This window comes from Veillonella sp. (genome assembly GCF_018381775.1).
Lineage (GTDB): Bacteria > Bacillota > Negativicutes > Veillonellales > Veillonellaceae > Veillonella.
Genome location: NZ_JAGZRH010000001.1, coordinates 1 through 230,686, shown reverse-complemented (window position 1 = coordinate 230,686; position 230,686 = coordinate 1). Strand labels below are relative to the sequence as shown.

215 protein-coding genes, 1 tRNA gene and 2 riboswitches (1 of these 218 cut by a window edge) are annotated in these 230,686 nt (G+C 39.4%); of the genes, 44 read left to right on the top strand and 172 right to left on the bottom strand.

Features of this window, described 5'->3' with window-relative positions; translation table 11 throughout:
- From KH109_RS01080 to KH109_RS01050, 7 genes are all read right to left on the bottom strand, one after another.
- On the bottom strand, positions 1-328 hold the 5' portion of the coding sequence (locus tag KH109_RS01080; protein ID WP_295214838.1) for a substrate-binding domain-containing protein. The gene continues 536 nt to the left of window position 1, outside the view; the window shows 328 of its 864 coding nt (coding positions 1-328); its start codon is at positions 326-328; the stop codon falls past the left edge of the window.
- Positions 329-745: 417 nt separating this feature from the next.
- Positions 746-976, bottom strand: coding sequence for a 30S ribosomal protein S18 (gene rpsR / locus KH109_RS01075; RefSeq protein WP_004693795.1), 231 nt, complete (start codon positions 974-976; stop codon positions 746-748).
- Between the two features lie 39 nt (positions 977-1,015).
- On the bottom strand, positions 1,016-1,414 hold the full coding sequence (ssb, locus tag KH109_RS01070) for a single-stranded DNA-binding protein (protein ID WP_004693797.1): 399 nt from the start codon (positions 1,412-1,414) through the stop codon (positions 1,016-1,018).
- Positions 1,415-1,433: 19 nt separating this feature from the next.
- Entirely contained in the window at positions 1,434-1,718 is a 285-nt protein-coding gene (gene rpsF, locus KH109_RS01065; RefSeq protein ID WP_004693799.1) for a 30S ribosomal protein S6, read from the bottom strand.
- 142 nt (positions 1,719-1,860) lie between these two features.
- Positions 1,861-3,045 (bottom strand): multidrug effflux MFS transporter, encoded by a 1,185-nt coding sequence (locus KH109_RS01060; protein ID WP_295214835.1) that lies wholly within the window; start codon positions 3,043-3,045, stop codon positions 1,861-1,863.
- Positions 3,046-3,534: 489 nt separating this feature from the next.
- Positions 3,535-4,710 carry an MBL fold metallo-hydrolase gene (locus tag KH109_RS01055; RefSeq protein WP_295214832.1) on the bottom strand — a complete coding sequence of 392 codons (1,176 nt, stop codon included), beginning with the start codon at positions 4,708-4,710 and terminating at the stop codon, positions 3,535-3,537.
- Positions 4,711-4,712: 2 nt separating this feature from the next.
- The gene (locus tag KH109_RS01050; RefSeq protein ID WP_295214830.1) at positions 4,713-5,810 is read right to left on the bottom strand and encodes a hypothetical protein; all 1,098 of its coding nucleotides are present in this window, start codon (positions 5,808-5,810) and stop codon (positions 4,713-4,715) included.
- Between the two features lie 348 nt (positions 5,811-6,158).
- Between KH109_RS01050 and KH109_RS01045 the strand changes: the two genes are divergently transcribed.
- From KH109_RS01045 to ychF, 3 genes are all read left to right on the top strand, one after another.
- Positions 6,159-7,388 carry an LL-diaminopimelate aminotransferase gene (locus KH109_RS01045; RefSeq protein WP_295214827.1) on the top strand — a complete coding sequence of 410 codons (1,230 nt, stop codon included), beginning with the start codon at positions 6,159-6,161 and terminating at the stop codon, positions 7,386-7,388.
- 205 nt (positions 7,389-7,593) lie between these two features.
- Complete coding sequence (locus KH109_RS01040; RefSeq protein WP_295214824.1) at positions 7,594-8,568, top strand: diaminopimelate dehydrogenase; 975 nt, start codon at positions 7,594-7,596, stop codon at positions 8,566-8,568.
- Positions 8,569-8,965: 397 nt separating this feature from the next.
- Complete coding sequence (gene ychF, locus KH109_RS01035; RefSeq protein ID WP_295214821.1) at positions 8,966-10,072, top strand: redox-regulated ATPase YchF; 1,107 nt, start codon at positions 8,966-8,968, stop codon at positions 10,070-10,072.
- A 70-nt stretch (positions 10,073-10,142) separates the two neighbouring features.
- Here ychF and KH109_RS01030 read toward each other — a convergent pair whose 3' ends face one another.
- From KH109_RS01030 to KH109_RS01000, 7 genes are all read right to left on the bottom strand, one after another.
- Positions 10,143-10,379 carry a CsbD family protein gene (locus KH109_RS01030; RefSeq protein ID WP_295214818.1) on the bottom strand — a complete coding sequence of 79 codons (237 nt, stop codon included), beginning with the start codon at positions 10,377-10,379 and terminating at the stop codon, positions 10,143-10,145.
- A 67-nt stretch (positions 10,380-10,446) separates the two neighbouring features.
- Complete coding sequence (locus tag KH109_RS01025; protein WP_295214815.1) at positions 10,447-10,686, bottom strand: GlsB/YeaQ/YmgE family stress response membrane protein; 240 nt, start codon at positions 10,684-10,686, stop codon at positions 10,447-10,449.
- Between the two features lie 150 nt (positions 10,687-10,836).
- A complete protein-coding gene (locus KH109_RS01020) occupies positions 10,837-11,547 on the bottom strand; it encodes an NAD(P)H-dependent oxidoreductase (RefSeq protein ID WP_295214812.1) in 711 nt (236 codons plus the stop codon).
- Between the two features lie 115 nt (positions 11,548-11,662).
- A complete protein-coding gene (locus KH109_RS01015) occupies positions 11,663-11,920 on the bottom strand; it encodes a DUF3343 domain-containing protein (RefSeq protein WP_119207252.1) in 258 nt (85 codons plus the stop codon).
- A 109-nt stretch (positions 11,921-12,029) separates the two neighbouring features.
- Positions 12,030-12,629 carry a sulfurtransferase-like selenium metabolism protein YedF gene (gene yedF / locus KH109_RS01010; protein WP_295214809.1) on the bottom strand — a complete coding sequence of 200 codons (600 nt, stop codon included), beginning with the start codon at positions 12,627-12,629 and terminating at the stop codon, positions 12,030-12,032.
- 179 nt (positions 12,630-12,808) lie between these two features.
- Positions 12,809-13,840, bottom strand: a complete 1,032-nt coding sequence (selD, locus tag KH109_RS01005; RefSeq protein WP_295214806.1) for a selenide, water dikinase SelD — start codon at positions 13,838-13,840, stop codon at positions 12,809-12,811.
- A 9-nt stretch (positions 13,841-13,849) separates the two neighbouring features.
- Positions 13,850-14,053 carry a DUF951 domain-containing protein gene (locus tag KH109_RS01000; RefSeq protein ID WP_004693828.1) on the bottom strand — a complete coding sequence of 68 codons (204 nt, stop codon included), beginning with the start codon at positions 14,051-14,053 and terminating at the stop codon, positions 13,850-13,852.
- Between the two features lie 603 nt (positions 14,054-14,656).
- On the opposite strand from KH109_RS01000, the gene rbr reads away from it, so the two are divergent.
- On the top strand, positions 14,657-15,202 hold the full coding sequence (gene rbr, locus KH109_RS00995) for a rubrerythrin (protein WP_105085230.1): 546 nt from the start codon (positions 14,657-14,659) through the stop codon (positions 15,200-15,202).
- A 245-nt stretch (positions 15,203-15,447) separates the two neighbouring features.
- Here rbr and thiM read toward each other — a convergent pair whose 3' ends face one another.
- From thiM to thiW, 3 genes are read right to left on the bottom strand one after another with little or no spacing between them, the layout of a single operon-like run.
- Entirely contained in the window at positions 15,448-16,965 is a 1,518-nt protein-coding gene (gene thiM, locus KH109_RS00990) for a hydroxyethylthiazole kinase (RefSeq protein WP_295214803.1), read from the bottom strand.
- A gap of 4 nt (positions 16,966-16,969) precedes the next feature.
- Complete coding sequence (gene thiD / locus KH109_RS00985; protein ID WP_295214801.1) at positions 16,970-17,812, bottom strand: bifunctional hydroxymethylpyrimidine kinase/phosphomethylpyrimidine kinase; 843 nt, start codon at positions 17,810-17,812, stop codon at positions 16,970-16,972.
- The gene (thiW, locus tag KH109_RS00980; RefSeq protein WP_295214798.1) at positions 17,812-18,291 is read right to left on the bottom strand and encodes an energy coupling factor transporter S component ThiW; all 480 of its coding nucleotides are present in this window, start codon (positions 18,289-18,291) and stop codon (positions 17,812-17,814) included. The genes thiD and thiW overlap by 1 nt, the downstream gene beginning before the upstream one ends.
- A 63-nt stretch (positions 18,292-18,354) precedes the next feature.
- Positions 18,355-18,449: riboswitch (TPP riboswitch) on the bottom strand.
- Between the two features lie 82 nt (positions 18,450-18,531).
- Positions 18,532-18,637, top strand: a riboswitch (TPP riboswitch).
- Between the two features lie 56 nt (positions 18,638-18,693).
- Here thiW and cytX point away from each other — a divergent pair.
- Complete coding sequence (gene cytX / locus KH109_RS00975) at positions 18,694-19,890, top strand: putative hydroxymethylpyrimidine transporter CytX (protein WP_295214795.1); 1,197 nt, start codon at positions 18,694-18,696, stop codon at positions 19,888-19,890.
- 195 nt (positions 19,891-20,085) lie between these two features.
- Here the strand turns inward: cytX and KH109_RS00970 are convergent, their stop codons facing one another.
- From KH109_RS00970 to modA, 3 genes are all read right to left on the bottom strand, one after another.
- The gene (locus KH109_RS00970) at positions 20,086-20,715 is read right to left on the bottom strand and encodes an ATP-binding cassette domain-containing protein (protein WP_295214793.1); all 630 of its coding nucleotides are present in this window, start codon (positions 20,713-20,715) and stop codon (positions 20,086-20,088) included.
- Between the two features lie 8 nt (positions 20,716-20,723).
- Positions 20,724-21,392 (bottom strand): molybdate ABC transporter permease subunit, encoded by a 669-nt coding sequence (gene modB / locus KH109_RS00965; protein ID WP_295214790.1) that lies wholly within the window; start codon positions 21,390-21,392, stop codon positions 20,724-20,726.
- A gap of 186 nt (positions 21,393-21,578) precedes the next feature.
- A complete protein-coding gene (gene modA, locus KH109_RS00960; RefSeq protein ID WP_295214787.1) occupies positions 21,579-22,367 on the bottom strand; it encodes a molybdate ABC transporter substrate-binding protein in 789 nt (262 codons plus the stop codon).
- A gap of 376 nt (positions 22,368-22,743) precedes the next feature.
- On the opposite strand from modA, the gene KH109_RS00955 reads away from it, so the two are divergent.
- Complete coding sequence (locus tag KH109_RS00955) at positions 22,744-23,733, top strand: AEC family transporter (RefSeq protein ID WP_295214784.1); 990 nt, start codon at positions 22,744-22,746, stop codon at positions 23,731-23,733.
- A gap of 78 nt (positions 23,734-23,811) precedes the next feature.
- Here KH109_RS00955 and KH109_RS00950 read toward each other — a convergent pair whose 3' ends face one another.
- From KH109_RS00950 to glmS, 9 genes are all read right to left on the bottom strand, one after another.
- Positions 23,812-24,102, bottom strand: coding sequence for a metalloregulator ArsR/SmtB family transcription factor (locus KH109_RS00950; protein ID WP_024063797.1), 291 nt, complete (start codon positions 24,100-24,102; stop codon positions 23,812-23,814).
- Positions 24,103-24,295: 193 nt separating this feature from the next.
- On the bottom strand, positions 24,296-24,742 hold the full coding sequence (locus tag KH109_RS00945; RefSeq protein ID WP_060923852.1) for a universal stress protein: 447 nt from the start codon (positions 24,740-24,742) through the stop codon (positions 24,296-24,298).
- 169 nt (positions 24,743-24,911) lie between these two features.
- Positions 24,912-26,183, bottom strand: a complete 1,272-nt coding sequence (locus tag KH109_RS00940; RefSeq protein WP_295214781.1) for a hypothetical protein — start codon at positions 26,181-26,183, stop codon at positions 24,912-24,914.
- 8 nt (positions 26,184-26,191) lie between these two features.
- Complete coding sequence (locus tag KH109_RS00935) at positions 26,192-26,950, bottom strand: amino acid ABC transporter ATP-binding protein (protein ID WP_060923854.1); 759 nt, start codon at positions 26,948-26,950, stop codon at positions 26,192-26,194.
- 113 nt (positions 26,951-27,063) lie between these two features.
- Complete coding sequence (locus tag KH109_RS00930) at positions 27,064-27,720, bottom strand: amino acid ABC transporter permease (protein WP_005387763.1); 657 nt, start codon at positions 27,718-27,720, stop codon at positions 27,064-27,066.
- A 123-nt stretch (positions 27,721-27,843) separates the two neighbouring features.
- Entirely contained in the window at positions 27,844-28,656 is an 813-nt protein-coding gene (locus KH109_RS00925) for an amino acid ABC transporter substrate-binding protein (protein ID WP_060923855.1), read from the bottom strand.
- Between the two features lie 199 nt (positions 28,657-28,855).
- Positions 28,856-29,332 carry a hypothetical protein gene (locus KH109_RS00920; RefSeq protein ID WP_060923856.1) on the bottom strand — a complete coding sequence of 159 codons (477 nt, stop codon included), beginning with the start codon at positions 29,330-29,332 and terminating at the stop codon, positions 28,856-28,858.
- A 36-nt stretch (positions 29,333-29,368) separates the two neighbouring features.
- Entirely contained in the window at positions 29,369-30,355 is a 987-nt protein-coding gene (gene trpS, locus KH109_RS00915; protein WP_295214776.1) for a tryptophan--tRNA ligase, read from the bottom strand.
- Positions 30,356-30,413: 58 nt separating this feature from the next.
- Positions 30,414-32,246 carry a glutamine--fructose-6-phosphate transaminase (isomerizing) gene (glmS, locus tag KH109_RS00910; RefSeq protein WP_295214773.1) on the bottom strand — a complete coding sequence of 611 codons (1,833 nt, stop codon included), beginning with the start codon at positions 32,244-32,246 and terminating at the stop codon, positions 30,414-30,416.
- A gap of 536 nt (positions 32,247-32,782) precedes the next feature.
- On the opposite strand from glmS, the gene KH109_RS00905 reads away from it, so the two are divergent.
- The gene (locus KH109_RS00905; protein ID WP_295214770.1) at positions 32,783-34,288 is read left to right on the top strand and encodes a hypothetical protein; all 1,506 of its coding nucleotides are present in this window, start codon (positions 32,783-32,785) and stop codon (positions 34,286-34,288) included.
- A gap of 127 nt (positions 34,289-34,415) precedes the next feature.
- On the opposite strand, the gene KH109_RS00900 is transcribed toward KH109_RS00905, so the two are convergent.
- From KH109_RS00900 to KH109_RS00840, 13 genes are all read right to left on the bottom strand, one after another.
- On the bottom strand, positions 34,416-35,111 hold the full coding sequence (locus KH109_RS00900; RefSeq protein WP_129823656.1) for an aspartate/glutamate racemase family protein: 696 nt from the start codon (positions 35,109-35,111) through the stop codon (positions 34,416-34,418).
- An 85-nt stretch (positions 35,112-35,196) separates the two neighbouring features.
- Entirely contained in the window at positions 35,197-36,549 is a 1,353-nt protein-coding gene (gene glmM, locus KH109_RS00895) for a phosphoglucosamine mutase (protein ID WP_295214767.1), read from the bottom strand.
- A 169-nt stretch (positions 36,550-36,718) separates the two neighbouring features.
- The gene (locus tag KH109_RS00890) at positions 36,719-38,317 is read right to left on the bottom strand and encodes an FAD-dependent protein (RefSeq protein WP_295214764.1); all 1,599 of its coding nucleotides are present in this window, start codon (positions 38,315-38,317) and stop codon (positions 36,719-36,721) included.
- A 273-nt stretch (positions 38,318-38,590) separates the two neighbouring features.
- Positions 38,591-39,511 (bottom strand): CdaR family protein, encoded by a 921-nt coding sequence (locus KH109_RS00885; RefSeq protein ID WP_060923863.1) that lies wholly within the window; start codon positions 39,509-39,511, stop codon positions 38,591-38,593.
- Complete coding sequence (gene cdaA, locus KH109_RS00880) at positions 39,508-40,320, bottom strand: diadenylate cyclase CdaA (RefSeq protein ID WP_156719765.1); 813 nt, start codon at positions 40,318-40,320, stop codon at positions 39,508-39,510. The genes KH109_RS00885 and cdaA overlap by 4 nt, the downstream gene beginning before the upstream one ends.
- 131 nt (positions 40,321-40,451) lie before the next feature.
- Entirely contained in the window at positions 40,452-40,766 is a 315-nt protein-coding gene (locus KH109_RS00875; RefSeq protein WP_024066914.1) for an XdhC family protein, read from the bottom strand.
- The gene (locus KH109_RS00870) at positions 40,756-41,484 is read right to left on the bottom strand and encodes an XdhC family protein (RefSeq protein WP_295214759.1); all 729 of its coding nucleotides are present in this window, start codon (positions 41,482-41,484) and stop codon (positions 40,756-40,758) included. The genes KH109_RS00875 and KH109_RS00870 overlap by 11 nt, the downstream gene beginning before the upstream one ends.
- The gene (gene yqeB, locus KH109_RS00865) at positions 41,468-42,280 is read right to left on the bottom strand and encodes a selenium-dependent molybdenum cofactor biosynthesis protein YqeB (protein WP_295214756.1); all 813 of its coding nucleotides are present in this window, start codon (positions 42,278-42,280) and stop codon (positions 41,468-41,470) included. Before yqeB ends, KH109_RS00870 begins: the two co-directional genes overlap by 17 nt.
- Positions 42,277-42,999, bottom strand: a complete 723-nt coding sequence (locus tag KH109_RS00860) for a nucleotidyltransferase family protein (RefSeq protein ID WP_295214753.1) — start codon at positions 42,997-42,999, stop codon at positions 42,277-42,279. The genes yqeB and KH109_RS00860 overlap by 4 nt, the downstream gene beginning before the upstream one ends.
- 6 nt (positions 43,000-43,005) lie before the next feature.
- Entirely contained in the window at positions 43,006-43,764 is a 759-nt protein-coding gene (yqeC, locus tag KH109_RS00855; protein WP_060923868.1) for a selenium cofactor biosynthesis protein YqeC, read from the bottom strand.
- A 41-nt stretch (positions 43,765-43,805) separates the two neighbouring features.
- Positions 43,806-46,100 carry a molybdopterin cofactor-binding domain-containing protein gene (locus KH109_RS00850; RefSeq protein WP_295214751.1) on the bottom strand — a complete coding sequence of 765 codons (2,295 nt, stop codon included), beginning with the start codon at positions 46,098-46,100 and terminating at the stop codon, positions 43,806-43,808.
- Complete coding sequence (locus tag KH109_RS00845; RefSeq protein WP_024065760.1) at positions 46,100-46,555, bottom strand: 2Fe-2S iron-sulfur cluster-binding protein; 456 nt, start codon at positions 46,553-46,555, stop codon at positions 46,100-46,102. Before KH109_RS00845 ends, KH109_RS00850 begins: the two co-directional genes overlap by 1 nt.
- Positions 46,555-47,337 carry an FAD binding domain-containing protein gene (locus KH109_RS00840; protein WP_227283275.1) on the bottom strand — a complete coding sequence of 261 codons (783 nt, stop codon included), beginning with the start codon at positions 47,335-47,337 and terminating at the stop codon, positions 46,555-46,557. Before KH109_RS00840 ends, KH109_RS00845 begins: the two co-directional genes overlap by 1 nt.
- Before the next feature lie 154 nt (positions 47,338-47,491).
- Between KH109_RS00840 and KH109_RS00835 the strand changes: the two genes are divergently transcribed.
- Positions 47,492-48,367 carry a QueG-associated DUF1730 domain-containing protein gene (locus KH109_RS00835; protein ID WP_295214912.1) on the top strand — a complete coding sequence of 292 codons (876 nt, stop codon included), beginning with the start codon at positions 47,492-47,494 and terminating at the stop codon, positions 48,365-48,367.
- A 467-nt stretch (positions 48,368-48,834) separates the two neighbouring features.
- Here the strand turns inward: KH109_RS00835 and yfbR are convergent, their stop codons facing one another.
- The 3 genes from yfbR to KH109_RS00820 are packed head-to-tail and all read right to left on the bottom strand — an operon-like array spanning position 48,835 to position 51,262.
- Complete coding sequence (yfbR, locus tag KH109_RS00830; RefSeq protein ID WP_024065764.1) at positions 48,835-49,425, bottom strand: 5'-deoxynucleotidase; 591 nt, start codon at positions 49,423-49,425, stop codon at positions 48,835-48,837.
- Between the two features lie 26 nt (positions 49,426-49,451).
- A complete protein-coding gene (locus tag KH109_RS00825) occupies positions 49,452-50,309 on the bottom strand; it encodes a D-alanyl-D-alanine carboxypeptidase family protein (RefSeq protein ID WP_295214745.1) in 858 nt (285 codons plus the stop codon).
- Between the two features lie 23 nt (positions 50,310-50,332).
- Positions 50,333-51,262, bottom strand: a complete 930-nt coding sequence (locus KH109_RS00820; protein WP_295214742.1) for a mechanosensitive ion channel family protein — start codon at positions 51,260-51,262, stop codon at positions 50,333-50,335.
- A gap of 165 nt (positions 51,263-51,427) precedes the next feature.
- Here KH109_RS00820 and KH109_RS00815 point away from each other — a divergent pair, with 165 nt between their 5' ends.
- Positions 51,428-52,204, top strand: a complete 777-nt coding sequence (locus KH109_RS00815; RefSeq protein ID WP_295214739.1) for an adenosylcobinamide amidohydrolase — start codon at positions 51,428-51,430, stop codon at positions 52,202-52,204.
- A 179-nt stretch (positions 52,205-52,383) separates the two neighbouring features.
- Here the strand turns inward: KH109_RS00815 and KH109_RS00810 are convergent, their stop codons facing one another.
- The 3 genes from KH109_RS00810 to KH109_RS00800 all read right to left on the bottom strand — a co-directional run bounded on the left by KH109_RS00810 (position 52,384) and on the right by KH109_RS00800 (position 55,678).
- Entirely contained in the window at positions 52,384-53,361 is a 978-nt protein-coding gene (locus tag KH109_RS00810; protein WP_295214736.1) for an asparaginase, read from the bottom strand.
- An 89-nt stretch (positions 53,362-53,450) separates the two neighbouring features.
- Entirely contained in the window at positions 53,451-54,218 is a 768-nt protein-coding gene (gene nadE, locus KH109_RS00805) for an NAD(+) synthase (protein WP_295214733.1), read from the bottom strand.
- Positions 54,219-54,226: 8 nt separating this feature from the next.
- Positions 54,227-55,678, bottom strand: a complete 1,452-nt coding sequence (locus KH109_RS00800) for a nicotinate phosphoribosyltransferase (RefSeq protein WP_295214730.1) — start codon at positions 55,676-55,678, stop codon at positions 54,227-54,229.
- A 316-nt stretch (positions 55,679-55,994) separates the two neighbouring features.
- Between KH109_RS00800 and KH109_RS00795 the strand changes: the two genes are divergently transcribed.
- From KH109_RS00795 to KH109_RS00780, 4 genes are all read left to right on the top strand, one after another.
- Positions 55,995-57,443 carry an aminoacyl-histidine dipeptidase gene (locus KH109_RS00795; RefSeq protein WP_295214727.1) on the top strand — a complete coding sequence of 483 codons (1,449 nt, stop codon included), beginning with the start codon at positions 55,995-55,997 and terminating at the stop codon, positions 57,441-57,443.
- A gap of 435 nt (positions 57,444-57,878) precedes the next feature.
- Positions 57,879-58,748: a GTP-binding protein gene (locus tag KH109_RS00790; RefSeq protein WP_295214724.1), complete on the top strand. Its 870-nt coding sequence runs from the start codon at positions 57,879-57,881 to the stop codon at positions 58,746-58,748.
- A complete protein-coding gene (locus tag KH109_RS00785; protein ID WP_295214721.1) occupies positions 58,745-60,280 on the top strand; it encodes a permease in 1,536 nt (511 codons plus the stop codon). Before KH109_RS00790 ends, KH109_RS00785 begins: the two co-directional genes overlap by 4 nt.
- Positions 60,281-60,332: 52 nt before the next feature.
- The gene (locus KH109_RS00780; protein WP_295214718.1) at positions 60,333-61,097 is read left to right on the top strand and encodes a TIGR03943 family protein; all 765 of its coding nucleotides are present in this window, start codon (positions 60,333-60,335) and stop codon (positions 61,095-61,097) included.
- 165 nt (positions 61,098-61,262) lie between these two features.
- On the opposite strand, the gene KH109_RS00775 is transcribed toward KH109_RS00780, so the two are convergent.
- Entirely contained in the window at positions 61,263-61,829 is a 567-nt protein-coding gene (locus tag KH109_RS00775) for a biotin transporter BioY (protein WP_257847092.1), read from the bottom strand.
- Positions 61,830-62,172: 343 nt separating this feature from the next.
- Between KH109_RS00775 and KH109_RS00770 the strand changes: the two genes are divergently transcribed.
- Complete coding sequence (locus KH109_RS00770) at positions 62,173-62,760, top strand: PepSY domain-containing protein (RefSeq protein ID WP_227721174.1); 588 nt, start codon at positions 62,173-62,175, stop codon at positions 62,758-62,760.
- A gap of 516 nt (positions 62,761-63,276) precedes the next feature.
- Here the strand turns inward: KH109_RS00770 and KH109_RS00765 are convergent.
- From KH109_RS00765 to KH109_RS00715, 11 genes are all read right to left on the bottom strand, one after another.
- Positions 63,277-64,548 (bottom strand): O-acetylhomoserine aminocarboxypropyltransferase/cysteine synthase family protein, encoded by a 1,272-nt coding sequence (locus tag KH109_RS00765; protein ID WP_257847094.1) that lies wholly within the window; start codon positions 64,546-64,548, stop codon positions 63,277-63,279.
- A gap of 297 nt (positions 64,549-64,845) precedes the next feature.
- Complete coding sequence (metA, locus tag KH109_RS00760) at positions 64,846-65,805, bottom strand: homoserine O-succinyltransferase (protein ID WP_295214713.1); 960 nt, start codon at positions 65,803-65,805, stop codon at positions 64,846-64,848.
- Positions 65,806-65,866: 61 nt separating this feature from the next.
- Complete coding sequence (locus tag KH109_RS00755) at positions 65,867-67,051, bottom strand: MalY/PatB family protein (protein WP_295214710.1); 1,185 nt, start codon at positions 67,049-67,051, stop codon at positions 65,867-65,869.
- 10 nt (positions 67,052-67,061) lie between these two features.
- A complete protein-coding gene (locus tag KH109_RS00750; protein ID WP_105094645.1) occupies positions 67,062-68,195 on the bottom strand; it encodes a PLP-dependent aspartate aminotransferase family protein in 1,134 nt (377 codons plus the stop codon).
- Between the two features lie 152 nt (positions 68,196-68,347).
- Positions 68,348-68,851: a hypothetical protein gene (locus KH109_RS00745; RefSeq protein ID WP_024066506.1), complete on the bottom strand. Its 504-nt coding sequence runs from the start codon at positions 68,849-68,851 to the stop codon at positions 68,348-68,350.
- Between the two features lie 57 nt (positions 68,852-68,908).
- Positions 68,909-69,313, bottom strand: a complete 405-nt coding sequence (locus KH109_RS00740) for a PACE efflux transporter (protein WP_295214705.1) — start codon at positions 69,311-69,313, stop codon at positions 68,909-68,911.
- A gap of 317 nt (positions 69,314-69,630) precedes the next feature.
- Positions 69,631-71,097, bottom strand: a complete 1,467-nt coding sequence (locus KH109_RS00735) for a DASS family sodium-coupled anion symporter (RefSeq protein ID WP_295214703.1) — start codon at positions 71,095-71,097, stop codon at positions 69,631-69,633.
- A gap of 405 nt (positions 71,098-71,502) precedes the next feature.
- Complete coding sequence (locus tag KH109_RS00730; protein WP_295214699.1) at positions 71,503-72,327, bottom strand: MetQ/NlpA family ABC transporter substrate-binding protein; 825 nt, start codon at positions 72,325-72,327, stop codon at positions 71,503-71,505.
- A gap of 54 nt (positions 72,328-72,381) precedes the next feature.
- A complete protein-coding gene (locus KH109_RS00725) occupies positions 72,382-73,053 on the bottom strand; it encodes a methionine ABC transporter permease (RefSeq protein ID WP_005381510.1) in 672 nt (223 codons plus the stop codon).
- Positions 73,053-74,075 carry an ATP-binding cassette domain-containing protein gene (locus tag KH109_RS00720; RefSeq protein WP_295214696.1) on the bottom strand — a complete coding sequence of 341 codons (1,023 nt, stop codon included), beginning with the start codon at positions 74,073-74,075 and terminating at the stop codon, positions 73,053-73,055. Before KH109_RS00720 ends, KH109_RS00725 begins: the two co-directional genes overlap by 1 nt.
- Positions 74,076-74,231: 156 nt before the next feature.
- Positions 74,232-75,098 carry an EamA family transporter gene (locus tag KH109_RS00715; protein ID WP_295214693.1) on the bottom strand — a complete coding sequence of 289 codons (867 nt, stop codon included), beginning with the start codon at positions 75,096-75,098 and terminating at the stop codon, positions 74,232-74,234.
- A gap of 376 nt (positions 75,099-75,474) precedes the next feature.
- On the opposite strand from KH109_RS00715, the gene pflB reads away from it, so the two are divergent.
- The 3 genes from pflB to pflA all read left to right on the top strand — a co-directional run bounded on the left by pflB (position 75,475) and on the right by pflA (position 78,696).
- A complete protein-coding gene (pflB, locus tag KH109_RS00710) occupies positions 75,475-77,592 on the top strand; it encodes a formate C-acetyltransferase (protein WP_295214689.1) in 2,118 nt (705 codons plus the stop codon).
- A gap of 75 nt (positions 77,593-77,667) precedes the next feature.
- The gene (gene grcA3, locus KH109_RS00705; RefSeq protein ID WP_024066082.1) at positions 77,668-77,907 is read left to right on the top strand and encodes an autonomous glycyl radical cofactor GrcA3; all 240 of its coding nucleotides are present in this window, start codon (positions 77,668-77,670) and stop codon (positions 77,905-77,907) included.
- A gap of 12 nt (positions 77,908-77,919) precedes the next feature.
- Positions 77,920-78,696, top strand: coding sequence for a pyruvate formate-lyase-activating protein (gene pflA, locus KH109_RS00700; RefSeq protein ID WP_295214686.1), 777 nt, complete (start codon positions 77,920-77,922; stop codon positions 78,694-78,696).
- Positions 78,697-78,909: 213 nt separating this feature from the next.
- Here the strand turns inward: pflA and KH109_RS00695 are convergent, their stop codons facing one another.
- Positions 78,910-79,863, bottom strand: a complete 954-nt coding sequence (locus tag KH109_RS00695) for an NAD(P)-dependent oxidoreductase (RefSeq protein ID WP_295214683.1) — start codon at positions 79,861-79,863, stop codon at positions 78,910-78,912.
- 296 nt (positions 79,864-80,159) lie between these two features.
- On the opposite strand from KH109_RS00695, the gene alr reads away from it, so the two are divergent.
- On the top strand, positions 80,160-81,272 hold the full coding sequence (gene alr, locus KH109_RS00690) for an alanine racemase (RefSeq protein ID WP_119206986.1): 1,113 nt from the start codon (positions 80,160-80,162) through the stop codon (positions 81,270-81,272).
- A gap of 494 nt (positions 81,273-81,766) precedes the next feature.
- Here alr and KH109_RS00685 read toward each other — a convergent pair whose 3' ends face one another.
- The 3 genes from KH109_RS00685 to KH109_RS00675 all read right to left on the bottom strand — a co-directional run bounded on the left by KH109_RS00685 (position 81,767) and on the right by KH109_RS00675 (position 83,926).
- A complete protein-coding gene (locus tag KH109_RS00685; protein ID WP_295214681.1) occupies positions 81,767-82,045 on the bottom strand; it encodes a hypothetical protein in 279 nt (92 codons plus the stop codon).
- 158 nt (positions 82,046-82,203) lie between these two features.
- Positions 82,204-82,848, bottom strand: coding sequence for a ribonuclease E (locus tag KH109_RS00680; protein WP_295214678.1), 645 nt, complete (start codon positions 82,846-82,848; stop codon positions 82,204-82,206).
- A 514-nt stretch (positions 82,849-83,362) separates the two neighbouring features.
- Positions 83,363-83,926 (bottom strand): PepSY domain-containing protein, encoded by a 564-nt coding sequence (locus tag KH109_RS00675; protein ID WP_295214675.1) that lies wholly within the window; start codon positions 83,924-83,926, stop codon positions 83,363-83,365.
- A gap of 158 nt (positions 83,927-84,084) precedes the next feature.
- Here KH109_RS00675 and fliB point away from each other — a divergent pair, with 158 nt between their 5' ends.
- Positions 84,085-84,999 (top strand): flagellin lysine-N-methylase, encoded by a 915-nt coding sequence (gene fliB / locus KH109_RS00670; protein WP_295214674.1) that lies wholly within the window; start codon positions 84,085-84,087, stop codon positions 84,997-84,999.
- Positions 85,000-85,019: 20 nt separating this feature from the next.
- On the opposite strand, the gene KH109_RS00665 is transcribed toward fliB, so the two are convergent.
- The 7 genes from KH109_RS00665 to KH109_RS00635 form a co-directional block, all read right to left on the bottom strand.
- On the bottom strand, positions 85,020-85,628 hold the full coding sequence (locus tag KH109_RS00665) for a hypothetical protein (RefSeq protein WP_295214672.1): 609 nt from the start codon (positions 85,626-85,628) through the stop codon (positions 85,020-85,022).
- Between the two features lie 148 nt (positions 85,629-85,776).
- Complete coding sequence (locus KH109_RS00660; RefSeq protein WP_295214669.1) at positions 85,777-86,406, bottom strand: hypothetical protein; 630 nt, start codon at positions 86,404-86,406, stop codon at positions 85,777-85,779.
- 15 nt (positions 86,407-86,421) lie between these two features.
- Complete coding sequence (locus KH109_RS00655) at positions 86,422-87,105, bottom strand: hypothetical protein (protein WP_156719702.1); 684 nt, start codon at positions 87,103-87,105, stop codon at positions 86,422-86,424.
- Between the two features lie 180 nt (positions 87,106-87,285).
- On the bottom strand, positions 87,286-87,957 hold the full coding sequence (locus KH109_RS00650; RefSeq protein ID WP_295214666.1) for a hypothetical protein: 672 nt from the start codon (positions 87,955-87,957) through the stop codon (positions 87,286-87,288).
- A 162-nt stretch (positions 87,958-88,119) separates the two neighbouring features.
- Complete coding sequence (locus KH109_RS00645) at positions 88,120-88,689, bottom strand: hypothetical protein (protein ID WP_213467606.1); 570 nt, start codon at positions 88,687-88,689, stop codon at positions 88,120-88,122.
- A gap of 11 nt (positions 88,690-88,700) precedes the next feature.
- Positions 88,701-89,306, bottom strand: a complete 606-nt coding sequence (fic, locus tag KH109_RS00640; RefSeq protein ID WP_295214662.1) for a protein adenylyltransferase Fic — start codon at positions 89,304-89,306, stop codon at positions 88,701-88,703.
- A 136-nt stretch (positions 89,307-89,442) separates the two neighbouring features.
- Positions 89,443-90,348, bottom strand: a complete 906-nt coding sequence (locus KH109_RS00635) for a metal ABC transporter substrate-binding protein (RefSeq protein ID WP_295214659.1) — start codon at positions 90,346-90,348, stop codon at positions 89,443-89,445.
- A gap of 147 nt (positions 90,349-90,495) precedes the next feature.
- Between KH109_RS00635 and KH109_RS00630 the strand changes: the two genes are divergently transcribed.
- The 3 genes from KH109_RS00630 to KH109_RS00620 all read left to right on the top strand — a co-directional run bounded on the left by KH109_RS00630 (position 90,496) and on the right by KH109_RS00620 (position 92,635).
- Entirely contained in the window at positions 90,496-91,287 is a 792-nt protein-coding gene (locus KH109_RS00630; protein WP_295214656.1) for a metal ABC transporter ATP-binding protein, read from the top strand.
- Positions 91,280-92,098: a metal ABC transporter permease gene (locus KH109_RS00625; RefSeq protein WP_295214651.1), complete on the top strand. Its 819-nt coding sequence runs from the start codon at positions 91,280-91,282 to the stop codon at positions 92,096-92,098. Before KH109_RS00630 ends, KH109_RS00625 begins: the two co-directional genes overlap by 8 nt.
- Positions 92,099-92,227: 129 nt before the next feature.
- Positions 92,228-92,635: a Fur family transcriptional regulator gene (locus KH109_RS00620; RefSeq protein ID WP_295214648.1), complete on the top strand. Its 408-nt coding sequence runs from the start codon at positions 92,228-92,230 to the stop codon at positions 92,633-92,635.
- Between the two features lie 104 nt (positions 92,636-92,739).
- Here KH109_RS00620 and KH109_RS00615 read toward each other — a convergent pair whose 3' ends face one another.
- From KH109_RS00615 to KH109_RS00600, 4 genes are all read right to left on the bottom strand, one after another.
- Positions 92,740-94,080: an anaerobic C4-dicarboxylate transporter gene (locus tag KH109_RS00615; protein WP_295214646.1), complete on the bottom strand. Its 1,341-nt coding sequence runs from the start codon at positions 94,078-94,080 to the stop codon at positions 92,740-92,742.
- 219 nt (positions 94,081-94,299) lie between these two features.
- Entirely contained in the window at positions 94,300-95,688 is a 1,389-nt protein-coding gene (gene bioA, locus KH109_RS00610) for an adenosylmethionine--8-amino-7-oxononanoate transaminase (RefSeq protein WP_295214644.1), read from the bottom strand.
- A 135-nt stretch (positions 95,689-95,823) separates the two neighbouring features.
- Positions 95,824-96,576, bottom strand: coding sequence for a dethiobiotin synthase (gene bioD / locus KH109_RS00605; RefSeq protein WP_295214640.1), 753 nt, complete (start codon positions 96,574-96,576; stop codon positions 95,824-95,826).
- Between the two features lie 643 nt (positions 96,577-97,219).
- Positions 97,220-97,765, bottom strand: coding sequence for a carbonic anhydrase (locus KH109_RS00600; protein ID WP_156719711.1), 546 nt, complete (start codon positions 97,763-97,765; stop codon positions 97,220-97,222).
- 341 nt (positions 97,766-98,106) lie between these two features.
- On the opposite strand from KH109_RS00600, the gene KH109_RS00595 reads away from it, so the two are divergent.
- Together KH109_RS00595 and KH109_RS00590 are read left to right on the top strand one after the other, a co-directional pair.
- Positions 98,107-99,147 carry a YeiH family protein gene (locus tag KH109_RS00595; protein ID WP_295214636.1) on the top strand — a complete coding sequence of 347 codons (1,041 nt, stop codon included), beginning with the start codon at positions 98,107-98,109 and terminating at the stop codon, positions 99,145-99,147.
- Positions 99,148-99,282: 135 nt separating this feature from the next.
- Entirely contained in the window at positions 99,283-99,900 is a 618-nt protein-coding gene (locus KH109_RS00590; protein WP_156719712.1) for a LysE family transporter, read from the top strand.
- Between the two features lie 125 nt (positions 99,901-100,025).
- On the opposite strand, the gene KH109_RS00585 is transcribed toward KH109_RS00590, so the two are convergent.
- The 10 genes from KH109_RS00585 to KH109_RS00540 form a co-directional block, all read right to left on the bottom strand.
- On the bottom strand, positions 100,026-100,910 hold the full coding sequence (locus KH109_RS00585) for a LysR family transcriptional regulator (RefSeq protein WP_295214632.1): 885 nt from the start codon (positions 100,908-100,910) through the stop codon (positions 100,026-100,028).
- A gap of 196 nt (positions 100,911-101,106) precedes the next feature.
- Positions 101,107-102,312, bottom strand: a complete 1,206-nt coding sequence (locus KH109_RS00580; protein WP_295214629.1) for an MFS transporter — start codon at positions 102,310-102,312, stop codon at positions 101,107-101,109.
- Positions 102,313-102,490: 178 nt separating this feature from the next.
- Positions 102,491-103,096, bottom strand: a complete 606-nt coding sequence (locus tag KH109_RS00575) for a hypothetical protein (RefSeq protein WP_295214627.1) — start codon at positions 103,094-103,096, stop codon at positions 102,491-102,493.
- Between the two features lie 145 nt (positions 103,097-103,241).
- Positions 103,242-104,513: a putative porin gene (locus tag KH109_RS00570; protein ID WP_295214623.1), complete on the bottom strand. Its 1,272-nt coding sequence runs from the start codon at positions 104,511-104,513 to the stop codon at positions 103,242-103,244.
- Between the two features lie 253 nt (positions 104,514-104,766).
- Positions 104,767-105,369, bottom strand: a complete 603-nt coding sequence (locus KH109_RS00565; protein WP_295214910.1) for a hypothetical protein — start codon at positions 105,367-105,369, stop codon at positions 104,767-104,769.
- A gap of 342 nt (positions 105,370-105,711) precedes the next feature.
- The gene (gene narI / locus KH109_RS00560) at positions 105,712-106,383 is read right to left on the bottom strand and encodes a respiratory nitrate reductase subunit gamma (RefSeq protein WP_295214620.1); all 672 of its coding nucleotides are present in this window, start codon (positions 106,381-106,383) and stop codon (positions 105,712-105,714) included.
- Positions 106,380-106,904 carry a nitrate reductase molybdenum cofactor assembly chaperone gene (gene narJ / locus KH109_RS00555; RefSeq protein WP_295214618.1) on the bottom strand — a complete coding sequence of 175 codons (525 nt, stop codon included), beginning with the start codon at positions 106,902-106,904 and terminating at the stop codon, positions 106,380-106,382. Before narJ ends, narI begins: the two co-directional genes overlap by 4 nt.
- On the bottom strand, positions 106,904-108,331 hold the full coding sequence (gene narH, locus KH109_RS00550; RefSeq protein ID WP_295214615.1) for a nitrate reductase subunit beta: 1,428 nt from the start codon (positions 108,329-108,331) through the stop codon (positions 106,904-106,906). Before narH ends, narJ begins: the two co-directional genes overlap by 1 nt.
- Positions 108,321-111,998: a nitrate reductase subunit alpha gene (locus tag KH109_RS00545; protein WP_295214612.1), complete on the bottom strand. Its 3,678-nt coding sequence runs from the start codon at positions 111,996-111,998 to the stop codon at positions 108,321-108,323. Before KH109_RS00545 ends, narH begins: the two co-directional genes overlap by 11 nt.
- Positions 111,999-112,069: 71 nt before the next feature.
- Positions 112,070-112,756 (bottom strand): Crp/Fnr family transcriptional regulator, encoded by a 687-nt coding sequence (locus KH109_RS00540; RefSeq protein WP_295214608.1) that lies wholly within the window; start codon positions 112,754-112,756, stop codon positions 112,070-112,072.
- Positions 112,757-113,111: 355 nt separating this feature from the next.
- Here KH109_RS00540 and KH109_RS00535 point away from each other — a divergent pair, with 355 nt between their 5' ends.
- A complete protein-coding gene (locus tag KH109_RS00535; RefSeq protein WP_295214604.1) occupies positions 113,112-114,449 on the top strand; it encodes an MFS transporter in 1,338 nt (445 codons plus the stop codon).
- Positions 114,450-114,690: 241 nt separating this feature from the next.
- On the opposite strand, the gene hemQ is transcribed toward KH109_RS00535, so the two are convergent.
- The 6 genes from hemQ to KH109_RS00505 form a co-directional block, all read right to left on the bottom strand.
- Positions 114,691-115,422 carry a hydrogen peroxide-dependent heme synthase gene (gene hemQ / locus KH109_RS00530; protein WP_060923924.1) on the bottom strand — a complete coding sequence of 244 codons (732 nt, stop codon included), beginning with the start codon at positions 115,420-115,422 and terminating at the stop codon, positions 114,691-114,693.
- Positions 115,423-115,551: 129 nt separating this feature from the next.
- Complete coding sequence (hemG, locus tag KH109_RS00525; RefSeq protein WP_295214600.1) at positions 115,552-117,201, bottom strand: protoporphyrinogen oxidase; 1,650 nt, start codon at positions 117,199-117,201, stop codon at positions 115,552-115,554.
- Positions 117,198-118,097, bottom strand: a complete 900-nt coding sequence (gene hemH / locus KH109_RS00520; protein WP_295214597.1) for a ferrochelatase — start codon at positions 118,095-118,097, stop codon at positions 117,198-117,200. Before hemH ends, hemG begins: the two co-directional genes overlap by 4 nt.
- A gap of 4 nt (positions 118,098-118,101) precedes the next feature.
- Complete coding sequence (hemE, locus tag KH109_RS00515) at positions 118,102-119,145, bottom strand: uroporphyrinogen decarboxylase (protein WP_295214594.1); 1,044 nt, start codon at positions 119,143-119,145, stop codon at positions 118,102-118,104.
- A 163-nt stretch (positions 119,146-119,308) separates the two neighbouring features.
- Positions 119,309-122,191, bottom strand: a complete 2,883-nt coding sequence (locus KH109_RS00510; protein ID WP_295214591.1) for an AAA family ATPase — start codon at positions 122,189-122,191, stop codon at positions 119,309-119,311.
- Positions 122,181-123,452 (bottom strand): DNA repair exonuclease, encoded by a 1,272-nt coding sequence (locus KH109_RS00505; RefSeq protein WP_295214589.1) that lies wholly within the window; start codon positions 123,450-123,452, stop codon positions 122,181-122,183. Before KH109_RS00505 ends, KH109_RS00510 begins: the two co-directional genes overlap by 11 nt.
- A 312-nt stretch (positions 123,453-123,764) precedes the next feature.
- On the opposite strand from KH109_RS00505, the gene bioB reads away from it, so the two are divergent.
- Positions 123,765-124,793: a biotin synthase BioB gene (gene bioB, locus KH109_RS00500; protein WP_295214586.1), complete on the top strand. Its 1,029-nt coding sequence runs from the start codon at positions 123,765-123,767 to the stop codon at positions 124,791-124,793.
- Between the two features lie 118 nt (positions 124,794-124,911).
- On the opposite strand, the gene KH109_RS00495 is transcribed toward bioB, so the two are convergent.
- Together KH109_RS00495 and KH109_RS00490 are read right to left on the bottom strand one after the other, a co-directional pair.
- On the bottom strand, positions 124,912-125,274 hold the full coding sequence (locus KH109_RS00495; RefSeq protein ID WP_005387626.1) for a hypothetical protein: 363 nt from the start codon (positions 125,272-125,274) through the stop codon (positions 124,912-124,914).
- 444 nt (positions 125,275-125,718) lie between these two features.
- Complete coding sequence (locus KH109_RS00490; protein WP_295214583.1) at positions 125,719-126,318, bottom strand: TetR/AcrR family transcriptional regulator; 600 nt, start codon at positions 126,316-126,318, stop codon at positions 125,719-125,721.
- Between the two features lie 161 nt (positions 126,319-126,479).
- On the opposite strand from KH109_RS00490, the gene KH109_RS00485 reads away from it, so the two are divergent.
- Entirely contained in the window at positions 126,480-127,265 is a 786-nt protein-coding gene (locus KH109_RS00485) for an MBL fold metallo-hydrolase (RefSeq protein ID WP_274204560.1), read from the top strand.
- 169 nt (positions 127,266-127,434) lie between these two features.
- Here KH109_RS00485 and cooS read toward each other — a convergent pair whose 3' ends face one another.
- The 6 genes from cooS to KH109_RS00455 all read right to left on the bottom strand — a co-directional run bounded on the left by cooS (position 127,435) and on the right by KH109_RS00455 (position 135,607).
- Complete coding sequence (gene cooS, locus KH109_RS00480) at positions 127,435-129,582, bottom strand: anaerobic carbon-monoxide dehydrogenase catalytic subunit (protein ID WP_295214578.1); 2,148 nt, start codon at positions 129,580-129,582, stop codon at positions 127,435-127,437.
- A gap of 391 nt (positions 129,583-129,973) precedes the next feature.
- Complete coding sequence (locus KH109_RS00475) at positions 129,974-130,879, bottom strand: LysR family transcriptional regulator (RefSeq protein ID WP_295214575.1); 906 nt, start codon at positions 130,877-130,879, stop codon at positions 129,974-129,976.
- 135 nt (positions 130,880-131,014) lie between these two features.
- Positions 131,015-132,643: a phosphoenolpyruvate carboxykinase (ATP) gene (locus tag KH109_RS00470; RefSeq protein ID WP_295214572.1), complete on the bottom strand. Its 1,629-nt coding sequence runs from the start codon at positions 132,641-132,643 to the stop codon at positions 131,015-131,017.
- A 412-nt stretch (positions 132,644-133,055) separates the two neighbouring features.
- Positions 133,056-134,696, bottom strand: a complete 1,641-nt coding sequence (locus KH109_RS00465) for a PAS domain-containing protein (protein ID WP_295214568.1) — start codon at positions 134,694-134,696, stop codon at positions 133,056-133,058.
- A gap of 175 nt (positions 134,697-134,871) precedes the next feature.
- A complete protein-coding gene (locus KH109_RS00460) occupies positions 134,872-135,219 on the bottom strand; it encodes an energy transducer TonB (protein WP_295214565.1) in 348 nt (115 codons plus the stop codon).
- 10 nt (positions 135,220-135,229) lie between these two features.
- On the bottom strand, positions 135,230-135,607 hold the full coding sequence (locus tag KH109_RS00455; protein ID WP_295214562.1) for an energy transducer TonB: 378 nt from the start codon (positions 135,605-135,607) through the stop codon (positions 135,230-135,232).
- Positions 135,608-136,074: 467 nt separating this feature from the next.
- On the opposite strand from KH109_RS00455, the gene KH109_RS00450 reads away from it, so the two are divergent.
- The 4 genes from KH109_RS00450 (at position 136,075) to KH109_RS00435 (ending at position 139,913) form a co-directional block, all read left to right on the top strand.
- The gene (locus tag KH109_RS00450; RefSeq protein WP_295214559.1) at positions 136,075-137,016 is read left to right on the top strand and encodes a zinc ABC transporter substrate-binding protein; all 942 of its coding nucleotides are present in this window, start codon (positions 136,075-136,077) and stop codon (positions 137,014-137,016) included.
- A gap of 106 nt (positions 137,017-137,122) precedes the next feature.
- Entirely contained in the window at positions 137,123-137,854 is a 732-nt protein-coding gene (locus KH109_RS00445) for a metal ABC transporter ATP-binding protein (RefSeq protein WP_295214555.1), read from the top strand.
- Complete coding sequence (locus KH109_RS00440) at positions 137,851-138,816, top strand: metal ABC transporter permease (RefSeq protein ID WP_295214552.1); 966 nt, start codon at positions 137,851-137,853, stop codon at positions 138,814-138,816. The genes KH109_RS00445 and KH109_RS00440 overlap by 4 nt, the downstream gene beginning before the upstream one ends.
- Positions 138,813-139,913, top strand: a complete 1,101-nt coding sequence (locus tag KH109_RS00435) for a metal ABC transporter permease (protein ID WP_295214549.1) — start codon at positions 138,813-138,815, stop codon at positions 139,911-139,913. Before KH109_RS00440 ends, KH109_RS00435 begins: the two co-directional genes overlap by 4 nt.
- Before the next feature lie 109 nt (positions 139,914-140,022).
- Here KH109_RS00435 and KH109_RS00430 read toward each other — a convergent pair whose 3' ends face one another.
- The 14 genes from KH109_RS00430 to KH109_RS00365 all read right to left on the bottom strand — a co-directional run bounded on the left by KH109_RS00430 (position 140,023) and on the right by KH109_RS00365 (position 153,185).
- A complete protein-coding gene (locus KH109_RS00430) occupies positions 140,023-140,511 on the bottom strand; it encodes a GNAT family N-acetyltransferase (RefSeq protein WP_295214546.1) in 489 nt (162 codons plus the stop codon).
- A 135-nt stretch (positions 140,512-140,646) separates the two neighbouring features.
- On the bottom strand, positions 140,647-141,066 hold the full coding sequence (locus KH109_RS00425) for a GNAT family N-acetyltransferase (RefSeq protein WP_295214543.1): 420 nt from the start codon (positions 141,064-141,066) through the stop codon (positions 140,647-140,649).
- A 34-nt stretch (positions 141,067-141,100) separates the two neighbouring features.
- Positions 141,101-141,565, bottom strand: a complete 465-nt coding sequence (locus KH109_RS00420) for a GNAT family N-acetyltransferase (RefSeq protein WP_295214540.1) — start codon at positions 141,563-141,565, stop codon at positions 141,101-141,103.
- Positions 141,566-141,595: 30 nt separating this feature from the next.
- Entirely contained in the window at positions 141,596-141,919 is a 324-nt protein-coding gene (locus KH109_RS00415; RefSeq protein ID WP_295214537.1) for a hypothetical protein, read from the bottom strand.
- 103 nt (positions 141,920-142,022) lie between these two features.
- Positions 142,023-142,670, bottom strand: coding sequence for an MAE_28990/MAE_18760 family HEPN-like nuclease (locus tag KH109_RS00410; protein ID WP_295214534.1), 648 nt, complete (start codon positions 142,668-142,670; stop codon positions 142,023-142,025).
- The gene (locus tag KH109_RS00405; protein ID WP_295214532.1) at positions 142,660-143,772 is read right to left on the bottom strand and encodes a DUF262 domain-containing protein; all 1,113 of its coding nucleotides are present in this window, start codon (positions 143,770-143,772) and stop codon (positions 142,660-142,662) included. The genes KH109_RS00410 and KH109_RS00405 overlap by 11 nt, the downstream gene beginning before the upstream one ends.
- A 14-nt stretch (positions 143,773-143,786) precedes the next feature.
- Positions 143,787-144,710: a BsuBI/PstI family type II restriction endonuclease gene (locus KH109_RS00400; RefSeq protein WP_295214529.1), complete on the bottom strand. Its 924-nt coding sequence runs from the start codon at positions 144,708-144,710 to the stop codon at positions 143,787-143,789.
- On the bottom strand, positions 144,703-146,196 hold the full coding sequence (locus tag KH109_RS00395) for an Eco57I restriction-modification methylase domain-containing protein (protein ID WP_295214526.1): 1,494 nt from the start codon (positions 146,194-146,196) through the stop codon (positions 144,703-144,705). Before KH109_RS00395 ends, KH109_RS00400 begins: the two co-directional genes overlap by 8 nt.
- 381 nt (positions 146,197-146,577) lie before the next feature.
- Positions 146,578-147,087, bottom strand: a complete 510-nt coding sequence (locus KH109_RS00390; RefSeq protein ID WP_295214524.1) for a hypothetical protein — start codon at positions 147,085-147,087, stop codon at positions 146,578-146,580.
- Positions 147,088-147,173: 86 nt separating this feature from the next.
- Positions 147,174-147,584: a hypothetical protein gene (locus tag KH109_RS00385; protein ID WP_295214521.1), complete on the bottom strand. Its 411-nt coding sequence runs from the start codon at positions 147,582-147,584 to the stop codon at positions 147,174-147,176.
- A gap of 147 nt (positions 147,585-147,731) precedes the next feature.
- A complete protein-coding gene (gene guaA / locus KH109_RS00380) occupies positions 147,732-149,267 on the bottom strand; it encodes a glutamine-hydrolyzing GMP synthase (protein ID WP_295214518.1) in 1,536 nt (511 codons plus the stop codon).
- 257 nt (positions 149,268-149,524) lie between these two features.
- Positions 149,525-149,722 (bottom strand): 4Fe-4S dicluster domain-containing protein, encoded by a 198-nt coding sequence (locus KH109_RS00375; RefSeq protein WP_295214516.1) that lies wholly within the window; start codon positions 149,720-149,722, stop codon positions 149,525-149,527.
- A 462-nt stretch (positions 149,723-150,184) separates the two neighbouring features.
- Positions 150,185-151,339 carry an HAD family hydrolase gene (locus KH109_RS00370; protein ID WP_295214513.1) on the bottom strand — a complete coding sequence of 385 codons (1,155 nt, stop codon included), beginning with the start codon at positions 151,337-151,339 and terminating at the stop codon, positions 150,185-150,187.
- Positions 151,340-152,003: 664 nt separating this feature from the next.
- Complete coding sequence (locus KH109_RS00365) at positions 152,004-153,185, bottom strand: amidohydrolase (protein WP_295214511.1); 1,182 nt, start codon at positions 153,183-153,185, stop codon at positions 152,004-152,006.
- 169 nt (positions 153,186-153,354) lie between these two features.
- Here KH109_RS00365 and KH109_RS00360 point away from each other — a divergent pair, with 169 nt between their 5' ends.
- Both KH109_RS00360 and KH109_RS00355 read left to right on the top strand, forming a co-directional pair.
- Positions 153,355-154,137 carry a basic amino acid ABC transporter substrate-binding protein gene (locus KH109_RS00360; protein WP_295214508.1) on the top strand — a complete coding sequence of 261 codons (783 nt, stop codon included), beginning with the start codon at positions 153,355-153,357 and terminating at the stop codon, positions 154,135-154,137.
- Between the two features lie 140 nt (positions 154,138-154,277).
- Positions 154,278-156,647, top strand: coding sequence for a sel1 repeat family protein (locus tag KH109_RS00355; RefSeq protein WP_295214505.1), 2,370 nt, complete (start codon positions 154,278-154,280; stop codon positions 156,645-156,647).
- A gap of 76 nt (positions 156,648-156,723) precedes the next feature.
- On the opposite strand, the gene KH109_RS00350 is transcribed toward KH109_RS00355, so the two are convergent.
- From KH109_RS00350 to KH109_RS00315, 8 genes are all read right to left on the bottom strand, one after another.
- Positions 156,724-157,836, bottom strand: coding sequence for an inverse autotransporter beta domain-containing protein (locus KH109_RS00350; RefSeq protein ID WP_295214502.1), 1,113 nt, complete (start codon positions 157,834-157,836; stop codon positions 156,724-156,726).
- Between the two features lie 80 nt (positions 157,837-157,916).
- Positions 157,917-159,173: an inverse autotransporter beta domain-containing protein gene (locus KH109_RS00345; RefSeq protein WP_295214499.1), complete on the bottom strand. Its 1,257-nt coding sequence runs from the start codon at positions 159,171-159,173 to the stop codon at positions 157,917-157,919.
- A 62-nt stretch (positions 159,174-159,235) separates the two neighbouring features.
- Positions 159,236-160,501: an inverse autotransporter beta domain-containing protein gene (locus KH109_RS00340; RefSeq protein WP_155086871.1), complete on the bottom strand. Its 1,266-nt coding sequence runs from the start codon at positions 160,499-160,501 to the stop codon at positions 159,236-159,238.
- A 24-nt stretch (positions 160,502-160,525) separates the two neighbouring features.
- Positions 160,526-161,656, bottom strand: coding sequence for an inverse autotransporter beta-barrel domain-containing protein (locus KH109_RS00335; RefSeq protein WP_024065912.1), 1,131 nt, complete (start codon positions 161,654-161,656; stop codon positions 160,526-160,528).
- Positions 161,657-162,270: 614 nt separating this feature from the next.
- A complete protein-coding gene (ileS, locus tag KH109_RS00330; protein WP_295214495.1) occupies positions 162,271-165,105 on the bottom strand; it encodes an isoleucine--tRNA ligase in 2,835 nt (944 codons plus the stop codon).
- A gap of 428 nt (positions 165,106-165,533) precedes the next feature.
- Positions 165,534-166,169 carry a DUF805 domain-containing protein gene (locus KH109_RS00325; RefSeq protein WP_295214492.1) on the bottom strand — a complete coding sequence of 212 codons (636 nt, stop codon included), beginning with the start codon at positions 166,167-166,169 and terminating at the stop codon, positions 165,534-165,536.
- A gap of 216 nt (positions 166,170-166,385) precedes the next feature.
- Complete coding sequence (locus KH109_RS00320) at positions 166,386-166,955, bottom strand: DUF805 domain-containing protein (protein ID WP_295214490.1); 570 nt, start codon at positions 166,953-166,955, stop codon at positions 166,386-166,388.
- A gap of 1 nt (position 166,956) precedes the next feature.
- Positions 166,957-167,880 carry a DUF805 domain-containing protein gene (locus KH109_RS00315; protein ID WP_295214488.1) on the bottom strand — a complete coding sequence of 308 codons (924 nt, stop codon included), beginning with the start codon at positions 167,878-167,880 and terminating at the stop codon, positions 166,957-166,959.
- 166 nt (positions 167,881-168,046) lie between these two features.
- Here KH109_RS00315 and KH109_RS00310 point away from each other — a divergent pair, with 166 nt between their 5' ends.
- Positions 168,047-168,337, top strand: a complete 291-nt coding sequence (locus KH109_RS00310; RefSeq protein ID WP_295214485.1) for a hypothetical protein — start codon at positions 168,047-168,049, stop codon at positions 168,335-168,337.
- A 138-nt stretch (positions 168,338-168,475) separates the two neighbouring features.
- On the opposite strand, the gene trpA is transcribed toward KH109_RS00310, so the two are convergent.
- The 6 genes from trpA to KH109_RS00280 all read right to left on the bottom strand — a co-directional run bounded on the left by trpA (position 168,476) and on the right by KH109_RS00280 (position 175,741).
- The gene (gene trpA, locus KH109_RS00305; RefSeq protein WP_295214483.1) at positions 168,476-169,267 is read right to left on the bottom strand and encodes a tryptophan synthase subunit alpha; all 792 of its coding nucleotides are present in this window, start codon (positions 169,265-169,267) and stop codon (positions 168,476-168,478) included.
- The gene (gene trpB, locus KH109_RS00300; protein WP_105094572.1) at positions 169,260-170,453 is read right to left on the bottom strand and encodes a tryptophan synthase subunit beta; all 1,194 of its coding nucleotides are present in this window, start codon (positions 170,451-170,453) and stop codon (positions 169,260-169,262) included. The genes trpA and trpB overlap by 8 nt, the downstream gene beginning before the upstream one ends.
- Before the next feature lie 138 nt (positions 170,454-170,591).
- Positions 170,592-172,118: an indole-3-glycerol phosphate synthase TrpC gene (gene trpC / locus KH109_RS00295; RefSeq protein ID WP_295214479.1), complete on the bottom strand. Its 1,527-nt coding sequence runs from the start codon at positions 172,116-172,118 to the stop codon at positions 170,592-170,594.
- Positions 172,119-172,121: 3 nt separating this feature from the next.
- A complete protein-coding gene (gene trpD, locus KH109_RS00290) occupies positions 172,122-173,132 on the bottom strand; it encodes an anthranilate phosphoribosyltransferase (protein WP_060925044.1) in 1,011 nt (336 codons plus the stop codon).
- A 573-nt stretch (positions 173,133-173,705) separates the two neighbouring features.
- Positions 173,706-174,272 carry an aminodeoxychorismate/anthranilate synthase component II gene (locus tag KH109_RS00285; protein WP_295214475.1) on the bottom strand — a complete coding sequence of 189 codons (567 nt, stop codon included), beginning with the start codon at positions 174,270-174,272 and terminating at the stop codon, positions 173,706-173,708.
- Complete coding sequence (locus KH109_RS00280; RefSeq protein WP_295214472.1) at positions 174,272-175,741, bottom strand: chorismate-binding protein; 1,470 nt, start codon at positions 175,739-175,741, stop codon at positions 174,272-174,274. Before KH109_RS00280 ends, KH109_RS00285 begins: the two co-directional genes overlap by 1 nt.
- 589 nt (positions 175,742-176,330) lie before the next feature.
- Between KH109_RS00280 and KH109_RS00275 the strand changes: the two genes are divergently transcribed.
- Entirely contained in the window at positions 176,331-178,544 is a 2,214-nt protein-coding gene (locus tag KH109_RS00275) for a sel1 repeat family protein (protein WP_295214469.1), read from the top strand.
- 49 nt (positions 178,545-178,593) lie between these two features.
- Positions 178,594-179,772 carry an MFS transporter gene (locus KH109_RS00270; protein ID WP_295214466.1) on the top strand — a complete coding sequence of 393 codons (1,179 nt, stop codon included), beginning with the start codon at positions 178,594-178,596 and terminating at the stop codon, positions 179,770-179,772.
- A gap of 184 nt (positions 179,773-179,956) precedes the next feature.
- Here KH109_RS00270 and dcuC read toward each other — a convergent pair whose 3' ends face one another.
- The 18 genes from dcuC to queF all read right to left on the bottom strand — a co-directional run bounded on the left by dcuC (position 179,957) and on the right by queF (position 198,322).
- Positions 179,957-181,210: a C4-dicarboxylate transporter DcuC gene (gene dcuC / locus KH109_RS00265; protein WP_295214463.1), complete on the bottom strand. Its 1,254-nt coding sequence runs from the start codon at positions 181,208-181,210 to the stop codon at positions 179,957-179,959.
- 156 nt (positions 181,211-181,366) lie between these two features.
- Entirely contained in the window at positions 181,367-182,611 is a 1,245-nt protein-coding gene (locus tag KH109_RS00260; RefSeq protein ID WP_295214461.1) for a M20 family metallo-hydrolase, read from the bottom strand.
- A gap of 177 nt (positions 182,612-182,788) precedes the next feature.
- Complete coding sequence (locus KH109_RS00255; protein WP_295214459.1) at positions 182,789-184,084, bottom strand: amidohydrolase; 1,296 nt, start codon at positions 184,082-184,084, stop codon at positions 182,789-182,791.
- A gap of 192 nt (positions 184,085-184,276) precedes the next feature.
- The gene (locus KH109_RS00250) at positions 184,277-185,218 is read right to left on the bottom strand and encodes a DMT family transporter (protein ID WP_295214456.1); all 942 of its coding nucleotides are present in this window, start codon (positions 185,216-185,218) and stop codon (positions 184,277-184,279) included.
- 90 nt (positions 185,219-185,308) lie between these two features.
- Positions 185,309-186,202: a DMT family transporter gene (locus tag KH109_RS00245; protein WP_295214454.1), complete on the bottom strand. Its 894-nt coding sequence runs from the start codon at positions 186,200-186,202 to the stop codon at positions 185,309-185,311.
- 4 nt (positions 186,203-186,206) lie between these two features.
- Positions 186,207-186,683, bottom strand: a complete 477-nt coding sequence (locus KH109_RS00240; RefSeq protein WP_060925033.1) for a YhcH/YjgK/YiaL family protein — start codon at positions 186,681-186,683, stop codon at positions 186,207-186,209.
- A 355-nt stretch (positions 186,684-187,038) separates the two neighbouring features.
- Positions 187,039-189,105, bottom strand: a complete 2,067-nt coding sequence (fusA, locus tag KH109_RS00235; protein ID WP_295214451.1) for an elongation factor G — start codon at positions 189,103-189,105, stop codon at positions 187,039-187,041.
- Positions 189,106-189,239: 134 nt separating this feature from the next.
- Entirely contained in the window at positions 189,240-189,905 is a 666-nt protein-coding gene (locus tag KH109_RS00230) for a hypothetical protein (RefSeq protein WP_295214448.1), read from the bottom strand.
- Positions 189,906-189,997: 92 nt separating this feature from the next.
- Positions 189,998-191,134, bottom strand: a complete 1,137-nt coding sequence (gene hydE / locus KH109_RS00225; RefSeq protein WP_287513085.1) for a [FeFe] hydrogenase H-cluster radical SAM maturase HydE — start codon at positions 191,132-191,134, stop codon at positions 189,998-190,000.
- Positions 191,121-191,864 (bottom strand): YaaA family protein, encoded by a 744-nt coding sequence (locus tag KH109_RS00220; RefSeq protein WP_295214445.1) that lies wholly within the window; start codon positions 191,862-191,864, stop codon positions 191,121-191,123. The genes hydE and KH109_RS00220 overlap by 14 nt, the downstream gene beginning before the upstream one ends.
- Positions 191,842-192,444: a hypothetical protein gene (locus KH109_RS00215; RefSeq protein ID WP_295214442.1), complete on the bottom strand. Its 603-nt coding sequence runs from the start codon at positions 192,442-192,444 to the stop codon at positions 191,842-191,844. Before KH109_RS00215 ends, KH109_RS00220 begins: the two co-directional genes overlap by 23 nt.
- A gap of 259 nt (positions 192,445-192,703) precedes the next feature.
- Positions 192,704-193,963, bottom strand: coding sequence for an Nramp family divalent metal transporter (locus KH109_RS00210; RefSeq protein ID WP_119206581.1), 1,260 nt, complete (start codon positions 193,961-193,963; stop codon positions 192,704-192,706).
- A 19-nt stretch (positions 193,964-193,982) separates the two neighbouring features.
- A complete protein-coding gene (locus KH109_RS00205; protein WP_295214439.1) occupies positions 193,983-194,735 on the bottom strand; it encodes a hypothetical protein in 753 nt (250 codons plus the stop codon).
- Between the two features lie 203 nt (positions 194,736-194,938).
- A tRNA-Ser gene (locus KH109_RS00200) sits at positions 194,939-195,029 on the bottom strand.
- Positions 195,030-195,125: 96 nt separating this feature from the next.
- Complete coding sequence (gene epsC / locus KH109_RS00195; RefSeq protein ID WP_105094553.1) at positions 195,126-195,734, bottom strand: serine O-acetyltransferase EpsC; 609 nt, start codon at positions 195,732-195,734, stop codon at positions 195,126-195,128.
- A gap of 100 nt (positions 195,735-195,834) precedes the next feature.
- Positions 195,835-196,749, bottom strand: coding sequence for a cysteine synthase A (gene cysK / locus KH109_RS00190; protein WP_155086845.1), 915 nt, complete (start codon positions 196,747-196,749; stop codon positions 195,835-195,837).
- Between the two features lie 213 nt (positions 196,750-196,962).
- Positions 196,963-197,589: a hypothetical protein gene (locus tag KH109_RS00185; RefSeq protein ID WP_295214433.1), complete on the bottom strand. Its 627-nt coding sequence runs from the start codon at positions 197,587-197,589 to the stop codon at positions 196,963-196,965.
- Positions 197,590-197,824: 235 nt separating this feature from the next.
- A complete protein-coding gene (gene queF / locus KH109_RS00180) occupies positions 197,825-198,322 on the bottom strand; it encodes a preQ(1) synthase (protein ID WP_005387511.1) in 498 nt (165 codons plus the stop codon).
- A gap of 300 nt (positions 198,323-198,622) precedes the next feature.
- Between queF and KH109_RS00175 the strand changes: the two genes are divergently transcribed.
- Positions 198,623-199,369 carry a copper amine oxidase N-terminal domain-containing protein gene (locus KH109_RS00175; protein ID WP_295214430.1) on the top strand — a complete coding sequence of 249 codons (747 nt, stop codon included), beginning with the start codon at positions 198,623-198,625 and terminating at the stop codon, positions 199,367-199,369.
- 137 nt (positions 199,370-199,506) lie between these two features.
- On the opposite strand, the gene KH109_RS00170 is transcribed toward KH109_RS00175, so the two are convergent.
- The 24 genes from KH109_RS00170 to KH109_RS00055 all read right to left on the bottom strand — a co-directional run bounded on the left by KH109_RS00170 (position 199,507) and on the right by KH109_RS00055 (position 222,420).
- On the bottom strand, positions 199,507-199,902 hold the full coding sequence (locus KH109_RS00170; protein WP_005387504.1) for a hypothetical protein: 396 nt from the start codon (positions 199,900-199,902) through the stop codon (positions 199,507-199,509).
- Between the two features lie 119 nt (positions 199,903-200,021).
- A complete protein-coding gene (locus KH109_RS00165; protein ID WP_295214427.1) occupies positions 200,022-201,635 on the bottom strand; it encodes a membrane biogenesis protein AsmA in 1,614 nt (537 codons plus the stop codon).
- Positions 201,636-201,922: 287 nt separating this feature from the next.
- Positions 201,923-202,276, bottom strand: coding sequence for a P-II family nitrogen regulator (locus tag KH109_RS00160; protein WP_363158339.1), 354 nt, complete (start codon positions 202,274-202,276; stop codon positions 201,923-201,925).
- A 94-nt stretch (positions 202,277-202,370) separates the two neighbouring features.
- The gene (locus KH109_RS00155; protein ID WP_295214422.1) at positions 202,371-203,648 is read right to left on the bottom strand and encodes an ammonium transporter; all 1,278 of its coding nucleotides are present in this window, start codon (positions 203,646-203,648) and stop codon (positions 202,371-202,373) included.
- 247 nt (positions 203,649-203,895) lie between these two features.
- Entirely contained in the window at positions 203,896-205,728 is a 1,833-nt protein-coding gene (locus KH109_RS00150) for a carbon starvation protein A (protein ID WP_295214420.1), read from the bottom strand.
- Between the two features lie 246 nt (positions 205,729-205,974).
- Positions 205,975-206,367 (bottom strand): HisA/HisF-related TIM barrel protein, encoded by a 393-nt coding sequence (locus KH109_RS00145; protein ID WP_295214417.1) that lies wholly within the window; start codon positions 206,365-206,367, stop codon positions 205,975-205,977.
- Between the two features lie 12 nt (positions 206,368-206,379).
- Positions 206,380-207,006: an imidazole glycerol phosphate synthase subunit HisH gene (gene hisH / locus KH109_RS00140; RefSeq protein ID WP_295214415.1), complete on the bottom strand. Its 627-nt coding sequence runs from the start codon at positions 207,004-207,006 to the stop codon at positions 206,380-206,382.
- 53 nt (positions 207,007-207,059) lie between these two features.
- Entirely contained in the window at positions 207,060-208,136 is a 1,077-nt protein-coding gene (gene hisC, locus KH109_RS00135; RefSeq protein WP_295214412.1) for a histidinol-phosphate transaminase, read from the bottom strand.
- A 40-nt stretch (positions 208,137-208,176) separates the two neighbouring features.
- Positions 208,177-208,503 (bottom strand): phosphoribosyl-ATP diphosphatase, encoded by a 327-nt coding sequence (gene hisE, locus KH109_RS00130; RefSeq protein WP_295214409.1) that lies wholly within the window; start codon positions 208,501-208,503, stop codon positions 208,177-208,179.
- Between the two features lie 95 nt (positions 208,504-208,598).
- A complete protein-coding gene (gene hisI, locus KH109_RS00125) occupies positions 208,599-208,913 on the bottom strand; it encodes a phosphoribosyl-AMP cyclohydrolase (RefSeq protein WP_295203942.1) in 315 nt (104 codons plus the stop codon).
- A gap of 153 nt (positions 208,914-209,066) precedes the next feature.
- A complete protein-coding gene (gene hisF, locus KH109_RS00120) occupies positions 209,067-209,825 on the bottom strand; it encodes an imidazole glycerol phosphate synthase subunit HisF (protein ID WP_295214407.1) in 759 nt (252 codons plus the stop codon).
- A gap of 137 nt (positions 209,826-209,962) precedes the next feature.
- A complete protein-coding gene (gene hisA / locus KH109_RS00115) occupies positions 209,963-210,685 on the bottom strand; it encodes a 1-(5-phosphoribosyl)-5-[(5-phosphoribosylamino)methylideneamino]imidazole-4-carboxamide isomerase (protein WP_295214404.1) in 723 nt (240 codons plus the stop codon).
- Between the two features lie 13 nt (positions 210,686-210,698).
- Positions 210,699-211,289 carry an imidazoleglycerol-phosphate dehydratase HisB gene (hisB, locus tag KH109_RS00110; protein WP_295214400.1) on the bottom strand — a complete coding sequence of 197 codons (591 nt, stop codon included), beginning with the start codon at positions 211,287-211,289 and terminating at the stop codon, positions 210,699-210,701.
- A gap of 120 nt (positions 211,290-211,409) precedes the next feature.
- Complete coding sequence (gene hisD, locus KH109_RS00105) at positions 211,410-212,687, bottom strand: histidinol dehydrogenase (protein ID WP_295214396.1); 1,278 nt, start codon at positions 212,685-212,687, stop codon at positions 211,410-211,412.
- Between the two features lie 47 nt (positions 212,688-212,734).
- The gene (gene hisG / locus KH109_RS00100; RefSeq protein WP_295214393.1) at positions 212,735-214,336 is read right to left on the bottom strand and encodes an ATP phosphoribosyltransferase; all 1,602 of its coding nucleotides are present in this window, start codon (positions 214,334-214,336) and stop codon (positions 212,735-212,737) included.
- Positions 214,337-214,780: 444 nt separating this feature from the next.
- Positions 214,781-215,173: a hypothetical protein gene (locus KH109_RS00095; RefSeq protein WP_024066491.1), complete on the bottom strand. Its 393-nt coding sequence runs from the start codon at positions 215,171-215,173 to the stop codon at positions 214,781-214,783.
- Between the two features lie 85 nt (positions 215,174-215,258).
- A complete protein-coding gene (locus tag KH109_RS00090) occupies positions 215,259-215,723 on the bottom strand; it encodes a hypothetical protein (protein WP_295214390.1) in 465 nt (154 codons plus the stop codon).
- 4 nt (positions 215,724-215,727) lie between these two features.
- The gene (gene hisJ / locus KH109_RS00085; RefSeq protein WP_295214387.1) at positions 215,728-216,591 is read right to left on the bottom strand and encodes a histidinol-phosphatase HisJ; all 864 of its coding nucleotides are present in this window, start codon (positions 216,589-216,591) and stop codon (positions 215,728-215,730) included.
- 99 nt (positions 216,592-216,690) lie between these two features.
- A complete protein-coding gene (locus KH109_RS00080) occupies positions 216,691-217,191 on the bottom strand; it encodes a GNAT family N-acetyltransferase (protein ID WP_295214384.1) in 501 nt (166 codons plus the stop codon).
- Between the two features lie 20 nt (positions 217,192-217,211).
- Positions 217,212-218,432, bottom strand: coding sequence for a Fic family protein (locus KH109_RS00075; RefSeq protein WP_295214381.1), 1,221 nt, complete (start codon positions 218,430-218,432; stop codon positions 217,212-217,214).
- Positions 218,433-218,903: 471 nt separating this feature from the next.
- Positions 218,904-219,572 (bottom strand): energy-coupling factor transporter transmembrane component T, encoded by a 669-nt coding sequence (locus KH109_RS00070; protein WP_295214378.1) that lies wholly within the window; start codon positions 219,570-219,572, stop codon positions 218,904-218,906.
- Positions 219,573-219,581: 9 nt separating this feature from the next.
- Positions 219,582-220,394: an ABC transporter ATP-binding protein gene (locus tag KH109_RS00065; protein ID WP_295214376.1), complete on the bottom strand. Its 813-nt coding sequence runs from the start codon at positions 220,392-220,394 to the stop codon at positions 219,582-219,584.
- Positions 220,387-222,012, bottom strand: a complete 1,626-nt coding sequence (locus KH109_RS00060) for a tryptophan transporter (protein WP_295214373.1) — start codon at positions 222,010-222,012, stop codon at positions 220,387-220,389. The genes KH109_RS00065 and KH109_RS00060 overlap by 8 nt, the downstream gene beginning before the upstream one ends.
- A gap of 162 nt (positions 222,013-222,174) precedes the next feature.
- Entirely contained in the window at positions 222,175-222,420 is a 246-nt protein-coding gene (locus KH109_RS00055) for a type II toxin-antitoxin system prevent-host-death family antitoxin (RefSeq protein ID WP_009351852.1), read from the bottom strand.
- A 217-nt stretch (positions 222,421-222,637) separates the two neighbouring features.
- Between KH109_RS00055 and KH109_RS00050 the strand changes: the two genes are divergently transcribed.
- The 7 genes from KH109_RS00050 to rbsB all read left to right on the top strand — a co-directional run bounded on the left by KH109_RS00050 (position 222,638) and on the right by rbsB (position 228,975).
- Positions 222,638-223,159 (top strand): cysteine hydrolase family protein, encoded by a 522-nt coding sequence (locus tag KH109_RS00050; protein WP_295214369.1) that lies wholly within the window; start codon positions 222,638-222,640, stop codon positions 223,157-223,159.
- Positions 223,160-223,238: 79 nt separating this feature from the next.
- Entirely contained in the window at positions 223,239-223,895 is a 657-nt protein-coding gene (locus KH109_RS00045; protein WP_295214366.1) for an NAD(P)H-binding protein, read from the top strand.
- Between the two features lie 321 nt (positions 223,896-224,216).
- Positions 224,217-225,104 (top strand): ribokinase, encoded by an 888-nt coding sequence (gene rbsK / locus KH109_RS00040; RefSeq protein WP_295214363.1) that lies wholly within the window; start codon positions 224,217-224,219, stop codon positions 225,102-225,104.
- 55 nt (positions 225,105-225,159) lie between these two features.
- A complete protein-coding gene (gene rbsD / locus KH109_RS00035) occupies positions 225,160-225,573 on the top strand; it encodes a D-ribose pyranase (RefSeq protein WP_295214360.1) in 414 nt (137 codons plus the stop codon).
- 73 nt (positions 225,574-225,646) lie between these two features.
- Positions 225,647-227,128 carry a sugar ABC transporter ATP-binding protein gene (locus KH109_RS00030; protein WP_295214357.1) on the top strand — a complete coding sequence of 494 codons (1,482 nt, stop codon included), beginning with the start codon at positions 225,647-225,649 and terminating at the stop codon, positions 227,126-227,128.
- Positions 227,128-228,063, top strand: a complete 936-nt coding sequence (gene rbsC / locus KH109_RS00025) for a ribose ABC transporter permease (protein ID WP_004694241.1) — start codon at positions 227,128-227,130, stop codon at positions 228,061-228,063. The genes KH109_RS00030 and rbsC overlap by 1 nt, the downstream gene beginning before the upstream one ends.
- Before the next feature lie 9 nt (positions 228,064-228,072).
- Entirely contained in the window at positions 228,073-228,975 is a 903-nt protein-coding gene (gene rbsB / locus KH109_RS00020) for a ribose ABC transporter substrate-binding protein RbsB (protein WP_295214353.1), read from the top strand.
- A 77-nt stretch (positions 228,976-229,052) separates the two neighbouring features.
- On the opposite strand, the gene KH109_RS00015 is transcribed toward rbsB, so the two are convergent.
- From KH109_RS00015 to KH109_RS00005, 3 genes are all read right to left on the bottom strand, one after another.
- Complete coding sequence (locus KH109_RS00015) at positions 229,053-229,451, bottom strand: hypothetical protein (RefSeq protein ID WP_295214351.1); 399 nt, start codon at positions 229,449-229,451, stop codon at positions 229,053-229,055.
- A 208-nt stretch (positions 229,452-229,659) separates the two neighbouring features.
- Entirely contained in the window at positions 229,660-230,142 is a 483-nt protein-coding gene (locus tag KH109_RS00010; protein ID WP_227283407.1) for a GNAT family N-acetyltransferase, read from the bottom strand.
- A gap of 12 nt (positions 230,143-230,154) precedes the next feature.
- The coding region (locus KH109_RS00005; RefSeq protein WP_295214349.1) for an ATP-binding cassette domain-containing protein at positions 230,155-230,686 on the bottom strand (532 nt) is incomplete at its 5' end.

The following is a 230,686-nucleotide window of genomic DNA, read 5'->3' as shown; positions in this document are numbered from 1 at the left end:
TTACGCCTTTTTTGCGCATATTCTTCGCTAGATCTAAACCGCGAGCCCCAAAGACTTCTGTGCGACTCTTCTCAGCCAACAAGGATTTACCAATAGCCCCTGCAAAGGCACCAGTATACTGAATATTGTGCCCCGTGTGCATCGTATACACTTGGTTTAAATCAAGGAACGCTTCCGACAAACCGCCACAAGTCCACACTTGTAATGAGTCAGACTGTGTTGGCTTGTAAGCGCCTCGTATAAACGACGGCACCGCTGATGCGGCTGCTAAAGCTAAAGCACCACCAATAAACTGGCGACGGGATATATCCTTTTTCAAAAATCCCATGTACTTACCACCTTTCACTGAACTTTACAGTACTAAGCATATACTCACATTATAGTATAAAAATCATAAGTTTCACTGATGATATGCATAAGTTTGCTTAATTTGTTTATATCGATTAGTCATGTAAGTACTATTTTAAAAGGTATTATTATAAAATTTTAAGATATATTCCTATATCTATTTTGTTGAATATTTATTCTATGCGATTAATATGCTATTTTGTTAGGTTTAGTAAATCTAAAACTCCCTCTATGAATTCAGTGCATAGTAAATAAGAATAATCAGCTCTATAGACTATATTTAGACGCTTTACAGCACTCATCACTCTTTAAGGTTTAAATTTGCTATAAGACAATATGGCCAAAAGAACGCAAAAAGGCGGTACAACCAAATGGTTGTACCGCCTTGATTCATCAATTATTCAGCAGTGAATGGCAATAAAGCGATTGCACGTGCACGTTTGATAGATGTAGTCAATTTGCGTTGATGTTTTGCGCAAGTACCGGAAATACGACGAGGTAAGATTTTGCCGCGTTCAGTCGTGAAACGACGAAGTTTAGCAACATCTTTATAGTCGATTTGATCGATATGGTCTGCACAGAAAACGCATACTTTTCTTCTTGGCTTTCTGCCTCTATCTCTTCTCATTGCGAATCCTCCTTTTCGAATTAGTAGGAGTCCCTGACACTAGAACGGGATGTTTTCGTCATCGCCGCCTGTACTGAAACTATCAAAATTGGACCCACCTTCGAAAGAATTAGTATTCATATCAAGGGATTGGCCCACAAAGTTCGCTACTACTTCAGTAACGTACCGTTTTTGACCGTCCTGAGTCTCGTAAGAACGAGTTTGCAAACGACCTTCTACAAAGCAACGACTGCCTTTACGAAGATTGCCTGCCGCTTCACCAAGTTTACCCCATGCAACGCAGTTGATGAAAGCAGTTTGTTCTTTCGTCTCATTTGTTGTGGAATCAATATAGGTGTTAGTTGCAGCCACTGTGAAAGTTGCTACAGCACGACCTGTCTTAGTGTAACGTACTTCAGGATCACGAGCTAAATTACCTAGAATTTGTACAGAGTTCATGTTTTCCTCCAGGCTTTAATTATGCTTCGTGTTTAACAATTAGATGTCTTAGGACTTCATCGTTGATTTTCAATACACGATCGATTTCTTTGATTTCAGCAGGTGCTGCTTCAAAGTTGATCAATACATAGAAACCGTCAGTGAATTTCTTCACAGCGTAAGCAAGACGACGCTTGCCCCAACGATCTACCTTTTCTACTGTGCCGCCTACACGAGCAATTAAAGCTTCTACTTTTTCAATAACAGCGTTAGTTGCTTCCTCTTCAGCTGGTTTCACAATAAACATGACTTCGTATTTGTTCATACAAAATCACCTCCTCTTTCGGACTAATGCCCCTATCGACACATAGGGGTAGGAAGTGCTTACCATCAATAAGCCTTACTATTATAACCTAAAAAAAGAATGAAAGCAAGAGCTCAAATTTAAGCCCTTGCTTTCACCAATATTATATACGATTATATTTTTCATCTTCAGGAAAAGCGATAATAGCACAAATAATTACAAATATTGCAATTACACCCATCATAGGATCTGCCGTATCATTTGGCAAGAAGGTAAGCATCAACGACGATACAATGCCACTACCATATTGCATGGCACCTAGTAGTGCCGCCCCAGAGCCAGCCATTCTACCAGCTCTATCTAATGCTAAGGCATTTGTTACAGCCGCAATAATACCATTCATGGAAAAGAATAAAAAACAACCAATAACAATTAACCACAGTGAATGGTATCCCACAATCATTAAGCCCATTACAACAGATACACAAATGGCAGCAAATAATGTGGCATATCGCAACAACCTATCGAGTCGTATAGCGCTTACAATACGACGATTAATAGCACTTAGTAACATTACGCCAATAATATTGATAGAAAAGAGATAGCCAAAGTATTCCTTTGGAACTCCATAAACATCAATATATACATAAGGAGAACCCGTTAGGAACGCATAGATAGCAATATAAAAAGAGCTAACACATAGCGTATATTTCATAAAGCCTTTATTACGTAATAAAATCCAATAATTATTATAAGTATGACCTATCGACTTTTTACTACGCTTCTCTAATGGATGTGTTTCTGGAATGACTAATACGGCAATGAGCATCAGAATACCGATGGCAACCAATAACCAGAATATGGCATGCCATGTATACCATACAAGTAAATGCCCTGCCAACATCGGCCCTGCTATAGGTGCTATGGCCATAACAATAGCTAAGGTAGATAGCATTTTAGCAGCTTCAGTCCGACCATATAAGTCGCGAATCATAGCCCGTGATAACATAGGCCCTACGCAAGCACCAAACGCTTGAAACACACGCCATGCCAATAATTCCATCATAGATGAACTCAATGCACAGCCCACAGAACCAATGATAAATAAAAGTACTCCCATAATCAGCGGCTTCTTACGTCCAATTTTATCGCTAACGGCACCCCAGAAAAGTTGGGCTAGCGCAAAACCTATTAGGAAACCAGTCAACGTTAGCTCCGCATCACCATTAAGATCTCGCCCCATCTCAGGCATGGCAGGTAAATAAATATCCGTCGACAATGACGTAAACGCCATCAATGCACTTAATATAGAAGTAAAAAGCCATCCTTTATTGCTAATCGTCAGCATACAGTCACCACTTCCATATTTAACTATATGAGCTTTCATATAAACCGAACTATACTAAATATATATTCATTATATCAAAAATATACATAAGGATATATAAACTTCTAATATAATTTCAACAAAAAAGCGTAGTAAAATACTACGCAAAAATTGGTCTATAGCCAAATGTCAATTCTATTTTTCCTTAAATTACATTGCTATACTAATACTAAGAGTCATCACGTGAGTTAGGCCCATCACCGAAAGGTGGTGATACTATGAGCAAATTCGAAAAGTACTACTTGATTCTTTTTGTAATTTCCATAGCAATATCACTCTTTGCACTATTCAAATAATGTAAAGACAAAAGCCTAACGCAACAGAGTATTCAAAATACTCGCACGCTAGGCAATTCGTAAAAAGTATTTATAAGATGAGCCTAACGCTACCACACGTTGATGGCTCGCCTTTTTATTTATTATACAACACAAACAGAATTTCTTAAAGAAATTATATGATAAATGGTTCATTGTCATTAACAACATACACATTTCTATGAGGTACTAATTCCTCTAATCTCTCAGGATTATCAGTATGAACCGGAATAATAGCATCCGGGTTAACTAGTTCTATAAACTTAATCAAATCATCCTTAGTCACATGACCACTGGCATGACATATATAGGTTGGGTAGGTTTCTAACAAAGCTTTCAATGCTAGGTTTTCTTCAATATATCCGGTCCACATGGAATATATGATACGCACATCATCTTTAGGAAACTCTTTAATTTGAGAAACAAAATTTTCTGTTCCCCTTACTAAGAAAACAAACCCATGATCCATATAGTATTTAGGATACCGCCCTTTATTAAGAACTAGTGGGCTATCATGTCTACGATACAAAGAGCTTTCATAATATACATTATTAATCACAGTATCTAATATTCTTTTCTGATAAGCATCACAAATTAAAACTTTATCAGTTGGCATATTCTGCCAAATCCCCATAATACGGTCAATATTCGTAGATGAACACATAACAAAAACATATTTTCCATCTTGAATATATGAAGAAATATCCTCTAATGCTGCTACTTCAGATATACAATCATCAACATCTCTAGATAATAAAGTACCCTCTGTAATTAATACATCAATCTCACCTATATATGTATTAACTAATTTATGTAATACGTGATGGCGCAACCCATGCATCCGGAAATCACCTGTATATAAGAGGCGTTTACCTTCTGCTTCAATGACAAACATATAACTATCCGCAGCACTATGGTCGATAACAAGAGGTCTAACGCGTATATCACCAATAGAAAAGGATTCCCCTCCGCGAAATGTATTTGCACCTAACAAACGTAAGTATAAATCTTTATCTTGATGTTCAGTAGCTATCATAGCCACTTCTTTGCTTAACGCCCCCATATATAACGGTATCTCTGGTAGTGCAGCGCTCAGCTGTCCTAAGTGATCCATATGATAATGTGAAATCACAATACCGTCACAATTAGGTACACCTGCCGTAACACCTTCTATATCAAGATTTTTAGGTATATACTTTTCATCTAGACTTAATTCGTTACCAAAATCCAACATAATACGAGTGGATTTTGTACTGATTTCTATGGCACTACCACCAATTTGATGAGTACCACGATGGATAATTATATTCATACTTACCTTTTACTAGGAATAGTTAGTAATGTCTCTGCTCGATATAATCGATCTAATTTTCTAGACCAACCTTTTATATTAGTTGGATAAGACGATTTACTATCTGTATCAGAACGTAATGCAACAAATCGAATTTGTTTTAAATTAGGCTCTTGTGCCAAGATTTCTTCACATAAAGTTCGCAACTCCTTACGTTTACTAGAATCAATCAGTGCTTTACACTCTTTATGCTGCTGAGACTCAACAGTATTAGATGGATAATTAGCTTCATTTACTTTTTTGGGAACAATACGAAGCATCAAATTAGTCTCTGCTCCACCATCTTCTGGTATACAAGATTTTTCATCAAATAAAATTACTAATTCTGCTTTATCAGTATGCTTATATTTAGGTAATTCCTTTAGTTTCTTTATCCCACCGTGACCAACATCAGACTTAATCTGTTTTAAATCCAGTAATTTATAATATGTATAAGCTTCCAAAATACAGCGTAGCAAGGTTTCCTCACTACCAGATGGACGATATTTTAATTCAATTACAGAATAACATTTATCATCTTGGTTAAATCCTAATAAGTCTATTTTTCCATAAGAATCATTCTTTGTCGCTTTTAATGGTGTTTGATAATCAAAGATGTAACCTAGACCATCAACCTTACACTGGTAAAATAATAATTTCGCTAAGATTTCCTCTTTACGATTTGTACCTTGTAACTGTTTCATATCTACGGATTCAGAATGGGTATGCTTTGTATCAAAATGATTAGGCCGTACAGGCGTTAATTCTTTCCAAGTTTTCAAAAGATTTTTTGATAAAAGAGTACTTGAAATAACTTCACTATAACGATTCTTATCCTCTTGAATCGCTCCTTTTACATAGCCTTTGTAATTTACAATAGGCGCCTTATAAAAGTTTGCTGCAAATCTTTTTACTTCGTCATTACTATTTTCTTGCTTTACTTGTTTTTGGTTTATAGTCGCTTTCTTGGTATCATTTTTATTTTGATTAAAAATAGTTTCAAACTCATTGAATTTATCTTTCCGATCAATCCGATCAATAGCTTCACAAACTAATTCATATGCTTCTTTAGCGTCAAACATTGTGAATCCTCCCTAATAACAATTGACTCCACTACACATAATTACTAAAAATAACCTTTATTATACACAAAACACTATCCGACTTCATTATAAACTCATTATATCAACGGTTGTTTTATGAGTAAATAATGAAGGATTTTATTTGCAGTAGATAAATAATAACGATTTTATACTTTTACTATAATTCATGGAATGTGCAAAAAATTCCACATTGCATTTTGGTTAATAAAAAGTCTATTATAAATAACATAACTCAAAGTAATTCCAACATTCTATAGAAAATCCTTGCGTCATTATTCTATATAATTTACTATATATAGAGAAATCTGATTATAAAAAGGAGTCATCATGGCTAATATTAATGAAAACTATTTAAACCTACAAGGTTCTTATTTATTTGCTAACATTGCTAAAAAAGTAGCGGATTATCAAGCGGCACATCCAGATGCAGATATTATTCGTCTTGGTATTGGCGATGTTACATTACCTCTTGTTCCTGCTATCGTTGATGCTATGGGTAAAGCAGTCCAAGAAATGGGCAAAGCAGAAACATTCCGCGGTTACGGCCCTGAGCAAGGTTATGATTTTCTTCGTCAAGCAATCATTGATGGTGACTACAAACCATTAGGTCTAGATATTGCAATTGACGAAGTATTCGTTTCCGATGGTGCCAAATCCGACGTTGGTAACATCCAAGAATTATTCAGCGAAGACAACATCATCGCTATTACTGATCCAGTGTACCCAGTATACCTAGATTCCAACGTTATGGGCGGTCGTACTGGTGAAGCAGTAGACGGTATCTTCCAAAAGGTTGTATACCTTCCTACATATGCAGAAAACAATTTCTCTCCAGAATTTCCTTCTGAAAGAGTAGACATCGTATACCTTTGCTCCCCTAACAATCCTACAGGTACTGTTTTGAGCCGTGCTCGTTTAGCAGAATGGATCAAATGGTGTAAAGATAATGATGCGATTTTGATGTTCGACTCCGCTTACGAAGCTTTCATCAGCACAGAAGACACTGTAAAATCCATCTATGAAATCGAAGGTGCTCGCGAAGTGGCAATCGAGTTCCGTTCCTTCTCCAAAACTGCAGGTTTTACTGGTACACGTTGTGCTTACGCAGTTGTACCAAAAGAAGTAACAGGTAAAACTAAATCTGGCGAACGTCATCCTTTGAATCCTATGTGGAATCGTCGTCAATGCACTAAATTCAACGGTGTACCTTATATCGTACAACGCGGTGCAGAAGCAGTTTATTCTAAAGAAGGCCGCGAACAAACCCGTGCCAATATTGCGTACTACAAAGAAAATGCTCGTATCATCAAAGAAGGTCTTGAATCCATCGGCCTAACTGTATATGGCGGTGTAGACGCTCCATACATTTGGCTTAAAACTCCTGGCAACATGACTAGTTGGGAATTGTTCGACCTCTTACTTGAAAAAGTTCAAATCGTATCTACACCAGGTTCTGGCTTTGGTCCTCACGGCGAAGGTTACCTTCGTTTAACTGCATTCGGCAGCCGTGAAAATACAATTCGCGCTGTTGACAGAATTAAAACGTTAAAATTCTAATAGAAGATATCCAATATCAAGTTTATCTACTATAGAAATTAACATCTATAAAAATAAAAGACCGATTGTACTACTATAATAAGAGTGCAATCGGTCTTTTATAACTCTCATCAATTGATTCTATAGAAAAATATTAAATCCCCTAATTTTGTGCTATAATAAAAATGTTAATAATTAAATTTCTCGATTTATATAGGAGGCTAATATGAGCAAAATTCGTATTGGTATCGTTGGCTACGGCAACTTAGGTCGTGGCGTTGAAGCATCCGTAAAATTACAACCTGATATGGAGCTTGTTGGTGTATTCTCTCGCCGTAAAGGTTTAGAAACAGTTTCTGGTGTTCCTACATATACTATGGAAGATTTACCAAACTTCAAAGGTAAAATCGATGTTATGGTTCTTTGTGGCGGTTCTGCAACAGACCTTATCGAACAAACACCAATGGTAACTAAATACTTCAACTGTATCGACTCCTTCGATACACATGCACGTATTCCTGAACATTTCGCAAATGTAGACAAAGTGGCTAAAGAAGCTAAAACAGCTACATTGATCTCTTGCGGTTGGGACCCAGGCATGTTCTCTTTACAACGTGTATATGCTGAAAGCATCTTGCCTCAAGGCAAATCTTATACATTCTGGGGCCGTGGCGTTTCCCAAGGTCACTCCGATGCTATTCGTCGTATCGATGGTGTTCTTGATGCTCGTCAATACACTGTTCCTAAAGAACAATACCTTGAAGCTATCCGCAATGGTGAAACTCCAGACGTTGACGGCTACAAAGGTCATCTTCGTGAGTGCTATGTAGTAGCTGCTCCTGATGCTGACAAAGCTAAAATTGAAAACGAAATCAAAACTATGGAAAACTACTTCGTAGGTTATGAAACTGTAGTAAACTTCATTTCTCAAGAAGAACTTGATCGCGACCACAAAGGCATTCCACATGGTGGCTTCGTTCTTCGCTCTGGTGAAAGCACAGACGGCACTCGTCACGTTGTCGAGTACTCCTTGAAACTTGACTCCAACCCTGAATTCACTGGCTCTGCACTCGTTGCTTACACACGTGGTATCTACCGTCTTGCTAAACACGGCGGCACAGGTTGCTACACAGTATTCGATATCCCACCAGCTTGGATTTCTACACATTCTGCTGAAGAATTACGAGCTCACTCTCTATAAGATACAAAATAAAATCCCACACCTCAGTGTGGGATTTTATCTACTTCTATGGTATACTACTTAGAAGAAGTGAGGCATAGATGTTTTCCGGCGTCAGTTCTCACATCTCTTACTAGTTTGAAAATGTGGCCTGACGACAAAAGGGTCCTTTTCAAAGCCCTGCTACATAAAAGCTAATTGGCAAGACCTGACACATCTAGAGGCCTCGACATCAATATATAATTTGTCGATTTCTATGTAAAGGGATTTAGTGACACTACTAGTCACCTATGTGACTAATGGTGTCACTTTTTTAGTACAAATTTATAGCATCTATATGATATAATATTTATTTGATAGAGTTTCTAAGGAAACTTTCACAAAGAACGAAATCAATGAATTAATAAAAGGTGGTACCATGAGCACAAATTTAGAAGTAGGCATCGTAGGCCTTCCAAATGTTGGTAAAAGTACATTATTCAACGCTATTACAAAAGCGGGCGCTGAAGCTGCCAACTATCCTTTCTGTACAATCGAGCCAAACGTAGGTGTCGTTGACGTTCCAGATAATCGTTTAGCTGTATTGGCTGAAATGTTCGGTTCCAAACGCATCCTCCCTGCTGCTATGCGCTTCGTAGATATTGCGGGCCTCGTAGAAGGTGCATCTAAAGGTGAAGGTTTAGGTAATAAATTCCTTAGCCATATCCGCCAAGTAGATGCCATTGCCCAAGTTATTCGTTGTTTCGATGACCCTAACATCACTCACGTTGCAGGTTCTATCGATCCAATCCGCGACATCGAAATTATCAATACTGAACTTTGCCTTGCTGACCTTGAGTCCGTAGAAAAACGCAAACAACGTATCGAAAAAATCGCTAAATCTGGCGATAAAGATGCTCGTGCTGAGTTGCCATTGCTAGAACGCATTATCGAAGGTTTAGGAGAAGCTAAACCGGTGCGTGCGCAAGGTCTTGATGAAGAAGAATTAGAAATGATCAAAGAGTTGACATTGCTCACAGCAAAACCTTCTCTTTATGTAGCTAACATTTCTGAAGATGAAGTATCTGATTATTCTGCTAACGAACACGTAAAACGCGTAGAAGAATACGCAAAAGCTGAAGGTGCTGGTATCGTAGTAGTTTCCGCTCGCATCGAGTCTGAAATTGCAGAATTATCCGACGAAGAATCCGCTGCATTCCTTGAAGATTTAGGCCTTGAAGAATCTGGCTTAACAAAACTTATCAAAGCAAGCTATGCATTGTTAGGTCTTATCAACTACTTCACAGCTGGTGAAATGGAAGCTCGTGCTTGGACAATCGTAAACGGCACTAAAGCTCCACAAGCAGCTGGTAAAATCCACTCCGATATTGAAAAAGGCTTTATCCGTGCTGAAATCGTATCCTTTGATGACTTACAAGCTTGCGGCAGCCAAAACGCGGCTAAAGAAAAAGGCCTTGTACGCCTAGAAGGTAAAGAATACGTTATGAAAGACGGCGACGTAACACACTTCCGTTTCAACGTATAATACAAATTAATATCAATAAAAAACCAGTAAATCCAAGGATTTACTGGTTTTTTTATGCTCCGTAATAGCTTTATTTGTCATCATTACCCAATGCATTTTTAAGGCCACTAATCGCACCTTCTACAGCATCTTTAGCATCATCTGCAGTTTTTTTGATATCTTCAGTTATTGTATTAGCAGCATCTTTTACTTTTGCTACTGTATTTTCAACAATACCTTCTGCTTCCATTTGTTTGTCATCAGTTAATTTGCCAACATTTTCTTTTACTGCACCTTTAACTTGATTTAATTTATCTTCTAATGCCATAATTGTGACTCCTTTCATTTTTAAAATCACATTTAGCTATATTATAGCTACTTTTATAAGTAGATTACTAGCCCCTTTTTCCGAAGAAAAATGAGACTACAGCAACAACAATTACTGCACCTAATACAGATGGAATTAAGGACATCCCTGCTAAGCTAGGACCCCATGTACCAAACAAAGCATGACCTACAGAGGAGCCTACCAACCCAGCAACAACATTGGCAATGATGCCCATTGCACCGCCTTTTTTAGTGATGGCACCTGCTAGAAACCCGATAAAACCACCAACAATAATTGACCATAACATACTATCACTCCTTCCTATTCAACCAAAATATTCATAAATCCTATCAAATACCGCAGTATTTATAAATATTTTAGAATCCTTGTATATTTATAATATACCATTCAGTTTTGAAAGTTTAATGAATTTTTTTTCGATTAAAGTTGCAAAGAGCTATTCAACTACTGTTACAATTTCATCTAAGGTACGACGTGTTTTATTACGATGTGGTTCTTCATCACGGTAGCCAAAAGCAGCCATTACGGAAATACCAAAGTGTTTAGTATCAAAGAGTCCTAATTCATCACCTAAGAGTGCTGTCATGTCATCTTGATTGAAACCTTCTAATGGACAAGAATCTAAGCCTTCATAAGCAGCCATAGTCATCATGTTAGCCATTACAATGTACGCTTGTTTAGATGCCCAGTCAAAGGCAGCACGATCAGATTCAAAAGTTTTATAATCACTTGTAGTAAATTGAGCATATTTTTCGCGATATGCTGCATCTATTTCTGCAGGTAATTGCTTAACTTCTTCTTGAATATAACGTACATAAGAGGAGTCAAACTCCAAGTCCACTTTTTTACGTGATAAGAATACCACAAAATGACTTGCTTCAAGGCCCGCATGAATGCCCCAGCCATGAGCTTTCATTTTTTCCCGAATTTCTGGATTTTGGATAACTAGCAATTCAAAAGGCTCAAAACCAAGGGATGTTGGTGCCAAACGAGCTGCTGTTAAAATAGAATTCCAATCTTCTTCAGAAATCTTTTTAGTGCTATCAAACTTTTTACATGCATAACGATATGTCATAGCATATTCTAAATCTTTACGATCCAATTTAGGAGCTGTTAATTTTACATTTTCTATTTCATACTTGCTCATATATACCTCCATAATGATAAAAAGTATCATATACCTATAGTACCATAGTCAGCCTTTAAATTATATAAGAATCAAAACTTTTATAAAAGGAAATAAGGAAAAACCTAGACGCTGTCTAGGCTTTATAAGGCACTGCTAGCTCACCTTTTTCATACCAAAAGAGGCCAGATGTACTAATCTTATGTTCTTTTAAAATAGTCTGAACCTGCTCTACAATACTTGGATCTATTTGCACAGATAGACCACACATATCGTAAAGCTCTGGAGGTGTAGCCATCAATTGATGAGGCACCTCTAATTCTGTTAATACCTTGTCTGCTTTATCACCAAAATAATAGGACGTAAAGACGACTAGCAATTTTTTATTTTCCAATGCCCTACCTCCTACCATAACATCTGATATGACATCACTGTAACGTTGACGATTCCTTTAAACTAAAACATCTAGTCTAAAACAGTACATCAAAACTAGGTGCTAACAATTATAACTTAACTAAGTTTTCCCCAAGGATAGAATCTGTAATAGCGTACATATTTGTAATACTACCTACGCCAAGTTCTTCTTTTACCCCATAGAAATCAAGACAAATACCACATGCTGCAATTTCAACACCTGCATCAGCTAATTTTTTAATATTTTCTAAATGAACCGAATCATTCGTTACCATCTTCACACTGCTATTGATGAAATAGATCTTAGATGGCTTCACATCTGCTTCAACCATGCACACCCAGAACGTTTTCATTAGGTTACGACCTAACTCTTCACTGCCTTCACCAAGATAGTCCTTCGTCATCAAGATGACACGGTTACCATAGCTCATTGGTTCACAACTACCGTCTACTACTGGATTTGCATTAGGAGTCATAGTAAGGTAGAAATCCTTACCATCTTGTCGGATGTCCACCCCATAACCGCGAGACTTGCCGAATTTTTCTACATTATCGCGACTAACCTCATTATCTACGATTGTAATAATAACCGCACTCGGATTCGCATCACTTACCTTCTTAGTTTCAATAACAGGTTTTGGACACAAACTACCACGTACATCTACAGTTAATTCATTTGTATTGCTCATCATACACCTCTATGTTATATATATTATATGTTTTATGAAAGTATCACTATCAGCTATCAGCTATCAGCTATCAGCTATCAGCTATCAGCTATCAGCTATCAGCTATCAGCTAATGATATTTAATTTAACACCGTAAGCGCCATATTATATTGTTACTAATGTCATTTCGTTACGCCATATTATTCTGTTACGCGTACAGCCAATCCAGAGAAGCTTTCAACAGTACCAATAATAGCCGCACAGTCTATACCAGCCTTATGTAACGCCTCGACGAGTTCTGCACCTTCACTAGCAGGAACAGAGAACAGCAGCCCACCCGAGGTTTGTGGATCAAAGAGAATATCGGTCCATACAGGGTCTAAAGATGCATCTACTTGTACGTCCGTTATAGCTTTGCGATTCCCATAGGATGCGGCTGGTACTAATCCCATTTGAGCCGCTTCGATGACATCATCAAAGAGAGGAATGTCGTAAGCCTTAATATGGATTGTCACATCAGAGGCACTAGCCATTTCTACAGAGTGCCCCATAAGGCTAAAACCAGTCACATCAGTACAAGCATGCACAGTAAAGTTATGAGCTACCTCTGCACCTACTCTATTTAAAGTACTCATGCTAGTGACAGCTTGCCCGGTACCGACAGGGAATAAATCTGCTTTCAGCGCATTATTCATGATGCCTGTTCCAATACGTTTTGTGAGCACCAATACATCCCCTACTTGGGCCCCTTTGTTTTTCCAAATACGATTGGGATTCACTTGCCCGGTCACAGACATACCAAAGATAGGTTCTTTATTTTCTATGCTATGGCCTCCTACGATAGCCGCACCAGATTCGGCTACCATTGAGCCTGCGCCGTTTAACACGTCTGTTAAGATTCCTTGCTCAACAAGAGGTACTGGGAAGCCTACAATGTTCATGGCAGTCAAGGGAGTTCCACCCATAGCATATACATCGCTTAATGCATTGGCCGCTGCAATCTTACCAAACAAAACAGGATCATTAACCATAGGCGTAAAAAAGTCTAATGTTTGAACCAACGCTAATGTATCAGAAATTTTATATACACCTGCATCATCAGAACCAGTCATATCGGCTAAGACTTGGTCATTTGTAACAGGTGTCACTGCTTTCAAAACACGATTTAATATATGAGGACCAATCTTACACGCACAGCCCCCATTTGTCACATAGTCAGTAAGTCGTACCATAGGACCTCCTTACTCATTCTCTGGCAATCGAGAAACAATTTTCTTCACAGCCTTTTCAAATTTAGGGCGCGGCATCAGCAGTTGATGACCACAGCCGTTACATACGATGAGAAAATCCGTGCCAATACGTTTCACTTCCCACTCGTCACTACCGCAAGGATGTGATTTTTTCATCTTCACCACATCGCCTACGTAATATCTAACAAATGCCATAGCGCCTCCTTTTACGTCAGTATGTATATACTTATTATACAAAAAATACAAAATTCTATAAATATATCTTAATTCTATAGTTGAAAGTATGTCATTTTATAGGGAATTATTAGTACATCTAAAGAAAATAATATCAACAACTAATCAATAATGATTTTTCATTTAGTTATCATTCTCAATATCAAAATCACCTTATTTTATAAATCCTGTACTATTCAGTCTTAAAGAAACCGCATTTTTACTACATTGATAATATTTATCATTTAGAAAATTTTCGAAATAAATTTTACAAAAACACTTGCATTTCTCATTTAGTATGTTACAATATAGTCAACAATGATTATTCGTTAAGTATACGGATACACCATTGTATATAAAACTGTTAAGACGGCAAGTGCCGAAAAAACAAAAATCAGTAAGTACTATTTTAAGAGTTAGGCAAGTGTCTATTTAATCTAAGAATAAGTTTTCTTACTAAGGCGAAGTCGCCCACGAAAATTGTAGAATAAGTATTCTATTATTTGAATTCACAACCAAGTGGTTATGAATATATAAGTTAAGTAACAAATTTGAAAATTATCGTAAGTACAAAGGAGTATTAAAATGGCAGAATTAAAAGGTTCTAACACTGAAAAAAATCTTCAAGCAGCATTCGCTGGCGAATCCCAAGCATTCCAAAAATATACTTTCTACGCAGCAGCAGCTCGTAAAGCTGGCATGAACGAAATCGCTGATTATTTCGAAGAAACAGCTCACAACGAATCCGCACATGCTAAATTGTGGTTCAAAGCTCTTCATGGTGGCGACGTATCTTCCGATATCGAAGCTAACCTTCGTGATGCAGCAGCTGGCGAAAACTACGAACACACTACAATGTACAAAGATTTCGCTGACGAAGCTGAAAAAGAAGGCTTTGCAAAAATCGCTTACCAAATGCGCGAAGTTGGTAAAATCGAAGCTCGTCATGAAGCTCGTTACCTTGCATTAGCAGCTCAAGTATCCGGTAACAAAGTATTCCACAACGACGAACCAGTTGCTTGGATCTGTGCTAACTGCGGTTACGTACACGTTGGTGAAGAAGCTCCTAAAGTTTGCCCAGTATGTGCTCACCCACAAGCTTTCTTCCACCGTTTCGTGGAATCCATCTAATCTGTAAGTACGACACTAACTAAACTAACAACCTGTAAGTGCAGATTTAAATTAAACACACCTGTAAGTACAATATGATCTTACAGTAAGTACTAACAACTTCCTTAACAAAAAGACGATGACTTAGGTCATCGTCTTTTTTTGTGTTCTATTTATTATTAAGGTCGTGTTCTATTTAATAAGATTTTGTACGCTCATGGCTAATAGTTAGCCATATATCATAACTCATCACATGGTCATATCGGCTATACAGTTCTATCAACTAATGTCTTAAATTGTTGTGCTGCTTCATAAGGACTCTCTGCATGAGCGATAGCAGAAATTACAGCTACACCACAGGCCCCCGCTTGTAGTATAGGTTTCGCATTATCTAAAGTGATGCCACCAATTCCTACACATGGTAATGTTAAGCCTTCTGCTTGAAGTTCAGTAATTCGATTTGGTCCGCATGGTACTTGGGCGTCAGGCTTACTACTTGTGGCGTACATAGGTCCTACACCTACACAATCAGCGTAGATTACATCAGTGTTATGTAGTTCCTCCACAGAGTGAATAGAGATACCAACCACCTTATGGTCCACAACATTACGCACCTCTTCTAGTCGCATATCCTCTTGTCCTACATGTACACCATCAGCATTAACAGCCATCGCTAAGTCTACATCATCGTTGATAATATAGAGCACATTATACTTGGCACAGATATGTTGTAACTGTTGTGCTAGTTCTAACTTCTGTTGACCGTCTAATGTACCTTCGCCCTTTTCTCTAAATTGGAAACAAGTCACACCGCCTCGACAAGCGTCCTCTACGATAGAGAGTAAACGATTTTCATTCAGCTCTACATCTTGCGTACCACTGATGAAATAAACTTGTAATTGATCTGGCACAACTACAGGGCGTATATGATTTTCAGACATAAGCACCGCATCATCGAGTGTATATAAGCTATCCATAAAGGCTGTACTAAAGCTACCAGGTTTTACGCCACTTACCTGTACGGCACTTTCACCGGCTAAACCATAGTAAGCCAATGCATAAGCGAGAAACTCACCCATAGATAGTCTGTTTTTACATGGATAATACGCACTGAAGAAGGCCGCCAACACAGCCCCTAATAGACAGCCTGTACCCGTTACAGCCGTCATAATAGGGTGCCCGTGTGGCACTGCAAATACCCGAGTTCCATCAGAAACATAATCCTCTTCGCTAGTAGCTACAACAGGGCAGTTAATAAGGCGCGCTAGACGATATGCTATAACAGCACTATCCTCGACCTGTCCTCCGTCTACACCTTTACCGGTAGTGGATATATCTGCCTGATTATTAGGACTCAAAGCATCGTAGATAGCTTTAATTTCACTTTGATTACCTCGCAATAATGAGATGTTACCAGTCTTAATCAAATCTAACACCACAGATAAGCGATAAGCCCCCGCATGACAACCTACCGGATCTAAAACGATAGGAACTTCATGTTTCTTCGCCAGCGCTATGGCATCTTTGTAGTAACTAACCTTGTCTGGCGTAAGAGTGCCAATATTGATGAGTAGCGCCGATGCATGAACGATGAGGTTTTTCAAATCTTCACTACACTCACTCATCACTGGTGATGCGCCAATAGCTAGTAAACCATTTGCCGTAAAGGTCCTCACCACATCATTGGTGATACAAATAACGAGAGGGTTTCTCTGGCGCAAGATTTCTAATATATTTAGGTCTGGCAAAATTTGACCATTCATATATGGGTTTTCATAGGTCATATTACTATCTCCTCTCGTCATTTTTCAAGAGCTCATCCATCGCTTCAGGTCCATTAGATAACAGTCCATAAGCCATATGATTAACGGGGCCACAGCCTTTGCCGAGCGCAGGATTATGTTTGATGGCCAGTGCAATATAGTCCTTGGCAATCCCAATGGCATCCATTACATCACGGCCCTTTGCAAGCTCCGCTGTAATCACTGCGGAGAAGGTACAACCCGTACCATGAGTATGCACCGTGTCATATTTTGGGCTTGTCCAAGTGCGGACGCTACCATCTTTAGTGAAAGCATAATCCGTTGCATCTTCACCGATGTGACCACCTTTAATGATGACCACTTGCGGTCCTAAGTCCTGTAAAATTCGATTAGCCGCCGTTGTTATGTCGCTTTCACATGTAATAGACATGTCCGCTAAAACCTCCGCTTCGCTGCGATTAGGGGTAATCACAGTTGCAGTAGGAATGAGTTTAGATTTTAAGAAGTTTACTGCCTCATCTGATACGAGTCGATCACCGCTAGTGGCAATCATAACAGGATCCATTACATACGGAATTCGTTGACTCACATAAGGATAGATAAGGTCCATCATCTCTGGCAATGCAATCATGCCCGTCTTAACGGCTTGAGGTTCAATGTCAGAATACACATCGTGTAATTGTCGCTCAATACTCTCTAGCGACAGATGTTCTACATGATGTACGCCCGTTGTATTTTGGGCTACCACAGAGGTAACAACAGCCATGCCATATACGTGACGACTTTGGAATGATTTCAAATCGGCCATAATACCAGCACCACCGCTAGGATCAGTACCAGCAATTGTCAATGCAGTATATAGTTTCATTATGCCTCCTTATGTAATAGATGACGACGAGATAAGATTTGTAATACTAGAAAACCAATGCAAGCACCTGCTACAGAGCTCATGGCGAAGGATACAATCAAAGTCAACAATGCCAAAGGTTTACCTAACAAGAAATTGGCTATAGGATAACTCACAAGAGCACCGATAAGGCCGGTACCAATGATTTCGCCTAGAGCCGCCGCCCATAGAGCGTTATATGTCTTATATAAATAAGCCGATAACCAAGCACCAATCATGCTGCCAGGAAAGGCTAAAGGAGAACCTAGTGCCAATACATTGCGTAAACAAGATGTACTAAAGGCAGCACCTATGGAAAATCTTGCCCCCACCACAACGGCTAAGATAACATTAATCATATGTTGAAACGGAAAAATACGAGCTGGCCCAACAGGAATTGATGTAGTAGATAATACTACACCTAAGGCCACACATATGCTGGCAATAATCAGTTTTTTCATAATACCTCCAAACATATAAAAACAAGACCACTCAAAATGGAATGGTCTCGTAATAGTTTAGTATTATGTTGCACTCCACTTCCCTACGCCGGTATTATCTGGATCAGGTCTAGGGTTTTGAATGGTCAATCTCAGCAAAAGCACCCCTAGTGGCAATATATTTTTATACTCTAGTTATAACATCATTATACAATCTATGCAACAAAAAGAATTGACGGTTTCCTATTATCCGCATATAATGAAGCCATAACGGGGTGCTCACAAGAGTGGGCTGAGAGTAAGCTATCGCTTTAACCCATAACCTGATTTGGATAATGCCAACGTAGGGAACATAGAGGATTAATAGCCGAGTTCCTTTTTTGGGACTCGGCTTTTTCTATGACTTCCTGGCAAGGAGGACGTATGAAAGATACATACATTACACAACCACAGTTCGCCATGATATGGTTTGGCGCCGCTCTATCTATAGCGGAAATTATGACAGGAACCTATTTGGCCCCATTAGGGCTCACCCAAGGTCTATATGCCATCATACTAGGGCATATCATTGGCGGTATATTACTCTTTGGAGCTGGCCTCATCGGTGGACGTTTACAACAAGGCAGTATGAATACTACCGCCTTCAGCTTTGGCCCACTAGGGGCTAAAGGCTTTGCCTTTTTAAACATGCTTCAACTCATCGGCTGGACTAGCATCATGATCTACGATGCTATGTTAGCCTTACAAGAACTAGCGCCTCTATCCCCCATATTTTGGACGATAGCTATCGGTGTGCTTGTCATCCTATGGCTTTTTATCGGCCTCCACAATACTGGCTATATTCAAGCCATCGTATCTGTTCTATTGCTCGGTCTCACCCTCTACATGGGGGCTCACATGATATCCCAGTGGCCTAGTGAAGGTACGCTTCTAACTAGTGGAAACATGAGTTTCATCGCTGCCCTTGAATTATCTATTGCCATGCCACTATCTTGGCTACCTCTCATCAGTGATTATACTCGTGAAAGCAAAAATCCTTTCTCCGCATCACTTACAAGTGCTACAGTCTACACTATAACAAGTATCGTTATGTACACCTTAGGTCTTAGTGCCGCTATCTTTGGCGGTGGCGACTCCATCATTACTATCATGATGAATGCAGGACTTGGCCTTGCGGGACTCATCGTTATCATCTTCTCTACCGTTACGACAACCTTTATGGATGCTTACTCTGCAGGCGTATCTAGTACGACTATCTATAACGGTGCATCCAGTAAAGGTATAGCCGTCATCGTTACTATCGTGGGCACTATTGCAGCTATTCTATATCCAATGGATAATATTACAGACTTCCTATACCTCATCGGCTCTGTATTTGCACCGATGATTGCCATCTTATTGGCAGACTACTTTATTAATCGCCAACAAGTACAAGCCTTATCGGCTTATCTCGTACGAGGTCTTATTTGGGCCGTATCTGTTGGTTTATACCACTATATGTTGTATAGTGAAAGCACAATAGGTGCCACATTGCCAGCCTTTACAATGGCATTTGTCGTTACCGCTATCGTTGGATTTGTAAGTAAAACAGCACACACATCTGCAGAAATTAAACAGTAACGACAAGCAAAATGTAATGTACATATACTAAATCAATCATAAAGATTATAGTAATAGAAAATACCTTCATAAAGATTATAGTAATAGAAAAACACCTTCACAAACAGTCATCATAATGAGTCCCTATTCACGTTGAATAGCATAATCATATGATACCGTTTATGAAGGTGTTTTATATTTTTATTAGTCATGCCCTTATTTAGGAATTGTAATGATTCCGTTTTCACAGGTCCAGTGTCTATCTCCGACGCTTTCTGCTTCACTTTCATCATGGGTAACCCATACGCAGGGTACATCCCATTCACGAATGATAGATACAAGGTCCTCACGAACTTGTTTTCTCAAATTCCAGTCTAGTGCAGATAAAGGCTCATCGAGAAGCAAAATAGTCGGTTTAGAGTAGAGAGCACGCCCCAGTGCAACCCGTTGTTGCTCACCACCAGATAGGCTGCCCGCCTTAGTTTTTCTGTATTTCTCTAAGCCTAACCGCTGCAATAGCGTATCGCACATCTCAGGTGTACCACGCTTACTGTAAGTAATATTATTTTCTACGGACAAGTGAGGAAATACAATATTGCCTTGTGGCATATAGCCTACTTGGCGCTCTTGAGCGGGTACCCAAAGCTTTTTATCTCGATCAACCCACGCTGTTTCATCACATTGAATACTGCCAGTTGTGGGTTTTACGAGGCCTGCGATACATTTGATAAACGTACTTTTACCACTGCCGGACTGTCCAGTCAGTACAGTAATGCCAGATGGCAGTGCACCATCGGCTTTCACAGTCACAGAAGGTCTAGCTACAGTAAAGGAAAATGTAATCATAGAACCTCCTAATTATTATCTGTATGGCGGAACAAGGAACCTTTTGTAATAAGGTGAATCCCGCTCAGTAACGCCAATGTAAGAACACAAATATAAATAACTAGCTCAAAGGCATCCATGTACTGCCCGGCCTCTACATAGGAGTAGATAGCTAACGGCATGGTACGGGTTACCTTTGGAATATTACCTGCAATCAAGATGGTAGCGCCGAACTCACCCATAGCACGGCAGAATGCTAAAATACTACCTGTTAAAATACCTTTCCATGCGAGTGGTACAGATATGGTAAAGAAAATGCGTAACTCTGAAGCACCTAATGTTCTTGCCACATCCTCCATATTATGATCTACGGACTGCAATGCGGAACGTACGGTTTGATAAAACAGTGGAAAGGCAATAACAGAAGAGGCTACAACGGCACCGGAAGCGGCAAAGACGACGCTCATACCATGAGCTTCAAGCCAAGCCCCAAAGGCATAGCCCGGCGTAAATACCATAAGCAGCCCGAAACCAACAACTACAGGAGGTAGTACTAGAGGCAATGTAATAAGAGCATCAAGAATAGCAATGCCGCCCCATTTACAGCGATTCATCCAGTAGCAAACGGCTAAGCCACTTAGGATAACAATAACAAGGGCAATGCTCGCCACCCACAGCGATAGCCAGAATGGACTCATGCCACTCCCCCTTTCTATACGATAATTTGATATGATGTTAACTAAATTAAAATATACTGCCGTTGCTACACACTATATATAGGTGTTATCATGTATAATTTGTTCACTCTATTTTCCACAAATATAGACAGTACTATTATATTGTATCATAATAAAACGCTAGCCATGAGAGCTAGCGTTTTATCCTTATTTAGAAGGGGAGAAACCGTATTTCTCTAATACTTTTTGGCCTTCTGGGCTCATTACATATTGGTAGAAATCTTTTGCCAATGCATTGTCATATTTTTTAATGATACCAATTGGGTAGATAACTGGATCATGAGAGTCCGCCGGTGTTACTGCAGAAATTTGAACGGCATCGCCCGCTGCAATAGCGTCAGTTTTATAAATAAAACCAGCGTCGCCAGCACCTTGACTAATAGAAGCTGTTACAGCTTTTACGTCTTTAGCATATACTACGTTTGGCTCTACTTGTTCCCATACGCCTAATTTTGTTAATACTTGTTTACCATAGTTACCAGCTGGCACTGTTTCAGGGTTACCCAATACAATGCGTTTTACCGTAGCAATTTGATTCAACTCAACTTTAGGTTGGCCTTTTGGAACTACGAGAACGAGTTCATTTGTAACGAATGGTTTTACATCGCTTACAAGGTCTTTTTCTTGTAACATTTTCATATTTTTTTCGTCAGCAGAGATGAATAAACTAGCTGGTGCACCTTGTTCAATTTGTTGACGCAATGTGCCAGAGCCAGCAAAGTTAATAGCAATTTGATCATCTGCTAAATGATGGCTTTTTTTGTAAGCATCAGCCAGTTCTGTAAGAGCCCCTTTAAGACTAGCAGCAGCTTGTACAGTAATCTTTTCAGATGTACTTGGTTTACCTGTTTCTGCCGGTTTGCTTGCATCGTTACCACAGCCTACTAGAAAGGCAAGCATGAAAACGCTCATTACTACTAATAGAATTCGTTTCATAATTCCTCCTGTGCATCCCTCTGGACGCCATACTGTGAAAGCTATGATCAAACCTAGAGATACCTCGACTAACAAAAACTAAATATACAATATATTCACATTATACTATAATTCTAATAATTAAATTGTATGTAAAAGCTCACATTTTCATATATATTTCTGATGAATATGATAAGTAATCATAATAGATAAATTTTTAAACCTCAAACAATACATACTATGGTATGATAATACTATAGAGGATAAGAAAGTTCTGAGCAGATTTTGAAACTTATCCACTAATCATTCATATAATACTAACTGTATATTTACTCTATACGGTTATATAATAAGTTAAAACTATGTCCTATTTTAATAAGAAACTCTAGGTGAGATAATGAATTTATTAGTATTAATAGGCCATATCTTTATGAATTCCATGATACCTATTTTAATACTTATAGGGGTTGGATTTATATTAGATAGAAAATTTAAACTTGATCTGTATACGCTGAGTAAGCTGAACTTCTACATATTATTACCTACGTTTATATTTAGAGCTATGTATGAAGCAAAACTTAACTCAGGTACATTAGAAATTGTATTTGTTGCATTCTGTGTACTCATACTAAACTCCATACTATCGGATGTAGTAGGTCGAATGCAGGGTTATGACGTAGCCAAGATTGCGACCTTAAAAAACTGTGTTATGTTTAACAATGTAGGGAATATGGGCGTCGCCCTTGCTATATTTGTATTTACAAACATCCCCTATGTTATTGATGGAACTACCCCCTATGCAAACTTAGGTCTTGTAAGCGTCGTATCCATTATGATTATTCAAACCATCAGCAGTAATACGTATGGGTTCTACCAAGCTGGTGCGGGCAGACTTAGCCCACGAGATGCGCTAAAAGTTGTGTTCCACATGCCAATGGTATATGCTATCCCAATGGCTCTGATCTGCCAGTTTCTCCCTTTTGATTTACATGGGCTCTTCTTCTTTGCTCCACTTAATATCTTTGCTAATGCCTTTGTTGGGGTTGCTATGATTGCTTTAGGAGTACAGATTAATAGAACACCGTTAAACTTCTTTAATCTTGATGTTATGCTTGCTTCAACCTTGCGTCTTGTTGTAAGTCCACTCATAGCCGCTGCTATAACTATATTATTCATCAAGTTCTATGGTCCTATGCACCCAATAGCAGCGCAAACTATTATCATAACCTATAGCGTACCGACAGCTATCAATATGTCTCTCATTGCCATTGAAATGAAGAATAACCCTGAATATGCTACGCAAATTGTTATGGGTACTACAATTCTATCGGCAGTAACTATGCCGCTATTTATTACAATCGCCTATTATCTATTCCCATTATATTGATACTAGTATACCTAAACAAAAAGGAGCCCTTTAAAAAGGCTCCTTTTATTTTGCTTTAAAATGCATAAGTTAATATTCTTATTGATGAGATACGTGTTCCATACCCATTCTTACAAGACCTTCCACATGATCATCATTTAGAGAGTAATATGCGGTTTTCCCCTCTTTGCGATATGTAACAAGGCGTGCTTGACGTAATACACGAAGTTGATGGGAAATAGCAGATTGTCCCATTCCCATTGTTTCTGCGATGTGATTTACACACATTTCATTTTCTAGTAATAGTTCTACTATTTTAAGGCGTGTAGGGTCTCCCAAGATTTTAAACAGCTCTGCTAGCTTTAGCAATGATTCTTGTTTGTCGCTCATATAGTCCCCCTTAGTTCCATTCATGTCCATGCTTATAATCTGTATTTCTTATGTATAACTAATCGATATTGCTCAAATTAGATTGCTCTTATGTAGAGCATATATATAAATATTATATCATTTTTATCATATTAAAAAAGAGACTTTGTTTAAACAAAGTCTCTTTTTATATCATATCTATACAGGATATGAATTATTTAATGATTAATACAGGGCAAGTGGAGTGGCTAGTTACATAGCTACTTACGCTACCCATGAACAAGCCTTTCAATGGACCAAGGCCACGGCTACCCATTACGATAAGATCAGCATTGTATTTTTTAGCTACTGCTAACAATGCAGGACCAGGGGAGCCAACTTCGAATACGCTTTTAACTTTTACACCTGTAGGAATTTCTTTCACTACATCATTAAGAATTTCTTTACCAGTTTCTTCCATATCTTCCGCAATTTGTTCAGATACGTAGCCACCGGAAATTGGTGTTTGATCGAAATTGGAAATAGCAGACACAATATTTGCAACGTGAACAATAATCAATTCAGCATGGTTGCGGTCCGCTACAGCGAGAGCATGTTCCAACGCACGTTTAGCATTTTCAGAACCATCAGTAGGTACAACAATAGTTTTGTAGGTAACCATAATAACCCCTCCTATTTCTAATCCCTCAAAGGGGATATGATCAAAGATCGTTTAGCCTATATTATTATATTCTAGACCATCAAGGAAAACTCCTCTTTTTCTAGAGGATTTCTTTTATTATAGCACAAATTATACAGAATTATACAAATAAAAGAATATTATGTGTATATTATAATACTTGCGAAGATTGGTTCGTATTCAACGTAGTAGTCAACTTGAATCCATCAAGCACATCGATAAGCTCTGGTGTGCTAAGGCTTGTGCCTGCTGGGCCAATCATACGAGACACAGCCACATTGCCTTCATTACCTAAGATAATAGTAGCTGCGAAGGATACTGGTGCCGCTGCGGATGTATCAGCCGTATTAGGGTTCTTCATATGACCTGCCAAGTAGAACATAACATTACCATCGATGATATGCGTTTCGTATCGAGTGATGGTTGCCTTATTCACCTCAACCAATTGTTTAAGATAGTAATCACCTAGCATTTGTTTGCCCATCATCGTAGGCATACCTGTGCTAACTGCTTGTACTGGAATTGTAAAAGATTCAATATCAAGGCGTACATTATGCTTAGTGAAAGCAATTTTCCCCTTTTCATTAAGACGGGTAAATCCTTTTGGATAATTAAATTTGATGCCTTCAGTTACACTAATATCGCTAGTGCCAGAGATAAATTGTTTAACACCTTTAATCGTACTAGAACCACTTTTATTTAATAATTCAAAGGATGGAATCGTATGTTCCATTAAGCCTTGTTCCATAAACTCCCCTTGAATAGGAGCATAAGTACTAGCTAAATTATAGCGATGTGTTGGGTCCTTATCCATGATGAATTCCGCTTCAAATACGGATTGAACAGGCTCTGTAGATGTCATTTCAGCATACGATTTTGGTGTCGTCTTATCCCAACGCGCTGATATAGCCCCTTTCTTGTTAAAGAAGCCACCAACAATATCATTATTTTCAAAGGCATTACTATGTTGACGCCAAATGCTCAAATATTCTTCATCAGACATACCCTTGATTGGTACACCATACCAAGTCGTATTCCATTCCTTTTGGGACACCCCATCTTGCGGTGTATTATTGCGCTTTGTAAAAGACACTGTATAGGAATCATCTTGAGTTGGACCTGCTAAGTTGAAAGAATAGCCTTGAATATGCTCACTTTCACTACGCACATCCATATCAAGCTTAACACCATCAGCTACACGCCATGGAATCGTAAAGGTATAGCCATTTTTATAGTCTTTAACTACCGTATTCATCGTAGTAGCATAGGATTTATACTGTTCTGGCAAAATAGATGCAGAATCTTTTTGGGAATCTACGATAGCTAGCGGAGTTTCAGGTTTACCTTGTAAGCCTTCTGCCATAATAGAGGTCGTGCCCATAGCCATTACAGCTAATGTAGCGGCAATAAAACGTAACTTCATAAGACCTCCTATAACATATTCTCCAAGAACGCTTTCGTTCTATCGTTCTGTGGATTATTGAAAATTTGCTCTGGTGTACCTTCCTCTTGGATGACACCATCGGCCATGAAAATGACACGGTCCGATACTTCACGAGCAAAGTTCATTTCATGAGTAACGATAATCATCGTCATGTGATCATCGGCCAATTGTTTAATAGTCTTTAAAACCTCACCTGTTAACTCTGGGTCAAGAGCGGATGTTGGTTCATCAAAGAGCATAATTTCTGGATTCATCGCCAATGCACGAGCGATGGCCACACGTTGTTGTTGGCCCCCAGATAAACGGGATGGATACATATCGCGCTTTTCCCATAGGCCAACTTTATTAAGTAATCGCTCTGCAATCGGTAAAATCTCATCATCTTTCATGCCTTTTACCATACGCGGTGCGATCATAATATTATCGAGCACTGTCATATGAGGGAATAAATTGAAAGATTGGAACACCATGCCCATGCGTAATAGCAAGTCATGTTGTGTTTCTTGGCTTGCATAGTTTACAGTGCCATTAGCATCAGTACTAGCAAGAACAGTGCCATCTACAGTAATAGAGCCCCCGTCGATAGTCTCCAATTGACCTAAACAGCGCAAGAATGTAGATTTACCAGATCCAGAAGGACCGATAATAGAAACGATTTCCCCTCTATTCATTTTGAGCGATACATCGCGCAATACAGTTTGATTGTTAAAGCGTTTTTCAATACGCTCCATATTTACAAATGTCATAAGTACCTCTTAAATCGTCGCATCCTTTTATCTAAACATACTAATCATTAAGTATCAGTCTGCTATATCAACAATGATTAGATGTAAAATACGACAAGCAACTACAGAATAGATTAATCTTCGTATACAGCAAATCTTCTTTCTAAGTAGTTGAAGATATTTGTCAAAATAAAGGTAAAGATCAAGTAGAACAAAGCTGCCACCAAGAAGGCAGAGATGTCAAAGTCACGTTGTACGATAGATTTTGTAATACGCAAGATATCGTTCATAGCCAATACGTATACGAGAGAAGTATCTTTCAACAAGTTAATTGTCTCATTCGCAAGTGGAGGCAATACGCGTTTAAACATTTGTGGCAAGATGATCTTACGCATCGTTTGGGCATAAGTAAAACCAAGAACCTTTGCCCCTTCGTACTGACCACGAGAGATGGATTGAATACCACCGCGGAAAATTTCACATAAATACGCTGCGTAGTTTAATACGAATGTAAGCACCGCTGCTGTAGCATCATCCATTTGGACAGCACCATCTGTAATGATAGGTAATGCATAATACACGAATAAAATTTGAAGCATTAGTGGTGTGCCGCGCATCAAATATACGAAGGCTTCAACGATTTTGTCGAGCACTGTAAATTTAGATAAACGTACCAAAGCAAGTAGAATACCGCCAGGAATGGATAGGATCCATACAATACAGAATAGCGATACGGTTACCTTCAACCCATCAGCGATAGTTGGGATAATCTGCAATAAATAATCTAACATGGAATACTCCTTCAAAACACGACTAGAGAAGAGGCATCTGGCCTCTTCTCTAGTGTACATTTCGTTCTTTAATTATCTGTTGTACAAACTGACCATAGTACTATTAGTATATCACGAATTGTACTATTTAGCATCGCTCTTATCTAAGTCTGCGCTAGAGCCCAACCATTTTTCAACAATTTTATCAGCAGTACCATCTTTTTTCATTTCAGCTAAGATACCATTGATTTTATCACGTAATGCAGTGTCATCTTTACGGAAGCCAACAGCGAAGTTATCAACACCGTAATCAGTACCTTCTACGATTTTGTATTTACCAGGTTCTTTTGTCATGAGGTAACGAGCGATAACACCATCAGCGATAACTGCATCAACACGACCAATGCCAAGATCCATGAAAGCACTTACGAAATCAGCATAAGATTTAATTTCTTTCACAGTTTTACCGCTTGGATCGTTTTGCAATGCAGATTCACCAGTACTTGCCTGTTGAACACCTACTACTTTGCCTGCAAGATCTGCTTTAGATTTAATGGATTCATCTTCATTACGAACGACGATGTATTGTTTATCCTTCATATATGTGTTGGAGAACAAGATATTTTTCTCACGTTCAGGAGAAACTGTTAAGCCATTCCATAAAGCGTCGATTTTTTTAGATTTCAACTCAGCTTCTTTACTGGACCAGTCGATAGCTTTGAATTCCACATCCATGCCAGCGCGTTTAGCTGCTTCTTTAGCCATATCGATATCAAGACCTACGATTTCGCCTTTATCATCTTTAAATCCCATTGGAGGGAAGCTATCATCTAAGCCGATAACGATTTTTTTAGGTAATTCTTTATTAGCCGTTTTAGTATCACTACCACAACCCGTTACAAATACCATCATAGATACTGCTGCAAGGCCAACGGCCATCATCTTTTTCCAATTCATAACTATCCTCCACGGTGTATTACACCTTTAACTACTTGCTAATATATGCTGTACAGAACTCATGTCTGTACCCGATGATTGTATTATACTTTAGTTTATTAAAGTTGTAAATAGCTAATTTGATGAATTTTAGAATTTTTTAGTTCTCTCATGGTTCATACAGGATTATAGTACTTAATCCTTTGTATATACGCATACATTATGTATCTGAATGCTTATGAATCGCTTCAATCATGGCCATTTTGTCTTTATACCCTACCTGTGCGAGATCTAATGGTATTACATAAATCCCACCATGACCATTCATGGCCTGCAACTCACGCCAACCTTCAGTAAATCCAATGATATGCTCATAATCGACAAAGACAAAATATTCATCGCCATGAAAGAGGCTGTGAAAGTATTCTTTCACAGAAAAAGGCCTTCGCTTTAACACGAGGCCCTTTTCACAGATAAATGCTTGACTTTCACCTAATCTATGAAGGGTCCACAATATTACGAGTAACAACAGGTAATACCATATACGCTCAGCCCAATCGGCGGGCATATATTTTACAATTAAGGCGCAAACCAATAGACCGATGATACGACCGGCCCACTGAATTCCACGATGTATTTCTAAGCTCTGTTGTACGGTACCTGATGAAAAGCGTTCCATCGCCTCTTGTTTCGTCATGGCTTACCTCACAAATTGAAAGTCTACTATATGATTTTATTTACGGCACAAGCCCATAGCTTGCTCTACTTTACGATACATTTGACTTGCTTTAGCATGAGCCTTAGAAGCACCTTCATCGAGAATAACATCGAGTTCAGGGCTTGTAATCAACTCATTGTAACGTTGTTGAATTGGCTCAAGAGTTGCCACCAATAGGTCTGCGATATCGGATTTGAAGACGCCATAACCTTTACCGGCATACATTTCTTCGATAGCTTCATAGCTGTCTTTTGTGATAGCACGGTAAATGCCCATCAAGTTAGAAATGCCAGGTTTGTTTTCTTTATCATAACGCACCGCGTTATCAGAGTCAGTTTGAGCGCGTTTCAATTTTTTCACGATCAAGTCTGGTGCATCCAAAAGACGAATTGTAGCATTTTGGTTATCATCAGATTTACTCATTTTCTTAGTTGGCTCTTGTAAGCTCATAACGCGAGCACCACCTTCGCCTACCTTGATATCAGGTACTACGAAAGTTTCACCAAATCTACGGTTAAAACGCTCTGCCAAATTACGAGTCAACTCAAGATGTTGTTTTTGGTCCTCACCTACTGGAACATAGTTAGTACCATATAACAAAATATCTGCCGCCATCAATGGGGGATACGTAAGCAACGCTGTAGGGATAGAGTCACCTTGCTTTTGAGACTTATCTTTGTACTGTGTCATACGCTCTAATTCGCCAACATAGCTGATAGATTGCATAACCCAACCGAGTTTAACGTGCTCAGGCACTTCGGATTGCACAAATAATGTTACCTTTTTAGGATCGAGGCCAACAGCGAGGTATAACGCAGCCAAATTACGAGTATTTTGGAATAACTCTTTTGGATCTTGCGGTACAGTGATCGCATGTTGGTTAACGATGCAATAATAACATTCATCAGTATCTTGATACTCTAAGAAATTACGTAAAGCCCCCAAATAGTTGCCAAGTGTTAATTCCCCACTTGGTTGGATGCCGGAAAATATAACTGCCATAATAGTCTCCCTATATTGAAATAAACCAACAGTGCCGAGGCACTGTTGGTTATATATATTATTCTACGGTTACAGATTTAGCCAAGTTACGTGGTTTATCTACATCTGCGCCGCGTGTAATCGCTGCGTAGTACGCCAATAATTGCAATGGTACAACCGCAAGGATTGGAGCGATGAATTTATTTGCACGAGGCACATAGATTGTATGGTCTACGTGTTTAGATAATTCTTCGTCACCTTTCATGCCAATACCGATTACAACAGCTTCACGAGCTTTTACTTCACGGATGTTGCTGATCATCTTATCATATACATCTTCTTGTGTAGCCAATGCGATAACAGGTACGCCTTCTTCAATAAGAGCCAATGTACCATGTTTCAACTCGCCACCAGCATATGCTTCAGCATGGATGTAAGAAATTTCTTTCAATTTCAAAGCACCTTCCATCGCTACTGCGTAGTCGATAGCACGGCCCAAGAAGAACGCATCAGATTTGAAGCCATAATGTTTAGCAAAGGCTTTCATATCTTCGTCTACTTCAAAGATTTCATGAATCAATGTAGGCAAGTTTTTAACACCGCTAAGGATTTCTCCACCTAAAGCCGGATCCATTTTACCATTTAATTGGCCAAGGTATACAGCGAACAACAAGCCTGCTACTAATTGAGTAGTATACGCTTTTGTAGACGCTACAGAGATTTCAGGACCTGCCCATGTGTACACAGTATTATCTGCTTCACGGGAAATACTGGAACCTACTACGTTTGTAATTGCCAAGGATTTAGCGCCATGACGTTTAGCCTCTTTCAAAGCAGCCAATGTATCAGATGTTTCACCGGATTGACTGATAACGATACATAATGTTTTATCATCAGTTAACGGATTGCTATAACGGTACTCAGATGCAATTTCCACACTTACAGGAATGCGCGCCAAGTTTTCAATATATTGTTTTGTTACAAGACCTGCATGGTATGCTGTACCACATGCAACGATGAGGATTTTGTTGAAAGCTGCTACATCATCAGCTGTCCAGTTCAATTCCTCAAAGTGTACAGTTTTACCATCTTCGGAGATGTGTGTACCAAATGTATCGCGTACAGCTTTAGGTTGGTCATGAATTTCTTTCAACATGAAGTGTTCATAACCACCTTTTTCAGCAGCCTCTGCATTCCAGCTTACGTGGAATACTTCTTTATCGATAGCATTACCTTCACGGTCAAATACGGATACATTATCACGAGTTACGATAGCTAATTCACCATCGCTCAAGATGTATGTATCACGTGTGTAGTTAATGATTGCTGGAATATCGGATGCTACAAAGTTTTCACCTTTACCAAGACCGATAACCAATGGATTTTCTTTTTTAGTACAAATGATTTTGTCTGGCTCATCAGCACAGATGATTTCAAGAGCATACGCACCGTCAACACGAGCGAGCATGCGGCGTACAGTACTTACGAAATCGCCATCGTACATATCCTCTAATAAATGAGCTACTACTTCTGTATCAGTTTCAGATTTGAAATGGTACCCTTTTTCGATGAGCTCTTCTTTTAAAGGCATGTAGTTTTCGATGATACCGTTGTGAACAACAGCAAATTTACCATCTTCAGATGCATGAGGATGGGCGTTCATATCGGATGGACGACCATGAGTAGCCCAACGTGTATGACCAATACCTACAGTCCCTTCATTAGGATCTGCTTTTACAATCGCCTCAAGATTAGCTAGACGGCCAACCTTTTTTTGAATTTTGATTACATTTTCAGCACCAATAATAGCGATGCCTGCAGAGTCATAACCACGGTATTCTAATTTCGCCATACCGTCCAATAAGAAATCAGATGCTTGATTAAAGCCAATGTATCCTACGATACCGCACATAAGTATATCCTCCTATACTGGGGGCATTCTAGCCCCAGCCAAAAACTAAGGCTAACAAATTACTATTCTAACTTAACAATCTAAGTTAATGTTCAAATTATGTATCAAATAGTATTTGAATACAATTCATTCAGATACACTTTGTCCCCATCGTTACCGATGGGCTTTTTAGTATCTGTTACGACATGAATATGCCGGAAGAGCATCCGCTGATTATTCGATCACTCTTCACCTCGTCTACCCTAACGACTGCCTTCGCGGGTACTTGCGCTATTCGCCTTTACGAATTCGGTCTTCCTTTCTATGATATACGGCAGAATTAGTACAAATATGAATTATGTACTGAGCTATATTATACTAAAAAAATCGATAAAATGTAAACCTCCGAACCTAATTCAAAGGCAAGATAAAAGATTTTTTCTATACTTCACGGTATTTTCATTGTAAGAAATTATACTGCTATCAATCTATATTTTATGCAATTAGATTTTACTATTCAACTACAATCAATTTATACAATTTAGGAGAGAAATAGTATGAATAAAACAATTATAAAAAAGAAAAATAAAATACATAAAAATAACATACAATACAGAAAATTACGCCGTTGGGTGCTCCCTGCAGTATTAGGTGCCGCCTTATCTACATTGGCTTTCATTCCAACCTTTGCAGCAGAAACACAAGCGAATACTAACGTAGCTGTTGTAACCACTACAGAACAAGCTCCAACTGTACCATCTGCTCAAGGTAGCACACCACCAAATGGTGCGCCACATGGTAAACCACCTGCAGGTCAACCGCCAGTAGGTGCTCCTAATGAAGCACCTCCAAGTGGAAGTCAAAACGGGGCACCTCCAACAGATATGCAAAACGGAGCCCCTACTGGCATGGCACCACAAGCCGAAGTAAATCCTAGTACTTTCACAGGTACGTCTGTAGTAACAGAAAACAAATCTATCGCTCATGAATTAATTACTAATACAACATCTGACCAGAATGCTTTCATAGGCAAAAATAAAGCAGTCGTAAATATCGAAAACAGCGTTTTCGATAAAACTGGTAATACTACAAGCGATGACAACAGTAATTTCCGAGGTCAAAATGTGGTAATTCTTGGTATTGATGGCAGCCAAATCAACATTAAGGGTAGCAATATTACATCTAACTCCAATGGTTCCAATGCAGTCTTTGCTACTGGTGAAGGCTCTGTTATCAACGTAGAGAACACTAATATTCACACTAAAAGCGATTCCTCTCGTGGTCTAGATGCTACGTATAAAGGCACAGTAAATGGTAAAAATCTAACGATCACTACTGAAGGTGCTCACTCTGCTACCCTTGCTACTGACCGTGGCGAAGGTACGATTACTGCGGAAGCCGCTAAACTTACAACCTCTGGTACAGGTAGTCCTATTATCTACTCTACTGGCAATATTACAGCTAACAATGTGAACGGCGTAGCTAATAACAGTGAAATTGGCGTTGTAGAAGGCAAAAACTCCATTACCCTTACAAACTCAAATGTAACTGGCTACAAAGACAATGGATTCATGCTCTACCAAAGCTTCTCCGGTGATGCTGAAAGCGGTATTGCACGCCTCAAAGCTGAAAATAATACGCTCACAACCCACTCCACAGGTGCGTTCATCTATGTAAACAACACCACCGCTGAAGCAGACCTTACAGGCAACACAATCTTAATGCCAAACACTACGACACTGGTGAAAGCTGCGGCAGACTCCCGCTGGGGCAAAGACGGTGAAAACGGTGGACACCTCACACTCCGCGCATCTAATCAAGAACTTAGCGGTAACATCGTAGCTGACTCCATCAGCACTGTCGCACTAGATATGACTAATGGATCTAGCCTCGTAGGCGCTGTAAACACAGATAACACCGCTAAAGAAATTACAATAAAACTCAGCAAAGACTCTACCTGGACACTCACTGGTGATAGCTATGTAAAATCTTTAACTAACGAAGACACAACAAATAATAACATTCACTTGAATGGATATAAACTCGTTGTAGCTGATAAATAATGGCAAAAGCACTACTCTGAATTTTGCAATTCAAAGTAGTGCTTTCTTCTTTTTTATTCAAATCTCATAGCAGTTCAAATACAGATATCCTTTTTGATTTATCACACAAAAATAAGAGTATCAAAAGTTATGCTCCATCAATAGAAATCAACGCCGCATTTTTTGCATGTATCAATGTAGTATCAAATAACGGTATATCCGTATCATCCTGTTTAACAAGTAGTCCGATTTCAGTACAGCCTAAAATAACACCTTGTACACCAGATTTTACCAAATCACCAATAATATCTAAGTATTGTTGTTTAGATTCATTAGAAATAACACCTAAACACAATTCATTGTATATAATATCATTTACAAGTTCAACTTGATCTTCGTTAGGGATAACAACATGAATCCCCCGATTTTCCAAGATACATTTATAAAAATCTTGTTGCATCGTGTACTTGGTACCAAGTAGACCTACCTTTGTAATACCTGATTTTTCTAACTCTACTGCAGTCATTTCCGCAATATGAAGGAGAGGGATGTGAATATGTCTTTCTATTTCATCCGCCACTTTATGCATTGTATTCGTGCATATAACAATATAATCAGCACCGGCCTTTTCAAGAGATTGAGCCGCATCGGATAAAATTTCAGCGCTTCTATTCCAATCGCCATTTGCCTGGCACTTTTCTATTTCTTCAAAATCAACGCTATATAAAATACATTTTGCAGAATGTAAGCCGCCCAAAACTTGCTTAATAGTTTCATTCAAAACTTGGTAATACGTAATCGTACTTTCCCAGCTCATTCCCCCAATTAAACCTATTGTTTTCATAATGATACCCTCTAATCTTAAAATAACCCAAAACAAAAAGGTTATTCATTATGATTATTCAATTTAAAATATCACTCATTAAGAGTTAGTCTGCTAACCCTTGTTCTCTACCGATAATATCAGCAATTTCTTGGCATAGTGCTTGTAGTTCTTCTTGGTTAGGACCTTCTGCCATTACGCGAATGAGTGGTTCTGTACCAGATGCACGAACTAGAACGCGGCCTTCATCACCAAGTTCACCTTCTGCTGTTACGATGGCAGCTTTAATAATATCATTGTCTTCCCAACCTGTTTTTGTAGCAACACGAACGTTGATAAGAACTTGAGGATACTTAGTCATAATGCCAGCCAACTCAGAAAGTGGTTGATTTTTTTCTTTCATAAGAGCCGCCACTTGAACAGCTGTTAACATGCCATCACCAGTTGTATTGTGATCTAAGAAGATTACGTGACCAGATTGCTCACCACCAACGGAGAGGTCATGTTCACGCATGTATTCCAAAACATAACGGTCACCAACAGCAGTAGAAACTGTTTTCATTCCTAGTTCTTCTGCCGCTTTGTGGAAACCAATATTACTCATAACAGTACCAACTACAGTATCATCTTTGAGTTTGCCTTCTTCTTTCAATTTAAGAGCACACAATAGCATGATTTGGTCACCATCGAGAACTTGACCTTTTTCGTCTACCAATAAGCAACGGTCCGCATCACCATCGTTAGCGATACCAAGGTCTGCATTGTGTTGTTGTACAGCCACTTGCAAGCCTTCGATATGTGTAGAACCACAGTGATCATTGATATTCAAGCCATCTGGATTTACATTGATGTTGATTACTTTAGCGCCAAGACCAGATAAAATTTCAGGACCTACGCTAGATGCAGCACCGTTCGCACCATCATATACGATAGTCAAACCTTCAAGGGATGTATCAACTGTGTGGCGAACAAAGTGAGCGTAGAAATGAGCTAAATTGCTATTGTACTCAATGGTACCAATGCCATCACCTGTAGGACGTGGTAATTCATTATCTGCACTTTGACGAACATATTGTTCTAATTGATCTTCTACTTCATCTGGCAATTTATAGCCATTGCCATCAAAGAATTTAATACCATTATCTGGATATGGATTGTGAGATGCAGAAATAACAGCACCTGCATCAAAGCCTTGTTGACGTACAAGGTAAGCTACTGCTGGAGTCGGAATAACACCGGCAATTACAACATTGCCGCCAACAGAGCAAATACCGGATGCTAACGCACTTTCAAGCATAGAGCCAGAAATACGCGTATCACGACCAATCAAGAATGTAGGATGGTCTTTTTCTTTACCAAAATATGTAGCCGCTGCACGGCCTAAATGATAGGCTAATTCAGGTGTTAAAAATTCATTAACAACACCACGTACACCATCTGTACCAAATAAACGAGCCATAATTATCCTCCTCTAGGGATTGTGAAAATCACAAGTCCTTATATATTCACTGTTGTGTATTATATCACAATATATACACCACACATATATATACTATACAGATATACTATTTTACAGTACCAAAATGAACCTATACTGTAGTTTACTTCACAATACATTCTACTACTAACTAGTTAGGTTTTGCATATTTTGCCATGCATATAATGGCAGTTTCTGCTCCATCAAGGGCTGCACTCATAATACCGCCAGCATAGCCTGCACCTTCCCCCATAGGATAAAATCCACCTACAGTTGGAGAAATACGTTCTTCATTACGCCCCATGCGAAGCGGTGCAGAGGTGCGTGTTTCAACACCAGTCATGCATACCGCAGGATCATCAAATCCATGAATACGTCGTCCCCAATACGGCAATGCTCGTTCCAACACGGACGTTACGAATGGTGGCAAACAATCATGTAAATCGCAATTTACTACGCCTGGTTCATAGCTATATGTGCTATCTTGTACGCTTGGTGCTTGTGAAAGTCCTAAAAATTGACCTACGGTCTGCGCTGGTGCATGGAAGTTAGCTCCACCTAATTCATATGCCTTGCGTTCCCATTCACGTTGGAATGCTACACCATCGAGTGGATGATTACCAAAGTCATCAGGCCCTACATTAACTACGATAGCACTGTTCGCAACACCGCTATCACGAGCATATAAACTCATGCCATTTACAACAACGCCACCATTTTCGGACGCAGATGCTACAACTTGACCACCTGGGCACATACAGAAGCTATACGCTGTACGGCCTGTTTCTTTATCATGGTACACAAGAGAATATTCCGCTGCACCAAGACCTAAGCTAGATGGTTCTACACCATATTGAGACTCGTCAATGACAGCCTGATCATGTTCAATACGAACACCGATAGCAAATGGTTTTGCCGTCATTTCTACATTACGTTTATGTAACATTTCGTACGTATCGCGTGCACTATGACCTACGCCAGAAAGGACAACCGTCGTATCAATGCGTTCGTTATCGTTAACTTCAACACCTACGATATGGTCATTTTCAATAAATAAATCGGTAATCTTAGCGCCAAAGCGAACTTCACCACCCCATTCGATGATGCGTTCACGCATAGCTTTTACCATGGTACGCAACTTATCTGTACCTACATGAGGTTTATGTTTATACAAGATTTCTTCTGGAGCGCCGAACTCTACAAAATATTTGGAGATTTCATGCAATCTTGGATGTGTAACGCGGGTTGTCAGTTTACCATCAGAGAAGGTACCTGCACCACCCTCGCCAAATTGTACGTTAGATTCAGGCTTGAATACGCCCTCCTTCCAAAACGTTTCTACATCTTGGCTACGAGTATCAACGTCTTGACCTCGTTCAAGAACGATTGGACGGTACCCTTCACGAGCTAAATAAAAGGCAGCTAGCATCCCAGCTGGACCAAAGCCCATCACTACAGGGCGATGTGCTAACGGCACATTACCATAAACAATAGGTTCTGGATCCTCTGGAGTAAATACAGATACATCCTTTTGTTTACCTAGTTTTTTCATGATTTGAGCTTCCTTATGAACCTCAACAAACAAGGTATACACAAATACAATATTCGGTTTTTTACGAGCATCTACAGCGCGTCGTACAACGTGAATCGTTTCAATAGCGCCTCGCAATTGGGGATATTTCTTTTCTACAATATCCTTTATATCCGACTTGACCGTAACAGCCACGCGGAGATTTATTATTCTAATCATATCTTTCCTTATTTAAGCTATCCTTTTAGGTTAGCAAATTTCTTTCTTATTTGACCTAAATCCTTCAAATTTAACCTACTAGAAATTGGTCATACAATACTATTATACAATATTACTGTAAAAGCTAATACATAATAAACAGAGTATCCCCATAAAGCATTAAAATAGACCCTAATAGAGTTTAATCTTATCCTCTATTAGGGTCTTATTTTTAATTTAGGTTTTTAGTAATAACAATTTTAGAAATTACTATTACCTCTTTAACCTCATAAACTACGTAGTTTTCTTTTGTATATCTACCTTAACATGTACTGTAGTAACATTACTATTGACACCACTCGGTAATACCAAGTTGTAATTACCTTGAATGCCCTTCGTTACACCGGTAAGATCAATTGGTTCTGTTTGAATTTCTGAAACAGAATCAATCATTTCTTCTCGACCAGTCACAGTTAATTGAGTCGGCGTAACGGATATAGACTTAACTTCATACCCATCAGCTACCGTTCCCGCCGTTGGTACTGTAATAGGAACCGCTTTATCTTTACGCAATAAGTTTAGTTCATATTGCGCTTGACCTTGGCTCGGATTGATGTGTACATCTAATACATTACCAGATATATCCCAGGCTTCTAACGTACTAACAGCACTAAAGTTCTTGGTTTGACCAGAGATATTAACCTTCATAACAACCTTATTTACAGCGTTAACAAGCTGTTTACGTCCAGACACAGTTACCTCTTTCGGTACAATGGTTACTGACTTGAGAGCAACATCGTCGGAGAACTTACCAATTGGAACAATTTCAACCGGTATTTTCCGCTCTGCATATTCGTCTACATTAATTGTTACAGTATCAGGCTTAACCTCCACAAGGCTCATCCCCGCTGGAGGGGTAAATCCAATGGTTACATTATTTTGACCTGGTTTTACACCAGATGCATCAATATATGCACGAAGATTATCTGCCTTTATAGCCATAATCGTATCGCGAGGGCCCGAAAGGACAATGCGTGCTACATCAGGTGCATCTTCTATAATATAATGGGAATCAAGATTTTGGACTTGAACAGGTACTGTATAGGTTACCTCCATCACAGGGTTCTGATCTCGCATGATAAAGAACCACATGACGATAGCCGCTAGCAATGATAACAACTTAGCTGGCCAATTGCGTTTCAAATGTATCATCATTTTTTTGCCCCCCATTTCCACATACCAGTAATGGTTTGACGAGGGCGTTCCATAAATGTACGCAACGCTTCTTTAATTTGATCTTCCGGTAAATGGCGATAAATATGGCCGCCATAGGTATAGGAAATTGTCCCCGTTTCCTCACTGACCACAACAACGACAGCATCAGTTTGTTCAGACAAACCGATGGCTGCACGGTGACGTGTACCAAGTTCAGTACTCAATGTACGATCCTCAGTTAGTGGCAACAAACACCCCGCTGCACGAATACGTCCATCGCGGATAATCAGCGCCCCATCATGAAGTGGTGTACTAGGAACGAAAATATTTTTAATTAGCTCACGGCTCAACACAGCATCCATTAAAATGCCTGTATCAACGAAGTCATTGAGGCCCACTTCACGTTCAAAAACGATAAGTGCCCCAGTATGCTCACGAGACATAACGCGAGCCGCCGCCATCACTTCATTGATAGCCATATCCATTTCCTCTTCGTTGACATTCTGTGCCTTACTGAAAATTCGACCACGGCCCAATTGTTCTAAAGCACGGCGCAATTCCGGTTGGAATACTACAGGTAATGCGAAGAGAAGAACGGTCATACTTTGTTGCAAAATCCAATTGATAACATATAGATTCAGCAAATGACTCAATAAATTTAGAATCGCTAGCATAACGAGGCCCTTTAAAAGAGAAACGGCCCGTGTATCTTTAAGCAATTTATATAAGTAATAAATACCTACGGCAACGATTAAGATATCAGCAATATCAAGAAGCCTAAAGGTATGTATAAGTGCGTCAATATGCATAAAAATAGCTCCTTATACAAAATAATAAGGTACAACCAACTGCTTGGCTGTACCTTATATTTTAACTCATTTTAGAAACACTGTAAATTTATAAACGAGTATAAGATTTTATTTTTTCTATAGTTATGAACTTAAATGTTTTGTGTTTCAATCCACACATCCATCTGTCCGCCACACACCATACCTTCTTTTACAGCTACATCGTCATCTAAAAGAACTTCGATACGACGATGTGCTTCTTTTTTATTCAAAGAATCAACAGCGCTTAGACGAATCTCATTTTCTGCACGACCACCACCGATAGTACCAAAGATAGATCCATCTGGGAATACTACCATAGATGTACCAGCCTTACGCGGTGTAGAACCACGGGTAAATAAAATAGTAGCTACAGCTAGTGTTTCATTTTTACGAGCACTTAAATATTCAATAAACTCACGATTCATAGCTCACTCTACCTTTCCGCAATGAGCCGCCTTTTTTACCACGCACCACTGCCAAATATTCGCTAACGATAGATAATGCAATCTCCTCAGGGGTTTGTGCACCTAAGTCTAGACCAATTGGTGCATATACCATATCTAATTCTTCTTGTGTCCAACCTTGTTCACGCAATACTTCAAATGCATAATGAATACGCTTTTGACTGCCCATAACACCCATATAGGTTGGCAAATAATCACGCAATTGTTCTAAGCATACATTATCATACTCATGAGCACGAGTAACAATGATAAACCCATTATATTCATCAAGAGGTAGATCATTTTTAAAGTTTTCTAATGGTAAGCATTTACGAGTTACACGTTCATCAAAGAATTCAGGAACTACATATTCTGGGCGGTCATCTACAACGGTTACACGACACCCGATAAATAATAATAAATCGGTAATAGCACGGCTCACATGACCCGCACCCAATACGAGGACAGATGGATCATTTTCTACAGGTTGTACGAAACATTCCGCTTCGCCTACCATGCATAAAGAATTAAGCTTTGCTTTATCTACTATAAATCCTTCGATTGGTGTACCATACAAAATACTACCATCTTCAGCATAAATTGTCTTATCCCCTTGACGAGGGCCAGACAATACAGTAACCATCAGCGTAGTTTCTGTAAGCTGAAGACGGTCTTTCATCACATCATAGATCGTTTCCATCTTGATTCCTTTCATACTCCCATGCAGTAACAGCTTCTAAAACACCGCCACCAACGGCAAGGGATTTATCTGAAATACTATAACAATGAGCTTCTTCACAACGGGCATCTACATCGGCCAATTTAAAATGGTCGGATACGATGAGTCCGCTCTTAAGAATACCTCTAAGAATACCTGTAATTTTTGCCCGCACTGGCTCTTTATCTACATAACCAATGACTTCATTAGCTTGTACAGAATCGCCGATATGGCGCTTAGCTGTAAACAGACCAGCCTTTGATGAGTGAATAACACGTTCATGAGTATAACCACCTACATTACCGGGAATCCCCGTATTAGGCTGCGCTGGACCATCATAGATGCAACGACCTAAGTAATGACCGCGCATGGTTTCAATGACAACATCCACATCATGCCCTGCAGTAAATCCAGGCCCCACACCAATGACGAGATCTGCATCATCACGTTTGGTACCAAGATTCTTTTTACTTAAAATAGCATCTACAACAATAGCTGGCTTCAATGTATCAAGTAGCTCTTCATATGAACTAGTCACAACGGGAATAACACCTTGTGCCAACGTATCTGCTACTTCACTAAGGGCTACATGACGTGCTACAAAGCGTTCCAAAATCATTTCTCCGCGATGTACAGCATTGCCATAACATACTTCACGGCGAATCATGGTAGGAATGGCGATTTCGTTAATCACCACAGGATAGCCTGCACGTTTCAATCTATATACAGCGCCAGAAGCGATGTCTCCGCCTCCGCGCATAAGGACTAATGGTTTCATAATGCCTCACTTTCACGTTGTTTCAAACGCTCAAAATCATCGGGTGTGTCAATATCATATCCAATATCGTCACGAATCCACAATTTGATAACATGGTCTTTACCACTACCGCGAATGATAGTTTTGCCACCTTGATCCCCTTGGATATGTTGCAATGATTCAAACCAATGTGAACCAAATAGAACAGGATTTCCCGACTGATAATTCGCCCCATAATGCGGGACGACGATAGTTTTCGAATGAAAGTTATCACTAAATGCACTAATAACCTGATGTACAACATTCCCAGTCAATAGTGGTTGATCCCCTACAGAACAAAGAATGCCGTCTAGCGGTATCGGTGAGTTTTCTACCAAATGACGTACTCCTATCGCTATGGACAGGCCTTGTCCACGATTAGGATGTTCATTCTGAACCACTTCAAACCCATAGCTCGTAACTATAGGTTCTAATCTTTCATGATCATCACCAGTAACCGCTACAAAAGGTAGTTTACAGGATTCAGTAAGTTCTACCGAATCATTCCATCCACAATGAAGAGCCCCACAGACCGCATCTAAAACAGTTTTACCACGCCAAGGCAAAAGTTGCTTATTACATCCCATGCGCTTGGATTGACCTCCTACGAGGAGGACAATACCAATATACAAAGGACGACGGTCTATGGGGTCTCTCATGGGACTGAAAGCGGTATTAGATTTTGCTTTCACATAAGACATGAGTACCTACCGACATTGAATAATGCGACGGATTTCACAACTTGCTTTGTATCCATCAGCTAAGATGATATCGGAAATGTCGCTATCTACAATATGATCAATAAAATCATCAATGATACGATGTTGCACCGTTTCATAACCAGTACAGAACAGAATTTTTTTACCTTTACTGTATTGGAATAAACCTTGTTTATGGAGCACAAGATCAGCCAACATGCGTGGCGTTACAATGGCGCCCATATCGCGTTTCACAATATCTTGAACGAGCTCGATATTATGTACGTGCTCATCATCAAGCGGCGCTCCTAACATTTGTAAATTCACAAGACCAATCGTAGTCTTTGTGAGAGATGGGATGACTGGCTCAGTCGTCTTAGGCGCCTTAAGCCATTTTTCCTTTGCCCCATCTGCTTCCACTACAATTTGCCAGTTCGGATGCAATTTTGCTAAACCATCGATAAGATCACAATCTAAGGAGTCCACTTTTGTTCCTGTAATGCCAGAGAACCACGCACCACAATATCCACGCAAAATACGATCAGTACAATATTCATCAGCTTCATTAATATTTCGAGTATAAATCGGTTCATAATGAGCCACTTGAGATTCATAGAGTCGAGTCGTAGTCGTAACTACGATGGGCTGACCTTTCAGCCTTCCATATTCTACTAATTTTGAAAGCACAGTCGTTTTACCGCCTGCCCCAACAAGGGCCACGATTCCCGGCTGAATCAATCGATTCCAATAGGATGTTTGTGATGTCATAAAACCAGGCCTCCTTAGAAAGGAAAAGTAAATAGAAATCTCTATACTTTATATTTCTCGTCCATAGCCATAAATACCTTCTCAGGTGTCATAGGTAATGTACGAACGTCCGCACCAACTGCATTTTTAATAGCATGTTGAATAGCTGGACTAGCCGTATTAATAACAACTTCACCAATAGATTTGGCACCAAATCCGCCTGTCGGTTCATAAGACTCTACAAAGTCTACATGTAACTCGCCAATATCTTGACGGGTTGGAATTTTATAAGTCATAAGGTTATTAGTCTCTAAGCGACCATTATTAGAATAGCGTACATCTTCATACAACGCCATGCCGATAGCTTGTACTACGCCGCCTTCAACTTGAACGCGAGCCAATTTAGGATTAATAACAGTACCGCAATCGATGCAGGAATATGTATGAAGCGGAATAACCTTACCAGTTTGTTTGTCTACTTTTACCTCTGCAATAGTTGCCATGAATGGAGGTGGGGATGTATGACTGCCCCAGGTAGCGAAACCAGACAATTGTTCAGCGTTAACGCCTACCAATAATTTTGGAGCTAATTGATGGATATCCATAGTTTGAGAACCATCTTTTGTGGTAGCTACAACGCCATCAAAATCGATGTTTTCTACATCTGTATCGAAGAATTGAGCGAACTTAGCAATAATCTTAGTACGTAATTCTTCAGCAGCCATTTTCGTCGCCGTACCAGTTACGTATGTTGTACTAGATGCATAGGAACCTGGATCAAATGGTACGATGTCTGTATCAGATTCAACAACAGTCATGTATTCCATAGGACAGCCAATGATTTCACAAGCCATTTGAGTCAATACAGTATTAGCACCCATGCCCATATCGGAAGAGCCCGTATACAATGTATAGTTACCATCATCGCCAAGACGAATTTCTACAGATGCTACGTCAATGTTAGCAACACCAGAACCTTGTAATGCTAATGCCATGCCAAGGCCACCGCGATAACGTTCGTCAATATCCCAAGAATGAGGACGCTCATCCCAACGCGCCATTTCTTTTACGCGGTTTACTGTATCTTGGAATAGACCAGAGTCAAGGTATTCATCTGGAGCGTATACCAAGCTTTGTTCACCTTGAGCAATCAAGTTCTTTTGACGCAATTCAGCAGGGTCAACACCCATTTTATCTGCCAAATTATTAACAGCACACTCTAATGGCCATAGCGCTTCTGTAGCACCATAACCACGGAATGCACCGCCTGGTGTATGGTTCATGTATACGCCTTCTGTACCGTAGTGGACAGCTGTCGCTTTATTGTATAAAGGAATGGACTTATGCTCACCAGCTGTAGTAGTAGTGAAACAGTGAGTTGCATGAGCACCTGCATCAGTAATGGAGTCCATATCAATTACTTTGATAATTCCATCTTTTGTAGCACCTACACGGATTTTCCATTCACGAGCATGACGTGTAGTGGAGCAAGTCTGTGCTTCAGTGCGATCGTATAAGAGGTAGCAAGGTTTCTTCAATGTCCACGCCACAAAAGCTGTCATAATTTCTGTGCAAGCCGTTTGTTTAGAACCGAAACCACCGCCGATACGAGGTTTGATTACGCGAACCTTTGTAGCCGGAATTCCTAATGCACGCGCAATATGACGGCGCACATGGAATACGATTTGTGTAGAAGATACGATAACTACGCGGCCCAATGCATCAATGTAACCATAACTTTGGAATGGTTCCATTGCTGTTTGGCGTGTAGCTTGGTCAAAGTAAGTACCATCTACTACATAATCACATTTTGCAAGTTCAGCTTCAATATCACCTACTCGTTTATGATAAGATACGCAAATATTGCGTTTATAATCTTGACCTACAGGAATATTGTTATGAATATCATCTTCAGGGTGGACTACTGTTTCATGGTCGATAGCCGTATGCATATCGAGCACAGGTTTTTGTACTTCGTATTCAACCTTGATAAGAGGCATCGCTTTAAGTGCTGTAGCTTCATCTTTTGCAACAACAAGAGCCACTTCATCGCCTACATAGCGAACTACAGGGTCTAAAATAAGCGCATCATAAGCAGATGGCTCTGGATAGGTTTGACCAGCCAAGGTAAAACGAGTATTAGGCACATCTTCATGTGTAAAGATTGCTTCTACGCCAGGAATCAATTTAGCTTTAGATGTATCGATTGATTTAATGCGCGCCTGTGCATGAGGGCTACGAAGAACCTTAATAACGAGCGCATCTTTTGGAACAAAATCGCCAGTATAAGACGGTTTACCCGTCAAAATACCTTTAGAGTCAACCTTGTCATAAGATTTACCAATGTGCTTATTCATTATTTTAGGCCTCCTTCTAAGAATTTACGAACCCCTCGAAGTTGTGATTCATAGCCAGTACAACGGCACAAGTTACCGATGAGGTATTCACGAATCTCATCATCACTAGCCTTTGGATTTTTACGTTTCAAGTTGATAGCACTCATCATCATGCCAGTTGTACAGAAGCCGCATTGGTCAGCGCCTTCGCTAGCAATACAAGCCGCTAATAATTCAGCCTCTTCTTGCAAGCCTTCTAATGTAGTGATTTTATGACCTGGCGCACGGAATGTAGGATATGCACAAGACAAGATAATTTCGTCATCTACCCATACGGTGCAAAGGCCACAGTTTGTTGTGTCACAGCCACAACGTACGCTATAGTAACCAAGATTACGCAATGTATCCAACAACATTTCATCCGTTGGCACATTAACAGTTACATTTTTATTATTAATATTAAGTACGAGTTCCATTATTGTGCCACCTCCTTAGACAAGCGTTGAACCATAGCTTTTACCATTTCCATGCGATATTCTTTGGAAGCATGAGAGTTAGATTGGTAAACTAACTCTTCAGATGCTAATTGACCTGCTTCTTTTGCTGCACACAATCCTTTTTCTGAAAGCAGAGCACTTGCTTTTTCTGCTAATTGAGGCACGCCAGGTCTTGTACCGATGTACACTTCAACGCCTTTGTCATCACGGCGAAGAGCACCTGTCAACACTGGGAAGTCACCACGAGAGATGCGAAGAGCCTCTACAGCTACAGGCACATCTACTTTAGGGATACGAATTTCCACGAGGATATCACGTTCTCTGTATTTCATATAGTCATGTATGGACATGCGACCGCCTTTAAAAGTAACGATGTCTGCATGTACTGCCATTAATGCAGGAATAATGTCGGAGAAGCCGAAGCGGCTTGCTACAGATCCACCCATAGTAGCAGTGTTGCGGAATTGAATGCCAAGAATTTCTTTAACACCTTTAACAACAGCACCACCACAGAATTGTTGTAATGGCTCAAAACGTTCCACGTCGCCTTGCGTTGCCATAGCACCAATGACAAATTCGTTATCCTCTTCGCGAACATAACGCAAGTCAAGACTAGCCATATCAATCACTGCAGGCCATGTGCGTCGACCTAAACGCAACCAGCAGCCGCCAGCTAGCATTGGGGCAGTTTTGTTTTTTGTGGCTAATTCATAAGCCTCTTCCACCGTCTTCGGTTGTAATACTTTCATAAATGCTAACATAATCTGTCCTCTCAATGGTATACTAATACTAACAGAACTGGATGATAACCACAAAAATACAGATATCACCGAACTACAAACTTAGCAGGAATCTATAGAATTCCTCACGTTTCTTATACTTTTATTTTACCAATTATTCGCCACTAAATCTATGATGAAAGATATAAATTTACAGGAATTTTGCAAAGAATTACATATTTATGAATTTGGGATTGCTCCTTGGCCTCTACCTGAAAATGCAAAAACCATTTTGTACGAAACTAATCCCTGTCCATTTACAGCGGCAGATGTGGAGGAACGACTACTAGGAACAACTGAGTTCACACCTAAAAGTGCTATTGTCTGTCTCTTTCCATACTACGTAGAACATAATGGTCCATCCAATCTATCCCGCTACACATGGGGCACAGATTATCACCTGGTCATTAATGAATATTTAGAAAAACTTATTGAAAAATTACAAAAAATGAATACTTCAGCTCAGTTTTCTATACATTGTGACACCTCTCCCTTGGCAGACCGTTACATGGCATACTTAGCAGGCCTTGGCTTTTATGGCAAAAACAATTGTTTTATCAGTCCTAAATGGGGATCCTACGTAGTAATAGGAACGATATTAACCACCTTAGAATTTGAGCCGAACACACCACTTGAACAATCTTGCATGGGTTGTAATCGTTGTATTACCGCTTGTCTAGGTCAATGCTTAGGGCACGAAGAATTCAAATATGATACTTGTAAAAGCTACTTAACCCAGAAAAAAGGAGAACTCACCGACCAAGAACAACATATTATCGCTAAAACCCCATTAGTATTTGGCTGCGATGTATGCCAAGAGGTGTGCCCTCATAATCAAGGTATTCCCACAACACCAATTCCCGAGTTCCAACAAATCGAACCACACATCGATATTAATGAACTAGAAATGCTTACAAACAAAGAGTTCAAAGCTAAATATGGGCACCGGGCATTCTCATGGCGTGGGAAGAAAATATTAATGAGAAACCAAAATATTATTGAAGAAAAATAGATATTATAATTTGTTATGCTTTATAATATCTTTGTAAGCTTTACAGGCTTTGACATCTGTTTAGCAAAAACTTATAATAATATAACAGAGATAGCTAGATGCCTAGGAACGTCCAGCTCATCTCTAAAACTTTATTTGAGATGTAAAATGGCTGTGACGTCTATTAAGATGTTATGGCTATTTTTCGTTTTTACGGCAAATAAGCACTACGAATGCGCCACAAGTGAATAATAAGCTGATGATGCTTACCACTAGGGACAATATTTCAAAATCACTCATAGTCTCACCTCCTCGAACGAGAGAGATGAGCAGAACAACATCTAACTACCTCCTACACTAAAGTATAAATACAAGAAATTACGAAGTATAATGATTAATTGATATGCCACTAATAGTCACATACGTAGGAGATTTGGTATTTTTGCAGAATAAAAAGAGACGACCATCCGTCGTCTCTTTTTTAATCATTATTTGATTTCGTAATAATTTAGCTCATCTAAGCTTTTACCAAGAGCAGGCATATAAGTCTCAAGGAACATATCTACCTCTGGCATGTTGAGTGCTTTCAGTTTAGCCAAAATAGAGTCATGTGCTTCTTTAAACTCATCGTTCCCTGCCTTGAGTTCGTTTACACATTTCATATAGGCCGAAATTGTATCTGCTGCCTTAACGATAGGCCACTCAGGATTACCCTCTGCATCTACTATGAAAGGCTTATAAACAGCTTGTAATCGTTCTGGCAAGGTAGATAACATTTTCTCTTGTGCTAATGTTTCAACTTCACCGTACAGTTCACGAAGTTTTGGATCAAAATATTTAATCGGTGTTGGCATGTCGCCTGTAAAGATTTCACTCACCTCATGATACATGGCAATGACCGCTACCTTATTAATGTCCACATTACCACCAAAGTATTCATTTTTGAGAGCTGCTAAATTGTGAGCTACCATAGCCACTTCAAGGCTATGTTCTTGAATATTTTCAATTTCTGTATTACGCATGAGGCTCCATCGATTGATAAAGCGCATGCGTTTTAAAAAGGCAAAGAATGAACTCATATATCCCCCATTACACAATAGTTCCCCTAAATAACTCCACGAAGTTTAAAACCGTAATCAAGGAATTGTACTGCTTCATCCCAACGGTTATCATCGTTAAGCATAACTACAATCATAGTATGACCATTACGGGTAGCCGATGCAATCAAGCATTCCCCTGCAGCATTCGTAAAGCCAGTTTTTAAACCATTAGCACCAGGATATTTATTGCGAATGAAATGGTTTGTAGTGCGAATTGTTTCTGGCGTACGGTTTTGATAAGGCACCTTATAATAATCATTGGCTACTTTATCACGGAACATTTGGTATTTCATACCATACGCTGCAATCATCGCCAAGTCACGAGCCGTAGAGTGATGACCCATTTGTGTCAAACCATGAGGATTTAAAAATACACTATTTTTTGCCCCTGCTTTTGCAGCAACGCGATTCATGTCCTTTGCAAAGTTCTCTACAGAGCCACTTACATTTTCTGCTACGACAACGGCCGCATCATTACCGCTAGCAACCATCATGCCTTCAAGAACGCCTTCCAAGGTAATTTGATCGCCAACGCGAACCCCCAGATTGGATTCCTCCATACTAGTGGCATAACTACTAATAGTCGCCAGTTCATCAAGTTGTGTACCTTTGAGTTCTAGAGCTGTTAGCAATGTAACCATTTTCGTAGTGCTCGCAGGATGCATCCACTTATCAGGATTCTTTGCAAATAGGATTTCTTTTGTATCCGCATCGATGAGGACAACGGCTTCACCAACTGTAGATGGCGGTGCAATATATGCCGCATAGGAAATACTAGATCCTAGTAATACTAAACCTATAAAAGCTATCAAGAAAACAATTCGTTTCCACATCATAAACAAATTAGTTGTTAAAGATATCATATATCCCACTTTCTACATTACACTTAACTTTCTGGACTATCATCGATGGCAACATTCGTTCCTGTTGCTTTTTTCTTAGTACCTTTGATTTCACCAGTAGAGTTATCTACATTTTGAATATACACCACACGTTGAGGATATGGAATATCAATACCATACTTATCGAATGCATCCTTTACATCGGACATAATGCTATATTGCACATCTAAGAAGTCCTTCGACTTTACGTGAGCATAAGCAGCAATACGTACAGAGTTATCGCCAAATTCAGCAATACCAATTTCTATATTTTTAGGATTAAGAACCCGTTTATCATTAGCAAAAATCTTCTTTAAGATTTTAATTGCTTCGTGATGATCATTGTTATAACCAATATCAAACATAAACGGAATAACCCGTTCAGTTGCATACGCTATATTAGTTACGGTTTGAGATGTAAGGATCGAATTTGGTATATACACATTTCTTTGATCTTTAGTAGTGATAATAGTATACATAAATTGAATAGACTTAACACTACCTATAGTATCTCCAACTTGAATAACATGACCTGCTCTAAAAGGCTTAAATATAAGAATTAATAAACCAGAAGCCAAGTTAGAAAGGTTGTTTTGTAAAGCCAAACCAATACCTAAACCAAAGGCACCAAAGGCAGCTATAAAGGATGTGGTAGGAACACCAAGTTCATTTAGGCAAATCAATATTAACCCTACAAGTAAGGCATAATTAATAATCTGAGTGATAAAGCTCATGGCTGCTGAGTCGTAAGAGGCCTTAGTCATAATACGTACAGCAAAAGTTTTCGCCCATTTAATAGCATAACGCCCTACCCAAAATGTAATAATAGCTAATAATATATTGCCCGCTTGTGAAAAGAACCAGTCTCGAATATGAATTAATACATTAGCATCTTTAAACAATATTTCTGAAGCAGTATAAAAAATATTGTCCATGTTAGACCTCCAAAAATAAAACTATCTATATGATTAAGCACATCTATAAATATAGTCATCATAAACATATATGCTATAATTTAATAAATATATTTTACAACGATACGGTAAAGCTATTATATCGTTATATTAAATATATAACAATCTAAATCTAGGGAGACTTACATGTTCAACAATCCATACGAAGCACCGCAAGAGCTTACTACAGGCGGTTATATAACAAAGGAGTTACATTCCGTTACAGTGCACTTTGATGATATTCACTATTCCCTGTCTAGCGGACAATTAAACGGTGGCTATCACCACACACTGGCCGTGCGCAACCAACAATTAACATACCAAATCGAAACAGAACGCGATTTACCAGGTGGCTCTGTAGCCAACTATTTAGCCCAAGAGTTCGAACAAATCGATACGCCAGTCCATTTCAGTACTGCACTTCTTACCTCTGCAACAATGACACTCCACGCCTACGCCAAGGTCGAGGAGAAAGATACTATCGTAGAGACTATCGTTACAGCAGGGTACGAAAAAACGGCCCATCGTGCAGGCACAGGCTATTGCTACGAGGAGCGAGATGGTAGTTTCATAGTACCTGGCACCATTAACATTCTTGTCTTTACAAACAAGGCATTAACAGATAGTGCCATGGTGAAAGCCATCATGACTATTACGGAGGCTAAAACTGCAGCCCTCCAAGATTGGGGTGTTGAAAGTGTACGCCTCTATCCATTTAGCAACGAAGATATTCCTGAAGCAATTACAAAAGAACGCAAGACTTCTGCTACAGGGACCTCCACAGATGGCGTTATTCTCACCATCGATACAAATGGTGATGTGTTAACGGACGCCGGCTCCTTCTCCCTATTTGGAGACACATTAGCTAAAGCAGTTTATGTAGGCGTACAAAGAGCTCTATCAAACGCCATTGGCGCTGAGTAAGCAATACTTTTAATAGTTCTAATACCATCATTATGTAATATACAAATAAAACCGCACATCCTAGGCAATCGGGATGTGCGGTTCATTGTATATAAAACTGTTACACATAGTATAATACTTGAAAATGAATATCAAATTAAGATTTGAGAGTTTTTCTCAAATCTTTTTTTATTTTCTAATTAATATTCATAGAAGAACTGTTGTAACTTTTTAAGATTTTTAGTTTTTGTAAGACCAAGCATCAATAGGATGCGAGCTTTTTGTGGACTTAATGTATCACTTACGAGATAGCCTGCTAGTGCATCTTGTGGTACGGCAGACACCATGCCACTCCCTGTACGAGAGGCGCGTACAGTTGGGAATGCTGTATTTTGTGTTATTTGACGTACATTTTGAGGAATTGTACCATGCCCTAACCCCGTCAAGATGAGCCCATCAGGATTAGTGGCAACTACACTCATCGGTACCATGTCATCCATTCCACCATAGCAAGTCAAAATGACTACACGAGGCAATTCTTTTAAATCATGTACATCAAAGATAGATTCTTTCGTATGACGACGAGTAGAGGCTTTATAATAATGAGCCACTCCCTCTTGTACAATGCCAAGATGACCTACTAATGGACTATCGAAGGTTGCTACATTCGTTGTATTCCGCTTAGAAACATCGCGTGCTCCATCAATATAGCCATTTAGAACAACAAGTACACCTTTACCTACAGACTCAGGCGTTCTCGCCACTTGAATCGCTTGTAATAAATTAATAGGACCATCTGCACTGATTGCCCCAGCAGGTCTCATCGAGCCAGTAATAACGATAGGTTTATCTGTATGAACAGTAAGATTAAGAAAATAAGCTGTCTCCTCCATGCTATCTGTTCCATGAGTAATAACAACACCGCCTATATCCTCTTGATTTACTAATTCTTGTACTAACTTAGATAAATCCAACCAATGCCGGACAGTAATATCAGAACTTTCAATATTACTAAACTGAGTATATGTATATGGACCATATGGTTCTGTGCCTGGTACGGAGTCTAAAATTTCATCGAGGCCTAGTACACCTGCAGTATAGCCCGTCAAATCTGTATCGGATGCGCCTTGTCCAGCAATTGTACCACCCGTACCAATCAACGCAATTTTTGTCTCCATATTACCTCCATCATAAAATACATAAGAAATAGTAAATCTTTGGTTAATCAACATTAGCATGAATTAGACTAGCTAAAACAAGTCCTCTCTCAACATTGTGGGTGAAAGGACGGCATCAATTCTAATTTATGCTTATTAATACGATTCAAATAATCAATACGTTCTTTCGTTTCAGGATTTTCTATCTCTCCAGTTCTAATATATCGATCTAATACAGCATAGGTAAATCCTAATTTATCCTCATCAGATAGACCGCTGAGTCCATCACTAGGCGTCTTATCTACAAGATATTTTGGAATATCAAGTAATCGACCTATTTGGCGCACCTCTTCTACGACAAGATTGGCAAGAGGACTAAAATCTCCAGCACTATCGCCATATTTTGTAGAATACCCTACATAATCTTCAGATCCATTACATGTATTAGCTACACGTGCGCCATTTAGCAAATTTTGCCCTACTGCATATAGCGTTGTCATGCGAAGACGCGGTGGTGTATTAATTCCTGCATCCTTGGATATATCAGTTCTACCAGTAACTGCTTTATAACCTTCACCTTGAATGATAGCGTTCGTCAAAGCTTCATAGGCAGTTCCAATATTCACTATGATATGTGGAATCCCCAAATGTGCTACTACAGCCTTGGCATCATCGATATCAGTCTGAATTCCATTCGGCATAAGAACACCTACTACGCGTTCTGCCCCAAGCGCTTCTTTACATAAAGCAGCTACAATTGTGGAATCCTTACCACCTGAAATACCTACTACGGCGCTACAGCTAGGTCCATTTTGACTAAAGTAATCTCGAATCCATTGAACGAGAGCCTCTTTTGTTACTTCTGGATTGTCTAACATAAGCCCTCCTATTTCTTCCGGAAAATACGATTTAATAAATCCATTTTCATTTGATAGTATCCTGGACTCATATCAAGGTAATGACGATGTGGATTTTCAAAGCGCTGTTCTTCTAACCAAATTTCGCGGTCTAGTTGGTCTTTAACGTATTGACGAAGCTCTTCTAGTGTCGGCAATTTTACGATAAGCTTGCCATCTTTAATAATGAGTTGTTTCATCTCTTTAAAGGTGCAATTTTCAAAGTACAATTCACGCCATGGTTGTTCTGGATCGATATAACGATATGGTTCTGTCGTATCTGGTACCTCTTCTAACAATGTTAATAAATCTGCAATGGCACGCCCTTTATCATTGTATACGCGATACACCTTTTTAAAACCTGGGTTCGTAATCTTTTCAACAGATTCAGAAATCTTGATGCGAGGCTCCCACACACCATTCTTTTCAACACCAGCAATCTTGTATACGGCCCCAAATACAGGATCGCTCTTAGAGGTAATCAGTCTTTCACCTACACCAAAGATATCAATAGGACCACCCTGTCCCAATAAAGAGGTTATTGTATATTCATCAAGACTATTGGAAGCCATAATTTTGCAATCTTCTAAGCCTGCCTTGTCAAGCATACGACGAGCTTTTTTAGCTAAGTAAGCAAGGTCACCAGAATCAAGGCGTATACCTTTTAATCGTTTTCCCATAGGTTCCAATACCTCTTTAGCTACTTTAATAGCATTAGGAACCCCAGAGTTTAATACATCATAGGTATCAACAAGGAATACAGCCCCGTCCGGATACACTTCAGCATAAGCTTTGAAAGCTTCGTATTCAGAATCATGATACATAACCCAACTATGAGCCATGGTACCACTCACAGGAATACCAAATTGTTGGCCCGCTAAAACAGTTGCCGTAGACTGTACCCCACCAATGTAGGCTGCTCTCGCACCATATACAGCGGCATCCACATTATGAGCTCGACGAGCTCCAAAGTCGGCTACTACACGCCCATCCGCAGCACGAACGATGCGATTAGCCTTTGTAGCGATAAGGGACTGATGGTTCATCATAGTTAGCACTGCAGTTTCTACGATTTGTGCGTCTATGAGAGGGGCTACGATGGTTATAACTGGTTCATTTGGATAAATAATAGAACCTTCTGGGAACGCATATACATCACCAGTAAAGGAGAAATCTTTAAGATAGTTTAGAAATTCCTCACTAAAGATCCCTTGATTCCGTAAAAAATCGATATCACTTTCATCAAAGTGTAGATTTAAAATGTACTCAACGATTTGTTCAAGACCACCAAAAATGGCAAAGCCACCCTTATCTGGATTGCGTCTAAAGAACACATCAAAAGCGACTCGATCCATATTTTCATGTTGTGTAAAATAGCCGTGTGCCATGGTCATCTCATAAAAATCCATGAGCATACTAATATTGCGACTGTCGTGTTGCATCGGTTCACCAACCTTCTAAAATCTAATGGAGTTAATCAATCGTTAATCGTATATCCTCATTATACATTATTATTCCTATATAGCCAGTACATACATATACTACAGCTTCCATAAACTATCCTAATAATCATTCTTGTGATATAACTATATATATACTAACTATTTATATATTCCATATATGTGTCGGTGAAAGTTATTACTGGAATAAACTCTTTTATTGGTATTACAAATTCAGATACTAATAAAAACACTAAGTATTCCGTATAATCAATCAACATATATATCTATTATTTACATGAGAATGAAAGGAACCATTATGGAATCAATCGTTCAAGCAAAACGCGTATTAGAAATATTTAAAGAAATGAGCCAAATTCCTCGTGAATCAGGAAACGAAAAAGGCATCAGCGATTATATCGTAAACTTTGCTAAAAATTTGGGGCTTGAGGTTCATCAAGACGATCAATTTAATGTAGTCATCAAAAAGCCAGCGTCTCCAGGTTATGAAAACCGACCTTCTATCATCTTACAAGGCCATATTGATATGGTTTGTGTACGAGATCATGACTCCAATCATGACTTCTCCAAGGATCCTATTGCAAACATCATCGAAGGTGAATGGATGCACGCAGACCACACTACACTAGGTGCGGACAACGGTATGGGTGGTGCCATGATGCTTGCCATCCTCGAAGATGATAGTCAACAACATGGACCTATGCAATTATTGTTCACCACAAATGAAGAAACTGGCATGGATGGCGCTTTCGCCATTAAAGAAGGCCAAGTAAGTGGCGATTACTTACTCAACCTCGATACAGAGGTAGAGCACGACTTCACTGTTAGCTGTGCTGGCGGTTGCCATGTTCACGTAAACATTCCATTATTGCGCGAAAACAACCAACCTGGTTATGATGCAGGCTTATCTTTTACCGTAACAGGCCTTAAAGGTGGTCATTCCGGTATTGAGATCTGCGAACAACGTGCTAATGCTAACCAAGTATTAACACGTGTACTCTATGATATTCAACAACAATATCCTGTATGCTTAGCATCCTTTGAAGGTGGCGTAAAACATAATGCCATTCCTTCTAAAGCAGTTGCTGTATTATCCGTACGCGCTGAAGATGTAGCGGCCATTAAAACATTAATTGCCTACCAAGAAAAGCAATATCTCCATGAATATGGTATCCAAGATCCAGGTCTTAAATTTGTTGTAGAAGATGTCGCTACTCCTGATGTAGTATATGCAGATGACACAACAGAAGCTCTTATTACTTACATCTATCTTGCACAAGATGGTGTTCATTCTGTAAGCAAATCTATCCCAAATCTTGTAGAAACTTCTAACAACATCGCTATCGTACGAGAAAACGAACATACTATTGAAATACTCATTTCCATTCGTAGCTCCAATAGCAACAGTCTTGAATTCTTGGCTAAGAAAATGATATTACTTGCGAAAACACTAGGTGTATCTGCAGAGCGTACTGGTGGTTATCCTGCATGGGAATACGATAAAGGCTCCAAACTTGAAGAACAAGCTATTTCCTTACATAACGAAATGTTTGATACACCAGCTAATGTAAACGCTATTCATGCAGGTCTTGAATGCGGCTTGTTGAAAGGCGTATTACCAAACACCCAAATGATTAGCTTTGGCCCTACTATCGTAAGTCCACATACACCAATGGAACGCGTTCATTTACCATCCGTTGAAAACGTGTATGTATACCTCAAAGCATTGTTAGCTAAGTTACAATAAAATTACAATAAACATACAAAATTTTAAATAATAACTACATACTTTATATATAATTTGGTATACTAAAAGTAATCTAATTAGAGATTTATATAACGAATTCTCTTCCCCCCTCCTATGAGGGCTTCAGTCAACTCTTCCCGACTGAACCTTCTATAGGAGGGATTTTTTATGTTTTTCAAAAAAATATAAAATTAATATATATTCAAACAAGAGTATTCATTCATATATGGAGAAATTGATAATTCCTACGTTTTTCACAATTAATTATGAATATTAAATACATCTGTTAATATACTCATATAATGTATATAATCCATATATTTAAAGAGAATTTTAAGAATAATAGAACTCTCATAACTATGCATATACCCTAGGATGTATTTTCTGTGTTATCCTATAGGTGTATACTGTGTTTATCTTACTCAGGAGGCACATATGATTCCTATTATTATCATATCCGGATTTCTAGGTTCGGGAAAAACAACATTTTTACAACATATACTAAAAGAACATAAACCTACAGACAAGGTTTTAATTATAGAAAATGATTTTGGCGAAACTAGTCTTGATGCAGCAAATCTGGCTAAAACAGGTGCTACTATTCGTGAAGTAACGTCTGGTTGTATTTGCTGCAGCTTACAAGGAAATTTCCAACAAGCATTACTCGATATTCTTCAAAATTATGATGTAGATATTATCTATATCGAACCATCTGGGGTCAGCAAATTGAGTGAAATCATCCATACATGTGAAGATGAAGACATTGCGAAATCCGCCTATATTCACGCCTCAGTAACAACGGTGGATGCTATGCAAGCACCTATGTTTATCAAAAACTTTGGTTTATTCTTTAAAGATCAAATCACAAACAGTGACGCTATCTTCTTAAGTCACACCGAAGATGTTCAACAGACAAGTATTACAAAGCGCATGATTCACGACTTAGCTCCCAACACACCTATTCACGAAGAGTCATGGGATACCATTTCCTTACGAGACTATATTAAACGCCTCTATCACTGTCATGATGACAATTCATTACATGATGAGCATCTATTTATGAGTCATACCTTTAAAGACTTGCGTACACTCACTCTATTACAGTGGAAAACGATTTTAGAAGGTATGCCAGACAGTGTGCTTCGTGCTAAAGGTATTGTACCGACCACCGAAGGTCCCCATGAGTTGCAATACGGTACTCATTACTGCTCCCTAGTACCTAGCGAATCCACTGACTACAGCTTAGTCGTTATTGGTACTGATTTTAATGTGCCAATGGTACATAACGAAGTGTGTCAATCATGATACCTGTTTATATCGTTACCGGATTTATCGGTTCTGGTAAAAGTACATTCATAAATGAACAATTACAATACCGTAAAAAGCTGGGCGGCACAGCATGTATCAGTGCCGAACAAGGCTCTGTATCACTTATTAAAGATGCTTTACAACTTAGCCCTGATAAACTCAGTGCAATCACACCTAATCAACCTGACACCTATAGTTCTATAGCAGACGAAATCGCAACCTATATCAATAAGACAAATCCCAAAGAAATATGGATTGAATGGAATGGTATGGTCAGCTTTCACCACCTAGAAACCCTGCTATACAGTGATAAGCTGCGTCACATGTTGCAAATTGAAAAGGTATTATACCTTTGTACGGATCAATTCGTCGCATCGATGTTGCCTGGTTTAGGTAATGATGTAACAAGCCAATTATACAGTGCAGATTGCATCATCACGGAGACCGATACACACCATGCCTTATTACAAACCTATAATAGAGAGGCCAAGATTGTAACGGCTCCAACGCCAGAAAAGATAGAGCAATTATGTCGCAATTCTACGTGGGGCCTCATACCAAATCTATTAGTTATCGGCATTACCGCCTACATACTTTTAGTTACCGCGTTCCGTCATGACATTCCTTACTCTATTCATCAATGCTTTGCCATCATTACGGGGCTGATTATCGAAGCGATTCCATTCCTTTTATTAGGAACTATTGGGTCAACCGTTATACGCTATTTTGTACCACAGAGCGTACTACTAAAACTATTAGGCGATTATTCTTGGAAAAGCTATGGTGCCGCCATGGTTAGTGGACTAGCCTTACCTGTATGTGACTGTGCTATTATTCCATTATTTAAAGCACTCACAGATAGAGGAGTACCATTATCTGTGGCCCTCCTATTTATGCTCGCCAGCCCCATCATCAATCCTATTACCATTCTCTCCACTTGGTATGCCTTTCCAGATGATCCCATGATTTCTGTATGGCGTATCGTCCTCGGTCTTGGCGTGGCTTTATTGGTATCATTATCGTTCCGATTCTATCCACCTTCTAAGGCACTAATAAAAGCTAAAACTACTCAGAACCTCAGCTATGAAGAGATTTTAATAGAGTCATCTAAGAGTAAATACATCAACAAAAAAAGATTGTTAATTCATATGGAAAAAGAGTTTTCCCAACTCTTATTCTATTTCTCCATGGCAGCCTCTGTTTTATCAGTAGTCCAAGTATATGGAAAACCTTGGCTCATCAATGCGGGTATTACATTACCTATCATGTGGGCTATTCCAATCTTGCTAGTATTAGCTTTCTTCTTCTCAATCTGTTCTACATCAGATGCTATTATAGGCAAATCCTTGAGCACCCTATTTCCTATAAGCTCAGTTATGGGCTTCCTCATCTTAGGACCAATGCTCGATATTAAAAATGTATATATTTTAAAACAATATATGCCAACTTCATTTATACTTCGTCTCGGTATAACTATTGCAGTCATGTCTTATATAGCTGCCTTAGGTTTTCAATTCTTTGTAGGCTAATTTTTAATTATTACAATTTCAGTTCTTAATGAATATAAAAGGAGATGATTCTATGAAATTAGGACTTAAAGATCGCTTTTCCATCGTGAAAGGCGCTCTCTATCTAATCTTGGGTATCTGCTGTGTATACCTAATTCTGACGGGCCGTTATTTGAACTATATTGCACCCCGATATGAGCTACTGCTCGGCATCAGTAGCATAGCTCTCATATTAGGTGGATTAGCAACTATCATTTGGGCTCCATCCCGCTATTACAAGCACAATTTACGTTCTATCGTGCCTATTATTATCCCCGTAGTTTTGCTCATTGTTCCGCCTGTCCTAGTTCCTAATACTGGTGTTCACGGCGCGGCACGAGTTAATGATGATACGAACAATTTTGATTTTACAAATGATGCTATAGGTGAGGTAATTACTGTTAACAGTGAAAGCAAAGAGCCTGGCATTTCTAAAGAGAAAAAAGAAATCGTACTAAACTCCGATAACTTCTATCAAACCATTGTAAAGGTCGGCTCTAATGTAGATCAATACAAGGACTACACTGTATATATGACAGGCTATGTAAACCGCGATGATAACACTCTAAAATCTAATGAATTTACTATTTCTCGTATGGCTATGTCTTGTTGTATCGCTGACGTAGCACCCATTGGCATGACCGCCTATAAACCAGATGGTGATAGTTTAGCTAATGAACAATGGGTTTCTATCGAAGGCAAAGTATCTACACGAGACTTCCACGGTCGTGCTCAACCATATGTAGAAGTAACCAAAATAAAAACAGCAGAACCTATTTTAGGTTATGTATATCCTTAAATAAATAATATTAAATCAATAGGCTTAATAAATCTTAAAGAGACATCATTAAACAATCTTAAATAGATATCATTAAACAGTCTTAAATAGATCTGTAAACAAATAAAACCGAGGCATAACGCCTCGGTTTTAATAAATATATAATAGTATTATATAAAGACTATATTATCGATGTAATTCTTTAACAATTCGTTTGCCAAGAGATGCCGCAACGGCACAAAGGAAGATATCTGGACCTACTGGAATCAAAAAGCATGTAATAATAACGGCCTCTACTCCAATTGGTTTACCTAAATACAAGTTCATAATGAAGTATAGATAAATCATACCAAGACCATATACGATAAATAGATTTAATATGGAACCTGCTAATAATTGTTTAAAGGAAAGTTTCTCCATAGATTCTGCAATACGACCTACTGCATAAGCACCTACCATAAATCCGATCAAATAGCCAAAGGTAGGTTGTAAAATGTAACCAGGACCACCACCAGATGTAAAAATCGGTACTCCAATTAAACCTAAGACAATGTATATGCCAACGCTAGCAGCCCCCAATCGACTGCCTAATACAATGCCTGCGAGGGTAGTAAATAAGATTTGTAATGTAAATGGACAATTCGGTAATGGTACCCGTATAAAAGCACCTACGGCAATCAATGCGACAAAGAGTGCTGTCATCGTTAACTGACGGGTAGTGATGCGACCTTGTTTCGACACGGTAGAACTCATGGTATACCTCCATTAATAACACATCAACAAACTACAATCTACTAACTATCTAAATTAAATCACTTGTATTTTTAATTGTCAACTACGTGTGTTGACTTTTAGTTAACTATGTAGTCTAATACTATATATACGGCAATTTCAAATATTTTATATTTTTGACTATACATTATAGTTATTACCAGTCGTTCATAATAACTAAAAGATATACTCATCTTCATACAAAAATCTTTGAATTTCATCTTATATTCATGTAGCAACATTAAATTATACGTAAGTAGATTGAGTAAAATCTACTTTCACAAAACAGTATATAAAAAGTACCTTATATTAGGAGGCATTCATTATGAAAAATGTTAAAAAAGTATCAAAGGTATTATGTGCATTTGGCGTTAGTACAGTATTATTAGCAGGTGTAGTTGGCGCAGCTAGCAACCATGCTTACAACAACAATAGCAACTGGAAAGGCGTTGGTAGCGTAGCTCCATCCGCTCAAGCTAACTATTCTGTTGATTACATGGGCGCTGTTACAGTTTTCCAACAAAACTTCCCTGGCGCTACTGTAAAATCTATTTCTTACGATGCTAAACATAACCCTTACTATGAAGTAGAAGGTTACTACAACAATCGTGCAGTAGAACTTAAAGTAGACGAAGCAACTGGCCAAATCGTTGGTAAAGAAGTTAAAGGCTATGCTAAAGCTAACAAAACTATTAACGTTCAAAACATCATCATCCCTGAAGTAGCTGAAACAAAAGCTCTTGAAAAAGTTGGTTCCGATTTCCAAACTATGGAATGGTCCGTTGAACGCGAAAACGGTAAAGTTGTATACGAATTCGATATGACAACTGGTGGCGACAAAAAAGCAGAAGTAAAAGTTGACGCTACATCCGGTAAAGTATTGAGCTCCAAAGTAAAAACTACAAAATACTAAGAAGCTCTTTTCATCTAGTGAACCCCTATCCTAACCCACTAAGATGACACACTACACATATAACACACATACTATACACACAGTATCCCAATGGATACACTCTCTAACACAAACTAACACACAAACTTAGAGAGCCCTATAACTCATAAAGGGCTCTCCCAAAACCCTATCTCACACAATAGGTAAAGGGTCTGTGCTCACACACCACAGACCAAACGTTACACACACTATACTCCCTTTAAAAGACCTTGGATCGTTGAATCCAAGGTCTTTTTTCTATCCTCCAGATATTACTATATATTTATAGATATCTACCATAACACAACAATCTAATTTACAATTAACTAGAATACATACTTCAACACAAAAAGACCTCCCAAGAAGGGAGGTCTTTTGTATAAGTTTTATAGGTCTGATAGTTTGTGTTCTATTTCTTAAGCGAGGTCAAAGCTCAAGAATGTCATTTGTATGTTCTGAAAGTTTGATCTATAGTATTTCCATAATGGAAGTAAGAAGTTATGCTTTATCCAAAGCTTGAGCCAAGTCTTCGATAATATCGTCGATATTTTCAAGGCCAATGGATACACGGATCATATCTGGTGTTACGCCAGCAGATTTTTGTTGTTCTTCGTTAAGTTGTGCATGTGTTGTAGATGCAGGGTGAATAACAAGAGATTTAGCATCTGCTACGTTAGCCAAGTTGGAGAAGATTTCCAAGGAGTCCACAAGTTTAATACCTGCTTCTTTGCCACCTTTTACGCCGAATGTGAATACAGCACCAACACCTTTAGGGAAGTATTTATCGGCTAAAGCTTTGTATTTGCTGTCTTCTAATTCTGGGTAGCTTACCCATGCTACTTTAGGATGTTTAGTCAAGAAATCTACTACTTTACGAGCATTTTCTACGTGACGTTCTACGCGCAAGGACAATGTTTCAACGCCTTGCAAGATTTGCCAAGATGCAAGTGGAGTAATGCATGCGCCAGTATCACGAAGCAATTGAGCGCGGATTTTTACAGTGAATGGAATTGGCAAATCACCATATACTAAACCATTGTAGTGTTCATCGCCTTCGGAGAAGCCAGGGTATTTACCAGAACCTTTATAATCGAATTTACCAGATTCTACTACTACACCAGCCAATGTTGTACCATGACCACCAAGGTATTTAGTAGCAGAATGTACAACTACGTCAGCACCATGTTCTAATGGACGGAACAAGTATGGAGATGCAAATGTGTTATCTACGATCAAGATGATATTATGTTTATGTGCAATATCAGCTACCGCTTGTACATCAACAAGGTTAATACCAGGGTTACCAATGGACTCGATATAAACAGCTTTAGTGTTTTCATCAATAGCTGCTTCGAATTCTTCCAAATTATCTGGGTTTACGAATTTAGTGTGAATACCCAAACGTGGCAATGTAGCAGTGAACAAGTTATAAGTACCACCGTACAATGTAGATGCAGCAACGATATTATCGCCCGCATTAGCTACGTTCAAGATAGAATATGTAATCGCTGCGGAACCAGATGCTACTGCGATACCACCAGCACCACCTTCAAGTTGTGCCACACGGGCATCTAATACATCTGTAGTAGGATTGCCAAGGCGGGAATAAATGCCACCAGGATTAGTTAAGGCAAAACGACCTGCTGCTTCTTCTGCATCTTTAAATACGAAAGATGTAGTTTGGTAAATAGGCACTGCACGAGAACCTGTTGGATCTACTGTTTGACCGGCATGTAATTGTAATGTTTCAAATCTGTATTGTTTACTCATTATAACAACTCCTTTATATTAACTGTGAATTGAGTTCATTCTTTATACCTAGTATACTACTATGTTTTAAAAATTATGTCTACTATTAATTTACATGGTTATCCATAACTTAAAGCTATATCCAATACATCTATACAAACCAAAGATTGCTATTCTACACAAACCAAAGATCGCTATTCTGCAAAACTGCAAAGCGAGCTCCATTGATAACATATAAAAATCCCCTAATTACTTTCTTTATATTATCTCACACTAGAGATTTCAGCAGTAATTAGGGGATCTTTTACTAATGATACTTTAGATATAGGCACCTAAGTTCTTATCACGTTCAAATTTCATTTTTTGGATTTGTTCAATGATATACGGTGTTTCTTGGTAAACATAATAATTTAACCAATTTGTAAATAACAATGTACTTACAGAACGCCAGCGTACGATAGGACGTTGTTTTGGATCGTCGTTAGGGAAATAATTTTCAGGAACAGCGATATCCATGCCTTTTTTAATATCCCGTACGTATTCACGGTTGAGTGTATCCCAATCGTATTCAGCATGGCCAAATACAAAGATGTGTTTATTATCTAAGCTACGAACGATAGCTGCACCGGTTGGTTCAGACCCTGCTAACAATTCTAGATTACGGTTTTCCTTAATTTGTTCCAAAGAAACTGTCGTATGACGGGAGTGCGGCATCCAGAATTTTTCATCAAAACCACGCAAGAGCACTGGGCGATCGTTGTAAATATCGTGTTCGTATACACCAAATAGCTTTTCATCCATCACGCATTTATTAATGCCAAAATGGTGATATAAACCAGCTTGAGCACCCCAGCAGATATAGAACGTAGAGTATACATGCTCTTCGCCCCAATTCATAATTTCTACTAACTCATCCCAGTAATCGACTTCTTCAAAAGGCATTAGCTCTACAGGAGCGCCTGTAATGATCATTCCATCAAAGAACTCATCTTTCACCTCATCGAAGGTGCGGTAGAAGGTATCTAAATATTGCTCATCCGTATTTTTAGCCTTACGAGATGCAGTATGTAAAAGAGTTAAATTGACTTGTAACGGACTGTTGCTAAGAGCTCGCAAGATTTGAGTTTCTGTAACTTCTTTAGTAGGCATCAAATTGACTAGCAATATTTGCAAAGGTCGGATTTGTTGTGTCTCCGCCCGTTCTGTATCCATAACGAAAATGTTCTCTTGAGCTAATTTCGTAATGGCCGGTAAATTTTTTATTACTTTAATAGGCATACTATCACCTCTACACACTAAACAATTTGATAACCTAATCTAAACATTCTAACCAATATTATTAAAAGCCTCTAGCCTCGTAGGCACGACGCCAAGCTTCAAGACCTTCTTCCAATGTTTTACGAGGGCACGCTACATTGATACGTTCAAAGTCTTCCCCATCAACGCCAAACATAGAACCAGTATCAAGCCACAATTTAGCTTCATTGATAATCCATTCATCACGTTCTTTAGGGCTTAATGGCAACTTGGAGCAATCTAGCCACATGAGATACGTCCCTTCTGGACGATATACGTGGATTTTCGGCATATATTTTGCTACATAATCAATAGTGAACTGAATATTATCTTGAATGTACTCTTTCAACTCATCGAGCCAAGGTGCCCCTACTTTGTAGGCCCCTTCACAACCAACGATGCCCATCGTATTTAGCTGGCTATAGCCAGCACGGTCGATTTCTTTAATAAAACGACGACGTAAAGAATCATTAGGAATGAAAATATTACTTACTTGAAGGCCAGCGATGTTGAAAGTCTTACTAGGCGCTGTACATACGATACAGTGTTCTGCATAGCTTTCACCTAGATCAGCAAAGACCTTATGAGTATGACCTTTCCAAACAAAATCAGCATGAATTTCATCGCTCACGATGAGTACATTATGTTTAATACAAATATCGCCAAGTCGTTTTAACTCATCCTCAGTCCACACGCGGCCTACCGGATTGTGGGGATTACATAAGAGAAATAATGTTACATTTTCCTCAACGATAGCCCGTTCAATGCCCTCAAAATCAATGGTGTACTTCTCTTCCCCTTTGATTAATGGCACATTGATAAGGCGACGGTCATTGTCATCGATAACCATGCTAAATGGATAGTATACCGGTTGATTGATAAGTACGCCTTCCCCTTCATTGGTGAAAGCACGAACCGCCATAGCCAAGGCAAAGACGATACCAGGTGTTTTAACGAGCCATTTTCGTTCTGGCGTCCAGTTAAAGCGCGTAGTGAACCAGTTTTGTAATACTTCAAAGTATTCATCATCGGATTCAGTATAGCCAAATACGCCATGATTAACGCGATCCAATAAGATTTGCTTTAACTCAGGTGGTACCTCAAAGTCCATGTCTGCCACCCAGAATGGCAACACATCCACTGGTTTACCACGCTTCACAGCAAAATCGTATTTCAAAGATTTTGTGTGAGTTCTATCTAAAATTTGATCAAAATTATATTGTCCCATAGGAACTCCTTTATTTATTGAAAGCTTGTTCCAAGTCTGCAATCAAGTCTTCTGTATCTTCAATACCTACAGATAAGCGCAATAAGCGACGTGTAATACCTTTACGCTCTGCATCTTCCGGTTTTAAGTCCGGATGAGTTTGCGTTACAGGGTATGTCAACAAGGACTCAGTACCACCAAGACTTTCAGCAAATTGGATAAGCTTAATACCTTCTAAGATTTGTTTAGCTGTTTCTTCGCTATCTACTTCGAAAGACAACATACCGCCAAAGCCTGTAGTTTGGGCTTTATTGATTTCATAGCCTGGATGTTCAGGAAGGCCTGGGAACAATACTTTTGTAACTTTAGGTTGTTTTTTGAGCCAATCAGCAAGAGCAATGGCATTCTTTTGGTGTTGTTCCATGCGAAGTGCCAATGTTTTTACACCGCGGATAACGAGCCAGCTATCCATAGCAGATAAGCAAGCACCTACCGTTTTATAAGTTAATCGCAACTTCGCAGCCAATTCATCATCATTTACAATGGTGAAACCAGAAATAACGTCATGATGACCACCGATGAATTTAGTACCACTATGAACGACAATATCGGCACCTAAGTTCAATGGTTTTTGGAAATAAGGGCTCAAGAATGTATTGTCGATAATGACTAGTGCATTGCGGTCATGAGCTAAGGCACACAAAGTATGAATATCCGTAATCTCCATCATCGGATTTGTTGGAGTTTCAATATAAACAGCCTTTGTATTTGGTTTGAAAGCTGCTTTCACCGCATCAAGATCAGATGTACCAACATATGTGAACTCAATGCCATTTTGTTCGTAAATATTTGTGAACATGCGGATAGAGCCACCGTACAAATCATCACCTAAAATGATGTGATCTCCAGGGGAGAATAGATGGAATACAGCGTCCACTGCGGCCATACCGGAAGAGAATGCCAATGCATCCTTACCATCTTCAAGACCTGCAATCAATTGTTCCAAACGATCCCGTGTTGGATTAGACTCACGTGTATATTGATATCCTGTTGTATCACCCAACTTTGGATGGGAAAATGTACTAGACATATAAATTGCAGGGGAAATTGCACCAGTGCTATCTGGTCTACCGCTGCCATGAACGCATTTTGTATTAAATTTCATTCCATTCAACTCCTCATATTTGTATACAATATATTAATTATAAAAGTAGACAATGATTAAGGTCAACAAAAATGGGCACTCATACGCCATGAGTGCCCCCAAAAAGTCATATCTATTTTGAATGGCTTGCCATAACTCTAGGTTAAGTTAGCCTAATTTTTTGTACGTTTTGTAATAAGCAATGCCAAGATAATGCCCAAAGAAGACGTCACTAGTTGCGGCCAACTAGACACAAACAACATAGTATTTACAATCTTCGGTGGAAATTGGAATAGAGAGAAGAACAAAGAATATCCACCGAATAGAACACCTGCTTTCACTAAAGCCGCCACAACAATAAGCAATACCTTCGGTTTATGTTGTAACCAATAGGCTACAAATACATAGGCAGTCGTGCCAAGGGCGGTAATCAAAATAAACGGTGGCAACGGCAACATACCTTGTAAATGCGCTACTACAGGCGCAATCCAGGCGATAACGAGACCATTTTTCCAACCATAGCGCCATGTGGCTAGTACAAATGTAGCAGATGTAATAGAACCGATGAGGAACATACTCACCTGATTAGGAATAAATGGGAAAATGAGACGCAAGCTTTGCGCCAATAAGGCTACGGCCAACAATAGACCTGTGCCCGTAATAGACTTTGTAGACATAAGAACCTCCTACTATACGATATAGATTTTACAAGAGGTACCTACCTCATATTTAAATTAAGCCTCTACAAAATATAGACGCGCTCGATCATACACCCAATTATACACATACGTATAACCTAAGATAACCAATGTCATCGTTATATCCGTCATAAAAGCCATCCAAAAGCTCATATGCATCATGTACATAATAATTGGTACAGTAGCAAGCATAAATAGACCTTCAAACAATACGGCATGGATTGTGCGGATAATTGGACCTCGCTCTAATCGATCACCTGGTACTAGTTTATCAAAAATCCAGTTAAACACAAAATTCCAAACCATAGCTAGCAAGGAAAAAATAACCATTAATAAAAAAGGCTGTCCCTCATGCGGAACAAACAACATCACCAAACAACCGATCAAAATACAACCAAGCTCATACAAAATCGACTGTACCACACGCTCAAAAGTAGACATAATAATAAATACCTCCATCATAAAGCCTAGATAAGAAATTTACTATCACATCACTATTATATTTATTTTTTTAGATTTGTCGAGTTTTGTGGAGTATTGCCATTTTAGGATAAAAAAGCCGCATTGTATCTACTAAGCGACTTGCCCTCTTGAAGTGAGCCATGCCATTTTAAGATAGAAAAAGCCGCCATATGTCTATCTAGCGACTTGCCCTTTGAAGCGAGTATTGCCATTTCAGGATAAAAAGAAGCCGCATTGTATCTACTAAGCGACTTGCAGCGAATGGAGCGCAAGGAGATACAATGCGGCGGAGCACTTTATCCTAAAAGTGGCATTACGAACTGAATCCATGGAATCCCCACCACGATAAAGATAGCGAGGTAGATAATCCCAAAGATAGCGCCTAATTTCCAAAATTCAGGACCTTTGTTATAGCCACTAGCAAACCAGATTGGGCTGTGACCTGTACCATATGGTGTAAGGATACCCATAATACCCATTGGTACTAATAGAATCAACATAACTTGAGCTGGATCAACACCAGGAATTTGAAGAATTAAAGTAGCAAACAAACCTACCATAGCTGTTACATAAGCAGTGCCAGAAGCAAAGAAGTAACGAAGTAAGCAGAATGCTAACAATAAACCAAGAACTGCCATTGTAGGATCTAAAGAAACTAAAGAGCCACCAGCAGATTTAGCAAGCCATTCCAAGAAACCTACATTTTTAAGGCCAGAAGCCATAGGTACGAGTGTAGCGAACCAAGTCAAAACATTCCATGCTGGTTTGTTAGCAAGGAAGTCTTGCCAAGTCATAATCTTAGTGAAAATCATCAAGATAATAACAATCAAAGCTGTTGTTGTAGGGTTTACTTTGAATGTAGAAGCACCAATCCACAACACAAGAGCCAATACAGAAATTAAGGCCATGAAGATTTCACTGCGTGTCATAGAACCTAGTTTCTTATACTCATCCTTTGCCCATTCTGCAATTTCAGGGGAACCTTTTACCTCTGGTTTGCAGAATACATATGTCAACAATGGTGTGATGATAAACAAGATAAGACCTACTGGCAAGAATGCGAGGAACCATGTGCCCCAGTTTGCTGCTACGATACCAGCTTTAGCAGACAATTCAAGAGCCAATGGGTTTGGCGCCGCACCAGTCAAGAAGATGGAGCTAGATACACATGTAGTTGCCAATGCTACCCAGTTCAAATAGGAACCAATTTTACGAGGGTTCTTATCTGGATAGGAATCAAACATCGGACAAATACTAGATACGATTGGGTAAATCGTACCACCAGAACGGGCCGCATTACTTGGAATAAATGGAGCCAACACAAGGTCAGTAATAGCAATGGCATAACCAAGACCTAAAGAAGACTTACCAAGCTTTGCTACGAGGAACAAAGCAATACGACGACCAAGGCCAGAGTTTTCATAACCAATACCAATCATGAAAGCGGCAAAGATCAACCATACGATGGCATTAGAGAAACCACTAAGGCCCCAGCTGATAGCTTGCGCATCAGTAATCGCCTTAGCGACACCGGTTGCTTTATCTACCACAGGGGCAGGACCAACCTTAAACAACATAGACACGGTAACAGCAATGATACCGATAAAAGCTGGTGGCATTGGTTCTAAAATCAACCCTACCACGAGGCCAGCGAAAATACTTACATAAATCCAAGAATTTGCGCTAAGGCCTTCAGGAGCACCGATGAGCCATACAAGAATAGCTACTACAAGCGGTGCGAATAATTTCCAATTCAACTTCATTAGAAACTCTCCTTACTACTTCAAAACAAAAATTGCAAAAATTGCCTATTTAGTATATCAAAAATTTTAATAAGATGATATAAACTTAATCATAATACTTATTAATTGATAATAAACTTTTAGTAATAAATTTCATCCTACTAGTAGTAGAAAACGGCACCATTGTGAAACAAGGGACACATCACGAACTGATAGAGCGTGGTGGTCACTATAAAGAACTCTATGAAAACTATGCGGCAGGCATGACAGTATAAGTCAATCTAACAAAAGTTCCACTTTGTATCAGCCAATAATATCCTCATGTTATCTCATATAAATAGAACCCCTAATAAGTAAAAACTTATTAAGGGTTCTTTTATTCATTCCTATATAGCTGTTCGTGCCTATATATTACATTATTATATTCTATTCACCTTTTGGTACGAACCATAGGCCATTGTTATTTTTTTCCATGTAGTCTTTGAATTCTTGAGAGTGGTAAGCTGCTACGATGTCTTTTGCCCATTGTGCATCTTTGTTTTTCTCATTAACTACAAGTTGTAATAACCATTGTGGCAATACGTCTTCATTTGCAAGAGCTGTTTTAGGGTCGATTTTTGCATTATAGATAATCGCACCAGTAATAACAATGTAATCAAAATCAGTACGTACAGAAGGAATTGTAAGAGATTTCATTTCTGTAAATTTAAGATGTTTAGGATTTTCAATAATATCTGCTTGTGTTACTGTCGCTAAATCTTTATTTGGATCAAGTTTAATCCAACCGATTTTTTGCAATAACGCATAAGCACGAGCCATGTTGGACGCATCATTAGGTACTGCAATAGTGTCGCCATCTGCCACTTGATCAAGAGATGTTTTAGAACCACTAAAGATACCTGCTGGTACTGTTGGAATTGGAGTTAAGGCTACAAGATGACCATTTTGTTTTTCGTTGAAGTTTTTCATGTATGCTGTATGTTGTTCAACGTTGAAATCTACTTCGCCATCGCTCAACACTTGGTCTGCTTGTACCAAGTCAGACATATCTACACCTTTGAAGGTATAGCCTTGTTTTTCCAAAATTGGTTTTACACCTTTTTCAAACAATTCAGAGTAAGGGCCTTGAGATTTACTATAGCTTAATTCTTTTTTAGCACCATTATCACTATTGTTTGAGCCGCAACCTGCGATAAAAGCTACGCTAAATACTAATGCCGCACCAAGGGCAAGGAGTTTCTTAAATTTCATGATATATTCTCCTATACTTTCATAATCAAGATAACTAGAATTTATTTCATCAAATTAGGAACGACGCGCACGACGTGCAAAGTAGTTACCTATTGTTTGAATAATTTGAACAAAAATAATTAAAATAACAACCGTAAATAGCATCAATGGGAAGTTCAACCGTTCATAACCATAGGTAAGAGCCAAATCACCTACACCACCTGCACCAATGGCACCAGCCATTGCAGTAGCACCGATAAGACCTATGGTTCCGGTTGTAATAGATAGAATGAGAGAACCCTTTGCCTCCGGTAAAAGGAAATGCCAAATCACCTCGAAATGAGAGGCTCCCATTGATTGTGCAGCCTCGATAATCCCTTTATTGACCTCTAAAATAGAGTTTTCAAAAAGTCTAGCTAGATAAGGGGCAATAAATATAACAAGCGGTACGATAGCTGCCGTTGTTCCCACACGAGTCCCAACAATCATCTTCGTTAATGGTAAGATAAACACCATCAAAATGATAAATGGTACGGAACGCACAATATTAACAATTGTATTTGTAATGGTATAGACAATACTATTTTTAACGATACCATTAGGATTTGTTACCACCAGTGTAACTGCGATAATTAGACCTAATACAGTACCAATGAATAGAGATAGGAACACCATATATAATGTTTGTTCTGCGGCTAGTAATAACTGGGAGCCGGGAACACCAAGTTCTTGCATGAAGAAATCCATTATAGTGTCACCTCCTGCCATTCAATACCTTGTGTCACAAGATATTCTTTTACCTTGCCCACTTCAAAATCATCACCAATAAATTGAACGATAAAAATACCAAGGACTGTATGTTCTAACTCTGTTACCGTAGCAAATAACACGCTCGTTTCTAAATCAAAGGTTTTATTAATATGATATAAAACATTATCAGTCGTATTATTTCCTAAGAAATGCATCTTAAGAATGGTATATGGCCTTTTATCACAGGCCAAGGTATGTTTCACGGTTGATGGAATTTCATCAGGAATAACAGTTCTAACAAATCGTTTCGTTGTTTCATGTTTAGGTTCACTAAACACATCAAGTACAGATCCACTCTCTATGAGTTTTCCATGTTCCATAACCACAACGCGATTACAAATTTTTTGAATTACATCAATCTCATGAGTTACGATAACCACAGTTACCCCTAGTTCACGATTAACGCGCTCTAATAATTGAAGGATAGACTCTGTCGTATCTGGATCAAGAGCACTTGTTGCTTCATCGCAAAGCAGAATTGATGGATCTGTAGCTAGCGCACGAGCAATACCTACACGTTGCTTTTGTCCACCAGATAGTTCACCAGGATATGCATTTGCTTTATCGCCTAAATCAACAAAGTCTAGCAAGGTTTTAACCTTTTTATCAATTTCTGATTTAGGAACCTTATTTAGAATCAATGGAATCGCTACATTATCATACACAGATTTAGCATTCAATAAATTGAACTGTTGAAACACCATACCTATGCGCTTACGAACCTTTTGGAGTTCATTAAAACTTAAGCCATTTATATTCACACCATCTATTTCAACATGACCAGAGGTAGGTACCTCTAAAGCATTAATCATACGAAGCAGTGTAGATTTACCAGCTCCACTAAAGCCAATAATGCCAAATATATCGCCTTTTTCTATGGTAAAGTTTACATCAGATAATGCAGTAACCTTTTGCTTATTAACGTCAAACTCTTTCGTTACATTTCGTATAGCAATCACTGTACCACCTCTTTCCCTACAAATTAGTAGGAATTAATATTATTCTAAAACATATCTTTAAGGTATGTTTTAATCGTATACTTAGATTACTACAATTTATAAGGACTGTCAAACACAAAAAAGAACCTCAACGCTAAAAAGGTTGAGGTTCTTTATTTATCTATATCGATTAAAGAGGTATAGTGATCCTAGTATGATTGGCGCTCCAATATAGAGTCCCATATTAGGATATTCCCCTAATAAAAAGGCTGCTACTATAGCTGCCACAATTGGCGAAATATACATAAAGTTAGTTACATCAGACACCTTTTCAGCATGTTCAAAAGCATAGCTCCAGAATACGAATCCTAATGCACTAGAAAAGAAAGCCAGATACAACATAGCAAGTTGTGCACTAAGAGGTGCCTGTACAATCATTTCAATGGCATGATCTGCAAAAGGCAGCGCCATAATAGCACCTGTAAACATAGACCACATAGCTATAGTAATAGAGTTATAACCTTTCAAACTAAGGCCACGATTAAGGATGTTATACATCGCAAACAATATCATACCTAATAATGTCCACAATGCTCCCAAAGGAATTGTAAGGGTAGAATTCCAAAGAATAATTATGGCTACACCTATAAATGCAGTGATGGTGAATATCCATCCGACGGGACGGATTCTATCTTTATACACTGCTAACGCTAAAAGCGCTGTCGTCATAGGTGTTAACGCCATAATAATACTTGATGTAGCTGCAGGAATCGACCTCAAGCCTTCATTAAAAACGACTTGATAAACAAAGTTCCCTGTAGCACCTAACAAAATATATATGCCCCACTCACGCCAAGATGTAGGAATGTGTAATCCTTTGAATACACCAATAATTAGCATGAGTATAGCACCACCTACAACTCTTGCCACAGAGAGTGTCAATGCATCTACTGACTGTAATGCAAGTTTACCAAAGGGAAATGCTGTAGCCCATACAGCAATCGTGGCAGATGCGCCCAAAATAGCTTTCATTCGATTTGTCATTAGCATCCACCTTTCTACGTAATTTCATAATCAATACTATCTAAATATTATCATAATAAATCCCTACAATTCCAAGAAGATCCATCACAATATATCGAATACTTTCCATTTATTGATATAAATTTTCATTATTTAAAGATAATACAATAATTAGCCCTTCAAAACTCAAATCCTAACAAACCAAGTGAATAAGCGTATTTTTAATGTATCAATATAGTATTTTCAATATTATTAAATTATAAATAACATCCATTCTTACGAAAATCGCATAGTATGTATTGAAAATATATATCATTTAAAATTTGTTAAATTAGGACAAACATTGTACACTATAGGCATAGAAATCTATAGTTATATCCTTTTATGGAGGTGCAAAATGCAACATACTGCATGGAAAGATTTTAACACAGGTGTGTGGGATAAAGCGGTTGACGTACGCGACTTTATTCAAAGAAACTATATCCCCTATGAAGGGGACGATTCCTTCCTTGCTGGTCCTACAGAAAGAACGACAAAATTATGGGACCAAGTAATGAAGCTTTATGAAGAAGAACGTGAAAAAGGCGGCATGCTCGATGCTGATACTTCCGTGGCCACACACATTACTGCTCATGCGCCAGGATATATCGATAAAGACCTTGAAACGATCGTTGGTTTGCAAACTGACAAACCATTAAAACGCGCTATGTTCCCTTATGGTGGCTTGCGTACTGCGAAATCCGCTATTGAAGAATACGGCTTCAAAATGGATCCCCGAACAGAAGACTTCTTCAAAAAACATCGTAAAACTCACAATGATGGCGTATTTGATGTATATACCCCAGAAATGCGTGCCGCTCGTACAGCGCATATCGTAACTGGTTTGCCAGATGCTTATAGCCGTGGCCGTATCATCGGTGACTATCGCCGTATCGCTTTGTATGGTATCGACTACCTTATCGAAGATAAAAAAGAGCAATTCAGCATCACTATGGGCGATATGCTTGAAGACGTAATTCGGGACCGCGAAGAAATCCAAGAGCAAATCCGTTCCTTAAAAGAATTAAAAGAAATGGCTGCGTCTTATGGTTACGACATTTCTGGACCAGCTAAAGACGTTAAAGAAGCTATGCAATGGATTTACTTCGGCTACTTAGGCGCTATTAAAGAGCAAAACGGTGCTGCTATGTCCATCGGTCGTAACTCCACATTCCTAGATATCTACGCAGAACGTGACCTTCGCAATGGTACATATACAGAAGAACAAATTCAAGAATTCGTAGATCACTTCATCATGAAATTGCGCATGGTTCGCTTCGCACGTATCCATGAATACAACAACTTGTTCACAGGCGATCCTGTTTGGACAACTGAATCTATCGGTGGTATGGGTACTGACGGCCGCACATTGGTTTCCAAAATGTCCTTCCGTTACCTACATACATTGACTAACCTTGGTCCTGCTCCAGAACCAAACCTCACTGTATTGTGGTCCCCTCGCATGCCGATTGGCTTCCGCCGCTTCTGCGCAAAACTATCTATTGAAACATCTTCCATCCAATACGAAAACGATGACTTAATGCGTCCTAACTCTGGTGATGACTACGCTATCGCATGCTGCGTATCCCCAATGCGTATTGGTAAAGAAATGCAATTCTTCGGCGCTCGTTCCAACTTGGCAAAATGCTTGCTTTATGCAATCAATGGCGGTGTTGACGAAAAATTGAAGAAACAAATTGGTCCTAAATACCGTCCTATTACTTCTGAATACTTAGAATTCGACGAAGTATGGGAAAAATTCGACGACATGATGGAATGGTTAGCAGGCGTATATGTAAACGCATTGAACATCATTCACTACATGCACGATAAATATGCTTATGAAAAACTAGAAATGGCATTGCATGACCGCAAGGTAACTCGTTGGTTTGCAACTGGCATTGCTGGTTTATCCGTAGTAGCCGACTCCTTGTCCGCTATTAAATACGCTAAAGTAAAACCTATTCGCGACGAAAACGGCATTGCTGTCGATTTCGAAATCGAAGGTGATTTCCCTAAATATGGTAACGATGACGATCGCGTAGATAGCTTGGCAGCAAAAGTTGTTTCCACATTTATGAATAAAATTCGTAAACATCCTACATACCGTCAATCCGTTCCTACTATGAGCTTGTTAACAATTACTTCCAACGTAGTATATGGTACTGCAACAGGTTCCACTCCAGACGGTCGTAAAGCTGGTGAAGCTTTCGCTCCTGGTGCTAACCCAATGCATGGTCGTGATACTCACGGTGCTATCTCTTCGTTGGCATCCGTAGCAAAAATGCCATGGCGTGATAGCTCCGATGGTATTTCCAATACCTTCTCTATCATTCCTGACGCATTAGGTAAATCTGGTGAAACATTTGTGTCCGTCAGCGATTTTGATATCGAGTTAGATCCATCTCAATTGCCTAACTCCAATACAAACTTCGCGTGCAGTGAACCAAATGTTACTATAGAGGAAGATAAATAACATCTTCCATAGTATCGGACTGCTTTCACCGGCACCGATACGAGTGTTAGTCTTGGTTGAAAGGAGGCAATACCCATGAGCAACCAACAACAAGTTGATAACTTGGTAGAGTTATTGGATGGCTACTCCCAAAAAGGCGGTCATCATTTGAACGTTAACGTGTTCACTCGTGAAACATTGTTAGACGCTCAAAAACATCCTGAGTTGTACCCTCAATTGACTGTTCGTGTGTCTGGTTACGCAGTACACTTCAGCAAATTGACTAAACAACAACAGGACGAAGTTATTTCTCGTACATTCCATCAACAAATCTAATCGAGGTTTCCTATGACAGGACGTATTCATTCGGTCGAAACGATGGGTACGGTTGATGGTCCAGGCATGCGCATGGTGGTTTTTCTACAAGGATGCCCCATGCGTTGTGCTTATTGCCACAATCCTGACACATGGAATGAAAGTAGCGATGATGCTAAGTTCATGACTGTTGAAGAATTGTGGGACCAGTACGAACGTAACCGCCAATTTTATACTAATGGTGGTATCACCGTCACAGGTGGGGAAGCTCTGATGCAAATCGACTTTGTTACTGAGCTTTTCACATATTTCCGTGAAAGAAACGTCCATACCTGTTTAGATACAAGTGGAATTTGTTTTGATCCCCACCAAGAGGTGGCCTACCGTAAGCTACTCAGTGTCACTAGTCTCGTCATCCTAGACCTTAAAGAAATTGATCCTGATAAACATCTGTGGTTAACAGGAAAATCGTTAGAGCCTATTCTCGGCTTTGCTCGATTGACAGCAGACGTAGAGGTTCCCATTTGGGTTCGTCACGTTGTAGTTCCTACGATTACAGATAATGCAGATCATCACTATCGTCTAGGCTTTTTCCTAGGATCCCTGAAAAACTTACAAGCCGTTGATTGCTTACCATATCACGTTATGGGTACTGCTAAATATAAGGAGTTAGGTCTCACCTATCGCCTAGAGGGCATACCGGCCGCAACAAAAGATATTGCAGCTAAAGCGACAAGAACCGTGGTGGAAGGCATCAAGGCCTATCGACGCCATTGGTGGAGTCCCATCAAAACACAACATCAATCATAATCAAGTTTGAGGATAACTACCTCCCTTGATATATATACATATATATACCAAGACTTGATCTATGATAGCCCTAAAAACAATAGAGCCGCCCCCACACAACCGGGGACGGCTCTTATTGTATTTATAGGTCGTTTTAATTTCTATTATTTGTACACTGATTTATGTATGTTCAGCGCACATTTTCTTTGATAGCCTATTTATCTAATATCTATTTTATTTAGATACTACATTAATTGGTTCACCTTTGAAGAATGCTTGAACATTATCACGAATGATGCCTACCAAGCGTTGACGTGTTTCAAGGCCTTTCCAGCCCATATGTGGTGTGATAATAACATTATCCAGTGTATATAGAGGGCTATCCTCTGCTGGAGGTTCTACCTCTTGTACATCAAGGCCTGCACCTGCAATGCGTTTAGCCGCTAATGCTTCACAAAGATCTGCTTCATTAATGAGAGGACCACGGCCAGTATTTACAATGACTGCACTAGGTTTCATCTTAGCGATTGTCTCTTTATTGATCATATACTTAGTTTGGTCATTCAATGGGCAATGCAATGTAATATAATCACTATTTTCCAGTAATTCATCAAGACTTACATAACGAATGCCATCTCCATCAGCCTTTGGTGTACGTGTATGAACCAAGATATTCATGCCAAGTGCTTTTGCTACTTTGATCACTTCCATACCGATATGACCAGCACCAACAACGCCTAATGTTTTACCATTTACTTCTGTGTGGCTCACTTGCAAATATTTTGTAAAGTTGCTGCGATCACCTTTAGCAAGCATACCGATTTGTTTTTGCATTGTGGACGCAAAATTGAGGATCATCATGATTACCGTATGTGCCACACGTTCAGTACTGTACGCTGGGATGTTGCACACAGTGATGCCTCTTTCCTTTGCTGCATTAAGGTCGATATTATTATATCCTGTACCCGCTTCTACGATGAGTTTTACAGTATCTGGGAATTGTGAAAGCAAATCAGCTCCTACGGGTAATTCTTTTGTAACTACAACGCGAGCACCTTGGATACGCTCAATAAGCTCTTCATTTGTACTATTATCATAGACCTGTACATCATTAGATAAAATAGAAAAATCTAATGCATGGTCATAATTCATTTTACCTGCGTTTACCACTACCACACGTTCGCTCATGAGAACCTCCTACATAGCTATTAAATTTTATAGAGTATACATAATGCCCAAATCTAGGGGTACATACACCTATTAAGGAAAATACTTCTACATAAATTATACTATTATTTATATGAATTTATACTATTAATATCACAGAGAACTATATTAATTAGTATACTTTCACGTTTATTGTATATAATATATGTATAAAAATCATAAAAATAGAATTTCTGTATAAAACTTTCACAAAAGTATTGTGTAATTCCCTAAAAGTTATACAATTATATTAATGTTATATAGAATTGAGGAATACCATGAGACCTACCTATTTGACCATAAATACAAGTCTCGTTCGCGAGAATTTGCGTAAAATTAAAGATAGTTTACCGGAATGGAGCACATCCACAGCTGTTATCAAGGCCAATGGATATGGTCACGGCAGCGTTATGATGGGCCGTATTGCCGTTGAAGAAGGTTATGAATCCCTAGCCGTTGCCATTCCTGAAGAGTCAGTTCCACTTCGCAACGCAGGGATTATGGTACCAATTTATCTACTTGGCCTCACAAGACCTCAGTCCTTTGAGCTTGTAGCAGACACAAATTCCATTCCAGCTGTATGCGAATCTACCGATTTAGAAGCACTCGACAAGGTAGCAGAAAATCACGATATGATCATTCGCGTTGCTGTCGCCGTTGATACAGGAATGCATCGTATTGGTATCAAGCCTGAAGATGCTGTTGAGTTTATCAAACGCGTTGAGTCCTACGAAAATCTTGAGGTAGACGGTTTCTTCTCTCATATGAGTAATGCCGATGCGGCGGATCAAAGCCACGCTCATGGACAGGCGCAAAAATTCCATAAAATGGTCGATGAAATTCGTGCATTTAGACCTGATGCGGACTATCGCTTCTCCCTTGCCAATAGTGCTGGGTTGTTATCCGTAAAAGATAGCTTGTTCACCGATGCCCGTCCTGGTATTATTCAGTATGGCATTATGCCATCCCTTGATGTACCAAATCGATTAGGATTAAAACCAGTCCTCTCCTTCCATAGCGAAGTAGTTCATGTGCAGCGACTAGAAGCAGGTGAAGGTATCGGTTATGGTTCTACCTATGTAACACCTGAACCAATGACGATTGCTACCATTCCTGTAGGCTATGCAGATGGATATCCTCGTAGCTTATCCAACCGCGGTACAGTCCTCATTCATGGCACACGTTGTCCTGTAGTGGGTCGCATCTGTATGGACCAATTCATGGTGGCCGTTCCAGATACGATTACTGTACAACCAGGTGACAAGGTTGTGCTCCTAGGTTCTCAAGGTCATGAAAGCATCTCTGCACTCGAGATTGCTGCTCTTGCATCTACAATTCCTTATGAAATCTTTTGTGGTTTCTCAGAACGCGTGCCTCGACAATACATATAAAAGGCTAACTATTGTTACTAATAGTAAATACTCCATATACCAAAAGCGCAGATATACATTGTATCTGCGCTTTTCCAATTTCTGCTACGGATTTTTCTTATATGGTACATTTTTATATTGAATGGACATAGAAAAAGCCCGTAATACATGCAGCGGTCTACATGTATTACGGGCTTTCCTGCTCTCCTATACCTAGCGTACTGTAAAGCAGTTACGTTCTTATTGTGAGAGAGAGTATTATATACCAAGTATATAATCTTATGATTGGGAGGGAACCACAATGCATAAGGGGCCCTCTGAACGACAGACGGCATAGGAGAGAGTCAATGTTTGTCTATCCAATCCAGAGGGCTGCGTGTGTGTAATTGTTTATTGTGTGTGTAAGTGTATTGTGTATGTGTGTTGTGTATGTGTGTAAGTGTGTATAGTATTATGTGTTTAGTGTTCGTGTATTAAAGGGGTTTGCTTTACAGTAGGATAGGCTTAGGATTAGCTTATTTTACGGCCATACCTGTTTTAGCATCCAATGCAATGGATACAGGTTTGTTTTGTGCATCATGGAACTCTACAGTATATATAGGTTTACCATTTTGGTTCACTACAGACCAAGAGTTAATACCAGTTGCTACATTGCCAGTTTGTGCGAAGGCTGCATTGATCGCCACATGTGGAGGTAACACAGTACCAGCATCAATAGCACTAGCTTCCATGGATGCATCATATGCTTTAGGAGTACCTTCAGTTACATTACCAGTTGCCAAATCTAGAGTCATGGAATGGGCACCACTAGCATTGAAACCGTCTACTTCATAAATAGCAGTTTTGTCGGCAGCTTTGAAGGATACTTTAGTAATCTTAGAGTCGCCATATTTATTTTCAAATTGATCGATTAAATAATTCGCACCAATTACGAAAATACTATTTTGATCGACTACGCCTGCTTGCTTACTTGTTGTGCTAGGTTGTGATTTTCCACTTTTAGAGTTTTTTTTTCCTCTTTAGTAGTTTCTTTTTTGTCAGCTTTTTTATCTGCTTTTACTTCTTTAGTTTCTTTTACAGCTTTATCAGCTTTAACTGCTTTGTCAGCTTTTACTTTAGGCGCTTTGTGTGCTTGCGCTTTTTTAGTATTTTTTTCGTCTTTATTAGCTTCTACTTTTTTATCTGCTGCACGTACTACTTTAGCTTCGCTAGGAGCTTTTGCTACTGCTGCAGTTTCAATTGTAGGAGTTGCTGCTGCTGGATTAGCTGCTGCTGGAACTACAGTGTCTTGAGCAACTGGAGCTTTTACATCTTGAGTTGCTGTTGGAACTGGTGTAGTATCTTTAGCTGCTGGTGTAACTGGAGTCACTTCTACTTTAGCTACTGTAGGAGCTGCTTCTGTTTTAGCTGCTGGAGTCACTTGAATGGTAGGAACTACTTGATGAGTAGCAGGTTCTGCGACAGGAGCTGTAGTAGCTGCTACCTCTTGAGTTACAGGAACTGGTGTTGCTTGTTCAGCTGCTGTTACTGCTACAGTAGCACCAAATACGCCAGCTACTGCTAAAGCAATACTGCTTTTCAAAATAGATTTTTTCATAATATCCTCCTTGATAATTCATATATATGCAATCTTACGCATATATATTTCAACCAACTCGGTGTCATCGTTATAGTTCCAAAACATATATCTAGCGTGGACTGTAGATATATAGTCTGGAAATTCCCGATATATTTGAGTTCTGTCTTTTGACTGGACACATATTATCCATAATCTATGAAATAAAAATGTAGAACCCATCGGTCCAGCTTATTTTGGCGTGAGTCTAAAATGAATTTATATGTAATTTAAATGAAATTCTATAGTATTCGATTTACAATTAAGTATTATATGAACCAAATCTAAAAAGCTATATATCCCATGTATAAAGGAACCACGGCCTTTCATTGTACTTCTCATAATCTAAACAACCCATTTCATGAGCAAACTTTCACAAAAAAGCTCCTTAAAACTATCATTTACTACAAAAAAGACAGTTTTAAGGAGTTTAATTGTTATATTTAAAATAATAAGCCTTAGACTATTAAGTTGTATTTACTAATCACAATAAGGTTTAATCATCAAATTTAACAGATAATAAAGTACCATTCATAGCATCAATTCGTACATCTACCTCTTTGTTGCCTTCTGTACCGAAGCTAACTTTGTATACTATTTTACCTTTATCATGCTGTACAGACCACCCATTAAGGCTTGTCGCTTTGCCTTGTGTTTGAGCATAGGCAAAATTAACTACTGCTGCTGGCGGTAAGATTTCACGAGGATCAAAGGATTTTTTCTTTAACGATTTATGGAAATCGCCTTCACGTTTTTCAAAGATTTGATTTGTGGCATAAATATAAGTAAGCTCATACTTGCCACTTTCATCAAAACCTTCTACATCATATCTAATTTGACCACCATCTGCATCAAAGGCGATTTCAGTGATAGCTGCATTTGGATGATTCTGAATAAATGCATTTAATAAACCATTGGCACCTACAATCGCTGCATGGTTTCCATCAACAACGGCAACAGTTGGTTCTACCGCTACTAAATGGGCTGCACTTGCATTTGGCATACCAAACACTGCTGCCAAGGCTAATACAAGGCTACCTTTTACAAATAAGGATTTCATAGGCTCCTCCATCTCTCAAACAGGACCATAGTGTGTATATATACAATTATACACTAAATCGATACGATTTATTAATCTTTATTTATAATATTAATGCATAGACAACTCCCCTATGATACAATGCACGTAGAATATTTTTTACTACAAGTGAGACGATTATGATTTCATTATATCCTACCATATATCACACATTTCAATGCAAAGCAGATCGATGTGAAAATACATGTTGTCAACTTTGGACCATCGATATCGACGAGTCCACTGCTGAACGCTATCACACCATGACAGGTCCTCTTGGTGAAAGCTTACGCCAAGCTATCACTGTGGATGATGAGGGCAGCCATTTCGTATTTTCTAAGGCACAACCAATGTGTCCGTTACTCAATGAAAATGGCCTCTGTAAGGTGGTGCTTGAACTAGGCGAAGAAGGCCTATGCGATACATGTCACATGCATCCGCGATTTTATAAATATATTGAGGACCTCGAGCTATGTGGTGTTGGTTTATCCTGTGAAGCATCGGTAGAACTACTGGCAGAGGACATGCAGTCTAATCAAGTAATCTTTACTATTGAAGATGATAACGGCGAATTTAGTCCTGATGAACGTTTAACTATTCAGAATATATTTGAACTATTAGCCTTTGATATAGATTCAGCACTATTTCAATATATTCCATCCCCTGACGCACAGTATTATACAAGACTATTAGATCTATATGGTACAACAGAGCCTATTGATGAAGAATGGACTGCACAAGTCAATACATTATCTAGTGATATGGACAAACTCATTAGCTCTGTACAAACTTATGTATCCACTCACGATATGAGCCTATTCAACAAGGTATTCCAATACATCTTATATCGTCAAATTGATATGCTGTCAGATTATTCTTTAGAAGCCATCCTTTCCTATGCTAAGGATGGCGTGGAATACATACTTATGACAAGTGCCCTCGAAGGCTCTCCACTTAAACAAGTGGCAAGATGGTCCCAACAAATCGAATACGACGAAGACAATGTAGAACTGCTATTACAACATTACGAAGCAACAAAAAACCTCCTAGGATAAACTAGGAGGTTTTTATATAGTTACGCAAATAGTATGCGCATAATCCAGTTATATAAAAGATTTATAATAAATAATACCACATAAACAGCCCCTACTGTAAGAGGCTCTACTTTCATAATACGAGATAAAAGCATAACGGCCACATAGATAACGGCACAAACATAGGCTAGTGCTAAAGGAACTAATAGGATCAGCAAAAATGGCGTAATATAAATGCAAATAATAGATACCAAAATTAATGCTAATCCCAGTGCGCCTGTATAGCCTTCCACATAAGCAGTGCCCATTAATACTTGCTTGAAATCAAACTCACGCTCTAAAAGAACGCTCAGTAATTTCCACAGTATAAAGCTACCAACAAACCAATATATACCAAGGCCTAATATCTCTCTCAATATAGAAAATATGCCATATACAGCAGGAATAAAGCCAAATAAAAAACCACCAAAGGTCATGGCCAAAGGTAACAGGACAATACCTAAAGCAAAGCCTAAAATATGAGTGGCACACCAACCGGCAAGGCCAGCTTTAATCCCCTTTTCTAAGGTACCAAACCAGAAGATTTCATCTATTCCCTTCTTCGGTGAACGCACCAGCAGGGATATTTCTCGTAAAAATGTCGTATCCATAACTAACTCCGCTCTCAACTATACTATAAATTTAATTATATCATAAATCCCCAGATTTAAATTATATATAATTAATTTTAATATAAATTAAACGATAAAAAAACCGCAAGACTTTCATCTTGCGGTTATACTACAGTATGGTCTTAAATTATTTAACTAGCGTATGTACAAAGCGGATCCATTGAGGCAATACCGACACTGATAGCAAAGCCACAACAAACATAACAATATATGTTTTAACGATTCCTAGATTAACATAGCGGAGCATGAGTTGTGCCCCAATAAAAACAGCGTAATACTGACTAAACATGGTAACAAGATAGGCCATATCACCTACATATTTTGTCATAGATAGATAGAATAATATAAGACCCACTATATGAACCAATACCAATACTACGGTACGGAGTGCATTCGTATAGGCTAATCCATAAATATAATTCTGCATTACTCCCTTATAGGTCCCTGTGCCGCCTAACAATATAAGTAATCGCCAGATAACGAAAGCCCCTAGGATAATCTGAAAAATTAAAAACGATGCATTCCCGAAAGCACTCACTATATCAAAATGTGTTAACCCTGTCATCCGTTTTATACCTAATGCGGGAGATACGGCTTTCACTATCAAAGGCAACGCATAGGTCATTACATATAATACAACGGTAGATGTTACGAGATTTAAAATAGCACGACCATAGGATCCATTTCTAATAATATTTTGAAAGGATCGATCACTTAATTTCGTAAATAATTGCAATATATCCTTATACCAAGTCATAATGCTCCTTATCTGTTATCGAGTTAATGTATATAGCACTTCGCACAACAAAGCCACTAGAATGGCAAGCAACATAATGCTTAGACCTTCATAAGCACTACCATCAATACAAGCCCCTGCAATACGTCCCATGGTCTGTAGCAACAATACAGTACTAAGAATGCATAATACAATCATACAAAAACCAATAATGGCTTGTAGCAGAATTGGTATGGTCGTAAGAATCAACATAATACCTGCCGTAAGAGTGATCATAGCTACTACTAATTGAGCAAAAGCCATCATATGTAAAACCCCAGTGACTACGCCGCGGATATAGAACTTACGTTTTTGTATTATCGCATAGCCTATAACAATGCCAGACACGAGGGCCGCTTTTAAAATTACCCACGCAAACCGACCGATATTCCAAAACTCACGCGGTTTACTTAAGTGTTCAAAAAAGACTTGTATCTCATGTTGACCTACGGGAAGCGAAAACATTTGCCACTTCACTAATAGTGATGAATTGCGTATCAAAGCACGTATAGCATCTAAATATACACTTTCACCGACGATGGTAAATTGATAGCATATGAGCGTCAATACGAGCATCCAAGCAAGCTGTCCATAGGTAACATCATAGTGGTACATTCGTGGATTTTTTTCTTCAATGGGGTTTAATAAGCGATAAACGAACTCTACTAAACCTGCCATCATACCTCTCACCACCTTTTACTCAACAAGAATAGCACCATTCCATATAGAATGATGCTGCACACAACACAAGATTACGAATTTCTAACAATAATTTTATTTTTAATTCATACTCTGTTCATTATTATAGCACAAAAGCAAGGTATAATCATACCTTGCTTTCATATTTTTCATGCTATGTAATTATCTAGATGTAGCAAGCATAACCATGCCTACCAATATGCCAATAAGGGCCACAGGAATTAAAGATGCCAAAATTCCAATACCAAAAGTCGCAAGTCGTCCCTTTTCAATTTGACGTCCCATAAGTGATAAGCTGACCCACAAAAACCAAATAAAAGTGCCTAGATTGACGATTTGGAAAAAATAATTAAATATGGTTAATCCAAGCGTTGATGATGCCTCATAAAAGCCTAATCCCTTTGCTACGATAATCAACACAATCTCAAGGAGTCCTATCATTATTGATAGAAACTGAGTATATGCACTTTGATACCAACAGATTTTTAAAACAGATTCGTAATTAGTATGGGCCCCAAACTTATTAGCTACCTGACTAAAAATAACAGAATAAATTGCTAAAACAAAAAACGTACCTATCAAACCAAGCGTTAAGGACATTACACCTTGACCAGCAAATCGGCCTATAACACTACCTAGTTTCACTATATGAGCACCAAACACATAAGCCAATAGCAACTCTGTAATAGCAGAAAATACTAAAGTTATCGCAACCATGGCTACCGTTGCAGCAAAACCGCGTTGAATTGTACCAAATTCAACAATCTCTGGAATGCCACGTTTAAAAGGCTCTCTAATCAAAGCCCAAAAATCTAAATACCATTTTCGTTCCATATGTTCCCCTCCAAAACATCTAAAGCACATATTTTTATCATTGTAGCATAATACACTTTTAAATTAAATATAAATTCATTATAAATTATCCAAATAAATATAGTAATAAAAAAGTTGATAGACACCTATTAGCATCTATCAACATTTCAATTACATATGTATTTAAAGAGACATGGACAATATAATACCGCCAGCACCAAAGATGAAAGATACTATATAAAAGGAAATCCCAGTGATCCAAGGACTTAATCCAAATTGCTTAGACATAAGCTGAGCCATAACAAAGACGTTAAAGAGCTCTATCGTACTTAATCCGCCCGCCCCACCTCGAATTTGTAAGTTTAATAAGAGATAAATAGGTGCAGCAAAAAGCACAAAAATTAAATGAATCCAACCAGCAATACAAGTATTCAAAAGTAAGTCTGCTACTAGTTGCTTATATGTAACCTGCCCCTTAAAGATCTTGAAAATACCATATAAAATACCAGAAGATGCGAGAACAAATGCTACAATTCCAAGTACATATCCAACGATAGGCACTACCTCAATCTCTACGGGGCTTATAATCTCCCAAATAAATGTTTTAAAAAATGGGCTTTTGGAGAAAATTAGCGATAATATATGTAACCCCAAGTCAGTTATGATTGCTGATATAACAGCTAATAATAACATATTCTTAATAGTGATTAAATGCATCCATTTTTCTATATAAGGACCAAACAAACCATTCATAATACTATACCTTATAAATCCTCACTCTTAAATAATTGATAGCCTTCAAAATAATAACTATGGTCAAGGCCTTTCATAAATAATTCTCGATTATTGATATCACTTGTAAGCGCCTTAGCTAGGACAGTTTTAATTTCTAAATCATTTACTGGACTTCGTTCCATAGCAGATAAATATTGCTCTTTATTAACTTGACTCCAGTCTATAGTCTTTAGTAATTCTGTACACAGCATATGATCAAGCCATAATCGCATACTCCGCCCATTACCTTCTCTAAAAGGATGCGCTACATTCATTTCTACATATTTTTCTATAATTTCATCAAAGGTAGATTGCGGCATATCTTCAATAGTTTTAACCGCTTCAGCAAGATACATGACAGGAACAAAGCGGAAATTTCCTTTTGCAATATTCACAGTCCGCAATGTACCAGCAAAATCATATATATCTTGAAATAATATAGTATGTATTTTTTGCAAGGTAGTCCACGTACCACTAGGCATATCATTAAGTAAGTTTTTTTCAAACAATGTTGTTGCCGCTTTTTTACTAATTCGTTCTTCTTCTCTAGCCAAAGTGGGAGAATCAGTAATGCCTAATTTATTAGTACTAACCATATTGGACCTCCTTTTTATTTATCTTTATTATATATTATACTATAGGTACAAAAATTATAGTTATTACAACTTTAAATATTACGAGCAATGAATAGAACTAAAAAAGCAGCCCAACAAGGGCTGCCTTTCATTCATCTTATTTCAAAGATGCTGCAATTTTTGTAAGGTTTTCATCCATACGTTCTAAGTATGTTTTATTATCTTCGTTACTTTCGATTGTATAAATAGTTTCTACCTTAGCACCAACTTCGCTTGCCAAAGTCTTGGATACTTCTGGGCTAGCCATTTCTTCTGCGAAGATAGTAGTGATATTGTTTTCTTTACAATACTTGATGAGTTCTGCCAATTGCGCTGCATTTGGTTCGCCTTCAGCAAATACATCTTCTACACTATTTTGTTCCAAACCAAAGTCACGACATAAGTACGCAAATGCTGCATGACCTGTAACAAAGTTTTTATGAGGCGCTTGTGCAAATTGACCCTCATATTTCTTAATCATTTCATCAAGTTTAGCTACGTAGTCATTGTAATTCTTTTCGTAGTAATCCTTATTAGCTGGGTCAGCTTTTACAAAAGCATCTTTAATATTTTTCACTTCGATTTTTGCATTTTTTAAAGATAACCATGCATGAGGATCTTCCGCACCATGTTCTTTAATTTCTTCAGGATCAGTATTTTTGATAGCTTCTACGCCCTCTGTAGCAACAACAGTGATGAGCTTGCTGTTTTTAGCCGCATCAATCGCTTGTTGTGCCCAAGGTTCCATACCGAAACCGTTGTACACGAATACTTGAGCTGTTGCCAATTGTTTCATATTGTCAGGTTTCAACTCGAAATCATGTGGCTCTACGCCATCTGGAATAATAGTAGATACCTCTACCTTGTCACCGCCAATAGCCTTTGCAAATTCAGCCATTGCATTAAAACTTGTTACCACTTGGATCTTCTTACCTGCTTGTTCCTTCGGTGCATCATTACCACAGCCTGCAAATAAAGCGGCCATCATGATTCCTATCATTAACAAAACCAGTTTCTTGACCATCGTAGTCCTCCTTTGTGTAATCCTGATCGCTATGCATTCATAGAATACTAACCATTCTATAGTTGCAGTTGCGACTCAGTTGCATTTGTAATATAGTTATAGTATAAACTTACTCAAGATTTTGTCAATTAGAAAAGTGGTTTTTATATGTTATCTATTGAACATCTTTATTTTTCCTATCAAGGTCAGCCACCTTATGTGTTGAATGACCTTAACTTACATATTCACAGCGGTGATTATATATCCATCGTTGGGGACAATGGGTCTGGTAAAAGTACCCTTCTACGTCTCATCTTAGGGTTCCTTAAACCTGTAAAAGGCTCTATCAAACGAGATACAAACAACATTCGCTATGTATCTCAAAAGAATGATTTCTCTCATGCAGGCTTCCCTATTACGGTAAAAGAAATACTGGATTCCTACCGTAAGCTATTAAAAATCAAAGATAAACATGAAGTAGATCGTGTCTTAGAACTCACCAATATGACGGAGTTCAAAGACCGTTTAATTAGCAAACTATCTGGTGGTCAAGCACAGCGTGTATCTATCGCTCGTGCCCTCATCGGTAATCCTGACCTCATCATACTTGATGAACCATCTACTGGTGTTGACCGTAAAAGCCAAGAAGGCATTTACTCACTCCTCTGCGAATTAAATCAAGTTCATCACATTACGATTATCTCGGTGGAACATAACCTTGAAATGGCCTTAGCCAATTCAACTAACATTTACCATATTGCAAATGGTCAAGGTCATCTTTGCTCCCCTGAACAATACGCTAGTGAAATTATGCACAGCACAGGACGCAATCCTATGGATCACGAAAACTGCGTTTGCTTCACAGATGTAACAACTCAGGCTCAGGCTCAGGCTCAGGCTCAGGCTCAGGCTCAGGCTCAGGTCGATGATACTACAACTAAGGAGGTGCACCATGTTTAGTTATGATTTCATGCAAAATGCCTTCTTCGTAGCTATCTGCATTTCTCTATTATGTCCATGTATTGGTATTTTCATGGTACTTCGTCGGTCTAGTATGATTGGCGACACCATGAGCCACGCATCGCTAGCAGGTATTACATTAGGCTTATTAACAAATACGAATCCTATCTTAGGAGCATTTATCTTTACTGCTATTTGCGGTGCCCTTATCGAGTTCTTGCGAAAATATTTTTCTCACCATCTCGATCTGATTCTTACTATTATCTTATCTCTTAGCATCGGTACAGCTATTACCCTTATTAGTTCAGGTAAATTAAAAGCTAACGCCAATGTATTCTTCTTTGGCAGTATCTTAACCGTAAACACTACGGATATGATTAGTATTGCAGCCCTAACAATTCTATCTGTTTTAACCTTATATTTCTTATATAACTCACTTCTTTACATCGCTTATGATGAAGAGGCAGCTCGTGTAGCCGGTGTTAAGGTTGATTTTATCAATTACATCTTTGCCATCTTAATGGCTGCTGCCGTATCCATTTCTATTAAAATCGTTGGTGTTCTCGTATTAAGTGCTATGATTGCCTTACCTGTAGCATCGGCATTACAACTAGAAAAAGGATTTAGAACGACATTACTCTGTTCTATTGGATTTAGTTTGCTAGCCATGATTATCGGCCTCTTCGGATCCTACTATCTCAACGTAGCTCCAGGTGGTTTTGTATCGCTAATATCAGTTTCAATTCTACTCGTAGTATTAGTCATTAAAAATATCAGAACCATCCTACGCCGTATGCAATTTAGCAAGTAAACAAAGATAATCATCAATATATAGATAGCTATTCTATTAGCAAAATAAGATGGCTATCCTGTGCAAAATAAATTATCTACTTATACTTGTATAACAAGTTTAGTATTAAAACAGAATCGAAAGAGCGTTATGAATACAACAAGTTGGCCTGAAGGCATAAAAAAAACCAAACAGCGCGAAGCAATTTGGTCCGTATTAACAACTACAGATAAACCTATTACGGCTATGGAAATCGCAGAGCGATTAGGCGATGGCAGCACTACATGGATGTCTACCATTTACCGTACCCTTGAATTATTAGAAACAAAGGAAATTGTTACCCGTACAACACTCATGGGTAGCGATATGGCATATTATGAGATTACCCCTCATACGCACCGTCACTATGCAGTATGTACCAAATGTGGAACCATGATACCGCTCCACACCTGCCCTGTTGTAGAAATGCCACAGGAATTAATTGATGCAGGCTTTACGGTGACGGAGCATCATTTGGAAATTGCAGGAACATGTAAGGATTGTAAGAATAAAGGTTAATAAAAACTCTCTAAATAAATCAAACAAAAAGGACGTAACTTTTAAAAGTTACGTCCTTTTCTTATTTGAATATGTTTGAATTAGCCTTATTTAGCTTTTACCAACTACAGCATCAATGGAGCCACTACAAAGCCGAGTGCTACTGCGATAGCGATAGCAAGTACGCCTGGGATGAAGAACGGATGGTTAAATACGAGCTTACCGATTCGTGTGGAGCCAGTGTCGTCCATTTGTACAGCCCCTAAAAGTGTTGGGTATGTAGGTAATACGAAGAGTGCAGATACAGCTGCGAAGGATGCGATGATAATGTATACGGATCCTGGGTTCTCTGGAGTAATACCGAGAGCCAAGATTACGGCCGGTACCAATGCTTGCGTAGTTGCCGCTTGGCTATACAACAATGTACTAGCAAAGAAGAATGCTACAGCTAACAAGAACGGATATGCAGTTACCATGCTAGAAGCAAGAGCTTTGATTTCAGGAATATGACCTTTTACGAAAGTATCACCCAACCATGCTACACCTAATACGCAGACACATGCGGATAAACCAGATTTAAATGTGCTTGTGTTAACAAGTTGTGCTGTATCAATCTTGCAGAAGAATGTGATAGCTGCTGCAATAATCATCATGAAACCGATGATTGCATCATTTCGACCGAAGATAACCGGTTTAATAAGACCGATGTTTTTAGAGATTGCAGTTGCGTAGAATACGATACAAATAATACCAATCAAGAAAATCAATACAGAAGTTTTCGCACCTGGTTTTAAGTGGAAATCAGCACTTTTCTCACGAGGTGGAGCTACGTGACCTGCTGCTAAACGTTCTTGGTAAACAGGATCAGATGACAAGTCATTGTTAGAGAAATTAGACATAATAAATGCAGTAATCATAACTGCTACAAATGTCGTAGAAATACAAATAGCAAGTAATGTAGGATAGTTTACACCGAATGGTTCAAGGAAACCACTCATAGCAACAACCGCTGCGGATACTGGGCTCGCAGTAATACCGATTTGGCTCGCTACAACAGCGATGGATAATGGTACAGATGGCTTAATGTTTTCACTTTTTGCCACCTCTACGATTACCGGAATCATAGAAAATGCTGTATGACCAGTACCAGCCAACAGAGTTAAGAAATACGTTACTGTTGGTGCTAAATAGTTGATGTGTTTAGGGTTTTTGCGCAAAATATTTTCCGCAATACGCACCAAATAATCAAGACCACCGGCTAACTGTAAGGCACAGATGGCAGCGATAGCAGACATGATGATGAGAATTACATCCCACGGAATCTGTCCAGGGAACATACCCATACCAAGGCTTAACAATACTACCCCAAGGCCGCCAGCGTAACCGATGCCCATACCACCAAGGCGAACACCAAGGAAGATGGCACCAAATAAAATAATAACTTGCATAATTACATAAATGTCCATACGATGACCTCCTTTATACATATATAGTATCATAGATATGCAGAAATATCATCGAATTTTCACAATGTATAGTCTATAGTTTAAAGACATAACTAAAACATCATAATAAATAAATATAAAAAGCTATATATGTCGACAGCCTACATCGTCTGTAGAATCGTGACATATATAGCTTTTATTATTACACCAAACCTTTATAAAATGCTTGATCCTATATTTTTACAAAATAATTGGCCGTAAATCTTCGAGAATCCCTTCTTCTTCGGTAGCTCGTTGGATACTTTCACCAACGATGCGAACCATATCCTCTAATTGTTCCACAGTGGACGCCAATGGAGGCATGAGAATTACTACATCGCCGATAGGACGACAAATAAGGCCTTGTTCACGAGCAAGGATGGCCACCTTAGCCCCTACCGCATCATTTGGACGATATGCTTCATGAGTGGCCACATCTTTTTCAAGTTCAATACCTACGATGAGGCCTCGTTGACGAACCTCTTTCACATGTTTTAATTTTTCAATAGGTTTTAATGCATTGGTAAAAGCCTCGATTTTTTTAGGCAATCCTTCGATGACCTTCTCTTCGCGGAAAACTTTCAACGAAGCCAATGCAACCGCACAAGCCAAGGCATTACCTGTGTAGGAGTGACCATGATAGAATGTTTTCTTTTCTTCAAAGGTGCCAAGGAATGCATCAAATATGCGTTGTGTAGTCAATGTGGCAGCTAGAGGCATATAACCGCCAGTAATCCCTTTAGATAAGGTCATGAAATCTGGTGCTACTCCTTCGTGTTCGCAGGCAAAGAATTTACCAGTACGGCCAAAACCTGTGGCTACTTCATCGACAATGAGGAATACATCATGTTTCGCAGTTAATTCGCGAACTCGTTTCAAATAGCCATGAGGCATGACGAGCATGCCTGCCGCAGCTTGTACTAATGGTTCCATAACGAGAGCTGTAATTTCATCACCCTCTTCATTGAGGATGCGCTCTAATTCAGCCAAAGATTCTTCAAAGGCTTTATTTCGATCTGCTAAGTCGCGATATACGCCAGGGCTTGGCAATGTCAAAGGTTTGAATAATAGATTATGAAATACTTGGTGGAATAATTGAATACCCCCTACAGATACAGTACCTAATGTATCCCCATGATAGCCCGCATTGAGAGCAATGAACTTAGTTTTCTTTGTTTGCCCTACAAGTTGACGATATTGGTACGCCATCTTAATAGCAACTTCAATCGCAGTACTACCATCATCAGACAAAAATACTTTATTTAAACCTTCTGGAGCGAGCTCTACTAATTCTTTACACAATTGTGCAGATGGTGGGCTTACAAGACCGAGCAATGTGCTATGAGCAATTTTATCCACTTGTTCTTTCAATGCCTGATTTAATACAGGATGGTTATGACCATGAATATTAACCCATAAGGAGGACACACCATCGTAATACTTTTTACCATTCTCATCGATGAGGTATACCCCCTCACCACGTTCGATTACTACTGGTTCTTGTGCTAACCAATCTTGCATTTGTGTAAATGGGTGCCATACAAACTCATGGTCCCATTGTGCTGCTTGTGAAAGCTGTTTCTCTGCCATTTTGTTACCTCATACGTACAATTTTACAAACTATAATTCCCTATCCCTATAAAGCTCTACTACTATAACAATCTACTACTATAACAATCTATTAATATAAATGAATAGTCCAGATTAAATTACAATATCTAACTACTATATGCCTAATACTGTATTCCACACCTTCTTAGAGTCCACAAAGGACCGAGCCCAACCTAGCTGAACCTTTTGGATATCCGGACCTTGGTATGGCGGTACTACAGCCACTACAGGAATACCTGTATATCGTTCCATGTCTTCCACATTTGTTTTCAACAAGAACGGATCCACTGCCGTTGTATCATTAACAATGATGGCTTTCACCTCAATACCATGCATCTTCGCGTATTCACAAGTTAAAATAGCGCGATTAATGGAGCCCAACCGTCCATCAGCTACAACGATGGCCGGTAATTTAATATCTTTCATTAAATCCGTGAATGTTTTATCGCCGTAAAGAGGTGTTGTAATACCACCAGCACCTTCTACAAAGGTTAGATCATAGCGATTAACAACATCTAATGTATGAGCTACTACACCATCATAATTGATTTCTATACCAGCCAATTCTGCTGCCAGACGAGGAGAAAAATCTCCAGCAATAGCATATGGATTAACCTCGTGACGGCGCGACTCAGGAATGCCAGCGGAACGCATCAAATATGTAGCATCCTTGCTTTCAAGATCCACATTATAATTATCCTCATCCATCGTTACACATTCAGGAAAAGGTACTGCGCTGGAGGACACCGGTTTAACCATACCAACCGCAAAGCCATCATCAACAGCCATAGCCCCTAACAACCCTGTCACAAACGTCTTGCCTACATCTGTATCGGTTCCAATTATAGAAATACCTAACTGCTTCATACATGTCTCCTCTCAGCGATACTTAACGCCGCATAGGTTAACTAATTTATGTGAGTAAGTTTACAATCTAATTACAATATACAGCCAAACGGAATATATAGTCAACCTATTATTACGCTTAAGGTTTACCGTGATAGGACTATATGGGGCCCCCATACATTAGTGCGAGCCTTGTTAAAAATCACAGAACCTAGCTCATCGCTCCAAAGCGAGCTAAGTCGCTCTTTACTAGGTTCTGTGATTTTTATGGCTGTACTTATGTAACAGTCCCATATAGTCCTATCTACAACCATAAATGCGAGAATAATAGGTTGGCTATATATGGAGAAAAGAGAAAAAGAGTGATGACTAACCGATTAGCGACTTAGTTCGCTTTGGAGCATAGAGGTTAGTCATCACTCTTTTTTACCTAAATGTAGTTATGTAGAGGGGCCCCTTTATTTCTTTTCCCTCTCTTGATACAGCGAAATTACGCTAACTCTTTAATGACATTCAGATTTGATGGGACTAATTCATAGGTACAGTTAGAAAAAGGACGAGAACTAACCGATTAGCGACTTAGCTCGCTTTGGAGCGTAGAGGTTAGTTCTCGTCCTTTTTCACTTAAATGTACAAATCAACTTGGGCCCCATCAAATCAAAGGTTATATTTCGAGGTAGCGGAATTCGCCTGTATCAGGATCCATCATGCCCCCATAGAATCCCATTCCTTTTGGGAATAGTGGGTGGTTACGCAAGAAGTTAACTGTATAGATTACATTGTCTTCGGATATGTGGAAACGATCCATCCAATCAATAAGTCCGGGTTCGATCATGCGAATCGCATCTTCACTGATACCTTTTTCTTTCATGGACTCCATAAAAGTTGTAGCAGAGAAGTCAATCATGCCGCAGTTCTCATGGCCGATGACTAATACGTCTTCAATTTCCATACCATACGTAGCTACTAGCAAGCTTTGTACGATATTATCGATTGGTTGCGTTACACTATTACCGGCTGTTTTTATAACGATGATTTCACCACGGTTAAAACCTAATGCCTCTTCTAGCATGCAGACTAAACGCGTATCCATACATGTGACAATACCTAGTTTTTTTGTAGGATGGCTTGTTAATCCTGCTTTTGGTAATTCTGGATGGTTTTTCACATACTCTTTATTGGTTTCAATTATTTGTTTAATATCAATCATAAGGTACCTCATTTACATTTCTATCTATAAAATAGATTCTATTCATTATATACAATATATTCAATGAAAAACAAGAGATTTTCATCACCTATAAATATTTATTATAACCTACCTTCTTCACAAGAAGGCCATAAAACTCATATTAATTCTATCTTTATAATTAATATTCATTTATTATACCTTTTATTCTTATATATTTATAAAAATGAATATACTGTATATTTCTTACATTACTAGTAGATTATAATTCCCCAATGTGGTACCATTAAAATTATAGAAAAGAAACGCCACATGATACCACATATGGCGTGAACTGTATGTACAGTAAGGAGATTTTTATTATGGGTATCAATCAAAAAACGTTGCCAGGCATTCTGCTCTGTGCAGTCCTCGCTATTCCTTGTTGGCTATTAGGCCTAGAGTTTCATCTAATCGGTAGCCCAATCTTTGCCATTATCTTAGGTATAATTATTGGCTCTATATTCACATCTTGGAAGCGTGAAAAAACTGGTGCCGGCATCGGCTTCACATCTAAAAAGATTTTACAATGGGCTGTTATTTTATTGGGCTTTGGCTTAAATATTACACAGATTTTACATGTAGGTTGGATTTCTTTACCTGTCATTATTTCAACCATCGCTACATCCTTAATCGTGTCCTATGTTATTTATCGCCTTACTCATATCGACTCTAATACAGCTGTACTTATCGGCGTAGGTTCCTCCATTTGTGGTGGTTCTGCTATCGCTGCAGCTGCACCAGTCATCAAGGCAGAGGATCAGGATATTGCCCAAGCAATCTCCGTTGTATTCTTCTTCAATGTAGTAGCAGCTTTTGTATTCCCTCCATTTGGTGATGCTATTGGTCTTTCCAATATGGGCTTTGGTCTATTTGCTGGTACTGCAGTAAACGATACATCCTCGGTAACAGCTACAGCTGCCGTATGGGATAGTATGAAAGGTACTGGTACACAAGTACTAGAATATGCGACAATCGTTAAATTAACACGTACCCTCGCTATTATTCCTATTTGTTTAGGTTTAGCAAGTTACCAAGTATATAAAGCAAAACAAAATGCGGCTCAAACTGATGGTGGTAGTGTTAGCATCGCTAAAATTTTCCCTAGGTTTGTTCTCTACTTTGTAATTTGTTCTTTAATTACTACTGCATTATCTTATGCAAATATAGATATTCAATTCTTGAGCGTATTCAAAACTATTTCCAAATACTTTATTACAATGGCAATGGTTGCTATCGGTCTTAATACTAATATCGTAAAATTGATAAAATCCGGTGGTTCTGCCCTTGCATTGGGTGCTTGTTGCTGGATTACCATCACAGCAGTCAGCCTAGCTGTACAACATATGATTGGTTTATGGTAAGAAATATACATACCTATTTTAATATGATATAATTGTATATAGTTAGAATAGTAATAACCCCTCCAGTAATGGAGGGGTTTCGTGCTACTATTCACCTTATTAGTACTTTATCATACTATAGTTAGGAGGGTTAACATGTACTTCTTACAAGGACTTCTTGTCGGTCTCGCAACATTTGCCCCTGTTGGCATGCAAAACCTCTTCATCATCAACACAGCATTGGTACAACCTATACGTCGTATCATATTGACCCTTATCATATTGGCACTATTTGATATGAGCCTCAGTACGGCAGCCTTCTTTGGTATCGGCGCCATTCTTGAAATGTGGCCGCTTACAAAGCTTATCGTACTCCTTTTTGGGGGCCTACTGATTGTATACATGGGCTTTAATATATTCAGAACTGAACCAGATATACGCAATGTAAATACGAATATTCCAATTCGTAAAATTATCCTATCCGCTATCGCTGTATCCTGGGGGAATCCTCAAGCCGTTCTTGATGCAACTATGATGCTCGGCGCCTTTCAAGCTAATATACCTGAAGAAGGTATTTATTATTTCTTTGGAGGCTTCCTAGCTATGACACCAATGTGGTTTGGAGCCTTAGCTGCCACCATGCATTTATTAGCTAAAAAAATAAAAATTACCCATATGGCTTGGATCAATCGCTTCTGCGGAGCCGTTCTCGTCATTTATGGTATAAAATTATTCATCGATGGAGTCACAATGTTCTTAGAATATTTTAATTAAAATAACTTTAATACCGCAATCTATAGACAGTAAAGCCGTTAGCATATGCTAACGGCTTTTATATTGTAATTGTTTATTTGTTATATTACGATTAAATTTATTTTACATAATCTGTCTTTGATACATTAAAACTCTGACAAAACTTGTCTAAACATATCCCTAAAAGCTTCTACATAGGTGTTATTTTGATTTTGTTGCGATACAAAGTAGTAATTGCGCTCCATCGATTTACCATGGTTAGTCAATACCTTGCGCTCAATACCTGGCATGGAGTCGGTTAAATATTTAAAACGATCAAGCAGCAATAGTCCTTGTTGACCTGCTACTAAATAGCGAGCCTCCTCTAATGTACGAGCATATGCAAAGGCACCAGCATAACCAATGGCCTTACGATAATGTTCTTCCTCAGCTAGCGTATACTTACCGCGACAAACTAAGATAAGTGGTAAGTCATCAATAGTTTTAATTTCAACGCTACCTTCCTTTGTATAGCCTTGTGGCACCTCGATTACTGTGGTCGCCTTATCAATCAAATGACTTTCATAATCATCAGATAAAATCTGCCACTGATCATTAAATATTACATCTACACGACGATCATCTAACATGCCATATAGTTCCTCATGACTGCCACTATACATGCGAATATCTAGGTTTTTATAGCGTTTAGCCATGCGAATGACCGTTTGCTGCATAGCCATCCCACTATAGCGATTTAAATAGCCAATTCGTAAGCTAACACGTGCATCTGTACCAATGCGGGTTGTTTCTACCTTAATATCGTGAAAGCGTTCTAGTAATTTTTTACCAGATCGATATAAATATTGCCCCGCTGGTGTTAGGTAAAAGCTTCGTTTTTCTCGTACCATCAGCTCCACGCCTAAACTCGTTTCAAGGGCTTTAATTTGTTGTGAAATAGCAGATTGAGACACATACTGCTCAGTCGCAGCTTGAGTAAAACTATTATTATCAACTACACACACAAAATACTCTAATTGTTTCAACAACATAACGATACACTCTCATCTCTCTTATAATTAGTAGCCTTACTCTATCTACTAGCCCACTACACAACATACACCAACCCCTCTCATTGGTATTTGCTACTCACATAATATTTTTCTCTACAACTACAACTACAACTACAACTACAACTACAACTACAACTACAACTACAATTATTATATTTCATTGAAAGTAGATTCACTATGATGAACTGCTTTCACGAGACATAACTAAATTACGATATACAAACCAGGACGCCACAAAGAATATTGTCGCCGTAGACCAGAACACAGCACCATATCCAAAGGCACGCGCAATAACACCACTAATAACAGGGCCTAATACATTACCCATCATTGCTACGCTAGATACGGCACCAAAGACAATGCCCCGTCGCTCAATAGGGACGGCCTTGGATATCAGCGTATTTGCAATTGGCGTAATAAAGCCCATAAAGAATCCGGCTATAGCACGGAATACGCCAAGCCCCCATATACTAGGCATTAAGTATTGCAAAATAAATAAAGATCCCACCGCCCATGTAGCAGTAAAGATAATACGAGGCATGGTCAATCGTTGTGTTACCTTACCGATTGAAATGGATGCTAAGGCGCTAAACAAACCAGCCCCAAAGATAATAATTCCTACAATGGTAGCCACAAATTCATCATTCACGGCCATATAGTGTTTGATATAAAGCGGTAAGATGGGACCAATACCAGTAATACCAAAGTTACATAAAAACTGCATCGCCACTAATAGACGAACTCGAGGTATCATGAGAAATGATTTAATCAACGAAACCTGTGATTCTTGAGCGTCTACCTTATGCTTAAACTGTAAATTAGGCATTAAGAAATAAATACCTAATAAGCAAATGCCAGTCAATCCGGAAAATATAAAGAATGGCGCTCTATAACCTAATAAATCGGCCGCTAAGCCGCCCATAAGAGGACCAAAGACGAGGCCCATCACCATAGATGCTTGATACAGCCCCATCGCCCATGGCACCTTTTCCTCAGGTGTTATGAGTACGATAATAGCCAAACCGATTGGTACATAACCGCCTACTACACCTTGCAATAGCCTTAGGACTAATAACTGTGCTGGGGTTTGAGTGAAAGCACAAGCCCCGACTGTAACCATTAAGGTAAATAAGATAAACATCATTACCTTACGAGGTCCCAGTTGATTTGCCTTACGCGACCAATACGGTGCACTAAGCGCTACCATACAAGGCGTTACACCTGATACGATACCGGCCCACATAGCAGCTTCACCTGGATTATGTAGACCTAACTCTATAAGGAATAACGGAAGGAATGATAGCACCCCTATAATTGTTATTCCCCCACCAATCTGTATAATACAGATTAAATAGATAATTCGTTTCCAAGAAGAATCCATAGTGACCTTCTTTCTTATCAGTATATACTTACAAAAAACAATAGAATATACTCATAATATTATTGTATCGTAAACTACAAAAAAAGACCATCTCTTCCACATATAAAGGGTAGAGATGGTCTCTTTTTAGTTTTATGATTATACGACTTTTATAAGAATAAAAGTACGTATACATCATTTATTTTTGTTTGAACATCCAATAGATGTAGTAAATAACAAGTGCATACGTCACTACATCAAATACAGGCAAGAATGGTACCATTTTAGACAAACGTCCAAAACCATGAACATGAATATTTGCTGCAATGATAGCAATAAGGTTCAAACGATGAATCCAGATGGCTTTTTTACAAGATATAGATTCTGCCATATTGCCTACCCAAGGCGTTAAGTACAATACGGCAAAGATAAGAGCAATAAACATGGCTCCAAGGGAGATATAACCGCCCCAGAATCCTAAGAAGGACTTCAATGCTTTCAAGAAGTATACATACCAATGTGCACATACAAGAACAACACTAACGATACCTACGATGCGATGAACTTCAAACATTTCTTTTGGATTATATCGTTTGATAAACCATTTTGGTCTTGTTGCAATATATGTTAATACAAGCCATGCAACATAAGGAATAAGACCTAAGTGAACCTTCCAGTTACCAAATGATCTACCGCTTGTTACATAACCATATTCTACCATTCCCATAAATATTAGGGATAAAACCGCAATCCATATTAAAATATGGTATTTACTCTTAAACTGTTTTTTTACTACTTCTGCCATATAAACCTCACTATTTCTTATACAAACTACCAGTATATATCTAGTTGGCCTAATGTAGCATGCTAACAATTTCAATCCACATAGCATTCTACTTAGAACTTAAAACTAATTAGTTATTAAATCCAGATCCATCCTAAAATTAGAACTAGAATTTGAAGTTGAGGTCTGCACGGTAGAAATCATTTACACGGTTACCATCTTGTGTTTTCGCATGGAAGCCGTAGTATGCATTAATACCAACATTTTTCTCTGGAGCATAAGATGCACCTAATTGCCATGCTTTATAACCTTCATACCGTGTTTTCTTCAATAAATCATTAGATTCATATTTTTGCGTTTTAAATACAGGTGCATTTTTAGCTTGATCAAAGTAATCTAAGCGGATAACCCAAGAGTTTTTCTTGTTAATTTTATAATCGCCCCATTTAACGCCTACGTTCCAAATATCGGAATCACTCAAGCCAGATGCTTTTACCCACTCGCCATCAATACCGAATTTACCAACATTATATTTAGCATTAAAGCCATATACATTATCGAATTCGTTATTTTTCTTGCCATTACCCATACGTACATTTGTTGTACCTACATGAGCAAACATACCGCCAAAGCTAAAGCGATCATTAACAGCTACATGAGCATTAATAAGACCTACATCACCATTATCAGCTTTACTAGTCTTAGCAAAACGGCCTGCTGTCATATAACCATATGCACCATTTAATGTAACTTTATCACCTAGCTTCGCTGTAGCGCCTACACCATCAAAGTTAGAGCTATAAATCAAGCCACCGCCAAATTTTTGGGTATAACGACCAGCATCAACTACAACATTTTTACCGAATTTATGCTCTACATATGCTAAATCCCAATTAGCTTGAGCATCTTTAGAACTATCACCTAGTTCAATAGAACCTGTTGTAATACGAGCTTTTACAGATGTATTTTTATTAACCTTTGCATCTAGACCTAAACGTACACGGGCTGTAACTTTATCTTCGTAATCATAACCATCGATACCCTCTCTACCGATGTAGTTGATACGAGCATCACCAGTAACCTTTACATTGCCTACGCGGTCTTCCAATTTAGCTACACGCACACCAAGTGTATTCAATTCATTGGAAAACTCGTCGGCCAAGCGATTCAACATAGCTTGTTGTTCTGCATTAGCACGATCTTGATTAGCCATGCCTTTCGCAATCATTTGAGCCATTTCGTAACGAGTAATGTTATTTTGACCTTTGAAAGTACCATCAGGGTAACCATTGATAATACCAGCTGTAGCTAATTGATCTACAGCTTGATAAGCCCAGCTATCGGACGGAACATCGGAAAATGGGTTAACAGCAAAGGCTGTAGCCACACCTAACACAGCTGTCACTGCAAAAGCACTAGTCATTTTACGTTTCAACATAATAAACCTCACACACTAAAAATAAGAAAATATAAAATGAGTAGATAATGAATACACGAATATAATTATCATTATCATATGTAACATAAAAATAATAACAACTTTCATTAACCGAGTAAAGAGAAAATGTATATCAATCTCACAATCATTTATGCGTCAAACTGATAATATCCACATTTAATTCACTAGGGATAAACATATAAAACAAAAAAATCCCTTCCGTATAACACAGAAGGGATTTGCATGTATCTTATTATTTCTTTTTAAACATCAAGTAGATGCAGTAGATAACAAGACCATATGTAATGATATCAAAGACTTGAAGGAATGGTACCATTTTGGAAATTCTTGTAAAGCCATGGATATGAATATCTGCAGCAACTAACGCTACAAGATTTAAGCGATGAAGCCAAATACCAGTAGTACGACCAGATGCAGTTACTTTTCTAAGTTTTGGAGTTAAGAATGCAAGGCCAGAGATTGTACCAATACCGAAGGAAGTAAGGGCTACATAGCCACCCCACCAACCGAGAACGGATTTAGCAGCTTTACCGAAATAGAGATACAAATGGAATGCAATAACAGCTACAGATGCAATACCTAATGCACGGTGAACCTTGAACATTTCACATAAATTATAACGACTTGTAAACCATTTAGGACGAGTTGCCAAATAAGTCATCACAATCCACGTACACCAAGGTACAAGACCTGTATAGACTTTATAGTTCCCGAAGGCACGACCACCTACGATATAGCCCCACTCTAGCAAACCGATCATAATTAAGGAGAATACTGCAATCCATATAAAGATATGGTAAATACTCTTATACTGTTTCGTTTCCACTTGATTCATCATAAACCTCTCTAACATAATTCCTGAAATACTAATTTTACTTAACATATTTTATCATTTAAATCGAAATTTGCAGATTACTTATATTAGATAGGTAGCATTCATTATAAGAATAATTCTAATTTAGTCTTTCATTTTAACTATATAAACAACTCAAAAGTGTTTCGGTAAAAGCTAGGTAATTAAATCAGAAATAGTGTTATGTTATGTTATCTAAACTACTCTAACAAAAATTAATAAATAAAAGCCCCTTGTAGTAGTGAGCATCAGCTTTCACTATTACAAGGGGCTAAGATTAATTTGTCATATCATGAAGGGCATACAAATCAATCATCATCCTAATTATTTTTCGTCACGTTTACGATATACAATGAACGGACGTGTTAAGTAGTTGAGTGGAACACTCAAGCAGTGTACCAAACGGCTGAATGGGAAGATAATAGCTACCACCATCCACGCTAACATATGGAATTTAAACATGAATGGTACGCCTTCCATCAAGGATGGATCAGGCATAAAGGATAGTAAGCTACGGAACCAAGGACCGATAGATACGCGGTAATCAAAGAAACCAGATGCATTAAGCAATGTACCAGCCATACCGCTGAAAATGGCTAATGTTAAGAACAAATATAACCATTTATCAAGACCAGATGTATTAACTTTCATAGCAGGCACAGTAAAGCGACGTTTCATCAAAAGCAAGAAGCCTACGATAAAGATAATACCAGCTACAGCACCCATGTATAAAGCACCTTCATGGTACAAATGGTCATTAATACCGATTGCAGCAGTCCAAGTTTTAGGGATTAACACACCTACTACGTGACCACCGATAACGCATAGCAAACCAAAGTGGAACAATGGATTAGCGATGCGCAATTGTTTTTTCTCTAAAAATTGACTCGATTTTGTAGTCCAGTTTCTTTCAAAATAGAAGAAACGAACCAAAGTACCTACGATTAAGAAGGTGAAAGCGATGTAAGGCAAAGCGCCCCAAAGGAATAGATTCATCGTGCACCATCCTCCAATCCATTTGCAACAGACAAGATAATATCAAACAAGAATGCATAAGGCAATTTAGCCTCAATGAAGCGTTCTCTAATGTATTCCAATTTTGGCTTACAATAGTCGTAAATTTCTTTTGCTTTTTCATCATCGATAACGGCACATAATTCAAGAAGTGCTGGAATATAGTCTGGCATTTCTTTTGGCAAATCATAGTCGTTTTCTAGGAAGAAAGCTTTAAATTTAACGAGTTCTTCTGCTTGTTCCCCAGTACCTTGTAATTCATAAGTCGACAAATACATAGTTGTATTTTGACTAAAATCAAAGGTACGAACATATTGGTCTTCAAATTCTTTTTTATTGGATTCCTCTACATAGTCGAAGAATTCTAATAAACCTTGGCGAAGTTGAGGATGCTCAACGGATTGGGCGTCCTCTCTCCATTCAGGTAGTTCGTTATACCATTGTTCATCAGGATAGCGTAGAAGAAATGACGCAATAAGAGCGATTTTCTGAGCATCCTTCATTATTGACATCCCCCTGTAGGGCAAGCAAACCCGCGATTATGTTGCATTTCAAGGCGACCTTCGCGAGATACTTTTACATCAGATGGAATAACAAAGCGATCATTGTATTTGGACAATGCCAACAATTTGTACATACCGTACATTTGATCCTCTGTTAAATCAACTTTATGTTCAATAGGACCGTCACCGGTTTCACGACGGCGCATGTATTCACGCATGTCGAGAACACGTTGCAATGTACGAGCTAAAATTTCTGTATTACCTGCTGTAAACAAGTTAGCAAGGTATTGTACAGGTACGCGCATTTCATGTGCATCTGGCAAGTATACATCAGATGTTACACGTTGCAAGATTGGGCTGAGTGGTGGTACATACCAAACCATTGGCAATGTGCGATACTCAGGATGCAATGGTAATGCCACGCCCCACTCTTTTACAAGTTTGTACACAGGAGATTTTTGAGCTGCTTTAATCCATGCTTCAGAGATGCCTTCTTCGCGAGCAGCTTTAATAACCTCAGGATCATGAGGATCCAAGATTAACTCAACTGTATTTTCGTAAATGTCTTGTTCATTTTTTGTAGCTGCCATTTCTTCAACTTTGTCCATGTCGTAGAATACAACGCCAACATAGCGCATACGACCTACACAAGTTTCAGCACAGATTTGAGGCAAACCATTTTCCAAACGTGGGTAACAGAATACGCATTTTTCAGCTTTATTGGTTTCCCAGTTATAGAAGATTTTTTTGTATGGGCAAGATGGAACACAATGTCTCCAACCGCGGCATACATCTTGAGATACGAGAACTACACCATCTTCATCGCGTTTATAAATCGCGCCGGATGGACATGCAGCTACGCACGCAGGGTTCAAGCAGTGGTTACAAAGACGTGGCAAGTAGCGCATGAATACTTCTTCGTAATCAAATACGATATCTTGACCCATCTTAGTTAAGTTCACATCAGAGCGAGCATGTTGACCACCAGCCAAATCGTCATCCCAGTTAGGGCCCCAAGTAACTTCCATTTTTTGTTTCGTTACAAGAGAGCGAGGACGAGCAACTGGTTGGTTATTTTTACGACCGCCATGAATCAATGTTTCATAGTCGTAAGTCCAAGGTTCGAAATAATCCTTCAACTCTGGTTGTTCAGGATGGAAGAATAATTTCATCAAACGATTTGTTTTAGAACCTGTAGAAAGAGCTAATTTACCGGAGTTATCTAGCGTCCAGCCGCCCTTCCATTTTTCTTGGTCTTCCCAATTACGTGGATAGCCTACACCTGGGCGAGTTTCCACGTTATTAAAGTACATATATTCCGCGCCTTCGCGGTTCGTCCATGTATTTTTACAAGTGATAGAGCATGTATGACAGCCTAAACACTTATCCAAATTTAGGACCATGGATACTTGAGCTTTAATCTTCAAGCCAATCCACCTCCTTCAACTTACGAGCCACAATTGTCATATCACGTTGGTTACCAGTTGGGCCATAGTAGTTAAAGCCATAGCTCAATTGACCATAACCGCCAATCATGTGTGTCGGTTTCATGTGAATATGAGTTGGTGCATTGTGTGTACCACCGCGACGGTCTTTCTTAACTTGCGTACCAGGAACGTTGATGTGACGATCTTGGGAGTGATGCATATAGGAAATGCCACGAGGAATACGTGGAGATACAACTGCACGAGCTGCAACTACACCATTTTTATTGAAAGCTTCTACCCAGTCATTATCTTTAACGCCAATTTCTGCTGCATCATCTTCGTTGAGCCAAATAGTTTGACCACCACGGAACAATGTCAACATTTGTTGGCTATCGAAGTACATACTATGAGTAGACCACTTATTATGTGGTGTTAAGTATTTTAATGTAATTTCTGGAATACCTTCTTGTTTGTAGTCACCTTGTACTGGTTTGTAGGACAATACAGGTTTGTACAACGCCATTGCTTCACCGTAATCGCGCATCATTTCATGATCACAATAGAAGGATTGACGACCTGTTACGGTACGGAATGGTACTTTATCTTCTGTAGATGTTGTGAATGGGGAATAACGACGGTTTTTATCGTTTTTACCAGTACTTGTTACAGAGCTAATGATGAAGCGTGGTTGGCGAACCATGTCATCAAAAGTAATTTTTTCTTGTTCACGACCTTTTGCGTTCTTTTCAAGATCAGAAAGACCAGTTTTTTCTTCCATTGCCTTCCAAGAACGAACAGCCAATTTACCATTTGTACAAGAAGACAATGTCAATACAGCATTACAAGCTTCTTTACATTCGTAAATGCTTGGACGGCCATGAGAAATGAATTCTGGATTATCGATGGTACCATTTTGTGCATACAATGTTTGATATTCATCAGATACATCCCAAGCCAAGCCATGAGCACCCATTTTGTTTTCGATGTTAGGTCCCAAAGCAATGAATTTTTCAAAGATTTGGCTATAGTCGCGTTTTACATGAACGAGGTTAGGCATTGTTTTACCAGGAATTGGTTCACATTCACCTTTGCTCCAGTCGAGGACTTTACCTTCTGGTTGTGCCACTTCACCAGGGCTATCATGACCAAGAGGCAATGCTACGATATCTTCGTATTCTGTGAAGCTAGACTCTTTTGCTACGCGAGATACTGTTTCTGCAAGGGTACGGAATGTATCCCAGTCAGATTTAGTTTCCCATGCGCAATCAACAGCAGCTTGGAATACGTGTACATATGGATGCATATCTGTAGAAGACAAGTCTTCTTTTTCATACCATGTAGCTGCAGGGAATACGATATCAGAGTACAAGCCTGTAGAAGCCATACGGAAGTCTATGTCGATTAAGAGGTCAAGTTTACCTGCCCCATCAGCTTCACGCCATTTGATTTCTTCTGGACGTGTAGGTGCATCGTCATCTTCTAATACCGCATTTTTAGTACCCAATAAATGTTTCAAGAAGTATTCATGGCCTTTAGAAGAGGAACCGATAAGGTTCGCACGCCATACGAATAAGTTGCGTGGATGGTTTTCTTTAGCCGCTGGATCTTCTACGCAGAATTGTAAATCTTTATTTTTCAACGCTTGCGCCACATATTGGTTAATTTCTGCTTCTGTACCAGCACCAGCTGCACGAGCATCATTAATCAATTCTTGGCTGCCTTTATTGAAAGTAGGGTAAGATGGCAACCAACCTAAACGAGCTGCCAATACATTATAGTCACCAGGGTGACGATAACGAGGCTTAGCTAATTTAGATACGCGGTCTGCCAAGTCGATGCAATCAGAACGATATTGTTCTGTAGCAAAGTAGAACCAGGATGTACCATTTTGCAAACGAGGAGCTTTACTCCAGTCGTTAGCTGTCATGATACCGCCCCAGCCTTCAATAGGACGAAGTTTTTCTTGACCTACGTAGTGAGCCCAGCCACCACCATTAACACCTTCTGTACCACAGAACATGATAAGGTTCAAGATTGTACGGTAAATCACGTCAGCATGGTACCAGTGGTTGATACCACCGCCCATGATAATCATGGAACGACCTTTAGTTTTTTCTGCATTATCTGCAAACTCACGAGCTGTGGCAATAGCGATATCTGCTTTTACGCCAGTAATTTTTTCTTGCCATGTAGGTGTGTAAGGAGTGTCATCTGTATAAGATGTTGCCACTTCACCACCGATACCACGATTGATACCATAGTTAGCAAGAATAAGGTCATATACGGTAGTTACTTTTACAGGACCATCTACAGTTTGTACTGTAATAGTTGGAATAGCACGTTCAATTACACCTTCGTGCTCTTCATCGCCAAAGTATGGCAACTTAACAACAGTCACATCTTCACGTTGATCAAACACGGATAAACGAGGGTCGATTTTAGCCCCTGTATCGCGGTTTTCAAGGCGTAAGTTCCATTTTTGTGGATTTGTGTGACGTTCGCCCATTGTACCATTAGGAACAACGATTTCATTAGTTGTATCATCGATTAATACCATTTGGAAATTAGCGCCTTCCTCTTGGCGACCCAAATCCTTAGCATTCAAGAAGCGGCCTGGTTGTACAGTGCCGTTAATTTCTTCAACGCGTACAAGGAATGGCATATCTGTGAACTCTTTAGCATACTCTTTGAAGTATGGAGTTTCTTTATCGATGTAGTATTCTTTTAAGATTACGTGGCCCATTGCCATAGCAAGAGCCGCATCAGTACCGGCTTTTACATTGAGCCAAGCATCGGAAGAAGTTGTAGATTCCGCATAGTCAGGGGATACGGATACTACCTTAGTACCTTTGTAACGAACCTCTGTTAAGAAGTGAGCATCTGGCGTACGAGTCAATGGTACGTTAGAACCCCAAGTCATGATGTAACCAGCATTGTACCAGTCACCAGATTCAGGTGTATCAGTTTGTTCACCCCAAACTTGAGGGCTAGAAGGTGGTAAATCGGCATACCAGTCATAGAAGGACAATGGTGAACCACCCATTAAGTTAAGGAAACGAGCACCTGCTGCATAGGACAACATGGACATCGCTGGAATTACAGAGAAGCCTGCGTTGCGGTCAGGGCCGTATGTTTTTGCAGTATATAATAAGGATGCGGCAGTAATTTCTGTCGCTTCATCCCATGTGGAGCGCACAAAGCCACCCATACCACGGGCAGATTTGTATTTTTTCGCTTTTTCAGGATCTTCTACGATAGATTTCCAAGCTTCGATCGGGTTCTTAGCATGCTTTTTAGCTTCTCTCCAAAGCTCAGCCAATTCGCCGCGCACATATGGATATTTTACGCGCAATGGGCTATAGAGATACCAAGAGAATGTTGCACCACGAGGGCACCCACGTGGTTCGTAATCCGGCATATCATCTGGTGTTTCAGGGTAATCAGTAGCCTGATTTTCCCACGCTACAACACCATTCTTAACGTAGATATTCCAGCTACAAGAACCAGTACAGTTTACGCCATGCGTTGTGCGGACAACTTTATCGTAAGACCAACGGTCACGATAAAAATTTTCCCACTCGCGACCGCCATCTTCAGTTATTTGATGGCCGCTTGGAGATACGTTCTTCTTGCGAAGAAACTTAAACTTTTGAGACAACAAGCTCATCTCGTGTCCTCCTTCAAAACTACAAAAAAATCCTTTGTGCTAGCTGAGCTAACACAAAGGAGAAAATACTGTTATTCGATATTACTAATATTAGGGTCTATATTATCAACCTCTAAATCAAGCAATCCGATTAAAGCATCAAAATCACAGATTACTAGATGGTGTTTGTCATAGGCTACATAGCCCAACTTACGCAACTCACTTAGCATGCGATTTAAACTTTCTCTTGATGTGGCAGCAAATTCAGCCAACTCTTGATTTGTTAGGGCGATATCGATAAAGATACCATCCTCGCGCTCTACACCATAACTATTGGCTAAGCGCAACAAGGTAGAATAAAATGCTCCCTTCTTGCCATATAGTAGCAAGTCTCGGTATTTTGCCTGTTGACGACGCATATGTAATGTGTAGATTTGCATCATCGCAATAGCCAATGAATGATCTTTTGCAATAGCTGGCTCTAACACATCATAGCGAATGGAATAAACAGAGCAATCCTCCCGAGCGATGGCGTTGAACACATAAGTTCTTGTGTTCTCCTCATACAACGGAACCTCACCAATTACATTATTCGGACCTACTAGACGCAATGCAAAAATGTGCCCACTAGCTTCGAATTTCTTAATGCTCATTCTACCTTTTAACACTACGTAAAAGTGTTCTGCCTTGTCCCCCTCGTGGAAGAGAAAATCACCTTTTTTAAGATGGAGTTCCTCGCCCGGCAAAGCAAGTAATTGGTTAATTAAATTTTTATCCATACCTTCACCACTCCATTGTACTTTTAAAATAAAATCCATTAGTTATACTAATCTATTTATAGTAAAAGTACATGTATTATATACTTTTTTGTATATATATGATTATTATAACTTATTAATTTCAGAATATGTGTGTTTTATGTCACATTCACAAAAATTTTTACAATATATAATATATTTGTGATATAAGACATTGCAATTTTAGTTGATACAATAATTATAACTCAGTTCTCTAAGTAATTCGAATACTTTCTATAGAAATTCTATAGATTGCAATATTCATATACATTGACTGATAATTGTATCTTCCATGTCTTCATTGCATGTATAGTTTTTCAGTAAGGAGAAGTTCAAAATGAGCGAACTAAAAATGCCTCAAGTAGGGGCAAGCCGTAGCGAAATTGTGGCTAATTGGCAACCAGAAAATCCAGAATTTTGGGAAAAGTTTGGTAAAAAAATTGCTAAACAAAACTTGGTTATATCCACAATTGCATTAACCCTTTCATTCTGTGTATGGTATTTATGGGCAACCATTGCAGCACAACTAAATGGCGCTGGCTTTAACTTTACAACAGATCAATTATTTACATTAGCCGCATTACCAGGTCTTGTAGGTGCTACATTACGTTTCGTATATACCTACATGCCGGCCTTAATCGGTGGTAAGAACTGGACATTTATTTCCACACTTATCTTATTAGTTCCTGTTGTATGGCTTGGCTTTGCCGTTCAAGATACAACAACTTCTTATATGACATTTATGATTTTAACTGCCCTTATCGGTTTAGCGGGCGCCAACTTCTCGTCCTCCATGGCATACATTGGCAACTTCTTCCCTAAATCTGAAAAAGGTACAGCTCTTGGTATCAACGGCGGCGTTGGTAACCTTGGTATCTCCGTAATCTACTTCTTGGCTCCATTCGCTATGGGTTCCGCTGCATTGGGTAGCGTATTTGGTGTAACACCAGCTATCATCAAAGGTAATGCAGTATACCTTGCCAATGCGGCTTTCATGTGGATTGTACCACTTGTTGTTATCCTTGCACTTATGACACGTTTCATGGATAACTTACCACTAGAAAAACCAAATCCTAAAAATCTTGTACAAATCTTTGGTAACAAACACACTTGGGCACTTACATTGCTATACACTTGTTCCTTCGGTGCTTTCTCTGGTTATGCGGCAGCACTTGGCTTATTAGTAGGTAAAGAATTCCCTGAAGTTCCATTTGCTTCTATCGCATTTGTTGGTCCTCTTGTAGCAGGTGCCCTTCGTCCTGTAGGCGGTTGGTTATCTGATAAAATTAACAGCGGTACAAAAGTTACCTTTGTAAGCCTTCTCGGTCTATGTGCAACAACAGCACTAATTGCAGTTGGCGTAGATATGCACAACTTCCCATTCTTCTTTGCTATGTCCGTGTTGACATTCGTATGCTGTGGCTTCGCAACTGGTGCTACATTCCGTATGATTCCTCACGTATTCGGCAATCCATTGCTTTCCTCTTTAATTACAGGTTTCGTTGCTGCTGTAGCTGCATATGGGGCCTTCATTACACCTAAAATCTTCGGCTTTGTATATTCCACATTTGGCAATATTCACCCAGCCTTTGCTGTATTGTTAGCCTTCAACATCGTAACTGTAGCTGTGTGCTACTGGTTCTATGTGCGTAAAAGCGCAAATATGAACGTATAGGGTGTAACAGAAACTATAATTTACAACCCAATAAGGTAATAAAAGACTCCCTCAACAATCCTCCATGCGAATTAGTTCTGCGGCCATAGGCCTTGAACCCGCAAGTCGGATTTTATGAGGGAGTTCTTTTATTAAAAATTAGATGTGTATTAGCATTTTAGGGAAATGTAAATTATAGTTTCTGTTATCTAAGCACGAAGGGAAGACCTCGTAAGTCGGATCGATGCGGGGTTTTCTTTTATTATCCAAAGATTTCTTCTAGTAGTGCATCGTCAATGATGGTACCAACGTAGAAGTCGCTGAAGATGCCGTATTTTGCACTGGCTACTTCAAAGCGCATATCATATACGATTTTTTTGAATTGGATGTCGTCATTACTGAAAATTGTAATGCCCCATTCCCAGTCGTCTAGGCCACAGCCACCTGTTGTAAATTCGGATAAAACGTCTAAGTATGTTTTACCAAGTTCACCGTGAGATTTCATCAACATGCCTCGTTCTTGTGGTGGTAGCATGAACCAGTTGTCATCACCTTCACGTTTTTTGCTCATGTTATAGAAGCAGATGTATTTGTCACGAGGTACATGAGGGTATAGTTTTTGGTTAACTTCTTCTGTATCAAGTTTAGCTTTAACGTAAGCACTTACTTCTGTTACAGATGTATAAGAATATGTTTGAACTAATACGCTTGCAATCGCAAGGCGACGGAATTTACGTTCTACTTGCGCCAAGTATTCAAGGGATGGACCAAGAATCCATAGGATTAAATCCCCTTTCGCACCATTGCAATCATAGAATGCATAGCTGCCTTCTTTAGCTTGATGTTTAGCTTCAAGATCTGCTAAAAATGCTTTTAATTCGTTGCGCGCTTCTGCTTTTTCTTCAGCTGTAAAGCAGTTCCATGCGCTGAAATCCATGGCAAAGACCATGTGTTGGCTATGCCAACCTTCTACTGTAGGGATTGCTTTTCCCATTGTGATCACTCCTATCTATGGTGATTATATTTAAAGAATATCTTTCTATTACTCTAAGAATCGAAAAGACTCCATATACTATTATAGCATATGGAGTCTTTTCTTATAATTATTTATTAATATTAATTTTCAATTGCTCTCTACAATAGACTCTACGAGTTCTTTTGCTTGTTTTACACCATCAGGAATACCGATGCCATCAAACGGTGTACCAATGAGATGTAAGTTTGGATAGTGTTTAGCTACATGTTCACGTACTGCTGTGATCCCTGCGCGATGGCCCACATTATATTGCGGCATGCAGTGAATGAGACGATTGATACGCACCCATTCCGGTTGCGTGGAAAAACTCATAATGCGTTGAATTTCTTTTACGGCCAATTCTGAAAGGTCCTTATCATCGAGATGTTCTACTACATCATTGCCAGGTTTACCAATAAAGACGCGCAATACGATTTTATCGTCAGGCGTTGTTTGAGGCCATTTTTGATTAAGAATAGTACACGCTGTAAGAGGCGTATCTGTATTGCGTGTAATCAAGAGGCCCGAACCTTTTAAGTCACCATCAAAGGTAGCTTTATCAAAGGCCATAATAGCAATAGCACAGCTAGACTGCTCCATGGAGCGCAAGAAATCAAAACCCGGATCATCCTTAAACCATTGCGTATATGTGGCAGGCGGTGTCGCGATAATCACATGATCCGCCATAGCAGGAGCTTTATCAAGGAGTACCTCTATAGCTGAATCTGTTGTAGAATCACTAGCTTCTACCCTGTTCTCGGCATTAATAGACGCAGTTCTAATAGTTTTAGAATGAGACTGACAGCCACAAGCATCGTTTCCAGAGTTCTCCACATCGATAGCATACATACCTTCAACATATCGAATATTAGAAACTAGCGTACCTGTATACAAGTGCACATTACTAGGCATAGCCTCAATAATAGCGGTAATAACGCTTTCAAGGCCACCTGTCAATTGACGGAACATACCAGATTGAGCCGCTGTACCCTTTCGGCTCGCCATATCGGCCTGTGCTTTAGTAGACTTAGCTTCATGACTTTCAAATTGACGGTCTGTCATAGTCCCTTTGCCAGCACGCGGTACATCCCCTTCAGCAATGGCACCTTTAGCCGCTTTAGTAACCCCCGCTTTAGAGTGGCCCATCTTAGCAGCCATCATGCCTTTTACCATATTCCCATATTTTTGTTCTACTTGAATAAAATGAGGGAATGTAGACAACAAACTGATTTTATAAATATCACCGCCATAGATACCCGCCAATAGAGGCTCGATGAGCTTATCCATCATTTCTTGACCTAAATGGTATTGAAAGAAATGACCAATGGATACATCTCCATTTTTATCTAGTTGGTATGGCTTTTTAAAGTAATCTAAACCAGCTCGCAATTTGCCAGGCCAAGAAATAAGCGTTGCTTTCACAAAAGGCATCATTTCCGTAGGAATGCCCATGATAGAGCCCCCTGGAATAGGATGAATAGAACCTTTGTCATACACAAAGGCTTGCCCTGTTTCATTCGATACAAGGGTGTCCCCTAAGCCGAGATCATAGACGAGATCCGTCATTTCCGTTTTACGGCCTAAGTAAGAATCAGGTCCCAGCTCTACCACGAAGTCATCGACGCGTTGTGTTTGTATTTTCCCACCAAATCGTGGTGCTTGTTCATAAAGAGTAATGGTCCAGTCCGGCTTTGCATGGCCTAAATAATAAGCCGCTGTCAATCCGGTTAAGCCACCGCCCACTATTGTTACATTCACGAATGAATCCTTTCTATTATTGCACTTGCCATCGCTTGCAAGAATGTTTCATCACAATTCGGCATCTGTGCACGCATATATACAGCGCCGCCAGCATCAACGAGTTCTTTACACTCTACATCATTATCGTACAATACCTCTACATGATTGCTTACAAAGCCAAATGGTACAAAGGCTATATGTATCGCACCACTACGCAAAGCTTGATTGATTGCTTCCGCTACGGTTGGCCCTAACCATTGCCCATGAGGGGCTGCGCTCTGCCAAGCTACAGACCACTGTTCTAAATCGCAACGTTGAGCGATTTCTTTTGCACTTTCCTCTAAGGCCAAAGCATAAGAGTCTGCATTATGACTATTAATAAGAGGTATGCTATGAGCACTAAAAATAACAAATACATCTTTAGTGTCATTGATGCAGTCTGAAACTGCTTTTACCCAATACTCGATAAAGGAAGGTTGATCCCACCAAGCACGAATAACATCAAAGGTTACACCTTGAAGGTCACCAATTGCAGCCTGCACTTGTTTCTCATAAGCGCCAGTACCAAGAGACGTAAAGAATGGGGCCGTTACAATAGCGATTATATGCTCTACACCTTGTTTAACTAATGCATCCACCGCATCAGCAATAGACGGCTTCATATGAAGATATCCAATGGCCGATGGTATGGATGGCAACAAGGTGAGCAGTCTATTATATTGACGCTCTGCCATCGTTTGTAATTCTACGTTAGACCATTGGCCAATGACATCATAGCGATGGGTAAGATTATCAACTTCCGCATCGGTCGGCACGCGACCATGACGAATGCTCGTCATGTATGGCACTAAATCATCCTTACTTGAAGGGCTACCATAGGATAAGAATAATAATCCTTTTTTCTCGATGTTCACTAGCTTACCCCTCTTGTGCCCATAATTCACGACTGCGTTCATGTACATAGTCTGTAAGCCAATGAAGCTTCTTAGGATCTGCTTCTGGGAATACGCCATGACCTAAGTTAAAGATATGGCGGCCATAACGAACACCATCAAGTAAGATACGATCCACTTCATGAGCCAATGTTTTTTCATCGGCGAATAGATACGCTGGATCAAGATTACCTTGTACCGTTTGTGTTACGCCTCGTTCATTAGCCATAACGATGGAACTACGCCAATCAAGAGCGATTACATCCAACGGCAAATGAGACCAAATAGATACGAGATGATCGGTACCAACACCATTCATAGCCATAGGCATGTGAGGGTATCGCTCCTTTACAGTCTTAATAATGCGTTCCATATGAGGATAAATACCTTGTTTATATTGGTCCGCATTCACTGCACCAACCCAAGAGTCGAAGATTTGTAATGCATTCGCACCGGCTTCGGCTTGCATAGACAAATATTCAATGGACATATCTGCTAACTTTGTCATCAATGCATTCCATGCATCAGGTGCACCAATGAGCATGCCACGTGTTTTGTTGTAATTCTTTGTAGGACCGCCTTCGATGAGGTAAGACGCAATCGTAAATGGTGCGCCACAGAACCCAATAAGAGGTACATCGAGCATACCAGATGTTAATAGAGTAATCGTTTTTCCAATATAATCTACCTTTGTAGGATCAAAGGTATCTAATGTATCTACATCAGCCATGGAGCGAATTGGTGTATTAAACACAGGGCCTACACCGGCCTTGAGCTCTACCTTTACATTCATCCCCACCATAGGACTCATAATATCCTTGTAAAGGATGGCTGCATCTACACCGTATTCTTTTACAGGTAGCTCTGTAACACGAGCACACAACTCAGGCTCTTTTGTAATTTCAAAGAGCGTATATTTTTCTTTGATTTTGCGGTATTCCGCTTGGCTACGACCAGCTTGGCGCATATACCATACAGGTGTTACACCAGGGTTCTTCCCTTGGATCATATCTAAATATGCTGTATTCAAGTACCCAACCCCTTTCTTTCTAATTTATACTAACACACTATGATAACTAAAACAGTTACTTTAGTTACATCACATATATCATCACTATGAATATTCCCTGTGAAAGCTAAACACCTTCACAGGGGTTCAATTTAGTTATGACTTAATCAGTGGCAATCAATATTTAATTGCGACTCAATCTATGGCAATCAATGCCTGTAATAGATTGAGCCATATCAAATACAGAACGTTGGCACGTGAATAGCCAGATTTGTTGGTTCTTTCCGATTTCAGCTAATAATTCTAACGCGCTACGTTGACGGTTTTCATCAAAGCGCACGAGAATATCATCTAATATGATTGGCAAGGATTCAACTTGGTAAGAAAATACCTTCGCTAGTGCTAATCGCAATGCCAAGTATACTTGGTCAGCCAAGCCGCTAGACCAGTACTTAAGCTCTAATCGCTCTCCATTGCCATTAACCAAGGCTACGCCTTCGTTGATACCAAGAACATCAAAGGTATACATACCACCAGTTAACCGTTCTATATAAGAAGATGCAAGTTCTAGCATATGAGGCTGTTTTTCTTGCTCGTACGATTGTTGAGCCTTATCCATGCAGTGACTCATCAACACTTGTGTAGCCCAATCCTCAAGAGCAGCTTCTAGTTCATTTTGTAATGCTTCACGTTCTTGAAGCATTTGGTGTTGCTCTTGGTCAGAACCTAGGGCACGCATAGACTCCACAATTTGACCACGGCGCTCATATAAGATTGCCAACTTATCTTCAATGGATGCTATTTCTCGTTCAGAATGAGCTAATTCATCAAGCCAATTATCCTTATTGCCTTCACGCAAGCGGCGATAGAATAAATCTTTATTCTCCGCATCAGGAGCTAGTAAATCTAACTGTACCTGACTTTGCTTGTAAATAGTTTGCCATTGTTTGTATTGGTCTTCATCGATAAGATGTTGACGATACTCGTTAGAGCTTTCCATGCCAGCCTTGTGTAATAGCTCTTGTTGACGAAGTAGCAATTCTTTTTCTTTGCGGTGCCAATTATCGTATTCATTGCGGAAGCTTTTACGTTGTGCTTCTTTTTGTTCCCATACAATTTTATTTTGTTGGAAGTTTTTATATTGGTTATAAATACGTTTTAACTCTGTAGGAGATACAGGTGCCTCAACACCAAGGTTATACCACAAGGTCATGGCTTGGTCTTCGATAACACGTAAGCCTTCTTTATGTTCTGCTAAGCGTTTTTCATAACCTTCAATAGTACGTAACTGTTCATGGTACTGATCGTACTCTTGTTTGAGGCCAAAGAAATCATCTTCATTAAGGCTCTTCGCCGCACCTTGAGGCAACCAATTCTGCCAAGCTGCAAGGGCTTCATCATAAATAGCTTGCAACGTATGACCTTCTTGAATCCAACGATCAAGATGCGCTGCACCCTCTATGGATGGAATTGGGCTCACCACAGGTGTTGCAGCTTTCACAAGTGCCTCTAACTGATGTTCTACATCAGATTTACGAGATGACAAGATTTGTAACTCATAATTCAGTTTAGATACATCAGAATTGCCGTTATGACGTCTCCATGTAGCATACCAGAACAACGCCATAGATAGGATTAATAATACAAAGCCGCCAATCGTATAGAGTACAGACTCTAATACTAATAAGCCTGCTAATACGAGTAAAACGCCAATCACTGCAGCTACGCCACTAATGCGTTGTAACCACTTTGGCAAATTGCTCGGTTGTGCATCAGGACCATAGCTATCGCGTTTTTCTGTAACTCGATCAATATCCATCAAGATAAGCTCTAGTTCACGTTCAAGATGCTCTTTTTTCGCCAAATCCTCTTCACTGTAATTTGGTAACGATGCTCCGTCGAGATTGGCTGCTGGCAAATCATCAGAGGCCTCAGCAGGCTTGCGATTTTGCCAATGTAATAATTGATCTTTAGCAGTGCGCAAGCGACTTGCTAAGCGCTCTCCTTCAAACCAATTCACATCGTCAGCCATTGGCTCATCATCACGCCACGCAGAATGCATAGAACGAGAAAACTCTAATTGTTCTCGTACCTTAAAAATGTATGCATCCCCTTCTTCACACTCTCGGCGCAATTGCTCCCACTTGGCACCTTGTTGGATAAGGTCTTCAATATCTTGACCATACGTACCAAATGGACTATCCGGGCTAAAGTTAGCTGGCATCAATGCCGCTTCCTTTTCTTGCCACAACTGCATATTGTCTCGAGCTCGTTTGATGTCCTCATCGATACGAAGAAACTCATCACGACTCAAGGCAAGCTCGCTATTGTACTGTTGCATATGCATACGCGCTTCTTCGCTACGGCGATACGTATCCCATGCGCGCAATACAACGTCTATACCATCACGGTATTCCTTCCACTCTTGCAACTGACCTTGTAATTCTGCCTCAGTCTGTTCTGTACTGTGAAAGGCTTTTTGCAATTCTACATATTGCGTTTCATGCTCGGCTAAATGGCTTAACTTTTGACGATTTTCTTTAAGCTCATCCATCAACATATTGATGCGGCGTTTACCATTGGAGGAAGCTACTAATAGATCCGTAGCGCCTTTTTCAACATCTTTTACGACAGAGCCTAAATGCTCGCCCCCTTCAGCACCAAAGAAACGAGACCGAACCTCTACCTCTTGCAATACATCAAGGCCTTGCAAGTCTTCTAAGGTCAATGCAAAGATGCGATTATATGTCTTTTTATCAATACCATGCCACCAATACTGAGCAGGCTCTTCATGGATAGCAGGATTTCCAGGACTGTAAAAGTCTAACTGTTTGCCTTTGCGGCCAATATAGTAGCTTTCACCATTGCGTTCCACATCGAGAGCGCCAGTCATAGGACCATAAGCCTTATGAGTACCACCAAATAAAAGTGTACGCATCCCTTCAAGCAAAGAAGTTTTGCCACTTTCATTAGGGCCATACATGAGCTGAACACCATGATTCCCCGTAGTGAAAGACCAATCGCGATACGGGCCAAATTCATCAAATCGTATGCGTTTAATGTTCATCGTTAGCCCCCATCAATACAGTAACACCTTCAATTTCACAGCGCTTCAAGGCGCGAAGCAATAATTCATCACTTAACAACTCGGCATATACACCTAAGCGTTTAAACTCAGGTCGTTCTGCCAAAATTTGACGTACCGTCTGTACCGCATTGCCATCAACCATATCATCATAGGCGCGTAAATAATCCCCTACTACATCGGATAATAATCTACGTTCAGCCAAATTAATGCTAGGACGCGTATTACACATCATGCGATAAGGCATAACAAATATAGACTTGCTTTTCTCTTCACTTTGAGACTCTTGCAACCATAGCTTACGCACACCTTCTTGTGTACATAAACGATGCAATGGTCCTGTGCCTACGAGAACAATAGAAAGCAAAATGTTTTTCTTATACTGTTTACGCAAGTTTTCTTTTTTATGGCGTAAAATTTCTAAGAATTCTGCTTCAGTTTTCATGCCTGCAATATCAATTTTGATTTCTTCAAAACGGATTGCACTTGTTTCAATGAAACGAGGTTCACAATGACCATTATGAGATACAGAAACAAGATAGCACCCCTTAGGGCCTATTTCCTTGCGGTGTAAACCTTGAGGATTACCGGAATAGACAACAAGAGGTTCCTCGCTAAGAACTTGAGATTTGTGAATATGTCCTAACGCCCAATAATCCATAGCCGCCTCGGCAAGATCAGTTAAACTGCATGGGCCGGTCACATTATGGTTTTCAGAGCCTGCACTAGAACCTACTGTCCCGTGCATAACAGCCAAAGAAAACTCATCTCGTTCAAAGGCACGGTATTGGCGCGCATAATTGTCGCTTTCATTACCATGGCCACAGCTAATACCGTAAACGCCACCAATTTCTATATTGTTAACAATTAATGGGAAACGTTGTACTTGTTCACTAGAGAATACATGCACATTGTCAGGCATCTGCAATTGAGCCTTCCAGCTTTCAGCAGGGTCATGATTACCTTGCACCATATATACTGCAATGCGATGTTCCGCCAAACGATACATGGCGCGCACAAATCGCACCTGTGCCTCAAGATTATGATCTTCGCTATTATAAATATCACCAGCTATGACAACAGCATGAACATGCTCATCAATAGCAGTGTCAATAATTGTATCAAAGGCTACATAGGTGGCTTCACTCACGGCACGATCAACGGCGCGGCTAATACCTGTAGCATATTGAAAGGGTGCCCCTAAATGCAGGTCACCACAGTGTATAAATCGAAATGGCTGCATCTATATCCACTCCTTGTATTAGTACTTTTATTATAGTTATATATAGTAATTACAATATTTTATTATACTACAAAACCGTAAAGATTACTTAAAAATAACTATCAATCAATCCATCAACATAGATACCCAAATATAGTATCTCCAATTAGATTTAAACTATACGCCTTACCTGTATTTAAAATGGTCTAAAATCTACGGCAATATTTTTGTTAACTTAAAAATACATTAAGTTGACAATTTATACGTGAACGTTTACAATCAAATTGTCAATATATTATATTTTTATTAAGTTAACAATTATTGGAGGCTATTATGGCTTTGCCTACAGATCAACAACCATCCCAGGTGGGAACATACGAAAAAATCCTTACCATAGCAAATCGTATTATGCATGGTGGTGAAATTACAAAAGAAGAAGCAATCGAGTTAATTCATACATCTGATGATGATACGATGATTCTACTCGCTATGGCCGATAAAATTCGTCAGCATTTCAATGACAACTCCGTGGATGTATGCGCCATTGTAAATGCACGTTCTGGCAAATGTCCTGAAAACTGTAAATTCTGTGCCCAATCTGCCCATCACGAAACAGGTGTTCAAGAATATCCGTTCATGGATGATGAAAGCATCCTCGATGCGGCACGCAAAGCTAAAGAAGCAGGCGCTATTCGTTTTTCTATCGTAACGAGTGGTCGTAATACTAATAACCCAAATGAATTTAACCAAATCATTCGCGTATTAGACCGTATTAAAAACGAAGTAGGTCTCGAAATTTGCTGTTCTCTTGGTTTGTTAACTTATGAACAAGCTCTCAAATTAAAAGAAGTGGGTGTAACTCGATACCACTCCAATATCGAAACAGCGCCTAGTCACTTCCCAGATATTTGTACAACCCATTCCTACGAAGATAAAATGTCTACTATCGATAATGCTCAAAAAGCAGGTATTCGAGTTTGCTCTGGCGGCATCTTCGGTCTTAATGAAACATTAGAACAACGCGTAGAGATGGCATTCGAGCTTAAACGTTTGCATATTGACTCTGTACCACTCAATATTTTAAATCCTGTTAAAGGTACACCATTTGAAAATAATAAAGCATTACGTCCTCTAGATATTTTACGTACCTTCGCTGTGTTCCGTTTCATCTTGCCAAACGCATTGATTCGTACAGCTGGCGGGCGTGAAGTAAATCTTCGTGACTTACAAGCTTATGCTTTAAAAGGTGGCCTTAACGGCATCATGGTTGGTGGCTACTTAACAACTGGTGGTCGATCTCCACAAGACGATCTCCAAATGATTCAAGACTTGGAGCTAAGTCGCAATTCTGCCCAAGTTTAAATTTCCGTATATACCATTCTCATTTGAGGATGTTGTATATAAAAAATATTCCTAAGATTTATAAATTTTTTACACATATAAAAAAGAACCATCTAGTTTGCTGTGCTAGATGGTTCTTTTATTGCCATAATAAATTATAAATGGCTTGACCATTTGTATTGCCTTCAATAGGTTCTGGGTTTTCATTATACTCTACATTTTCATAAGGTGTACCGTCCGCCATGTACGCATCGACCTTTAACGTTTCCATGGTGCGATTATATCTACTTATATACACTTTATATCGCAATTCGTCGCCACCCAGTTCATTGACCCGCAGCCACAAAAGCGCATCATAATCACTTTTTTGAACACTGTCATTGTCAATAAATAATTGGTTTCCTGACGCATCTGGTCCAACATAATACCAGTCCGTTGCGTTAGCGGTCCCCCCTATACTGAGTAGCCACAAAAGGGACAATATGGTTAATATTTTCCTCATATGACTGCTCCTCTCATGCCTTAGAGCTGTATACTTTATAAAACTTTAATAGCCATTAAACCTTTATAAAATATACAACTTCTCCTTTATATATAATACCAAAATTGCCCCATATTTATCAACAATAATTAAACTTAATTATTATCTTTTTTAGAATTTCAAGAAATTAAAAGAAATTTCTTAAAAAACTTCATTTTCAACTCATTTATTGTTCTTATAATGACAATGTCAAATGATAAATAGAGGTAACAATTCCCTGGTTACCATACGTGTATTTATCTCCCGACAAGTATTACTAACCCCAAACCTACTACTTGTTTAAATACATGGTTCATTTGATATTAATACTAACACTCCCCTTACATGAAAAAAGGACTCCAGTTGGAGTCCTTTTTTCGTTGTATAAAACTTTAATGAATCTCAAAATATAAGCGTGTATAAATTCTATCTACTTTGTAATCCACGATAAACTAGTTCAAAAATAGTTTTCTGAGCTTCTAACCACTCATCACTCTGAGACCACTTATATTGTTTATTAACAGCATATAGACCGTGTACTAAAAATACAAAAACGGATACCCCCACATCAAACGAAACCCCAAGTGCTTCTGCCATAAGGAGCCCTTGTCGATCTTTTTCACGTCCTATAATACGTTGTAATACATATTCTGAAATTTGTTCATCTAAAAATAAAGGTAAATACTTTTTATGTCGTATAATACGCTGACATAAAGGCAATCTATCAAAAATAGAATCGTATGCTTCTCTCAACGAAACGGAATTAGAAGCAGCTGATAAGGTGTTAGCTATAGTTTGTAAATTGTTGTTATCTACCATTCCTGGCTTTGAATAAGCGATTGCATCATCCACTAAATCATCAACAATTTCCATGATATTACTATAGTGTAAATAAAAAGTAGAACGAGTTATACCCGAAGCTTTACACAACGATGTTACTGTTATAGACTCAAAAGAATTGTTTGCTAAACAACTAAGCAAGCCTTCTTTTAACAACATACGTGTCATTTCTTTTCGAGTTATCATATAACCTCCAATATAGACACTTTTATACAATGTGTCTATTAATAAACATAGTGTTAATTATTGTTGAGACTAGTATAACAAAACAAGGTACACTAGTTCTAGAGATTACAAATAATAATCTATTCAATTAAATCGATAATAATTTAATTAAGGAGATAACTATGACACAATATACTCACATTCGAAATGCTACAGGAAAACTAACAATAAAAAATACAACATTCCTTATTGATCCATTTTTAGCACCAAAGGATACTTATCCTGGCTTTGAAGGAACATTTAACTATCAACAAAGAATGCCTATGGTTGATTTACCTCTATCAATGGACAATCTATTAAGCAATGTAACTGCAGTGGTAGTTACACACACACATCTTGACCATTGGGATGAAACGGCAATTAATGCTATTCCAAAATCACTTCCTATTTTTGTACAAAATACAGCGGACAAAGAACTTATTACTTCACAAGGCTTTAACGATGTACGCATCATTTTTGAAAGTCTGGAGTTTAATGGTATCACATTAAGAAAAACAGGTGGCTCCCACGGCACGGTAGAAATGTATGCAAATCCAGTTCTCGCACCATTAGCAGGCGATGCGATGGGCGTTATTTTTGAAGCAGCAGACGAACCAACTGTGTACCTTGTAGGCGATACAGTTTGGACAAGTGATGTAGAGAAGGCCCTTCTTCGCTTCGACCCTAACGTTATTATTATGAACACTGGATATGCTCAAGTTTTAGGCTTTGAAGATAGTATTATTATGGGTACAAAAGATATTGGCCGCATGGTGGTACGCAAACCAGAGGCTAAAATCATTGCGGTTCACATGGATACAGTTAATCATACTGCAACAAGTCGTAAGGATGTGCGCAAATTTATCAAAGGCAACAACATTGAAAGCCATGTAGCAGTGCCTGAAGATGGTGAAACCATCACACTTTAATAGGTCAAAAACAATTAGTACATTATACTACGGCTAATACAAGACTAGTAAAAAATCTATCCATAAACAATAAAAAACACCCTCTTAATTCTAATAGTCATAATAACTATAAGATCTATAGAGGGTGTTTTTGTACTTAACTACAAATTATAATCTATCAAAAGATAAACTATTTTACTTCAGCCCAACCTAAAGCAGCACGTTTAGCATCAATATCTGCTAAGATTTTTTCAGCTACTTTAGCAGGATCAGTATTTACATACATAACAGAACCTAAGATATCTTTAGTGTCTTCTTTAAGCCATTTTGTAACAGCATCAGAGCCTTGTGTAGGTGGCTCAACGCAGTGGTAAGAGTTGATACCCATCAAGCGGAAGCCAAGGGATGCATCGATACCTTTTTCATTGGACCATTCAGGGCTAGACATTGCAAATGGCATTTGTGGCAAGTTAAGGCCTAATTCACCTGCAATACCAGCGAAAATACCAGAGGAACGTGCATTATCTACACATTCGCCAACATGCCATACTGGTGGTTGATCATCGCCCAAGAACTCTTGCAATGCAGGGCTACATTTCTTAATAGCATCTGTATTACAGTAACCAAGTTTCATCAATGGGAAGGATGCACAACCATTTGTTAAGATGATACAGCCATTTTTAATAAGTGTATCAACGATATCTACTGTTGCTTTTTCGTAGATAACGCGAGGGTTGGAACAACCTACTACGTTAACGATACCACGAACTTTACCAGATTTTAAAGCCTCTGCCAATGGTTTGAAGGAACCATAATGTTTAACAGTGGATTCTGGAGAGAAACCAACTTCAGCAGTGATTTCATATGGCGGAATGAATACAGGCATACCTTTACGCAATTCATGAGCTTCAAGAGCACGATCCAAAATTTTGCGAGCCAATTCTTTTGTTTCAGACAAGTTAGTATGATGGTGATCGTAACCGATATGTTCTGCACCTGGTAAACGAGCTGCATCAGATGTAGTGATAACTTTTGTGTTGAAGCAACGTGCTACGTCCATAATAGCAGGGTAAACGTCTTGAACGTCAGCTACCCAGCAGTCAAGAGCGCCTGTACCAAGTACAAGTTCCGCACCGATAGCATTACACAATGGAATAACATTTTCATAACGATACATGCTGGACAAACCAGAGCAGCAGATACCGTAGAATTGGATACCTTTGGCACCAATAGCTTTCGCTTTTTCTAAGTACTCTTCAGAAGCACCAATTGTACAAATTTGGGATACTAATGTAGGCAAATGACCGTGAACAGCGATGTTAACATAACCTTTTTTCAAAGCACCGATGTTAACTTTGGATGTACGACGACCACCTTGTCCGAACAATGCATCTGTTGCGATATCCGCTGCCACTACGCCAGTGAACGTGAAAGCAAGGCCACAACGCAAGAATTGTTTCATGTTGCTTTCCCAATCGCCATCTGTACCTACGCATGTACGGTGGTATGCATCAAATGCTTCATTATACGCGGAAATAGGCAAGATATCCAAGTTTTTCCAAACTTCACGGCGTTCAGCTGGAGCCAACGCTGTAATTGTTTTATATTCGCCAGGCAATGCACGGCTCAAATCTTCTAATAGAACATCTGCCAAGTCGTTTGCCACTTCTTTTAAGGAACGGCCTTCTTCAGGGATGTTGAAAGCTTTACATACAGTACGGATTTTTTCTTCCCCTAAAATTGGAATATCCAATTGGTCATTAGCAGCAGCTTTCAAAGAAATCAAGATTTCACGAGCATGCGCACCATGTTGTGTTAAACCACCTGCAGCAGCACGTGTCATATTACGAGCTACGATAAGGTCAGCATCGGCACCGCAGACACCACGAGGGCTTTTAGGTGTAATTTTACATGGACCCATGAAGCAAACACGACAACATACGCCAGCAATACCGAAAGTACATTGTGGTTGTTGTTTATCGAAACGGTCAAATACTGTATCGCAACCAATTTGCTCCATGCGAAGGATCATTTCGCGCACAGCTGGATCTGGTGTTTGTTCGATAACATCTTGTTTTGTAGGCCAAGTTTTACGATACTCTGCAACGGCTTTCATGTAGTCATTTACACCATGTTCATGAGGTACCCCTGGTTCATGAGTGTGTGGCACCCATTTATCCGTTGGCAACGCTTTGCCATGACTATGGTCATGGTCATGATGATGATCATGGTCGTGATCGTGATGGTGACCGCCACAGTGGCAGTGGTCATGGTCATGGTGATGATGCTCACCATGGCTGTGGTCATGGGTGTTTTTGTTTTCCACATCTTTATTCATAATAAACCTCCTAGGGGCCTACGTAGGCCAGCTAACAATAACAAGAAAACATATTCTACTTTTATTTTATTTTTTAAATCCACCATACTTGTGGGTTTTAAATCCTATCTCCTAAATATGTTTTAACCTACTTTAAGTATATTTTTTGACAGGACATTTGTCAATTATTTTTTGTGATTTTTTTGACTCATTATAACCTAAAAACATTGTATTTACTACATTTATTAAATTCGATATTTTCAGTTTTCTTTCATAAAACCAAAAGAGGTTAATCCCCATGCTTTACAGGAATTAACCTCTTTTATCTATAGAATACTATATTTAGATATTGTTTTATATGAATTATTATTCGCTAGCAGTACTAAATACTTCAACACGCCATCTGCATAATTTATAAGAATTTTTGCATAACATTTGCTACTTCCGGCAAATGGAAGCGTTTCGCTCTATCCGCTCTCGCCACAAGAACTAATTGACGGAAACAAAGTTTTGACGCAAGGGGATAAAACTTAACCTTATCATCATCGCCCTTACTATTCAGCGTACTTGGCAAGAAGGTAATACCATAGTCATCTTCAACTAAAGAGCGACAAGTATCTAAATTCTCAGAACCGATAACTGCTTTAGGCACAAAGGATTCAGCCTGACACAAACGGTTGACCAAAGTTCGTAACTTTAGGCCCTCTCTTAATAGAATAAATGGAAAGGCACCAAAGGGTGCTATTTCATGAATCCCCTCATCAGTCATAAGAGAGTCCGCAATGGCTAATGCCTTTTCATTTTCTACACTTATAGCCAATAAAATTTGCTCATCTAGTACAGGATAGCTTTCAAGAGCTTGAGAATAAATAGGCGTTGGAAATAGCCCTACATCTACTAAACCATCGCAAATTTGTTGTTCCAAAAAATGAGACTCCCCTTCTACTACATGGAATTCCCAAGATGGTTCAATTTGTTGAAAGCTCTTTAATGTTTTTCCTAGCATATGATGGCCATAGAATTGAGACAACCCAATCCGCACATGGTAAGCCGCATCAGATCCTTGATTAATAATAGACTGCGTTAAAGCCTCTACCTTTCCTACTAAGGGCATCCCCTCTTTAGCAATCTGTAATGCTGCCGCCGTTGGCACAACCTTTGTACGATCTCGTGCGAATAAAGGTACTCCTAATTCAGCTTCAATACGTCGAATACTTTGGCTTAACGCCGGTTGAGAAATATATAACTTTTTAGAAGCCTTTGAAAACGATGCCATCTCAACGATGGTACTAATATATTTTATATCTTTTATATCCATATAACACCTTATAACAAAACATTATTGATTTATCATAAGTATATCTTACCACAAAAGAAAGAGCCCTCCACAAGGAGGGCTCTCAATTTGAAGTTTTAATTAAACTCAAGACAGCATTTCAATTGCCTCAATACATTACATTAATGTTTTAAGTACATCCAATACTTCTTGAGGTAATTCGTTTTTATGACCAATGAGTTTCTCTACATAGTCATAGCGGAACTCGAACGCTTTGTGTAATTGGTGATGGTATTCGCGCACTTGGAATGGTGGTTCGAAACCAGGAACCTCTACGTAGGAAAGATTTTCGTATTTATAGAATGGTTTGAAGTCCAATGTACCTTCTACCAAACGTTCTAACAAATCAAGGGTAACTTCTTTAGGAATTTTCTCTTCCAAGAAGAAGCCTGTGTTCATAATGTAGCAATCTACGCCACATTCAGAGAACAATTTTTTGTAGCTTTCATAATCACGAACTAATGGATATGTACGGAATGGATTTGCATATGGTTCAATAACAAGCGCATTTGGATCCACATGAGCATCAAGTTTTTCTGCTGTAGAACGACGTGTCGCAAGTGTAGCACCCATTGTAGATGCCAATACAGGATCGTTAATTTTGAGGATTGGTGGCAATGTTTTATCTTTCATTAGCCAAACGATAGCATTAACTGGTTGATCTACATAATTTACACGGTTATCTGTCCAGAATTGAGACTTGATAGCACGACCATTATTGTTACGTACATCTTCAGCTAATACAACCTTGCGGCCCTCTTCATCCATTGTTACACCTACGTTTTGTAGTGTTAACAAGAATTCGTTAGCAGGATGTTCTACAGGGTAATCTTGCATTTTATCGAAGTATGTAGGTTCTAGTGCAATAGAGCTCAAGTCGTTTGTATTAATGATATAAGCATCGTCATGCAAGATAGAGATATCATATCGACCATCATGTTTTTCATGAGTCAATGTAGATTTACCGGAGCCGGACAAACCAAATACACCGATTGTGTAGCTTTTACCATTTTCAAGGTTGTAACGTTTCATACCACCGTGGCATGCTACATAGTCGAAGCGGTTTGCTAAGGACCATGCCAATGTAAGAGTGCCTTTTTTATGCTCACCAAAATAGCGCATGCCAAGAATCATAGCACAGTTATGAGCTGGGTCAAAGATAGCAAGACCACCTGGATGACCTGGTACAACATAGTCAGGATCAGAATAAATGTAGATGTCGCCTTCAGGAATCTCTACGCTGTCATTGTAGAATTCTTTTACAGCTGCATCAAAGAATTTGAAGTTCATAATCCAAGAATACAAAATAGATGCGTGGTCTTTTGGAATCATTAAATGCGCACGAGCAGTGAATTTCTTATCAAGACCTACGATAGCTTCAGCAGAAATCCACTCTTTACCACGGCTATCATATACAGCATCACGTGCAATATTAGCGAGTTCTACTTCATCAATGCCTTCATCGCCAATAATACGACGAGCTTTTGCATAACGGCCTGTAGTTTTACCATCGTTTGTAACAAGTACCTTTGCATCTGCAGGCAAACCTTGTTCTAATGGTTTATAGACAGTCATATCGAGGACGATAACACCTGGTTCTTCAGTGGCAAATTGGTACGCTTGAGCCACAGATGTTACAGGAGTTACATTGTTTCCATAAAATGCAGTTTCAATAGTACTGCGCATCTTAGAAAATAATGGGTTTGTTTTAATTTCACTTTGCTTCCAAACGCGTCTTGTCGACATAGTATCCAGATCCTCACCTTTAATATATACGTAATTTCTCTTGTAAAAGTAATTTAAGATAAGAAAATACTGCATCTGCAAATACTTTCATTATTATCTATTTTACCTTTTTAAGATAAATTTGTATACACAAAGTAGATGAAATATAAGAAATTAATGTATGCTTATCATGAATTAGTGCAACACATTATATATAAATAATTTTGATAGTTCTATCTATTTTATTGATTTTATCCTAGTAAAAATCAGTGTAAAAAAGCATACTGAATCTATAACAGCTAATCAAAAAATAAAATGAGGCTAGGTCATAGGACCTAGCCTCTTATTCTGTAAAAGCAAATATTTATTTTCTAAATCTATTTTCTAAATCTATTTTCTTGATAAACCTATTATCTATATTAGCTTACAAGATTTATTTTTTTGCTTTATTAATGAAAGCATCGATTTTACCGACTAGATCATCTACGTTAAAATCACCACGTTCAGCAATCATCTTAATAGTAGCCACCTTAGCCATAACTTTTACCATTGGCGTTTTCAATTTCTCAAATTTAGGATTCAAGGAGATCAAATAATCTACTACCTCTGGACTTTGTTTGATTAAGTTAGATAGCGTTGTCTTTGCATCGATATGGAAACGACCGTCAGCATCGGTAGTGAGTGGCTCTTCGTCTACCTCTTCTGCAGCTTCTTGAGCCAAGGATTTATCATTATTGTTACTCTTACCAGTACTATTTTCAGCATTTCCTACAAAATCGGTCTTATCCCACGTCAATAATGTACGAGACCCTTCAAGCTCACGAATATGAGTGCAATCTTGCATCATTTCTAAGACACCGCGGAATTTACCATGTTCATCGCGTACTGCCGTATAGATTACATAGATAAACAATCCTGGTTTATTGATCCAGAATTCAGCTTGGCTTTGCTCACCAGAACGGAACTTCTCAACGATTTCTTCTACGATGTGAACGGACTTAGCAGGGTGACAATTCTTCACCTCACGGCCGATAACATTGGCACTACGAGGGAATATACGATGTGGCGTGTCACTGTAGAACTTAACAAGTTCGTTTTCATCTACATAAGACAAATCTACAGGAAGATGACGGAACAATAGATTAATTTGTTCTAATGTTAATTTGCCAGTAGCTACATCGAGGACAGCATCCTTACCAACTTGTGCTCCGCCTACAGGACCAACGTATTTGGATAATAACCCTGCTAAATCATTTAGGAACTCATTAGATACTGCACCATTTTGACCAGCAGTATTTCCATTTAATTGAGCTGCAGAATCGTTGATGCCTGGCACGACATACAAACCTGGCTGATTGATGATAGCATAACCAATTTCATGATCGTTTTTGCTCATGCGCACAAACTCTTCATCGCTTAATAATTTAAAAGATGTTGGCAATAAAACCTCTAGCTCTTTAGAATTTAAATCGCGCAATTTTGCCAACGTTTCAGGAACGGACGCTAAAAATTCCTCGTATTTATCTTCACGGAGTAATGCATAAGACGCAGAGATAGCATCACGCACACCATCGTCAAAGGTCCACATGATACGAGTAGGACGATCAAATCCATGATCTTCAAGCATTGGATATAATTGATTTTGCTTACGAGATAGATGAATACGCCATTGTGCTAAGGAGTCGAATACACCAAGCCAAGGATTCTTGATAAATTTCTCCTGTTTCAACAATTCATCAGCTTCAAGTGCCACCTTTTCAACAGCGTTAATCTCTTCCAAATAGGCCCATAATGGATGATTTTCAGGGTACTCATTTTCAGCGCGCACTAATACGCCATCAAATAAGTTCAATAGATCATCCATCTTATCAAGGATCTCTTCGTCCTTATATACACCTTTCAAACTTTGCTCTGCATAGGCAAATTCATCAGGCGTGCAAGTGCCTAATTTTTCTTTCAAAATACGATTGCCCTCTTCCAAGGACAATTTACCATCTAAATAATCCTCTTTAATAGATACAATAATTCTGTACCGTTCGTTATTAATGTCTAGCTTTTGCTTTAATGGATTCATATGCTTATACCTCCAAAGGTCAAAGACTATTAGTATATACAATATATTATTACTATATTAAATATACTTTTATTATATCCATTTTGAAAGTAATTTTCAGTTGCCACAGATACATATTTAGATATATTTGAAAGATTCTTAAAAAAGCGCCCATACTAGGTATGAGCGCCTTTAATTAGTTTCTAAAATCAATATATTCAGTTTTAGAAGATGCCACAGGATTACCATTGGAGTCTGTAGCCGGGTTGAAACGCCATGTGGAGATTTTCTCAACAAGAGCCTCATCAAGAGCGCTAACCCCACTAGATTTTACAACCTCTATGTCCCCTACAGAACCATCTTCATTAATTGTGAAACGCACATCTGCACTATGGATCGAATCGCCATAACCAGCAATATTAATTTGATCTACAGGTGGTGTAGATATTGCTACAGGCAATTGAAATGGCGCCGCCAGCACAGAGGCTACCATACTCGTTGCAAACAGTGCGCTTAATACAGTACAACGCAACACTTTATTCATCACATTCTCCTTATTTAGCTGTTACAGCTTGTTTAGGTAGAGTAATTGTCATCCCAATAATAGATTCATGAGCCTTTTGGTCCATACCAATAGCAGGTGTAAACTTCCATTGTAAAATGGCTTTTTTCACCGCTTCGTCAACTGGAGCATAACCAGAAGAACGTTCCACGAATACATTTTTAACATTCCCTTTTTTATCAATCAAAAAGCGTACGCGCATAGTCGGTGCTACGGTAGCTGTTTGAGGAACCTCAGGTAACTCAGGTTTTACAATTTCCACTTCTCGCGGAGATTCTAAGAACTTAGCTGCATCAGCTGTATAATTACCTAATACGCCAAAAGATGTAACAAGTAAAGCCGCCGCAGTGAATCTGAATAATTTATTCATAATAAGCCTCCTAAAATAATTATTTTGAGTCTATGAATAATATCATACTAAATAAAGATGAATATTTAAAGAACATTTTCTTATTGATAAAATTTCTCATTTATGATATATTAAACACAAGATAACTGTTCGGACTTACATATCAGGTAGATATGACAAAAAACTACACAAAGGAGGTTCATCATGAGACGTAGAAAGCGTATTCAAATGAAGGTCATGATGGTACTTGGTCTCATTGCCCTCGTTGGGCCTAACCATCTACAAGCTCTTATTCACTAAATGATCATGACCCTAGCAGACGAACGTATTACTGCCAATAGCCGCTACGTTAGTAGCGGCTATTTTTCTGTTTAAATTTAGGGAAATATTCTCCACCTTCAAATGATTTCATCATTAAGACAGTACAGTTCCCTCAAACAAGATTATTAAAGTTTTTAAAATTAGTATCTATAAAAAGGAGGTTTATTATGAAGTTCAACCGAGTCGTATTAGTCGTCGTATCATTAGCACTTATGTTATTAGCTCTTGCAGGCTGTGGCAAGGATGCAGCACAAGACAGTCAGAAAAAATTAAATGTTGTAGCTACTACTACAATGTTAACGGATTTAGTAAAAGAAATTGGCGGTGACCATGTGTCTGTACAAGGACTCATGGGTCCAGGCGTAGACCCTCACCTCTACCAAGCGAGTGCCGGCGATGTAACAGCCATGTCTAAAGCAGATGTTGTAGTGTACAACGGCATTCACTTAGAAGGTAAAATGGGTTCCATTTTCGACAATTTAACAAAACAAAATAAAGCTACCATCCGCGTATCTGATGCCATTGACCCAGCTACGCTACTCGACTTTGACGAAGAAGATGGCCTGAAAACAAAAGATCCTCATATTTGGTTCGATGTAGCGAATTGGAAACTTGCCGCCAAAGCTGTATATGAAGGTCTTGCGAAAGCAGATCCAGCTCACAAAGAGGATTTCAAAAAACGCTATGATGCATACCTCACTAAATTAGATGAAACAGATGCATACATCAAAACTCAAGCAGAATCAATTCCTAAAGAATCTCGCGTTCTAGTAACAGCACACGATGCCTTCCAATACTTCGCTCGCGCTTATGGCTTTGAAGTAAAAGGTTTGCAAGGTGTAAGTACTGCTACAGAAGCAGGCACACAAGATGTGAATGAACTTGTTCAATTCATCGTAGATCACAAAATTAAAGCGATCTTCGTAGAATCTTCTGTACCACACAAAACAATTGAAGCCGTTCAAGAAGCAGCTAAGGCTAAAGGCTGGAACGTTGCCATCGGTGGCGAATTATACTCCGACTCCCTCGGTTCTGAAGGCACTGAAGGCGGCACATATATCGGCATGGTAAAAGCCAATATCGATACCATCGCTAAAGCACTTAAATAACAAATAACATTTCAAAACAAGGACGACATACAGTGTACGCCCTATGTAAGTACAAGTACTACTAACAATACAGCGATAGTAGCACTATTGATAAAAGGAGGTCTCTATGGAATGGGCCGTTGAAGTTGAAGATATGACCGTAGCCTATACGACAAAACCCGTATTATGGGACGTAGATATGAAGGTACCCATCGGTTCCTTAGCGGCTATCGTCGGCCCTAATGGAGCCGGTAAATCTACATTATTAAAGGCCATGTTAGGCCTATTAACAGTTATCTCAGGTAGTGTTAAGTTTTATATTGACCACCACCTTGCAATGGATAAAAAGGATTACAAGAAAATCGCCTATGTACCTCAAAGCGGTAGCGTAGACTGGGACTTTCCTACTACCGTATTAGACGTCGTACTTATGGGCCGCTATGGTCATCTAGGTTGGTTCAAACGACCAAGTAAAAAGGATAAGGAGCTGGCCCTCTCCATGATTGAGAAAATGGGCATGAGCGACTATGTGAATAGGCAAATTCGTCAACTTTCAGGGGGACAACAACAGCGTGTATTCCTCGCGAGAGCCCTCGTACAAGAGGCCGACATTTACCTCATGGACGAACCCTTTAAGGGCGTCGATAAAACGACAGAACACGCTATTATCTCCCTGTTACAAGAAATGAAAGCGCGCGGTAAAACGGTTATCGTCGTACACCACGATTTAAATACGGTACCTCAATATTTTGACTGGGTAACGATGGTGAACAAACAGACTGTTGCCTATGGTCCTGTAGCAGATACTTTTACAGAGGAAGCCATCGAGCGCACCTACGGCAAGGGGAGGATTGTATGACCATACTCCAATCCTACACGACGCAGATGGTACTGCTCGGCACGGCACTCTTAGGCCTCGCCAGTGGTATTGCGGGGACCTTCGCAGTACTGCGCAAGGAAAGCCTCATCGGTGACGGTCTCTCCCATGCAGCACTACCAGGTGTAGTTATCGCCTTCTTGCTGACAGGCATTAAGGATATCGAGGTGCTCATCACCGGTGCTGCCCTCTCCTCAATTACCGCAGCTTGGCTCATTACCATCACCGTCGAAAACAGTAAAATTAAATTTGATGGAGCTTTGGCCACTATCTTATCGGCATTCTTTGGTCTTGGTATGGTTCTACTCACCTACCTTCAAAGTCTAAATAACGCAGGTCAAGCGGGGCTTTCAAAATTTATATTTGGACAGGCAGCCACCATATTAGCTCGTGATGTGTACATTACATCGGCGGCAGCACTCATTATCATCGTGTTAACTGCACTATTTTGGAAGGAACTAAAACTCATCTCCTTCGACGTAGAATATGCCAAAACATTACAAATTCCTGTCACCTTTACCCTCATTTTATATCGTTCACTATTGATCATGACCATCATCATCGGCATTCAGTCCGTAGGGGCTATATTGATTAGCTCCCTACTCATTGCACCAGCCGTAGGGGCCCGTCAGTGGACGAACAAGCTAGGAACCATGTGTATACTAGCAGGATTCTTCGGTATGGTATCCGCCATCGGCGGCACTATCTGGAGTACAACCGTACAAAAACTGCCTACAGGACCTGCCATTATCGTCATCCTATCGGCTATCGTTCTATTGAGCCTCATTTTTGCCCCTAATAGAGGCATCTTGTGGCAATATCGTAAAAACAAACAATCAAAACAAGCTTTATTATCTGAAACTGCGAGAATAAGCCCCGCTGATTTACAACAAAAGATATATAGAGCTGAGAGAGGGCAGCCTCGTATAGGAGGTGCCCCATGACAGTACATACAGAAATTTTACTCATTGCCATTACTGTATCTATTGCGTGCGCTATCCCTGGTGTATTCCTCGTGTTGCGCCGCATGTCCATGATGGCCGACGCCATTACGCATACCGTATTCCTCGGCATCGTGCTCGCTTTCTTTGTAACGGAAGACTTAAACTCTCCCTTGCTTTTAGTAGGGGCAACCGTAGTCGGCGTAGGAACGGTGTGGCTTACAGAGATGATTCATAACACGGGCCTCGTCAATGAAGACGCGTCCATTGGTATCATCTTCCCCCTTCTATTCTCCATTGCCATCATCCTCGTCAGTCTCTACAGCGGCAACGCACACCTTGACGTAGATACGGCACTTCTAGGGGAAATCGCGTTCGCCCCGTTCGACAGATGGATTGTAAACTCCACCGACTTAGGTCCTGTATCTCTATGGATTTCCCTGGGGGTAGCGGTCATCAACCTCCTATTAGTTATGCTCTTCTACAAGGAATTGCAGCTATCTACCTTCGATCCACTATTAGCAGGGCTCTTCGGCTTCATGCCTGCCCTCATCCATTACGTGCTGATGACCATGGTGTCCCTTACCGTGGTGGCTTCATTCCAAGCAGTAGGCGCCATCCTCGTTATCGGCCTCATGATCGGACCTGCGGTTATCGCTTATTTATGGACGGACTCGGTGAAAGCCATGCTCACTAGCAGTATCATCATCGGTATTATCTGTGCTGTCATCGGTACAGAAGTCGCTTTCACCCTAGACGTATCCATTGCAGGTGCTATCGCAACAACGATCGGTCTCGCATTATTAATTGCCGTTATTTGCACGCCAAAGACAGGCTATATTGCAACCTATCTTCGCCAACGCCACTTGCGTCGTCACTATCGAGAAACGATGATGCTCTGCCACATCTATACCCATATGAATACACCTGTGGCGGCCATCGAAAACGGTATCGGCACCATTCACGAACACTTGAACTGGAAGCCAGACTATACACACCAAGCCGCATCACACCTTAAGAAACAAGGCTTGTTGTATGTAACAAATGGGTACTATATGCTGACCGATAAAGGCGTGGCGCAAGTTAAAGAAATTATTTAATTAATTTTAATCAGACTCCTTCAAAATACATATCTTCCCAACAAAAAGAAGCTGAAATCAATGCTAGTCTGCAAGATTTCAGCTTCTTCTTTTGTATTTAATTATATGGCTAGAACACAATACGCATCTGATACCACTTAGCGCCGCCGTGATCCGATTCAGACTCACCTTCATTGACAAAGCCAAACTTGGCGTAATAATGAATCTTTTCTTCCTTACAGGTTAGAATAACACCTTTTCGTTTTTCATCTCTCGCAAGATCGATAAAGGCCTCTATCAACTGACCACCTACACCACGATTCCGATACTCAGGCAATGTATTTAGACCAAATATCATCTGCCATGCACCATGGGGATTATGCAGCGAAGCATCGGCGAACATCTCATCCGTTAAAATTTCATCATCCGTTACAAAGCCATCGATAAAACCAATAGGTGCATCGCCGTCAAAGGCAATTAAAAACTGACCTGCATAATGATCTAATCGTTCCTTAAAAGCCTCACGAGGCGCCGCTTCTGCAGGCGGAAAACAAGTTGCTTCTATATGTGTCACCAAATCTAAATCAGAGGTTGTCGCTTTTCGTATTAAAATATCCATATCCTTCTCCATCGTATCTACATATCCGTTTTAGTATATACCGTTTACATAACAAAGGCTACACGTAACGCTATGTACGTGTAGCCTTTTATTAACAATTTGACCACTTACTTGCTATACAGATTATCCCACCAATTATCTTTTTGTATATTTCGGCACATTACGATATTGCATTGGCAAGGAATCTTCTTTTATTTTAAAGCCATGCTTCTCGTAAAATGATGCATTCTTGCTATCACCAATCATAACATTAACGTACAAGTAAGACTTGTACGCCTCTTTCACCATTTCTAGCAAATGACCTGCAATACCTTGTCCATGATAATCAGGATGAACCAGCACATAATTGATGAAGCACACCAGCTCGCTATCATCCATGACACGAATAAGACCAACTAAACTGTCGCCATCCCAAGCAGAAATCACACGAGAGGAATTCATGAGCGCCTTGTGTAGACGGTCAGGATATTTACCTACCACCCAACGTACGGACAAGAATAAATCCGCTACCTGCTGAGGGGTAAAATTCTTTTCTTCAGTATATGTAATCGCCATAAAAGCTCCTCCAATGAATCCCAAGATAGCGCCATCAATCGAGTTCCTTGCTCATATAGATAACATCGTCCATAGGGTTATGATAATACGGCTCGCATTCAACAAAGCCATGCTTCTTATACAAATGGATCGCCGCCTGCAACGGTTCAATTGTATCTAGCACCATTTCTTTATATCCAGAGGCCTTAGCATGGTCCATAATACTTTCAATCAGACGATCACCGAGAGCATGCCCACGACCTTCAGGACGCACATAGAGGCGTTTCATCTCACAACGGGTATCACTATGCTGATAATACGCCACCATGCCGAGCACCACATCATTATCATCGATAGCAACCAATAATTCACCATTTGGCGCCGTATATTTCTCTGCTATATCTGCCAATTCCTTATCTAAATTTTGAAAGGACAAATCGCGACCAAGCCACTGCGTATACTCAGTAATCAACTCTTTTACTTGATCTAAATACGGTTTGCCATCAATAATATGAATCATATAAGCTCCAACGGATATAATACTCTACAATTATTTTTTCCCATACGGTTTATGCTGAAAGATTTCTTTTACAATACCTTCGCCAACAATAGCACTGCCTTCCAGGATAAGAAACTCCATACCGACTTGTAGTGCAGAATAATCTATATCTTCGTTTACTGGCAACGCATTGGCACTTATTGGTTTATCAAAGATGACATCTTCACCATCAATAAAGTTTACACCTAACAGCTGATCAGAGCCCTTTATAACAAGATGAGGACAATACCTTCCATTATTCAAATTTGGTGGAGTTCTCCTCTTCTCGGTGAAAAAAGTAACTATACAGCCAATAGTAAAATCTAAATCGCTCATTTCCGGCCTCATTCAACTACATATACCATATCACCTTTAAAGTATATGTTCATTATACAGTGTACTAAAATCAACTCATGCTACTATTATATATATTAAGTACCTACGATCTTTTTAAATAAACTTTATTAATGGCGGCATCTTTAACCTGATCCGCAAACTGATCCATAAGATTAGTAATAGCATCAAATGTACTATCAAACTCAGGAATACTAATACAGGTTTTTTCACCATGAACAATATCATGACGATTACTTAAAAGGTCAGTATCAATATAATTGATTCTAGTTTCATAAACAGAAAAATCTAGTCCTATAGTACTAAAAATGTTTCTTAAAACTGTAGATGAAGGATTTGACTCAGTCTTAATTATTGGTTCATCTGGAGTATATTTAACCTTAAAAGTGTGCGAATTATATTTTATCAAAAAATCATCCATCGAAGATTTATATACAGAAAGCTTTGTAGAACTCAAACAAGGATTAAAAACTCCCTTCAAATAAATTGCTACAAACCCCGTATCCAAATCAGAAAGTTTAATACGTTGTGAAGAAACATGTACAACATAATAATTAGCAATACATTTAATAAGACCCTCAAAATGTGCCGAAAGCATTGCAATACCAACCCTACATAGAAGAGGATTTTTTGTCGAATGAACCATAGACTTAATATCTATAAGTTCTTTTATTCTCCAAGCCTTATCTTTATCAATTAAATCTATAAGTTTTTCAACCTTCTTAATTTTCATTTTGGAACCAAATTCTACTAAACATAATAAGTTGAGCCATACGATCAACTGGACGTGTTCCCCTAATGACCGCCGTATTAAATGCGTCTTCACTATATAAACCCTTAATTTTATTTATTAATTCCGATTTATGTAATTCCCAATATTCTAGATGCAAAAAAACACCTGGAACAATAGCTTCAAACGCAGCAATTAAAACAGCACCTTTAAATTTATTTTCAGGTTTATAATACTTTTTAAATACATCTTCTCCTAATGTGTCAGACAATAAAGAAAAGATTCTATTAAATTTATCCTTAATATTTTGAATCTCTACACTATCAATACCTATAGCATATTTCTCAAGCTCTTCAGTTAATAATAAATCCATACTTCTAGACTTATCAACATTAGACAAAAAATTATCTTCAAACGAAACATAAAGTAAAAATCTCACTATAAGTTCCAAATCATATTGTTCCTCAAGTTGTTTGTCTGTGATAGGTCTACAAGCCTTAAACGATTCATTATCATGTAACTCATTTATTAATTCATAAACAGTCTTATTTATCATAAGCATCAAACAATTTCTAATTTCTTGAGCAGATAAATGAGTCCCTCCCGTATTAAGGCGTTGAAACATTTCATATTTTGATGTGTCTTGTTCTGATGTTTCCTTTATAATAGTAAAATTTAACTTCTCACGTTTAAAATTAATTTTTTGTTCAGATGAAAATAGATTTTCATCATCCCAAACTACATTTTTTAATGATGGTAAAAATTTAGTTCCCATTAGAACCAATGGGTCCGTTTTAGCCCCTTCATCATCTTTTAAAACATGCATAAACTGTAAAATTGTTGAAAGTCTTTGTTGACCATCAATTACGTCCCAAATGCCATTTAACTTTTGGGACACAAAAATCGGTGGAATAGGAATTCCCAATAAAATAGATTCTATAAGTTTTGTTTTTTGCTCCTCATCCCAACGGAAAAAACGTTGAAACTCAGGGTGTACATTAAGTTCACCATCTCTATATAGATTAACCATTTCTCCAATTGACATTGGATATGAATCAACAACCATTTCACGTCTTTTTTCAATAATTTCATCTTTTAAGCCCATTATTCCCCTCCTATTTAAGTCTCTCTAGGTCCTAAAAATTTATCTCCGTTCAGATGTATCATATGATCTGGCATATCTGCAATCCAAACCTCTGTTTCCCACGCAAGCATTTCAGAAAACTTTTTGAAGGTTTTAAAATCAAGAAATGCAGTAACATAAATTTTTCCTGATGCTACATCTTTTGTCATACTCTTAATTTCTATAATTCTCTTTGAATCTATCGGCCCAACAGATGTAACAGCTTCAATAAAATATAACCAATTTTTTTCTTTAGCATAAAGTATTACATCTGGCATTTTATCATGAAGTGTAATTGAAAAGCCTAACTCTCTTAATCGTTCTACATTTTTGACTAAATCTTTCTTTATTGTATCGCCAACATAAATACACTCTGCATTAGAAGCAAAACGAGGTGCAAATTCTTCTAATATGGCTTTCTGTAATTCATTATGCTTTCCAGGAGAAAAGTTATAAAGCTCTTCATTAATAACAATCGGAATTTTTAACATTGCACGATTAGAAGAATAAAGGTTTATTAAATTATCATGTTCTTCAAGAAAACGTATTTTTTCTAATTCCCATTCACGACTACCATAACACTTAATAAGATTCAACATTTCATCTGTTAATCTATACCGATAATTAGGACTATTAGTTGCCATCCCATTATCCTCAATAAACGCCGCATTTCTAAAATGATGTATTGCTTGCTTACGAAAAGTCTCTCTACTATTTTCTGCATAAGAAATATTATAATGGTCTCTTACATAATTTATTACATCATGAATACGAACCCAATTATTATTCGCATTCTTCCAGTTATCAGAGGGCTTAATATTCGCCATCGATAGAAGAGTCAAACAACATAAATCAGCCTGTTGTTTATCTGGTACCTTAAGTTCACTTAATATTTCTCGTGCCTGTTCAATTTTATCCATATAAAAGCTCCATCAATACATTATCACAACACCGTTCTGACATATCTTGTGACTGTATAATCTTTTCACCTAATTGTTCTATTATATCTTTACTTGGAATTGGTATAGTATTAATCTCTGTTGAATTCACCTGCGTAGATCCATTAAGAATTCTATAATATCTATCATATAATGTAGAATTAAAAATTACGTATAATCCATAAACTAGCTCTTCTGACAAATCAGTATCACCACTGATAAAGTTAATTTTATTTTGGGTACTAATCTTTTCATAACACGGAAATACCTTAGATAGATACACTCCACATTGCAGACGTCTACGTTCTTCTTTTGTAGTAAATCGTTTCACAAATAGGTAATTTGAGTTATTTTGTAGTAAACTTGTTTTATCTGTAACAATATATTCTTTAGCTTTTCCCATCGGAAATAATATTTTTCCAGATTGTATATGCTGAGGATAAAAAAGAGGAACTGCACCATGCTCTTTATTATCACGTAACTCATCTTTATGTCGAAAATCTACAGTTAAACCTGTCCTCATTTTTAGACCTATGCTGGGCAATGTATGACTTAACTTATCAACTTTTTCAAGAATTGTTACATCATCTTCATGTGTCACCAAATATACATATGCTTCTTCTCCTGAAATTACAGTATTATACGGTGCTTTAAATATAGTTCTTTTAGAAAAATCTTTATTATTCTGAGTAGTAGTGATAGTTATATGCTTAGGTCTATCATTTGATTTTTTTAATTTAATTATAATTGTTTCTTGTAATACATTATCTCTATCAAAGACTTTATTACGACTAACAAATAGATGTATATGCTTTAACGCTGATATACTAAGAATTTTCTTTCTAAACCGTTTAAAATATGTACCTGATGTCCACGAGCGAGGTACTATATATACCAATTCACCCTCTTGAAATAAATTAAATACTCCCATCGCCATAAACAAAAAATATAAATTAGGTGCACCATAACAAATATCTGGCATCGCTTTAGCTTCTGGAGCATCTTTACCAATCTTCATATAAGGAGGATTCCCAATAACCATATCATATTTTTTATGGTTTGAATCTGTTTCACTTGTACAATTATATTCTTTTTCCTGTTTTAAAATATAATTATCATTCCTAATTTCATAATCAATTTGAATATTTGAATGTGCCTTGATCCAATCAAGATTCTGCCTCAAGACCTCTAAAACCTGATGGTCATTCTCATAACAAACTAAATAAATTTTTTGTAAAGATGAGATACCTTCTAATCTTTGAATCAAAGCTGCAGATAATATGCCTGTTCCTGCTCCAGTATCAAGAATGCGTAAAGTGGCCTTATTTTCAGGTATATCAAATAAACTAGCCATAAAAACAGCTGTTTCAATACTTGTAAAAAATTGTCCATATTTTTTACGTTCTGCTCTTGGTATCGAATCAATATACTCATCTGTTTGTCTTATTACAAAATCAAGTAACTCCAATGTCAAAATACTCCAATAAATAATATAATAAAATGCTAGTATCCGCTAAACTTATTATTTACTTAATCTTCTTACGTTCATTAAATTAATTGAGAATCCTATATTCTCAGTCTATCATTTTAGATTTTAATCAAAGAGCAGAACTAACCTTATATGCCCCTATCAAGCTAAAATTTGTAGTATCAAATATCAATACATACAGTTATATTTTTATTATATACTACAAATTCTACTCGCCCAATAAGATAATATAATAAAGCTTTAGCACGAGAAGATATCTTAAAACTTACAAAGAAATTAATAGACAATATATTTAGATCTTGATAAAAAAACACTAATTAATTCCAGAGAAACCCTCCTTATTTAATATATCTAAATATCTTAGCTAAAAACCTCTTTATATAATACCATCACTTCTTTTGCATATTGCGCAGACCTAGGAATACGCAAGCTTTTATAATAATCAGCTAATATCTCTTGATGATTCTTCAAAATATCAAATTCAATGATATACATAACAACACTTGTTTTAGAATAGTTTCCTACTTCAATTGTAGCTGATACATCCTCTTCAGAAATTTCCTCTCCTTCTGGGAATTCACCATCGGGATATGCATCAATAGTAGCATCGCTATATTGCCAAAACTTCTTAGTCCAAAGGATAATATCTTTTCGATACTCTTCTATCATCTGCTTGTAAAACTGTACCATCTCTTGGTCTGAAAGGACCTTACATTTAAATCCTTCAAGTAAGAACTGCCTTTGTTTCAATCGTTTTTTTAGCTCTTCTATTTCAACACCTTGTACGTCTTGATTAAAGTTTTCTACACCTAGTTCTTTTATAATACCTAAATATATGTCACTATCTAAAAATTCTTTTATAGTTTCCATAGCCTTATTTCCTAAACAATATTACTATCTTCCATGCTAAGTAACTGTACAGCAAATAGTAAAATTTAAATCACTCATTTCCGGCCTCATTCAACTACATATACCATATCATCTTTAAAGTATATGTTCATTATACAATGTACGGGATTCCCTTCGGTCCATAACCAACCTTGCAGCACAGCTCGGCCCCAGTTATAAGTCTCCGTAATGACCTCGAATTCACTTTCACTATATTCCTGTTGATACTGAGGCAACTCAATTCTTTTACCTGTGAAAGTATCTAATCTTGTACTATTAAAGACGAGAATTTCTAAATCATCTATATCACACGTCTCAAACACAACTTGAGCCTTATGAGTTTGTTCAACACCATTCTCATAAGAGAAAATATACTCAAAAGTAAGGATCAAATTATCATCTTCATGTTCTATTTTCTGTACCCTTGCATCGTGGAGAGAATATTTGGGATACTCACCAAAAGATCTTGTAGTTTTCATAGTTCCTCAGTTTTACAATCTAAAAGCTGAAACATAATATTTATTAACCTAAAATCAGTATACCAATTTTTCAGACTAACACAAAAGCCTCCTATCAAAAGATAGGAGGCTTATTTAGCTTAGTTTAACTAAAGTTATTTGTTATTCTTATTCCCACTCAATTGTAGCAGGTGGTTTAGATGTAATATCATACACGATACGGTTAATGTGTTGTACTTCGTTTACGATACGACGGGAGATTGTGTCCAATACGTCGTAAGGGATGCGCGCCCAGTCAGCAGTCATGAAGTCTGTTGTTGTTACACCACGCAATGCCAATGTGTAATCGTATGTGCGGAAGTCACCCATAACGCCTACAGTACGTGTAGATGTTAATACTGCAAAGTATTGGTTGATGTCGCGATCAAGGCCAGCTTTTGCAATTTCATCACGGAAGATGTAGTCCGCATCACGCAAAATGTCTAGTTTCTCTTTCGTGATTTCGCCCATTACGCGAATAGCAAGACCAGGACCTGGGAATGGTTGACGCCATACGAGGTAGTCAGCCAAACCTAATTCAGAACCAAGCTCACGCACTTCGTCTTTGAAGAGATTACGCAATGGTTCGATAAGGCCTTTGAAGTCTACAACTGCAGGCAAGCCGCCTACGTTGTGGTGAGATTTGATAACTTCTGCTTCACCAGTACCGGACTCAATAACGTCAGGATAGATTGTACCTTGCGCCAAGAAATCAACGGAGCCGATTTTACGACCTTCGTCTTCGAATACGCGGATGAATTCTTCGCCGATAGCTTTACGTTTAGCTTCTGGATCTTCAAGACCAGCCAATTTATCTAAGAAACGTTTTTCTGCATCGACGCGAATGAAATGCATGCCGGAATCTTTGAAAGCTGCTTCAACTTCATCGCCTTCATTTTTACGCATTAAACCATGGTCAACAAAGATACAAGTCAATTGGTCGCCAACAGCTTTAGAAATAAGAGTTGCTGCAACGGAGCTATCTACACCGCCGGACAATGCTAACAATACTTTACCATCGCCTACAGTGTTACGGATTTCATCAATAGCAGTTTTTGCATAGTTTGCCATTGTCCATGTGCCTGTGAAACCACATACTTCATACAAGAAGTTGTGAAGCATTTCTTTACCATGTTCAGTGTGCAATACTTCTGCATGATATTGCATAGCGTATAATTTGCGTTCTTTATTTTGCATAGATGCAACAGGGCAGTCTTTTGTATGCGCAATGATTTCGAACCCTTCAGGGACTTTTGCTACATAGTCAACGTGGGACATCCAAACAACTTGGTCTTCGTCCAAGCCTTTGAACAATGGAGATGTAGTGTCCACTTTAGTAGGTGTTTTACCAAACTCACGATTGTCAGCAGATTTAACTTCGCCACCCAATGTATGCGCCATAAATTGCATACCATAGCACATGCCAAGAACTGGAATACCAAGTTCAAAAATCTCTTTTTCGATTTTTGGAGAGTTTTCTTCATACACGCTGTTAGGGCCACCTGTGAAGATGATACCTTGCGGTTTTAATTCTTTAATTTTGTCCAGCGCTTTGTTGTATGGATATACTTCGCAGTATACGTGATTTTCACGAACACGGCGCGCGATCAATTGATTATATTGACCACCAAAGTCAACAACAATAACAAATTCCTTGTTTTCCATGCCTTCCTCCATATGCATCTATTTGTGAAAGTATATTCACTATTTTTTAATGCCCATACATTTCTGTACTGGGGGTGCGTTTTTTCGAAGCAAACGCTAATTTTCATTACATTTCATTATACCATACGAAGTATATGGACTCCATATATTCCGTATGAAATTTATGATTAATATTCTAATGTTCGGATTTTAGTTTTACTCTATACAAAACTCAATACAATGAGATGACCTATAAGAGGCTCTACCCTTTCAAGAGACTATTCTTTATCAGTCTCACGTTTAGACATCTTTACAGCTCCTACAGGACAGATAGAGTAACAATCTCCACATCCGATACAACCTTTACCTATATTAAACCGAGTCTCTCCTTGGGTGATGCATTGAATAGGACAATCTACGGCACACGCACCACACTTAACACAAGTATCATCTATATTAAACTTTAGATTTCCCATTCTACATCACCTCCTATGGGTTTAATAAAACTAACTTAGCATTCGCTCTAACATCAGCTAAAGCAATGTATTACCTGTAATACACTTTCGAGCAATGCCTCACTATAAAACCGACTGGAATACAAACCGACAAACAAAAATATATAGTTTTTTCAGATACTACCAGTTAAAAGTATTTATTTTTAACTGGTAGTATCTCAGATTTGCACATATCGAACACAATCCAGATTAGAAAGATTTACTTTTAACTGGTAGTATCTCAGATTTACCCATATCTAGCACAATCCAAATTAGAAAGATTTACTTTTAACTGGTAGTATCTCAGATTTACACATATCGAACACAATCCAGATTAGAAAGATTTACTTTTAACTGGTAGTATCTCAGATTTACACATATCGAGCACAATCCAGATTAGAAAGATTTATTTTTAACTGGTAGTATCTCTAATTTGAGATATGATTACTGTTTTTTTAGTAATTCATTGTTATACGCAATGGCGGAATAGATTGCTTTGGCCACGCCATGATGGTTATTATCTGTCGTCACATAACGCGCTGCTTCTTTAATATTTGGCTTCCCATTGCCCATAGCTACGCTAGCACCTGCAAAACGCAGCATGGATAAGTCGTTTTCACTATCCCCTAAGGTCATGACTTCATCGGGACTAAATTTCCAGTGATTTGCCAGTGCTTCTACAGCGGTCCCCTTTGTGGTATGTGGTAGTACGAATTCGAGATTACCTTCACTAGAGAGCAGTACATCATAAAAGCGTTCACGACCTGTACCATCGTGAGACCTCCCTTGGTATTCATCGCGTAAATCCTGCAAGATTTTTTGGCGCATAGGCTCGTCACCGTAAAAGATTTGCATCTTTTCAGGGCCTTCGTCTAAGGCTTCCATATGAGACAGTAAATCAGGAACCATGGTACGAGTTGCCAAGATAAATGGACGGATATTAGGTCTAAAGAAGAAATTAGACTGCTCTACTTCACATTCAGATAAGTTATCATTTGCTGCTTCATCACCTTCAGCTAAGGCATAGTGATCATGGGTTTCACCAGGTAGATGTTCCTCAGGTACACCAAGTTGAGGATGATTCATTAAGCTAGGTAGATGATTATCCATGAGTCCAACCGAACCTTTTGTATCAGTCGATTTACGATCACTAGCACATGCGCTTAATCGTTCAGGCGTAATGCATCTGGACGGTGGATACATACCAAAGATTTTATCTTTCACATAAGCCTCTACATAAACACCATAGGTTAAAAGTTTGCGCAACAAATAGAGTGCTTGTTCTTTATCAAAGGTTACATGGAACAAACTACGGTTTTCTTCCTTGTCCATTACATAGGCCCCATTGGTACACATGAAATAGCGTAAACATGGTAGTTTCTCGATAACATCATTCATCTCATTCCAAGCGCGACCAGAAGCAATGGCTACGCGAATGCCACTTTCACGAGCGGCACGAATAGCCTCAATAGCCTCATCAGGAATTGCTTTTGCATCGTTAACTAATGTGCCATCAACATCAGAGGCTATAAATTTAATAGGCTTATCACCCTTGAGACCTATGTAGTTTTTAATTTGTAATGTTTCAGTTGAGGACATGAAGCCTCCTTTAATACAGTAGTATATATAGATAAAGAATTAAATAGATACATATTTATCTAGATACATAGTTATCTAGATAAATAGTTGTATTTATATATAGTTGTATTTATAAATAATTAAACAGATAGAAATGTATTTCTACTCGGCAAGATATTTCAGTAGGATATTAAAGATTATAAGGTGTAAAATATAAACTAAAAGAAGACCTAAAAAGAAATAAGAGCACCTAAATAGAAATAAGATCACCTAAATAAAGATCAAAATATAGATTGGAAGCGAGATAATATGCGTATAATAATCGATCGAGATGCTGTTTGTGCAGCCGATGATTCTAGTTGGCATCGCGAAGAATTTACCGTACCAGATGATATAACTATAGCCGGTTTATTCGAATTCCTTGAGCTTAAGTACATTCCGGTCATCGCTGGAAACAACGTGGTATGGGCACTCTACCACCACGATATTGAGGTAGGAACCTATTTCACCAAGATTCAAAGTTTTATCAATGGTAACATGTCATTATCATCTATCATCAGTAATTCTGAAAGAGACAATGAATTCTATCTAAGATATTACAGCTCGCCCCATCGATATAGAAAGCACTGTATTAGCATTGCCCCCTTATCTAAATGCTAGTTGGTGAGATTGCATACAAATAAAATTATTTAGATGCATTAAATTCAGCTACAATCTCTTCTAATACCACTGTGTTTTCTACCAAACTTAATAATGTACGACCAATAATATTGGCTCCATCAAGGATTGTTTGTTCAATGGTAGGTTCTAGCATAGCAGCCGCGAATTCTTTAGAGTGGCATACTTTATCGTCCCCAGCAAGTCGTAATTTAGGGTGGAACGCTGCACATTGATAGCTCACATTACCGATATCTGAACTGCCCCCAATATCCGCTGGGCCCGGTTTAAAATCTATGCCCATATCAGTCATTACATCTTCAATCAGTAATGTACCTCTATGGTTTTGGTTCATATCATCATAGGGATTGCCGTAAAATTCTATGTCGACTGTTGTTCCAGTACAAAGGGCTGCCCCTTCAAAAATTTTCTTAATCTGTTCAGATAGACCATTCAAATAGTCCCGTTCAGTATGACGTACGGTTACTTCTAACTCGCCAAACTCAGGGATAACATTAGATGCAGTACCACCGGCAATGATCCATGTGCCGATGCGCGTTTCAGGTCGCACTTGTTGGCGCATCATATCCATGGCGTGAATAGCAAGTTGTACGCCGTTTACCGCATTAATGCCGTTCCAAGGCTCCCCTGCTGCATGGGCTGGTTTACCATGATAGCGTGCACGGAAACAGTCTAGTGCCAAGAATTGTGAATTAGGTCGTGTTTCTTCACCATCGAGGTGAACCATGATAGCTAAATCATAGTCTTTAAACACGCCTGCATTGCACATGTCCACCTTGCAACCTGTAGCTTCTTCATCTGGTGTACCGATAATATCAATGTCCATATTGAAAGCAACGCCTTCTTGTTGCATTTTATGTAGCGTTAATGCGGCAAGCACACTCATGGAGCCGCTCGCACAGTGACCACATGCATGACCTACTTCAGGCAACGCATCATATTCACAGAGGATAGCTAAACGACCTTGAGGGTTATCTACTTTTACAACAGATGCCTTAAAAGCGGTAGGTAAGTTACAGAATTCATAAGTTACATCCATACCATGTTTTTCGAGAACAGCACCAATCGTTTTTACAGTCTCAAATTCATGACTAGAAAGCTCAGGATTCTTAGCTAATGTATAGTTAATTTTGAAAGCATCTGGGGCGAAGCTTTTACAAAGATCAGAAAATATATTTGTAAGGGACATATTGCCTCCATAAATTTACGTTTAAATTGATATAAGAACAGACAAAGCTAGGTTAAATATAAAATCATTTACTCTTAATTATACAATGTTATTGCCTATTATTGTAAAATTCCGTACAATATAAACAGAATTTGATAAACCATGTATATGGATGTTTGAGGAGGTTTCTATGTTTAAGTTCAAAAAGTTGACAGCCATCGCCCTCGTAGCGGTAGCAGCAATGGGTTTATTGGCTGGTTGTGGTAATGACAAACCAAAAATGACACAACAAGAAGGTGTATTGCGTGTAGGTTCTGAAACTACATTCCCACCATTCGAATTTACTGAAGGCAACAAATACGTTGGTTTCGACGTTGATTTGTCCGAAGCAATTGCTAAGAAATTAGGTTTAAAAATGGAATTCAAATCCATGGGCTTCGATGCTTTGATTCCAGCTGTTCAATCTGGTGATATCGACATGATTGCGGCAGGCATCAACGCAACACCAGAACGTGAAAAAGCATTGGACTTCTCCGATGTATACTTCGACCAAGGTGGTTTTATCACAGTTGTTCGTAAAGACAATACTACAATCCACAACATGGATGAATTGGCAGGCAAAACTGTAGGTGCTCAAATCGGTACAATCCCTGTTGAAATGGCTCAAAAAATCCCTAATACAACAGTAAAACAAATTGATTCCAATGCTAATATCTTCATGGAATTGAAAGCTGGTACAATCGACGGTGCTATCATCGATAACGCAGTGGCTATGTACTACCTTAAACAAGGTGCTGACAAAGACCTTAAACTCGTAGGCGAACCTACTAAAGCTGAAGGTACAGTTCTTGGCATGAAAAAAGGCAACAAAGCTTTACAAGAAGCTGTTAATAAAGCTCTTAAAGAACTTAAAGAAGACGGCACTTACCAAAAAATCTACGACAAATGGTTCGGCGATTACAACAAAAAATAATATCTATCTCTATGAACTAGGATAAATATGACCCCTCTGAAAGACTTCAGAGGGGTTTTTTCCTCTTTTGCGGTCTCTTACGTTCGTTATATAATAAATATGTATTCTATAGTAAATGTAATTAATATAAAGGAGGCCTTATGGCACAGTACTTTACGGAACGCCTAGAAAAGGTCTTCCACATGATTTTCACATCATATAATCAAGAGATGGCTCAAGAAGGCTTACGCCAATTAGAACTGATTGTAAATAATCAGCATAGTCCTGAGCAACCGAATCATCGGGCGCTAAGAAACGATATGACTACCTCTTTAGAAAACGAAATCGACACTAAAGAGGACGCACTAAAAATTGCCAATGATCCAGAGGCTCGCGAAATAGCCGATGCGTATGCTTTGTTAGCTCGCATCTACGCAGGGCCACGCTTTACATGGGAAGAATCAAACTTCCCAGAAAATAACATGCGCACTTATCAATGCTTGCATGATAGCATTCGCCGTTGTAGTCCTATTGGTACCTTACAAGCATTGCGTATCAACGGAACGATTACACCTACTGTTGAAAAGGATATGTTAATATCCTTTGACGATGCGTTTCGTATTGTTTACGACTACGCAGAGCAAGGTGATGCTTTCTGCCAATACATTATAGGCAATGTCTTTTTCTGGCGTGATGACGACCGTATTAGCCTTGCAAGGGATATGATTACACCACCTCGCCTCAGTTTGGCAAAACGCATCCAGCAGAGCTTCCAGAAAGGTTCTATGCAGGAACGCCTTATAGCCTTGCAAGGTACGGTTTCAGACGATACATTGCAGGAAAATGCTACTAAACTCGCCAAGGAATGGTTTAACAAAGCACTTGATAACGGGCTTGCTATGTTCCAAGGTAATTTACGTAACATATATATCGACGAAGGCGATTTTAACAATGCGCGCCGTGTAGCGTTAACCGCCTCTGAGCTAGGTAATCCAACCATGATGCTCTACACCGGTCTAGACTGTCATGAGCACGGAAAATTTGAGGACGCATTCACATGGTTTACGAAAGGTGCCGCCTTAGGTCAAGCTGAAAGTACCGCTGAATTAGCGGATTATTACTATCATTTCTATGATGCAAAAGAGCTCCGCAGAGTCATTCCCTATGATCCTGTAAAAGCAATTGGACTATACCGCCGTGCAGCTACTAAATATTTCAGTGATGCCGGCTATGCCGCCTTACAAGCTGCCTTTGGCTATATCTTCCACATTGGTCACCTACCGCTCGACTGGGGCCTCATTGCAGACTTAACCCATATGGCAGCCACAAAAGAGCGCTTTATGTTCTCCTTGCCATATATTGGTTATATGCGCATCCACGGCTTCGGTGTAACGAAAAATATACGCTTTGGTGTACAGTCATTAACACGTGTACTAGATGAAGAAAAGCGCGCATTAGAAGAGGAAGACCGCGTTCTCTTCTACGATATTACACGAGCTTTAACACGCGTTGCCTTAGGCTATGCCTATGAAAAAGGCTATGTTTCAGGCAAACCTGATTTGGATTCTGCAGTAGCTTATTACGAAGAATCCCATCAATACATACTATCTCATAAAGCAAACCTCGATGAAGAGTTAAAAGATATTCCTATCGATGATGAAGCAGAACAACGATTAGCAGCCTTCGAACAAGTCGATGGTCATTGGCACTACAAGAAAGGCATTACAGAGTCTACTACCACAGTACGGCCTGGTCATACGGAATGGCCTCAAAATGCGGCTCGCTTATCTATAAACATGGATGACTTCTTATGGGATACCACCTTATATGATTGGCAAACCATCGAGCACGCCTTAGCATCACAAAACGAAATGAAACTTAGCTTTTACAATCATTTCCTATCCGTTCCAGACAAACTACGCAACATTTTTAAGCTAGATGTAAAGCGTATGCTACGTGATACGTACCAAGTCAGAATACATGGTTATGACCCAGCAGAAGGTCAAGAGACCATTTACCGAGCACTGCTCAAGAAAGAGAATGCCATTCAGCTATTAAAAGACCTCTACGATACGCACCAATTGCCTATAATAGGAGACAACTGGTCCATCGAAACGAACGAGGAAAAACCAACTTGGCATTATGTACTCGATGTAGATCAACAAGCATTTCTACTAGAGGAGTACGATGATGCTAACGCCATGATACAAACTGCACTACAAGGCTTAAAAGATAAAAAGTACGAACAAATTAATGTCCGTACCCATGACTTTATCGGCCCATCCTATTTCATTTTCAGAGGCAATCACGCAAATCCATTTAGAGTTCAACTTTATCTAAAAGAATCCGTGCGCCACTCCATAGACAAGGATGGAAAACCTCTGGATACACCAGGTAATACCTATTTATTTGAACAACATTTAGGTAACGAAGTATCATTAAACTACTGGATTCAAAAAACGATTAATACCTTGGAAATCCCTGAGCTAGACAACTGGAAAAAGCTCAGTGTCCCAAAGGCATTACAATAGAAATAACCGATAACATAAAAAGAGCTAGTACATAATGTACTAGCTCCTTTTTATAACCTATGAACAAGCTAAACTATTATAGATGATCATGAGGGTAATGAACATGGAAGTCCCCATTTAGTTCCATAGCCTGAATATCTTGTCGTTCAATCTTATCGAGCATTTTAGAACGAGCAGTTGTCATGCTATTATCACTATGCTTTCCACCAAAGAGAGCAAACTTAGATTTACCAAGCGTATACAAAGTTTGTACATAAAACTCTCCAGAATGGCCAAACGATTTATCATAACCTAGGCCTACCGAGATATGAGGTGTCACATTTACATTGACCCCTGTCTTAAGACCATTATTAGAGATACCATTTACAGGGAAGGCAATATTATAGTTATAAATATCATCACTAAACCATTCTATGTCTCTAATCTCACCATTCATATGATTCCAGTGATAACGGTCAATGTAGGCTCGAATATAACGGGCATTTTTAAAAGTTCGCGCATATCCGATATCATATCCAGAGGCAACTCGTTTTTCATGACTTTCACCAACATTAACGTCTGTATCTGGCATATTATAAGGTGCCGGAATCATTTCGTCACGTATAGTCAAACTATGAGACGACGTGGTATGTCCTAGTGGTTTATAGAAATTAGCATAAAATTCATTTTCACCAGTTATATATTCTACACCTAAACTGGCACGCTTATAATGTTCTTTGAAAGCATAATCATAGAAGGTATTGATGCCCACGTAGCTATGCTCTCCTTTTCTTAGCCATCTATATCCAATCCCTACGCTACCAGTCGTGCCTATAGATTGTAATGATTGATTAAAGTCATATTCATATACAATTCCACCTGCATTACGAGTAACATGATTCGCATACCCATTGGCAATTTGACTTACACCACCATGAGAACTAACCTTGCCTTGTACAAATACTACGCTTTTAGAGTTATTATCATAATGTCCAATAGGTTGTAATGTCTCTATGCCATATATTGGCTTGTGATTGGTTTGAAACTTAGCTGAAATATCAGTTCTATCAGCCCAATCTTTATAACTGTTAGAATTCACTTTCGCAGCAGTATCTGTATTAGCACTATCTGCTAATGCAATAGACCAACACATCGTACAAGCTGCTACACAAAGCAGCAGTCGTATATTAAACTTTGTTTTACAATACATATAAAAATAATCCTTCACTTACATAATTATTGCTACAACACCAAATTACCATTTTCTAGGTTAATTTAATTGGTTACAAATTATAAACCTACATCGACAACGCCATGATCATAAGTTTCTTCTACAGTTTCTTGTACAACCATATCACTGCGACGTACCTTATCAAGCATCTTAGAGCGAGCTGTTGTAATCGCACTTTCACTATGTTTACCACCACGCCAAGCAAACTTGGATGTACCGATTGTATATTTCAAAGTTGCATAAGGACCACTCAAATGATGAGACGCTGTTTTATAACCCGCATCAAGAGTAAGATGTGGTGTAATATGGAATTCTGCACCTACTTTAAAGCCTTTAATAGCATCGCGTTTAGGTAATTTATAATACCCTACTTTTACAGCCTCTCTACCACGCCAGTTATAATAGTCTGCATAGACACGAGCCCAACGAGTATTTTTGAAGGTCCGTGAGTATCCTACATCAAATCCACTGGCAGCAACCTTTTCTGATAGCATCCAATGATTTTCATAAGAAACCACACCATAGTTATAAAGACTTTGATCAGGATCCATCCCATATGGATACAATCCTGTAGGATCACCCAATACAGTACTACGTCCATGGAGTCCTATATATTTTCTTTCATCAGTCCCCAGATTTCGGTACAGATTAGCATGAAATTCATTAAGGCCTGCCACATATTCTACACCGCCACTAACGCGCTTATAACCACCTTTAAACACATGGTCATAGAACGCATTAACACCAACATAAGCATGTTCACCTTTGCTAAGACGACGATAGCCAATGCCAATATTAGCATTCATTCCTAATGATTCTTTCTTATCTGTTTGCTTATCATGTGTTATAAACGTCCCTGCAGGTCTGGCTGGCTCCCAATAACTACCTAATTTATAAGATGAAATTTTTTCTCCACTGCGCCCAATACGACCTTGTACAAAGACAACGCTTTTAGCATTTTCATCATAATGGGTTATAGGTTGCAAGGTCTCAATATACAATTTATTGATTTCAGTAGATTTTAAACTTTTCGAAGTTACAGTATTTAGATCATCATGTCTCATCGATGATTCACCAACATAATGGTGCTGACTATGCGTCTCTTTCGAATCTTTCATGCCAACACCGACTACGATATCTGTACGATCCATCCAGCTAGAACGAACTGCTTCATGCTTAGCCCCATTCACTTCTGTTGTAGAATCTGCAATACCTTGGCCATGCCCATTTTGTACATCTGCTGCAAAACCTGTAGCACTAAATGCACATGCTACAGCACCTAAAACCATTGCTTTTATCATTAATGTCTTGCTCATATAAATTACTTTCCTATTATTACATGTCTTATTTAATATCTATAATCTAAACTACAGTGGTATTATAGATGATCAATTGGCGCCAAATAATCGTATTCAATGTCATCAAAGGATTCTACAATCATGTCTTGACGACGTACCTTATCTAGCATTTTAGAGCGAGCTGTAGTAATCGTATCATCACTATGCTTGCCACCCCAGAAGGCAAATTTAGATGTACCTAATGTATATTTAAGAGTACCATATATACCTTTCGACATATTATTAGCATTGTTATACCCAATATCTAAAGATATATGTGGTGTCAATTGTAATTCAGCACCGATTTTAATGCCTTTATAATGGTTAGCATTTCGTGCAGTAAACCACGGCACAGACCAATGACCTGGACGCCCCCAATTATATTCTTGTTTATGGCTAAATCCATTGCCGTTCCAACGATACCCATTTACATAGGCACGAGCCCAACGTGCATTTTTAAAGGACCTTACGATCCCTATTTCATAGCCATCTAACACGCCACCACCTACATAGGTATTATAATTTTCACTAGGAATGGTATTGTATGGGAATGTATCTGGATAGCCATTAGGATACAACCGTTTAGGATATGGATTACCGCCACCGCCTTTTACGAGTTCCTTATCACCAAGGCCTCTATACACATTGGCATACACTTCGTTGAGTCCATTCACATACTCTACACCACCGCTGATACGATTGTAATTTCCTGTGAAAGCACGATCTACAAAAGCGTTAACACCTACATAAGCATGTTCATGTTTACTAAGAATACGATAACCAACACCTAAGCTACCAACCGTTCCTAACGACTCAGATGTTTTTTCATCTGTATTGATTTCCGTAAAAACATCAAACCCAAATGGTGACATTACAAGGTCTGGAGTGAAATAACCTCTTACCTCTTTAGAGGAGATTTTCTCACCACCACGGCCAATACGACCTTGTACGAACACAACGCTCTTAGAGTTTTCATCATAATGGGTAATAGGTTGTAATGTTTCTATATAGGCTTTAGTGATATTCCCGTAATCTGATTTTGTATTGTAAAAGTTATTATTATAATCACTAGGGAACATCCCCTTGTGTGAATCAGATGAGCCCCCAGTTTGCACACCTATAGCAATATCAGTTCGATCTAACCAATTGGAACGAACCGCTTCATGCTTAGCCCCATTTACTTCTGTAGTAGAATCTGCAATACCTTGTCCATGTCCATTTTGTACATCTGCTGCAAAACCTGTAGCACTAAATGCACATGCTACAGCACCTAAAACCATGGCTCTAAATACTAACTTGCTTATCATATATTACTGTCTCCCCACTAGCCTTTATAAGTGATCATAAGGTACTACCATCCAGAATTCTTCATAGGTATTACCTACTCGCATCGGGCTGCGATCTACTTTATCTAACATTCTAGCCCGTGCATTGGTAATAGTATCATCACTATGCTTACCACCATGCCAAGCAAACTTGGATGTACCTAATGTATATTTAACAAAGCCATAGGCACCACTAGAATTGTTATTGTCTGATGTATACCCTACATCTAGAGAAACATGTGGTGTAAGTTGTAATGTAGTACCAGCTTGCCAGCCGTGGCTTTTACCAACATTAAGAGTTAAGGCAGGACCTTCACCATGTGTTGTGGCGCCTAAGCCATTCCAATGATAAGCACCTACATAAGCACGTGCCCAGCGAGCATTCTTAAAGGTGCGTGCATAGCTTACATCATATCCGGACAATGCTTTTTGAGACTTGTAAACTGTATAACCTGCAGTGCCACCATCTAACAAGAATTCAAAATAACCTTCATATAAAGGTACATTATAAGGTTCAGATTTTGTACTATTTAATCCCTTATAGATATTAGCGCGAACTTCATTAAAGCCAGATACATATTCCAAGCCACCGCTAATACGGTTATATTTTTTCGAGAAGGAATGATCATAAAACGTATTAACACCTACATAAGCATGTTCATGTTTACTGAGAATCCGATAGCCTAACCCTACATTAGCAACAGTTCCCAATGATTTAGTATTATGATGTTCTTCAGGTCTATACCGTTGTTCGCCTTTTTTAGTAACTGGATTGTATGGATACCAATATCCCCCATTGCCACCAGAGAAATAGCTAGCTTGATCCTCTTGTCCGCCTTTACCGATGCCACCTTGTACGAATAGAACTGATTTAGAGTTTTCATCATAATGGGTTAAGGGTTGTAATGTTTCTACCGAAACTTGAGCCCCTACCTTAGATTGGGTACCGACTATAATATCTGTACGATCCATCCAACTAGAGCGAACCGCTTCATGCTTAGCCCCATTTACTTCTGTAGTAGAATCTGTAATACCTTGGCCATGTCCATTTTGTACATTTGCTGCAAAACCTGTAGCACTAAACGCACATCCTATAGTCCCTAACACCAACGCCTTAATAATTATGTTTCTTCTCATGACTTATACGCTCCCCTCGTTTTGCATAAGAAATAAAACCACACAACACTGCCCGTTCTTCACGTTCATTTCATGGTTAATTCATCTTCATATAGGTATGCTTGTTTCTATAGTCAATATAACTCCTTATAGTTAAACGACACTTAAAGATTCTCTAAATCATTATGTTACAAATTGATTTCTATTTTCAGGCATAAGAAAAAGACCACCCGCAAGCTGGGTGGTCTTTTTTCTGGGGAATGAAATTGTTATTTGAATAAAGGCAAGATTGCGTTTGCTAAACCAGTAAGTGCAGCCAAAATTGCTTTAACGATAGTTGCTACCATTGCTCTTCCTCCTTCTCATATAAGCACAATAACTAAACTAACTATAAACATCTTAAACTAGGATATTAAGTTTAATATGAAATGAGTAAATTTTTACACATTAATTTTTCATGAGGAAAATAATAAAGTACTAATTATGATAGATAGTTTTATGAGAAAGATAGCATACAATGATTTCATAAATTTCTATAAATTTTTAATATTTTCTAAAGAAAAACCCTTCTCTAGTGCACATTAGTTTAAAACAAACTAAGCCTATTAGAGAAGGGTTTTCTATTGTATCTATAATTATAGAGTTTTTACAACGTCTGCGCAGCGATCGCAAAGTGTAGGGTGTTCGCTGTCTTGGCCTACTGTATCGCGGTGGATCCAGCAGCGTTCACATTTTTCACGTTCAGATGCAGCAACTACTGTAGCCACGCCTGTTTCTTCATCTTTAACAGCCTCTGCTGGAGCAGCGCCGTTTACGATATGAGCTTCGGATACGATAACGAGTTTAGCCAAACCTTCTTCACCAAGGGCGTTCAATGCGTCGAATGCAGCACCTTCAGCGTATACTGTAACAGATGCATCTAGAGGGTGACCGATTGTTTTGTCTTGACGAGCAAGTTCCAATGCTTTTTGTACGGATGTACGTAAGTCTAACAATTGGTTCCATTTATCAGCCAATTCTTGGTTGAAGTGTTCAGGATGACCTTGTGGCCAATCTTGAAGCATAACGGATTCAGGCATGCCGTCTTCTTTAGGCATGTATTTCCAAACTTCTTCAGCTGTGAAGGAAAGTACTGGAGATACCATAGCTACCAATGTTTTCAAGATTTCGTACATTGCTGTTTGAGCAGAACGACGAGCTACGTTGTTTTTGCTTTCAGCATACATAGTATCTTTCATTACATCAAGGTAGATGGAACTCAAGTCTACTGTACAGAAGTTATGAATTGCATGGTACAACATGTGGAATTCATAATTTTCGTATGCATCAGTAACCTTTTGGCGTACTTCTTCTAAGCGCAACAATGCCCATTTATCGAATTCGGACATATCTGCGTAAGCCACTTTATCAGTGTTTGGATTGAAGTCATCCAAGTTACCAAGCAAGAAGCGGAATGTATTACGGATCTTACGATATACTTCGGATAATTGTTTTACGATGTCTTTGGACAAACGTACGTCTGCTTGGTAATCCGCGGAGGATACCCACAAACGCATAACGTCAGCGCCATATACGTCGATGATGTCGCTTGGTGCTACTGTATTACCCACAGATTTAGACATTTTGCGACCTTCGCCATCCACAACGAAGCCGTGAGTCAATACAGAGTTGTATGGTGCTTTACCAGTTGTAGCTACTGCAGTCAATAAGGAAGAGTTGAACCAACCACGATGTTGGTCAGAACCTTCAAGGTACATAGCACATGGTACATCTAAGCCGTTAACTTCAAGTACACCAGACCAAGAGGAACCAGAGTCGAACCATACGTCCATGATGTCTGTTTCTTTTTTGAATTCATCATGACCGCAATGAGGACATTTAAAACCTTCAGGTAACAATTCTTTTGCACTGTGAGCCCACCAAGCATCAGAGCCTTCTACGGCTACTTTTTCTTGTAATGCTTTGATCGTATCATCGTTGATGATGTGCTCGCCGCAGCTTTCACAATAGTAAATAGGAATTGGCACACCCCAAATACGTTGACGGGAAATTACCCAGTCACCACGATCGCGAACCATGTTGAAGATACGATCATGGCCCCATTTAGGAATCCATTGTACTTGGTTGTCGATTGCATCAAGCGCTTGTTGACGGTACCCATCTACAGAAGAGAACCATTGTTCTGTAGCACGGTAGATGACAGGATTTTTACAACGCCAGCAGTGAGCGTATTGGTGACGCAAGCTAGATTTATGAAGCAATGCATTGTTGTGCGCCAAGATTTTGATAACAGGCACCTCTGCATCGTGGATTTCTACACCAGCCAATGGGAATTCAGTATCACCATAACGGTTGTCATCCACTTGTTTAGTGTAGTTACCAGTTTCATTAACAAGAGATACGATAGGAAGTTCAGTTTTGCCTTCCTTGTTATAACGCATAACGATGTTAAAGTCATCTTCACCATGTGCAGGAGCTGTATGTACGCAACCAGTACCTGCCTCGAGTGTTACATGGTCACCACACAATACTGTAGCATTACGTTCAACAAATGGATGTTTGAATTCAGCCAATTCTAAATCTGCACCAGAGAAGCGATTTACGATTTCGTAGTCTTCGATACCGATATCTTTCATAGCCGCATCAACGAGTTCAGTAGCCATCAAGTAGTATTCGTCTCCTACTTTTACCCAACCATATTCAAGCTCTGGGTTAACAGAGATTGCTACGTTGGCAGGCATTGTCCAAGGAGTAGTTGTCCAAATAACAGCATATGCTTGTTTTGGATCTACGCCAGCTGGCAATGTTACCTTTTTCTCAGATACGTAAGGGAATTTTACGTAAATAGAGAAGGATTTTTTCTCAGCGTATTCGATTTCTGCTTCTGCCAATGCAGTTTCGCAGTGTGTACACCAGTATACAGTTTTAAGGCCTTTATAGATGTGGCCCCGTTTTGCCATTTCGCCAAAGATACCAAGTTGTTTAACTTCGAACTCAGGGCGCAATGTCAAATAAGGGCGATCAAATTCACCTAATACACCAAAGCGAATAAAGTCTTGTTTTTGGTTTTCTACGCATTCTAATGCATATTCCTTACATTTATTGCGCAAATCTAATGGCGCCATTTCATGACGGTTAAGACCAGTGTTTTTAATAACCGCATGCTCGATTGGCAAACCGTGCGTATCCCAACCAGGGATGTAACGAGTATAATGACCAGTCATTGTTTTGTATTTCATGATGATATCCTTCAACGTTTTGTTGAGGGCATGACCGATGTGCAATTTACCATTTGCGTATGGAGGGCCATCATGCAAGATGAATGGTTTTGCGTCTTTACGCAATTCCAAACGTTTTTGATAAATTTTGTTGTCTTCCCAGAACTTTAAAATTTCTGGTTCGCGCTTAGGCAAATTGCCGCGCATTGGGAATTCTGTTTCAGGCAAATGTAACGTCTTACCGTAATCCATGATGTGCTCCTTTTACATAAAAAAATCGCCCGTCCCCGAAGGGACGGACGTAATATCCGTGGTACCACCCTACTGACCTTCTGTGAAAGCTATAATATTCCGAGCATACGAAATAACTAGGCTTCATTTTGTGAAAGCCACTTAGACATATAACGGTGTTCACCGGCAGGGTTCCTGCTTGCTCCAAAGTGATCCGCAAACCTCTAGATTTCCAAACCTTTCAGCCCATGAGTTTGGTCTCTACTAAATCCGTCTGAGACGTGCCGTCTTTTTCAACGCAATATTCATATAATAGATAATTATAGGGCTCTCGAGGGTAGATTGTCAAATATTTCATTACCTAATTTTACAAAGATTTTAAAGTCCTAATAACTAAAACAGCCTCTTGCACCATGCAAGAGGCTGTTATTGGTATATGTATTTTATTTTTACATCACACTAGTCATAAGCAATCGATCTACCAAGAACCATAGTACAAGGATAGCACATAGTAATCCTGCTGTAAGGCCTGTGGTAGGTGTAGCATCAATCAAACCGATTTCATGGGCCATTTGTTTTGTTAGAATTACGTGTCCTGTAGGCGAACCAAAGCGGTTATCATGGCTTTCACCAGGAAGAGCCATCAATACTAATAATAAAATCGTACCAATCACAGGAATAGCACCAACAAACACAAGCGCACCAGAACGGCCTTGATCGTGTAAGCGACGCACTGCAACGGCCACGCCAGGGATAACCATAACGACTGACATTAACACTAGAATAACTAGCCCGAAGCCTACGCCAACGGCACTTGAAAGTGGACTAATATAGCTAAGGAACGCACAGGTAAATAGAATAGCCACAAATAGCAATTGGTACATCAAGAAGAAGTTCCAATATTCACTCCGGCTGGCACGGCCTTCAAAGTCAGCATATTTATAAACAAAACATTGTTTAAAGTTTTCAATCATGCCTAGACTATATTTATCTAACGAAATCGGTGCTTTACGGATACGGCCACAGTTTGGACAGTACCGTTCATTTTTTAACACCTCGTGTCCACAATATGGACAAGGTCTCATAATAAACTCCTTCCATCCACAGCAGGAAACAGTGAAGCTCATAAAGTCCTGTTGCTCTAAACACATATAGTAACGTAGATATGTTGTAATCACCATATCTATATTTTTGAATTCATCTTGATTTCATTTTACTACAAAGTGTTATATTGTCTATAAAGGAGTTGTTAAACTTTTATAAAATAAAATAATAATTATGCTATTTAGTGTAGGTTAATACTATATGTAGCCATTGGCGTTAATGCCATACCATAATATATCACCGATAGTATCACCAAACACAATGGATTGAAGAATAAATATGGTAATACCCATAATCCAGTCTTGTCTACGAGACGGTGTCTCTTCAAGTCCAGTAGTCAGGCTCATTTCACGGGTAACGAAAACAAATCCGGTTCTTTCACCATAACCATTCTCTCCTTCATCGCCTCGTTTCAATTCATAGTTCAAGAATATAAAGAATCCTATAATAGGAATAAATGAAATTAGTTGAGTCCAGCCGCTGCGGCCAATATCATGCATACGACGCGCGGTAATCGCTAGATTGGGAATCACGAAAAATAGAGCGACCAACATCGTGATAGTATCAATAATTGACTCAAAATTAAAGAGGCCTACACCGTTACAAAGAACAGCTACTACTCCTAACGTTCCTTGAACCATCATCATTCCGGCCATGAATCTCCAATATTCGCAACGACTTGCACGGCCCTTAAAATTGGCGTAGTTTTTGATGCCTAACTTGAAAGCATCGGTATAGTTTAAATTATATACATTTACAGATGCCATACTAGTCCTCCTCAAACTCTTCAAAACCTACGATTTTCCAACCGTTACCCACACTATATAAACGTACTAACATAGATGGTCTTTTATCTACAAAGTCCACTCTATATCCGATATAATCCACAATTACATCATCATCAATATCTTGAGACACATAGTCTAATTGTATAGATTCCACAGCAGAACATTGTTCCTTTGCCTTAGCTTGTTGCCAAAGATCAAAGGTACCATATCGTTCCATTTCACGGCTGCTCAAATCACGATAGGCACTGTGATAATCCCCATTAGCCAACGCTTGGTAGTATTCTTTTACAACTAGATAGCCTTCTGTTGTGGCGGAATCACTACGTAACAATCGATTTGCTTTTTTGGTAAAAGCACCATGCCCTAAATTACCAAAGGCTGTTTCTTCTACCATATAGTTATGACCCATCATAGAGGTCCCTACACTGCTAGCAATCCAGCCCAAAACAAGGATAGCCGTGATAAAAACACCCGAAACAGACCGATTTTTGCTTATGTTAGATTCTACAGATATCTGTTCATTAGTTACGTTTACTTCTTGTGTTGGAGCCGACCGCTTACATAATAGGTAGAGCAAAACCAACCATCCTAAAATAGGAACAAAGACAAGAATCATCAATGTTGGATCATTATTGGAATCACGCAACCGTCTTGCTACTAGCATAATAGTCGGCAATGTTAATAATACCGTCAATGCAGTCAATACGCCGCCCCCTAAGGATATAGCATATAAAAATCCATAAGGAATGAAGGTAGCAAGACCTGCTATGAATATAACTAGACCGTATACAAAGGTCATAGCGCTTATGGTAAGCCAAAAATCGGCTGTCGTTGTTCGTCCTTTACCATTTGCATAGTTTTCTACTAGCTCGCGATAGAGGATTTCATATACTCTCTGTTTCATAAAACTCCTACTATATTTAGATATTATACAAACTTAGATAATCCTATTATACTATGCTTCATCAAGGCTCTCACTTCATTTTTACTTCATTAAATTTATCTATACTAATAATATATTTTTTACAACTAAAATTCGTGCAATTAAGTTTGTATGGGAGATAATAATTATGAACGCTAAATTGACTAAAGTAGTAGCTATGGCCAGCTTGGCAGCATTCTTAACAGTAGGCATTGGTGCTAATGTGGCGCAAGCTAAAGATTACCACTTCAAAATCGGTGAAAACCATCGCATGGAAAAAAACGATGATGGTACAGTAGACAGCAGTGCTCATCCATGGTTCAAAGCAGATCAAAAGAAACATAGAAAACATAGAATTTCTGAACGCGAAAAACATGACAAAAATGCAACTGCAAAACGCAGTGAACAACATCAACGTTCCGAATCTACAAACGGCTAATCATTCCCCTTTCATAACTGGTTATCCAGTCATATAACACATAACTAAACTAACTAACCTAAAAAGGACGTTATACACATGTATAACGTCCTTTTTAGTATGTATTGTATTATCTATTTTATTATGCGGTAGCTGTTATTATGCGTCAGCTTTTAGCACAGCTTGCTTCATAGATTGTACGTAGTCAAATAACGCTTGATCAGCATGTTCACCATGTTCTGCCACGATTTTAACGATAGCAGAGCCTACGATAGCACCGTCAGATACGCGAGCCATTGTTTCCGCTTGTTCTGGTTTGGAAATACCGAAACCTACAGCTACAGGGATATCTGTATATTTGCGAATCGTCTCAACAATGGATTTAATATCTGTCTTGATTTCGCTACGCATGCCTGTAACACCGAGGGAGGATACGCAATACACAAAGCCTTCTGCATCTTTTGCGATCATTTCGATGCGGTTTTCAGATGTTGGAGCAATTAGGGATACCACTTCAACACCGTGTTTATTAGCCACACTAGCAAGTTCCCATTTTTCTTCAAATGGCATATCAGGCACGATAACACCAGAAATGCCAACCTCTTCGCAGAGGGTAAAGAATTTTTCACGACCGAATACATAGATAGGATTCAAGTAGGTCATGAATACGAGTGGTACTGTCACCGCATCATCACCAGTACGCAAACGGCGTACCATGTCGAAGATATCGTGAATTTTTACACCTGTAGAAAGTGCACGTGTACTCGCTTCTTGGATAACTGGACCTTCCGCTGTTGGGTCGGAGAATGGAATACCAATTTCTACCATGTCGGCGCCGGCTTTCACCATGACGCGAATATAACGTTCTGTATTCTCGATGCCATGATCACCAGCGCTGATGAATGGGATGAATGCCTTACCCTTTGTGAAAGCGTCTTTAATTTTACTCATGAAGATCCACCCCTCTATATTTCGCCATAGCCGCTACGTCTTTGTCACCGCGACCAGATAAACAAATAATAATGATATCATCCTTGCTCATGGTTGGAGCAATTTTACGAGCATGTGCCACTGCATGAGCACTTTCAATAGCTGGAATAATACCTTCTAAACGAGATAAGTATTCGAATGCATCCACTGCTTCATCATCCGTTACAGGCACGTATTCAGCACGGCCACTATCGTGCAAGTACGCATGTTCAGGTCCGATGCCAGGGTAATCAAGGCCTGCAGAGATAGAATATACTGGAGCAATTTGACCGTCTTCGTCTTGGCAGAAGTAAGATTTCATGCCATGGAAGATACCAACAGAACCTTTTGCGATTGTTGCTGCATGTTCCTCTGTATCAACACCACGACCAGCGGCTTCACAACCGATGAGGCGAACCCCTTCATCAGGAATGAAGTGATAGAACATACCCATCGCATTGGAGCCACCGCCTACGCAAGCCATAACAGCTGTTGGCAATTTGCCTTCTGCTTCAAGGATTTGCTCACGCGCTTCGCGGCTGATGATAGATTGGAAATCACGAACGATCATCGGGAATGGATGCGCCCCCATAACAGAACCCAATACATAGTGTGTATCAGACATGCGGTTTGTCCATTCGCGCATCGCTTCAGATACAGCATCTTTTAATGTACTTGTACCAGTTGTTACAGGATGTACCTTAGCGCCCAATAATTCCATGCGGTATACGTTAAGTGCTTGACGTTCACAGTCCTCTGCACCCATGTATACTTCACATTCCATACCCATCAACGCAGCGATAGTAGCCGTTGCCACGCCGTGTTGACCAGCACCTGTTTCAGCAATAACGCGAGTTTTACCCATCCGTTTTGCCAATAACATTTGACCGATTACGTTATTCAATTTGTGAGAACCAGTATGGTTCAAATCTTCACGTTTTAAGTAGATTTTAGCGCCCCCAAGATCCTTTGTCATGCGTTCTGCATAATATAAAAGGGATGGACGACCTGTATATTTTTTATGTAAATCCTCAAGTTCGCGCACGAAATCAGGATCATCTTTGTACTTGTTGTATGCCTCTTCCAATTCGATGACTGCATTCATCAATGTTTCTGGCATAAATTGGCCACCGAAGGAGCCAAAATAACCATGTCTTTGTTCACTCATATAACTTACCTTTCCATATACCATTCCTACTAGCACGCCTGTATAGCGTTACTATTGGCATCTATCTCAACAATCGATGAATTCCATCAGATGTGTCTAAAATATTATTATATCTTAGATTTATGTATTTTTTGTGATTTAGTGAGCTATTGTTCTCACAATGTTGGTGAAAGCTTTAATTTTTTCATCGTCCTTCACGCCATCTGTTTCAATACCGCTACTAATATCTATACCGTAAGAGCGAACTGTGCGAATAGCACGCGCCACGTTAGTACTGTCGATACCACCTGCAAGCATAAATGGACGTTCAAACTCATCTAAGCAAGACCAGTCGAACACTTCGCCCGTACCACCTCGTTCATCCTTATGATACGCATCAAATAATAGCATATCCGCACTACTATCGATCCACGCCTCTGCATCTGCAGCGCTGCGGATTTGAACAGCCTTCCAAACCTCTACATCTATTTTCTCTTTGAGAGCTTGGATGAAAGCTTCATCTTCATCACCATGCAATTGCACCGCATCAAGATTGGCTTCTTTAGCAATTGTAACGAGGTTCTCTAATGTTTCATTTACAAAAACGCCTACCGTTTTAATAGCGTCAGAATTAGTATTTTCTTCAAAGATCTGCACGTTTTCTGATGCTTTAATCCCTACTGTTCCAGCTTGTACTGTATCATCATTGCATTGTGTTACATCTGTATCGTATCTATCTGCATATTGCTTATGTAGTTCTTCCACTAATGTTTTAGCTTGGGCTACAGTGACTTGTCGTTTACTTGGTGCAAATACAAGGCCCATGTAGTCTGGCTTTGCGTCTACAACAGCCGGAATTGTTTCTACTTTAGAGATGCCACACATCTTAATCTTAGGCGTATAGTATGTGGGGCCATAGAGATATGCCAACTTTTCAACCTTGTTAGGAGAACGCATAAAGGTTTCCCCCATCAAGGCTACACCGATATTGTTATCCCGCAACACTTGGATATCCTCTGGCGTTTCTAGACCGCTTTCAGATACAAAAATCACATCGTCTTGAACGAGATTGCGCAAGCGCACACTGTTTTGTACGTCTACGGTGAAGTCTTTTAAATTGCGGTTGTTAACGCCAATAATGCGGGCCCCACAATCAATGGCCATTTGTACCTCATGCTCGTCATGAGCCTCTACTAAGGAGGACAAGCCCAAAGAGTCGGCTAACTCACGGAACTTCGTCAATGTAGGCACATCGAGGCACGCACAGATTAATAGGATTGCACTCGCACCCCACACCTTCGCTTGGTAGATTTGGTATTCATCAATGATGAAGTCTTTGCGTAATACAGGGATTTTTACAGTACTAGCGATTTCTTGTAAATATTCTTTGTCCCCTTTAAAGAAGTCTGGCTCAGTCAATACAGAGATGGCTGCTGCCCCAGCTACTTCATATTCTTTGGCGATGTCTAAATACGGGAAATGCTCAGCGATAATCCCCTTTGAAGGGGACGCCTTCTTTACTTCGCAAATGAAGTTAAAGTCTTGCTGGCGAAGGGCTGCTTCAAAAGGAAATCCTGTATCGGATGGTAACGCTAAGGCCGCTGCTTTCACAGCCTCAGGCGTTTCCACCTCTTTTTCTTTGGCTACTCGAACTTTGGTAGCCTCTACAATCTTATCTAAAATCAATGGTTATACCTCTTGGGTTGCTTTCACAAACTGTTCCATTGTAGCAAGAGCCTTGCCAGAGTCGATCATGTTTTTCGCCTCTTCAATGCCCTCCGCCAATGTAAGGCCCTCTTTAGCAAGGTAAATCGCCATGCCTGCGTTAAGTAGAACTGCGGTCCGTTTGCCACCTTGTTCACCACCGAGAACACGGCGAGTAATCTCAGCATTTACCGTAGCGTCGCCACCTTCAAGCTCTGTTTTGTCTGCATAGTCAAACCCGTATTCCTTAGGATCGAATTCATAGCTTGTGAAAGCACCATTATTAATTTCGCACACGTACGTTTTATTGGTAGCCGTAATCTCATCAAGACCGTCGAAACCGTGTACTACAGCACCGCGTTTAACGCCAAGGTTAGCCAATACGCGAGCCAATGGTTCTACCAAAGATTTATCGTACACGCCCATCAACTCTACTGTAGCACCTGCTGGATTTGCCAAAGGACCAAGGATATTAAACACAGTACGAACGCCCAACGCTTTACGTACAGGGCCTGCATATTTCATAGCTTGGTGATATACAGGGGCAAACATAAAGCACATATTAGCTTTATTAAGAACTGCTTCGTTTTGTTCACCATTAAGCTCTAATTTAGCGCCTAATGCTTCGATCAAATCAGCAGCGCCACATTTACTGGATACACTGCGGTTACCATGTTTTGCTACAGGAATACCTGCGGCAGAAATGATAAAACCAGAAGTAGTAGAAATGTTGAACGTATTCGCTTCGTCGCCGCCAGTACCTACGATTTCCACAACAGTACCTTCATGAGGTACAGAACCTGCTTTCTCACGCATAACCTCAGCAAAGGCTGTAACCTCATCTACAGTAGGGCCCTTTGCCGCCAAAGCGCACAAGAAACCAGCCATAGGAACCTCGGCTACCTCGCCGCTCATAATCTTGTTCATTGTATCTTTTGCAAGATCGTAGGATAAATCTTGACCATGCGTTACTGCATATAATGCGTCTTTAATCATTTTATAGCTCCTTACTTGTTGTTCATTTTACTTCGCTTCAACGATAATAGGGCATATACCTGCCTTAATGCTACATGTGATTCACGTGGACCTATGCCCTCCACTGGCCGGGTCTGACTACGGCCTGCGGCCTTCGCAGGGCCAAAGTCGGGCCTAGAACCCCGTGAACTCACATAAACACTAGGACACTTAATCTTTTATATGCCCTACTCACTGTCACACGCACAATAAAATGAACAACAATTCAATATCTCTTAAATGATCCTGCGCATTATATGGAGTAATGCACAGGTCATTTCTTTATAAGAGGTGGGAAAATAGAACGGCGTAGCCGTTCTTTTCCCTTGTGATGATTCTCATATTTCTTTAGAAAATATAGTTATTGTTCTATATATGTATTGTAGAGGGGCTATTATAGGTGCTGCCAAGATTGAGTTGGCAGGAAATAAGGTCTTAAGGAACGACTTGGCGGCCCCACATAGTGGGGTGGTGGCCACTTGGAGTTCCGAGAGACCTTATTTCCGCTCTATCGTTCTAAGGCTTATAAATAGCCCATCGAATACACAACAGTGATTATTTTTCTAAGAAATTGCGAATCATTTGTTCCCCGTTCGGCGTCATGATGGATTCTGGATGGAATTGCACGCCATAGATTGGGTAGTCTTTGTGTTCTACGCTCATTACTTCACCGTCGTCGGTAATGGATGTAATGATGAGTTCGCTTGGCATGGTTTCGTCAATGATCGCCAAGGAGTGGTAGCGTGCTACTTCGAATTGTTCAGGTACGCCTTTTAGGATTTTGGATGGGTGTACTTGTTTGGCTATGCTTTGTTTGCCGTGCATAACTTGTTTAGCATAGGAAACGGTGCCGCCGAATACTTCGCCGATAGCTTGGTGACCGAGGCATACGCCAAGGATTGGGAATTCCCCTTTGCATTCGCGCAATAGGTCTTCATATACACCCGCATCAGCTGGTCTACCAGGTCCTGGTGAAAGTATCACATAGTCTGGTTTCAACGCGCGGATTTCTTCAACTGTTAATTCATCGCTGCGGATGACTTTAATATCTGGATCGATAGAGCCTACTAATTGGTATAAATTGAAGGAGAAGCTATCGTAATTATCTATAAGGAGTACCATTATTCTACCTCCTGTGCATCTGTAATTGCGGAAATCATGGATTGGCCTTTGATCAAGGTTTCGTTATATTCACTAGCAGGAACACTATCACGAACGATACCTGCACCAGCGCGAACATAGACCTTACCGCCTTTATTCATAGCCATACGGATGCCGATACATACGTCCATGTTACCAGAGAAGTCGATGTAACCTACAGCGCCACCGTATACACCGCGTGGGCTTTTTTCTAGTTCGTGTAAGATTTCAATAGCGCGAATTTTAGGAGCCCCGGACAATGTGCCAGCTGGCAATGTAGCACCGATAGCATCGAGGGCATCTTTGCCATCTTGAATGTCGCCGCTTACAGTAGATGTAATATGAATTACGTGAGAGAAACGTTGCAACATATGTAACGCCTCTACTTGTACGGAACCGAATTTAGCAATTTTACCTAAATCGTTACGACCAAGGTCAACGAGCATGTTATGTTCAGCCAACTCTTTCTCATCGTTAATGAGTTTTTCCTCTATGGCAAGGTCCTCTGCTTCCGTTTTGCCGCGGCGCATAGTACCTGCAATTGGGAAGGTGTACATTTTACCATCCGTCAATTTTACCAATGTTTCTGGAGAAGCACCTGTAAGCTCTACATCGCCACCAGATAGGTAGAACATGTATGGAGATGGGTTCAACGTACGCAATACGCGGTATGCATTTAACAAGCTACCATCGAACTCAGCTTCGCGGCGGTTAGATACAACACATTGGAAGATATCCCCTTCCTTGATGTAATGTTGTGTCTTTTTAACAACTGCTTCGAACTCGTCCTTTGTAAACTCAGAGGTAAACTCTGTTTTAAGGATGCCTTTTGGAACATCTGCCTCTTTGCCGTTTACAACGAGATCAGCTAATGCTTTCAACTCAAGCTCAGCCTTGTTGTAGTTGCGTTCCAAATCGTTTGTGCTGATGTTAGCAATCAAGTAGATTTTGTTTTTGTAATGGTCGAATGCGATAACCTTATCGAAGAGCATAAGGTCAACATCGTTGACCATAGCAGAGTCGTCATCTGGTGTTGGGAAGTCCAATGTTGGCTCGATATAGCGAATATATTCGCAAGCAAAGTACCCTACAAAGCCACCTGTGAAGGTTGGCAACTCTTCTAAGCGAGGACTTTTATATTGGCTCAAAATATTGCGAATCTCTGCAGCAGGATCAGAACATTCAAAGGTACGCGTTGTACCGTCTTTGATGGTCATTTGATGGTTTTTGCAGAAGAGCTCAATCTTAGGGTCATAACCCAAGAAGGAGTAACGGCCCCAATGATTACTATTATCCGCACTTTCAAGCAAGTACGTATGACTGCTCACTTGTTTTAATGCTTTCAACACACTAATCGGTGTGCGTACGTCGGATAAAATTTCCATATATACAGGCACGATATCGTAGCCCGGTGCGATAGCTTTCACACGGTCAAGACTAGGAAAAATCATGAGAACCTCCATCTGGCGTTGGCCAATAAAAAAACTCGCCCATGACAATATAACGTCAAGGACGAGTCTATAGTTCTATTTTTACAAGAGTATTAAAAATACTTGTATTATGCTATAAATCGCGGTACCACCTTGTTTGAATGCAACGCATTCCTCTTTCGCAGGATACTAACATATCCCTCACGACTAACGCTCGTGTGACGTCGCACCATACTAGGAATGAAATTCATTCTGTTCCATGCGCCCTCGGTGGTCCATTTAATAAGCTGCGTACTACGGGTTCTCAGCTAATCCCGCTCTCTGTGAGTGCATTTCCTATTTTTATCTCCACCTCATCGGTTTCTTTTAGGCGAGTATAAAATTATAATCTGATTATAATGTTTCTATAGAATGAAAGTCAAGAAAAATCTCAACTTTCACCTTATCCTTACATTCATTCATCATCTGATATCCATATATAATCCAAATACTGATTTCCCTAGTCCCCTCCAAATTCAGAATATTTATATTGTGTTCCTCTAAATACTAATAGTATACTGAAACTACATATGTTATCAGGTTTTACTGATTATTATGCGGAGGAGAGAGCATGAGTTTTTATTTCACTGATCAAATACAGCAGTCTTTCAATAAAATATTCCACCAGTGTAATAAAGATATAGCTTGGGCGGGCAAGGCTGAGCTTGATGCCCTTGTGAAACTTGACGAGGAAGGCCAAAAAATTCCAGGTATTGGCGATGTGTACGCTATTTTAGCGCGCGTCTATTCCGGCCCTCAGTTCACCTGGATTGAAGCAGGCTTTCCTGAGGATGACACAAAGGCATATAGTTATTTACATACGGCTATTCGCAAAGGCAGTGCCATCGCTATTTTACAGGCTATGCGTGCCTCAGGTGCCCTTACACCAACTATTGAAAAAGAGTTGCCTATGACAAAGGACCAAGCATTCCAGCGCGTCTATGAGGGTGCCCAAAAGGGTTGTTCTTACTGCGCCTACGCCATTGCCAATGTATTCCAATGGGGAGATTACCGCCTCTTGCCATCTGCACAAAAGATAGTTAATGAAGGTGAACCATCTGGTGTTGTCCATTTTTTAAAATCTTTATTTGTACAAGTAGATCAACGTAGATTGGACCCGAAAATAACATCTATAGCACAGCAATGGTTGCATAAATCCGCAGCGGCAGGCCTTGTCATTGCGTACCGTAACCTGCGCCTTATCTATGCCGAGCAAAATAATAGGGCAATGGAAGAACAAGTTATTTTTGAAGGGGCTGCAGCAGGTTTACCACTCATGATGTATTTAGCTGGCGATATTTGTAAGTCTCGTGGAGAGCATGAACGAGCACTCGAATATTTTGAGCGTGGCGCAGCCATGAATAATGGCATGTGTTTGCGTGAAGCTGCCGAGTACTATGCAAAACCATGTGAGTCTAACAAAAGAATCTCTCAGGATATTCAAAAGGCCCTCAAATACTACGAGCGTGCTGCTATAAGCCCAGATTATTTAGACTTTAACGACCACGCTTACGTTACAATGCAAGCCATCATTCTTCGCACATTAAATATCGATGGTCAGTCCCAAGACTGGTCTCGCATCGCTCACTTATTACAACAACCAGCGATTTACACGCTCGATGCTATTTGGCCGTATCTCGCTTATGTATTTACTTTCAAAAAAGGTAATACCCCTGCTATAAGAACCGCCATAGAGTGCGTCAATCAGGCTAGCAAATGTTTCGATAGATACGGTAGTTATGACTATGCAGACCATCTATGGCAACTGGCCGCCGGCTATTGCTACGAAATTGGTGCCATTACAAAAGGACCTGATTTAGACCAAGCCGTTACGTTTTACGAGCATGCTCGTGAAAGCATCAGACGTCTCAACACAAGAAACGATAATTGGTTAGGTACTGGTGAGCCGCTAGTAATTCCTGACGAAGCATCTGAGCGATTAGAGGCCTTTGAACTCATTGATGGACATTATCAGTACAAAGAAGGCATACAACAATCTTCTACAACATGTAATCCTATGCCACCTGCATGGCCTCAAAACTCTGTTGATGTATTAGAAATCTTTGAGGACTCTACTACTGGTTGGCGTACCAATAAATACGACTGGGCATTCATCGAGCGCGAATGGGATACACAAAAATATCTCAGCTTTATCATCTATGATAACCGCCAATCTATAGAGAACGTAATTTACGATGTGTACAGCATCGTTATGTTCCACAATGAAGACAAAAACTCTTGTACTATCTATCTATACGGCTACATTGAGGATACTAGCAGACAGGATGAAAACGTGGATCCTAGGGTATATGAAATGAGATACTTTAAAGAAATGTCCATTCCTGAAGGTCTCGCTTTAATTAAAAACTTCTATGATAATGCTACATTGCCTGTTATTGATGAAAGCTGGGAAAGACAGTACAAAAATACTACGCCTCCACGAGAATATGTATTAACTTGTGACAACGATATCTTCTACCTCAATCAATATGAATATCCAAACCAAATGATTAAGGATGCCTTAGAAGGCGTAGCGAATGGCAAGTATAATATTATTGAGGTTCGCCCTTCTAGCCTTGATGAGCAATGTATTAGCTATTACATCGAGCGCGGAAAAGGTAAAAACTTACGTATTCGACTCTATGCCACTGTAGATGAAGGCAACGTATATGGCTTTGAACGAGAGTCTTGCAACTTAACCTCCATCAACTACTGGATTCAGGAATCTATAACTAGCAATAAGCTTCCTGACTTAAGTGATTGGGATGAAATTAAAAAGAAATAAGGATATTATTTTATTAAGAACATACTAAAACTAAGAAAGGCGGGATACTTTGGAAACATGGAAACGAACAGTGTACATCAGTTTAGTCTGTGTATTCTGTACAGCCTTTGGTGTAAGCCAGTTAGCTCCAATTCTGCCTTTATACTTTCATGATTTAGGCGTACAAACTCCAGAAGCTATGTCCTTATGGTCTGGGTTAGCCACTGGCGCAACCTATATAATCGTTTGCTTAGCAGCACCATTTTGGGGGCGTGTTGCGGACAAAAAAGGTCGTAAAATTACATTAATACGATCTAGCTTTGGCATGGCATTATGTAATATATTGATTGCTTTTCAAACTACACCTGAAGGGGTTGTTTTAATCCGGCTCGTCCAAGGTCTAGTAAGTGGCTTTTACTCGGCATCAATTACATTAATAGCTTCAGAATCACCTATTGAGCGGACAGGTTGGGCCTTAGGATTATTAGCATCTGCTAATCTTGCTGGTTCACTAATAGGACCTTTATTGGGTGGATATATTGCTGATACAGTAGGCATTCGCAATGACTTCATCATCGTCGGTGCACTCATGGGTTTAGCTGGTGTACTGGCTACTATATTCATCCATGAGAATTATGTACCACAACCGAATCCTGAAAAACTTTCCATCTGTAAGTTGAAAGAGCAAATACCGGAATTTAATAGTATTGTCGCATTATGTGTAGCGTCCTTTATCTATGCAATATGCATCATGTCCTTACAACCTGTTATCTCTGTATATATTAAGGGAATCGTTCCTAGTGATACGGAAAATCTAGCATTTATTGCAGGCGCTGTATTCTCCGCTATGGGTATTGCTCAACTTATGAGTAGTTCTCCACTAGGTAAATTAGTCGACAAGATTGGGCCACGGAAAGTATTAGTAGTATCTCTTATTTATGTAGGGATTCTAAATATCCCTCAAGCCTATGTTTCTGATGTATATCAACTGGCAATCATCAGGTTCCTACAAGGTTTTGGTTTAGGTGGCATGTTTCCTGCCTTAAACACTTACCTCTCTTCAAAAACGCCTCGTGAATTTACAGGACAAGTATTCTCCTACAATCAATCTTGTCTATTCTTTGGCTACTTCTTAGGATCCGTCGGTGGTGCTAGCCTTATGGCATGGCTAGGCTTTACTGCCCTATTCTGGGTTAGTGGTGGCTTATTTATTATTTCTGCTCTCTGGATTGGTTTCAAACTTAAATAATACAAAGATATATAAAAAGAACCCTATCATGATTGAACTGCACCTCCAAAAATTGGGCACAATTTTTGGAGATGCAGTTTTTTATGTCATAATAGGGTTCTTTTATTATGTATTCTAAAGTTTAACGTCTTTAATATACCTGTGATTTATGAATTTATAGTTTTACAGCTACATTTTAATCTAATCATAGTAACAAAAGCATAATCACTACTGTAGCAACAATACAAGGTACCGCATTCCGCTTTGCCATTTCCATAGGGTTAATACCTGCAAGGCCAGCAATGATGATACCTGCACCTGCTACGGGACTCATACTACGACCGATGCCAGCACCCAATTGGGCCATGGAGCCGAGTTGCATGATGCCATAGCCAAAGTCTGCCGCATGCGGTGTTACAGCTCCGTTAAATGCAAGGGCTGCTGCATTACCAGAACCAGAGATAACAGCTAATAAGAATGGACCAAAGGCTGCACCGATTTGAGCGATTTGTTGAGAGTTCTTCATACCATCAATGAGTGCACTTGTAAGGCCGATATATTGCATACCTGCTGTAAAGGCTGCCGCCGCAGCCATAAGACCCACAACATCACACATGCCATCGCCAGTACCGCGGAAGAATTTCTTAACTGCTTCCGTTACATTAGGACGTACGGCAATAATACCGATAGCTGTACCAATGAGCATAGATACAGGAACAGAAATTTCTGGAATCACTGCTACTTGTTTACTACCGAGTACGAGTAATACAAGCGGAATGATTGGGATGATAGCATATAAATAATTTACTTTAAATTCTTTGCCTTCTTCCGCGTTAGCATCTTTTAATACATATCCTGTATGTTCCTTTTTAACAATAGCTACGATATTGAGCAAGATAGCTGCTACGACAATGCCAATAATGGCTTGCATAGAGAAGCTCGCGATAACGGTCATTACATCTTCACCTGCGAGTTGTGCTACTTGAGGGTTAAACATAAGACCAGGACTCAATGCACTACCCCAAGTCCCTAAGAAAATAGCAGAGCCTGCCATCGCTGGATGTACACCAGAACGAATAAGTGCAGGAATTAATAGAGCACCTACTGCAGCTGCACAGCCTGCCGCTGTAGGCAACGCAATGTTGATCAAGAACGTAATAATAACAGCACCAGGGATGATGATTTTAGTCATCTTTTTAAGGCCTGCAGAGATGAAATATACCATGTGCTCTGTACATTTTGTATATTCCATAACATAACTAAAACCAAGCACTGTACAAATGGTTGGTACAAGACCTGGATTTGTAAGTTCTTTTACAAAGGCTGTCGTACCAGCACCAATCTGTCCACCAATAAAGCACATTAACAAGCCCGATAATAACAACACAAGCCGTGTTTCAAACTGCTTAATAATGGCAATAAACGTCGCCACAACAATAACAATACCAGCAATAACCATAATCTCTCCAATCCATGTATTCCCTACCAATCGCAAGTATCCTCTGCCATTCTATTACGGAATACATCCTTCTAACCACGTAAAATATGATATCTTAGCTAGTTAACACAAATCTAACTAAATTATATCCACCTCAAATATTCCACAATACTCAACCTAGTTAAGTTTAGTACTTTCTAAGCTAAGCTTTCTTAGCACCGTGTCTAATATCTTAGCTCCCGTAACGATGTCATCCATATCTGCAAATTCAGCCGGATTATGGCTAATACCTTCGCGGCATGGGATAAAAATCATTCCTGTAGGAACATCATCAGCCCAATGCATGGCATCATGACCAGCACCGCTTGGCATAGTCATATAGTCTACGCCTACAGACTGAACAGCCTCTTCAATTTCGCGAATCATTGCTGAATGCATCGCCACCGGATAATCTTGTGCAACAGGCTCAATCGTATAGGATAAGCCTCGTTTCTCTGCAATAACATCAATAAATTCCTTAATGAGGGTAACTACAGAATCTCGGGCCACCTTAGAAATACTGCGAATATCTACGCCCAGTTTAACGGCCCCAGGAATAACGTTCATCGCTCCTGGCACAACCTCTACTACACCGACTGTACCCACCACTGGAGGCTCCTCTTGCATAGATGCAATCTCCTCAATACCGAGTATGATTTTAGAAGCCCCACAGAGTGCATCATGACGCAAGTTCATTGGTGTGGCCCCACTATGATCCGCATTACCACGAATGGTTACATAGAACCGTTCTGGTGCAGCAATCCCTGTTACAATGCCGATGGGTTTAGCTTCGTGCTCTAACACCTTACCTTGTTCAATATGAATTTCTGTGAAAGACTTTACAGGTCTCTTATATTCCATATGCTCAATAGCATCTGGATTTAAATTACGCTCTTTTAATGCGTCATACAAGGAAATGCCTTGTTTATCTACTAAGCGATGTAAATCTTGCAATGTCAATTCACCGCGCATAGCTTTACTGCCTAATGTGGCTGCTCCAAAGCGGCTAGACTCTTCACACATAAAGTCTACTACTGCAATGGTATGGTCATGTTCAAAACCATCATCAGTCATACTGCGAACCGCTTCGATAGCAGATAATACACCTACAACACCATCATAATTGCCCCCATTAGGCACGCTGTCCGTATGAGAGCCAACCATGACAATCGGTAAGTCAGGATTCTTACCAACCTTATAGCCTATAACATTCCCGAACTCATCAGTTTCCACTGTGAGTCCCGCATCAGTCATGCGGTCAATAATATATTGGCGCCCCTTCCAATCTGCATCGGTGAAAGCTAGACGATTTATACCTTCACCAGGTGCACTCAACTGTGCCATAGAATCAAAGTCCTTAGCTAAACGCTCTCGTTGGATCATATAACACCTCACAATCTAATCCCCATATTACATCTAACTTATAGCCCACTATACATATTTCTATGCATCTATCTATATAGTTATGCATCTATATAGTTATGCATCTATATAGTTATGCATCTATAGTTTGGATATATAGTTTGGATATATACATCGCAATATCTCAATCAATATAGCCTATTTTAAATAGTGCGTAGCAATTGTACCTAATGCAACAATGCCGTTTAACATATCTTCTTCATCGATATCGAATAATGGATTATGATGAGGTGCTTTAATAGCTGAGCCCAATACCATATAGGTTGCTCGACCACCACGATCAATAACACGGTTTAAGAAATACGCACAGTCTTCACTACCGCCACCGCTATAATCAAATGGTACCTCTTTAAAGATACCTAATGGTTCAATGATAGATTGTACTTCGCGAGCTAAATCATCGCTAATACGACCTGCAGGAGTTTCACCTTGTTTTGTAATTTCAAAGGTACAATCATGCATTTCTGCGGCACCTTTAATAATGGTCTTAGTGCGTTCAATCATATAATCATTGATCTCTGTAGTAGCACCACGAGTTTCTAATTTAAGTGTTGCTACATCAGGAGTAACATTGCGACCTGTACCACTTTCAAAAACACCTACATTGATGCGGGATGCACCCCCACTATGGCGAGCAATGGCTTGTAAGTTAATAACAGCTGTACAGCCTGCAAGCATGGCATTTTGAGCCTTTTCTGGAGAACCACCTGCATGGGAAGAATAGCCATGGAATACAGCATCAAGTTTTGTAGTCGCTAAAAAGCCATGATCACTACAAGCAAAGCAATTAGATAACTGTTCATTAAATCCGATATGCATGCCGAACATCAAGTCTACATCATCTACTACGCCAGCCTTTACCATCGCTTTAGCACCACGTACGCCTTCCTCTGCTGGTTGGAAGATCAGTTTAATAGTACCCTTCAAGCCTTCCTTATGTGTAGCAATATATTCAGCAAGACCAAGGCCCATTGTCATATGTGTATCATGACCACAAGCATGCATAGCCTTCTCATGACGGGAACGGAAACCATTCTTAGCAGGAGTATGGTTAGATGCTTTAGATTCGATTACATCATTGGAATCCATATCTGCACGGAACGCTACTACAGGACCATCATCACTAAACTTCATAGTTGCCACAATAGCTGTTTTACCATAGCCCATCTTCTCTACTAGTTCAGGATCAGCACCTTCATCCATAGCACGAGCCATTGCTGCTTTCATAACATCCTCGCTAGGCAAGCCCATACGAGAATCTAAATCAAGCACTTCTGCACCGAGTGACACATCATAACCCAAAGCAATTAGCTTTTCAGCTACTTTAGCGGCAGAACGATATTCGAGCCAAGCTGGCTCTGGATACATATGAAAATCACGACGTAAAGCAATAAAATCATCGCGGCGTTGTTGTACGAAATCTTTTACAGACATACTTACCTCCTAAAATACAATAGATACCTATACTTCAACTAAATAAAGAGCTACACAAATAGCTAATTAAATAGTCAACCAATAAGATTATGTATACAGAATTATAAATTTCTATATACATCAATAATAATTCTTGTATTTATTATAACTTATATTGATATTTTTAGAAATAAAAAAGCATACATACGCAGATCACACAATTTCCTCTTTATTTAATTTTTTTAGTACTTCTCGTTTAATTTGACGGTGTCGATCCCAGGCGATAATGAATACGGTTGCAATGATGCAAATCATGCCAAAAATACCGACCAGCGTAAAATGATTCCCTAGCAATACCCATCCAAAGATCGCTGCTGAGATTGGTTCTAAGGATGAAAGTATAGAGCCTTGTAAAGCACCAATGAGTGTAACCCCTTCCATATAAGCATTAAAGGATACGACTGTACCAAGTATGATGATGGCGAATAATCCTAACCAGGTCATGCCATCCCAGAGGGCTTCCGATTCTACTTGTTGAAACATAGCTAAGGATAAAATACCACAGATAAACATGGCAAAGCCCACAATGGATGTGGTGCCATATTTCTTTAATAGCTCAATAGGTTGCAATGTATATACACAGATACTAGCTGCCGATACAAGCCCCCAGAATAAAGCAAGCACATTAAAGTTCGAAACATCTAGCCCTTCTTGCATGACGATACAGAGTGTTCCCACCAAGGCTAATACAATACAGAAAAACTCTGGTACAGATGGCTTTTTAAAGTATCTCAAAAACAAATAGATAATGATCAGCGTAGGCGCAACATATTGAAGGACCGTAGCAATACCGACTCCTGAAATGGCAATGGCCTTGAAGTATGAGTACTGAGATAAAGCAATACCTAAAATACCAAATACTAATAATTTCCCTATATCCTTAGGTTCTGTAAAGATAGAGAAAATACGCTTACCATCCCTTATATAAGCAAGTCCTATCGTCAATACACCTGCTATGAGCAAACGCGCTTCTAGTAGCCACTCCACATTGATATGCTTTGCATTTTCAAGGAATTGTACAGATGTGCCTGAAAGCCCCCAAAATAGGGCACCTAAAATGGCAAGGCCCATACCTTTCCATTGTTTTTCCTCCATACAACCTCCTATAACAACTACTTTCACATTATGTACAATCATAACAAAGAGGCCTCTAAACCGCAACATCCAGCAAAGAGACCTCAATTATTAATTACGTTTTTCAAGAGCAATTATAATAACAGTAGCGATGATCATGGCCATGCCAATTAGCCCTAATGCACTAAATTGGTTGCCTAACAAAGCCCATCCAAAGAAAGCTGCCGAAATCGGTTCAATAGATGACAGGATTGATCCTGGCACTGCACCTATTCTCTTAACACCTTCTAAATAAGCATTAAAGGATACAATTGTCCCCAAAAAGACAACATTGAAACAGCCAATAATAGTCCATACATCCCACATAGCATACGAATTGGGCTGATGAAATAAAACAGCAGCAACAATACCACTGAGAAGCATACCAAATCCTACAATCGGCAAGGTTCCATATTTATATAGTAAATCTACAGGAGAAACACTATATACAGCGACCCCTACAGCAGATAGAAGTCCCCATACGAGCACGGCCAGTGGGAATTGCTCCATAGAAAAGCCATCATTCCCCATCAAACAAATCGTACCTACCAAGGCTAGTATAACGGAAATAATTTCCCCTTTAGAGGGCCTTTTACCATAACGGGCAAGCATATAAATAATAATCATTGATGGCGCCAAGTACTGAAGCACCGTCGCAATACCAGCCCCAGCCAAAGCAATGGATTTAAAGTATGTATATTGGCATAAAGCCATGCCAAATACGCCAAAAACGATAAGGCCTACTGTATCTTTTAAACTACGAAAGACATGGAAGATAGAATTACCATATTTAAACCATGCATAGATAACAGTCAATAATCCCGCTGTAATTAATCGCATGGTGACTAGCCATTCCAAGTTCATATCTCTAAAGTTACTTAAGAACTGTACTGAAGCACCTGATACGCCCCATAAAACAGCTCCTAATAGGGTTAGTAAAACACCTATAATTTCATATCGCTTCATAGGATTAGTCGCCTAAGAGATCTACATGTACTTTTACAACAACCTTGCGAATTTTAATAGGCTTATCATTAACAGCTAATAGTGGTCTATGGATATCAGATGGGAAGAATACTGTATAGTACCCTTCTGGACAGTGGATGTGTCCTTCATCAACAGCTTCGTTTGGGTAGAAATAGCAATCACGATCTGGATAAGACTCCACAGGCTTTACGAGGCCTTTATCTACGAAAAAGCCCATATTTTCTTCTCCATCTACCATGAATTGAATATCTACATAGTTGCGATGAGACTCAGGTTTTGTAGTTTCAAACAATTTTGTTTCTACATCGTCTACATTGGCGTACATCATGTCCCCTTCAATGGCATGACGACCGCCTGGCAATGCTTTCAAATCTGTATTTTTTAAGAAATCTAAAGCTCGTACGATGGCTTTAGGATAACCCATTTTTGTATAATCTGCAGTAATGCTAGAGAAAAACATATACGATCCTTTCCCGATATATGGAAATAACACCCGATACATAAGCAATTATATTATCTTAATGTTAGCACATATATACATAAAGAACTAGCAATTCTATGATTTCCAATGCATCTACACATACCCATGATTAGGTCTCAATATGCTCCATTATTGATCAAGCTCTATCCTAATCTATTTCAAATATAGTAAAAGCCCTCCATACGCTACATATATGGAGGGCTCGTGTAAAATACTATTCAAATTTATGACTTACGTCAATTGTTATGCTATTAAGTTGTTACGATATGCAATTATCTATTCAGTTGTAGTGATTCTAACTGTATTTGATACAGTACGTGGACATGGTCTTACTTTATTCTTGAGTCTTACGAGCAGCGATAATTTCTTCCGCTTGCTTATGTGGAACCTCTTCATAAGTATAGAACTGACGGTTAAATACGCCTTGTCCTTGAGTGATAGAGCGCAATGCAGTCACATAATCGGCCATTTCAGCCAATGGTACTTGTGCTTTAACAACAGAAATACCTGTTCTTTCACTTTGTTCCATGCCTAATACACGACCTCGACGGCTATTCAAATCACCCATGATGTCGCCCATGAAAGCATCTGGTGCAAACACGTTAACTTCATAGATTGGTTCTAATAGGACTGGTTTCGCCTTAGGAATTACATCCTTGATAGCTTGTGACGTAGCTACTTTAAATGCTAACTCTGAGGAGTCTACGCTATGGTAAGATCCATCCAAGAGTGTCACTTGCACGCCAATCATAGGATATCCCGCAATTAAGCCTTTATCTAGGGTTTCTTTGGCACCCTTTTCCACTGCTGGTATGTATTGTTTAGGTACAGCACCACCAAAGATTTTGTCTACGAATGCAAATTCGCTTCCATCGTATAATGGGTCCACTTGAATCTTAACGTGACCATATTGACCATGACCGCCACTTTGTTTCTTATATTTAGACTCGGTTTCAGCGGAGCCTTTAATGGTTTCGCGGTATGGAATATATGGAGTCACAAGTTTAGCTTGTACGCCATATTTACGATCCATTTTGTTGAGGATATGCTCGAGATGAACCTCGCCCATACAATCGATTTGTAGTTGACGGGCCTCAGCATTTTTCACTACTACGCAAGTAGGATCTTCTTCTGCTACCTTAAGAACAGCACCAGCTAATTTTTCCTCCTCACCTTTTTTCACAGGTTCTAATGCTACTGTGTATAGAGGTTGAGGGAAACGGATAGCGTCGTATGTCACTTTAAAGTCAGGAGCAGTTAATGTATCTCCAGTCTTAGCATTAGCCAATTTCGGTATCACTACGATATCGCCAGCTTTAGCGATAGATACAGGGATTTGTTGCTTCCCGATAAGGGTAACCATCTTGCCCCATTTTTCTTCTACACCTTGGTTTACATCATAAAGGCGGTCGCCTTCTTTTAGTTCACCAGAGAAGATACGTACAAAGCTTTGTTTGCCTGCGAATGGGTCTAACAATGTTTTAAATACAAATGCAGTTAAAGGTTTATCTACATGTACTACACATTGTTCGCCGGTTTCCGCATCAGTTGCGGTCATCACTTTTTTAGTTGCATCCGGCATGTAACGGATCATACGATCCAATACTTGATCTAGGCCAATACGAGATGTGGCACTGCCACACATGATTGGGCACACACGGCCACTAATCATCCCTTCACGCAAGCCTTGGCGAATTTCCTCTAAGGATAATTCTTCGCCTTCTAAATATTTTTCCAACAATTCATCGCTACCTTCAGCCGCGGCTTCTACGGTCATTTCCCGAATTTCTTGAGCCTTTTCGATAAGGTGAGCTGGTACAGCAATCTCTGTTGGTTGGCCGTCCTTGTAAGTAAACGCAGTCATTTTTGCTACGTCTACGACGCCTTCAAAGTTGGCGCCTTCACCGATAGGAATCTGCAATGGCATAATGCCTTTGCCAAATAATTCCCGCATTCTTTCAATAGTACCGAAGAAATCGGCACCATCCACATCCATTTTATTGATAAATGCCATGCGTGGCATTTGTAATTCAACTGCATAATCCCATGCGCGAACTGTGTCAGTTTCTACACCAGATGTGGCGGATAGTACCATCAACATACCATCGCACGCACGCAAAGCGGCACGAACTTCACCATGGAATTCATTATAGCCTGGAGTATCTACGAAGTTAACCTTGTGGTCATGCCATTCACATGGAGCCATGCCCAATTGGATTGTTACGTTACGTTTAATTTCTTCAGGTTCAAAGTCCATAATATGTTTATTGTCTTGGCCTTTACCTACGAAATCAACCGCACCAGAGGTTAACAACAAAGATTCGACAAGAGCTGTTTTACCCGCACCATCGTGGGAAACAACAGCAACATTTCTAATTTTATCACTACTGTACTCTTTCATCGGAATCGCCTCCTTAATGGCAAATTACGGCTTTTGCTATTACATTTCGACACCCAAATAGAAAAGTCCTCTTTTTCCGAAAAAATTTATCAAAAAAAGAGGACTCTTTATTAATATTAATTTATAAATCAGTATTATCTACCCACTAAAGAGGCACAGCCACTAAGAAGTGCCATGAAAAGTGCCCAAATTATAGCGAAGATTATGGACGTTAAGATACTAGCAATGAATACTTTCATCTTCGTAAGCATTACTTGTGTTGCCATAAGTTCTAAGGATACCCAAATGGATATAACAAGTAAGGCTATTGTTCCTACAAAATAGATAACACCAGCAAAAGCTCTACTATCGGATGCTAGACCTAATATGCCCATTAAAACCAAGATTATCGTATAACCAATACTAAATAATAGTACCCCATACCCTTGTAGATACCAACTAACTTTCATAATCGCCTGTACATTGTCGGTACCACCCATCTTAGTGATAACCCAGTTATATACATAGGAACCGATGGCAACCATCACAAAGGACCAGCCGATACAAATAAGCCATGCAAAGATGAACATAAAGCTGGCACCGATACCGAGTAAATAGGTTAAACCAGTAAATTCATTATGAGGGAGAAATGGAATTAACATAGTCCCAAATAAAGCCAATATAATATATGGAATAGCCCATAAGAATACAGTGCCCCAGAAACCTTTTTTCAATGTACCGGACTGTACAACTTGATCAATACCGCCTTTAAAAGGACTCGCAAATAACCGCCAAAAATCAGAATACCATTTTGTCTCCATAATACACCTCATGTAATGGGGCCCCATCTATATATAGGTAAAACTACCCCAAAACTTATAATAGAATCAATGAATTAGCTACACAGAGAAAGCTAAAACTCTCCCGTCCGTTTACCGTAGTGTTTGGAGTCACCATTTTGCTTCCACCCAACGGTATCACCGATGGACATAACGCGGCGCGTTAAGCAGTCTTTACATTTATCTGCATTATCATCTACACAAGGTTTGTTATCATATAACAAATACTTTGCCCGATGTTCCGGAATGGTAATGATAGGCATCAATATATTGGCACCTGCAGCAAGGCCTTTTTCACGGCCCAGTTTATCCAAAGCTTGTAATGCAGTAGTAGCTGCAATATTGACATCTTTCAAGAATAAGCGGGTTAAAGCAATCATCTTAAGGCCTAATTGAATACGGCGCAATTTACCAGCTTCATCATCGATGCCCATCGCTAATGCTTCTTGGCCTAGGGGCGTATCATGATGTACCACATACGGACCCATGCCGATCATGTCGATATCCATATCACGATAGAATAAGATATCGTTCACTAAATCTTCCTCTGTTTGACCAGGCAAACCAATCATAACGCCTGTACCTACTTGGAAGCCTACGCGACGCAAACGACGTAAGCATTCTACGCGCGTTTCAAAGGAGTGCAATTCATCTTGAGGATGAATTTTATGGTACAGTTCTTTATTTGTTGTTTCAATGCGCAATAAATAACGACTAGCACCGGCTTCACGCATGCGACGGTACGCCTCTTCGCTTTGTTCCCCTACGCACATCGTAATGCCCAGGGAACCATCGCCAATGGCTTTAATCTCGCGAATAAGATCTACCACATAATCAACGAAGGCATCATCACAGCGTTCACCAGATTGGAGCGTAATAGAACCATATTCATGGTCATAGGCCCACTGCGCCATTTTGATGATATCTTCACGGTTCATATCAAAGCGTTCCGTCTTGTCATTTTCACGACGGATACCGCAGTAATTACAGTTTTTGATGCATCGGTTCGAGAACTCGATGAGGCCACGATAATACGCTACAGGCTTTACATATTTCGCCTTCACTTCATAAGCCTTTTTATATATTAACTGCAACTGTTCTTCATCAGTTACAGACATGAGAAATCTTAGCTCATCCTCGGTTAGCCATTCATCGCCAACGAGGTCTTTTGCAAGAATGTCTTGCACTTGCAAACAATCACTTCCTTTCATAACGAACCGTCATCGATTCGCTTGGTATGGTAATGGATTCAATATCTGTAACACAGATAAATCCATTCACTTCACGTGGCAAATCCCGCACATGTTTCACCTGTCGAGTTAAACATTCGTGAGCCATCATACCACGACTCATTTTAGAGGACGTACTCATCTGTTTAAATGTATCGCCTCGTAATTCCCAAAATTCAACGGTCACTACCTTTGGATGGTTTACCATTTTGGCATATTCTTTAGACGCTAGATTGAGAATCCAATCTTCCTTGTGAAAGTAGGCATCTACCGTTTCACGCCACGTGTCATATAAGTTAATGCCTACCTTATCCACCATATCTAGTCGATAATCGCGCACGCCCATCGTAGGCTCTACGACGCCGTACAAGGCAGACATCACAACGAGGTGGCTTTCACCAAAGGCCTTGGCCTCTTCAGACAAGTTCTGCCAGTCTAAATATTTGAAAGCAATACCATCGTAGCTTTCACAAGCAATACCTACTGGCTGGGACTCAAAAGCTTGATAGAAATCAAAGAGCGCCTGCGCCTTATCATCCTTAAGTTTCAAAGCCTTACCAAGGGCCGCCACGTCTAGGGACTGCACATGTTTTACAATGTCTTGCGTAATGTGCGGTTGAAATTGACCGTCCTGAACTGCACTATGTACTGCCCCATCATTGCCAACAGTAGTAATCGTTTTTGTCTTACTAGGAGAGAGGACGATTTTCATGGGATAATTCCGCCTTGATAGTTTCCTCTGTCAAGTTGTCGATCAACTCAGGATTCCACAACATGAGAGGCACTGCCACAACGTGGCTCGCTTTCAATTCTTTACATAGTTTAATGCATTCTTTAAGGTAATCAGAATCTTCGTCCACAAGGTCACATACGATAACTACGTGACGACCTTTAAGATTGACACCTTCGTAATCGATGCTTTCAGCAGATACAGTAAGCATACCTGTTTCCAAGCGACCTTCGCTCATGTCGTTCAAGCGAGACATTAGAACGTGTTCGAGCATAGTAGATACAGGTGTTACCACGCGACCAATGCCAATAAGCGCCTCAGGTTGGGCGTGAACAATAACTGTTTTCTTGCGTTTATCAGTTCTAAAATCAACGAGAGCTTTTTCTAAAGCGCCAAAGAACACGAATAATTGCCAAGGATCAAAAGAACCTGTTTGGAACATGTCGATAACAGAGCCATCCTCATCCATATTTAGGCGCGTTAATAATTCCTCTGCAATGTCGTCTACTACAACACTAAAATCAGATTGCATTGCATCTTGTACTTTTACTTCCTCTGCCATTAGGTCCTCCTAATTTCTATCTATTACACTGGTGAGGGAATGTTCCCTACAGGATTTATACTATCTTTAATTGTAACATATTTTATAGCCCACATGGTTATTCATGGATACACTTTTTACATAACAACTATACCAGTTATATGACAAAGTAATTCTAATAAAACAATGTTACATGATTAATGTAACTTTATGATTAATGTAACTTTATAAATTTGAACATCTATTATACAAAAAAGACCGCTAACGCGGTCTTTTCCTATTACCCTACAATGAGTAGGTAAATATTCATAACGGTAACAACAATACCAATGCCCCATAATAGTACATTCGTATATGTATGGTTCGCATATTGCCCCATCACCTTGCGGCTACTAGTCATATAGAGCTGCAAGAAAATAGTAATAGGCAATTGCAAGCTCAAGAACATTTGAGAGATCAACAAAGCTTGGAATGAATCAGTAACGAATACAATCAAAAGCAATGCGGGAATATAGGTTAATGCCAAGCCTAATCGCGTATGGAAGTCTTTCATATCGTAAGACTCACCAAACATGCCGGCAAAGATACTAGCCCCTGCCATGCCTGCCGTAGCAGATGATGCAAAGCCCGCAAAGAGCAATGCGATAGCAAAGATAGTGCCCGCTGCAGGTCCAATGAGAGGTCGCAACAGCTCCTCGGCCTGTTCAAGTTCTGTTACTTCAATGCCATGAGCAAAGAACACTGCCGCCGCCAATAAGATCATGGCAGAGTTAATCATCCAGCCAATACCCATAGATAATAGGGTATCTAGAAATTCATAACGCAATTGGCGCTTCATTACAGAAGGATCTTGTGTGTTGAACTGGCGACTTTGAATGATTTCTGAGTGCAAGAACAAATTGTGAGGCATAATAACAGCCCCTAAGATACTCAAAATAACGAGCATCGATTCATTAGGAACCTTAGGATCTACCCAACCTATACCAGCTGCCGCCCAATCTACATTGACCATATTGACCTCTACGAGGTACGCCAAGGCAATGAGGGATACGAATCCTGCAATGATACGCTCTAGCTTCCGATAAGAGTTTGTTATGAGCATAATGGTACAGATAACTGCCGTCAAAACACTGCCTATCAAAAGAGGAATGCCAAATAGCATTTTCAATGCGATGGCTGCGCCGATAAACTCGGCCAGTGCCGTTGCTGCCGCTGCAATGCCCGCCGTACTCAATACGAACCTGGACACGTAACGCGGCAAGAATTCATAAGCACATTCGGATAAACATTGTCCTCGTACAATGCCTAAGTGGGCCACGTTATGTTGCAATAAAATAAGCATAATCGTAGATAGCGTAACTACCCACAACAGTTCATAACCATAACTAGCACCAGCAGCTAGATTGGCCGCCCAGTTGCCAGGGTCGATGAACCCAACTGTGACGATGATGCCAGGCCCTATATATTTAAAGACCTCGCTCACCTGTTGCTTACCGTTTTGATGGACGGTAAACAGCTGTTTCTTTAAAAAATCAATCATTATAACTCCTTATTAAGGGTTATAGAGTAAAGGTCATCTCCGTTTGCATGCGAGCATCGGTTTTAGATTTTGTATCCTTGCCACCGGTATAACGGATGCGCACATTATTATTTACTTTAACACGAGAATCATCAATTTTAAATTTCTTCATTTTTTCTTTGATTTGTTCATCTGTTAAAGCGCGCTCTTCTGGTTTTGCCACTTCATCATTAGCTGTATCTAAAGCCTCTTGTTGAGATTTAGATACTTGGTATGTCTTACCAGACTTCTTAGCTTTTTCAGCACGTTTTTCGTCTAATTTTTGACGGCGCTCTCGGGTAACTTTCTTGTCGCGACCGATACGATAGTCCATTACATCACGCATATTTTCTTGATAAATGCGCAATGCATATTGACGATCGTTTTCGTTCATTTGCTCTCGTTTCGTTACTACCTCATCGATAAGAGGCATAAGCTCATCCTTTGTATAGCTTGTATTACCATCAAAAACAAAACCATGTGTATCTGTAATAGCACCGTGTTTAATTAGCGTTTGTAATGCCGTATATGTCCAATCATTTGGCGTAATTACACCAGCACTCACATGATGTTCTGCGTTACTAGAACTTCTTACAGTTTCTACATCAGCACTAACACCATCCACCATAGGACGTGCACTTGGAATAGCAATGCTTTCAGCATGAACAAAGCTAACAGAAGCAACAAGACATAATGTGCCGATACCGATAGCGCGACGAAGTAAATTCATGTGACGTGTATATTTTATATTCATAAAAGTCTCCTTAAAATTACATTTTATACAATCTATTATATGAAACCCCTTGTCATACGTCAACTCTATAACCTTACACGCCTGTATACATCAATATTTACAAGACCTTAAACTCATTTGAGTTCTTACACATTAAGGTCCATACCTAGTAAATATTACAATAAACAAAAAGACCTCACATCGCGTGATGTGAGGTCTCAGCATGGCGGAGGATTAGGGATTCGAACCCTAGCGACGGTAACCCGCCCTAACGATTTAGCAAACCGTCCTCTTCAGCCTCTTGAGTAATCCTCCATGCTTTACTGGGTAATCATATCATACCCAATAAGGCATTGTCAATTGTATTATTTCAACATAGATTCGATGAATCAGATTTGTTTTACTACTATATTAAATATAGTATTCTATGTAGCCATCAGGGATTTTCTTTTCCTCAGCCTTACCGTTATTAGTACGACGAGGTTTACGGACATACATATTTTCTGGATCTGTTTCAAAGATAACCATGTCTTTAGGGATATCATGTTTAATAACAAGATTACAACCGATTTTTGTGCGCGCACCAATGGTAATATCCCCTAAGATTTTTGTGCCTGTACCGATGAGCACTTCGTCTTCGATGGTTGGATGGCGTTTTACCTGTTTAGAGGACATCCCCCCTAGTGTAACTTGGTGGAATAGTGTTACATTATCCCCTACGATGGCGGTTTCACCGATTACAACGCCCATACCATGGTCAATAAATAAACCGCGGCCAATCGTTGCCCCTGGGTGAATTTCAATGCCCGTTACGTGACGAGAATGTAATGCCACACGACGCGCCAAGGTTGGCCACCCCGCCTTATAGAGGCGGTGCGCAAAGAAATGCCAGAATAAGGCCGTAATATGTGGATACGTCCAAATAACCATCCACACACTTGTTGCGGCTGGGTCAGAATCCATTACGCGCTTAATATTATATTGAATTTTGCCCCATAATTCACGCAAACCTTGCATCATAGTGACTCCATCTCAAATAACTCTACTCATATAACATATAGTATACAACATATGTGGTCTGTATTCCTATACATATGATGTTTTATCTATGCGAAATCCGTTATTTTACATATTCGTTATTAGCAAAATCCAAGAGGGATAAATATTTTTCTACCCCATCTGGTGCAATAACCACTATATTCGCCTTTGGTTCTTCTCGTGCAATGCGCTTAGCTGCTACGATAGCGGCCCCCGCTGAAAGTCCAATAGAAACACCGCTTTCACGCATAAAGGTTTGTACTTCGCCAAAAGCTTCTTCATCACTTACAGTTTGTACGCCGTCCATCAAGCTTTGGTCGAAGTTCTCTGGAATGAAGCCCGCACCAATACCTTGAATTTTGTGAGGACCACCCTTGCCTTCTGTAATAGCCGGAGATCCTGTTGGTTCCACTGCGATAGATTTTAGATTCGGATTATGCTCTTTCAATCGTCTAGTAACACCTGTGAAAGTACCACCTGTACCGATACCTGCCACAAATACGTCTACATTTGGCACTTGTTCTACGATTTCAGCGCCCGTAGTACGGTAATGTATATCTGGATTCGCAGGATTTACAAATTGGCCTAAAGTAAACGCATTAGGATATTTTTCTAAGATTTCATTTGCTCGTTCAAGAGCACCCTTCATGCCTGTTTCTTTCGGTGTTAAGATGAGCTGTGCACCGTACGCCTTAATAAGTTCACGACGTTCTTTACTCATGCTTTCAGGCATAATAATTACAGTTTTAATATGTAAGATAGCGCCCACCATGGCAAGAGCAATACCTGTATTGCCACTTGTAGCCTCTACGATGATGCTATCCTCGTGAAGGCGTCCTTTTTCCTTAGCATCTTGCAACATACCAAGTACTGCGCGATCTTTCACAGAACCGCCTACATTATATTTTTCAAGTTTTACATAAATATTGGTATTTGGTAATTGATATACCGGAGTTTTACCAATCAGTTCAGTTGTTTGATTTGTGACTATACTCATCTGATTCTCCTTTTGGTGATAGATGATAAAAATCGTCCTCAGGAACATCCCAAGGACGATATGAATTTCACCTTGTTACTCACTATACACTGGGTATAAACGTTTATGCATTCTGATTAATACAACCATACTCTAACACCTGAATCAATCCATTGTCAAGAGAATGAGAACCGCTTTTAAAACCCAAAAAATACAGGATATAAATAGGTTCATCTATTTACTTGTGAGCACGTCCACCACCACATCCCAAGTGATAGGCATGAATATGATGGCTAAAGATAATCCAATAAAGAGAACGGCCCCCATCAATACACTTAGACGAGGAACTAAGGATATGACAACGCTCTTGGCCAATCTATATGCTTTACTTAAGTCATGATGTAGCGCCACATGGCCCCATAAGAAGCCCGCCAGTACATAGGAAATAATATAAGGATCAAGGATCACATGTGTGGCTAGTTCATTATTAGTGTGCATAATGCGGTTGATAACGGGTGAAACCAGTACATTGACTAGCATAGCTAACACCTTGAACCACACAACGCAGACAATATATGTCCACATACTCCTCTTGTTCATCCACAGCATGTATAGGAGTCCTATTATACTTGCCCCCAGCGACCCCTTCTCGCTTTCCATGTATCGCTCCATCCAAGATGGCTGCTCCTTGCCCTCCTCTACTTGGCTATAGTAAAAGGCTAGATTTCTTTCACCATGGGCTACATCGACGAGCCCCAAAACTTGGAATAACACGAGCAAAAACAAGACAGCTACAACGATTTGGAAACTTTCACTAAAGAAAATATCCATAAAATCAACACCGAGATGGCCTATGTTCATAAGGTTGCCGTATATATCATAAAAGGCTAGATATACAGCGTTTGTTAGGAACATATCCATAACAAATAGGAGCAACACAAAGATAATATAGCCGTTCCATCGAGTCCATTTTCTTTGTGATTCTATATAGGTATTCGTCCCTACCATAATCGACGCAGGGTGTATAGACAAGGTCACACCAATCATAAAAAACATTATGAACGATGTGACCATTGTTAAATATTCGTATGCCATATTAACGGTATGCTACGCGCTCAGGCTGCATGTCGTGGAAATGAAGACGCTCTTTTGCAGTCTTTTCCCACTCTGTACCAGGCTTGCCATAGTTTGCGTATGGGTCGATGGACAAACCACCGCGCGGCGTAAACTTGCCCCATACCTCGATGTACTTAGGATCCATCAACTTGATAAGGTCTTTCATGATGATGTTGATGCAATCTTCATGGAAGTCCCCATGGTTACGGAAACTAAATAAGTATAATTTCAAAGACTTGGACTCAACCATTTTCTTATCCGGTACATAAGAGATATAGATTGTGGCAAAGTCAGGTTGACCTGTCATAGGACATAAGCTAGTGAACTCAGGACAATTAAACTTAACGAAGTAATCATTATCAGGGTGCTTGTTATCAAACGCCTCTAACACCTGTGGTGCATAATCAGTTGGGTAATCGGTCTTGTGACCTAACATCGTTACCCCTTGTAACTCTTTTTCAGATCTGCCGGATGCCATAAGGAACCTCTTTCTATACATTCTAGAACTCTATAATTAGATATATTGAATAATTCATGTAACACTTAATTATAGCATATAAAAGAATACACCAGTTATAGAGATAAACGATTTCAGACTATAGTTAAATGACCGTTTCATCCTATGTCTCTAAATAAACTATCCTATCCCCATAATCTAGTTCAATTATATTGCGCTCACATATAGATTGTATAAAATTAAAATTTATAATAAAATATTCATATACATTTGGTAATGTTAATACATTCAGAGAAATATAACACCTTATGGAGGTCCCTTATGAAATTAAAACAGCTTATTTTATCTAGCATCGCTGTAGGTGCATTAGCTTTCACATTTGGCGCAGTACAACCTGCACAGGCGGCTATTGGCATGGAGAATCCAGGTCCAGCTATGAATCTTGAAAAGCCTGTATCTGTTACGACTGCCCATCATATCAATGTAGATGGCAAGGTTGTTGAGCCTATTAACGGTCAACAAAATGTAATCTATGTAGATGGTCAACCACTCGTAGCATTGCGCCAAGTATCTGAAGCATTGGGCTATAAGGTAGCATGGGATGAGCCTACTAAAACAGCATTAGTAGACATGAATATCGCTACATTAGCTATCCAACCTGATTCTGCAGAGGTAGTGCGCCATGGCAAATTGAAGATTATCAACCTTGATACTTCTGAATCCTTCTTGCCTGCAGCTCGCAAGGTAGATGGTACTATCTTTGTAAAACCTCAAGTATTCAAATTATTATTGAACGATGTAAAAATTACAAAGGACGAAATCTTCATCGCCCCTCAACGCGCACAATTAGCATCTACTACAAATACAGAGGTAACTCACAAGAATGAACTCAACACATTCTTGCCACCATCTCAAAATGATGTAAAGAAAAAAGAAGATCCAAAGGCTACAGAAAAACCTCTTATTAAAATTAAGAAATCCTTAGCTAAAGATACTGTAACTACAGACGATCAAGCTCAATCTACAGACAAATCTGAATACCAACGTGCTAACGGATTAGATCGATAACCGAAATTAAGAGATTGTTGAGCAAGCTCTCAACGCATTAAAAAATTTATGCAAATAAAAAGGTCCCATACGGGACCTTTTTATTATATAGCATATATAGTTATCCGAAATTAGTTTTACTAAATTTGATGGCTATATTATCTGCCAAAACCATAACGGTTAAGAGCTGTATTACCATTACCATATATAGCCATAATCTTCGCCATGAAATAGTCAGCTACTGCTAGAGAGTATGCTGCAATATCATTGTAATCAGAGTATTTTGGTGCAACATTAGTCACAGTAATGTTTTCAATAGTAGTACTAGCTTTAGGAGTAGTCAATTTATTTGTAGTAGGTGCAGGATCTGTAACAGTTACTGTAGAACCCATGGCTGGATTAACATAACCTGTTGGAGTAGATACTGGTGGACGTTGGGAATCAGTATATTTGTAGCCATAAGAAGCGTCTGCTTGTTGTGGTGCTACTGTAACAGCGCCAAAAGCAAGTACAGCTGCGGCCAAAACAATAGAGAATTGTTTTGATGCTTTCATAAAAAACCTCCAAATAACACAAAAGTATTATATCAAAAATTATGATAACGGAGATTTATTATAAACCATCTACATAAACGCACAATGAAAGAGAGTTAATATCATTTATATTTCATTTATCACTTTATTTTGATACCTTTAAAAGCATCTTTCACCTCATCCATTTGGCGTTTTACATCACCAACAGATTCTTTTACATCATCGGGAACCTTGATGCTATCTATACCTTTAGCTGACTCAGAGGCACGCTTACTATTTTCACCAGCTTGCTTCATCCCCTCTTTAATCCGATCCATATTCTCATCGATCTCATCGAAGGATTCGTCGTAGAGGATAAAATTACTGCCCCCATGGGATGTAATGTTGAGAGGCCCCATGGTGAGCTGCCCATTATCGATACGCAATGCATTTGTAGAAATCGTAGTGACCTTTGTATTTACCTTTACATCACTAAAGGACAAATGCCGCCCTTTATTGTGAAAGTTCCCAGTAATATTTTTAATAGGAATGAGCATATAGTGGCCTTCTCCAGACCAGAAATTTCCCCACACCTCCATGTCGCGAGGCTGGCCCTCGCTTTTAAAGTTCAAATTAGCCGACACAGGTACAACAAATTCAGGTGTTTTAAGAGCCTCACTACTATCAAGATCCTTTGCTATCCCTGTAATCGTATAAGCCCGAGTATCTAAGTTATATATGCCCTTTGCCTCTAGCTTTCCACCGTATACATTGGCATTTACATTTTCAAAGTTCAAAATGCCGTCTTGGTACGTTACATCGCCTACTACATTTTCAAAGGTAAGCGCAGGAATTCGTAAAATAGGCATCGTTACACGACCTTTAGCCAATGGACGATTAAAATCACCTGTTACCTTTGTGAGCAAGGTCATGGCATCGTGGATATTATCGCCAAAACCGAGTGATGATGGGTCCACACCCTTTACATCAAACTGCAAGTCTAACTGAGGCATGCGATGCTTTAATACATCCTTTAGATCAATACGACCTTTTAGTGTAAGACCATCACCGATGGCTGTGCCACCGAACTTACCCGTTTCCATATCAATACGAATAGCACGGCTACTATCAAGATGTATCTTAGAATTCACGTTTTTCATTACATAGTGACGATTTTTCTGAAAGATTTCCAGCTGATTATTTCTCAATGTAATCGTAAGATTTAAATGTTGACCGTCCCAATTAAAGTTACGAACCTTCTTGCCCAGTTCCTCCTGTCGCTCTTGAGTCGTCTTTTTCGGAGGTTTAGGTCGCGGCTCTACCTCATTGAGTGGCTTGTTTACATCAGGTGAAGCAGGCACAAAGTCAAGACGGTTGTTATCGTCTAAATCGACTACAATGGTCGCATCATTTAGCTCGATTCCGTTTATAGCAGAGGCCTTGAAGTTCCGTGTTATTATGTCCCACATATTAACGCGAATCTTTCCATCTGGAACTGTGAGCAACTCTCGGCCTTCTGGATCCTTCCATACCAAGTCAGTAAAGGATAATGTCCCCCACGGTGTTGCAGTTAAACTCTCTACCGTTACAGTCCCTCTCATCATCGTTTGATGCGCCATTACCTCGTTAAAAATAACGCCCATCCCACGGCTTGCTATCGTAGCGAGCACAAAGACTATAATCGCTCCAATGGCAAGAAAAGCAGCAAGGCCTTTTAAGCCTTTCTTATACAATTGTTTATATTTTGTCCAATAGGAACGCACGTAATGTTTCATAGCCTTATTATATCATGTTGAGGATGTGAGTTTTATTTTGATTGGTCTTGTAATATTACTACATTTAGATTGAAAAGGAAAGCCTATACCTTCTTCGCTTCAAAGCGAGCTAAGTCGCTTATCCGGTATAGGCTCTCCTTTTCATAACATTAGTTATAAAGATGTCCAATCAAAATAAAACTATTCTCTAAATGCTAATAATAAGGCTATGAAGCATTATCTAGAAAAGGGAAATAGAAAGGAGACGAGATTAAATCTCGTCTCCTTTCTATTTAAGTATTTACTTGTTATGCTTCATCGTCGGTTACAGCTTTGGTGCCTCTTGTACCTGTACGTATACGCATAGCGTCTTCTACATCGTATACAAAAATTTTACCATCCCCTACTTCACCTGTTTGCAATATGTTTCGCGCTGTGTCCATTACAAGATCCACAGGCACATCACACACAACGGTTTCTACTTTTACCATAGGTATGAGGTTCACATCATATTGTTGACCCCGATATACTTCAGTATGCCCCTTTTGTAAACCACAACCAAAGACTTGTGAAACCGTCATGCCTTGAACGCCAATCCTATTTAAAGCCTCTTTTAAATCCTCTAGTTGCTCAGCACGAGCGATTATATCAACCTTTTTCATTCGTTTCATATATTTATCTCCTAGGCAGTACCAAATACAAGTACTCATTATACAACTTAACTTTCAGTTATATGTACTATTTATCAGTCACAACTCATAACAAGGATGTTTGATTGGACGAAATAAACCGACCTGAGCTTTTAAATTCAGATTGATTATAAGCACCTTCACCATGTTCACTAATATCGATACCCAAAGACTCAGAGCCAATGCTAACGCGCATATCCATAAAGGCGCTGACGATTTTAAACAGTATAAACGTACCTACAACGGCAAATACATAGGCAATTACTAGTGAAAGCAGTTGAGGCCATAATAGAGAACCACCATAGAACAACCCATTTGCCCCATCAGGATTAATTGTGGTTGTAGCCCATAAACCGGTGGCAATAGCACCCCATGTACCGCCTACACCATGAATACCAAAGGCATCAAGAGAATCATCGTAACCAATACGGTTTTTAATAATGGCTACCGCTAGATAACATACAACGGCACCTACAAAACCAATTATAATGGCCGCCATAGGCGTTACAAAGCCTGCCGCTGGTGTAATGGCTACTAGCCCAGATACACCACCAGAGGCAGCCCCTAACACAGTAGGTTTACCGCGATGCAGCATTTCTACTAACACCCATCCTACAATACCAACAGCTGCAGAGATTTGTGTAGTTAACACTGCATTAGCTGCAAGGAAGCCTACGCCAAGGGCAGATCCTGCATTAAAGCCAAACCATCCAAACCATAGAATAGCAGCTCCAAGAATTGTCATCGGCAAATGGTGCGGCAGCATAGGCATGCGTCCATAGCCTCGGCGACGGCCTAACAGCATACATAATGTCAATCCAGATACGCCAGACAAAACGTGTATCGCAAGTCCACCGGCGAAGTCTAATGCACCTAAATCACTAAGGAATCCACCGCCCCAAATCCAATGGGCCATCGGATTATATATAAAGATAGACCATAGCAAAGCAAATACTACAAAGGGTGCAAAGCGCATCCGTCCTGTAATAGAGCCACTCATGATGGCTGGTGCAATAACAGCAAACATGCATTGGAACGCTACAAAAGCAAGCTCAGGAATATGGGTATCACTTAAGATGGTTGTTTCCGCACCACCAAGACCAAATTTACTAAAATCGCCGATGATACCATGTATATCATCACCAAAAATCAAAGTATACCCTAACAAAATAAACTCAACAGAAATAACTCCAATTAAAAAGAAGCTCTGCATGATCGTACCTAGCACATTTTTACTACGCGCCATTCCACCATAAAATAGCGCTAACCCAGGTGTCATAAAGAATACTAATGCAGTACACAACAATACCCATGCTGTGTTACCCGTATCAATCATATTGACCATAAGAAACTCCTTTCCATGCAAAAAACGCCTTGCTTACAGAAAGTCTGCATGCAAGGCGCCGTTACCTAACTATTTTATTGTAGTAATATACATCACTACATACATCGTATATTAGATTATGATGTATGTCAACAAATTCTATAGAATTTTATTTTCAATCCCATAAATTTCTATGAAACATACTAATTATCTAAAAAAAAGAGCACTCATAACGAGTGCTCTTTTAAATATTTAATAAAACAAGCTATTATGCTTTTGCTTCTTTACCGTATTTTACAAGGCTTTCAGCTTCGATTTCAGCTTGTGTACGATAATCTTGAGGAATATTGGACAAGCGAATCCAGCTGCGTACAGCTTCTACCAATACGATAAGGATCATGAGGAACATAGCAGCACTGAATGCTACTAGGATCCATTTACCAGCTGGGATATAGCTGTTAAATACGTTTTCAAAGTCCGCAGCGATAGCAACGATAGCCATAAGGATACAAGGAATACCTGTTACCCATGCATAACGTTTGCGGCCAAGTCGCATGATAACTGTAGTACCTACAGCCAATGTCATAGTACCTAATAATTGGTTAGATACACCGAATAGAGGCCAAATAATACCGATGTTACCTTGTAGAACTAGGTAGCCCCACAATACACAAATTAAAGCTGCACAACCATAAACGCCAGGAGCCCAATGTTGGTCGTTGAATTTAGGATGGAAATGACCTAATAATTCTTGAAGTAAGTAACGACCTACACGAGTACCAGCATCGATCAAAGTCATGATGAACAATGCTTCGAACATGATACAGAAGTGATACCAGTAACCTAGCAAGTGATCCATGTTAGGCAATCTGGAGAAGATATGAGCCATACCTACTGCAAGGGATACGGCGCCACCAGGACGGTGCATCAAGTCTTCACCAACCATTGCGGACAAAGCTGGCAATTCATGAACTTGAAGGCCTAATGCTTTGAAGGATTCAACAGTGGAGTTGATTGCAAAGTAATCATCTGGATGCAATGCAGTTGCGGCAATCAACGCCATCATAGCGATGAAGCCTTCTGTTAACATTGCACCATAACCGATAGGCAAGATTTCTTTTTCATTAGTAAGCATTTTAGGTGTTGTACCTGTTGCGATAACAGTATGGAAACCAGATAACGCACCACATGCGATAGTAATGAAGATATAAGGGAATACAGAACCTTTCAATACAGGACCGCCACCCCAGATGTAAGGAGTTACAGCCGGCATTTGAATTTCAGGCATTACGATGATAATACCAAGAGCCAATGCGCCAATTGTACCGATTTTAAGGTATGTGGACAAGTAGTCACGAGGAGCAAGCAATAACCAAACTGGCAATGCTGCTGCAAAGAAACCATAGACTGCAAGCATGATTTCGATGGTTTGCAAGTCATATGTAAACCAAGAAGCATATTCGCTAGCTGCTACGTTTGGACCGTAGATAATAGCTGCGAAAATCAACGCTACACCGATAATAGTTGCTTCTTGAATTTTACCAGGACGCAACCATTTCAAATAAATACCAATGAAAATAGCGATTGGAATCGTAGCAAATACGGAGAAGAAACCCCATGGGGAGTTATGCAATGCGTTAGCTACTACTACGGCCATACCAGCAAGGGTGATGATCAATAGGAACAATGTAGCAAGCATAGCACCGAAACCAGCAAATTTACTGATTTCTTCCCGTGCAATATCCGCAATAGATTTACCATCATAGCGAACGGATGCGAACAAGATAACCATGTCATGTACAGCGCCGGCTAATACAGAACCGATAAGGATCCATAATGCACCAGGTAAATACCCGAACTGGGCTGCGATAACAGGACCTACAAGAGGGCCTGCACCAGCAATCGCTGCAAAGTGATGACCAAATGTTACCCATTTGTTAGTTGGCACGTAATCGTGACCGTCGTTGTGAACCATAGCTGGCGTTGGACGATATTCATCCAATGTTAATACTTTCGCCGCTATGAAAGCCCCATAAAAGCGGTACGCTAAAATTAGAATACACGCGGAGGCTATAACTAAGTAAATACCATTCATAACCATATAAACACCTCCAATTGTCTTGTGTGACATGGTGTTATATAAAAATATCTGATAAATCTTTTGCACATCCATGCCACATTGGCTCTCAAAACTTTTAGTACTTACAATAATATTGTATATCTAAACATAGAAGTGTCAATTATCAATTTCTCATTTTGGATGTACATTATGAGTTAAAGACATAACCAAAAAGCATTCTCCGTTACTTAGAGAATGCTTTTATTGTTTTATTTTGATAGTAATTATCTATTGTCTTACTACGACTCCTGATTTATGAAGGGCCTTTTTAATATCTTTTATAGTTAAAACTTTGTTATGTAACAACGCCCCTACAAGAGCTCTAGTTACATTTGTCTTTGTAAATAAATCCACAAAATACTGTATATTTCCAGCACTACCAAAGGCTGTTACAGGTACATCTACAACCTCTGCTAAAGCTCGATATAATTCAATATCAAATCCAAGCCCCGTGCCATATCTATCGATACTCGTTACCAATAACTCACCTGCACCATGGCCTACCGCTTCTTCTGCACATTTTACAGGATCGCCGGCATCTACCATATCACGGAATTCAACGCCATTCTGAACACGACCATTTGCCACACTGAGGCAAGGGATAATACGTTTCGCTAACATAGAGTGACCCTCTTATTTTTTCGCCGCTGCATAGGCTTCCGTAATATTACCAAATGCACGCAATAGATTTAGACCTACCACACCACTTTTTTCAGGATGGAATTGCATTCCATATACTCTACCACGCTCTACAACACCTGGTACATCGATACCATAGTTGGCAGTAGATGTAATAAACTCAGGGTCAGTATCTACATAATAGGAATGAACGAAATAGGTATATTGATCGTCTACATTGCTGAAAGCACTATCTGGCTGGTGTACTGTATTTTTGTTCCACCCCATGTGAGGCACGCTAAGACCAAGGTCGCGAGGAATTTCTTTTACCGTTCCCGGAATGAGACCTAAACCTGGAGTGGGTCCATATTCTTCAGACTCTTCAAATAGTAGTTGCATACCCAAGCAAATACCTAATAGCGGTATTTCTCGTTTTACCACTTCCTGAATGACATCGACGAGGCCTCGTTCCTTTAGAACGGCTACGGCCGATGCATAGGCACCTACACCTGGTAAGAGAACACCATCAGCATTTAATATGACATTCGGATCTGCTGTTAGCACTGCATCTAGTCCGATATGGGCCAACGCTTTCTGGACATTAAAGGTATTGCCCGCATCATAATCTATAATGGCAATCATAATATGCTCCTTTCAACAGCCTTAATTAGTATATCTGATGTATCCTATACAGATTAATTCATGAATTCTTTTAATATACCGCGCATAACAGCTCCATCCTGAGCCATAGGAATGGTAAGTCTCAACCAACCATCCCGTTGTCCCCGGCGCACTTGATATCCTTCTTTTAGCCAAGCATCAGCTAAGCCTTCCGCATCAGGTACAGTAAAGAAAATAAAGTTCGCTTCACTCTTATAGTAGTGAATGTTTAATTCATCAAATAGGCTATCCCATTTTGCCCGTTCCTCTGCATTTTGAGAAACTGTTCTTCTTAAGAATGCTTGATCCTCAAAAGCAGCTTCTGCAGCCACTTGGGACAAGGTATTAAGATTATAAGGCAAGCGGATAGTTTGCATGTAATTAGCCAACTCTACAGGTGTCATCATATAGCCTACGCGATAATTAGCAAGGCCATATGCCTTGGAGAAGGTACGCATGATAGCTACATTAGGGAACTCATCTAAAAGTGCTCGTGCTGTAGGAACTGCTACAGTGGTAACAAAATCGATATATGCCTCATCGATGATGACCAATGTTTCCTTAGGTACAGCAGCTATGAATTTACGAATATCTTCAACAGACTCATAGGTTCCTGTTGGATTGTTAGGATTACAAATCCATACGAGGCGCGTTGTTTCATCCACTGCTTTCACAAGGGCAGAGAAATCATAATGACCTGTTTCAAAATCGGCCTCAACCTCGCGAATTTCAGCACCTTCCACAAGGCCATTTAATGCATACTCGGAGAAAGCAGGTACACTAACCACGATGGAGTCGCCGGCGCTTATCAATGTTTTATTGACCATAGCGATGACCTCATCGAGACCTACACCAATAACGAGCTGTTCTGGTTGTACCTTCCAATACTCTGCTAATTTTAGGCGCAAATCAGTGGCATTCCCATCAGGATAATAGTTAGCATCATTATATGTTACATAGCTAAGGATAGCTTCACGCACCAATGGAGAGGTCCCATATGGGTTTTCGTTGGCAGACAAACGCACCAAGCGCTCCACACCGAGGCGTTCCTTCACCGCTGCAGCCGGTTCCTCAGGTATATAAGGTTTCAATGTGCGAATTATCTCTTTCATAAGCTATCCTTTCTAACTATTTTCTTAACGTATATATTCATTATAAATTTGTAATTTCTGGGCGATCTGTAGTCTTACTTACTACGCCTTCACGGCTCGCAAGTTCTGCCTCAATGGCTTCGTAAGGAATATTTTTCTCTGCTAGTAATACTAGCAAGTGATACAATACATCAGCCGTTTCGTATATCAATTCTTGAGGGTCCTCGTTCTTTGCAGCGATAACAACTTCAGTAGCCTCTTCGCCTACCTTTTTCAAGATTTTATCGAGCCCTTTATCAAATAAATAATTCGTATAAGAACCTTCCTTTGGCTGTGCCTTGCGGTTCTTGATAATTTCGTATAATTCGTTCAATGTTTGCTGTACCATATATAACTCCGTTACATCTCTTATATTTATATTCTCTTTTGTCTATCCTATTGTGCCAATTCCATTGACTGCCATTATTGTTCTCTTATGGGCCGCTATGCTTCTACATCATTAAAGAAACAGCTTGTACGCCCCGTGTGACATGCAGGGCCTTCCGGTTTCACTTGAATGAGCAAGGTATCGCCATCGCAATCGAGGGCCATACTCACCACATGTTGCACATTACCGCTCGTACCGCCCTTGTGCCATAGCTCCTGACGAGAACGAGACCAAAACCACGTTTCCTTTGTCTCTAATGTTTTGTGAAAGCTTTCTTCGTTCATCCACGCCACCATGAGCACATCTTTTGTATCTGCATCTTGTACAACGGTTGGCAATAAGCCATTTCCCTTTTCAAAATCAGGTTTCATATTGTAATCCTTTATGAAAATAATCGTTTTAAAACTCAGTGTTTTATTAGTATCGTTACCATAGCCTATTATGTACTGTCTTCAATTACCTTTAAATACTGTAATTATTTAAATACTGTAATTATTTAAAAACGTATGTATGAAAGCTACTTTCTATCGTACAGTAATGCCGTGAGCTCGTAATTCATCTTTGAGTTCTGGAATTTTAATCTCCCCAAAGTGGAAGATCGATGCCGCTAAGGCACCTGTCACGCCTGTTTCTGCAAAGAGGTCTATAAAATCTTGTACAGTACCTGCACCTCCAGATGCGATAATAGGCACATCTACAACGGCTTCAATGGCCTTATATAGTTCAATATCAAAACCAGATTTTGTGCCGTCCTTGTCCATGCTCGTTACGAGCAATTCCCCGGCCCCACGAGATACAACCTCCTTAGCCCAATCAAGAGCCTTCCATTCGGTACGGTTACGACCGCCGTGAGTATAGGCATACCATTCGCCCGTTTCTTCATCAGTTTTCACATCGATAGCTACTACCATGCATTGATTGCCAAACTTTTGAGCCCCTTCTGTGATGAGTTCAGGTTTAGCAAGGGCTGCAGAGTTCAAGGACACCTTGTCAGCACCAGCTTTCAATAAAGCCGTCATATCATCGATACTCTTAATACCGCCACCAACGGTGAGAGGCATAAATACTTGGGATGAAATCTCTTGCACCACATCGCGCATGGTAGTCCGTGCATCAACAGTGGCCGTAATATCTAGAAAGACAAGCTCGTCCGCTTGTTGTTGCTCATAGGATGCTGCAATATCTACGGGACTGCCAACATCTACGAGATTAACAAAATTAACCCCTTTTTTTACGCGCCCATCATCCACATCTAGGCACGGAATGATCCGTTTCGCTAACATAAATCTCCTCTCCATTGAGTACTACCCAATATATTATCTGTTATGCCCCTACATAAGTTATAAGCTAAAAAATATTAGATATTAGATATACCTTATAACTCATTAAACTAAGAGCGTATACTACATGGTCAATTCTATTAGTTTTGCTGGTTATACTCAGCGATTTCTTCTAATGTAATCGTTCCTTCATATAGCGCTTTACCGACGATACTATCCATGACGCCTTTTGCTTCAAGTGATTTAATATCTTCTAAATTACGAACACCACCAGAGGCAACGATACGAGCTGTAGGGAATGTTTTTTGCAAATTGCCGAGCAAGTCTTCGTTAGCCCCCTGCATGGTACCGTCCCGGTCCACATCAGTAACGATAAAGTACTTTGCTCCGCCTTCAATCATAGCGCCGATTAAATCGGTCATAGGCACATCGGATTGATCGAGCCAACCTTCAGCAGCGACCTTTCCATTTTTACCGTCTACACCGATAACGATACGCTCTGCACCATATTCAGCGATAACCTGTTTCGTAAGCTCAGGATTTTTAAGGGCTACAGAACCTAAGATAACTCTGTCTACGCCTAAACCTAAATAGAGGTCAACAGCCGCTTTATCTCGGATGCCACCGCCGATTTCAAGGATGCCTGTGAAAGCCTGACGCACTGCTTTTACAATGTCCACGTTAACAGGCTTCCCCGCCTTAGCACCATCTAAATCGACGAGGTGGAGTGCGCCTACCTTGGCATCTTCATATTGTTTTGCTTGGTCCACTGGATCAGGATTGATAACCGTTTCCTGCGCGAAGTCACCTTTATAGAGGCGAACGCTGCGACCATCTTGTAAATCTATAGCTGGAAAAATCATAGGTTCTCCTTTATTAAATAACGCCCTTTGTAGAGTTTACCCCTTGAATATCTGGGTTAATCGTAACGGACTTGCGCAATGCGCGGCCTGTAGCCTTAAACATGCTTTCAATGATGTGGTGCGTGTTGCGACCATATATATTGCGAACGTGTAAGTTCATAGCGCCGCTCATAGCAAGTGCTTGGAAGAAATCCTCCACTAACTCTGTTTCAAAGTTGCCACCTAGAACAGGAGTGCTCCATTCGCCTTGGAATACAAGGTACGGACGGCCGCTTAAATCGATTACAACTTGTGTCAATGCTTCGTCCATAGGAACCCACGCATCGCCGTAACGCTCGATACCTGCCTTATCGCCAAGGGCTTTCACCAAAGCTTGACCTAACGCAAGGCCAATGTCCTCAACGGTGTGGTGAGCATCTACGTATGTATCGCCCTTTGCCTCTACTACAAGGCCAAAGCGGCCATGTTTTCCCAGTAGCGTCAACATGTGGTCAAAAAATCCAATCCCTGTGGAGATGGAGCTCGTTTGCGCCCCATCAAGGGTAAGTTCTACTGTAATATCTGTTTCTTGCGTGGTGCGTTGCACCGTACCTGTGCGTATCATAACGGCCTCTGTACTCCAAATCTATTGTTACAATCTATATTTCTAATTACTATTTCAATCTATGTTTAAATCAGTATTTAAATATCGATTCCAAATATATAATCAATCTATTTATATACACTATTTTTCAAAGCGTACTTCGATGGCGCGAGCATGGGCTTCAAGGCCTTCTGTACGAGCTAATGTAGTAATGTGTGTTGCTACTTCTTCTAACCGTTCTTTTGTAAATTGTGTAAAGGATGTACGTTTTACAAAGTCATATACACCAAGTGGAGATGAGAAGCGTGCTGTACCACTTGTAGGCAATACGTGATTTGTGCCCCCTACGTAATCACCCAATGGCTCGGATGCATATGCACCGAGGAATACAGAGCCTGCATTTTGAACAAGGCTCATGTAACCCATTGGATCTGGCAATTGGATTTCCAAATGCTCAGGTGCTACTTCGTTCATTACGGTGAACATATCTTCAACACTGTCCATAACGGCAATATAACTGTTATTTTCAATAGCAGGACGAGCGATGCTTTCACGAGGCAACAATTTTAGTTGGCGTTCTACCTCATCAGATACGGCATTTGCCAATTTTTCGCTAGTCGTAACCATAATAGCGCGCGCCCGAGGATCATGTTCCGCTTGGGACAAAAGATCTGCGGCGAGGTGAACTGGATTAGCACTGTCATCGGCGATAACGCCGATTTCACTAGGGCCTGCAATCATGTCGATATCGACTTGACCGAACACTTGGCGTTTTGCAGTGGCTACGTAAATATTGCCAGGGCCTACGATTTTATCAACCTTTGGAATGCTTTCAGTACCATATGCAAGGGCCGCCACACCTTGAGCGCCACCAACTTGGTAAACCGCATCAACGCCAGCAAGCTTGGCAGCACCTAATACAGCAGGATTGATCCCATCCTTTTGAGGCGGTGTAACCATAACGATTTCTTTTACACCTGCAATCTTAGCTGGCAACGCAGTCATAATAATAGTAGAAGGATATGCTGCTGTGCCACCAGGAACGTAAAGGCCAACGCGAGCCAAAGGAATGACCTTTTGACCGCGGATGATGCCCGGTGTATCCATGTCTACAAAGCCTTGCTCAATTTCACGGCTGTGGAACTCTGTAATATTAGCCTTTGCCTTTAATAAGGCTGCTTTCAACTCATCGGATAAGGACTCATAAGCAGCATCGATTTCCTCTTGAGGCACCTTGAAGTCTTCGATAGACACGCCATCGAATTTTTCAGAATAGGCCTTTAAGGCCACATCACCATTAGTACGAACGTCGGCGATGATATCGTACACGCGGCGTTCAATTTCCATATCTGTAGTTTGTTGTGTATAATCTCGTACGATACTGAGCATCGTATCTAGTGATTCCTTATAAATTTTCATCAAATGTCCTTCTTCCTATATGCTATTCGCACTATTAGTTCTATCTCTTATTTATTAATGGCTTCTGAAAGCTGATCTATAAGTTTAAAAATGGTATTTCTCTTTTGTTTTAACGCTAATGGATTAGCTACTAAGCGCGTAGAAATCTTTTGTAACCAGTCAAAGATTTCTAAGTTGTTTTCCCGCAATGTTGTGCCCGTTTCTGTAATATCTACGATGGCATCAGCGAGACCTACGAGAGGTGCTAACTCAACGGAACCTTCAATTTTGATAATTTCCACATCTTGCGCCCCAAAGTACTGTTTCGTAATGGTTGGGTACTTTGTACCAATGCGTTGACGGCGACCTTCTTTAGGGTCATAGCCTGCAAGAGAGGCCAAGATAAATTGGCATTTGCCCGTTTGTAAATCAAGCATTTCATAGCTTGTATCATCTTGTTCATCTAGTACATCACTACCAACGATGCCAAGGTCTACAACGCCATTCTTCAAATATGTTGTTACATCTGGTCCTTTAGCGAGGATTACCTCAATGGCATCATCCAATGGAATGATGAGCTTACGTGCCTTGTTGCGTAATGGCTCACAGTCTACACCACAGGACTCCAAGAGAGGAATGAAATCCTTCTCTACGCGGCCCTTTGTCAAAGCGATACGCAATTTACCATTATCTTGATTGTTGCTTTCACCATTCAAAGTCACATCGGTCAACACATCGATGTTAAAGGCCATCCCAACGGCAGGCATCGGCGTACCATCAAAGCTAGATAGCAATCCATCATAACGACCGCCGCTAACGATGTATTGGGACACGCCGTCTACATAACCTCTAAAGGTGAGGCCTGTATAGTAGGATTGAAGCGGCTCTGTAGACACGTCAATGCGAACCTGTTGGCCTGTTTGAGCCACTTGATCGGCCATATCGACGAGATTATCTAGAATGCGTTGCGCCGCTGCTGGCAAGATGATTTGATTAAGCTCATCCTTAATATCTTGCACTGTGCCGAACAAGCGAGGCCATACAGTCAAGAATGGATATAACGCACTATTTTTAAAATCGGAAATCAACTCGTTATAGCGTGGTAAATATTTAGTAAACAAAGCATCTAATAGAGCTGTTCTTTCTTCATCACTAAGGCCTAGCGCATCGGTGATAGCACGAGAGAAACGAGCATCCCCAATCTCAAGCAATAAGTTATTACCAAGCTGCGTTTCGTTTACCTCTTTAATGATGGCGAAGCATTCTTGCTCGGCTTCAATACCTTCATAGCCAACCATCTCGATGCCGCCTTGCGTTACTTGGTTCACATCGCCGCGGTGCTTTTTATTTTTCATAAACACATCGCCCAAGTAATAGAACGTGCGAGGTAATTCAATATTAGTGGTAGCCAAGAAACGACCGATTGGCATCGTCAAATCAGGACGAATTACGACAGACTCATCAGAGCTATCCATGAACTCGTACATATGCTGTCCGCGCCCCATTGCATAGCCATTAAATACATCCTTGTACTCTACAAGAGGTGTAGAGATCTTTGTGTACTGGCGGCTGCGACATAGACCGAGCACATATTGGCTCACATCATCCTTGCGCTCCGCTACGGCCCCTATATCATCGCGGAACCCCGTAGGTAATTGCTGCTGTACCATCGTAAACATCCTTTCTATCATTTCATTTCTCATACCTGTGAAAGCATCATATAATCAGTTTCAAACGAGTTAAATAGCTTTCATTTATCTATGAGAAAAAATTTACCTATATCGATACTTTTCTATTTTATCGCTTTATCTAACTAAAGTATGAAATTATAATATAACGGTTCTATAGAATTGTCAATAGAACCGTTAGTATTACTCAAATTTAATTATGGGTCATTATAGGTAATAAACCTAGTTGTTGAAGTATTTATACCGTTTATTTTATCATATTAACACAGTTTAAAGTATAGCATAAAGAATTTCCCTGTTAATAAAGTGTAGTTTTCCTTATTAATAACTAATAGGGGCACCTCCTTCGAGGTGCCCCTTTGCTATGGTTTCTTAAAGAATTCCATATCATTAGTCTAATATAGTAAAACAATATATATTTTCTATTTAAAAAAGGACTTTTCTAAACGCATAAGCAAACACGATAATCCCCCATAATGCAGAAAACGCTGCAATAAGGCCCTCTTTAAAATATATACTATCTCTTTTTTGACAAAACCCCGTGAGTATTGTAAAAAAGAAGAAAATCAACCAAATACTGCCATAATCTACTATAAATTTATAATCTTTATCCATTAAAAATTTAAGATTTAATACCACTAAACTTATAATAGAGATTATAGATAAATACTTTGTTAGGCTACCAAAAATTCTATGTTTTTTCATATATTCATATTTTTCATCAAATGAACATTTACGGATCTCAATTTTATATAACCCTATAGATAATGATATAGATATAAAAACAAAAAAATATCCTAATATTCCAAGTTTACTCATTGTCTCCCCGTTTTCCAGAGTTTATACGCTTCTCTTAACTTATCTTTCTCAAGCTCTGCATTAAAGCTATATATATAATTGAGGATTAATTTTGACTTTGTAACGATAGATATATAGACCTATCAACTTCATCTAAGTCTTCAATCTTATACTTCGTTTTACTTGCATCAAAATGATAATATTTCTTTACATGATTTAATAAAGCTTTGGACTCTTGGTTTTGTTTGGAGAAGAATAGAATACAATTCATATTATTATCAAAGACAATCATATTATCCTTACATAATAAGTATAGATACGAGCTGCCAGCCTTATCTTTCTCTACAAAGGCATCAAAGAAATAAGGAAATTTAGAGTTAGAGAAACTAGTATCAGATACAATAAATTGGCTACCCAATTTGCTAATATGAATTTCATTCTTAGGCCCAAACTCTAAAACTACACTACGGCCAACTAGCTCATCTGATGATGGTTCATGATAAAACATATAAGCTACAAAAGCTGTTATCAGGGTAATCAAAATGAGCAGATAAAATAACAATTTTCTCATCAATCTAGCCCCAAATTTTTTCTATATCTGCTATGCTATGTGCATCAGATCCAAGTACAAATGGTACTCCAATAACAGCTGCCATGCCTTGGATAAAGCGGCTTGGGTACATTTCACGGCAGTCTGGTTTGAAGAAGCCGCTCATATTGTAATCTAGTTCACGCCCTTGTACGCGCATGATATGCAAAATATCGCTTACTACCTGCGCATTGCGGCGATCTAAATGGCGTTCAAAGCCAAAGTGATGTTGATATTTCTTAATCAAATCAAAGTGACCAATTCGTTTTGGCGTATATTCACCAAGGTCTGCACGCACGGCTTGGCGCACGGTGGAGTAATATTTGTAATATAACTCATATTGCTTTTGAATCCACGGACCAAAGCCCTTTTCAAATTCCTTAGGGCTATAGTCTAAGCAGTAATAGGCATTATTAACACCTTCCATAAAGTGAACGGACAAGATATTATCATCCGTCAACGGACCGTAGCGATCCAGGAACTCTTGAATATCTGCCTCAAAACCTGGAATATAATCCACCTCAAAACCGAGGGAGATATCGATATGTGTGCCATAAGCACGTTGTAGTTGACGACCTAATTCTAAGTAGGTATCTACTTGGTTCAATTTCAAAGACGCTGTGTCATAAGCCTTTTGGTCACCACCGTATTCAACGGCAAAAGCCTTTGGCAATGGCGCATGTTCTGTAAGACATACCTTTTCAATGCGCAACTCGATGGCCTTTTCAATCATCATTGCAGTCCGGTCCCCACTACCATGTGGACACAACTCTGTATGTACATGACCATCTACGAGGCGGCTACGATACTTACTGTACCCAACGAACTGTCGTTCATCTTTCATGTTCATTCAATCACCCTATTCACCCTAACCCACGGCGAACCCTTATCTATCATCTGTACTTTATTAATATTTCCAATTTATATATGTATTATTATCTACGTTTTATTATACCAATAATGCGTATGTTTCGGTATCCTGATATTTACCATGTTTGAAACCAACTTGAGGTGTTAGTCCACAATAGGTAAATCCAAACCGTTCATGCAATGCTGTACTTGCCGCATTTCCTGCCGTAATGACAGACACCACCGTATGTAATGTGTCCGTTTCTTTAGCATGTTCTAATATATGGGCCATCAATTTAGATGCCACACCTTTGCCGCGATACTCTTGATGGATGTAGATAGATAATTCGACGGTGCTTTTGAAAGCATCCTTCGTTCTATATGGTGAAAGCGATGCATAGCCTACCACAACATCGTCCATAAGCCCTATAAAAATACAGTGCTCAGAAGTTTGATGAGCCTCATACCACTCCTGCCATTCTGGCAATGTACGCGGCTCAAGATCAAGGGTTGCTACTCCGTTCATAACCTCGTAATTATAAATATCTAAACAAGGCGGTACATCATTAACTCTAGCACGACGAATATTTAAATTATTCATAGTAACTCTTCTTTCATAGATTACTGAATAGAACTCAATATAGATTTCTTTAACTTAAAATGCTCTGTTTTACCCACTTTTTGAACTTTAAGATGTTCACGTGGTATATGTTTAATACGTTCATACACGGTCTTTTTACTCTTACCTAAATTTTTCCATAATTCTTCTCTAGTAACTCCTGGTCCAATCGCAAATAAAGATGTCTGTAACAAGATATAATATATATCTTGAACCAGTTCATCTGTAATTCCTTGGTTGATAAAAAACTGATCTAATTGATCACAGGCGTTACGTAATCGTTCTAACCGTGTATTAAGCAATTCACTTAAATTATCAACTGTATCAACTAAAAAGGTTAGAAACTGAATAATAAAAGGAGTCAAATCCCCTCCGTTGCGTTCTGACGTAGTATTAACAAAGCTTTTATAATATTTAGAACGATTAGCCTTTATTAAAGCGGATAAACGCAAGGCTACCAATGGATGAAACACCTTTGATAAATACGAAGAAGAAATATACCTATTCACACGACCATTACCATCATAAAAAGGATGAATGTAACCAAACATATAATGAAATACCGCTACACGAATTGGTAATTGTATCTCATCATTATTCAAAAATTCTAGCGCTACGGTCATAAGTTTGATGATTTGTGATTCCGGCGTAGTTCCTATATGAATCTCTCTATCATAACCATCATAAACTGAAACAGGGTCGCGTCTAAAAATCGCTCCATCTAGTTTATTTTTCTCTTCAATTTCATTTGATACTAACTCATCATATAGAGCCCTAATATCTTCATTTATATAGAATTCTTTCTTCCCTGATGCATTTAATATATCTCTATATTTTGAAACAATACTACTAAACCTTTTTACCTCAGTAATATTTGTATCAATAGCCTCTTGAATCTCTCTTCTACTACTATGAACACCTTCAATATCATTACTAGCCTTGATTTCTTCTACCAAGAATGTGTTTAGTAAGTGAGGGTGCATAATTAACGGAACTTGCTTTAATAAATCTAAAAAAGCTGAATGTTTCCGCTCCAATTGGATCATTACATCAAGAATATCCTTATGATACATAAAAAAAGCAGGAAAACTCTTTTTTCTATTGATTTGTGCTATTGATATATTTAAATGTTGCGTATTTTCAGATGTATATCGTGCATCAAGAAGCTCTTGCCACTTCTCTTCGCATTTATAAAACACTTTATATAAAGGTTCATATGACATAGCTTTTCACCTTTCACAATCCATTAAAATGTAAAAATTGTAAATTTTACCTTTATACACCCAATATAACAAAACTGAGTGGTAAAAACAACGTTTTTTACCACTCAGTTTATGCATTTTGAAGTATATATAAGTAAAAAGCTCTTATTTTACTTATATACTCAAAAAGGCATAAAATCCTCCTAACAAACTAGCCCAAATATAACTTATCGCTGTATCAATACATAAAGAAAATACGCAACAAAAAGGACGAGCTGCAACTCGTCCTTTTTGTTATATTGTAGATAATATTTTGTACGCTTTACTACCTATCAGTAGTATACCATAAATAAATTTCCAAAAGATAATCAAAAGACACCTAGAAATTTCGCCCTTTCTAGGTGTCTTTTCAGGTGTACCAATTAAGATACCTCATACTCTTTAAGCTAATTATAGTATACCTTATTCTATGAATTTGTCTAGTTCTATCTATTACACAATTACGAATAGTAGTACTGTAATAGCAATCAATGCACCAATTACAGCGTAGTCCATAGTTTTCAATCCTACGGATGCTGCAAAGCTATGTGTAGGTCCACCGAAGCCGCGTAGTTCTAGGGATAGCGCCATTGTTTCGGAGCGGCCCAAGGATTTTAAAAGCAATGGTTGGATCACGGATGCGTAAGATTTCATGCGCTTCAAGAAGTTGCCTTCTAAGGATAAACCACGGCACGCTTGCGCCTCTTGTACAGCATGGCTTTCAGCAATGAAATCAGGCACAAATCGTAGTGCTGCCGTGAACATAAATGCATATTCATAAGGAATTTTGCATTGTGTTACGAGCGCTGCTGTAAGGTCTTGCAATTTTGTAGTTGCCAATAGACAGATAAACACAAGTGTCATCGCAAGCATACGCAAGCCGGATACGATAGCAGATGTTATATCGCCACTGCCGAGGAATTGAATGATGCCAAGGAATACGGCAAAACTAGTCAATGCCATTACGGCCTTACGTTGTTTGATCAATAAACCTGCAACAAATAACACGACAAGTTCTACAATGACTAAAGCCAATAGAGATGCCCAGTCGCGTAATAGAATGGCCCACACGGATACAGCGAGGGTCATCAAGATTTTTGTTAACGGTACTAAACGTTCCATATGTCCCTCCTATTTTCTGCCCAACTGAGCCACTAACTTAGATTTCAATTCATCCATGGATTTGCAATAGCCTAGAGATGGTACCGCTAGTGAAAGTTCCACACTTGGCGGTTTTGTAAGGCCTAGGTCTTGCAATTCGTCCGTAGATTTCTTGAACAATTCTTCTGGATTGCCATCAAAGGCAACCGTTTGGTTACCCATGATGAGGGCACGGCTACATTCGCTAGCCATGATTTCCATATCATGTGTAATGAGAAGGATCGTAATACCTTCTTGATTGAGTTGACGCAACAACGCTAACAACTCTTTAGTTTCCTTACCATCTTGACCACTTGTTGGTTCGTCGAGAATGAGGATTTTAGATTGCATTGCTAGTGCAGATGCAATCGCAACGCGTTGCTTTTCGCCGCGGCGCAATGTTGGTGGATAGGCTTCACGTAAGTGAGCGATACCGGTACGCTCCAACACTTCATCAACGATTTCTTTCACTTCGGATTTACTGCGACCTAGTGATTCAGGACCGAAAGCAACCTCTGTGGCTACTGTTGGTCTGAACATTTGGCGATCTGGTTGTTGGAATACATAACCAATAAATTGACCCCGTTTAGATGGTGGCATAGCCGTAATATCCGTGCCGTTATAGTACATGCGGCCTTCGCTCGCCTTTTCAAGACCAACGAGCAAACGAGTGATAGTCGTTTTACCACAACCATTGCGACCACCAATGGCAATATATTCGCCCCCTTCGATGGTGAAAGTTACATCACGGAAGATGTCTACAGATGGCACATAGCCAAAGCGGATATTTTCAACCTTAAGCATGAGCGCCACCGTCCTTTCCTTGTACATCATCAACGCGTTGAATTGGTTGTTTATTAACTACTGTATTAGATTGATTAGTAGAATTTTCTACTGTTTTAGATTGATTCACTCTAGAGTTGCTTTCACCATGCACCTCAGTTTGGATGGCGTGAGCCATTTCAATTTGGTGCAAGCCCTTGATAGCAGACTCGATGCTAAGCCAAGGCTCATCGCTGTGGAACCCCGCTTGTTCAAGTTCCATATACGTGGTGAACACGGATGGCAACGCATCTACGTGAATATTGTGTTCGTACATGTAACGAAGCGTAGTTGGTACATCGTCATCACATGCAATAGAGCCATCCACCATGAGAGCCATGCGGTTTGCATACGGCAATACAGCGTGTAAGTCATGGTCGATAACGACAACGGTAATACCGTGTTTCTTATTCAAATCACCTACGAGGCGATATAATTCGGCAGTCCCATCTGGGTCGAGGGAGCTCGTTGGTTCATCAAGAACAAGAACAGTTGGGTTCGTAGCCAATACGGAAGCAATCGCCAAACGTTGGCGTTGACCACCGGATAGACTAGTAATTTTGCGATCTTCTAAGCCGATAAGACCAACTTGTGCAAACACCTCTTCAGAACGAGCTTTAATAGTTTCACGGTCATAACCGCGATTTTCCATGGCAAAGGCCACTTCTTCACGAACAGTCATCGTTACGAGTTGTGTATCGTAATCGGCAAGAACTACACCGATGTGATTAGCCAATTCAGGAATTTCCATTTGCGTAGTCGCTTTGCCATCTACAAAGACCATGCCTTCAAGACGGCCGCCATAGAATTTAGGCACAGCCCCTACCATGGCCATGCAAAGGGTACTTTTACCACAACCGGCAGGACCAGTCACAACGAGGAAGTCCCCATCATGTACGTCGAGATTGATGTTTTCAAGAGATGGTGTAGTCGCCTTTGGATGGTAATAATTTACGTGTTCAATGGAAATCTTAGCTTGGCGCTCAGGCAAGATTGTCATATGACTATGATCAGACGTCAATTGATCTGCACTTGGCAACATGCCCCGTTTAGAGAATAGACGTTGCGCTGGAATATATAGGATTGGCGTAATAGCACCGTTCAAAGCACCTACGATAAGTACCAATGGCCACATACCATACATATATACATTATTTGGCAATCCAAGTACTTGCCATAAGAGAGTAACGAAGATGCCACCAGATACAACCGTTGCTAAGAAACCAGATACGATTGGCGTTAAATCAAAACCACCAATTTTCTGGAACTTCATGGACAACATAGCACGTGTTACGAGAGCCGCTGTCAACGCACCGCCTGGTTCGGACAACAAGTTGCCGTAAGGGAATGCTGACTTAGACGTCAAAACATTGATGAGGGCTGCCACAAGGCCAATCCCTAATGTTTGACTCAAACTAGGGCGAGTCAATAAAATAGCTACGCAGTACGTAGCAATCGTCCAGTTTGGCGTTACCCCAGCCACACTAGGGCTCACCAAATGCAATATCGTGCCCAATGCGAGCATCAATGTGCTGACAGTGACCCATCTAAACTGGCCACCCTGCACATGCGTGTACACAAGATCTTGAATCCGTTCCATAATAGCCTCTTTTCTAAAAATGAATATATAATCTATATTTTATCACTCTTCAAGAATTTGTGAAAGATGGGACTTTATCAAAGGACTTTAAGTAAAGCCCATAAAAAAGCACCATCGATTAACGATAGTGCTTTTGCGCATAGCTAATTTGATTATTCATAATTAAATCCCCAACTCACTCTTTAGTTGCTCTGATGAAATCCATCCTTGTTCTTCACCAGACTTACGACCGCTCTCTAAAGCGCCCATAAGTTTTATTGTAGCCATTACACGTTCATAATCTTGGATATCCATAATGGCATATCGGCCTCTACCATTTTTAGTTAAGAATACTGGACTATCTATAGTAACATCACGTAAAACTTCAGAATAATTACGTAAATCTGAAATAGGTTTTATATTCGGCATACTATCACCTCCAAAATACTTTAGTGATATACTACTCATTTTTCTAATATCTTATCACTATTGTAGTTAAATTATCGCGTAAATTCAACATTAAATTTTACAGCATCCTTTAAAATTACTATCAACATCTATGATACTTCTTTCTTCCTTTTCTTGTTATATACTTATGATATAATGCGCATAGATACTTATTTATGAATAGAAAAGGAAATATATCATGGCACAAGCATTAATCGTAATCGATATACAAGAAGGCTTAGTTAACGAAAACCCTTACGATGCGAAAAATCTTATCGCTAATACAAAAGCCTTAATTAAAAATTTCAGAGATCAAAATATAGAAGTCATTTTTATCAGACACTCTGAAGATGAAGGTTTATTAGCAACGGGCAGTGATAATTGGCAAGTTTATCACGAATTAAAGCCTCAAGAAAACGAAAAGATTTTCAATAAATATTACAATAGCATCTTCAAAAATAGTGGGTTAAAGGAATATTTAGATAGTAAAAGTATTACCAATTTAACATTCGTAGGAATGCAGGTGGAATTTTGCATTGATACATCTGTGAAAGTAGGCTTTGAATATGGTTATAAAATTACCATCGTCGAAGATGCTATCTCAACCTTTGACAACATCCATCTATCTGCCAATCAAATCTTATCCTTTTACAAAGAAAAAATTTGGAGAAATCGATTTGCGCAACTAAGAACAACAAAAGAAATCCTGGCAATTAATTAAATTTCTATTCTCACTTTCTCGTCATATAGTTGTGATATAATGCATATAAATACTTATGCCTAGGACATAGGAGGTCTATATGTACAAATATATTACTATTTTAGGGGCCGCTGGCCAGATTGCACAGAAGTTAACTGCTACATTATTAACATATACAGATATGCACCTTACATTATATGGTCGCCAATTATCCACCCGTTTACATCCAGAAATCCTCGAACATGAACGCGTTACTGTCATCGAGGGTTCTTTCCAAAACCCTGCAAAATTAGAACAAGCTGTAACAAACGCAGAAATCGTTTTCGTAGGTGCTATGGAGTCTGGCAGTGATATGGCATCCATTGTGAAAGCATTGAGCCGTAAAAATGTGCGTCGCGTTATAGGCCTTTCCATGGCTGGTCTTTCTGGCGAGTTCCCTGCAGCCCTTGAAAAATGGACCTTCGACAACTTACCGATTAGCTATGTACAAGGCGAACGTCAAGCACGCAATGTATTGCGCGAATCCAACTTAAACTACACCATCTTGCGCCTCACATGGCTCTACAATGATCCAGAAAATACAAATTACGAGCTCATTCCTGAAGGCGTTCAATTTAACGATGCCCAAGTTACACGCGAGGCTGTAGTAAAAGCCATCTTCGACATCTTGCATGTAGATGATGAAACTCCATTCCATCGTGCAAGCATCGGCGTAGGCGAGCCAGGGACACACTACGACAAGCCAAGCTTTCACTAATATATAACTATATTAATTCTTACAATAATAAGGTATATCCAAAATCCGGAGAGTACATTTTTACTCATATAACACAGATTTTGGATATACCTTTTCTTATACCCATATTTTATAGTTATTTATATAGATAAAGTTCTGTATTTACGCTATACTAATAAATGATTAAGTTATACTAATAGATATGTGAAAGTAAACGCCTATGCGGTTATCGATTACATTTATATACAATTTGCTGTATAAACCACCGCGATTTTTATGTATAAAAATTAACGATATCCATTTTTAGTCCCACTTAGGGCTGAGGCTGATTAAGGAGTTATTATGAATCGCATTGTTGTTATTGGTAGTTGCAACATGGATATTGTAGTCCTCGCGGACAAACGCCCTACGGCAGGCGAAACAATTATGGGCAACGAATTGCACATCGCTCACGGCGGCAAAGGTGCCAACCAAGCGGTAGCTGCTGCTCGTCTAGGTGCAGAGGTTACTATGGTGGGTTGCATCGGTGCAGATGCATACGGCCAAATGATTTTAGATAATCTAAAAGAAAATCATATCAACACAGACTACATCGTTACGGTTCCAGATACTACAACAGGTACAGCACACATTACATTAGCGGAAGGTGACAATAGTATTATCGTTATTGCAGGTGCTAATGCAAAGGTAGATCAATCTGTAGTAGATAATGCTTGGCCTGCTATTGAACAAGCAGATCTCGTAATGGTGCAAAACGAAATTCCTATTCCCACCATCGAATACATCGTTCGTCGTTGCCACGAGGCTAATGTAAAAGTCCTCTTAAATCCTGCTCCAGCAGCTGACCTCAATCCTGAATGGTTAGAATTGGCAACCTATATTACGCCAAACGAGCATGAATTATCTGCTCTCTACCCTAATCAATCTACAGAGCAAACATTGTTGGCGAATGAAAATAAAATCATCGTTACCCTTGGTAGCAAGGGCGTAGGTTATGCAGATAATGGCGAAATCCACACCGTATCCGGCTTCAAGGTTGATCCAGTAGATACAACAGGTGCAGGCGATACCTTTAATGGTGCCTTTGCAACGGCTATCGTCAATGGTAAAAGCTTAGCCGACGCATTGCACTACGGCAATGCAGCTGCGGCCCTCTCTATCCAACGATTAGGCGCCCAAGGCGGCATGCCTACGAAGGACGAGGTTGCAGCATTCTTGGCAGAGAATTAACATATTGAATAAAGGCATTAAAGCCTCAGTCATCGGAATAGATAAGGAGTTTACCATGCAACGACACGGCATTTTAAATAGTCATATAGCTAAGGTTCTTGCTGATTTAGGTCATACAGATACGATTTGTATTGCTGACTGCGGTTTGCCAGTACCTGAAGGGGTTCAAAAGATTGACTTAGCCTTAGATTTTGGTGTACCAAGCTTTGAACAAGTGGTATCCATCATCGCTAAGCATATGAAATCCGAAGCAGTTCATGTGGCAAAGGAAATTAAGGAAAATAATCCTAAAGCTTATGACTTCTTGGAGGCTACCTTCCCGTCTGATCAATACGAATGGATTGAAACGAGCCACGAAGCTTTCAAAGAAGCAACAAAACAATGCAAATGCATTATTAGAACTGGTGAAGCATCTCCGTATGCGAACATTATCTTGCGCGCCGATTGTATTTTCAGCGATCGTCCCTAGAGCAATAGATTAACTGACCCTCAAATCTATTACATACATTAGAGATACTTTCACAAGTCATATAGGAGTAGTTATGGAAATTGTTATGTCAGGCATTGCAAAGGCATTTGGTACGAACCAAGTACTACGCGATGTAAGTATTACCCTCAAGGAGGGCGAGGTTCACGCCTTGATGGGCGAAAACGGCGCCGGCAAGTCTACTCTCATGAATATCCTTACGGGCATTCACAAGGCAGACGCTGGTACAATCACCATCGATGGCGTAGAGCGCACCTTCCCGAACCCGAGAGAGGCCGAACTAAACGGTGTGGCTTTCATCCACCAAGAGCTCAACATTTGGCCAAATCTAACATTGTTAGAAAATCTATATTTAATGAGACCAAAGCGCAATAAATTCGGTATGCTCGATAAAAAGGCGATGCTGGCTGAGGCAAAAAATACATGCCGCGAACTAGGCATCGAATTGCCACTCACAACTGAGGCAGGCCTTTGCTCCGTTGGTCACCAACAAATGACGGAAATCCTTCGCATCTTGATGTTAGATGCAAAGGTTGTCATCATGGACGAACCAACCGCAGCCCTCACAGAGCGTGAAACGGCGACATTGTTTAAGATGATGCGCAAAATGAAAGCCCGTGGCGTTGCTATCGTATATATCTCTCACCGTATGGAAGAGGTATTTAGCGAATGCGATACGATAACGGTTATGCGTGATGGTCACACCATCATTACAAAACCAACTGCTGAGATTTCTGTAGACGAAGTAGTACGCCACATGGTAGGCCGTTCTATTGACGAGTTCTACCCAGCTCGCACCACAACACCAGGCGAAGTGGTCATGAGCGTAGATAACCTCAAGCCAGAAGGGTTCGACAACGACATTTCCTTCTCCTTGCGCAAAGGCGAAATCCTCGGCGTAGCAGGTCTTATGGGTGCTGGCCGTACAGAAATCATGCGCGCTATCTTTGGTGTAGATAAGCACAACGGCGGTACCGTAACAGTTAATGGCTCCGTTCTGAACTGTAAAAAACCTGAAGATGCCATCAAAGCTGGCATTGCTTTCATCACAGAAAATAGAAAGAGCGAAGGCTTGATCCTCGATTTCTCCATCGGTTCCAATATTACATTGCCGAACCTTGACGAAGTTTGTCCATCTCATATACTGGATAAGGGCAAGCTCAACTCCTTTGCTGACGAATTGTCTAAAAAACTAGGCGTTAAAACACAATCTATTCACGAACCAGCATCGTCCCTATCCGGTGGTAACCAACAAAAGGTAGTTATCACAAAATGGGTTGGTAAAAAGCCATCCATTATCATCATGGACGAACCAACACGGGGTATCGATATTGGTGCGAAACGTGATATTTATGATTTAATGAACGAATTAACGAACGATGGTGTGTCCATTATCATGGTGTCCTCTGAGTTACCTGAAGTGCTAGGCATGAGCGACCGCGTTATGGTCATTCATGAAGGTCGCGTAGCAGGTATCTTGGACCGCGGCGATGCAACACCAGAATCGATTATGACATTAGCCACAGGAGGACAATAATGGACAGCAAAGCTCTACAATATGTAAAAAAATTAGGCCCCCTCATCGGCCTTATCCTTTTATTTGTAATTATCTCTGTCATGAACGACAGTTTTCTTGAATTCTCTAACTTGCGTAACTTGTTGCGCCAAGTATCCATCAATGCAATCATCGCCTTTGGTATGACTTTTGTCATCTTAACGGGCGGTATCGACTTATCCGTTGGTTCCATCCTTGCCCTTTCTAGTGCAGTGATGGCCAACCTCATCGTAACTGGTACTGACCCTGTATTAGCTATCGTTTTAGCCGCAGGTGCAGGCCTTGTATTGGGCGGTATTAACGGTCTTGTTATCACTTATGGCCGCGTAGCTCCATTTATCGCTACCTTGGCGACCATGACAATCTACCGTGGTGCGACCCTAGTATTCACAGACGGTAACCCAATCTCTGGCCTTACACAAGATCCTCTATTCCACGGCTTTGGCCAAGGGGATATTGCAGGCCTTCCAGTACCAGCCATCACAATGTTCCTTGCTTTCATCATCCTCTGGTTCGTATTGAGCCGCACATCCTTAGGCCGTAAAACATACGCCGTAGGTGGTAGCGAAAAGGTAAGTTACATTGCTGGTATTAAGATTGACCGCGTTAAAATCTTCGTGTATGCCTTGACTGGTATGCTCTGTGGTATCGCTGGTGCAATCATCACATCTCGTCTTAACTCTGCACAACCTACAGCAGGTGCAGGCTACGAACTTGACGCTATCGCAGCCGTAGTTCTTGGCGGTACAAGCCTTGCTGGTGGTCGTGGTCATATCGTTGGCACATTAATTGGTGCCCTAATTATCGGTACCCTCAACAATGGGTTAAATATTCTCGACGTTTCCAGTTTCTATCAACAAGTTGTAAAAGGTATTGTTATTTTACTGGCTGTTCTTGCAGACCGCAAGAAAGCCTAGGAGGTTCCTATGAAAAAACTATTGTTACTGTTGGCGATGGCTATCATGGTTATCGGTCTTGTAGCAGGCTGTGATAAAAGCGCTGATAACGGCGGCGACAAAAAATCCGGCACAATCGGCTTCTCTGTTTCCACATTGAACAACCCATTCTTCGTATCTATGAAAGAAGGCGTTGAGGCTCAAGCTAAAGCGCTTGGCCTTAAAGTTAAAATCGTTGATGCTCAAAATGACCCTGCAAAACAAGCAAATGATATTTCCGACTTGATTGCAAGCGGCGTATCCGTATTGATCATCAACCCTGTAGACTCTGCAGCTATCTCTACTTCCGTAGAAGCAGCAAATGCTAAAAACATTCCTGTCATCACTGTTGACCGCTCTGCTGACAAAGGCAAAGTAGTATCTCACATCGCTTCCGATAACGTAAAAGGCGGCGAAATGGCAGCTGAACTTATTGAAGATAAAGTTGGCAAAAAAGCAAAAGTAGCTGAAATCGAAGGTATCCCTGGTGCTTCCGCAACTCGTGAACGGGGCAAAGGTTTCCATGACGAAGCTGACAAAGACTTAACAGTAGTAGCAAAACAAAGCGCTGACTTCGACCGTACAAAAGGTTTGAACGTAGCAACTAACATCTTGCAAGCTAACCCAGACGTACAAGCTATCTTCGCTCATAACGACGAAATGGCATTGGGCGCTATCCAAGCAGCTAAATCCGCAGGCAAACCAATCTTCATCGTAGGCTTCGACGGCACTGCTGACGCAGTAAAAGCTGTTCAAGACGGCACATTGGCTGCAACAATTGCTCAACAACCAGATAAAATGGGTAAAATCGCTATCGATGTAGCTCAAAAGGTTCTCAAAGGCGAAGCTGTAGAAGCTAAAATCCCTGTAGATCTTAAAGTTGTTACAAAATAATTGTATATAGAAACTGGGTACAGAAAAAGAGGCTGTAACAGAATGCGGTTTTACCGCATTCTAGTTGCAGCCCCTTTTTATTTTGGCTCTCGTTCTAAAAATTCTTTAAAGAACTCAATAAACCTAGGCAAGTAGGTTTGATCTAAACTTTCAATAGTCATATTACATTTGTAATTACAAGTGGTACAGATAGTAACGTCCATTGTCAAAGCACCCTTTTGGTCTAAAGAGAATGTTAGCGTATCCCCTTCTCCCGTCAGAATATTTGTAAAAGTTGCTTCCCCTTTGCAATTTTCATACAAGTTAACTAATGCTTTGTAACCAGTATGAATCCCTGACCAATCACTAGGGTCAATATATCCAGCACAGATATTATAGCCCTGTTTAATATATATGCCAAACACACCAAATGGAGATAACTCTGTATTCATATCAAAGGCAATAGTTAAATTTGGTTCATTTACGATTTCATACATCCTATTCACACTCCACCAATAGTAATATTTTCATTTATTATAACATTACATGTATTAACAAAATAGTAACTAGAGGTAAAAATAAAATAGCGACTAGTTGATTATCTTAACTAGTCGCTATTTGTATTGTACATCCCTAAAAATATTTCTGATTTAGAAAATAAGTTAAGTTATCTAAATGTGTAATCCAAACAATTCGGGGATTTTATTACAATGTTTTCTTAAAGAATATAGTAGTATGTACCTTCCCAGGTAGTTGTACTCGTTTGTATTCTTTAAACCCAAAGCCTTCATACATTTTAGCAAGCCACGGATGTTCTGCTGCGGTACCTAGGGTTACGGCTGGTGTTTTGTATACGTTGCGCAATAGGTCTTCTGCTTCGGCGAGGACTTCTCGAGCATAACCCTTTCCCTTATGTTCAGGAGCCGTCACAAAGTGTGCAATGTGCGGGTATACATCTGGTGTAGCCTTTGGAATCCAAGGCATGCGGAACGAAATAGAACATACCAAAGAGCCATCTACGTAGAGGCCATACACAGGATATTTTAAGATCCATGCACGAGACTCTTCTTGACTAAAGTTAATAGCATCAAAGGATATAGGGTAATTCTTATTCTCTGCATATCCCGCAATCAACACCTCGTGATACTCAGCCGCATCATCTACGGTTAATTGTCTAAATTCTTTCATTATGCACCTCGTTTATAAAGCTGCGCTATCTAGAGGCAGCTCACTATCGAGTGTAAGGTAACGGTTCAAGAATTTACGTGTTCGTTCTTCTTTAGGATGTTCAAGGACCTCTTTAGGGTCACCTTGTTCTACGATGACGCCGCCTTCCATGAATACCACTTGGTCTGCTACTTCTTTCGCAAAGCCAATTTCGTGAGTAACGATGATCATCGTAACCTCTAACTCTTTTGCAATCTTGCGAATAACGGCCAATACTTCCCCTACTAGCTCTGGGTCAAGGGCTGACGTTGGTTCATCAAAGAGGATAACCTCTGGGTCCATCGCAAGGGCACGAGCGATGCCGATACGTTGTTGTTGACCACCGGAAAGTTGTACAGGATAGTAATCATCATAGCCTTCCATACCTACTTCCTTGAGGAAACGTTTCGCAATTTCACGGGCTTCGGATTTTTTCATTTTCTTAACCGTTACAAGGCCTTCCATGATGTTTTCAATAACAGTCTTGTTAGAGAATAAGTTATAAGACTGGAACACCATGGATGTA

What these genes read in the sequence shown, in the direction of transcription:
- KH109_RS00780 (WP_295214718.1), top strand. Translation starts at nt 60,333, where the DNA reads ATGAAATTAGGACTTAAAGATCGCTTTTCCATCGTGAAAGGCGCTCTC.
- fic (WP_295214662.1), bottom strand. Translation starts at nt 89,306, where the DNA reads ATGGTTAGTACTAATAAATTAGGCATTACTGATTCTCCCACTTTGGCT.
- KH109_RS00335 (WP_024065912.1), bottom strand. Translation starts at nt 161,656, where the DNA reads ATGAGAAGAAACATAATTATTAAGGCGTTGGTGTTAGGGACTATAGGA.
- KH109_RS00755 (WP_295214710.1), bottom strand. Translation starts at nt 67,051, where the DNA reads ATGGGACAATATAATTTTGATCAAATTTTAGATAGAACTCACACAAAA.
- KH109_RS00950 (WP_024063797.1), bottom strand. Translation starts at nt 24,102, where the DNA reads ATGAGCGACAAACAAGAATCATTGCTAAAGCTAGCAGAGCTGTTTAAA.
- KH109_RS00750 (WP_105094645.1), bottom strand. Translation starts at nt 68,195, where the DNA reads ATGAAATTTAATACAAAATGCGTTCATGGCAGCGGTAGACCAGATAGC.
- KH109_RS00845 (WP_024065760.1), bottom strand. Translation starts at nt 46,555, where the DNA reads ATGGAACTCGTACTTAATATTAATAATAAAAATGTAACTGTTAATGTG.
- KH109_RS01020 (WP_295214812.1), bottom strand. Translation starts at nt 11,547, where the DNA reads ATGAGCAAGTATGAAATAGAAAATGTAAAATTAACAGCTCCTAAATTG.
- KH109_RS00925 (WP_060923855.1), bottom strand. Translation starts at nt 28,656, where the DNA reads ATGAATTGGAAAAAGATGATGGCCGTTGGCCTTGCAGCAGTATCTATG.
- KH109_RS00920 (WP_060923856.1), bottom strand. Translation starts at nt 29,332, where the DNA reads ATGACGAAACAAGAGGCGATGGAACGCTTTTCATCAGGTACCGTACAA.
- pflB (WP_295214689.1), top strand. Translation starts at nt 75,475, where the DNA reads ATGCAACATACTGCATGGAAAGATTTTAACACAGGTGTGTGGGATAAA.
- hisC (WP_295214412.1), bottom strand. Translation starts at nt 208,136, where the DNA reads ATGAAAGAGATAATTCGCACATTGAAACCTTATATACCTGAGGAACCG.
- KH109_RS00410 (WP_295214534.1), bottom strand. Translation starts at nt 142,670, where the DNA reads ATGAAAATTAAGAAGGTTGAAAAACTTATAGATTTAATTGATAAAGAT.
- KH109_RS00240 (WP_060925033.1), bottom strand. Translation starts at nt 186,683, where the DNA reads ATGTTTTTCTCTAGCATTACTGCAGATTATACAAAAATGGGTTATCCT.
- KH109_RS00660 (WP_295214669.1), bottom strand. Translation starts at nt 86,406, where the DNA reads ATGACTTGGTATAAGGATATATTGCAATTATTTACGAAATTAAGTGAT.
- KH109_RS00390 (WP_295214524.1), bottom strand. Translation starts at nt 147,087, where the DNA reads ATGGAAACTATAAAAGAATTTTTAGATAGTGACATATATTTAGGTATT.
- trpD (WP_060925044.1), bottom strand. Translation starts at nt 173,132, where the DNA reads ATGATTAAAGACGCATTATATGCAGTAACGCATGGTCAAGATTTATCC.
- KH109_RS00765 (WP_257847094.1), bottom strand. Translation starts at nt 64,548, where the DNA reads ATGAGTAAACAATACAGATTTGAAACATTACAATTACATGCCGGTCAA.
- KH109_RS00490 (WP_295214583.1), bottom strand. Translation starts at nt 126,318, where the DNA reads ATGATAACTCGAAAAGAAATGACACGTATGTTGTTAAAAGAAGGCTTG.
- KH109_RS01040 (WP_295214824.1), top strand. Translation starts at nt 7,594, where the DNA reads ATGAGCAAAATTCGTATTGGTATCGTTGGCTACGGCAACTTAGGTCGT.
- KH109_RS00600 (WP_156719711.1), bottom strand. Translation starts at nt 97,765, where the DNA reads ATGATTGATATTAAACAAATAATTGAAACCAATAAAGAGTATGTGAAA.
- KH109_RS00415 (WP_295214537.1), bottom strand. Translation starts at nt 141,919, where the DNA reads ATGAGCGATTTAGATTTTACTATTGGCTGTATAGTTACTTTTTTCACC.
- KH109_RS00400 (WP_295214529.1), bottom strand. Translation starts at nt 144,710, where the DNA reads ATGGATAAAATTGAACAGGCACGAGAAATATTAAGTGAACTTAAGGTA.
- KH109_RS00615 (WP_295214646.1), bottom strand. Translation starts at nt 94,080, where the DNA reads ATGGACATTTATGTAATTATGCAAGTTATTATTTTATTTGGTGCCATC.
- KH109_RS00735 (WP_295214703.1), bottom strand. Translation starts at nt 71,097, where the DNA reads ATGAAGTTGAATTGGAAATTATTCGCACCGCTTGTAGTAGCTATTCTT.
- hisG (WP_295214393.1), bottom strand. Translation starts at nt 214,336, where the DNA reads ATGGTACAGCAGCAATTACCTACGGGGTTCCGCGATGATATAGGGGCC.
- KH109_RS00375 (WP_295214516.1), bottom strand. Translation starts at nt 149,722, where the DNA reads ATGGGAAATCTAAAGTTTAATATAGATGATACTTGTGTTAAGTGTGGT.
- thiM (WP_295214803.1), bottom strand. Translation starts at nt 16,965, where the DNA reads ATGACCTATGAAAACCCATATATGAATGGTCAAATTTTGCCAGACCTA.
- KH109_RS00645 (WP_213467606.1), bottom strand. Translation starts at nt 88,689, where the DNA reads ATGAATGGTTTGTTTGGTCCTTATATAGAAAAATGGATGCATTTAATC.
- rbsD (WP_295214360.1), top strand. Translation starts at nt 225,160, where the DNA reads ATGCAACGACACGGCATTTTAAATAGTCATATAGCTAAGGTTCTTGCT.
- KH109_RS00015 (WP_295214351.1), bottom strand. Translation starts at nt 229,451, where the DNA reads ATGTATGAAATCGTAAATGAACCAAATTTAACTATTGCCTTTGATATG.
- KH109_RS00010 (WP_227283407.1), bottom strand. Translation starts at nt 230,142, where the DNA reads ATGAAAGAATTTAGACAATTAACCGTAGATGATGCGGCTGAGTATCAC.
- KH109_RS00150 (WP_295214420.1), bottom strand. Translation starts at nt 205,728, where the DNA reads ATGGTTATGAATGGTATTTACTTAGTTATAGCCTCCGCGTGTATTCTA.
- epsC (WP_105094553.1), bottom strand. Translation starts at nt 195,734, where the DNA reads ATGATGCAAGGTTTGCGTGAATTATGGGGCAAAATTCAATATAATATT.
- KH109_RS00740 (WP_295214705.1), bottom strand. Translation starts at nt 69,313, where the DNA reads ATGTCTACTTTTGAGCGTGTGGTACAGTCGATTTTGTATGAGCTTGGT.
- KH109_RS00940 (WP_295214781.1), bottom strand. Translation starts at nt 26,183, where the DNA reads ATGAAGTTACGTTTTATTGCCGCTACATTAGCTGTAATGGCTATGGGC.
- KH109_RS00505 (WP_295214589.1), bottom strand. Translation starts at nt 123,452, where the DNA reads ATGCAGCCATTTCGATTTATACACTGTGGTGACCTGCATTTAGGGGCA.
- KH109_RS00620 (WP_295214648.1), top strand. Translation starts at nt 92,228, where the DNA reads ATGAATACAACAAGTTGGCCTGAAGGCATAAAAAAAACCAAACAGCGC.
- KH109_RS00785 (WP_295214721.1), top strand. Translation starts at nt 58,745, where the DNA reads ATGATACCTGTTTATATCGTTACCGGATTTATCGGTTCTGGTAAAAGT.
- KH109_RS00820 (WP_295214742.1), bottom strand. Translation starts at nt 51,262, where the DNA reads ATGGACAATATTTTTTATACTGCTTCAGAAATATTGTTTAAAGATGCT.
- KH109_RS00420 (WP_295214540.1), bottom strand. Translation starts at nt 141,565, where the DNA reads ATGATTCATATTATTGATGGCAAACCGTATTTAGATCAAGTAAAAGAG.
- bioA (WP_295214644.1), bottom strand. Translation starts at nt 95,688, where the DNA reads ATGGCAGAGAAACAGCTTTCACAAGCAGCACAATGGGACCATGAGTTT.
- KH109_RS00775 (WP_257847092.1), bottom strand. Translation starts at nt 61,829, where the DNA reads ATGAGTTCTACCGTGTCGAAACAAGGTCGCATCACTACCCGTCAGTTA.
- KH109_RS00455 (WP_295214562.1), bottom strand. Translation starts at nt 135,607, where the DNA reads ATGAATAAATTATTCAGATTCACTGCGGCGGCTTTACTTGTTACATCT.
- KH109_RS00070 (WP_295214378.1), bottom strand. Translation starts at nt 219,572, where the DNA reads ATGGAACGTTTAGTACCGTTAACAAAAATCTTGATGACCCTCGCTGTA.
- KH109_RS00875 (WP_024066914.1), bottom strand. Translation starts at nt 40,766, where the DNA reads ATGAATCGTGAGTTTATTGAATATTTAAGTGCTCGTAAAAATGAAACA.
- rbsK (WP_295214363.1), top strand. Translation starts at nt 224,217, where the DNA reads ATGAATCGCATTGTTGTTATTGGTAGTTGCAACATGGATATTGTAGTC.
- KH109_RS00050 (WP_295214369.1), top strand. Translation starts at nt 222,638, where the DNA reads ATGGCACAAGCATTAATCGTAATCGATATACAAGAAGGCTTAGTTAAC.
- KH109_RS00930 (WP_005387763.1), bottom strand. Translation starts at nt 27,720, where the DNA reads ATGTTAGATTATTTATTGCAGATTATCCCAACTATCGCTGATGGGTTG.
- KH109_RS00435 (WP_295214549.1), top strand. Translation starts at nt 138,813, where the DNA reads ATGACAGTACATACAGAAATTTTACTCATTGCCATTACTGTATCTATT.
- KH109_RS00245 (WP_295214454.1), bottom strand. Translation starts at nt 186,202, where the DNA reads ATGAAGCGATATGAAATTATAGGTGTTTTACTAACCCTATTAGGAGCT.
- KH109_RS00655 (WP_156719702.1), bottom strand. Translation starts at nt 87,105, where the DNA reads ATGATGGCAGGTTTAGTAGAGTTCGTTTATCGCTTATTAAACCCCATT.
- grcA3 (WP_024066082.1), top strand. Translation starts at nt 77,668, where the DNA reads ATGAGCAACCAACAACAAGTTGATAACTTGGTAGAGTTATTGGATGGC.
- selD (WP_295214806.1), bottom strand. Translation starts at nt 13,840, where the DNA reads ATGGTACGACTTACTGACTATGTGACAAATGGGGGCTGTGCGTGTAAG.
- modB (WP_295214790.1), bottom strand. Translation starts at nt 21,392, where the DNA reads ATGAGTCCATTCTGGCTATCGCTGTGGGTGGCGAGCATTGCCCTTGTT.
- dcuC (WP_295214463.1), bottom strand. Translation starts at nt 181,210, where the DNA reads ATGGTTATTGCTGGTATTGTTATTGTTGTGGCGACGTTTATTGCCATT.
- KH109_RS00275 (WP_295214469.1), top strand. Translation starts at nt 176,331, where the DNA reads ATGAGTTTTTATTTCACTGATCAAATACAGCAGTCTTTCAATAAAATA.
- yqeB (WP_295214756.1), bottom strand. Translation starts at nt 42,280, where the DNA reads ATGAAACCATTAGTCCTTATGCGCGGAGGCGGAGACATCGCTTCTGGC.
- KH109_RS00730 (WP_295214699.1), bottom strand. Translation starts at nt 72,327, where the DNA reads ATGAAATTTAAGAAACTCCTTGCCCTTGGTGCGGCATTAGTATTTAGC.
- KH109_RS00230 (WP_295214448.1), bottom strand. Translation starts at nt 189,905, where the DNA reads ATGGAGACAAAATGGTATTCTGATTTTTGGCGGTTATTTGCGAGTCCT.
- KH109_RS00770 (WP_227721174.1), top strand. Translation starts at nt 62,173, where the DNA reads ATGAAAAATGTTAAAAAAGTATCAAAGGTATTATGTGCATTTGGCGTT.
- cytX (WP_295214795.1), top strand. Translation starts at nt 18,694, where the DNA reads ATGAAAGATACATACATTACACAACCACAGTTCGCCATGATATGGTTT.
- KH109_RS00835 (WP_295214912.1), top strand. Translation starts at nt 47,492, where the DNA reads ATGAAAGATATAAATTTACAGGAATTTTGCAAAGAATTACATATTTAT.
- hisI (WP_295203942.1), bottom strand. Translation starts at nt 208,913, where the DNA reads ATGAAACCTGATTTTGAAAAGGGAAATGGCTTATTGCCAACCGTTGTA.
- KH109_RS00570 (WP_295214623.1), bottom strand. Translation starts at nt 104,513, where the DNA reads ATGTTGAAACGTAAAATGACTAGTGCTTTTGCAGTGACAGCTGTGTTA.
- fusA (WP_295214451.1), bottom strand. Translation starts at nt 189,105, where the DNA reads ATGAAAGAGTACAGTAGTGATAAAATTAGAAATGTTGCTGTTGTTTCC.
- rbsC (WP_004694241.1), top strand. Translation starts at nt 227,128, where the DNA reads ATGGACAGCAAAGCTCTACAATATGTAAAAAAATTAGGCCCCCTCATC.
- yfbR (WP_024065764.1), bottom strand. Translation starts at nt 49,425, where the DNA reads ATGAGTTCATTCTTTGCCTTTTTAAAACGCATGCGCTTTATCAATCGA.
- KH109_RS00145 (WP_295214417.1), bottom strand. Translation starts at nt 206,367, where the DNA reads ATGTTAGCGAAACGTATTATCCCTTGCCTCAGTGTGGCAAATGGTCGT.
- metA (WP_295214713.1), bottom strand. Translation starts at nt 65,805, where the DNA reads ATGCCTATTAAAGTAATAAAAAATTTACCGGCCATTACGAAATTAGCT.
- KH109_RS00080 (WP_295214384.1), bottom strand. Translation starts at nt 217,191, where the DNA reads ATGAATAATTTAAATATTCGTCGTGCTAGAGTTAATGATGTACCGCCT.
- ileS (WP_295214495.1), bottom strand. Translation starts at nt 165,105, where the DNA reads ATGGATTACGGTAAGACGTTACATTTGCCTGAAACAGAATTCCCAATG.
- modA (WP_295214787.1), bottom strand. Translation starts at nt 22,367, where the DNA reads ATGAAACGAATTCTATTAGTAGTAATGAGCGTTTTCATGCTTGCCTTT.
- KH109_RS01060 (WP_295214835.1), bottom strand. Translation starts at nt 3,045, where the DNA reads ATGCTGACGATTAGCAATAAAGGATGGCTTTTTACTTCTATATTAAGT.
- KH109_RS00890 (WP_295214764.1), bottom strand. Translation starts at nt 38,317, where the DNA reads ATGATTAGAATAATAAATCTCCGCGTGGCTGTTACGGTCAAGTCGGAT.
- KH109_RS00355 (WP_295214505.1), top strand. Translation starts at nt 154,278, where the DNA reads ATGGCACAGTACTTTACGGAACGCCTAGAAAAGGTCTTCCACATGATT.
- hisJ (WP_295214387.1), bottom strand. Translation starts at nt 216,591, where the DNA reads ATGAACATGAAAGATGAACGACAGTTCGTTGGGTACAGTAAGTATCGT.
- KH109_RS00580 (WP_295214629.1), bottom strand. Translation starts at nt 102,312, where the DNA reads ATGGATTCTTCTTGGAAACGAATTATCTATTTAATCTGTATTATACAG.
- KH109_RS00885 (WP_060923863.1), bottom strand. Translation starts at nt 39,511, where the DNA reads ATGATGATACATTTGAAACGCAATTGGCCAGCTAAGTTGTTATCATTG.
- KH109_RS00535 (WP_295214604.1), top strand. Translation starts at nt 113,112, where the DNA reads ATGAGCGAACTAAAAATGCCTCAAGTAGGGGCAAGCCGTAGCGAAATT.
- narI (WP_295214620.1), bottom strand. Translation starts at nt 106,383, where the DNA reads ATGAATCTATTCCTTTGGGGCGCTTTGCCTTACATCGCTTTCACCTTC.
- KH109_RS00165 (WP_295214427.1), bottom strand. Translation starts at nt 201,635, where the DNA reads ATGAAACATTACGTGCGTTCCTATTGGACAAAATATAAACAATTGTAT.
- KH109_RS00170 (WP_005387504.1), bottom strand. Translation starts at nt 199,902, where the DNA reads ATGAAAGCATCAAAACAATTCTCTATTGTTTTGGCCGCAGCTGTACTT.
- hemQ (WP_060923924.1), bottom strand. Translation starts at nt 115,422, where the DNA reads ATGGGAAAAGCAATCCCTACAGTAGAAGGTTGGCATAGCCAACACATG.
- KH109_RS00685 (WP_295214681.1), bottom strand. Translation starts at nt 82,045, where the DNA reads ATGACTCTAGATTTGGCAACTGGTAATGTAACTGAAGGTACTCCTAAA.
- KH109_RS00485 (WP_274204560.1), top strand. Translation starts at nt 126,480, where the DNA reads ATGACACAATATACTCACATTCGAAATGCTACAGGAAAACTAACAATA.
- rpsR (WP_004693795.1), bottom strand. Translation starts at nt 976, where the DNA reads ATGAGAAGAGATAGAGGCAGAAAGCCAAGAAGAAAAGTATGCGTTTTC.
- KH109_RS00210 (WP_119206581.1), bottom strand. Translation starts at nt 193,963, where the DNA reads ATGATTGATTTTTTAAAGAAACAGCTGTTTACCGTCCATCAAAACGGT.
- KH109_RS00425 (WP_295214543.1), bottom strand. Translation starts at nt 141,066, where the DNA reads ATGGCGATTACATATACTGAAGAAAAGAATTTTACCCCTCAGCAGGTA.
- KH109_RS00360 (WP_295214508.1), top strand. Translation starts at nt 153,355, where the DNA reads ATGTTTAAGTTCAAAAAGTTGACAGCCATCGCCCTCGTAGCGGTAGCA.
- KH109_RS01000 (WP_004693828.1), bottom strand. Translation starts at nt 14,053, where the DNA reads ATGGCATTTGTTAGATATTACGTAGGCGATGTGGTGAAGATGAAAAAA.
- KH109_RS00370 (WP_295214513.1), bottom strand. Translation starts at nt 151,339, where the DNA reads ATGTCCTCAACTGAAACATTACAAATTAAAAACTACATAGGTCTCAAG.
- pflA (WP_295214686.1), top strand. Translation starts at nt 77,920, where the DNA reads ATGACAGGACGTATTCATTCGGTCGAAACGATGGGTACGGTTGATGGT.
- KH109_RS00445 (WP_295214555.1), top strand. Translation starts at nt 137,123, where the DNA reads ATGGAATGGGCCGTTGAAGTTGAAGATATGACCGTAGCCTATACGACA.
- KH109_RS00365 (WP_295214511.1), bottom strand. Translation starts at nt 153,185, where the DNA reads ATGTCCCTTACAAATATATTTTCTGATCTTTGTAAAAGCTTCGCCCCA.
- KH109_RS00810 (WP_295214736.1), bottom strand. Translation starts at nt 53,361, where the DNA reads ATGGAGACAAAAATTGCGTTGATTGGTACGGGTGGTACAATTGCTGGA.
- hydE (WP_287513085.1), bottom strand. Translation starts at nt 191,134, where the DNA reads ATGAAAGGAAGTGATTGTTTGCAAGTGCAAGACATTCTTGCAAAAGAC.
- KH109_RS00385 (WP_295214521.1), bottom strand. Translation starts at nt 147,584, where the DNA reads ATGAAAACTACAAGATCTTTTGGTGAGTATCCCAAATATTCTCTCCAC.
- hisA (WP_295214404.1), bottom strand. Translation starts at nt 210,685, where the DNA reads ATGATTTTTCCAGCTATAGATTTACAAGATGGTCGCAGCGTTCGCCTC.
- KH109_RS01050 (WP_295214830.1), bottom strand. Translation starts at nt 5,810, where the DNA reads ATGTTTGACGCTAAAGAAGCATATGAATTAGTTTGTGAAGCTATTGAT.
- KH109_RS00345 (WP_295214499.1), bottom strand. Translation starts at nt 159,173, where the DNA reads ATGAGCAAGACATTAATGATAAAAGCAATGGTTTTAGGTGCTGTAGCA.
- KH109_RS00695 (WP_295214683.1), bottom strand. Translation starts at nt 79,863, where the DNA reads ATGAGCGAACGTGTGGTAGTGGTAAACGCAGGTAAAATGAATTATGAC.
- KH109_RS00160 (WP_363158339.1), bottom strand. Translation starts at nt 202,276, where the DNA reads ATGAAAAAGGTTGATATAATCGCTCGTGCTGAGCAACTAGAGGATTTA.
- KH109_RS00575 (WP_295214627.1), bottom strand. Translation starts at nt 103,096, where the DNA reads ATGGCAGAAGTAGTAAAAAAACAGTTTAAGAGTAAATACCATATTTTA.
- KH109_RS00260 (WP_295214461.1), bottom strand. Translation starts at nt 182,611, where the DNA reads ATGATCCAACGAGAGCGTTTAGCTAAGGACTTTGATTCTATGGCACAG.
- KH109_RS00440 (WP_295214552.1), top strand. Translation starts at nt 137,851, where the DNA reads ATGACCATACTCCAATCCTACACGACGCAGATGGTACTGCTCGGCACG.
- KH109_RS00850 (WP_295214751.1), bottom strand. Translation starts at nt 46,100, where the DNA reads ATGAATAAGCACATTGGTAAATCTTATGACAAGGTTGACTCTAAAGGT.
- KH109_RS00905 (WP_295214770.1), top strand. Translation starts at nt 32,783, where the DNA reads ATGAATAAAACAATTATAAAAAAGAAAAATAAAATACATAAAAATAAC.
- KH109_RS00955 (WP_295214784.1), top strand. Translation starts at nt 22,744, where the DNA reads ATGAATTTATTAGTATTAATAGGCCATATCTTTATGAATTCCATGATA.
- KH109_RS00310 (WP_295214485.1), top strand. Translation starts at nt 168,047, where the DNA reads ATGAACGCTAAATTGACTAAAGTAGTAGCTATGGCCAGCTTGGCAGCA.
- KH109_RS00325 (WP_295214492.1), bottom strand. Translation starts at nt 166,169, where the DNA reads ATGAGACCTTGTCCATATTGTGGACACGAGGTGTTAAAAAATGAACGG.
- trpA (WP_295214483.1), bottom strand. Translation starts at nt 169,267, where the DNA reads ATGAGTAAAATTAAAGACGCTTTCACAAAGGGTAAGGCATTCATCCCA.
- KH109_RS00340 (WP_155086871.1), bottom strand. Translation starts at nt 160,501, where the DNA reads ATGATAAGCAAGTTAGTATTTAGAGCCATGGTTTTAGGTGCTGTAGCA.
- KH109_RS00465 (WP_295214568.1), bottom strand. Translation starts at nt 134,696, where the DNA reads ATGAATCCATTAAAGCAAAAGCTAGACATTAATAACGAACGGTACAGA.
- KH109_RS00595 (WP_295214636.1), top strand. Translation starts at nt 98,107, where the DNA reads ATGGGTATCAATCAAAAAACGTTGCCAGGCATTCTGCTCTGTGCAGTC.
- KH109_RS00675 (WP_295214675.1), bottom strand. Translation starts at nt 83,926, where the DNA reads ATGAAATCCTTATTTGTAAAAGGTAGCCTTGTATTAGCCTTGGCAGCA.
- KH109_RS00320 (WP_295214490.1), bottom strand. Translation starts at nt 166,955, where the DNA reads ATGGCATCTGTAAATGTATATAATTTAAACTATACCGATGCTTTCAAG.
- glmM (WP_295214767.1), bottom strand. Translation starts at nt 36,549, where the DNA reads ATGGCTCGTTTATTTGGTACAGATGGTGTACGTGGTGTTGTTAATGAA.
- guaA (WP_295214518.1), bottom strand. Translation starts at nt 149,267, where the DNA reads ATGGAAAACAAGGAATTTGTTATTGTTGTTGACTTTGGTGGTCAATAT.
- cdaA (WP_156719765.1), bottom strand. Translation starts at nt 40,320, where the DNA reads ATGCATATTGACGCACTTATACATACCTTTAGGCTTCTTGATATTGCT.
- KH109_RS00665 (WP_295214672.1), bottom strand. Translation starts at nt 85,628, where the DNA reads ATGGATACGACATTTTTACGAGAAATATCCCTGCTGGTGCGTTCACCG.
- KH109_RS00725 (WP_005381510.1), bottom strand. Translation starts at nt 73,053, where the DNA reads ATGGATTTCTTCATGCAAGAACTTGGTGTTCCCGGCTCCCAGTTATTA.
- alr (WP_119206986.1), top strand. Translation starts at nt 80,160, where the DNA reads ATGAGACCTACCTATTTGACCATAAATACAAGTCTCGTTCGCGAGAAT.
- KH109_RS00970 (WP_295214793.1), bottom strand. Translation starts at nt 20,715, where the DNA reads ATGATTACATTTTCCTTTACTGTAGCTAGACCTTCTGTGACTGTGAAA.
- KH109_RS00590 (WP_156719712.1), top strand. Translation starts at nt 99,283, where the DNA reads ATGTACTTCTTACAAGGACTTCTTGTCGGTCTCGCAACATTTGCCCCT.
- KH109_RS00470 (WP_295214572.1), bottom strand. Translation starts at nt 132,643, where the DNA reads ATGTCGACAAGACGCGTTTGGAAGCAAAGTGAAATTAAAACAAACCCA.
- rpsF (WP_004693799.1), bottom strand. Translation starts at nt 1,718, where the DNA reads ATGAACAAATACGAAGTCATGTTTATTGTGAAACCAGCTGAAGAGGAA.
- KH109_RS00495 (WP_005387626.1), bottom strand. Translation starts at nt 125,274, where the DNA reads ATGAGGAAAATATTAACCATATTGTCCCTTTTGTGGCTACTCAGTATA.
- queF (WP_005387511.1), bottom strand. Translation starts at nt 198,322, where the DNA reads ATGGCATCCGGCAGATCTGAAAAAGAGTTACAAGGGGTAACGATGTTA.
- KH109_RS00650 (WP_295214666.1), bottom strand. Translation starts at nt 87,957, where the DNA reads ATGGAACGAAAATGGTATTTAGATTTTTGGGCTTTGATTAGAGAGCCT.
- KH109_RS01045 (WP_295214827.1), top strand. Translation starts at nt 6,159, where the DNA reads ATGGCTAATATTAATGAAAACTATTTAAACCTACAAGGTTCTTATTTA.
- KH109_RS00680 (WP_295214678.1), bottom strand. Translation starts at nt 82,848, where the DNA reads ATGAAAAAATCTATTTTGAAAAGCAGTATTGCTTTAGCAGTAGCTGGC.
- KH109_RS00215 (WP_295214442.1), bottom strand. Translation starts at nt 192,444, where the DNA reads ATGGCAGAGGAAGTAAAAGTACAAGATGCAATGCAATCTGATTTTAGT.
- KH109_RS00255 (WP_295214459.1), bottom strand. Translation starts at nt 184,084, where the DNA reads ATGTCTGTAAAAGATTTCGTACAACAACGCCGCGATGATTTTATTGCT.
- rbsB (WP_295214353.1), top strand. Translation starts at nt 228,073, where the DNA reads ATGAAAAAACTATTGTTACTGTTGGCGATGGCTATCATGGTTATCGGT.
- KH109_RS00315 (WP_295214488.1), bottom strand. Translation starts at nt 167,880, where the DNA reads ATGAAACAGAGAGTATATGAAATCCTCTATCGCGAGCTAGTAGAAAAC.
- ychF (WP_295214821.1), top strand. Translation starts at nt 8,966, where the DNA reads ATGAGCACAAATTTAGAAGTAGGCATCGTAGGCCTTCCAAATGTTGGT.
- KH109_RS01030 (WP_295214818.1), bottom strand. Translation starts at nt 10,379, where the DNA reads ATGGCATTAGAAGATAAATTAAATCAAGTTAAAGGTGCAGTAAAAGAA.
- KH109_RS00060 (WP_295214373.1), bottom strand. Translation starts at nt 222,012, where the DNA reads ATGGAACGGATTCAAGATCTTGTGTACACGCATGTGCAGGGTGGCCAG.
- KH109_RS00635 (WP_295214659.1), bottom strand. Translation starts at nt 90,348, where the DNA reads ATGGTCAAGAAACTGGTTTTGTTAATGATAGGAATCATGATGGCCGCT.
- KH109_RS00350 (WP_295214502.1), bottom strand. Translation starts at nt 157,836, where the DNA reads ATGTATTGTAAAACAAAGTTTAATATACGACTGCTGCTTTGTGTAGCA.
- KH109_RS00450 (WP_295214559.1), top strand. Translation starts at nt 136,075, where the DNA reads ATGAAGTTCAACCGAGTCGTATTAGTCGTCGTATCATTAGCACTTATG.
- nadE (WP_295214733.1), bottom strand. Translation starts at nt 54,218, where the DNA reads ATGTTAGACAATCCAGAAGTAACAAAAGAGGCTCTCGTTCAATGGATT.
- KH109_RS00715 (WP_295214693.1), bottom strand. Translation starts at nt 75,098, where the DNA reads ATGACAAATCGAATGAAAGCTATTTTGGGCGCATCTGCCACGATTGCT.
- yedF (WP_295214809.1), bottom strand. Translation starts at nt 12,629, where the DNA reads ATGAGCAATACAAATGAATTAACTGTAGATGTACGTGGTAGTTTGTGT.
- hisE (WP_295214409.1), bottom strand. Translation starts at nt 208,503, where the DNA reads ATGGTACAGCAAACATTGAACGAATTATACGAAATTATCAAGAACCGC.
- KH109_RS00745 (WP_024066506.1), bottom strand. Translation starts at nt 68,851, where the DNA reads ATGTCTACAAAGTCTATTACGGGCACAGGTCTATTGTTGGCCGTAGCC.
- KH109_RS00815 (WP_295214739.1), top strand. Translation starts at nt 51,428, where the DNA reads ATGTTCAACAATCCATACGAAGCACCGCAAGAGCTTACTACAGGCGGT.
- trpS (WP_295214776.1), bottom strand. Translation starts at nt 30,355, where the DNA reads ATGGCAGTTATATTTTCCGGCATCCAACCAAGTGGGGAATTAACACTT.
- rbr (WP_105085230.1), top strand. Translation starts at nt 14,657, where the DNA reads ATGGCAGAATTAAAAGGTTCTAACACTGAAAAAAATCTTCAAGCAGCA.
- KH109_RS00900 (WP_129823656.1), bottom strand. Translation starts at nt 35,111, where the DNA reads ATGAAAACAATAGGTTTAATTGGGGGAATGAGCTGGGAAAGTACGATT.
- KH109_RS00205 (WP_295214439.1), bottom strand. Translation starts at nt 194,735, where the DNA reads ATGAATATAAAATATACACGTCACATGAATTTACTTCGTCGCGCTATC.
- trpB (WP_105094572.1), bottom strand. Translation starts at nt 170,453, where the DNA reads ATGAGTGAACAAAGACATGGTTATTTTGGCTCCTTCGGTGGCCAATTT.
- hisF (WP_295214407.1), bottom strand. Translation starts at nt 209,825, where the DNA reads ATGTTAGCGAAACGGATCATTCCGTGCCTAGATGTGGATGATGGGCGC.
- KH109_RS00870 (WP_295214759.1), bottom strand. Translation starts at nt 41,484, where the DNA reads ATGGAAACGATCTATGATGTGATGAAAGACCGTCTTCAGCTTACAGAA.
- KH109_RS00790 (WP_295214724.1), top strand. Translation starts at nt 57,879, where the DNA reads ATGATTCCTATTATTATCATATCCGGATTTCTAGGTTCGGGAAAAACA.
- ssb (WP_004693797.1), bottom strand. Translation starts at nt 1,414, where the DNA reads ATGAACTCTGTACAAATTCTAGGTAATTTAGCTCGTGATCCTGAAGTA.
- thiW (WP_295214798.1), bottom strand. Translation starts at nt 18,291, where the DNA reads ATGAAAAAACTGATTATTGCCAGCATATGTGTGGCCTTAGGTGTAGTA.
- KH109_RS00185 (WP_295214433.1), bottom strand. Translation starts at nt 197,589, where the DNA reads ATGAACATAGGCCATCTCGGTGTTGATTTTATGGATATTTTCTTTAGT.
- glmS (WP_295214773.1), bottom strand. Translation starts at nt 32,246, where the DNA reads ATGTGCGGTATCGTAGGATACATTGGCTTTAATCAAGCATCTGATTTC.
- yqeC (WP_060923868.1), bottom strand. Translation starts at nt 43,764, where the DNA reads ATGACATCACAAACATCCTATTGGAATCGATTGATTCAGCCGGGAATC.
- thiD (WP_295214801.1), bottom strand. Translation starts at nt 17,812, where the DNA reads ATGAAACTATATACTGCATTGACAATTGCTGGTACTGATCCTAGCGGT.
- KH109_RS00045 (WP_295214366.1), top strand. Translation starts at nt 223,239, where the DNA reads ATGTACAAATATATTACTATTTTAGGGGCCGCTGGCCAGATTGCACAG.
- cysK (WP_155086845.1), bottom strand. Translation starts at nt 196,749, where the DNA reads ATGAGTATAGTCACAAATCAAACAACTGAACTGATTGGTAAAACTCCG.
- bioB (WP_295214586.1), top strand. Translation starts at nt 123,765, where the DNA reads ATGGCTTTGCCTACAGATCAACAACCATCCCAGGTGGGAACATACGAA.
- hisD (WP_295214396.1), bottom strand. Translation starts at nt 212,687, where the DNA reads ATGAAAATTTATAAGGAATCACTAGATACGATGCTCAGTATCGTACGA.
- KH109_RS00095 (WP_024066491.1), bottom strand. Translation starts at nt 215,173, where the DNA reads ATGAGTAAACTTGGAATATTAGGATATTTTTTTGTTTTTATATCTATA.
- KH109_RS00280 (WP_295214472.1), bottom strand. Translation starts at nt 175,741, where the DNA reads ATGATTTTTCCTAGTCTTGACCGTGTGAAAGCTATCGCACCGGGCTAC.
- KH109_RS00460 (WP_295214565.1), bottom strand. Translation starts at nt 135,219, where the DNA reads ATGAATAAAGTGTTGCGTTGTACTGTATTAAGCGCACTGTTTGCAACG.
- KH109_RS00055 (WP_009351852.1), bottom strand. Translation starts at nt 222,420, where the DNA reads ATGCCGAATATAAAACCTATTTCAGATTTACGTAATTATTCTGAAGTT.
- KH109_RS00860 (WP_295214753.1), bottom strand. Translation starts at nt 42,999, where the DNA reads ATGTCTTATGTGAAAGCAAAATCTAATACCGCTTTCAGTCCCATGAGA.
- KH109_RS00090 (WP_295214390.1), bottom strand. Translation starts at nt 215,723, where the DNA reads ATGAGAAAATTGTTATTTTATCTGCTCATTTTGATTACCCTGATAACA.
- hisH (WP_295214415.1), bottom strand. Translation starts at nt 207,006, where the DNA reads ATGATTGCCATTATAGATTATGATGCGGGCAATACCTTTAATGTCCAG.
- KH109_RS00545 (WP_295214612.1), bottom strand. Translation starts at nt 111,998, where the DNA reads ATGAGCTTGTTGTCTCAAAAGTTTAAGTTTCTTCGCAAGAAGAACGTA.
- KH109_RS01055 (WP_295214832.1), bottom strand. Translation starts at nt 4,710, where the DNA reads ATGAATATAATTATCCATCGTGGTACTCATCAAATTGGTGGTAGTGCC.
- KH109_RS00250 (WP_295214456.1), bottom strand. Translation starts at nt 185,218, where the DNA reads ATGGAGGAAAAACAATGGAAAGGTATGGGCCTTGCCATTTTAGGTGCC.
- KH109_RS00285 (WP_295214475.1), bottom strand. Translation starts at nt 174,272, where the DNA reads ATGGTACTCCTTATAGATAATTACGATAGCTTCTCCTTCAATTTATAC.
- KH109_RS00075 (WP_295214381.1), bottom strand. Translation starts at nt 218,432, where the DNA reads ATGTCATATGAACCTTTATATAAAGTGTTTTATAAATGCGAAGAGAAG.
- KH109_RS00220 (WP_295214445.1), bottom strand. Translation starts at nt 191,864, where the DNA reads ATGAAAATCGTCCTCTCTCCTAGTAAGACAAAAACGATTACTACTGTT.
- cooS (WP_295214578.1), bottom strand. Translation starts at nt 129,582, where the DNA reads ATGAATAAAGATGTGGAAAACAAAAACACCCATGACCACAGCCATGGT.
- KH109_RS00510 (WP_295214591.1), bottom strand. Translation starts at nt 122,191, where the DNA reads ATGAACATTAAACGCATACGATTTGATGAATTTGGCCCGTATCGCGAT.
- KH109_RS00625 (WP_295214651.1), top strand. Translation starts at nt 91,280, where the DNA reads ATGTTTAGTTATGATTTCATGCAAAATGCCTTCTTCGTAGCTATCTGC.
- KH109_RS00405 (WP_295214532.1), bottom strand. Translation starts at nt 143,772, where the DNA reads ATGGGCTTAAAAGATGAAATTATTGAAAAAAGACGTGAAATGGTTGTT.
- narJ (WP_295214618.1), bottom strand. Translation starts at nt 106,904, where the DNA reads ATGAAGGATGCTCAGAAAATCGCTCTTATTGCGTCATTTCTTCTACGC.
- KH109_RS00825 (WP_295214745.1), bottom strand. Translation starts at nt 50,309, where the DNA reads ATGATATCTTTAACAACTAATTTGTTTATGATGTGGAAACGAATTGTT.
- KH109_RS00800 (WP_295214730.1), bottom strand. Translation starts at nt 55,678, where the DNA reads ATGCAACACGACAGTCGCAATATTAGTATGCTCATGGATTTTTATGAG.
- hisB (WP_295214400.1), bottom strand. Translation starts at nt 211,289, where the DNA reads ATGATACGCACAGGTACGGTGCAACGCACCACGCAAGAAACAGATATT.
- KH109_RS00540 (WP_295214608.1), bottom strand. Translation starts at nt 112,756, where the DNA reads ATGGATAAAAATTTAATTAACCAATTACTTGCTTTGCCGGGCGAGGAA.
- KH109_RS00475 (WP_295214575.1), bottom strand. Translation starts at nt 130,879, where the DNA reads ATGGATATAAAAGATATAAAATATATTAGTACCATCGTTGAGATGGCA.
- KH109_RS00030 (WP_295214357.1), top strand. Translation starts at nt 225,647, where the DNA reads ATGGAAATTGTTATGTCAGGCATTGCAAAGGCATTTGGTACGAACCAA.
- KH109_RS00795 (WP_295214727.1), top strand. Translation starts at nt 55,995, where the DNA reads ATGGAATCAATCGTTCAAGCAAAACGCGTATTAGAAATATTTAAAGAA.
- KH109_RS00155 (WP_295214422.1), bottom strand. Translation starts at nt 203,648, where the DNA reads ATGGTCAATATGATTGATACGGGTAACACAGCATGGGTATTGTTGTGT.
- bioD (WP_295214640.1), bottom strand. Translation starts at nt 96,576, where the DNA reads ATGAAGCAGTTAGGTATTTCTATAATTGGAACCGATACAGATGTAGGC.
- KH109_RS00840 (WP_227283275.1), bottom strand. Translation starts at nt 47,337, where the DNA reads ATGTTAGCATTTATGAAAGTATTACAACCGAAGACGGTGGAAGAGGCT.
- KH109_RS00945 (WP_060923852.1), bottom strand. Translation starts at nt 24,742, where the DNA reads ATGGTTACCTACAAAACTATTGTTGTACCTACTGATGGTTCTGAAAAT.
- KH109_RS00565 (WP_295214910.1), bottom strand. Translation starts at nt 105,369, where the DNA reads ATGAATCAAGTGGAAACGAAACAGTATAAGAGTATTTACCATATCTTT.
- KH109_RS00585 (WP_295214632.1), bottom strand. Translation starts at nt 100,910, where the DNA reads ATGTTGTTGAAACAATTAGAGTATTTTGTGTGTGTAGTTGATAATAAT.
- KH109_RS00630 (WP_295214656.1), top strand. Translation starts at nt 90,496, where the DNA reads ATGTTATCTATTGAACATCTTTATTTTTCCTATCAAGGTCAGCCACCT.
- KH109_RS00430 (WP_295214546.1), bottom strand. Translation starts at nt 140,511, where the DNA reads ATGGATATTTTAATACGAAAAGCGACAACCTCTGATTTAGATTTGGTG.
- fliB (WP_295214674.1), top strand. Translation starts at nt 84,085, where the DNA reads ATGATTTCATTATATCCTACCATATATCACACATTTCAATGCAAAGCA.
- KH109_RS00175 (WP_295214430.1), top strand. Translation starts at nt 198,623, where the DNA reads ATGAAATTAAAACAGCTTATTTTATCTAGCATCGCTGTAGGTGCATTA.
- KH109_RS00065 (WP_295214376.1), bottom strand. Translation starts at nt 220,394, where the DNA reads ATGCTTAAGGTTGAAAATATCCGCTTTGGCTATGTGCCATCTGTAGAC.
- KH109_RS00935 (WP_060923854.1), bottom strand. Translation starts at nt 26,950, where the DNA reads ATGACATTTGTAAATATGGAGCGTATTGAAAAACGCTTTAACAATCAA.
- KH109_RS01025 (WP_295214815.1), bottom strand. Translation starts at nt 10,686, where the DNA reads ATGTTATGGTCAATTATTGTTGGTGGTTTTATCGGGTTTCTAGCAGGT.